This is a genomic window from Dyella sp. LX-66, assembly GCF_018599165.1.
Lineage (GTDB): Bacteria > Pseudomonadota > Gammaproteobacteria > Xanthomonadales > Rhodanobacteraceae > Dyella_D > Dyella_D marensis.
In genome coordinates, this window is the sequence record NZ_JAHFVJ010000005.1 from 1 (window position 1) to 230,686 (window position 230,686).

The window sequence follows — 230,686 nt, forward strand, 5'->3', positions numbered from 1 at the left end:
TTTCAGCACCCACTGCCCGGCATAGGTTGAGACAAGCCAAAGCAGCATGCGGCCAAGCAAGGCAATAAGCGCAGGCATCATCGACTCCCAAGGGCGAGAATGGTCGCCGCTGCAATCGCACCAAAGAGAAGAACCACGGCACGCACCTTGCGGAGCCACTCACAGAACAACTGAGGGTCAGCGGCGGTCCACTGTTGGCCGAACACTTCGGCGGTGCCGATGTCCGGGCAAGAATTACCGGCCCAACTGGTTTGATCCACCTTATCGAGCGTCACATCCTTGTCTTGAAAAACGCTGCTCGGGTTGGTGTCCGTCGTGCCGTAGCGCTCGCTGTCAGCATCCGTCACCTCGGTCCAATCCGGCTGGCCATTGCCATTCTTGTCGGCCTTATCAGGCCCGCAGCGGGCAAGCCATTCCTGTCGCGCGATCATCGCGAGCGCGGCATCGCCAGTCATGGCCGGCGGCGAGCCGCAATCACCGCCACCAGCGGCGGTGTTCGCCTGCGGCTTGGTGCCCGTGCTTGAACTGCTGGCCGGCGGCGGCCCCTTGTCACCGGCCGTCTGCCCACTGGTCGTGGGCGCATCCTGCGAGCCGCCCACGCCGTAGGTGTTGACAACGATGGGCGTGACGATCGGCAGGCCGCCGCCGCTCGATGTCGTCTGCTGCGTGTAGTGATCGCTACCGGTGATTTCCGTGGCGGGATCGGTGATCTGCGTCAACTGCGGCGGCGTAGGAAGCGGCGGCTTCGGACCCGCGCAGATCGCGCCGGCGTCCGTGCCGCTGCAACCACCAGGGCCAGTAGCGGTAGGCCCGTCCACGCACATCGAATTGCCCTTGCTGTCCTTGGAACAGACACCGCCGTCCGGCTTCATACAACTGGCGTTGCCGCATAGGTTCGGCGGCTGAGGCGCGCCATCACCGAAACCGGGAGTCGGTGCGGAGCAGTGTCCGCCTGTAGGTGTCCACGTACCCGACATCACACTTTGACCAAGACCGTTCGACGTTTGATCACCTTCGGTGAGCGCGTAAGAGCACTGGCCGTCACATGCGAAGCCCGTAGCGTTCGTATCCAGTTCGATAAAGCCGTGGCGGGGCGAGGCAGTCTTGCAAGGGTCAGGCGGCGTGGGCTGATCGCCAGCCTGACACGTAAATGAGGGCGTATCAGCACCGGCCGCACCCGGAGGCTGATTACCGTAGTGATACTTCAACAACGCAGCACAACCGCCACCCGAATCGCAATGCCCAACAACGCTATCGCGCTGGTAGAAGGCATAGTTGTCGTTCTTGAACTTCTCGTTCGGAACGATGGCGGCCATCATGTTCGCGTAGCACTGTGCATCATCCGCATGCGCAAGTCGCACACCGAACACCGAAGCGAAAAACAGAAGCGCGCCCAAGAGGACGCGCCGCTGAAAGAGATGGGCGGCGCTGGTCATGACAGCATCAGCCACGCCGCCGGAAGAAACGCGAGCATCACCAGATAGCCTTCCATGTCGCCCTCCCGTTGAAAGAAAACCCGCCTGGTTGCCCAGGCGGGTTTGCACATCACTTCGCCGAACGCTTGGCCATCGCGATCAGCAGTGCGATCGCGCACAGCGTGAGCACGATGCCGCCGATGGTGTACAGCTGGCCCTTGCCGGCCGTCACTTCGCCGCTGAACGCGGTGGTCATGTCGGTGGTCTGCGCGAACGCGCTGGAACTGATCGCGCCGAACAGGGCGAGGCCGGCGGCGTTGTAGCCGTTGGCCACCTTCGAGATGAACTTCTTCATGTTGTTTCCTCCACAGTTTTTCGCATGCGCCGCACGAGAAAACCGATGCCCCACACTCCGATGATGATTCCGGAGATAACGGTGCCTTCGGCCGCAGAAAGGGGCGGCAGTCCCCCCACGTAATTCACCCACTCCACGTGCGAGCAGGTGCCCGTAGTGGCGTCCACGTTCTCAGGTGCACACGTCGCAACAAGATTCGGCATGGCTCACCACCACAGCGGAATGCGTTAGATCAAAGTCGCAGGGGAAACGTCGGTTCCCCCTGCACCCCCCGGTGTTTAAACCTTGGCCTGCGCGGCCGGCGAAGAAGCCGAAGGCTTCACCACCGGAACGACCGGCAAGAGCTTCACGCGCGAAAGCCCGAGGCGGCCGTTGGTCACGGAGAAGCTGCGCGGGTCGATCACCGCCGCACCCGGCGGCAGCGGCTCGTCGCTGGAAAACTCGAACGAGGTGCGCAGGCCATCGACCGTCAGCTCAGCCCACTGCGAGTAGTAGTGGCGCACCACGCCATCGCGCTCGAACTTCTTGGGCTCCGGCTCGCGCCGAAGAATTTCAATCTGGAAATCGTCTTTGTTGCTCATTGCACTGTCTCCGTTAAGGGCGGCATGTCCCGCCATGCGAACACACGCCCCGATGGCGTGATCGTCACTTTCCACTCGGACCGCACGAACTCGCCTGTCTGCTTGTCCATGTAGCCGCCGAGAACCTTTCGAATGTCAGCTGCACCACCGAGCGCATCGCGCACGAAAACCGGCGCGCGCCACCAACGAATCACGCGCTTGCCCTCTTCGGTGGGGCCACACACGCCGTACATGCGTGCACCCTTAGGCACGCTCATGGCCTGCTGCACGCTGGCCTTGCTCGCGTACTTGGCCATGTAAGAGACCGGCCGGTTGATCGTCACCTTACTGCTCAGCACGTGCGCGAAACCGTGTGGCCACCAACCGCGCTTGTGCGGGTTGGGAAAGTAGTCGCGGGCGCGCACCCAGATCATGCAGTGGTAGTGCACCGCGCCGCGCTTCTGTAGCTCCAACACCCACACCATGCGCATGCGCGTGCCACCGCAGTGGCGCTTGAACCACTTGCGCACGAGACGCGTGAAGTCCCCTATGTGTCCCGGCTTCCAATCCTCCACGCGGGCATAAGTCAACGTCACGAACAGTCGGCGCCACCGCACGTTCTGCTCATCGCAGTGCGCGGCACTGTCGAGAATGTGCGCAGAGTTGCGCACAGCTTTTTGAAGACGCCGGATGCGTGTGGAATAGACGTCTATTTCGAGGACTTCGCGGGGGCGTGGCCCCTTTGTTTTATATGGGTCAAGTTCCGTGGGCGCGCCTGCGGCGCGCCCCTCGCTCGCTGCGCTCGCAAGGTCCACACCGCAGCCGCGCCCGGTGTCTTGGCCATTAAAAAAGCGCTCACGCGCCATCTGCTGGAAGGGCGCATCCATCGCGTTGAGCTGGTCGGCGTATTCGCGCACCTGGCGCGCACCAATCGCACGAAGCGCCTGCATGGCAGGGCTCGCGTAAGACCGCGTCTTCCACGTCATGCGCGGTGGAGGTAGGTCGAGCGCAGATGAGCCGCGCGCGGCTCCCCTGCCCTCGCCCATCAGCGCGTACAGGTCGCGCTTGCCGTCAAGGGCGTCAAACATCCACCACCCCGAACGAGAATCCGAGCTGGTCGGCGCCGAGTTCCACGCCGTCTTCGAATGCGGCCTCAATGAGCATGAGGCGGCACGCCAGGAAAGCACCTTCGAGATTCGCGTGGCCGGCCTTCGCGTACGCGTCAGCACGATCACCCATCGCCGCTATGCAGCGGCTCAGTTCAACGTCACACGCCATGCTCGCGCTCCAGGCAGGTGCGCAGGCGCGCTTCCCACCGCTTGAGGTAATCGATAAGACGCTCGCGGCGCTGCAGCGCGGCCACGGCGAGAGAAAGACCAGCCACCACGCCTTCGGCGTACACGGTGGCCGCGTGGCGGAGGACGAGATTTTCGCCCTCCCCCACACGGCTCACGTGCTGGGCAAGTCGGGAGTCGAACGTGCCAGGCGCTTCGGAAATCGAGCGCACAGGCGCGTGCATGCCATCGAAGTCAGCGACCACGGCGGCGGCCACGAAACCAGGGCGAGATGGGGTACGCCAAAAGCAGCGCGGTCACCATGAAAAAGGCGCCCATCACGAAAGGAAACATGAAGGCGTGCAGCAAGTAGTAGATGAAGGAGGCGCGATCGGCGCAGAACATCAGAGCCAGCCCTCGGCGCGCAGATCGCGTTGCCGGCTCAGGAGGGGTTCGAAGGCGAGGCGCAGCCACAAGGCCGGCAGGGCCACGCATGCGAGGGCTAGAGCGGTCATCCTTGGTCCCCTGTCATCTCCAACTGGCGTTGGATGCGGGGCACTGTATATTCTCCAACTAGAGTTGGTGTCAACTGGAGTTGGATATGTCGAGCGCAAAAATACTTCTTGACAAGTGGATGCAAGCGTGCTCCATCCCGAACCTTGACGCCGCCGCCAAACGGCTCGGAAAGGCTAAAGGCACCACCGTAAGCAACTGGCGCACGGGCTACGCGAAGCCGGATGACGCGTCCATCGCGCTGATGTGCGAACAGTGCGGGGAAGACGCCGCACTGTGGGTTGCAAGGCTGCACGCCGAGTTCGAGAGCGACCAGCGAATGAAGCGGGTGTGGCTTCGGCTTGCGCAGGTTGCTGCTGCGCTCGCACTGACGCTGGGGGTCACTGCACCCTACTCGTCAGCTCACGCGGAGAGGGCCTCTTTTTCGCGTAATCAGGGGCACCCTGTATATTATGTAAAATTACATCTGTACGTAGGAACAGCCCTTTGCCGGGCAAAAGCCAGTTTTGAGGGTAGGCCGGGATACATACAAAAACCGGCACTTTGGCTTGCAATAGATTGATTGTATAGACTTATTTTGCGTAGAGATGTGGCGGCTTCGCGGCTTCGCGTATCAGATTACACGCGCACCAAGCCTGATCGGGTCGGGGGACGATCGGCCGATCAGCTCATTGGGCCGCCCTCGCCGGCGGACCGGCGAAGGCGGCGCTACGTCGTCTACGCATCGAGCCAAGCAGGCTTCCACCGCGGAAGCTCCGCGCGCCAGGGAGTAAAGACCCCGACGCTCATCCAATGAGTTTCCACCAACCGAAGCCGATCGCCGGAATCGCCAACAGGATTCCGATCAGGTAACGCCAGCCCGCAGGGCAATGCTCTAGGGTCTCGCACAGCTTCGAGAGGGCGAGCAGGACAACTGCGATCTGGATTTCCGCTAAGCGTCGATCGATCGGCGCCGGCCTGAGCCAGGCTACTCGCCACTTCCGCTACGTCCGGGCGCCGGCGGCGCCGATAGCTACCCATGCCGCACATGCCTCGGAAGTGAGTCCGAATGGCAGGATCGGCGTCTAGCTTGCGCCAAGAACGAATCTTGCTGGGAGGCGCTTGTCTTGCTGGGAGGCGCTTGGGGCGCATCCTCACTGCTGCCGACGTCCATTTTGCCACCGGCAGCGTGCGGCTATCGCGACACTTCCTTTACGTCAGGCTCCCCACGAGGGGAACTCAAGCTCGAACGTAGTCTCATGGTAAGGGCGTCCTTTGATCGTCTGGCGCTGCTCGCCCTGCGACACCGCGACGGTGCCGTTATGAGTTCCCACGAGCAATCGAAGAAAATACAGGCCAATGCCGCTGCCGCTCGTGTCAGCAGAGCGAGCATGCTCCCCTCGGTAGCCCTTTAAGAATATGAGGTCTTCTTCACCTTTCTCGAGCTTCGGCCCCCACGACCTGACAAGGCATGAGATTTTTTGCCATCGATCAACCACCTCAATTGCCACTGTCGATTTGTCTGGCGCGTACTTGACTGCGTTATCTATCAGTAGCATGGGTATGAGCTCCGTCAAATCATCCCCTGCAACCTCAAGGCGACTATCGCCTGACATTTTCAGGTCAACCCTCTTCGCTCGACTAAATGCCTGGTAGCATCGATGCATCTTATCGAATTTCTTGTAGATCGCGATCGGCTTTCGATCTATTCCAGATACTAATGTATCGCTTGCCATTGCATCAATGAGAGTAATCCTTGCTGAAAGAAGCTCTGAGAGCGCAGTTGCATTTCGCGATAGGGCCTCTACGTACCCTTGATTTGATAATCTCGATTGAAGTTCGACGGAGCAGTGATACAGCGCTGCGTTTACACTGCGAATTTCATGAATGCTTGTTGTTAGGGCATTCTGGACGGCTTCGTTAGTGCTTGTGACGGCCGCGATGAACGCATCGACGTGCTCGACTACTTTTGATCGATCAGTTTTAATCGTCAGCCCAATCTCTCGACCTTGTCGAGTAGATAGGCCATGGATCTTGAGTCCATGAACGACCAGTAGCTTTCCATCACCGCCTGGGAATTTTCTGGAGTATACCGCGTAACCGTCAGGGCATCGTTGCCAGCCCTCTCCTTTTATTGATCTGAAGAAGTCTTTGGCTGCTGAGCTGTAGGCTGGGCAGGCGAACAATGAACCCTCTGACTCGAAGAGCAAGTCGCCAGTGCTTTGCTGTTGAACTCTATAGGGGAAAACTAGCATTTCAACAATGGATTCGGCGATCATGCGGCGCCTAGCATTTGGTTTTTAGCGAAGGTGAAGGCTAAGTCGAAGGCTTTGGATGCAACAAATTTCGTCACTTCGGATTTCCAGAGCGAGGATCCTTCACTCTTTAACGCCTTGGTCAAGGCTTCTTTTGTGGTGGTTGCCCCGGCATTCACATTTGCCAACACTACCTGCTCTAGCCGAAGAAGATCCATTAGCTCGATTCCCTTCGTGAGGAGCCGAATTCTGAGTGACTTCCACATCTCAATGGGATTAACGAGAAGTTTAATTCTATCGTCAAGGAGGTCTCGCCACTCGTCAATGGGCGCATCCTTTCGAAGATAACCGTGCGCCATTTGTTTGGCGAGCCTAACATTTGCCTGATTGAGTCCGCCGGCAGTATAGGCGATCACGATCTTGTCGGGATGGTTTGCAATGATTTCTTGTATAACAAATGCGCCCTGAGAACTTGAATTTAGCGCAGTGCCGACGCCATTTACATCACACAGAATGATGGAGAATGGATCGACTTCGTGTAGCTGCTGAATATCTCTTCGTGTGATGACATTGAAGCCGGCGTTTCGTAGATTCGTCTCCGGATAGAAATCTTGGTCATCGATCGCAACAATCTCGACCTTTTTCCTAAGTTCGGCTGAGTTTGTCATGGCTACTGATCTAGCATAGAGAGCCTCCATCTCGTGTAACTTTCGATTCTTACTTTTAAGAAATGAGAACATGGGTATTCGCACGGTCAAGTCGAAGGGTTCTATCTTACCTCGAAGACTGCAAGCCTGAGATCCTCCGTTAGCAGGGTTGGACGATGCGCCAAAGCGCCGTGCCGGTTCATGTGGAGCTATCAGGATCGGTCCAATTGGAGTCTTTGCCCCATTAATATGTAATGAAATGGAGCTTCTGGTTGAAGCCCCGCCCCCTTTGAGTAGAGGGCGGTGAATAGGAAATGTTCGTATATCGAATGGCCTAGTAAAAAGTGCGGCAATGTGCGACGTAGGATGGTGCGCCGTCAGAAGCCTTTCTGCTCTGACGCGTGATACATGGGATTTCACCAATTACGGAGAGCACAATCATGAGTGGTGGAAAGTATTGGTCCGGCCAGGAATGCCCGAAGACAGGGACTTATGGCCAATACAACGATGCAACCAATCTGTATGCAGGCTCGCAGAACGACCGGCATGTTTCAAAAGGTGAGCGGTTTCCGCCCAGCCTGAACAATCATCACTTCAAAGAGAAGTGATTAAGGAGGGGGGCGAACAACGCCCCCTTTTTTTTGCTGCAATTTACAGGCTAGTAGCCAGGTATTGAGGCGACCCCGCTATACCTCCAGCGCCCCCTGCGTCGGATCTTGCGAGGGCTTGAGCTGGGCCAGCAGGGTCTCGATGGCCTGCAGGCGCTCCAACTGCTGGTTACGCTCCCCCTGCCCCTCCTGCCAGGCGGCACGCTCGGCTTGCCATTCGCTTTCACGTCGTTCGAGCTGATTTTGAAGCGTATCTCGCTCGGCCATCAGTTCCACATGGCGATGGCGGAGACCTTCGTTCTCGCGGCGCAGTGTCGGCACGTCCTTGGCCAGGACTGCGGCTGCTTCATGTTCTCGCTGCAAGGACCGCAGGGCTTTATCGGCCTGACTGACCTGCTCGATCAGACGCCCGTTGTCGCGATTGAGTTCTAAGAGCTCTTGGTTCTTTCCGGCAACCAGGTCTTGCGCCTGTCGTAATTCGACCTGGAGGGCCTGGGTTTGATGCTCATGTCGCTGCAGTTCCTGATCGCGCTGCTCCTTGGCGGAGCGGCGGAAGTGTTCAAGCGCCTCGCGGGCCTGCTGGTGCTTTTCCTCTGCCGATCGAATCTGATCTTCGCGCGCAAGCACCTGGGCAGTCAGGCCAGCGGTGCGCTCAGTCAACGTGATGACCTGCGCGCGGGCCTCCTGGAGTGTGGTGGTGGTGGTGGCATGGGCTTCGCGCTCCTCGCAAAACTGAGTTGCGGTGCGCTGCAATTCGTCGCTCAGAGAGCGGATCTCTTTGACCTGCTCAGCGGCGGCCGCAGCTGCGTTGGTCAAGGCCGCCTCATGACTTGCTTGGATTTGGGCTATACGCGTCTCGGCTTCTTCCGTGAGTTGGGCGGCCAGTTGGGCGACTAGATGCTGCAGCGCCTCGCTGACGGGCACGCCGTGGCCAACGCCAGCCCCCTCCTCCGCCTCCAGCTCCTTGAGGTAGCGGTGAATGGTGGATTTAGAGCCGCTGTGTCCCAGGGCGGCACGAACGGCGTCGATGGTGGGGCGTAGGCCCTGAGCTAGAAGTCCATCGCGCGCCGTCTTGACTTCGGTCTTATAGAGCCCCGCCCGTGCCATAGCCTCTCCTGCTTATTTCGTATCGTATTACGTAATACGTATTTACGTACCAAAACTTGACTATGTCAAGCGCCGAATGGAGCAAAATATAACGCGTGATAATGATGAATTATCACGCGTGATCGCCTGCTGCGGTCCTAGGTGCCAGGCCTGTGGTACGAAAATCCGGGAGTGGCCACTCTGTCGGCGGCCCGAATGGGGTGTCGGGCCGCAGCCCTATCGGATGGGGTCAAAGAGCACGCGCACGTCATCGAGTCCGACGGGCACCGGTGCGCCAGCCGATTGCGCAACCACCTCCCCCATAGAAATGCGTCTCCGAGCCCAGCCGAATTGAGCTTGAACATTCCCAAAGCAAATTGGTATGGTACAGTACCGTACCAGAATTTGTCTCCACCACCCGATAGAGGGCGCACTCACCATGAAAGCCATCCGACTGCATGCCTACGGCGATATTCATCAGTTCAAAGCTGAGGAGATCCCCACCCCACAGCCCGGCCCCAACGAAGTACTCGTGAAACTGGTCGCGTCAGCGGTCAATCACTTCGATTTGATGCTGCGCCAAGGCTTCATGGCCAAATTCATCCCCTTGGCACTGCCTGCCACTCTTGGTGGCGATGGCGCGGGCGTCATCGAGGCTGTTGGCCCTGGTGTTACCGCTTATCGCGTGGGGGATCGCGTCGTCGCACGCTTCAATCCCACCGGCAGGGGCTCGAATGCCGAATACGGCGTGACTGGCCTGTCGGGGCTTGCCCATCTCCCCGACAGCTTGAGTTTCGAGCAAGGGGCAGCCTTACCCTTTGTGGGCCTTACTGGGCGCCAAGCCGTTGAGGCCCTAGGCGTCAAAGCAGGGGATCGCGTACTGGTGTCCGGAGCTCTCGGTGGCGTTGGCCGCACGGCGGTGCATTATCTCAAGTCATTGGGTGCCCATCCCGTCGCTGGCGTCCTGCCGCATCAGCTTGAGAAGGCTCGAGAGCTTGTCGGTGAGGCGATCGATATGACTGCGCCCGCGCAACCGTCGTTCGATCTTGCAATAGGCACCGCGCTGCCGGCGGCCGTGGCGATCATCGACCACATGCGTGATGGCGGACGTATCGCCAGTGTTGTGCTTACTCCCGAAGGTGCGGGCGCGGGCCGCCCAGTGACCATTCAGATGGTCGCTCACCACGACGATGCCGTGATGTTGCAAGCCATCGTCGATACGGTTGCCCATGGGGACCTGGTGATTCCTGTCGCAAAGACCTTTCCGCTCGATCAACTAGGTGAAGCGCATCTCGCACTGGCCGCTGGGACCGAAGGAAAGATCGTTCTGCGGCACTAAGCAGGCGGCCTAGATACGTAAGCGCCTTGCCTTTCAACTATCCCAGGAGTCATCTGATGTCTGAACGTCTTGCAGGGCGGCTCGCCGTAATCACCGGCGGCGCCGCGGGCATTGGCCGTGCCATTGCCTACAAGCTGGCCAAAGAAGGGGCCCACATCGCCGTCGCTGACCTCAATCCAGCTGACGAAACCCGTGCGTTAGTCGAGTCCCACGGAAGACGCTTCTATAGCATGCAATGCGACGTATCTGATGAGGCGCAGGTCAATGCCTTCGCCGCTTCAGTGCGCCAAGAGTTCGGCGGCGTGGACATCGTCGTCAACAATGCAGCGATAGCACTGATTGCCGACCTGGAGCACACCTCCTTTGAGCAGTGGCGCCAGTTGTTCTCGCTCAATGCGGGCAGTTGCTTCCTGATGGCGAAAGCCTTCGTCGAGGACCTCAAGCACTCAAAGGCGGGGCGCGTGATCAGCATGTCCTCTTCGAGCTACTGGGAAAGTCCGCCTTCGTTTTTGGCTTATGTGTCGACCAAGGGGGCCATTAATGGTTTTACCCATGCATTGGCGACTGATCTTGCACGCTACAACATCACGGTTAACGCGATCGCGCCGAGCGTGGTTCGTACTCCGACCACGCTACGGAACCTAAGCGAAGAATTCTTTGAACATCACCTGCAATTCCAGAACCTCAAGCGTCAACAAACTCCCGAGGATGCGGCCAACATGGTGGCCTACCTCGCCGACGATGAAGCCGCCTTCATTACCGGCCAAATCTTCGCCGTCGATGGCGGCTTGACGCGCCGTTAGAAACCACTATAAGGCGGAGGCATATATGCGCGCACCCTGTGGGCACGGGGTGCGCGACGATACACAACGTTTCGCTGTAGCAATAAAGTCTTTCCGCACCTCAGAAAAAGGGCGCGCTCCACTTTTTGGCCAGCGCACACGTCCGGCGCCTTCGCAAGGACGCCTTGACCTAGCCGACAGTAGGCGCAACTTGCTGCTCGTGGCGTCTCATCATGCAAAACCTTGATTTCTAACTGCCGAAGGGCACGCATGCATGGAGCAAATTCTCATGCGTAAGGCTGGCTTTCACGTAACGCTCCAGTTAAAAACGTCGCAACCGTCGATGTGACCTGACGATCAATCTCCGCCTCCGCCGATGGTTGCCGCCGCCCCCCAATGAGCGCCTGCAACTGCAGCCCTGTCACAAGCCCCTCTACGAACGTGGCAGCAAGGACGAGCGGCTCGATATCGGGGCGCAACTCGTCGCGCCGCCGCTCCATCGACGCAGCCAAAATTTGAATTGCCTTATCATGGCCAGCGCTCCAGATGACCTGCGAAAGCTCCGGGAATCGATGTCCCTCAGCGATCATGAGTCGGTGCAGCGCAAGTGCCCGGGGCTCGAGCACAATTTGCAGGGTGCGGTGACCAAACAATTGAAGCGCGGCGAACATGTCGCCGCCGGAGAGATTCAGCTGTTCGATTGGCTCACTCAACTCCGCGCAAAGCTTCCTGACCACCTCGATAAACAGGCCTTGTTTGCCTCCAAAGTGAGCGTAGATATTGCGCCTCGAGCCACCGACGCGATTGATGAGTTCGTCGAGCGAAACCGACTCGTAGCCCTGCTCCAGGAACATGTCCGCAGCAGCATCGATCAATAACCGAAGCCGTGCCGCGCCTTGCGGCCTGGTTCGTGCTCGAGTCTGCATCAAACACCCCCTTAGCTGATGTGGCACGGTATCGTACCTCACACGATGGCAGCCGATCAGCCACAAGGACGACGAATCGCGACGCTTGCCCGGATCCGGCAGCGAGCAGGAGAACGCCGGGAGGATCGAGGGGGAAATCGGCTGCAAGACGGCTTACATCTATGCTACGGGACAGGAGCCCTGGCTGCGATTCGTTGCTGGACTGCAGTACACCTGAGTGGCCTGCACTAACTGGTCCAGATGTAGGGTTAGTTTAAGCAGCAAGCTTCAGCCGCTTCGTCGTCCCGTGGCTGCGGCACGTAACGCGCCGAAGAACGAGTGATATGTAGTGCCCGGCAAATCCGCCGCTCGGAGTGGCCGTGGTGCTCGCGCACATAGGCCACAGCTTGGCGACGGCGCACCGGGCTTAGAAGTTTCCCTTGCTGACATCGCGCAGGATCTGGTTATCGATGACGGCATCAGACAACGCCCGACGCAGGCGAGCGTTCTCCTGCTCCAAATCCTTAAGTCGTTTGGCCTGATCGACCTTCAGGCCGCCATACTCTTTGCGCCAGCGAAAGAAAGTTTGTTCCACAACACCGAGTTGCCGGCATATCTCGGCGATGGTTCGCCCCTGCGACGAGAGCACCTCGGCCTCTCGCAGCTTGTGGATGATCTCTTCGGAACTAAAGCGCTTCTTGGGCATGGTCCAGTCTCCTCGTCATAAGTCTATGAACTTTGGATCTGGACCAGAAATTTCAGGGCAGCTCATTTCGTAGACGGTTAGCTGCTGGATTTTGAGTTAGCCGCCTCGAACATCATTGGCGCAAGGCCTCCCAGATGTCCATGGCGGCGCTTCCGGTTGTAGAAAACCTCGATGTAATCGAACAGGTCGCTGCGTGCTTCCTCGCGACTGCTGTAGACGCGGCCTCGCACGCGTTCCTTCTTCAAGCTGCTGAAGAACAACTCCGCCACGGAGTTATCCCAACAGTTGCCGCGCCGGCTCATGCTGACTTCCAGGCCGTGTTCACGACAAAAGCGACGCCAGTCGTCGCTGCCGTATTGCACGCCTTGATCGGAGTGGATCACCACGCCTGGTGCGGGATGTCGCCGCCAGATCGCCATCAACAACGCATCCATTGCCAGCTCGCGCGCCAGGCTGGATTTCATCGACCAACCGATGACTGCACGCGAGTACAGGTCGATGACCACGGCCAGATACAGCCAGCCCTCGGCCGTGCGCAGGTACGTGATGTCAGTGACCCACGCTCGATCAGGGTGCTCGACGTTGAACTGGCGTTGCAATCGATTGGGCGCGACCACTGCTGGTTTTCCGCCCTTGTAGCGACGTCGAAGCGGAGATCGCACGGAACGAAGGCCATGTTTTCGCATCAGACGCTCCACCCGCTTGCGACTGATGTGTTCGCCGGCCTCGGTCAAGTCGCGATGCACGTTGCGCGACACGAAACTGCTGACTATGGGCCTGCATGAAGGCGTACTTCGCCCTTACCCCTTGGCAAAGTACGCGGCGGCCTTTTTTAAAATGTCGCGCTCCTCTTCGACGCGACGCAGCTCGGCACGAAGCCGAGCGTTCTCCTGCACCAGGTCAACGCCCTTCTGCGCCTTGCGCGCATCGCGGCTGACGCCGCGCTCACGAAGCCATGCATAAAGGCTGTGAACGGACACGCTCGGCCACTTCGGCCACGGGATACCCACGCTCGCTGACTTGCTTGACCGCCTCGGCCTTGAACTCGTCGGTGAAACGCTTGCTGGTCATAGATCCTCCGATCCTCAATAGACACCATCAGGTGTCTACGGAATCGGGGGGCGTACCAGTGAGATCAAGGGCCCCTTCGCCACTTCCGGCAACAAAGGTCTCCGGCGAGCATCAGCTGCAGAATCCCTGAGCAACGCAAGCGAGCATCCCACGCCGCCCTCACGCCGTGAATCAAAGACACCACATTACGTTGGCTTTATCGGGGTGGGCAGAATCATTCGCTCTTAAGCGCGGCGTCTGCACTGATCAACGCGTTCGCCGCCTCACTCAGCGGCGGTGAATCAAGATTGCCGTCAAAGACCCGACCTAAGGCTTCCGCAGCTGGAATGAATCTTCTGTTTCGCCGATCGTACATACCGGCAATCAGCAAGGCCCGTGTTACGACTGCTCCCTCAACGCCGCGCAGCACACGATGCTCGATGACCCATCGGGTCCCTTCCCAGCCGACCAGCCTGGTCTCCAGCTTGTAATTGCAAAGTGGCCTGAGCTCCCGCCGAAATTGGATCGATGCCGTACCAATGATCGGCACCCAGGCCTCCTTCAGCATGACCCGTGCCAGGCCAGCCCGCAGCAACAGGTCGATCCTGCCTAAGTCGAAGACGCTCCAATAGCGGCTGTTGGTCATGTGCAGGTTCAGGTCGATATCCGTAGGCAGCACACGAAAGTGCATGGCCGAGGCTTGCAGTGGCGTACCCAAACGCGACTTGAAGAGGCTTCCGATCAATAGCCGAAACAGACGAAACCAAAGATTCATTGTCTTCTGGCATCCAGGACAGAACACGTTCGCCGCTCTCGCGGGGAGCCCGGCAAACTCCGAAAAAACCCCTGGGAAGTAGATGCCATATGCGCCCAACGTGAATCGAGCACCTGGTGTGGGGCTCGGGTCATCCGAGCTCTAATCCGTGGGCGCTCTCCCTGGCGCCGAAGCCGTGAGTGAGCTCGGCGAAATCATCGGACGTCAGCCGAATCGTGCTCGCACTGACGTTCTCTTCCAGATGCGAGATTGAACCGGTACCCGGAATCGCAAGCGTGACTGGCGAGAAAGCCAGAAGCCATGCCAGCGCGATTTGCTGCACGCCTGCTTCATACCGGGCAGCAACATCGGCGAGCTTGCGGAGGTGGAGGTCGTCATGGCCGCCGCCGATCGGGCCATAGGGCACAAAGGCGATGCGATGAGCTTCGCAGATGACCAAGACATCCAGCTCGGGACGCTTGGCGATATGGAAGCTGTTCTGCACGGCCGCCACCGGTGCGATAGCGCGCGCCTCGTCCAGGTGCTGGGCGTCGACGTTGCTCAGGCCGAGATGCCGAATGAGCCCTTCGTCACGCAGCTTGGCCAACACTTCGAAACGTTCTGCGATGGATTCGCCATGCGGCGGGGTCATCATTCCGACGCGCAGATAGACCAGGTCTAGGCGATCGACCCCCAAGGCCTTGAGGTTGGCTTCGACCTGAGCGCGCAACCCGCTAGCCGGGCCATAGAACGGCCCGTTTGGCCCGAAACTCGGCCCGACCTTGGTGGCAATGACCAGGCCCGGCGCGTACGGATGCAACGCTTCACGTATCAGGGTGTTGGCGTGCACGGCGCCATCCCCGCTGCGATAGAAATCAGCCGTGTCGATATGATCGACACCGAGCTCCAGTGCGCGGCGCAGTACGCCGACGGCAACTTTGGGATCGCGGGCTGGACCATCCCAACCGTTTTGAGCGAGGCGCATGGCCCCGAAGCCAAGCCGATCGACAATGAGATCCCCGCCCAACAAGAACGTCATGGCAGGGCGAATGGTGGCTTGGGCGCTCAAGTCGTTTCCTCTGCTACAGGGACGCATGGTGCTAAAATCCAGGAATTCACTATCAACTCATTCATTATCAATTGATACAAACTCAGATGTCAACGTCGAAGCCTAGTACGTCGCGCCCCGGAAAGTCCGAACCCAAAACCGTCTCCGCAGTGAGCCGCAAGCTCCTGTCCGTATTGCCACTCGTGGCCTTCTGCTTCAATCGTTGGGCTCGCGCCAATCTGCCTGATGGCGGCGGCATGACCGTTCCTCGGTCCGGTCTATTGTTTGGCTTGTGGAACAAGAGAGAGCCGGTGAGCATGGGGGAGCTCGGCGAGCAGTACGGCATGTCGCCGCGCAGCATGACGGTGCTGGTGGATGGGCTCGAAAAAGAAGGCCTGCTGCGCCGCATGCCGCACGAGGCGGATCGTCGGGTCACGCTGATCGAGATCACTCCGGAGGGCACGCAATACGTCAAGACCGCACTCGGCCCTGCTCAGCTATTGACGGCTGCCGTGTTCGAAGATCTGCCGGCCAGGGAGCGGGCGGAGTTCCTGCGCCTGCTGTCGAAAGTGCTGGACTCGCTTAAGGCTCGCGGCATCGACGTACCGCCGCTCGAATGACATCCCGATCTCGCCTAGACACGCCGCGCGTGCGTCTGGGCAGGATGCGGGATATGACTACGCCGAGATGGCGCCAATCTGCTGAAGCAGGCCCAGTAGGTCGGGTTGCCCTCGCTCCTCGATGAACTGGCCGTCCTTGAGCCGATAGAAATTCATGGCCTGCACTTCGATCGCTTTGCCCGTGGGCGGAACGCCAAAGAAATGGCCCCTATGAGTGCCACGCATGATGAAGCGTGCGGCCACCTTGTCTTGCTCGGCGATGACTTCCTCGAGGCTCCACTGAATATCCGGAAATCCCGAGCGCATCATCCCTATGATCTCAAGATAGCCTTCTGGGCCGCGCACGGGCTCCGGCCGCCCAGGCACATGGAAGACGGCGTCGCGCGACACCAGGTCCTGTGCAAGCGCATGGCTCGCCGTGTTGATGAAGGTGACAAAGCGATCCATCACCTGCTTGTTCTGCTCTGCTGACATCGGGATTCCTCGGAAACGTCGAATGTAGTGACGGTTGGTCAAAAGACAGTGTGCTGCGGCCTTATCCGATGCCCTGCCAAAAGGGCGCCACCAGTGGCCCATGCCCTAGGAAGTAAGCCAATTGGATGTTCATCATCCCCATCGGCTCCAAGAAGCGGCTGTTGTGCAGCGAGCCGGCATAGACGGGAGTGAAACCGAGGGTCCGAGCCAGCCCAATGACCCGGGCGTTGGTAGCCTCATCATCACCCGCGATAAAGACTTGGAACTTGCCACGGTCGTGCGCCGGAACTGGCACGAGCTTGGCAGAGATAGTGTTGAAAGCCTTGACGACGTGCGCGGACGGCGCCGCAGCTTGAATGTGCTCTGCAGCGGAGTTGGTCAGTCCAACAACCAAGTCCTTGAAATCCGCACTGATGGGGTTGCTCACATCGATCAAGGTCTTGCCGGCGAGGTCGCCCGCCATAGCAAGCACTTCGGCAATCGCTTGGTAAGGCAGGGCCAGCAGAACGATGTCGGCAATTTTGCAGGCGGCAACAATCCCTCCACCCTCCACCTTCGAGCCCAGCTCTGCGGCTAGCATCGCCGCCTTAGCTGGATCCCGATGCCCCACTACCACCTCAAGCCCCGCTTCGGCCAGCGCACGGGTGTAGGCGGCACCAATACGTCCTGTACCGATCACAGCAATTTTCATAGCGGTCCCGCCGCATGGAATGCAGGCAGCACTCTGGACTTGAGCCAAGTGAAGATAAATGGCTAATATATTTCTTCATTCGAAACTCTATATTTCAAATGGATCGACTCACGAGCTTGGCCGTGTTCGTCAAATCCGTCGAACTGGGGTCCTTCAGCGCAGCCGGGGATGCCCTGCACATGTCGCCCCAGTTCGTCGGCAAGCACATCCAGGCCATTGAGCAGCGCCTTGGGGTGCGCTTGCTCAATCGCACGACGCGACGCCAAAGCCTGACCGACTTCGGACGCGCGTTTTTTGAGCGCGCCAAATCCATCCTTGCCGAGGTCGAGGCGGCGGAAAGCCTGGCAGCGGAGACACGGGCCACGCCCACTGGGAAATTGCGCATCAATGCCCCGGTAAGCTTTGGCATGCACACCCTGGCGCCACGTTTACCGGTATACGTGAAGCAATTTCCTCGGGTGGAGGTCGAGCTAACCTTTGCCAATCGGATGGTTGATCTGATCAACGAGGGCTACGACATCGTGTTTCGTGTCGGCCACCTGTCCGACAGTGGACTAGTAGCCCTTCCCCTAGCGCCCTATGCATTGGTGCTGTGCGCGGCCCCTGCATATCTGAAGGGGCGGCCCACCCTGCAAACGCCTTGGGATTTGCAGCAGCACGAATGCCTAGGCTTCTCCCATACGGACCTGCGCACGCATTGGACGTTTGACGGCCCGCACGGACAGATCTGCGTTCCGATCAAGAGCCACTTCACCGCGGACCACGGTGAAGCCTTGCTCTGCGCCGCCCTGGCCGGCCTCGGCATCATGCTGCAGCCGCAAGAATTGGTGCGCTCACCATTGGAGGATGGGCGCCTGGTCGAGTTGCTTCCATATTACCGGCCACTCACCCGCCCTATGCACGTGCTTTACGCACCGGATCGTCGTGTTACGCCTAAAGTGCGAAGCTTCTTGGACTTTGCTGTTGCCACCTTCGGCGCTCACGCTCCATTGAGTGAACAGTGATAGAGAGGGCCGACTAAGGCGATAGCGGCCGCGCCAGCTGTTGCCGGATCAGCGAGAGCACCACCTCCGGTCGATCCCGATGCGGCACGTGCCCGCAGCCTTGCAGTATCTCGAGCGTTGCAGGCCCGTTGATTGACGCGGCGATCCGTTGAGGATGGTGAGCCGATCCATATTCGTCCGCACTGCCATGCATGACGAGCGCGGGGCAGCGGACTTGGCGCAGATCGTCGTCGAGCGTCCACGAGGAGAAGGCTGAATCCAGCCAGGTGTCAATCCATGCGCTCAGTATCCAGTCCACCTTGTCGCCGTGATACCTCGCGAGCCGCTCACGCTGCCCCGGTAATTGGAAGGCTGCTTTAGCCTTGAGGATGCCCTCGACTGTGCGGTCTTCGACGAAGGCCTGGGCGGCCAGCGTCACTATGGCTTCGCATGCCTGTGCGTGCTCAGCGGCACACCCCACAGCCATTCCGCCGCCGACGCTATGCCCCAAGGCAACGAATCTATCGATGTCCAGTTGTTCCCGCACGCACTGAAAGGTATCCCTCGCCTCCTCGCGGATAAAGTTCCGTTCCAGCTTGCCGGGGTGTGGCGCGGACCACCCAAAACCAACACGATCGTATGCAACGACGGTGCGCGAGGTCGCCAAGGCGAGGCGCTCGGGGAAGTCGCGCCACAACAGGACGCAGCCAAGCGAGTCGTGCAGCAACACAATCGGCGCCTCGCTCGCCGCATCAGCCGAGGCCGGCCGCCACTGCCGTGCATAGACCTGGCCGTACCGGGTCATGAGCCTGAGCTCTCGGGTTTCCATGGTTTGCGCCGTCATCATCAGCCCGCCAGGAGTCGGAGCAAGCCCGCGCTGGCAACGCCAATCATGACGGTCGGCAACATGGGCCAGCGGATAGCCGCGGCCAACGTGATGGTCAGCGCGACAAGGTCCTCTGGCCGGGATGACACAAAGGCCGGCGCGATCACCGAGATCAGGACACATCCGGGCGCGGCCTCCATCACAGCCACCGCTTGCGCGCCAGGCGTGCGATGGCGAAGCACCAAATAGCCCAGGATTCGTGTCACATAGGTCGTCAAGGCCATCAGGGCGATGGCCAGGAGCGTCTGGGCTTCGATCATGAAGGCCTCGCCATGGCATATGCGAACAGCATGCCCGCGACCGCGCCGCCAGCGACGAACCAGGCACCAGGCACCAGAAGGTGAATGCCCGCAGCAGTGACAAGGCTGATCAGCCATGGCAAGGAGCCGCGAGCACTCTTCCACATGCCGCGCAGCAGCACCAGGAACACCGCCGGGAAAGCCATATCGAACCCGTAGGAGCGGATGTCACCGAGCAAGGGGCCGGCCGCTGCGCCTAACGTGGTGAACACCACCCAGGTGAGATAAAGACCGATCGAGACGCCGAAGTAGAACGGCAGACTCAACGCTTGGCGGGCTGGGTCGGCCTCGCGCTTACGCGCATCGGCCAATCCCATAGCCCAGCTCTCGTCACACATGAAGAACAGGGCGGGCAATGCCTTGCGCAGCGGAAGGTGCCGGATCAGCGGGGACAAGGCTGCCCCCATCAGCAGGTGGCGACAGTTGACCAGAAAGGTCATCGCCACGATCAGGCCAATGTGTGGGGGCGATGTCCACAGTTCGATGGCGGCGAACTCGGAGCCTCCGCCGAAGTTGAGCCCCGTCATAAGCGAGACGCCTAAGTGGGAGAAGCCCTTCTGCGCCGCCTGCGCGCCGAGCACCAGAGCAAAGGGCACAAAGCCGACCATGACCGGCAGGGCCTCAACAAGCCCGCGCCACGCTTCGTCGCGCTTGCGAATGGCCTTCACGACAATGGAATGGGGTTGGTGGTTGCGCATGCTCACTCCTCAGGATGGGAGGGCAGCTTATGGAACCAGCTTTGAAATCGGGTTGCGTAGACGCGGAAGCCGGCCAGGATCGTGGCATGCTGTGCCAGCATATCCTGGTTTAGAGCAATGCCATGTCACTGAAGCTTGATCGCACCGATCGTCGCATCTTGCGCGCCCTGCAGCAGGACGGGCGCATCCAGAATGTCGAGCTGGCCAAGCTGGTCGGCCTCTCGCCCTCCCCTTGCCTTCGACGTGTTCGCCAGCTGGAGGAGCACGGCTTCATCGATCGTTATGTCGCACTGCTCAATGCAAGCAAGGTGGGCGCTGGTTTCACGGTGTTTGCGCGCGTCTGGCTCAAAGGGCAGGACGAGGATACCGTCAATCACTTCATCCATTCGGTTAAAGACCTCTCCCAGGTCACTGAGTGCCACCTGATGGCCGGCGACTGCGACTTCCTCTTGCGGGTCGTGGTTGCCGACCTCGAGGCTTATCGGCGATTCCAGGTGGAGCACTTGAATCGCATTGCCGGCATCCAAAGCGTCAAGACAGAAATCCCTATGCAGAAAATTAAGCAAACATCGGAGCTTCCTCTGTAGCCAAAGATGGCGCCAAGCTTGACGTGACCGCGTCGGTGGGCGAGCTACTTAAGCTCAGGCCTTCCATGAGCCCACAAATGCCAAGCTGCGCCACGGCTCGCTTAAAATTGTGCTCGCGCACACAAGGAGATTCTCATGAGTGATGTCATCGTTGTGATCGGGCCGGGATCGATCGGCCAAGCCATTGCCCGACGAGGATGCAGGGTTCACCGTCAGCACGACCACGGTCGACGTCTCTTCCCGGACGTCGGTCCTTGCTCTGGTCGAGGAAGCAACAGCGCTGGGGAATGTGACGGGCGTCATTCACGCCGCCGGTGTATCGCCTTCGCAAGCATCACCCGCAACGATCCTGGCTGTAGACCTGTATGGCACGGCGCTGATCCTCGAAACGTTCGGCAACGTCATTGCACGTGGAGGCTCTTGCATCGTCATCGCCTCGCAATCAGGCCATCGCCTAGGCGCCCTCCCGGTCGAGCAGAATGAGGCGCTGGCAAAGACGCCAGCTGATCAGTTGCTATCCCTGCCCTTTCTGCAGCCGGATCAGGTCAAAGATTCGCTCCATGCCTACCAGCTCTCCAAGCGAGGTAACTCCTTGCGCGTGATGGCTGAGGCCGTACGCTGGGGCAAGCGTGGGGCGCGCGTGAATACCATCAGCCCTGGCATCATTTTTACCCCGCTCGCGCGGGATGAGCTCAGCGGTCCGCGCGGGGAAGGTTATCGCCGCATGATTGATCTATGCCCTGTCGGTCGCGGAGGAACGCCTGACGAGGTGGGGGCCGTTGCAGCATTGCTCATGGGGCCGGATGGTACCTTCATCACCGGCAGCGACTTCCTCATGGATGGTGGCGTCACTGCTTCGTATTGGTACGGTGAACTCGCCCCCACGTGACTTGATGCCCCAGCAAGGGTCGGCCCAGTTAACGTATCGCTGTTGCTGACCCGAGGGTTGCGTCCATCACCACGAACTTTTCAGATGACGGACGCAATTCCGAAAGTGGTGCTGTACTCAGGCCGACGGGGCATCTCGCCCGGGATTCGCCCGCGCATCAGAGGCGCCAGAAGCCAGCGCTACTCAGTAACGATAGGCCCCGAGAGGTATTGTTCGTCGGTCACAGGTTCCATCCACTCGACTGCCTTACCATCGAGCGCCTCGGCAATGGCGATGTGCGACATCGCCGTGGTCGCGGTAGCGCCATGCCAATGCCGCTTTCCGCACGGGCAGCAGATGACATCGCCCGCACGAATCTCTGTGCGCGGGTCACCCTCGCATTGGGTCCATCCCACGCCATACGTCACGATGAGCGTTTGACCGAGCGGATGGGTGTGCCATGCCGTGCGTGCCCCAGGCTCGAACGTCACGATGGCGCCGCCGGCGCGAGCGGGCTCGATTCCTTGAAAAAAGCTGTCAATGCGAACGGAACCAGTGAATAAGTCTGCAGACCCCTTCACCGAGGCCTGCGATCCATTACGGATGATCTTCATGGGACACCCCCCGTAAGACTTAGTGCTTAAGAACGACTTTACCCTGTACACCGCCAGCCACAACGCTGTGAGCGCCCGCAGCTTCGCCAAGCGGGAGCGTCTTGGCGATTGGGATAACAAGCACGCCCTCGGAAGCCGCCTTGAGTACCGCATCCAGCGTGGTCACATCGGTGCGATGAATGAGCTCGCGAATGGTCACGCGACGATCGGCATTAACCTGCATGGGTACCGGGACAATGCTCGCAATCTGTCCTCCGTCACGCACGTGAGCGACGAGGTTCTCCGCAACGGCGGGTGCGGTGCTGATAGCGAAATCGAATGCCGCTTCTACCGGAGGCTTCGTAATGTCGATGGCTTCGCCAGCCAGCGAGCACGCCTCCTCAAGCCGTTCGGGACGAACGCCAGCGACCGCCTTTGCTCCAATCTCCTGGAGGTACTGGATTGCCGCTCGCCCGACCATCCCGAGTGCGCCAGAGATCAGGACACGATCCCCTGGCTTGACGCCAAGTGCATCAACCGTTTGTCGCCCCGTGATCCCCACCTTGACTAACGATGCGCCTTGTTCGTAACTCAGATTGCTAGGGAGTTTTGCGACAGACGAAGCGGCCAGGACCCCAAACTCAGCGTAAGCGCCTTTGCCATTGGGAGGGAAGTCACCAACGACCCTGTCGCCGACGGCAAGGCCAGTTACGCCTGCACCAAGAGCAGCAATAGTGCCCGCCGCATCGCCGCCAAGAATGGCCGGAAGTGGCAAGGGAATGATGCGTGCCACATACCCCTGGCGGAGGATGAGATCAAACGGATTGATCGCGGAAGCTTCAATCTTGATCAGAACCTCGCCGGCCCCTGGTTGCGGCACTGGCACTTCATCAAACGCGAGCTGGTCGATGTCGCCGTAGGATTTCAGAAGAACTGCTTTCATGTGATGCCTCCTTTGAGGTTTGCTGTTCATCGCTTTCTTCATTTGAAGCAGGTGCCGTGCGGCCAGCCCCATCGCTCGCCACCACCTCCAGCCCATGGCCTTGGCGACATACGCAGGGACGAAGGGTGCCGATCCATTGACCTGTCTGGCCAACAGAGGATCAAGTCATTGGGCGACGACGATGCGGCCACCTTGACCGCCGCCACCAACCAATGAGGTGTAAGGGTGAGCGCATACGACACCTCAGCCCATCGCAACAGCGCTTGACTAAGTCTTGATGATAACGTATCAGGTGTTTTATTATCAATTGATATTATGACGCCCGTCAAGCGGAGAGCGCATGCCGATGTCCTGTGCAAGCCGGTCGTTCAAGAAGCCCCCCGCCAAACCTCGCCCTCAATCGTTGACTGATGACGGCATCGACGCCGACATGGCCGAGCGCACACTGCTCCGACGTGTGATAGCCGGCGAGCGTGCTGCCCTCGAAGCGCTATTCCACCGCTATCACGGGCGCCTGTGCCGCCTGCTGACATGCTTCATAAAGCGACCGGATGTGATCGCAGAGGTGATCCAGGACTGCTTCTGGGACATCTGGCTGAACGCCGATATTTTCCAGGACGATGAACGAGTCTCTAGCCGGATCATGAGCCTTGCTTACCACTATGGCGTGGAAGCCTTTGATCCCATCGAGGACACTCGGTGCAATGGGCAAAGCCTCCGCCGTCACCGAAACGAACATGACGAACTGCGGAATCGGCTAGGCGCGGCTCTAGATCGCCTCACAATCGATCAGCGCGTCGTATTGGAACTGGTTTACGGCATGGGATATGCGCTCAGCGACGTCGCCGTCATCATGCGGTGCCCGGCAAGCGCCGTGAAGATGCGGATGCTGCATGCGCGAATCCGGCTGGGGAGCGCCCTGACCTAACGCTATGGGAGCTGTTGGCCTACCCTCCCAACCTTTTACTCAACTGTCCAATTCGGGATCTCTCATGACTAATCGTTTCGGTGTCACGTCGACCACGGGGGAGGTGCTTGCAGGCATCGATCTGCGCGGCAAACGGATTCTCATCACTGGCGTTTCGGCGGGGCTTGGCATCGAGACCGCGAGGGCGCTGGTGGCGCATGGGGCTTCCGTGGTGGGCGCGGCTCGCGATCTCGACAAAGCCGAACGCGCCACCATCGGTGTACGGGCTGTGGCTGACGCCACCGGAGGACGCCTCGATCTGATCGCACTCGATCTTGCTTCGCTTGAAAGTGTCCGCGCCTGCAGCAGCCAGCTCGTGGCCGATGGCCACCCATTTGACATCATCATTGCCAATGCTGGCGTCATGGCCACTCCGTTCGGGCGTACATCAGATGGATTTGAAACCCAGTTTGGAACCAATCATCTGGGCCATTTCCTGCTGGTCAATCGGCTCACACCGCTGCTTGCCGATAATGGGCGACTGGTGAACCTGTCCTCCGCAGGTCATCGCCTGGCCGACGTCGACCTGGAAGACCCCCATTTCGCGCGCACCTCGTATGACCCATGGACCGCGTACGGGCGGTCAAAGACCGCCAACGTACTTTTCGCCGTCGAGTTTGATCGCCGCCACCGTTCGCGGGGCATCCGTGCGTGTGCGGTGATGCCCGGGGTTATTGGTGACACCGGGCTGGGCAAGCATCTGACGCAAGACGACATGCGGGCGCTGCTGACCAGAACCCTGGGGTCTATCGACGTTGCTGGGAGTGCGCCACTTCAGTTCAAGACTGTCCAGCAGGGCGCAGCGACATCGGTTTGGGCGGCAGTCGTTGCGGATGGAGGCGTAGTGGGTGGTCGCTATTGCGAGGATTGCCGCGCAGCCGAAATCAGCGACAACGGCGACATGTACCGAGGCGTTCGCTCCTACGCCATCGATGTGGACAGCGCCAAGAAGCTTTGGGCTAAGAGTGAGGATCTGATCGGCGAGCGGTTCTAGACAATGGCGCGACCACATCGAAGTGGCGCCGGTAATCGACTTTCGTCCAAGGACCCGCCCACGTTCGCTCCGTAGCGCATGTTGCCGGCGAGACGGTGTCTTCTGCAGGCTTGCGGCAGATACCGTGCGCACCGGAAATCAGCGAGTGCACCGCTCCAAGAAGGAGGAACGTCGAAGCGGAACAGGCCCTGACAGCGCTTGATCACCGCCGAACGCCGCAGGTAAAGCACCCGAGCGAACTACTGGAAAGGATTCCCTTGGCCAATCTCCTCACCTTTGCGGAACGAGAAGCGATCGGGCTATGCATCTGCTGCGATGCACTTTCGAGCTTGGTGAGTCAAACCATGCTCCAATTCGCAGTGATCGAAGGCCGGTCGGACGAGATGGAGGTGCGCTTCCCCACGGGCGTACACCAGGACCTTTTCCTTATCCGCTTACTGGATTTCACCAACGAAAGTGGAGCCGCTACTCCCCTGGGAAATAAAGACTCATGCCTTGGTGTTCTGGGTCGAGCAGCATCTCAACGACGCTTATATGCCGAGGGCGATAGTGATCCACTCAGCGAGGCCGTGACCTCATTGAATGCCTGGTTGACTGCTTCCATCGAACGTCGTTTTCTGCTTCCGACCATTCATCTACAACCGCGCCTTCGACTGACACGCCACCAGGCCTTATGGGTCTCCAGTAACCAAGCTAGCCACAATCCGTCAAAACTGATCGCGGCCTCCAAGGCGGCCAAGACTTCGTTGAATATACCCGCTCCCCAGCTTCCGACTGAGTTGATGCCCTTCCTACTTGACGACCTTCGTGCGCACTTGAGCGACCGCGTCTTTATCCATTACGCCACGCAGATCACCCGACTTCTGAATGACATCCGCTGGGCACTCCAGGGCTATCTGGCACCCCTCTATGTTCAAGCGTTTCATTTAGATGGTGGCCATCCGCCGCGCTATCGCTTCGACGCCCCCCATCTGATCCGGCCCGAGTCTCCCGCATACAAATGGTTTCAGCGCCTCATGAATCATGTAAGGGCTGGCCCTCCCATCCCACCTTTCCAGGCATCAATCTCCATTGAGGTCCTGGACTCACTGGGCTGGTGACACCCTGGCACCTCAAATGTACCAAGAACCACTGCCGGCCTGAGGGATATCTCCCTAGCGGTTGAACCATCCCTCTTCCGCACCCTTCCGGCGTTCAATCTCGAAGACTTTGACTTCTCGCAAGCCAATCGCTTGCCATACCGCGCCGCGTTTTCTTGCGCGTCACGTGAAGTAATAAATCAAGAATTCAGAGGTCACTGGCCCAAAGTGACATTGAGCGCCCCCGCCGCTCTTGGAAGCCTGGGCGCGTATCGATTTCTACCCGGAACGTCCAGGTCGATACACGATGTCAAATCACCAAATGAACCTTGAATCACCCCTGAGATAAGGGGTTGCTCGTTCCAGCGGAACGTGCTGCTGCGTTGAGCATCGGGGCGGGCCCAACAATCACGAAGCGCCCGATGGTTATCCGATGCATTCCAGATAGTGGTGTCGTACGGATCGTGAGTCAGAAGCAACCACGTCAACACATGGAGGAATGGAAGATGAAACGCTTGATTGGAAGGTTTGGCCGCGCGGCCGAAGTGAGTATTTGTGCTGCGGGTGTCGCGCTCGGGCTTATCACCATGGCAGCGCCAACCGCCACTGCATCCAATGCGACGCCCGCGGCGGGGCCCGTTGAAAGTTTTGTCTGGAATCTCCCCACTGGCGAGCCTGTGACGCTCGATCCCGTGAAAGGCGGAAGCCCTTCAGGTCCGAGCATCGTCAGCAATCTCTGCGACAAGGTGTTATCCATCAATGACGACTACTCGCTCGCCCCGGGCCTGGCGGCTTCGCAAGTCGTGACGCCGTCCAAGATCGTCTACACGATCCGAACCGATGCCGCATTCTGGGATGGCACGCCGGTGACGGCGGAGGATGTCGCCTTCAGCTTGAACCGCTCCGCTCAGCCTGGGCAGGTGTACACCGACATCTTCAAGAATGTGTCATCGATCGCCGTGACGGCACCCAATGAGGTAACGATCACCTTTTCCAAGCCCGACGAGCTGTTCGCTGCCACTATGGCAGGGTCTGCTGGTGTTGTACTCAAGAAGGCGTTTGTCGAGGCAACGGGTAGCGCTGTGGGCACCCCATCGGGCGGATTGATGTGCAGTGGCCCCTTCAAGTTCGAGAGCTGGGATGTGGGTGAAAGTATTGTCATCACGCGGAACGATGCTTATTGGAACCGGGCGCACTTGCCCCTGGCCAAGAAGGTGACCTTCACCTTTATCACTGATGCACCGACGTATATCCAGGCTCTCAAGAATGGCCTGATCGATGGATCGTACTCGGTTACTCCGTCCGCCATTACCGACCTTGAGCACGCCAGTTCCGGGCGACTCTTCTTCGGATCTGCGCTCGCATCACTCCAGCTCTATGTATCGAATCCAAAGGGGCCGATGGCAAGCATCAAGCTGCGTGATGCGCTCCAGTCCATCGTCGACCGCGATGCGGTCGCGAAACGTGTCTACAAGAATCACGCTGACGCCCAGTACACCGTCGTTTCGCCATACATCTGGCAGGACGCTGCCAGGGATATTTATGCTGCAGCTTATCCCGCCTTTGCACAGGCGCGCGCTTACGACTTGAAGCGATCAAGGACGCTAGTGCGGCAGTCTGGCTATGCGGGCCAACAGTTGAACCTTGCCCTCGCGACGGGCGAGGCGACGACACTTCGCGTGGCCGAGATGATTCGGCGAAAAGCAAAAGAGGTCGGGGTGAATGTCGTGATCAAGCAAGTTTCACCCGCCGAGTACGACCAGTTGTTCAATGATCCCGCCAAGCGCGCCAATCCCCCCATGGACCTGATTTTGGGGGCATCGGGAAGCGGGATCAAAGACCCTTTGCAGATCATCGGATTTCAGTATCTGCCAGATGGCTACTGGAATCTGACGGGCTTTAATAACCCGGAAGTGACCCGGCTGATTAATGATTCGCGAGAGAGTCTGGATCCTCGGGAGCGAGCGTGGATGTTTGTCAAGATGCAGGACATCTACGAGAAACAATCAACCATGACGCCCATCGTGAGCCAGCGCGAGATTACGTTCCTCAACAATCGGCTTTCCGGAGCCGTTACCACCTCGGCACATGTCGTCATGCCCGCCATGGTGTTCGTTGGTGCATCCGCCCAGGTCAAGCCCTAGGGACGGACTCGAATGTGCATCAGCCCTGCCTGCGGGCGGGGCTGATGTCCTTCCACGGCCAGTGCAGGCAGCTCAGTAGTAGGAAGCCTCCTCCGGTCTCAGGGGAAGAATTGAATGAGTCGCTCAGCTGTTCGACCACATGGCGAAGGCACATCAAGAACTCGCGAGCCCGTCCCGGGAGGCGCCCTGGGCGTTTCGCCTGCCCGATGAGGCCCTGTACCTCGTCGCGGTCAAATTGGTCGAATGGTTCATTCGGCACGGATGCGTTGATCGCGCATTTCTCTATGAACTGTTGCGCGGCTCCGAACCTCGCGCCTATATCGTTCTAGGGCTGGACGAGCCCGCGGATCCGGCGCTAGCGGACACCCTCACGGCCGTCGCCATTCAAGCCGGCGTGGATCCAGCGCGCTTCATGGTTCGCTTCCTTCCCGAGGAATCGGCGCATCACGAAGGCGTGGTGCGCGGTGGCATTACGCCGTTCTATCAACGCCCCAAGTCAACGCATCACTAAATCGACGCGCCAAATCGAGCTGATCTCTGCATCCTTGTGAACGATGATTCCATCGCACAAGGTCGGATCGAGGCCGTCCTCATGGCAGACTCCAGAGGAGGGATAAGTCGGGATATAGTCGGAGATATGACGGTCCACCTCCACCAGGAAAGAGGCAAACGCGCCCCGCCGGCACGCCATGGCACGTCGGCGCCCGTATGTGGATCGCGCCCAGGTAACGCCTCCCCATGACGCGAGGCCGCGCGAACATGCCGAGGCTGACCCCAAATGGGCTGGCAAGCACCAGTAAGCCCGCGCCTTCGTCCGTGGGTGAACGACCGGCCGCCTCACGATCTGTCGAGGACTACCTGGAAGCCGCCCAGCGCGAAAACACCCTGCGCAGCTACGCCTCCGCGGTGCGTCATTTCGAAGAAGCCTGGGGTGGCCTGCTACCGACGAGCGCATCGCAGGTGGCTCAGTACCTCGCCGCGCACGCAGGCACGCACTCACTCAATACACTGAAACACCGTCTGGCAGCGCTAGCTCAGTGGCACAAGGAGCACGGGTTTGCCGACCCCACGCGGGCGGCGCTCGTTAGACAAACGCTCAAAGGGATTCAGGCCGTGCATCCCGGCCAAGAAAAACGCGCCACGCCGCTGCAACTGAGTCAGCTTGATCGCCTGTGCCAATGGTTTGACGATGCCCTGGATGCAGCAAAGCAACGCGCCGATACCGCGGAGGTGCTCCGCCTTCGGCGAGACAAGGCCATGTTGCTGCTAGGTTTCTGGCGAGGCTTTCGGGTCGATGAGTTGGTGCGCCTGCAGGTCGAGCATCTAGCCTTGGCGCCAGGCCAGGGGATGACATGCTTCCTTCCCAGGACCAAGGGCGACCGCCAGCTTGCCGGCACGACCTACCGAGTGCCGGCGCTGAGCCGGTGGTGCCCTGTCGAGGCAACCTACGACTGGATCGCGAGCGTTCAACTTCAGGAGGGGCCGCTGTTTCGCGCCATTGATCGATGGGGACATGCGGCACCAACGGGCTTGCACCCAAATAGCATCATCCGCCTGTTCCGCCAATTTCTCGCCAAAGCGGGTGCCGCCGAAACCCGTGAGTTCAGTGGCCATTCCCTGCGACGTGGCTTTGCCAGTTGGGCCAGCGCCAACGGCTGGGATGTGCGCGCCCTGATGGAATATGTCGGCTGGAAGAGCGCGCAGTCAGCAATGCGTTACATCGATGAGCCGGATGCCTTCGGACAGGCCCGCATTGAGGCGGGCATAGGCGCGCCTGCATCACCCCCTACCCTCTCTTTGCCGTCACCACAATCACCCCAAGTCGCGCCCCATCTTTCACAGGTCGCCGTCATCCTCGTGATGCGCCTATCGACTACGATGAAGAAGCGCAGCACCAGTCAGGCGCGCCAACTTATCGAGTTCGCCTGCCTCAAGCGGCATGGCGCCGTGCCGCTCGATGCAACGCGCGGCCGCTTCCGCCTTCGTGTTGATGCCCCTGATCCGCTAGCTGTTGACGAAGCCATGTCTCAGCTCATCGAGGATATTCACCGCATCGCCGACAATCATGGCTTGATCGCCGAAGCCCGCGCCGAAGAAGAGGCCGGCAGTAGGCGCTGGGACTAAGCGTTTGACCTAGTGCGATCGACCCTTAAAGGCCTCGGGTTGCGCGGGCGATTCCAAGCATGATCCGCCCTGCCAAAAAGACCAAAGGTTGGCCGCCTGCTGACCTACCGGGACGGCTTTTCTTCGCCCTAGATTCCCGCGCACGAGGCGAATCTTTGCCTGCGTAGCGCGGTGCCACGTGCACCTCGTGTCGACACAGGGACTGACGTGGAGACCGCATGACGGCCATCAAAGACACCGCGTATCCGCGGTTCAAGTCTGACCCCAGCGCCAAAGACCTTGAAGAAGCCTATACCCCCACACCAGACGAAGTAGCCTTCACTGCATCGATTGCCGACCAGCCACGAATACGCCTGGCGGTGATGCTGCACCTGAAGGCCTACCAGAAGATGGGGCGCTTCATCACGCTGGACGAAATGCCGGAGCGCATCATCCGACATATCGCCGACGCCATGGGTTACCGACGCATCCTTCGCCTGGATGATCTATCCGCATACGACGCCTCGCGACGCAAACGCGAGCATATCAAGGCCCTGCGCATCTATCTCGGGGTGCGCCCTTTAGGTGAGCCTGGCCGACGATGGCTCGAGGGGGTTGCCCACGACGCGGCCCGCACTCGCCACTACCTCGCGGACATCATTGCCGTACTCCTAGAGGAGCTTGCCCGTCACCGCCACGAGCTGCCAGCCTTCCGCCTCCTCGATGAAATGGCGGCGCGGGCGCGCGAACAGGTCCACCAGGACTACTTCGAGCGCATCGATCGATCGCTGTCGCCCGAAGCCAGGACTATGATCAGTTCGCTACTGATCGTTCCCGCCGGGAGTTCGGTCAGCATCTGGCAAACGCTGAAGCGCGAGCCGCGCCGCCCTGGCAACAAGGAGGTGCGTAGCTTTCTTGCCCATGTGGCGCATCTGCGGGAATTGGCGGAGCTATTGCCGCCTTTGGACATCCCTGTTCCCAAGCTCAAGCATTTTCGGGACATGGCGAAGGCACTGGACCTCAGCGAACTCACCGAGCTTCTGCCAGCCAAACGAAACGCCCTGGCTGTTATCTATGTGCGCGCCCAATATGCGCGCACGCTGGACGATACCGCCGATCTTTTCATCAGACTAATCCAGGCGCTGGAGAACACAGCACTACGCAGTTTGCTGGCCTACCAACAGGAGCACCAGAAACGAACGGACCGCCTCGTTGGCCAACTGCGGGACATCCTTCACGCCTACCAGACGATCGGAACGGACACCCAGCGGATCGGAGCGATTGGCGATGTTGTCGGCGAGGACATCAGCGTGCTGCTTGCGGAGTGCGAGGAGCACATGGCCTACGCCGACCAGCATTACATTCCCTTCCTGCCCAAGCCCTACGCATCCCAGCGCGCGCTCTTGCTCAATTGCGTGCAAATCATGGGCCTGCGCAGCACCTCCAACGATCCGATGACAGAGAGGCTGCTGCTGGCTCTGGAGCAATGCCGCCACCAGCGGCGAGAGATTATCGAAACAGAAGCGGTTGGCCTTGATGCGAAGAGCGACTTCCACTGGCTTTCGCAGCCCTGGCGGCGCGAGATCTTTCCCAAGGCCTGGGGCGCCGACCGCGCCGGCTGCATGCAGCGGCGGTTCTTCGAGCTGGCGGTACTTTTTCAGATCAAGGATGAGCTCAAATCCGGCGACGTCTTCATTCCTGGAGGCGAACGCTTTGATGATTACCGGGAAGAACTGATTGATCAGGAGGCCTTCCACAAGGAGCTGGCCGAGTACGGAGAGATCGCCGGCCTTGAGACCGAGCCGGGCGCCTTCGTTAGCGGTTTGCGTGAGTCGCTGCGGAAGAAGTTCAAGGATGTCAATGCACGGTTCCCGGACAACGCTTATGCCGAGATCGTCGATGGTCGACTCACCCTACGGAAGTTGGCGCGTCGGCCGATCACCCGGGAATTGGCGCTACTCGACGCCAAACTGATCGAGCGCCTCGCCCCGACCAGCATCATCGATGTTCTCTGGGACGTGACCCACTGGGCGAATCTAGAGCGTCACTTCAAAACGGTGGCAGGCACCGACGGTCGGCTCGATGACTTGCGCTATCGCATCGTGACGACGCTCTTTTGCTACGGCTGCAATCTTGGACCCACACAAACCGCACGCTCCGTGCGGGGACTCAGTCGCAAGCAGGCTGGCTGGCTCAATCTCAAGTACGTCACCGACGAAACGCTTGAGCGATGCACCACCGACATCATCAACCTCTTCAATCGCTACGACCTTCCCAGCTACTGGGGCTCCGGCCGCTCCGCGTCCGCCGACGGGACCAAGTGGACCTTGTTTGAGGACAACCTCATCTCGGAAAAGCACATCCGCTACGGTGGCTACGGCGGCATCGGCTACTACCATATCTCTGATAAATACATCGCCCTCTTCAGCCGTTTTATCGCCTGTGGCGTGCACGAAGCGGTCTACATCCTAGACGTTCTCGCCAATCGATCTGACATTCAGCCCAACACCCTGCACGGTGACACCCAGTCCCAAAGCTTTCCGGTCTTCGCGCTCTCGCACCTGCTAGGCATCAAGCTGATGCCTCGAATCCGCAACATTCGCGACCTGACGCTTTCCAGGCCAGACCCTGAGTTCAACTACCCTCATCTGCAGAGCCTTACGGGTGGCAAGAATGACTTCATCGACTGGGAGCTGATTCAAACCCACTTTCACGACATGCTTCGCGTGGCGGTATCGATCAAGACTGGCAAGATCACCGCTTCGACCATCCTTCGCCGACTTGGCACGGCGAGCCGGAAGAACAAGCTTTATTTCGCTTTCCGCGAGCTCGGCAAGGTAATTCGCACGCTCTTCTTGCTCGACTACATCGACGATCCCGAAGTCAGGCAGATCATTCATGCGGCGACCAACAAAAGCGAAGAATGGAATAACTTCGCCAAATGGGCCTTCTTTGGCGGCCAGGGCATCATCGCTGAGAACCTTCGCCTTGAGCAGCAGAAAGTCGTTAGCTACAACCATCTGGTTGCAAACATGGTCATTCTCTATAACGTCGAGCACATGTCGCGCGCCATACTCGAACTTCAGGAGGAAGGGATGACGATCACCCCTGAGATGCTGGCTGGCCTCGCCCCTTACCGCATGGCGCACATTAATCGGTTTGGCGACTACACATTGGACCCGGAGCGACTCGTGCCGCCTCATGATGCTGCCAGGCGTGTTCTTCACCGGGCAGAGGCCAGCGACCGCACGGAAGCTTCGCCGCCGGAATCAGGCTCGGAGTAGATGAATCTATTGGGCAGCGTTATTTCGACTCCATCGCCCGTCTGCCAACTACTCGAGGCGTGGCGAAGCTCGGTCATGGGTCGTCATGAAAGTGGCTGCGCCCGCACCAACCCTCAGTTAATTGGCATGAAGACCCAATAAATCAGTCACTTGCGCGCCAATGGTGGCCATGCCCGCGCCCCTTCACCAGCTTCATGGTTGCAGCATTGCAGGATTGCACGTGGCGACTGGCCGGCGTATGGTGGTGTTCATCAGAATGAGTCAGGAAGAGAGCCCTATGAATGCCGTCAACGCGACCCCAGCCAGCGTTGAGCTGGTTCGGCTGGGCCTGCGCCTGGATGCGCAGCGCCAGCGCGTTACTTCGTCAGTCGCACGGGTTCGGCTGGACGAACTGGATCAGCGGCGCCGCGCGCCGCGCGAGGCCGCCGACGCCGGCCTCGTGATCTATTTGATGGCGCCCCTCTCGCCGCGTGAGGACGACATCCCCGAGGATGCCATCCAACTGCTCAAGCGCACCATGGCACAGGCCGTACGCGGCCGCCTCGCCGGCGCCTTGCTGAAGCAACTATGGGTCCATGGTCACGCGATCCACGACTCCTGGGCGGTGGTCGAAACAATCGACCATCAAGTAGCCGTCCACGCCGCCGGCCCCGCACTCAGCAGCGAGCTTCTGACCACGTCCTTCCACGAGGTAGAGGCGGAGCTCGTCGCCCAGCGCATGCAGACAACACGCCTGCTGGTCGAGGTCGCACCGTCAGTCCGCGCCGATGAGGAGGGCTGGGACCAACTGCTCGAGCGTCTAGTCGCCGATGTGCCTGCGGAAGGCATGGAGGTCCTCGACGCGCCGCCGGCTCCTCGCACCCTGAAAGACCAGATCCTGGCCAGCACCGTCCCTGCCGCCGAGGCCGCCCGTCGCTTGAATGCCTTGGCCGAGGACGCCACCACCTGGGCCAGCCGGCAGCGCCGCGCCGATGCCCTGTTCGGCGTGTGGTCAAGCCGGGATCGCGCATTCATGCACCCGGACTTTCAGTTCGCGCCCGGCCTTACTGAGGCGAATCGCCAGGCGCTGTTTGCCACGCTGCGTACCCGTGCGGGCTTTGATCCGCGCATGGAGGACAAGGGTGGGTGGGCACGCGCCTACTGGCTGTATCAGCCGCATCCGGCGCTATCCAAGGCGCATCTCGCCGCGCGCAGACTGGATAGTGACGATCCGACGACCATGGCTTTGACCATGCAGTTCATCGAGGACACACCGCGCGCTCCGGCCGAGGTGTTCGCCGAGGATCCGGCGGCGGTGATCGCCCTGGCCCAGAGCCTCACCGCTCACGAGGCCGCACATGACTGAAGTGGTCGCGCACTGGCCGTTCGAGCGACATACATTGCCAGCTGGGGAGGTGTGGCATACCTATCGCACGATCTACGGACCACTCTCGGCCAACCCTTGGTGCGATACGCGGTTCGCGCTTGCCGGTGCGCCGGGCGAACCCAATCGCCGCCCCGCCTTCTACTGTGCGTCGGGATCGACCGGTGCGATTTGGGAGGTCGTTCTGCGCAACGTGCGCCCGAATGCCCACAACGAGGTCTACGTGGCGCCCGCGGAGCTGGCCGGCCGCAGCGTGGCCCGGCTGCGGTTGCGCCGCGACCTCACCGACATCGTCCGTGTCGACCCGCCGCATCGCCGGCGCTTCGTGGACGCCGATACCGTCGAAGACCTGGCTTGGGAGACGGCCTGTACGCACAGCGTGCACGCGCTCTCGCAGGGTATGGCCGCCGGTCTGGACCGGTTTCTGGCAGCACATGGTGTGACCCTGGGTGGTCTGGGCTGGCACTCGCGCCAGTACCAGGACGATCTGGTGCACGTGCTTTTTGCCCCGCCTTTGGCGGAGGACGACTGGGAGGTGTTGGAGGAGATCCCGTTGGATAGTCCGGCAGGCCTTGCGCTCGTGCGCGCCGCCGTGGAAGCCGCCGGCTATCGCTGGATCGTGCCGCCGCTGGACGCTCCGAACGAACCGGAACTGCCGGCGTAATGACCGACACCGCCATTCTCCGGGCCCTAGCGGTGCCGCGGCGCTTCGCCGAGCTCCCCATGTCGTTCGCCAGGTACCAACAACAGCGTGCCGCCGGCGCGACGCCATCTCTCTTTTCGCTGGCCTGATCTCTTTGAGAATCCAACCATGACCGATCCGTACCACCTCATCAACGTCAGCGCCCGCGCACGCTCAATGCGCGAGTGGATCCGCCAGCAGCACGCGCTACCGCGCACGCCGGCGGAGGTTGATTGGATCCGGTTTATGAATCAGCAGCTCCTGGACAACAATCAGATGGATCGGTCGAAACTGGACGCCGGTCGCATCGAGTTTGAGTTTGCGCTTTTGGACGCGAAGAAGGTGATCGAGCGAGACGGCCTCGGAACCGAAGGGTCTGGCAGCTATCAAAACTGAGATTGGCCAACGCTGGCCGATGACGGGCCTGCTTGATGTTCTGAAAGAAACAGCCCTCGACACCGGACTGCTCGACGCCTTCGAAACCTCGGCCTCCCGCGTCGCGCTGCCCAAGACGGTCCTGGATCAGCGATTGCTTCTTTGCCTCTATGGCCTTGGCACCAATGCCGGTCTGAAGCGGGTCGCCGGCGCCACTACTGACGCCAGCTATGAGGAGCTTCTGCATGTGCATCGTCGCTTCATTCACGCCAGTGCTTTGCGAGACGCCTGCGCTCGGGTCGCGAATGCCACGCTTGCAATTCGCTTCGACCAAGTTCGGTGCATGGGATCGCAACCTGATGACCGAGTGGCATGCCCGCTATGGCGGGCGCGGCGTCATGATCTACTGGCATGTCGAAAAGCGGGCTACTTGCGTCTATTCCCAGCTCAAGCGGTGCTCTTCATCGGAAGTCGCATCGATGATTGAGGGCGTTCTTCGCCATTGCACCGATCTGGAAATCCAGCGGCAATATGTCGATAGCCATGGCCAGAGTGCCGTCGGCTTTGCCTTTTGCCGATTGCTCGGATTTGAGCTCGCCCCGCGCCTGAAGGCAATCGCCCGGCAGAAGCTCGCATTAGCCGATGCGGGGTTCCGAACAAGATTGCCGTACCTGCTGCCGATCCTTTCCAACCCGATCAACTGGGAGGAGATTGAGCAGCAATATGACGAAATGGTCAAATACGCCGCTGCCATGCAGACCCGAACAGCCGACCCGGAAGCAATCCTGCGCCGCTTCGCACGGGCCGAAGTGATGCACCCGACCTACAAGGCGCTGAGTGAACTCGGCCGCGCGGTCAAGACGATCTTTCTATGCCGTTATCTGCGGCAGGAAACCTTCCGCCGGGAAATCCATGAAGGTCTCAACGTTGTCGAAAACTGGAACAGTGCCAACGGATTTGTGTTCTTCGGCAAGGGTAGCGAAATGGCGAGCAACCGCATTGACGAACAGGAGATCTCGGCGCTGGCGCTGCATCTGCTACAAGCATCGCTTGTCTATGTGAACACGCGCATGCTGCAATCGGTGCTGACCGAACCGGCCTGGGAAGGCCGCATGATGCCGGAAGATTATCGCGGTCTCACGCCGCTGATCTATGCACACGTCAATCCCTATGGCGGGTTCGATCTTGATCTGGACAGCCGGATAGATTTCGGCAAAATCGCCGCGTGAAAATGTTCGTTTTAAAACTCAGGTGCAGAAGCCCGACTGTTGTGGGATATTTGCGACAAGCGGAGACAACAACAATCGATATAGGGCGTTCGATGAAAATTGCTAAAGATGTTCTACTTGAATTCTTTCGTAAGATGCACCGCTGGGAGGTCAATGGGCTGAAGTTGGTGAATGAGAAGGGCATGGAGCCCGTTAGAGATGAGCTGCGTGAACAACTAATCAAAATATATGATGAGTTTTTGGCTAAACCGGGTGGAAAATTCGGCCGGCTGGCCGGACCAAATGTTGGATACCCACCGGAATATGATGAGCAGCACGAAGACATCTTAAGTATTGATGATACGAATCCGAAAAAAGTCATCGTGGCTACACTTTGGCGACATCCTACTGTTCCTGATTTTACGCGAGAGCAGAAATATACGCTGTTCCGGAAAAATGATGAGTGGCGAATAGTGAAGAAAGAGGCTTTCAGGCCCACCGCTAACAAATGGGAAAATAGCGTGTTCTGAGGACATCGTAGCCCAGATCCGGCAAGGCTAAATTGCTAAGTAATTCGCGTCGTAAATGGGGTCGGTTCCGGCTGGGGGCGGAATCGTACGTTAGTGAGCCTTCCTACGATATCGGCGATCCGCATCGCCGGCATGTTGTGTCAAGAATAGCGCTGCGCTCACTTCACGCGCCCAATTCAAAATTTGCTCCAATTGGCGTGGCGTATGATGACAGGGTATGAGCTAGAGGTTCGGCGAAGCAGCCCAAAGCACCGCATCTCCAGTGCGAATTTCCAAAAGCTCGTTCTTTTCGCTGTAGTGGTAGGTCCACCGGACTTCCTGCGACCATCCTTTTGAAAATGCGTCAGTGGTCAAAAGCGCTCCCTCGGGCGAATAGGTATACAAGTAGACCGAAAATGCACCGCCCTGGCCAACGGCCATATAGAGTGTCGTATTGGAAAAACTCTCAACCCTACCAAGCCCGAGCAAAAGCGAGCCCTGTTCCTTTGAATTACCTTTCCTACGATCTCGGGTTTTCCATATATCCAGTCGATCATCGAATTTCTTATACAGGTTGGCGGAGACGGATTGGATACCATTCTCTTCTGGCTGTATCGTGACGACGTGCTCGTCTCCAGCAAAGCCTGCGCTGAATTTTCCAAGCCACCGCGCTTCATTGAAATCTTTGTAAGTCTTTTTCAGCAGGCGCGGCGTCGGGTACCCCTGTCTCTCGTCCTCAAAAGGCAACCGATTGAAATAATCACCGGTCGAGAATCGCCACGCTGACACACCCTCAATCGCAGTGTTGTAACCCTCTCGAATATCCGTCCGAGAAAAAATCTTATGATCTTCGTGAAGCTTGGACAACCTAGCGACAATCGCTGCGTCATCGAGTAATCTCATCGTCTCTATTTCCTATTTAGCGTCGAATCCGGCTGCGGGCGGAATCGTACGTCTTATGAGTGTCTTAAAGTTGCCTGATTGCAGTCTGTCGCCCGAGGGTGCGATAGACGGTGTGCCGAGAGATCGAAAACACCTCCGCCAGATCGCTGATCGAGTACTCGCCGGTGTCGTGCATACGGCGCAATTCCCTCTGCTGACGGTCGCTGAGCTTGGGCTGTTTGCCGCGCAGTTTGCCCTTGGCTCGCGCGATCGCCATGCCCTCGCGCGCCCGCATGCGGATCCTCTTACGGACAAGCGTCGAGGATATGGATCGAGCGCGGAACCCTCCCAGTGAAAAGGACCGTTCTATATCCGTTCTTCAAGTTGGCCAAAATCGCAGCTTCGGGCCGACTCGGCCCTTTACGTTTCATCCTGATGTGATCGGCCTGAAAAAACTGACTCGATCGTGCCGAGGCGGCATGCCGCAATTAATGCCCCGACATCATTCGATGACTTGGCCAATCATAGAGATCAGCCATGTCACCCCCTCCACTCCAACTCTTTCAGCGCCTGAATGGTGGCTCGATCAGCCATGCGCGGCTTGTCACCAAAGCTAGTCACAGCTCAAGCAAGAGTTCTTTCGTGGATACCAGGATCCATTTCCTGCAACTCCGCAACGAGCGCGCAGATAGCCGTAAGCGGCGAGACCGTAAGTTTCAGGCGCGTGTGACATGAGTGATGCTCCGTTAACCGTTCGATTAAAACGTTCACTCCCGCTATCCGTAAACAGTCGACCCGAGCCATCCACCGGCAGGCGATTGCTGGAGTGTTTGGTGACCAGACCCTCTCCGTCAGCCGGCCCGTCAGCCGCGCGCAGGAACCAGCCATTCCGCGCGTAACTTACAAAAGTCATCGCAGTGAGGGATGAAGAAAACTCGCCCTCAAATTGGATCCATTCGGTCGCCAGACGGGCACATTCGGCGAACTATTCTGCGTAGTCCGGCGCCGCCGGACTACGCATGCTGGATGACCTCGAGCCGTACGATGTCGTTGCGTGCAAGCAGATCATCGCGAACGTAACCGACTCGCACCCACGAATCCGCGTGAACCAGGCCACCGCCCGGCTCGACCGCATGATAGCCAAGCCGAATCTCGTCGGCACCATAATCGAACAGCTGCCCGACCACTGACCATTGCTCCTGGCCGGCATCGGACTCACCCGGCGAGGCGAGCCCAGGATGGAACTGATCGAGACATCCCTCGACACTGGCGAACTGGCCACTCAGAACCTGTGCTTTGACCGCGCCGGCATGACGGATCTCGTGCAGCATCGCCAAGCACGCACCCGCCGTGATGAGCAGGTCAAGCAAAAGGTAGAACCATGCGCCTCTTCGTCCGCTGCGGACCAGATACAGCATGAAGCCGGACCCGACCAGGCCCATCGCCACGAAGGCGAGAAAGAAGAAATAGGCCGGGCCGATCTGGTCGGGGTTTCGGGTTAGATCGAAAACATCCAAGAACACATCCTCTGTGTATCGCCACACCGTGGCCGGGCTGGAACCAGTCCGCAATACCATCGCCGGTCGGAGGTCCACACCACCCCCTCTCCGCGGGCCAATCGAGGCAAACCCGGTTACACACAAGTCGTGCCTGCCCTGGCTGATACATCAAGGGAAGCCCATCGGCCTCCCTCGCCCTGCTGAATCGTCAGGCCGCAGGCCAGCTCGACAGCAAGGTCGTCAGCAGCGCCTGGTTCTCGGTCGTATTGATGTTATAGACCATTACCCCTGCATAGCCCTGCGGCGCGCAACATCGTGGGACCGGCACCGTTGGGGTCGACCCAGGACGTGCCGTTTGGCAAGCCGGTGGATTTGAGGTTGAGGTTCGCCGGAAACAGGATGGCGTCCAAGGCTGGAGCGCCGTTATAGGTGAGGTCGGCCGCCGCCCTCACTCCGCCCGAGTTGGCATAGGCCACGGCGATGCATGGCCGCTTATAAGCGTCGCATTGCGGCGCACTGCCGTACCAGGGGGGCTGTGTGCCATTGAAGAACACGGCGTCGCCTGGCTTGAAGCTGCGTCCATCGGTCAGAACCATGAATTCCCGGCAATAGAAAAAATAAGAGATGCTGGGATCCTGGAAAGCGATCAACTGCGCCTTGGCCGGCGTGCAGTGGGACACGGTTTTGACGTAGTTCGACCAGTCGGCGCCTTCGTATTGCGCGACGTTGGCTGTTTTGATCCAGGGCATGACGACATCTCCTTTTCGTCGTGAGGAATGCCCATGACACTGGGCATCAGATACTTCGGATTGATAGGACAGCCAAACAACCACGGTGCTCGTTACCGCATCTCCTGGAGGCTGACAGGGGGGTCTCGGAACACAACCTTGGTGTGATCGAATGCGAGAGGATCGTAAGGCCAATAGACTTTAGCGTGCCGACTTTTAATCCAGTCCCGCATCTCGCGATACTTGGCACCCTTAGGCTTGGTCAGAACCTCCTTCAGTTCCGCGAAGCCGTGCACGCCCCCGCAATCCTCCGGAGGCGTCGCATTCTCTCCGGCCAGGCAACGCGGATAAGGCTCTTCATCGGCCGCCCTGATCCCTTCCAAGTAAATGGTGTGGCGCCAGTCATCACCGAAGTCGTAGAGGTAAGCGAGCTCCCTTGTGGCCCCCAGGTATTTGGACAAAAGCACTGTCCATCCCGGGATGACGTCCTTCCTGGCGTACTCATCGGGTACGCCGATAGAAAGCAACCCAACTTCAAACTCGTGCAAGTGATAGTCCAGCCAGCCAAATGCGTCCTGGATGGCCACATGCAGATCCCAGAAGGTGGCTGACGCCAAGACCTCGATGCGACGCCAGACTAGAGGCTGGACTCCATCGAGCTCAATGCGAAGCCGGAAGGCTTGTGACCCGGTGACGACGTTGAGGCTTGGCTTCATCACGACCCGAATCCTGAAATTTGAACTCTTTTGATAAGAGCTACACACCACGCTCATGGTATTCGCTCTAGCAATCACGTCCCTTTGCCACCGAACACCACCAGCATTCCGAGCTTACAGCCTCATACATGCCCCTTCTCCGCCAGCATTCCCCAAGGGCACTGACCTGCCGGGCCACTCACAAGTTAAGCTTAACGCGGTTGGGCGGCAGCTCAACAAGCGGCCACGGTACATGTTGGATTTCGATACACCGACCGAACAATGCCAGCAATTGGTTGCAACGATCGCCTGAAGTTGCAGCGCAAAGTCGCTAAAAGCCGGTCATGATTGAATGCAGAGGAGTGCGACGCATGGAACTTGACGACCTGTTGGCTTTCCTCGGGTATTCCGAGCTAAATACAGGCCTAAATCAGCTCCTGAATTCCGCGGGAGCCAGGATTCAAACGCTGTCGAGGAAGACACTCCGTATCGAAGGTTCGGATGCCATCGAACTCAAGTCATTGGGGTTGGAACTAGCTTTCTGGGAGCGGGAAACTTACGAACGGAAAATTGCCACCCCGAAGGACACGGGCAAAGCCATCTTCGTGGCTGCGTTTGCATATGGTTCGGGCAGCAAGGGCTTCAAGCCATACCAAGGATCGATCCCTTTCAGCAATGGTCCAATCACCCATCGCGAAGATGCGCTGCGCGAATTCGGCATACCAGCCATCACCGAGGCGGATGACGTTGTCGACTGGGACCAATGGATCAAGGACGGGCTACAAGTCCGCGCCACCTACCAGGATGATGGTTCGCTGTGGAATCTTTCGTTCTCGACTCCCTTCAAGTGAAATCTTGCTCGCCTTGACCCCAGGTCGATAGGCGTGGCTTATGCAAAGATCAAGGGATGAGCAATCGCGCCTCTGCCCCTCCCGCCAGGCAGAGCATGTCGTTCGAGGGCGAGCCCTGCCTGACGATTCTCGCAGCCATAGACGACTGCGCTCTGGTTGTTTTGTTGGCACCTTCGGTTCTTTGCATTTCACAGGCACGCTCAACCCGCTCCGCCCTGGACCACCCACTAAGGCATGCGCAGACCTGCACCTTTGCGCAACCACGCGGAGTAGCCGCTGCGTTGATCGTCCAGCACCCGACACATCGCCACCAGATGAAACTCCCGGGCGCGCGTGCGCATGAATGCGTACTTCGCCCTTACCCCGTGGCAAAGTACGTGGCGGCTTTTTTAGGATGTCGCGCTCCTCGGTCGCGCGCCGCAGCTCGGCCTTGAGCCGACGGATCTCCGCCGAGTCACTCGACGCCGCTGTCACGCCGGGGACTCGTGCCGTCTTCTTGGCCGCCTGCACCCAGCCGTAAAACGTGTGCTTGGGAATCCCGATCCGGGAGGCCACGTCCCTCTGGCGGCAGCGGCCTTGGTCTGGCGATCGCCGTGGCGATCTGCGAAAGCCATGACGGGAGATTGAAGATGTCGCCCCGCCCAGGCGGTGGCTTATCGGCCCAAGTTGAACTGCCGGGCGAGCATCCCAAGAGGGTAGTCCTGGCCTGAAATGACATACCCGCCCGTTACTCCGGCTCTCCGGTGTCCACCACGCACGGCTCTTTATTCACCCATCCTCTTCACAAATGAATCAGTGATTATGTGATTAGCTAAGGACGGTACGTGCTGGATGCGGGAAGCTCGTCCAGTGGGGAGTTCGTCAATCACAGAAAGGGAAGTCTATGGCATTCGAAGAGAAGCCCACCGGCAAGAACGGCGGCGTCCACCACGACGTCAAACTGAAGCCATCCCCCGACAAGGCTGAGGCCTCAGCCGACCTCGGCTTTTCGCACAAGGTGGACATCGGGAAGATCGCGAAAATCTCCTTCGATGTCACCGGAAAGACGAAGCTGACCGGCGAGCAGCACACCAAAGACGGCGTCACTACCTACAGCCTGACCGATGATCTCTCGATCACCGTCAAGGGCGGCGGTTCACTGAAGGCAGCGAGTGCCGAGGTGGCGCATACCAACGGTGCCAAGGCGACCTTCCAGGTGTCTCTGCCGGAGGCCGCGGCCAAGCAGATCGATCTGACCACGATCAATCCGTATCAGCCCGAGCACATGCCCAAAGGCGCCAAGGTCTCGCTCGACGGCGCTGTCTACGCCAATACAGATTACAAAGCGGCCTTCCGGAACATGGCCGTGCAGACCCGCGTGGGCGATGAGCAGGGATTGGGGGTGGCGATCGAAAAGATCGATGACCACAAGGTGCGCGTGCTGGCAGGTCCCAAGGATGCCGTGAATGCCTATAACGGCGTGGGGGTGGAGATTAAATCGGCACGCGCCATGCTCGGCCGCAGCGACAAGCTGAGCCACGAAACGCTGAAGACGGCCGAGTTCGATCTCTCGACCGAGACGGGGCGCTGGGGCTACAACGATTTCCTGATCAAAGGGCAGATCCCCAGCTTCAATGGCCCGGGCATCTCGGGCGTGTCCACCACGGAAAAGTTGACTTACGAGTCGAAGGCGCAGCTGGAACTGAAAGTGGCATCGCACGGCGGCAGCCTCGACGGCGCCAAGAACACGGGCGATCGCACCGTGACGACCTACCCCGATGGAACCAGGGAAACGGACGTCAACCTTAAATACGAAGGCAGCGTCCCCCTCACCATCCACTCCAAGTTCGACAAGGATGGCCACGAGCTGCCGCAGGAACGCCGCTACGACTACACCGTCAAAACAGACGCCATGCAGGCTCTGCACGGCCGCATGGACGGGGTCCCGCCCCCGACGGCGAAGCCCGGCTCCACCGTGACCGTCAGCTACACCGAGGCTCAGATGCAGGCCTTGATGCAGAACGGACAAGCCGCGGCCAAAGTGACGAATGGCGTGGTGGGACTGGATCTGGCCGGGCGCAGAGATGCCCGCGGCATGCAGTTCGCCAACGACCCCAAAGAATTCGCCATCAACATGGCGCGCCATGTGCCCAGCAACGATTGGGCGTTCACACAGCGCCTCGAGTCGATTTCCACCTGGGCCGGCGCCAAAGATCAGGCCCACCCGGGCATCCCGACGCAGTTGCCCGGCAGCGTGGGTCCCGTCAAGGAACCTGCGGGTCCGGAACACCACGCCGCGGCCGTCGCGCCGAAGGTCGAGTTAACCCGCCCTCTGAACGACCCCGGCCATCCGGGCCATGCCATGTACCAGCAAGGCCTGGACGCCGTCTTCAAGCTGGATGCGCAGAATGGCCGGAAGTCCGACCTCCAGAGCCATCAGTTCGCGGCCAGCCTGGCGGTGGCCGCGAAGTCGGCAGGCCTGGATCGCATCGACCACCTCGTCTTGAGCGACGATCGCTCCCGCGCGTACGCCGTCCAGGGTGAGCTCAATTCGGTATTCAAGCGACACGCCGCGGTCGACACGGCGCAGGCCGTGTGCACCCCCGCCGAGCACAGCGCGAATGCCTGGGCCAAGGCAACGCAGGACTTCACCCAGAACGCGCGTCCATCGGCGCAGACCCAGAACGATCAGGCCCAGCAACAGCAGGCCGCGTCCCCGCGTCTTCCTTGATGCCCCTCCCTCGTGCTGTCGCCATAAGCGGCGACAGCACTAAAAAGCCGCAGGATCCGGCACATCGGTGATGCTCTCCTGCGCATCATGCAAGGCCGCGATTATCATCTGCACATGGCGAACCTCCACGGCATCCGGTACTGAATGAATCCCCCTCATGACAAGGCCGAATACGAGACCGGCGAGCAGGCGCTGAACGCAGCCATCATGGAGCACCCATGGATGGACTTCTATCTTGTGAGCCTCGACGAAACCCACGCAACGGTCAGGGGTACGCTGGACATAAGTTGCGGCTATCAGCTGCAGATCGAGTTCATTGGCGTCGGCTTCATCGACTGCCCTGTCAGCTGGAAATCCGATACCGGCTCGATGGTCTTTTCAAGCCCCTTGCCCGAGACGCTCCCGGTCGATGCGCGCCAGCGTTTTTTTGACAACAACCGCGGTGACGTCTACCGTTTCACCGTCGAGGGCTTTCATGGCCCCTGGTTCGCCCACATCGTAGCCGAGGAGATGCGATTCCTGCGCTCCGATAAACTGGCGTACCTGCCCTGGTAAGGAATAAAAGACCCACCTGCTGCGTCATTGAAAAGTCTGGACCTACTGACCACTCAGCACGGCTGATCATCGACCGGCGATTCTGGTTTACCCTCGGCCAAGCGGCGCTCAGTCGGGCCTGTCACGGTCACCAGCCGCACTCAGACCCGCCCCCCCCTGGAACGTGTGTGCGGCGGGAATAGATATCGTCAGGCAAAGCTTTCGAGCCCGTATCTTGAAGCTCCTTCTCGAAGACCATCCACGATTGATTCTCGACGGAGACGGCGTACCAGTTGCCTTCGGCGGTTGGCGAGATGCCCAGAATGACGCCGTACTTTCCATCGATCGCGCCGTTCTGAGGCGCCCTCGAACTCACCCTGACGATGCTGAATAGTTCCATGGTCACTTTGGGATCGTCCTCCGGCCCTATCTGGTCAATACAGACTCCGTATGAAACTTTTCAGATCACATTTCCATTCGGGAGAGTTGGCCTTGCTGAAATAGAGACTGGCCTGCTTTTGCATCGCATCTGCGCGAGAAATATCCACCAGACGTTCCGTGCGCCTTCCAAGATGATCGAAAAGGAAGAACACGAGATCGATGCCTTGGGCATGGTTTGCACTCAGCAACTTCCAGGTAATCTTTTCGTCCTCCACAAAGTAGAGATCCGTCTCGACCGGATATCCGTATATCGACCAACCTGCACGCTCAAGTGTATCCTGGAGATCGATCATTCTTGCGCGCGTCATCAGCAGCTCTCTCCGAATCCTTCGACCGGCTTGTCACTTCACATAGATGCAGAAATTGACGTCCTCGCCGGCATGCAGCACGAAGGGCGGCACGTCTTCGAAGCTCGGCGCGATGAGTAGCTCTCTCAGATCGCCACTATCGATAGCTCGCCTCAGGAAACGGATCAGATCCTGCTTTCGAGCCCGTACCAGCACACCTTTAAAAGAAAGCGATCCTCCCTTGGCTACTACGTGCTTGTGTGCAATCACGTAGACCCCCTCAGGGATCGCCGCGTCGAGATCATCGAGAGATTCGGCCATCCGTTGAAGCTGACCGTCCCTCACGATGTCGAGCATCTTGAAGAACAGCATGCTCCTGGCCTCGTCACTCGCCTCGTCGCGCTCCTTCTCGAGGGCAAGCAGCCTGTATTCGTCCTTCATGACGCGTGCGCTCCGTAACTCCACATGTTACCTGCCCCTACTTAGAACAACTCTGATTGCACGGTACCGCCTGAAGGGTCGCATCTGTCGTGCGGGCGCTCCCCTACTGCGACTTCGATGCTCAAGCAGCCCCTCTTTGGTTGCTGAAAGGCTACGGTACCGGATAACACTTCAGAACAGGGGGCGCCGGCGTCAGGCGGGCGACGCCTTGGCCATCGATCACCGCTTCCACCGCATAGACGATGACGCTGGGATCCTTTCGCAGGCTGTCCAATCCATCCGGAGGCGTTGCCTTCTCTTCGTCCTTATAGGCGGTCTCGCAATCCGGCGCCGTCGACTGGGCCAGTCCGGTGGCGCGCTTGACCAGCGCCCAGCAGCGGGCAGGTTCGCTGCGCATCGAGCAAGGGGCGACGTAGACCTTTCGATAATTCAGCACCAGCGGGCTGTAGTACCAGGGGCGCAGCTGCGGGTCGCGCCGGGGCAGCATGGGCTCGATAGACGAGAGAGTATCGGCGACGTCGGCGAATACCTTTGTATCCGAGCTATCGTACACGGCAAAACCGTCGCCGCCATTGACGCCGTCATCTCCGCCAAAAAATACATAGCCCTGACGCACGCCACGGAAATGACCGCTCCAATCCCGCATATCGACAACGTGCTCACCGTCGATATTCTCTCGGCGGCAGGCTGGCTCTGCACCGTCTTTCAAGATGTGCACCATGGAAAGCTGAGCCGCCCCCTTGATCCCGTCCAGATCCAACTCCTTGACCATGAGGCCCGGGTAATACCAGCAAGAGAGCGTGGGCCTCCCCTCCTGACTGGAATCATCGGGACCGGGAGGTGGCGTGAGGTGCTGTTCGCGCAAAGGCTTGTCGAACAGTGTCGGCGCGTCGGTTGCCCCACTGCATGCGCTGAAGATCAGCGATCCCACGGCCATCAGGCCAACTACCCATTTGCGCATCATGTGATTGCTCTTTTCGCGTGATGTGATCGTTCGTGCCGCCCCAACAAGTTAGTCACTCACTCTCATCCAGTACGACAACACCCGGATCCGGCCCGCTCCCTTCCACTGGATGGCCAGTTTGAAATCAGCCAGCTCCCAGGAATGGATCTCGTATCGACCGACGCGTGCCGGTTCCCCAAGCTTCTCCACCGCATCGGCCATGCTCGACATGAATACTGCTGATCGAAGGAATGCCACGCGCGACAGGCGCCCAGTGCTGGCCGTTCCGGCAAAGCAAGATGCCGTCGTTCACGTTGGTGTGCCAGCCGCCCACATAGATCTCTTCTTCGCTGGGGCCGGCGATGGCGCCAAGGCTCAAGTCGCTCCTGATGCCCTCTGTCTGCAATATTCCTTGATCGATGTTTTCCCAGCTTCCGTCCCGCAGCCGCCTGTAAACCTGGCCACTGCCACCGCAGGCGTAAAGCGAGCCCCCGATCTGCGCAATGCTTTTGAGATAGCCCCATCCTTTGGCGTCTTCATGCCAGAGACCGGAGTCGGCAATTCGTTCGATTTCCGGCTCTCGCCCCATGGGCAGGTGATAAAGCTCACCATCCTCGTCAAGAAAGACGTAAGCGGTTGGCGCATCTGACAAGCCGGCGCTCGATTCCGGCACAAACAAGGTGGCGTCTGAAATCGTGACAGGCATGTCGAAATACGCCCAGGTCGGATCCTTTCCTTCGCGGAATAGGCACAGGCGGGCAAAGCCATCAAAGCGCTCGTCACGATGGGAGCGGGCCACGAAGAGATCGTGGCGCGTTCTGGCAACGGCCGCCTCGAACATGAGCGGGGTGCCATCGGGCTTGGTAAGAGGCTTCATGGGGTTCGCTTTCGCGCCGATGATGGTTGCAGACAAGACGACAGCCGCTTTTGATGAAAAGCACTCGTCTTACCGAATGTTGAGCATACCCATATGCTTTAAAACATGCGGTCCACTTGCTATTCATCTGAAAATGGGCGCCGACGCCTTCAACTCTTTTGGAGAATGCGGAGTACCTCAGTGCTAAGCGCAGCCAGTTGACCGTCGGCGCGACGGACCTTGGCAAGCACCGCCATCACCTTGCCGACGTCGCGCGGTGACTGTGCATCTACTTGTTTGATGGCGTGCGCAGCCATCGCTACTTGTTGCGCCGTTGTCAGCGGCAAATAGAGAGCCGTCTCGATAAGCAGCGCAGTGTCCTCGTAACATGGCAATCCGCTGTTGCTGAATTCAAGCACTCCTTCGATCTTCAGTGGAATACTCTCTTCGCCGAGGTGACCAAATGACAGGCATTTGGTGAGGAAAAGCACGTGCACGCCGAAGAGATGCACGCTTCCATCAACATAGCCAGGCTCCGGATTGAAGGGGAAACGGAAACTCTTCCCGGCCAAGGCGAAGAAATCATCGAGGTCGAGGTCGATCTGATCGCATCGTAATGAGGTGTCGTGCGTCTCCCCATCGAACTCGAACGGGGCAAGTCGGATGGCGATGGATGCCAATCCCGACGGACCGCCCTGAGGGGAGTATCGTGCCTCTATTGCTTTGATCTTTTCTGCGGGAAACGGGGGCATTTGGGTTACTCTCTCACTCTCTCAGCCTCTCGCTTCATCACTAATTTTCCGTCGTGCCGGCATGGCTTTAAAGTGCCGTCTACTTGCAAGGACATCTCGGGCAAATCGACCCGCCTGCCATCAATAGTCTCCGCCCTTAGCATCGCCAGCCTCACCCTAACACTCATCGAGGATGATCATGCCATGATCCACTTCGTGCCCTTCGGGTCAGGGATGAATACCCTTGGTGTCCAGCAGTCAGTACGCAGCGTGCCCACGTCAGCGCCGCACCGGCAGACTTGATTGGGGCCATCACAGCCATCGAGGCCGCAGCAGCCATTGAGGCGGCGCGCGTCGTAGGTGTCATGCACGGACTCGTTGAGATCATCGGGGTTCAACCAGCATTGCGGCACAAACTCCAGCGAACTTGGTGCGTCACCGCAGGCCCGTTCTATCGGCTCCCAACTCTCGAACGCCACGCCGCGAGGGATGAACGACTCGCCCTCCTTGTGTTGGGGCTGCACCACGCCAGGCGTTTTCTCGGACACGATGGTGAGCGCATCGGTGAGCACCGTCTCGCATCGTACACATTGCAGGGCCATTTTCATCGATAGTGCTCTCAGAAACGTTGAGCCCAATGAGGCATCGGGCTGGCCGAACCCAGGCGATATGCATCTCGCCATAAACCCCGGGACACCTCACCCGCGAGGAGCGGGACTCGCACCCGTGATGAGCATGTAAAGCGCCATAACCACGGTCTCCACCCCCTCCCTGAGCGCCCTCAAGGGTCGTAGCGCGGCGTTGAGCCGCCGATTCTGTTTCAGCGCCGGCCCATCATCAGCGGCGACCGTAGCTTCGGATGCCGCAGACGTTGTCAAATCTACTCCGCTGTATGCCTCGCGGCTGTTTGCAGGGTATTGTTGTCCTGACAGTTCGGTGTTCCAGACCATGTAAAGCGGCGTATCAAAATCGCCGACAGAATTGCCATTGGAGGGCGCAAAGCCAATATCCGCGAGGTCTGATCGGAGATCGTCGGGCAATAGGCTTCCTTTTGTTTCGCCCTGACGGGAATCATAGCCGCCGAGCACGATACTGATCCTGGTCGCCGCCATCCCTGTGGACTGCACCATTATCCTGTCGAGACCGACTCTCGTTCCGCCAAGCGATGGAAGTCGATCATATCGCGCCGATGAAAGCTCATTCAGTCGGTTCGGAGGCAAGGCGAAATCGTAATCGTGAGCGAGCGTTCGCAAGAGCAGGCGTTCGCCGGATGGGCTGACGTTGAGCGCGACGATGGGCTCCCTGGTTTCCTCAGGGGCCTCGGGATAGACCGGAATGAGAAAGGAAGCCGCGGTAATCGTGACCGCCAGAATAAAGACCCATTTCAACAGTCGCTTTGTCAAACCCTTTTTCTTGAGCACCGGCGACTCCGAGCAATCTTTCAGTCCATGCCGATCAGCATATCAGGCGGGTTGGCCGAGGTTCGATGCCAGTCACCGCCCGGTCTGGCCAAGATAAAACCCCCAACATGATCCCAATCACTCTCACTTCCCCTCTTTTCTACGTTTTGCTGCTGCTATCCGCTATATCAGCACTCGTTCTTCTGTTTTGGCTTGTACTGCTCGGGGTCCGGCGCGGGACACGAAAGGCGTTCCGGGCGCGGCTTTGGTTCGCCCTTCCCCTCCTGATATTGCTCGCGCTATCGTCGACATTCATCCTGTCGTTCCTCTATCGAGCCCACCTCGTCGATGCAGACATAAAACGCGATGAAGCGGCGCGAAATATCGTCCTGGACAAGCCGCTCGTGGTAGCAGGGATCGCCATGCCGGCGGGGACCCGGTTGCACAGCATGAAGCCGGGCGGCCCGGAGGCTTTCGATGCCGCCAGCTTTCCTGTGCCGACCCTTATCCAGGGTGTCACCGCGGTGAGCGTTCGCCGCCATGTCTACCCGGACATCGATTCGAATACTTATGTAGCGACCTCGATGGAGGTGACGCTGGCGTCCGATCAGCGCATCGATGGCTGGCTCTGCGAGAAGGCCGTGTCGGTGACGTTCAACGTCAAAGCGGACAAGATCTTCTTCGATGCCTGCGCGCTCGGTGCTGGCCATCACCTGGCGGACATCGAGGTTCCAGTCGGCGCGAAACTCCTAGCACATGCAAGCCCTTCCGGCGGCTGGACCATTTTTCTTACCCCGGGGACGACGGTGACCGTGCGCGGATTGCCCCTGCAGGGTGCCCGGATCGCCGTGGACCGTAATCGTCAGGTGGTGGGATTCAGCGAAGCGGTGCTTGCTGCCGGCCTGCGTCTTGGCGCCGTCACCTACCCTGCCGGCATTCGCATTCGCTCGAAGGATTGGACATCGCCTGGCCGGGACTCCGATAGCCTTATCCTGTCTCCAGTGCGAGGCCTGGTCGCCAAACCCGATGGCCAGCCAGATGTCCCGTTCGGACGCTCCATCGTGCAGACCATGACCGGCCAGGTGCTGGCCATCATGCCCAACCAACAGGCGGGCGTCATGGATTTCGAAGACGTCTCTGTGGGCGGTCGGCTAAATTGATGATGGCGTCGCTTTCTCGTGACCAACATCCGGAGATACCGTCTTCAGTCATGACACGAGGAAAGGAGTGCCTGTTAAAATTCCTGTGCCTACCTTACTGAAGCATGGAAGACGGAGTGAACACATGAAGCTACAAAGCCTGAGCTATCTCGCGATCATGGTCAGCGCCCTGGCCCTTCCAAACGCCGGTCTCGCTGCAGACACATCTAAATGCACGTTCGGTGAAGCCCAGAGAGACAAGATCGTCGACGGCATGAGCTACGATCAAGCGGTAAAAATTCTAGGCTGCAAAGAAAAGCGGACAGGATCTGGGGAATATACGTTCTACGAGTGGAAGTCGACCGTTCCTCGCAACCCCAATGAGGATCCTCGGACCTATCCAGGCGTGTCTGCCGGAATGAAGGAAGACAAGCTGTTCGGGGTCACCGCTTATTAAGGCCGCCACCTAAGACGCAGGTTATTCCTGATGAACGGCTGTCCGACCTGGAACAATTGTGGATACAGCCAACAAGAACGCCATGATCGAGCCGGGGGCGGGAGCAATCCACTAACCGGATCTGGCGTCGGCTGTGCATAGGGGGCGGGGGTGGTCATAGGCATGACCATCCCCGGCCATGTTTGCGCCCAAAGCGACACAGGTCGTCGCTGGACCATCCGCTCCCGTCAACGTGAACTCATCGGCCCTGCAGTTCCTTCAGGGCGCCCCCACTCCCGCGGCGTTGCACTGGGAAGGCTGTGAAGAACACCGCTCGTGGTTATGCAAATCGGCCCGTTACCAGCGAGGGCCGCAGAACGGTTTCTGGTTTAGATGAATTCAACCGTATTCGACATACATGCCAAGCAAGGCATCGCGATGTGGACAGCACTGACCCGCTGATTCTGCCTGGCCTGCCCCCCCCTAGACTGACCAGCAGGGAGTAATAGGGGGGGGGCTGCGCAATGACATGGCGCATCGCGTACCGCCGATCAAAGAAGCCAGTAGCGTCGCAGGGCTCGCCGGCATGACGCTCAATGATAATGGCTAAACATTATTTTAAATCAATTACTTACAAGCCAAAGTGCCGGTTTTTGTACGTATCCCGGCCGACCCTCGTTTTAGCCACCCGCGCCCCTAACCTCTCCGCACCCACCGCCACCCGGTTTTCAGCCACCCACAGCCCTCGATCTGGCCAGCCTTGGCCAACACCCGCACAACCGCCCACAAACCCCGCAACCCTCAAAACTGCGACACCCGGTGCGGAACCGCACTCGCGAAGACCCCATGATCCATGCCGCTCAGACGACAGCACACCCGTCGCCGACTGAGCATTCCCCGGGGCTCATCAATGCACGCCCCTTTTTTGGATCACCGATTTAGATCGATCTACATCGAATCCGGATCACCGCCCACGGTCCGGCAACAGATGGATTGGATTCCCCATCGCATTCGTGGGCATCCGTAAGGAGCGCTTCCGATCATGAATCTCGAAGCCGTACGCGCACGAGTCCGGACACTGCTGGCCGTGATCGGCCTGACCGTGGCCGCTGCAACGCCGTCCTTTGCAACCGAGCAGGCCCAGCCTGCCAACCCTCGAACCGATGGCCCGACGGCCGTCGCCCGCGCACGCGTGGCGGCGGACGTGCTGATGAATTCGTACGACCCCGGCAAGGCCTGGTTTCCATCCAGCTGGTGGAATTCTGCGGTCGCTTTGCAAACCGTCGCCGATTACATGCAGCGCACCGGCGACCGCCGTTATCTCGGCCAACTGGACAACACTTTCGAAAAAGACAAAGGCGTATTTCCGCCGGGCGTGCTGTCGGGCGACCCCTTGCTGGGCAATTTCACCAGCCGTGCCATCGACGACTCGGAATGGTGGGGTTTGACCTGGCTGCAGGCCTACGACCTCACCAGAAATCCCAAATACCTGGACATGGCGGTCACCATCGCCAATTACGTCAATAACTATTGGGATGCCGGCACCTGCGGTGGCGGCGTCTGGTGGAATGCCGAGCGCACCTATAAGAATGCCGTCACCAATGGATTATGGATCCGGCTTACCGCCGAGCTGCATAACCGCATCCCTGGCGACCAGTTGTGGCTTAGCCGATCGCGCACCGCCTGGGACTGGTTCCAGCACAGCGGCATGATCAACGCGGGCGGTCTGGTCAACGACGGCCTTACCGATGCCTGCACCAATAATGGCCAGAACGTGTGGACGTATAACCAGGGCCTGGCCATCGGCGCCGGCCTGGAATTGTGGCGCGCCACCAGGGACCCAGCCATCCTGGCCAGCGTGCGGCGCCTCGCCGACGCAGCCATCGGCCCGAATGCACTTGTCACCGATGGCGTGCTGACGGAATCCTGCGACGCCATCGGCCAGACCTGCGACGACAACGGCAAACAGTTCAAGGGCATCTTCGTGCGCTATTGGACCGACCTGGCCGACACCACACACGACCGCCGATACGCCGCATTTCTAAGCCAGCAAGCGGAAAGCATCTGGAACGACGACCGCGACGCTGCTGGCCGCCTCGGCACACGCTGGTCCGGCGCCACCGGCAACGACCATCCGAATGTATTCGACTGGCGCACCCAGGCCAGCGCGCTCAGTGCATTGATCGGCAACGTGCCGACACCGCCGCCGCTGGAATCGCTGGCCGCGACCATGTCGCCGGCGCAGCCGGTGATCATGCCGTCCGCCTCCGGCGCCACGCCTGTCGCCATCGATCTCGGCATCTCGGCCACGGGATTCGTTCCGCTCCGCGCACTGGCCTCGATCGATGCACCTGCCGGCTGGAATGTTTCACCGCGAGCCGCGCAGATACCTCTGCGGCCGCACGGCAATGCCACCCCAGTCAACGGCACGCTTGCACTTAAAGTTGCCGTACCGAGTTCGGCCACCGATGGCCATCACCTGATCACCGCAAACCTGATGGCAGCCGGATTGCGCTTCACCACCCAGGCCGACGTGCTGGTGGCGCACAAGATCGATTTCGATACTGGCACCGTCGACGAAAATCCCTGGCTGTTCGATCCGGACGGATCGCAGAGCAATGGCGTGCAGAATCGCTTTGCCGACGGCAATGCCCACTTCACCTATCGCCTCCCCTTCCCCGCCGATACCACCTCGGCGAATGTCACCCTGACCATCGACGCCGAATTCCTGGTGCAGGTCAGCAACGACAACCAGCACTGGACGACCGTGCTGCAGGAAACCCGGCGCATCACCGACGGCTCGAACAAGGCAGATCGCAGCATCGACCTGACGCCCTATCTCGGCCCCGCCGCGAATGGCGCGCGGCCGATCTACCTGAAAGTCTCTGACGCCTTCCCGGACGACGGCTGGGGCGGCCGCGTCTATCACGTCACCGCGAATATCGTCGAATAAACCGACCGCTGCCTCCGTTCCCGCGTGCCGCGAGAACGGAGGCAGCGACTATGGGCAATCAACTCAGCGCCGGAAACGCCGCGATGCGCAACTTCGCTCCGGCATAAGGCACCAGCGTAATTGCCTGGACGTCTTCGTCGCCCGCTGGCTCCGCCTTGGCCGGCACGGGTTCGGCACTGCCGTCGGATGCCTTCCAGGCCGGCACATAACGCCCCTGCATGGCCAGTTGAACTGCAGGCGCCGCACCGGCGAATGGCTTCTCCGCCACGGGATGCTCACTCACCGCGATCTGCACATCCGGCCTGATGCCGAGATTCCAGCGGGAAGCGGGATAGACCTGCCAATCGTTGGTCAACTCGCGCTTGCGCCAGATCACCCAGTTTTCCTTGATCGGCAAGGCGCCGCGACTGAAACTCAGCGCGCCGTTGTAGCCCCGCTCGACCTTGACGGCCGCATCGAACGTCAATTCGACCGTATCGCCCGGCACCCAGGTGCGCTCGATCGTCGTAAAACCGGCGGACGCCTTCACCGGTTTTCCATTCACCGCGATATGCGTGCCTTGCGACCATGCAGGCACACGCAGCCTCAGCGGAAACGCGATGGCGCGCTCCGGCTTCAAGGTCATGCTGACGGTCTGCCGGAAGGGATACTCGCTGACCTGTTCAACGACCACGCGCACATCGCGCACCTCGGTGGTTACCGTGCAAGGCGCGTAGCTCATGGCCGCCAACCCACGGTCCGCCGTCGCCATCCACAAGCTGTTGGCGAACTTCGGCCAGCCCTGATGGAAATTCGCGGTGCAGCAGCGGAAATTCGGCTCCAGCCCGAACAGATTCGATTCCGGCCCGTCCGTAGTCCAGGGCTCGCGGTGCAGGCTGCATTCGACCTGGTTCGGCTGCTGGTTGTATTGATGCGCCCACATATCGTCGGTCAACGCGGCGGGCAGTGCATTGAAGGCGATGCGCTCCAAGCGATCGCCCAAGGCGGCATCGCCGGTGACGGCCAGCGCCACTTCCAGCGAGAACATGGCCTCCACCACGGTACACAGCTCGGTGCCTTGCGAAGGGCTGCGCCCGGCCAGATGCTCGTCCGCGGAGAACATGCCATTGGGCAAGCCGTGATACGTGTCCAGCATCTGCAGCTGATGATGGATGGCATCGCGATCCGGTGCGTTGCCGGACACCACGGACCATGCCGGCGACGCCTTCAACGACTGCGCGACGTTGACGCCGTGCACCTGCAGGCCAAGGTCCTGCATGAAGGCGCCCGACGCACCGGCCTGTTTGCGCAAGGCTTCGGCGTCGGTCTTTTCCTTGAACGGAAAATGGGCGTACATGCCCTGCCAGTCGTAACCCTGCTGCTTGAGCAGATGCGCAAGCTGAAGCAGGCTCGCATCCTGCGTGCGCTGATACAGCCACAGCACGGAAAGCAGCTCGTCCTGCCAGCGCATCCGGCCCCAGTCGCGCAGCGGACGGGCCGGCAGTGCCTGCAGCTGATATTGGAAATACCGCGTCATCAGCGGCATGACGCGCGCATCGCCGGTGAGCTCGTGATACTGCGTCAGCACCTTGAGCATGACCATGCGCGGCCACCAGTCGTCGTTGCTGCGCGGACCGAACATGCCGTTGTCCCAGGGATGATCCAGCGTCCAGTCGATAAAGCGCATCGCTTTCGCCTTGAGCTTCGGCGAATCGAGCTGCCACGCCAGCGGAACCAGGCCGTCGAGAAAGTACGGACCGTCCTCCCACGATTCGCCCTTCCCTCCCGACCACCCGCTATCCGGGCCCACGATCGGCCAGAACTCGTCCAGATGCCCACCCAATCCATCGGCCTGGATCTGCAGCTGCCGCAACAACCATCCGCCCGCCTTGATCGAGCCGGCCGGAAGCAGCGCAAACGGCTGCTGCGCCAATGGCGCCCGGGGAAACAAAGGAGCCTGCTGCGCGCGGCCTGCGGCTGCATCCGCGGGTCTCGCGGCTGCGGCATGAAGCGGACGGAACGTCAGCGTGCTCGCCACTCCCGCCAGGGCTATGCCCTGCAGAAAGGAGCGGCGGCTCATCGAAGACAGCGCAGGCATGCATTCACTCCCGGACCGTGGCGATCCGCCGAGTGTTGTCTAATTGTCCGACAAATTCAAATCCGGCTGGCCGCGATCACGCCACGCGCGTAAATCCATCGGCGCTCCATTCCTCCGAGCCGACGCCATGGTGCACGGTGAAAAGCCCATCGGGGTCATAGCGCCGCTTCGCTTCCAGCAGGCGTGCGTAATTCGGGCCCCAGAAGCGGCTCTGCCAATCGCTCAGGAAATAATCGCTTTCGGAAACATAGCTGCCGGCCGCGGGATTCAGCCGATACAGTGCCGCCATCGCACGATCGAGATTCTGGATGTGACTGCGCGCCTGGCCCGCATCCGTCTTCGCGCCCGGCATGCCCGGAAACGCCGGATCGCCATGCGTGCCCACGATCGCCAATGCAAAGGCATCGAGCACCTGCGGGTTCATGGCGGTATGGCGGGTGCGCGCCATGGCATCCACGGCCCCGCCGGCCAGCCCCTTGCCGAAATACAGTTCCACGTAGCTGTTGCGGGATGCATCGATCAAGGCGTCGATCAGGCGCTCCTGCTGGCCCGCTTGCAACAGCGTTTCCGACAGCCATGCCGAACGGTAGCCGTGAATGAACCAGGCGGCTTCGTTCTGCTCGCCGTCCCAATAGGCACTCCAGTCCGGGGCGCCGGGGCGATCGTCAAAGCGCATATGCCCGGGAAAGCGCTGTTTGAAATAAGGGCCATCCCACAGATGCCGCGCAGGAACCGTCAATATCTTTGCCGGCTTGACGAAGCTGTATTCCTGGCGTGCACGCACCCATTCGAAGAAAGGCGCCCAGGTGCTTTCGACGGCAGATGCATCCAGATCCTGGAACATCATGGTAAGGCCAAGCACCTTGCCGCCCAGGGTGATGTGCTCGCCCCAGTTCGGGTTGAACAGTTTCGACTGGTAGAACTCCAGAAAACGGGCGATCAGCGCGCGATACGCCTCGTCGCTGGATGCGCGGATGTCGCCGCCCACGCCGCCGAAATAACTGGGCAGATCGAAGGTGCGCAAGGTCAGGCGGGTGACGATGCCGAAGCTGCCGCCTCCGCCTCCCTTCAAAGCCCAGAACAGATCCGGATTCCGGCACGCATTGGCAATGCGGATCTGCCCATCGGCCGTGACCAGCTCCGCTTCCAGCAGGTTGGCCGCGGCCGTGCCGAAGGTTTTGGAGAAATGCCCGAATCCACCGCTCTGCACCAGTCCGGCGACGCCCACCGTCGGGCAGCCGCCGCCCTGCACATAGCGTCCGCCCTGGGTGGTCACGGCGTGGTAGGCATCCATCCAGATACAACCGGCGCCCAGCGTGACGGCCGGACACGGAGCCTCGCGCCCCGCGCACCCCTGCCCCACAAAAGCCGCGTGATGCTCGATTTGCCGCATATGCCGCGTCCATACCAGCAGCGAATCGGGCGCGTTGGAGGTGCCCTGATAGCTGTGTCCGCCGCCTTTGACCACCAGACGCAATTGGTGCTCGCGCGCGAAATTGACGGCAACGGCCACGTCGCCCGCGTGCTTCGCGGCTACGGCGTAGCGGCTGGGCTGGGAAGTCCAGGCATCGAACCAGCCGCTGGTTTGCGTAAGGCCCGGCTGGTCGCCCAGGTAATACGGGTTGCGCAGATACTTCAGCGCCTCTTTCGCGTCCGGACCGTCGCCGGCGAAAGGCGATGCCGGCACGATCAGCCGCCCACCGACCTGTGCCTTAAGCGCATCCCACTGCGCCGGCTGCGGCCAGCCGGCCTCGCCGGGACGCACCCGCCGCAACGGGCCCGCCGTTCCGGTCTGCACCGCTTCGGACAGGCTCGCCAGCAACGTCCCCGACCAAGGAGCGCCCATCATCGCTTTCAAGAGCGTGCGCCGTTTCAATGAATACTCTCCGATCATGAAGCGGCGGGACCGACCATTACCGCTTTCGCAAAACCCACCTTAAGCCGACTACATGACGCATGGACGCGACTCAGCGGCGCGGAACGCCATGCATCAGCGCGCCGCTGATGTATTTGCTGCGGCAGCCGCTGCGCTCCACCTTGCCGCTGGTGGTCTTGGGCAGCAATCCCGGCGTCAGAAACACGATGTCGTGCACGCGCAGCTGGTGCTCCTGCGACACCTCGCGCCGGATGGCGCGCTCCAGCTCCTTGCGTTCCACCGCGTGCGCCGCATCGTTGCCCTCGGCGTCTTCCGCCAGCACGAACCCGCTCTTCAGTTCGCACACCAGCACCACGTGCACCTGCTCCTCGGTCTCCACCGAGAAGGCAATGCTGCACCCGGGCCGGAGGCAATCCAGCGCTTTCTCGACGGTGGCCTCGATATCCTGCGGATAATGATTGCGGCCTTCGACGATGATCAGGTCCTTGCGGCGCCCGGTAATCACCAGCTCGCCATCGAGCATGAAGCCCATGTCGCCGGTACGCATGAAATCCCGATCCGGAACGCCCACGATCCTGGCGCGGAATTTCTCTTCGGTTTCCACCGGCTTGTTCCAATAGCCCTTGGCGACCACGTCGCCATGCACCCAGACCTCGCCCACTTCACCATCGGGCAAGGCTTCCCTACTATCCGGATGGACGATGCGGGCGTCGACCTGCCATGACCCGCTAAACACCTGCCCGCAGCCCACCAGATGCCGCGCTGCCGCGCCTTCCGCCACCAGGCTTGCGCGGTGCTGCTCGAACGCTTCCGGATCCAGGCGGAAAAGCCTGGGCGCGCCATCGGCCATGCTGACGGCGAGCGTCGCCTCGGCCAATGCATACATGGGAGCCATCGCCTCCGCGGCGAAGCCGCACGGACCGAATGCGTCGAGAAAACGCTGGACGCTGCTCCAGCGGATCGGCTCCGCGCAATTATTGGCGCGGCGCCAATGGCTCAGGTCCAGGCTGGCGCGCTCTTCCGGTGTGCTCTTTCGCGCCACCAGGTCGAAGGAGAAATTCGGGCCGCCGCTATGCGAGACGCGGAAGCGATGCACGGCCTGGAGCCAGCGGATCGGATGCTGCACGAAATCGAACGGCGACATCAGGTAGACCGGCATGCCATGCGCGAGCGGCACCAGCAGGCCGTCGATCAGGCCGAAGTCGTGGAAGTACGGCATCCAGCAGACGGCGGCGGAACCTTGTTGCGCATAGGCGCCGACATGGTCGATATAACGCACCACGCTCATCAGATTGTGGTGCGTAATCATCACGCCCTTGGGGATCGAGGTCGATCCGGAGGTGTATTGCAGATACACCAGCTGGGACGTGTCGATGGCCTCTTCCACCCAGGCGGACGAGAGATCGTCCAGCTCATCCACGGCCACCCATTCCACCTGCTCGAAGCCTGGCATGGCGCCGGCGACGGACTGCAGGCGGTCCTTGATGGCCGCGGTGGTCAATACGAATCGCGCATCGCCATCGCGGATGACGTTCTGCACCCGGACCAGATAGCGATCGAGCTTGTTCGATGCGGGCGCCGGCATCGGCGCGCCGACCACCTGGCCGTAGGCGCAGCCGAGAAAGCCGTAGACCAGTTCGACGCCGGCATCGAACAGCATGATCGCGCGTGCGCCTCGGGCGTCGCGCTGCTGGAACCAGGCGGCCAGCGAGCGGGCCTTGCGATCGAGCTCGTGAAAGCTGAGCGTCGACGCCGGCTCTTCGCCGCGCTCCAGAAAGGTGATCGCCGGATAATCCGGTAAGCGGCCGGCCAGCGCACGGAACCGATCGACCAGGTGCCGGTGATCCGCGGCAACGATCTGAGCCACCGCCGCCTTGCGTGCAGCTTCCCTGTCCGCGCTTTTCAATGAATTAACTGGATACATGGCTCACCGATCCGCTGTCCGCGTTGAGTAACCTGCATGCCGCTGCCGTCCCGCAAGCGTCCTTGGCCGGCGCCTACAGGCTTCGAATATCGTTCTGCACATAGCGCCTTATGCGCGCCACATACGATTGAGCCGCCCGCTCCATCATCGCCAGATGCCGCTCGGTCACTTCGCCGACCACCCGCCCCGGAACACCCTGGACGATCGAATGATCGGGAATACGCTTGCCCTCGGTGACCAGGGATTTGGCGCCGATCAGGCAGTTGCGCCCGATCTCGGCACGATTCAGAACCACCGCGCCGATACCGATCAGCGACCCGTCGCCGACCGTGCAGCCATGCAGCATGACCAGATGGCCGACGCTCACCTTGTCGCCGACGACCAGCGGAATGCCAGGATCCGTATGCAGCACGGCGTTGTCCTGGATATTGCTTTCGCTGCCGATCGCGATGCGGTCGTTGTCGCCACGCAGCACGGCGCCGAACCATATGCTGGATGCCTGGCCGATATGCACGTCGCCGACGACCACGGCGGATGGAGCGATATAGCTGCCCGCTCCAAGCTCGAGCAGCGAGTCTTCCAGCGCAAAATAGTTGGAGTGCACTTCGCTTTTCCTGTCCGGGAGAGGTTTTCCGCGCGCAGCAGGCTTCATCTTGGGAATCGCATCCTTATCGTCCTGGCGACGATGCCGACGCCGGGTTGCTCCACCACCGCCACATGGCTACCGGCCACGGGGACGATATTGGCCTCTCCCATGGTCCGGCCTTGCCAATGCTCTCGCGCACCCTCGCGCTCGAGCGACTCGCCGGTCAGGAACACATCCATCGGCCCCGCATAAACAGGCGGCACATAACTGGACAGCGCCCTCATCTGCCGGCACATGTTGGTGAACAGATAATCGAGGTCGCCCGAGCCCAAGGTGGCCGGAACCTTTCCCCTGTCCCTGGCATAGGCCAGCACATGCTCAAGTTTCTCGGCATCCGTCATCTTCCAGAACGGCGGCCAGAACGGATGGTCGTCGTCGCAGATATCGTTCGATTCCCACGGGGCGAGAAATATCCCGAGAAAAGTGCACCACTCGGCATTTCTTTCGTTCTGCGCGCCGGGCAGTCTCTCTTCGAGAGCCTGTGCAGGAAGGTCGACGATCGGGGAACGGAAGTCATGCCGGGTATCCAGAATCCCCAGCGCTCCCACGCGCTCCCCGCGCGACAGCAATGCATGCGCCATCTGGAACGCAATCACCCCGCCCGAAGACCAGCCAAGAAGATGGTACGGCCCCGCCCCTGAGATCTTCTTTATCTGCGCGATATAGGTTTCGGCGATTGCCTCCACGGAATCGGGCAGGCACTCCCGCGAATGGAGGTTATTGGCCGCGAAACCGTACACGGTCACATCGTCGCCCAGCTCCGCGGCGAGCTTGTGGTACTGGCTGACATCGCCATCCAGGGCATGGATAAGGAACACCAGCGTTCGATGATCGCCGTCCTGGATAAGCACGGCGTTCGGGGTATCGGTCGGCCGCCGGCTTGAATATCCCGGCTGCGCTTTCGTCCGGCCGATGTATCCGGCCAGCTCAAGGACGGTCGGCCTTTCGAACAGCACACGCAGCGGAATCGTCACGCCAGTCTGCCGGGCCGCATCATGAATAAGGCGCGCCGCCAGAATGGACTGCCCGCCGAGGTCGAAGAAATTGTCCTCCACCCCCACCGTATCGAAACCCAGCAGCTGCGCGAACAGGCGAGCGAGCACTGACTCTTCCGGTGTCTCGGGGCGCCGGCTGGAGCTGGGCGCAATGAGCGCCGGCGGCAATGCCGCGCGATCGAGCTTGCCGTTCGGTGTCAGCGGCAGTGCTTCCAGCAGTACGACGGCCAGGGGAACCATGTACTCGGGCAGAAAATCGGCGGCGTAGCTTCTTAAGGCGGATGGCTCCATCGATACCGCCGGATGCGGCACGACATAACCGATCAGCTGCCGGCCGCCAGCCCGGTCCATCTGCGCCACCACCGCCGCCTGGCTGACATCCGGATGCGACGCCAGCACCGCCTCGATCTCGCCAGGCTCGATGCGAAAACCCCGGATCTTCACCTGATGGTCCAGGCGCCCCAGGTATTCGACATTTCCGTCCTGGAGATAACGGACAAGGTCACCCGTCCGGTATAGCCGGTCCCCAGTGACAAAGGGACTGTCGACAAATCGCTCGGCAGTAAGCTCGGGGCGATGGAGATAGCCGCGCGCAACCCCTGCCCCACCCACATAAAGCTCGCCTGTCGCTCCCACGCGAACCGGCTGCATCTTGCCATCGAGCACGTACAGCCGCGTGTTGGCGATCGGCCGGCCGATGGGAACACTCATTCCATCGCCCGTCTCGTACCTGAAAGCCGTGGCATAGACAGTCGTTTCGGTCGGGCCATAAGCGTTGATGAATGCGCGGCCGTTCGACCAGCGATCCGCCACCGGCTTGGGACAGGCTTCGCCCGTGGAAATCAGCGTGCGGATCGTCTTGAAATTCTCGTCGTCGTCCAAGGTGGCGAGCAGGGCCGGCGGCAAGGTCGCATGCGTTATACGGCAGCTGGCGACAAGGTCTTTCAGCGCGCTTATGGATTTTAAGGACTGCTCCGGCACCAGATAGAGGGCGGCGCCGTGCGCCAGCGCGGTGCCGATCTCGTAAATGCAGACATCGAAACTGAGCGAGGCAAACTGCAGAACGCGGCTGCCGGGCCCAATGCCGAAATCCGCGCCGAGCGTAACGGCCAGGCTGCACAGCCCGCGGTGCTCGATCATCACGCCTTTCGGACGCCCGGTCGAACCGGACGTATAGATGACGTAGGCAAGATGCCTTGGCGTGAGTCCTACCGTTTCGGGTAAGGGATTATCGACGGGCAGATCGAGCCGCCGCCCCAGGTCGTGGTCGAGATTCACCACGGCGGCGGCCCTATCGTGCGCCGTCCGGTTCAGGCGGACCTTCGCCGCATCATGGGTCAGCACGACGGCCGGGGCACTGTCCGACAACATGTAGCGCAGGCGTTCGGCCGGATACGAAGGATCCAAGGGCACATAAGCAGCGCCGGCCTTCAGCACAGCCAGCAGCGCGACCACCATGTCCAAGCTTCGTTCGAAACACAGGCCAATCCTGCTTTCGGCAACCACGCCAAGGTCGCGCAGGAAATGCGCCAGGCGATTGGCCCGCGCATTCAGCTCGGCATAGCTCAGGCTGTGCGCTTCGTAGACCAGCGCCGTGGCGTCCGGCGTTCTCTCGACTTGCCGTTCGAACAGCTGGTGCAGGCACAGATGCTGCGGAAATTCCCGTTCGGTGCGATTCCACTCCACCAGTAGCTGGCACCGCTCCCACGCCGGCAGCTCGTCCGGGCGCTTCTGCGGCTCCGCTGCGATCTCGTCGAATTCTTCCTCGCCTTTAAGCACGATCCAAATTCCTATGACTGATGCGCCATGCACGTCCAGACAGATTCAAACGCAGGCCTCGCCGATGCGCCGAAGTTTCGCCAGCAAGGTTTCGGCGAGCGCGGCGATCGTTTCATCCCTATGTATCGCCCCGCTGTAGATCAGCGATATTTCAAGGCCATCCCAGGCGCTGTCGCATTCGATCAGCAACTCGTGGGAGTACGGGTCGTGCAAAGCCGGATCGCCATGCGAATCGACCCTGAAAACGTGGCTGTCTTTACGCGGCGCGGCGCCATTCCCGTCCCCTGCCCCGCCTTTGACGAACAGCGTCGTGCGGTTGTTGAAGAAGACCTGCGGCCGCTGCATCCGCTGGAAGTCCGACCTGACCGCCGGATCCGGGTGGAGATAGCGCAGAAAGCCGTAGCCCAGGCCGAACTGGGTCGCATCCGTCATCCGCTTGCGGAGCGCCTCGAACGAGGCGGCCGAGGCCAGGGCATCGGTGCCGATATCCAGCCGCATGGGGAACTTGAACGTGGTCGGCCCCACCACTTCCAGGAAATCCATCCCGGGCACATGGCCGCCGCGCCCATGATGCTCGACGTCGATCGCCACTCCGGGGCTGCCCGACCAATCCGCAATGGCCGCCCCGGCGGCAATCAGCAGCGCATCGTTGATAAAGGAAGTATTCCTGGATGCAAGAACATCCGGGCCGACGAACAAGGTCATCATTCTTGAATTGCTGACGATATGCGTGCCGCTGGTGTAATCCACCGGAATCCCCGGCGTTTCGGCATTCACGAAATCGCCCCAATAGGACAACGAGCGCGCAAGAAACATTGGCCCGCTCATGTACTTGTGCAGCGTCTCGGCGTAATTCGCATAGCTGCACTGTGCCTTGACGCGGCCGTCCGCTTCCTGGCCGCTCGACAGCCGCGCATAACTGCCGACGATATCGGCGACCACCGAGTCGACGGCATAAGCATCCACGATATTGTGGTGCAGATAGACCAGCAGCGAGTCACCGGCCGCCCTGTGCTTGCACAAGGCCACATAAAGCACCGGCCCGTCGACCATGCTGAGCGTGCGCTCGACGTCCTTCTGGATGTCGAGCAGGCGATCCGCCGTGTTGTCGGTCACGTCGGACAGGATCACGGTCGGATCGCCCGGCGCGTCCAACAGGCACAGCGCCCAGGTGCCGTCGCGCCGGCGGCGCAGCCTTTGCCGGAACGTGTCGTAGCGGTCCATGGCCAGATAAACCGCCTGCCTGATCAGATCGAAGCGGACATCTCCACCAAGATGCACCTGGCGTTTCACCGACCACCGGTGTTCAAGCGGATTGAAGGTCTCCAGGTACCAGCCATGCCAAGGCGTCAGCGGCAGCTCGCCCGCCTCGCGGGCATCGGAGGCCGGCCGCGCCACCTGAGCCATGCCCCGCTCGATCAGGCCGATCAGCTCCTGCTTGCAGCGCCTTACCTCCTCGAGCAGGGAGCCGGTAAATGCCCCCGGCGGCGCCCGATAGCTGAGCGCGCCATCCTTTACGGAAAGCTCGATCTGCTTGTATTCCAGCGTAAGCAGCAAATCAGCAAGATGCATCGGAATCCCTTCTTCTACTCGCCACGGTGACCACCGACGCTCACGCAAAGGCCGCGGCCAATCGCCTCACACCTGTCCCCGGCGTCCATCCGCAGGCCGAATGCGCCCAGGTCATATTGTTCATGACGACCAGCTCGCCCTGCCGAAGCTTTCGCACGATGGCCCGATTGAAGATCGAAGGCAGCCGGATGCCGGAAGACCACACCTTGCGATGCAGGCTGCAGTCCAGGACGCTGCCGTCATCGATTCCATCAGGGGCCTTGAACAGGCCGACCTGCCGCAGCGCCTTGATGAATTCTTTGGCGATGTCCCGATCCACATTGCCGATGGTGTCCCAGCACACGAAGCGGTCGGCGCCGAGAATCCTGGAGTGGCTTTTCCTGGCCGGCTGCAGGACGGCGTACCTGGACACGCCGGTGACCGGCGTATCCATCAGATACACCACGTCGTCTCCCTCCTTGACCACATCCCTGGGCCATTCGACTTCGCAGGTCATTTTCAGGGTCGCGATCTCCATCCTGGTCAATTCAGGCCGATCGGTCTTGACCTTGTATTTGAACTCCTTCACCTCCCGCCACACTTCCTCGTCGTCGGAAGACCCCCACAGGATGGTCTCGCCGCCATCGGTGCTGTTCTCGTAGCAGTAGAAGGACGACAGCTGCATGTTCATGCCGCTGTTCCCTTCCGAATGCGGCGGTATGAAGTTGTATTCGCCACGCTCGTTCACCGTCATGAAGTACTTGCCGACGTTCTGCCGGTGGCCGTGGATGGCCGCGAATCCAGCCTGGATTTCCAGCTCTTCGCCCAGGTCGAACTCGGCCGCGATGCCGCTGATCAAGCGGTCCGCCTCCTCCGGCGAAACGCCCTGGATCAGCACGACCTTGTCTTTGGACAGGATCTGTGCGATCCGGCCGAAGCCGGCGTCGGAGGCCTGCAGCACGACCATATGCTCGGAGTCCTGCGTATCCAGGCCGGCCAGATCGAATATGGATTCTTCAGAGACGGTGGCCATTCAATGCATGCCTTTCATGAGTGAGGTGATGGCGCGGGCGGCGGGCATCAGATGAAGCCCTCCTCGAAGACCTGCTGATTGGAGGCGTCGGGTTTCACGCTGGCGACGATGGATGCCGATGCGGCGAAGTGCTGCAGCACCGCCGACGTAAACAAGGCCTGCACATCGGCATGCAGATCCACCTGGCGCATCCGTGACACCAGGCGTACGGCGAGCAGCGAATGCCCGCCCAGCTCGAAGAAATCGTCGTGCCGCCCCACGCGCCCGACACCGAGCAGGTCCTGCCAGATGGCGGCGATGGCGGTTTCGGCCTGGCCGAGCGGCGCTTCGTAGGCTTGCGCCGCAAGCGCATCCGCATCGGGCATGGGCAGCGCCTTGCGATCCAGCTTGCCGCTCGCCGTCAGCGGAAAAACGTCCAGCATCACAAAGGCGTTCGGCACCATAGGGTCCGGCAGCTGCCTGGACAGCTCGGCACGCAGCTCCGCCACGGCAAGCGTGCTGCCGGCCTCCGCGCGGACATAGGCCACCAGGCGCACATCACCGGGCCGGTCCTCCCGCGCCATGACGACGCTGGCCGCCACGCCGGCGCATGCGGCCAGCTTCGCTTCGATTTCGCCGGGTTCGATGCGGAAGCCGCGGATCTTTACCTGGAGGTCGTTGCGGCTCAGATATTCGATCTCGCCCGCCGCGTTGTAGCGCCCCAGATCGCCAGTGCGATACATGCGGTCGCCCGCCGGCCCGAACGGATCGTCGACGAAGCGTTCCGCGGTCAAGGCCGGACGATGCAGGTAGCCACGTGCGACACCCACGCCGGCGATGTGGATTTCTCCGCTCACGCCCACGGGAACCGGCTGCCGCCGCTCGTCCAGCACATACATCCGCATATTGGCGATCGGACGCCCGATCGGTATGGCCGCACCGATGTCACGCGCGTGGCAGGCATGGAAGCTGGCGTCGACCGAGGCCTCCGTCGGCCCGTAGAGATTGTGCAGCTGCGCCGTCGATGCCGCGAGGAAATCCTCCACCACACCGGCCGGAAGGACCTCGCCGCTGCAGAACACCTGCCGGAGACTGACGCAGGCGCGCAGATCTTCCGCTCCCAGGAACTGCCTGAGCATGGACGGCACGAAATGCGCCACCGTCACCGCCTCGCGCACGATCAGCTCGCGCAGATACGCCGGATCCCGATGTCCGCCCGGCTCCGCCAGCACCAGCCGCGCGCCATGCGACAGCGGCCAGAAGATCTCCCATGCCGAGACGTCGAAGCTGAGCGGCGTTTTCTGCAGCACGCGATCCATGCCGCCGAGCCGATACGCATCCTGCATCCACTGCAGGCGGTTGACGATGCCGCCGTGCTCGACCATCACGCCCTTGGAATTGCCGGTGGAACCGGAGGTGTAGATGACATAGGCGAGCTTCGAAGCGGAGAGCCCCTGCACCGCGGGATGGTGCTCCGGCTGCCGGGCAAGGCTGTCGCCGTCGAGTGCCAGCACGAGTGCCGCAGCCTCCGGCAAGCGCCGCCGCAAGGCCTCCTGCGTGAGCACGAATTTCGGCTGGCTGTCCGCCAGCATGTAGCCGATCCGGTCGGCCGGATAATCCGGATCGAGCGGCACATAGCACCCGCCCGCCTTCAGCACGCCCAGCAGGCCGATCACCATCTCGGGGCTGCGCTCCAGATACAGCGCCACCCGATCCTCGGGCTGGATCCCCATCTCCAGCAAGCGATGCGCCACCTGGTTGGCGCGCGCATTCAACGCCGCATAGGTCAGCTGGCGATCCTTGAACACCAGGGCAACCGCGTCGGGCGTGCGCTGCGCCTGCGCCTCGAACGGCTGCTGCAGGCACGGCACCGGCGGATAGTCCACCGCCGTGTCGTTGAATACTTCCAGCAACTGATGGCGCTCCTCCGCGGCCAGCACGTCCAGCTGGCACACGGCGGTGGACGGTGCGCGCTCCAATGCATCCACCAGCTGTTCCATCGCCCGATGCAGCATGACGCACACCCGCGCCGGACCGATCGGCGCCGGCACCTGCGCCAGCAATTCGAAGCCTTCGCCGAAATCGTCGATCGCCAAGGTCAGCGGATAGTTGGTGCGTTCCTCCGAGCGCGGATGGCCCACGCCGTCCTGCATCGGCGCCGGCTTGGGCTTATCGCTCGCCGCGGTGTGGCGATAGTTCAACAGCGCGCTGAACAACGGCGCCGGTGCGCGCACGCCGCTGCAGTGCTGCGCCAGTGCCAGCGAGGCGTGCTGGTGGTGCAGCAGCTGGCTGATCAGGCCATGCACGGCACGCACGCTGGCCTCGACACTGCTTTCGTCGATGCGGATGCGCACCGGCAAGGTATTGATGCTCAGCCCCAGCACGTTCTCGCCCTGCATGCCGCCGAACAGCACGGTGCCGAAGACCACGTCGTTGCGGCCGGACGCCCGCGCGAACACCAGGGCCGAGGCCACGTGGCAAAGAGCGGCAGCACTTACGCCCAGCGCCCGTGCGCGTGCACGCAGCCGGCGCGCCAGTCCCGCGTCGACCTCGCGGCGGAAGTCCACGATATTGCTGCCGTCACCGCGCACGTCGGCGAGGCCGAACGGCAGCGTCGGCGTGTCGACGTCGCCGAGCATCCCGCCGAAGAAGGCCTGGTGTTCCTCCGCACTCACCTCAAGCCGCGCCTGTGCCACGAAGTGGCGGAACGGCAGCGCGGGCGCAAGCTCCGCCTGGCGGCCCTGCCGGTACGCCGAGATCTCTTCCTGCAGGCGTTCCTGCGCCATATGGTCGATGGACAGCTGATGCAGCAGCTGCAGCAGGACCCAGCGGCCATGGCGCTCGTCATAGGCCGCAAACAGCTTGAACAGCGGCGCCTGGCGCGGGTCCAGCCGGTACCGGCGCGGATCGAAGCGGGTCCACAGCTGCTCGGCGATATCGCCGTCGGCAGCCGACAAGGCCGGCTCCTCCACCACCAGCGGAGCATCCCGCCACACCACCTGCACCGGCTCGGCCAGGCCTTCCCACACGATGCCGGTGCGCAGCATGTCGTGGCGGCCCATCGCGAAACGCAAGGCGGCCAGGTAGCCATCCAGCTGGGCGCGGTCGGCAAACGTGGACAGCGACCGCAGCACATAAGGGTCGCCGTCGGCCGTCAGCAGGTGATGGAACAGGATGCCTTCCTGCAGCGGCACTAAAGGATAGATGTCCTGGATATTCGCCGCGCCGCCGGGCACGGTCGCGGCGATCCGCTCGATATCCGCAGGCGCCAGTTCGATCAGCGAGAGCATGGCCGGGTTGACGGCCGCTGCATCCGGCGGCGCCTGTTCGGCCGGCACGGCGGCCTGCTCGACGTCGCCCGTGGTGGCCGCGGCCAGGCCCGCCAGGGTCGGTGTTTCGAACAGCATGCGTACATTGGCGTGCAGGCCGGCCTGGCGCATGCGCGCCAGCAGACGCACGGCCAGCAGGGAATGCCCGCCCAGCTCGAAGAAATTGTCGTGCCGGCCCACGCGCTCCACGCCGAGTAGGTCCTGCCAGATCGCCGCGATCGCCGTTTCGATCCGGCCGAGCGGCGCCTCGTAGGCCTGCGCCGCGATGGCGTCGGCTTCCGGCACCGGCAAGGCCTTGCGATCGAGCTTGCCGTTGACCGTCAGCGGAAACTCCTCCAGCGTGACGAAAGCATTGGGCACCATATAGTCGGGCAACTGCTTCGACAGCTCGGCGCGCAGCTCCGCCACGGCAAGCACGCTGCCGGCTTGCGCGCGCAGATAAGCCACCAGCCGCACGTCGCCCGGCTGGTCTTCGCGCGCGATCACCACACTGGCCGCCACGCCGGCGCACGCGGCCAGCCGCGCTTCGATTTCGCCCAGCTCGATGCGGAAGCCGCGGATCTTGACCTGGAAATCGTTGCGGCCCAGGTATTCGATGTCGCCGGCCGCGTTGTAGCGGCCCAGGTCGCCGGTCCGGTACAGCCGGCTTTCCCCAGCGCCGAAGGGATCGGTGCCAAAGGGATCGTCGACGAAGCGCTCCGCCGTCAAGGCCGGACGGTTCAGATACCCACGCGCCACCCCCACGCCGCCGATATGGATTTCCCCGGCCACGCCGATGGGAACCGGCCGCCGCCGCGCATCCAGGATATGGATGCGCATATTGGCAATGGGCCGGCCGATCGGTACCGCCAGCGCCGGGTCCTGCGCGCGGCACGCGTGAAAGGTGACGTCGACGGAAGCCTCCGTCGGCCCATAAAGATTGTGCAGCTGCGCCGACGACGCGGCGAGGAAATCCTGCGCGACATCCGCCGGCAAGGCTTCGCCGCTGCAGAAGACATGCCGCAGGCTGGTGCAGGCCCGCAAGTCTTCCAGGCTCAGGAACTGCCTGAGCATGGACGGCACGAAATGCGCCACCGTCACCGCCTCGTGAGCGATCAGCGCACGCAGATAGGCAGGATCCTTATGCCCGCCCGGCTCCGCCAGCACGATCCGCGCGCCGTACGCCAGGGGCCAGAAGAACTCCCACACCGACACGTCGAAGCTGAAGGGCGTCTTCTGCAGCACGCGATCCGCGGCGCCGAGCCGGTAGGCATCCTGCATCCACTGCAGGCGGTTGACGATGCCGCCATGCTCGACCATCACGCCCTTCGGCTTGCCGGTGGAGCCCGAGGTATAGATGACATAAGCCAGGTGAGAACTGGAGAGCCCTTCGAGCAGCGGATCGTGCCGCGGCTGCAAGGCCAGGCCCGCGGCGTCGTCCAGGGCCAGCACCGGCACCGCAACCTCCGGCAGCCGGCGCTGCAGCTCCGCCAGCGTCAGCACGATCTTCGGCGCGCTGTCCGCCAGCATGTAGGCGACGCGGTCGCCCGGATAATCCGGATCCAGCGGCACATAGCAGCCGCCCGCCTTCAGCACGCCGAGCAGGCCGATCACCATCTCCAGGCCGCGCTCGACATACAGCGCCACCCGGTCATCCGGCGCCACCCCCAGGCCAAGCAGCCGATGCGCGAGCTGGTTGGCGCGCGCGTTCAACTGCGCATAGGTGAGCTGGCGTCCCTTGAAGACCAGCGCGGCCGCATCGGGCGTGCGCCTGGCCTGCGCCTCGAACAGCTGGTGCAGGCAGTCGATGCGCGGATACGCCACCGCCGTGTCGTTGAATGCCTCCAGCAGCTGCCGGCGCTCGTCCACCGCCAGCACATCCAGCTGGCACACCGCGCTGGAGGGTGCGCGCTCCAGCGCATCGACCAGTTGCTCCAGCGCCCGGCGCACCATCGCGCACACCCGCGCGGGACCGACCGACGCCGGCACCTGCGCGACCAGTTCAAAGCCCTCGCCAAGATCGTCGACCGCCAGCGTCAAGGGATAATTGGTGCGCTCTTCCGAGCGTTGCCCCACCACGCCGCCCCATGGAACAGGCGCCCCCTGCCCTTCGCCGCCCGCGCTGTGGCGGTAATTCAGCAGTGCGCTGAACAGCGGCGCCGGCGCCTGCACGCCGCTGCAGTTCTGCGCCAGCGCCAGCGAGGCATGCTCGTGGCGCAGCAGCCGGCTGATCAGGCGGTGCACGGCGCGCACGCTGGTATCGACACTGTTGTCGTCGACGCGGATCCGCACCGGCAGCGTATTGATGCCCAGGCCCAGCGCGTTCTCGCCCTGCATGCGCCCGAACAGCACCGTGCCGAACACCACGTCGTCGCGGCCCGACACGCGCGCCAGCACCTGCGCCCAGGCCAGATAGAACAGGCTCGCCGCGCTGACGCCCAGCGTCCGCGCGCGGGAACGCAAGCGCCGCGCCAGTCCCGCATCGAGCGCCCGCCGGATCTCGTCGATCGCGCTGCCATCGCCACGCACGTCGGCGAGGCCGAACGGGATGGTCGGCTCGTCGACGTCGCCCAGCATCTCGCGGAAGAACGCCTCGTGCTCCGCCGCGCTCACGCCCAGGCGCGCCCGCGCCACGAAATTGCGGAACGGCAGCGCCGGCGCCAGCTCGGCCTGGCGTCCCTGCAGATACAGCGCGATCTCTGCCTGCAGCTGGTCCTGCGCCATATGGTCCATGCACAGGTGATGCAGCAACTGCAGGGCGACCCAGCGATCGTTGCGCTGGTCGTACGCCACGAACAGCCGGAACAGCGGCGCCTCGTGCAGATTCAGCCGGTAGGTACCCGGATCGAAGCGCGCCCATAGCTGGTCGGCGATCTCGCCACCATCGGCCGGAAAGGCCAGTTCTTCAACGGACAGCTCCGCCTTGCGCCATACCACCTGCACCGGCTCGGCCAGGCCTTCCCACACGATGCCGGTCCGCAGCATGTCATGGCGGCCGATCGCAAAGCGCAGCGCATCCAGATAGCCGTCCAATTGAACGCGGCTTTCGAACACCGACAGTGCCCTGACCTGGTAGGGATCGCCCTCGGTCGCCAGCATGTGATGGAACAGCATGCCTTCCTGCAGCGGCGCCAGCGGATAGATGTCCTGGATATTCGCCGCGCCGCCGGGCACGGTCGCGGCGATCCGCCCGATCTCCTGCGCGCTGAGCTCGACCAGGGACAGCATCGCCGGCGTGATCGCCGTGGCGTCCGGCGGAATCAGGTTATCCGGCACCACCAGCACGTCGCCGCCACCGCCGATGGCCGCCGCCAGGCCGGCCACCGTCGGCGTGGAGAACAAGGTCTGCACGTCGGCATGCAGATCCTGCTGCCGCATCCGCGCCAGCAGGCGCACGGCCAGCAGGGAATGCCCGCCCAGCTCGAAGAAGTTGTCGTGCCGGCCCACACGCTCGACGCCGAGCAGCTCCTGCCAGATCCCCGCGATCGCCGTTTCGACCCGGCCCAGCGGCGCCTCGTACGCCTGCGTGGCGAAGGCTTCCGCCTCCGGCGCCGGCAGCGCACGGGTGTCCAGCTTGCCGTTCACCGTCAACGGAAATTCCTCCAGCGCCACGAAGGCGCTGGGCACCATGTATTCGGGCAACTGCTGCGACAGCGCGGCGCGCAGCCCGGGAACGGAAAGCACGGCTCCCGCTTCGGCGCGCAGGTAAGCCACCAGCCGCTTGTCGCCGGGCCGGTCTTCCCGCGCCAGCACCACGCAGGCCGCCACGCCCTCGCACGCGGCCAGCTTCGCCTCGATCTCGCCGGGCTCGATGCGGAAGCCGCGGATTTTCACCTGGGCATCGTTGCGGCCCAGATATTCGATCTCGCCGGCCGCGTTGTAGCGGCCCAGGTCGCCGGTCCGGTACAGCCGGCCTCCGCCAACGCCGAAGGGATCGTCGCCGAACGGATCGTCAACAAAGCGCTCGGCCGTCAAGTCCGGCCGGTTGAGATAGCCCTGCGCAACGCCCACGCCGCCGACGAAGATCTCGCCCTGCATATAAGGCGGCACCGGCCGCATGGCCCGGTCGAGGATATACACCGCGACATTGGCCACGGGCCGGCCCAGGGAAACCTCGCGCAGCTGGCCGCCGCCATCCACCGGCACCGTGCACTTGTGCCGGGTTACCGCAATGGCGGTTTCGGTGGGGCCATAGGTGTTGAACAGATCGATCCGCCTGCCGGCCTTCGCCTGCCATTGCGCCAGCGCCACCGGCGAGGCGCGCTCGCCGCCGATCACCAGGCCGCGCAGCATGGGCGGCAAGGCGATCCGGTCGAGATCGGCCACCAGCTCATGCCAGTACGCGGTGGGCAGCATCAGCACGGTGATGCCCATGCGCCCGCTGCTCTCGATAAAGTGCTCGCTCGATTCGAGCATGCCCGCAGGACGCAGCACCAGCGTCGCGCCCTTGGCGAACGTGGAGAAGATCTCCTCGAAACTCGCGTCGAACGCGATCGAAGCGAACTGCAGGATGCGGTCGGAAGGCTCGATGCCGTAATCCTCGCCGGCACCCACGGCGTAATTCACCAGCGCGCCGTGCGAAAGCATCACGCCCTTGGGCTGCCCGGTCGAACCGGACGTGTACAGCACGCAGGCCAGCGCTGCCGCACCGCCGGCCGGCGGCAGATCGGCGCCACTTTCCTGCGCCATCGCTGCCTGCTCGCGATCCAGCTCGAACAGGATGCCAGCCGGCGCCGCCAGGCCAAGGTCCAGCTCCGACACCGTCAGCAGCAGGTCGATGCCGGCGTCTTCGACGATGAAATCCAGGCGCTGGACCGGCGTGGCCGGATCGAGCGGAACGCAGGCCGCGCCGGCTTTCAGTACGGCCAGCAGCGCCACCAGCATGCTGGCGGAGCGCTCGAACAGGATGCCGACCCGCGAGCGCACGCCTATGCCGCGAGAGCGCAGCATCCGCGCCCATCGATTGGCCTGCGCATTCAGATCGGCATAGCTGAGCCGCTCGCCGCCGTCTTCGACGGCAAGCGCCGCCGGCCGCAGTACCGCCTGGCGCTCCACGAACTGCTGCAATTGCGCGACATCCGCGATCCGCAGCGGGCCCCGGGCTCCATCCGAGAGTATCGCCGCGCGCTCGGCACCGGTCAGCAGCTCGATATCGGCAACGGGCCGCTCGGGCTCGGCCAGGGCGCCGCCCAGGAAAACCTGCAGCCGTTCGATCAGCTTGCCGATCTCCTCCTGCTCGAACAGATCGCTGTTGAATTCGGTTCTGCCGAAAATCCCGTCCGGGGTTTCTTCCACCGTGATGGAAAGATCGAACTTCGTGGTGCCATTGCCGACCGTGGGCGAGTACGCGCCATAAGCCCCTTGGAAGTTGCGGATGTCCAGCGGCGGCTCCGTCACCGCCGGCTGCAGCGGCGCATCGGGATCGCGCTGCACCGGCGGCGAGTTCAGCAGCACCAGCATGGTCTGGAACAGCGGCGAGCCGCTGGTGTCGCGCGTGATGCGCAGCTTCGGCATCAGCTCTTCGTAAGGCACCGCGCTGTAATCGAAGGCCGCCAGGCAGGTGTGGCGGACCTGCTCCAGCAACTGGCGGAAACCGATGCCCGGCTCCACGCGCACCCGCACGGGCAGCGTATTGAGGAAGAAGCCGATCAGGCTTTCGGTTTCCACGCGGCCGCGGTCGGATACCGGCGAACCGATGATCACGTCGTCCTGGCCGGTGTAGCGCGACAGCAGCGCGGCATAGCCGGCGATCAGCGTCATGAACAGCGTGACGCGCTCCGTCCTGCACCAGCTGCGCAGCGCCTCCGAAAGCGCCGGCGCAAAGAAAAAGCTGCCGCAGCCGCCCTGTGTCCGCAGCTGCCTGGCGCGATTCCTGGCCAGGTTCAGCACCGGCAGTTCGCCGCCCAGCTGCCCGGCCCAGAAGTCGACGTGCGCGTCGAGCACCTTCCCTTGCAGCCATTGCTGCTGCCACAGGGCGAAATCGGCCCACTGGATCGGCAGCTCCGGCAAGGGCGACGGCAGCCCGGCCGCAAAGGCGGCATAGAGCGTGCTCAGTTCCTGCTCCATCAGCTTCAGCGACCAGTCGTCGCTGATGATGTGGTGGATGCTCTGCAGCGACAGGTAGCGCTGCGGCCCCAGTTTGATCAGGCCGATGCGCAGCATCGGGCCGTGCGCGAGATCGAACGGCTTTTTCGATTCCTCCGCCATCCGGCGGCGCACTTCCTCCGCCTGCTCCGCCGCCGGCAGCGCGGACAGGTCGACGATCGGCTGCAGCACCCGCGCGGTGGCCGCGATGCGCTGCACCGGCGCGCCGTCGACCATGGGGAAACTCGTGCGCAGGATCTCGTGCCGCCGCACCAGCTCGTCGACGGTGCGCTCCAGCACCTCCGGGTCGATGTGCTGCCAGTGTTCGGCCGTGCTGAAGGTGTTGTAGGCCGGCACGCCAGGCTGCAGCTGCTCCAGGAACCACAGCCGCTTCTGCGAGAAGGACAGCGGAATAGGTTCCGCCCTGCCCCGGCGCGCCTCGATCGGCTTTTCGCCCGAGCCATGCGCGAGCTGCTGCAGCAAGCGGATGATTTCCGGCTTGCGCTCGCTCAGCTCGGCCTTCAGCTCCGAAGTGAGCACCTCGGGCAAGGCGCGCACGCGCAGGCTGCCGTCTTCGAGCCAGAGCTTGATGTTGAGCTCTTTGAGCCGCCCCAGGAACTTGGCCGTGGTCATTACACCGCTTCCTCGATGAACTGGCCGCTCAGGCTCGCATCGTCCTGTTCCTGGCCCAGGCCGACCGCCTGGATCAGCAGGATCTCGTCGATCATTTCCGCCTGCCGCTTGACCGTGGCGTACTCGTAGATGCAGCTCAACGGGATGCTCATGTCCAGGTCCCGGTTGAGCCTTCCGATCAGCTGCAGGCCGACCAGCGAGTTGCCGCCGAGATCGAAGAAGTTGTCCTCGATGCCGACCTCGCCGATGCCCAGCACGTCCTGCCACACCGCGGCGACCTGGCGCTGCATGTCGCTCTGCGCCGCGACGAAGGCCGTAGGCAATGCGGGGCGCGGATAGGCCGTCATGCGGCGGCCGCGCGTCTGCTGCACCGCGCTGGAGATATTGGCGACCGAGCAGCTGTTGCTGCCGCCGATCATCATTACCGCGTCCTCGGGCAGCAGGATCAGCTGCGGCACGTCCAGCGCCAGGATGCGGCGCACGCCTTCCATGCCCTCCTCGAAGGTGATGCCGAACTGGCGGCGGTGGCTGCGCAGCGCTTCCTGCATTTCCGGCTGGAAGCCCTTCAAGCCATCGCTCCAGGCATCCCATTGCCATTCGCCGAAGCTGATCGCCACCGTCACACCGTGCTTGGCATGGTGGCGCTGCGCGAACGCATCGAGGAAGGCATTGGCTGCGCAGTAGTCGATCTGGCCCGGGCCGCCGCCGGTGATCGCGGCGATGGACGAGACCAGCACCATGAAGTCCAGCGGCACTGCGGCGAAGGCGCGATCGAGCGCCAGCGTGCCCTGGATCTTCGGCGCCATCACCTGCGCCACGGCCTGGGCGGTCTTGAGCTGGGTCAGGCCCTGCCCGGGCAAGCCGGCCGCATGGAAGACGCCATCGACGGTGCCGAAGCGGGCGAGCGCCTGCTGTACGGCATCGTCCATCTGCGCCTGATCGGCCACGTCCGCGGTAATCATCAGCAACTCGGCGCCGGCTTCGATCAGGCCGCTGATCTTGCGCACCCGTTCGGTCACGCGGTCGTCCTGGCCCGCCGCCAGGATCGCATCCCACTCCTCGCGCGGCGGCAGGCCCGAACGGCCGACCAGCACCAGCTTCGCGTTGCGCGTCCGGTACACATAGTCGGCGAAGGCGAAGCCGATGCCGCCCAGGCCGCCGGTGACGAAATACACCCCGCCTTCTTTCAGGCGCGGCACGTCGTCGAACGGCGCATCGATCGGCACCGGCGCCACGAACGGCACCCAGCGCTGCCCGTCGCGGAAGGCGCAGAACTGATCCTCTTCGCCGGACAGGATTTCCGCGGCCAGGCGCAGACCCAGCCGCTCCGCACCCAGAGCCGCTTCATCGGACGAGAACAGATCGATGCTGCGGCAGGCGACCGTCGCGTACTCCTGGCGGATCACCTTGCACGGACCGCGCAGCGTGGCCTTCACCGGATGGATCGCCTCGGTACCCAGCACCGGCTCCAGATCGCTGGCAACGATGCACAGTTCCACCGGTGTATCGCTCAAGCGCTCGCCGATGGCCTGGGCCAGGTGGAACAGGCTGTAGAAGCCCGTCTCCATCTGCGCGTCGAACTGGCCGGCATCTGTACTCCAATGCTCGGCCGCCCACAGATGCACGATCCGGCTCGGCACCAGGCCGCGGCGCTTGAGCTCCTTCAAGGCGGCGGCATAGTCGTCCTTCCCGGTGGCGCGCAGCGCGATGGAGCCGTCGTGCGCCACCGCGAAGCTCTCGCCGCGCCGCACCAGCACCGTCTCGATGCCCAGCGGCTGCACCGCGGCGGCCAGCGCATCGCCGATGCCGTCGGCATCGGCAAAGATCAGCCAGCAACTGCCGGCCGCGGGCGCAGGCGCCTTCAAGGCGCCGTCCACGGTACCGGCCGGCTTCCACGACGGCAGATAGAACGAATCGGCCAGCGGCGACTTCTCCGCCTGGGTCAGCAGGCGGCTGGCCAGCGACACCTCCGGCAGCTCGGCGTCGATCCAGTAGCGCTGGCGGTCGAACGCATAGCTGGGCAGCGGAATGCGGCGGCGCGGCTCGCCGGCGTAGTACGCCTCGCCATCCGGCGCCACGCCGGCCACCCACAATCTGGCCAGCGCCGCGGTGAGCACGGCGCGGTCATCGTCGGCCAGATAGGCCATGCGCATGGTCGGCACCACCGTCGGCACCACCCCGGCTTCGCGGCCCACACCGTGCTGCCGGACCAGCGAGGTCAGGCCCTGGCCCGGCCCGACTTCGACCATGGCCCAATCGCCCTTCGCCACCAGGCTGTCCAGGCATTCGGCGAAGCGCGCGGTCTGGCACATATGCCGCACCCAGTAGTCGCGGTCGGTGGCGTCGGCCTCGGTGATCCAGCTGCCGCTGACGTTGGACAGGCAGCGCAGTTGCGGCCCGTGCAGCTCGACCGTCGACAGCAGCTGCCTCAACGCATCCGCGGCGCCCTCCATCATCGGCGAGTGGAAGGCATGGCTGGTCTGCAGGCGGCGGCTGACGATGTCCTTCGAGGCCAGCATGGCTTCGAGCGAGGCGATCGCCGCTTCCGGCCCGGATACCACGGTGAGCTTCGGCCCGTTGCCGATGCCGATGGCCAGTTCGTCGCTCAGCAACGGCCGCACTTCGGCTTCCGCCAGCGGCACGGCCAGCATGGCGCCGCCCGGCAGCTCGGCGATGATGCGCGCGCGGCCGGCGACCAGCTTCAGTGCATCCGGCAGCGACAGGATGCCGGCAATGGCAGCGGCGGCAAACTCGCCGACGCTATAGCCGAGCAGGGCTTCCGGCACGATGCCCCAGCTCATCAGCAGGCGGGCCAGGCAATACTCGACGACGAACATGCACGGCTGCGCGTACTGCGTCTGGTTGAGCCGCAGGGTCGCTTCGTCCTGCGGCGCGTCGCCGCGCAGGAACTGCTTCGCCTTGTCCGGCGCCTTCGCCGCATCGGCGAACAGCACCGGGCGCAGATCCAGGCCGGATTCCGCCTGCAACAGCTCGAAGCAGGCATCCATGTCCTGGCGGAACACCGCTTCGGTTTCATACAACCCGGCCGCCATGCCGACGTACTGCTCGCCGACACCCGGGAACAGGAAGGCCACCGGCCGCCGGCCGGCGCCACCGACGCTGCGGAAGCAGCGATCCGAGGGCTGCTCGCGCAGCGCACGGATCACTTCGCTGCGGTCGCGCCCCACCACCGCCAGGCGCTCGCCGAACTCGCGGCGTCCGTGCTGCAGCGTGAACGCCGCATCGGCGAGGTTGATCCCGGCATCGGCCTCCAGGGCGTCGGCCAGGTTGGCGCGCATGGCGTCGAGCGAAACGGCCGTCTTCGCCGACAGGCTCAGGAACTGCCACGGCCGGCCCTCGGCCGAGGCCTCCGGCGCCGGACTCTGTTCGAGCACGATATGGACATTGGTGCCGCCCACGCCCAGCGAGGTCACGCCCGCGCGCCACGGCGAGGCCGAGGCAGGCAGCGCCTGCTGCGCACCGCTCACCACGAACGGGCTGTTGTCCATATCGATCTTCGGATTGGGCCGCTCGAAATGCAGGGTCGGCGGCACCACGCCGGTCTTCAGCACGTGCAAGGCCTTGATCACGCCGATCACGCCCGCGGCGCGGTCGGTATGGCCGATATTGGACTTGATCGAACCGAGCGCGCAGAACTGGCGTGCATCGGTGGTTTCGCGGAAGGCACGCGTCAATGCCGCGAATTCGATCGGATCGCCCAGCTCGGTCGCCGTGCCATGCGCCTCCACGTAATGGATGTCGGCGGCGCTCAGTCCCGCGTCGTCGATCGCCAGCGCCACCACCTCGGCCTGCCGCTCCACGCTGGGCGCGGTAAAGCCGGCCTTCAAGGAGCCGTCGTTGTTGACCGCCGAACCCCTGATCACGGCGTGGATGGTGTCGCCGTCGGCCAAGGCATCTTCCAGCCGCTTGAGCAGCACCATGCCGCCGCCGTCGGAGAACACCGTGCCCTGCGCCCGCGCATCGAAGGTGCGGGTGTGGCCGTCCGGCGAACCCTGGTCGCCCGGCACGAACAGATAACCGCGCCGGCTCGGCGCACGCAGCGAGATGCCGCCGGCCAGCGCCATGTCCGACTCGCCCGTGCGCAGGCTCTGGCAGGCCAGATGGATCGCCACACCCGAAGTGGAGCAATACGTGCCGACCGCCAGGCTCGGGCCGTTCAAATTGAGCTTGTAGGAGATGCGCGTGGCCAGCGAATCCTGCGTATTGGCCAGGTGGGTATCGAACGAATCGATATCCGCCCACAGCGCGCGGTCCAGGAACAGGCTGGACTGGTATTCGCTGGGCGTGGTGCCGGCGAAGACGCCGATCGAGCCGTCGTAGCGGTTCGAGTCGTAGCCGGCGTGTTCCAGCGTCTGCCAGGCGATTTCCAGCATCAGGCGATGCTGCGGATCCATCACCTCGGCCTCGCGCGGGCTGATGCCGAACACGCCCGGATCGAACATCTCGATATCGTCGACGACGCCGCGCGCCTTGACGTAATCCGGGTTGCGGATCAGCGCCGGATCCAGGCCGATGGCGAACAGTTCGTCGTCGCTGAAGCGGGTCATCGACTCGACGCCGTTGCGCACGTTGTCCCACAGCGTGGCGACATCCGACGCGCCCGGACCGCGCGCGGCCATGCCGATGATGGCGATGTCCGAATGCGCGGCACCGCGCCGGCTGCGCCGCCGCTTGAGCGGAACCACCGGTTTGGCGGCGGCCGCGGCTTCCACGCCGCATACCGTCAGCAGATGCTTGCTGATGGTGCTGACGCTGGGCGCTTCGAAGATCAGGATCGGCGACAGCTGCAATTCGAACTCGCGCTGCAACTCGGCCAGGACCTGCAGCGAGATCAGCGAATTGCCGCCGAGCTCGAAGAAGTTGTCTTCCAGGCCCACTTTTTCGATACCCAGCACGTCCTGGAACACCCGCGCCACGCGCTGCTCGATCTCGTTGCTGGCCGCCACATAGGCCGTACTGATCGCCGGCCGCGCGTAGTAGGAGAGCTTGCGTTCGCTCCTGGCGCTCGCGGCCGCGGGCTTGCGGTACACCCACTGGTCCAGTCGCGCGTGCAGGTCGGCCGTGGAGTTGATCAGGCGGCTGGCCTGGCTCGAGCCGAGCACGCGGCGCACCGCCTCCGCGCCCTCGTCGGGCCACATCAGGAACGCCTCCAGCGTGGTGCCCTTGTGATCCTGCACACCTTCCGGACGCGCCCAGGTATCCCAGTTCACCGCGATCCAGCGGGTGCCGCCCGCCGCACGGCGCGACAGGGCGAAGTTGTCCTCGAAGGCGTTCGCCGCCGCATAGGGCGACAGCGCCAGTCCGCCCAGCACGGCCGAGATGGACGAGAACAGCAGGCAGAAGTCCGCATTGCGCGAAGCCAGCAGGCGCGACAACACCAGGGTGCCGGCCACCTTCGGCGCATATTGGCGCTCGACCTGCGGCTTGCTGGCGGTGGCGATGATGCTGTGCGAATCGCCGGTGATCAGGCCGGCGGCATGGAAGACGCCATGCACCTGGCCGTAGCGCGCATCGAGCGCGGCGAAGATTTCCTCCATCCGCGGCTCGTCGGCGACGTCGGCCATCAGCACGGTCACTTCACCGCCCGCGGCTTCCATCCCGCGCAACTGGACGATCTGCCGGCTCACCGCATCGTCCTCGCCATGCTCGGCCAGCCACGCCCCCCACTGCTCGCGCGCGGGGAAGGCGCGCCGCGACAGCAACGCCACCTTGGCCGCGTAACGCTGCGTCAGCATGCCGGCCAGGGTCAGGCCCACATTGCCCAGGCCACCGGTGATGACATAGACGCCACCCTGGCGCAGCGCGTCGCGCTCCGCCGCCACTTCGTCGAGCGGATGGGTGACGTAGTTCTGCACCAGGCGCATGCCATGGCGATAAGCCACCGCCACGTCGTTCGCCGGTGCAGCCAGCTCCGCCAGCACACGCTCGACGCCCGCCACGCCGGCATCGTCGAGATCGATGCTGCGCACCGCGACGTTCTGGTACTCCTGCGGAATGGTGCGGATGGCACCGATCAGCGTGCCCTTGGCCGCACTCACGGCGTCGTCCGGGCGCGCCACGTAGAGGCCGTTGGACACGATGTCCAGACGCACCGGCGTGGTGATGCGGTTTTCGCCCAGTGCCTGCACCAGGCTCAGCAGGCTCAGATAACCGTTCGCCTGCAAGGCGTCGAAATCCTGCTCGCCGGTCAGGGCGCCCAGATGGACGATGCGCGTCGGAACCTTGTTGTCGCGCCGCAGATCGCCGATCACCTGCTTAAGATGGTCGACTCCTGCATCCGCCGCCACCGCCACCACGTGCTGCGACTTCGCCCGCAAGCCGGCCAGCACGGCCTGGCAAGCCTCGCTGTCGTGCGACAGCACGAGCCAGCTGGCCTTCGCGTCCGTTTCTTCGGTGACGCGGCCCGCTTCGTTCCAGGTTTCGGCGTAGAACCACTGGCCGATATCGGCGATCTTGCCGTCGCGCGTCTCCCCGGTTGCCTCGTCCTGCTTCGGGGCGTCGACCCAGTAGCGCTGCTGCTCGAACGCATACGTCGGCAAGGGGAGCTTGAGGCGGCGTTCGTCGCGATAGAACGCGGTCCAGTCGGGTTCGATGCCGGCCAGCCACAGGCGGCCGACGGCGCTCAACAGATAGGCGTCGTCGCGCTGTTCCTGGAACGGGGCGCGCAGCGTCGGGATCACCGACATGCCGCGCTCGTAGACCGGATGCTGCTTGACGAAGGAACCCAGGCTCTGGCCCGCGCCCAGTTCCAGTAACACCCTGCCCTTGTCTTCGCCCAGCAGTACGCCGATGCCGTCGGCGAAGCGCACGGTGCCGCACATATGCGAGACCCAATAATCCGCCGAGGCCGCCTCCTGCTCGCCGATCCACGTGCCGGTCAGATTGGAGATGTACGGAATCGCCGGTGCCGCGAACGCCATCTGCGACAGCAGCTCGCGCAAGCCGTCGGCCGCGCCCGCCAGCATCGGCGAATGGAAGGCATGCGTGGTCTGCAGGCGGCGGCTGACGATCGACTTTGCGGCGAGGATGGTTTCGAACGAAGCGATCGCCTCGTCGGTGCCCGACACCACCGTCGTTTTCGGGCCGTTGCAGATGGCGATCGACACGCCGTCCGGCAACAACGCCGCCGTGTCCGCCTCCGATAGCGGGACCGCCAGCATGGCGCCGCCGGGCAGACTCTCGATCAACTTGGCGCGCAAGGCCACCAGCCGCAGCGCGTCATCCAGCTCCATCGTCCCCGCCACCGCCGCGGCGACGAACTCACCGACGCTGTAGCCGATCATCGCCTGCGGCTGGATGCCCCAACTCATCAGCAGCTGCGCCAGGCTGTACTCGATGACGAACACCGCCGGCTGGGCCAGCCAGGTTTCCTGCAGACGACCTTCCGGACGCTGCTCGCCGCGCTTCAGCAACGCCTTCATATCCATCGCGGCGCGCGGCTCGCCCGACAAGCCTGCGGGCGTAAACAGCACCTCGCGCAGATCCAGGCCCAGCGCCGGCTCCAGCACCTCGCAGCAGTGATCGACCAGGTCGCGGAAGGCGGCCTCGGTGCGATACAGATCCGCCGCCATATCGGCGTAGTGATCGCCCACGCCCGGGAACATGAACACCACCGATGGCTTCGCATTCGGCGGCAGATGTCCTTGCTCGCCGCCCTGTTCCAGCGTGGCGATCGCGTCGCCGCGTTCGTTGCACACCACCGCCTTGCGGAACTCCAGCCGCTTGCGGCCGGACTGCAGCGTATAAGCCACGTCCGCCAGGCTCAGCTCGGGATGTTCCTGCAGATGCGCACCCAATCGCGCCGCCGCGGCATCGAGCGAGGCCTGCGTCTTGGCCGACAGCAACAGCAGCTGCGCGGCACGCGACGGCCCGGACGGCTCGATCTCCGGCGCCTCTTCCAGGATGAAGTGCACATTGGTGCCGCCCAGGCCCAGCACGTTGACGCCCGCACGGCGCGGCTCCGCGCCGCGCGGCCAGGCTAGGTCGCGGTCCGCCACGAAGAACGGGCTGCTGGCGAAATCGATGTTCGGGTTCGGCGCCGTGAAGTGCAGCACCTGCGTAATCAACTCGTGCTTCAGGGACAGCGCGGCCTTGATCAAGCCGGTGACGCCCGAAGCGCGATCCAGATGGCCGATATTCGGCTTGATCGAACCCAGCGCGCAGTAGCCGACGCGATCCGTGCTGCCGCGATACGCCCTGGTCAGCGCCGCCACTTCGATCGGGTCGCCCAGTTCGGTGGCCGTGCCGTGCGTCTCCACGAAGCCGATGCTGCCGGCATCGACGCCCGCCACCGCCAGCGCCTCGGCGATGGCCACCGACTGGCCTTCCACGCTCGGCGCCGTATAGCCGACCTTGAACGAGCCGTCGTTGTTGATGGCCGAGCCCCTGACCACCGCATAGATATGGTCGCCGTCGGCCAGCGCATCTTCCAGGCGCTTGAACACCACCACGCCGACGCCGTCGCCGATCACCGCACCCTTGGCATGGACGTCGAAAGTACGGGTATGGCCGTCGGGCGAGTCGATGCTGCCGTCCTCGAACATATAGCCGGCCTTGCCGCTGATGGCGATGTTCACGCCACCGGCCATGGCGATGTCGCACTCGCCGTGCAGCAGGCTGCGGCAAGCGGTATGCATGGCCACGCCCGAGGTCGAGCAGAAGGTCTGCACCGACATGGCCGGGCCGCGCAGATTGAGCTTGTAGGCCACGCGGGTGGCCAGCGCGTCGTTGCTGTTGCCGACGCCGATCTGCAGCCCCGCCACCGGAGATGCCATCAGGTCCGGGCGCGCGGTCAGGTGGTGGATGTACTGGCTGGAGTTGGAGCCGGCGAAGATGCCGATCATGCCGGCGTAGCGCTCCGGATCGCAGGCGGCGTCTTCCAGCGCCTCCCACGCGCACTCCAGGAACTGCCGGTGCTGCGGATCGATCAGCTCCGCTTCGCGCGGCGCGTAACCGAACAGCGGACCGTCGAACAGGTCGAAACCTTCGACGTCGTAACCGGCGCGGATGTAATTCGGGTCGCGCAGCCTGGCCCGGCTGACGCCGGCTTCGAGCAGTTCGGCGTCGGTGTAGAACGTCACCGACTCCACGCCTGCACTGAGGTTGCGCCACAGCTCGTTCGGCGTGCGCGCGCCGGGGAAGCGGCCGGCCATGCCGATCAGGGCGACGTCGTTCGAGCTGCGCCCATGCCGCAGCTTTTCGCGGCGCTCGGCCAGCAGGCGGCTCTCGCCCTCTTCCTGCCCGCCTTCCTGCGCCGGCGACAGCAGGCGCACCAGGGCGTCAATAGTCGGCGCTTCGTACAGCACCACCTGGGTCACTTCGACGTCGAGCTCCTTGCGCAGCTCGGCCACCACTTGCAGGCCGACCAGCGAATTGCCGCCCAGGTCGAAGAAGTTGTCCTTGGTGCCGATCTGGTCGATGCCCAGCGCGCGCTGCCAGATCGCGGCGATCTTGCGTTCCAGCTCGTTGCTGGCCGCCACGAACTGGCTGGACAGGGCCGGCCGCGGATACGCCGTCTGGCGGCGGCCGCGGGTCTGCTGCACCGCGCTGGAAATATTGGCGACCGAGCAGCTGTTGCTGCCGCCGATCATCGCCACCGCATCCTCCGGCAGCAGGATCATCTGCGGCACTTCGAGCGCCAGGATGCGGCGGATGCCTTCCATGCCCTCTTCGAAGCTGATGCCGAATTTGCGGCGATGGCTGCGCAAGGCCTCCTGCATTTCCGGCTGGAAACCCTTCAGGCCATCGCTCCAGGCATCCCATTGCCATTCGCCGAAGTTGATCGCCACCGTCACGCCATGCTTGCGGCGATGGCGCTGCGCGAAGGCATCGAGGAAGGCATTGGCCGCGCAGTAGTCGATCTGGCCGGGGCCGCCGCCGGTCAGCGCGGCAATGGACGAGACCAGCACCATGAAGTCCAGCGGCACGCCCGAGAACGCGCGATCCAGTGCCAGCGTGCCCTGGATCTTCGGCGCCATCACCTGCGCCACGGCCTGGGCGGTCTTCAGCTGGGTCAGGCCCTGGCCGGGCAGGCCCGCCGCATGGAACACGCCGTGAACGGCGCCGAAGCGCGCCAGCGCCTGCTGCACGGCATCGTCCATCTGCGCCCGGTCGGCCACGTCCGCCGTGATGATCAGCACCTCGGCGCCGGCCTCGATCAGGCCGCCGATCTTGCGCACCCGCTCGGTGACGCGGTCGTCCTGGTTGGCGGCAAGCAGCGCATCCCATTCCTCGCGCGGCGGCAGGCCGCTGCGGCCCACCAGCACGAGCCTGGCGTTGCGGGTCCGGTACGCGTATTCGGCAAAGGCGAAACCGATGCCGCCCAGGCCGCCGGTGACGAAATAGACCCCGCCTTCGCGCAGGCGCGACACCTCGTCGAACGGCGCGTCGATCTGCATCGGCGCCACGAACGGTACCCAGCGCTGGCCGTCGCGGAAGGCGCTGAACTGGTCCGCGCCGCCGGAAAGAATTTCCGCCGCCAGGCGCATGCCCAGCCGCTCCGCACCCAGCGCCGCCTCATCGGACGAGAACAGATCGATGCTGCGGCAGGCGACCGTCGCATACTCCTGCCGGATCACCTTGCACGGTCCGCGCAGCGCCGCCTTGACCGGATGAATGGCCTCCGTGCCCAGCACCGGCTCCAGGTCGCTGGCCACGATGCACAGCTCGACCTGCGTGTCGCTCAGGCGATCGCCGACCGCCTGGGCCAGATAGAACAAGCTGTAGAAGCCGGTTTCCATCTGCTCGTCCAGATGGCCGTCCAGATGGCCGTCCATATCGGCATCCCAGCGCTCGGCCGCCCACAGATGCACGATCCGGCTGGGCACCAGGCTGCGGCGCTTCAGTTCCTTCAGCACCGCGACGTAATCCGCCGCCACCGCGGCGCGCAGCGAGAAGGAGCCATCCTCCGCTGCCGCCCAGCTCTCGCCGCGACGGACCAGCACGGTCTCGATGCCCAGCGGCCGCACCGCGGCGGCCAGCGCGTCGCCGATGCCATCGGCATCGGCAAAGATCAGCCAGCAGGTGTCGGCGGCGGGCGCCGCTGCGTTCAAGGCTCCATCGACAGCGCCCTCGACCCGCCACGACGGCAGATAGAACGAGTCGGCCAGCGGCGACTTCTCGGCTTGCGTGAGCAGGCGGCTGGCCAGCGACACGTCTGGCAGCTCGGCGTCGATCCAGTAGCGCTGGCGGTCGAACGCATAGCTGGGCAGCGCAATGCGGTGGCGCCGCTCGCCGGCGTAATAGGCCTGGCCGTCGGGTGCGACGCCGGCCACCCAGAGCTTCGCCAGGGCGGCGGCCAGCATGGCGCGGTCGTCGTCCTGCACATAAGTGGTGCGCATGGTGGAGATGGCGACCGGCGCGGCCGCACGGTCGCGGCCCAGCGCCTGCTGCCTGACCAGGGAACTGAGGCTTTGCCCCGGACCCACTTCGAGCATGGCCCACTCGCTTCTGGCCTGGAGCGTATCCAGGCATTCGGCGAAGCGCGCGGTCTGGCACATGTGCCGCACCCAATACTCGCGGTCGGTCGCATCGGCCGCGGCGATCCAGTCGCCGGTCACGTTCGACAGGCAGGGCCGCTGCGGCGCGTGCAGCTCGACCGTCGACAGCAGCTGCCGCAGCTCAGCCGCGGCGCCTTCCATCATCGGCGAGTGGAAGGCATGGCTGGTCTGCAGGCGGCGGCTGACCACCTCCTTGGCGGTGAGGATCGCTTCGAAGGCTTCGATGGCCGCATCCGGTCCGGACACGATGGTGAGATGCGCGCCGTTGCTGATGCCGACCGCCAGATCCGGCCCCAGCATCGGCTTGAGCTTGTCCACCGACAGCGGCACGGCCAGCATGGAGCCGCCCGGCAGCCCGGCGATGATGCGCGCGCGGCCGACCACCAGTTTCAATGCATCCGGCAACGACAGGATGCCGGCAATGGCAGCGGCGGCAAATTCGCCGACGCTATAGCCGAGCAAGGCCTCGGGCACGATGCCCCAGCTCATCAGCAGGCGGGCCAGGCAGTATTCGACGACGAACATGCACGGCTGCGCATACTGCGTCCGGCTCAGCCGCAGCGAAGCTTCGTCCTGCGGCGCTTCGCCGCGCAGGAACTGCTTCGCCTTGTCCGGCGCCTTCGCGGCCTCGGCAAACAGCACCGGCTGCAGGTCCAGCTGGAACTGCGCCTGCAGCAGTTCGAAGCAGGCGTCCATCTCCTGGCGGAACACGGCTTCGGCTTCGTACAAGCCCGCCGCCATGCCGACGTATTGCTCGCCCACGCCGGGGAACAGGAAGGCCACCGGCCACTTGCCGGCATTACCGGCGCTGCGGAAGCAGCGATCCGACGGCTGCTCGCGCAGCGCACGGATCATGTCCTCGCGATCGTGGCCGATCACCGCCAGGCGCTCGCCGAACTCGCGGCGCCCGTACTGCAGCGTAAACGCCGCATCGGCGACATTGATATCCGCATCGGCTTCGAGCGCATCGGCCAGGTTGGCGCGCATGGCGTCGAGCGAAACGGCGTTCTTCGCCGACAAGGTCAGGAACTGCCACGCCCTGCCCGCGGACGACGCCAGCGGCGCCGGACTCTGTTCCAGCACGATATGCGCATTGGTGCCGCCCACGCCCAGCGCAGTGACGCCCGCGCGCCACGGCGATGCCGTGGCCGGCAAGGCCTGGGGCTGGCTGCTCACCACGAATGGGCTGTTGTCCAGATCGATCTTCGGATTGGGCCGCTCGAAATGCAGGGTCGGCGGCACCACGCCGGTCTTCAATACGTGGGTGGCCTTGATCACGCCGATCACGCCCGCGCCGCGGTCGGTGTGGCCGATATTGGTCTTGATCGAACCGAGCGCGCAGAACTGGCGCGCGTCAGTGGTTTCGCGGAACGCGCGGGTCAGCGCGGCGAATTCGATCGGGTCGCCCAGTTCGGTGGCGGTGCCGTGGGCTTCCACGTAATGGATGTCCTCGGCCGTCAGCCCGGCATCGTCGATGGCCATCGCCACCACTTCGGCCTGCCGCTCGACACTCGGCGCGGTGAACCCGGCTTTCAGCGAGCCGTCGTTATTGACCGCCGTGCCCTTGATCACCGCATGGATGGTGTCGCCGTCGGCCAGCGCATCGTCCAGGCGCTTGAGCAGCACCATGCCGCCGCCATCGGAGAACACCGTGCCCTGCGCCCGCGCATCGAAGGTGCGGGTATGGCCATCGGGCGAACCCTGGTCGCCCGGCACGAACAGATAGCCGCGATGGCTGGGCACGCGCAGCGAAATGCCGCCGGCCAGCGCCATGTCGGATTCGCCGGCATGCAGGCTCTGGCAAGCCAGGTGGATGGCCACGCCCGAGGTGGAGCAATACGTGCCGACGGCAAGGCTGGGGCCATTCAAGTTGAGCTTGTAGGAGACGCGCGTGGCGAGCGAATCCTGCGTATTGGCCAGGTAGGTATCGAAGGACTCGATATCCGCCCACAGCTCCCGGTCCACGTACAGGCCCAGCATGTAGCTGCTCAGCGCGGTGCCGGTGAAGACGCCGATGGAGCCGTCGTAGCGATGCGAGTCGTAGCCGGCATGCTCCAGCGCCTGCCAGGCGATCTCCAGCATCAGGCGATGCTGCGGGTCCATCAGCTCCGCTTCGCGCGGGCTCATGCCGAACACGCCCGGATCGAACAGGTCGATATCGTCGACGATGCCGCGGCTCCTGACGTAGTCCGGATGGCGCACCGTGGCCGCGTCCACGCCGGCCGCATACAGCTCGTCGTCGCTGAAGCGGGTCATCGACTCGACGCCGTTGCGCACGTTGTCCCACAGCGTCGCCACATCCGGCGCGCCTGGGCCGCGCACGGACATGCCGATGATGGCGATATCCGAACGCACCGCCTCGCGCCGGCCGCGCCGGCGCCTGAGCGGAGCCGGCGCCTCGGCAGGCAGCCCCTCCACGCCGCACACCGTCAGCAGGTGCTTGCTGATGCTGCTGACGCTGGGCGCCTCGAACATCAGGATCGGCGACAGCTGCAGCTCGAACTCGCGCTGCAGCTCGGCCAGGATCTGCAGCGAGATCAGCGAATTGCCGCCGAGCTCGAAGAAGTTGTCCTCCAGGCCGATCTTCTCGATGCCCAGCACGTCCTGGAACACCCGCGCCACGCGCTTCTCGATCTCGTTGCTGGCGGCCACGTAGGCCGTGCTGATCTGCGGACGCGCGTAATACGACAGCTTGCGCTCGCGCTTCGCGCCGGCCGGCGCGCCCTTGCGATACACCCATTGATCGAGGCGCGCGCGCAGGTCGGCGGTCGAGTTGATCAGTCGGCTGGACTGGCTGGAGCCGAGCACGCGCCGCAGCGCTTCCAGTCCTTCGTCTGGCCACATCACGAACGCTTCCAGCGTGGTGCCCTTGTGGCCTTCCACGCGGTCGGCATGCCCCCAGGTATCCCAGTCCACCGCCAGCCAGCGCGTGCCGTTCGCGGCACGGTGCGACAGGGCGAAATTGGCTTCGAAGGCATTGGCCGCCGCATAGGCTGCCAGGGTGAGTCCGCCCAGCACGGTCGATACGGACGAGAACAGCAGGCAGAAATCCACCTTGCGCGAGGCCAGCAGGCGCGACAGCACCAGGGTGCCCTGCACCTTGGGCGCGAAATGCGCATCGACCTGCGCCTTGCCGGTGGCGGCGATGATGGCCTGCTTGTCGCCGTCGACCAGGCCGGCGGCATGGAACACACCATGCACCTGGCCATGGCGCTGTTCCAGCCAGGCGAACACGTCGCCCATGCGCGCCTCGTCGGCCACGTCGCCGGCCAGCACCATCACTTCGCCGCCGGCCGCTTCCATCTCGCGCAGCCTGGCGATCTGGCGGCTGACCGGATCCTCCGCATCGCGCGCGGCGATCCAGCCGTCCCACTCCTCGCGTGCAGGGAAAGCGCGCCGCGACAGCAGGGCGACCTTCGCCGCATAGTCGCGCGCCAGCATGCCGGCCAGAGTCAGGCCCACATGGCCCAGTCCACCGGTGATCAGATACACGCCACCCTGGCGCAGCGCATCGCGCTCCGCTGCCACTTCGTCCAGCGGCGCCGAGGCATAGGCCTGCACCAGGCGCGTGCCGCCGCGGTAGGCGACCGCCACGTCCGTCGCCGGCGCGGCGAGTTCCGCCAGCAGATGCTCCACGCCTTCCGTGCCGGCGCCATCCATATCGATGCTGCGCACGGCGACGTTCTGGTACTCCTGCGGAATGGTGCGGATGGCACCGACCAGGGTGCCCTTGGCGGCGCTCACCGCATCGCCGGGACGCGCGGCATAGAGTCCGTTCGAGACAACGTCCAGCCGCACCGGCGTGGTGACGCGGCTCTCGCCCAAGGCCTGCACCAGGCTCAGCAGGCTCAGGTAGCCGCCGGCCTGCAGCGCGCCGAAGTCCGGTTCGTCGCTCAGGTTGCCGAGGTGAACGATGCGGCCCGGCACCTTGCCGTCCCGCCGCAGATCGCCGATCGCCTGCTTCAGCCGGTCGAAGCCCGCGTCCGCCGGCACGTCCACCACCTGCGGCGCCTTCGCGCGCAAGCCGGCGAGCAAGGCGCGGCAGGCCTCGCTGTCGTGCGACAGCACCAGCCAGCTTGCCGCCGTCTCCGTTTCGTCGGCGCCGCGGGGCGTCTCGCTCCAGGTTTCCGCGTAGAACCACTGGCCGATATCGGCGATCTTGCCGCCCGCGCCCGCTGCGGCGGCAGCGAATTCCGGCCGCGTTTCGATCCAATAACGCTGCCGTTCGAAGGCGTAGCCCGGCAGCGGAATGCGCCGGCGCGCGGCGGCGCCGTGATAGGCATGCCAGTCGGGCGCCAAGCCGGCGACCCACAGGCGGGCGAGCGCCGCGGTCAGCACGGCCAGGTCGTCGTCGGCGAGATAAGCCATGCGCATGGTCGAGACGACGACGGGCGTCGCCGTGGCCTTGCGGGCAAGGCCATGCTGTTTGACCAGCGAACCCAGGCTGAGGCCCGGACCCACTTCGACCATCGCCCAATCGTCCTTGGCGACCAGGCTGTCCAGGCAGTCGGCGAAGCGCGCCGTCTGGCACATATGCCGGACCCAGTACTCGCGATCGGTCGCCTCGGCGGCGGTGATCCAGCTGCCGGTGACGTTCGACAGGCAGGCCCGCTGCGGCGCATGCAACTGCACCGTCGACAGCAGCTGCCGCAAGGCGGGGGCCGCGCCATCCATCATCGGCGAGTGGAAGGCATGGCTGGTCTGCAGGCGGCGGCTGACGATCTCCTTCGAGGCCAGCAAGGCCTCGAACGCGGCGATCGCCGCCTCCGGTCCCGACACCACGGTGAGCTTCGGCCCGTTGCCGATGCCGATCGCCAGCCCGGCGCTCAGCAGCGGCCGCACCTCGGCTTCCGCCAGCGGCACCGCCAGCATGGCGCCACCGGGCAGCTCGGCGATGATGCGCGCGCGGCCGGCCACCAGCTTCAATGCATCCGGCAGCGACAGGATGCCGGCAATGGCAGCGGCGGCAAACTCGCCGACGCTGTAGCCGAGCAGCGCCTCGGGCACGATGCCCCAACTGATCAGCAGGCGCGCCAGGCAGTATTCGACGACGAACATGCACGGCTGCGCGTACTGCGTCTGGCCAAGCCGCAGCGTGGCCTCATCCTGCGGCGCTTCGCCGCGCAGGAACTGCTTGGCCCGGTCCGGCGTGAGCGCCGCTTCGGCGAAAAGCACCGGCCTCAGGTCCAGCTGGAACTGCGCCTGCAGCAACTCGAAGCAGGCATCCATTTCCTGGCGGAACACCGCCTCGGTTTCATACAAACCGGCCGCCATGCCGACGTATTGCTCGCCCACGCCGGGGAACAGGAACGCCACCGGCCGCTTGCCTGCATTGCCGGCGCTGCGGAAGCTGCGCTCCTGCTGCTGTCCGCGCAATGCACGAATCAGCTCCTCGCGATCGTGACCCACCACGGCCAGGCGCTCGCCGAACTCGCGGCGCCCGTACTGCAGCGTAAATGCCGCATCGGCGACGTTGAGATCCGCATCGGCTTCGAGTGCATCGGCCAGGCTGTTGCGCATGGCATCGAGCGAGCCGGCGGTCTTGGCCGACAAGGTCAGGAACTGCCACGCCCTGCCCTCGGCCGGCAGCACCGGCTCCGGGCACTGCTCCAGCACGATATGCGCATTGGTGCCGCCCACGCCCAGCGCGGTCACGCCGGCACGCCACGGCGACACCGCCGCCGGCAGCTGCTGCCGCTGGTTGCTCACCACGAACGGGCTGTTGTCCAGGTCGATCTTCGGATTGGGCCGCTCGAAATGCAGGGTCGGCGGCACCACGCCCGTCTTCAATACGTGGGTGGCCTTGATCACGCCGATCACACCCGCGGCGCGGTCGGTATGGCCGATATTGGTCTTGATCGAACCCAGCGCGCAGAAACGGCGGGCGTCGGTGGTCTCGCGGAACGCACGCGTCAGTGCCGCGAATTCGATCGGATCGCCCAGCTCGGTCGCCGTGCCGTGCGCCTCCACATAGAGGATGTCCGCCGCGCTGAGCCCTGCATCGTCGATGGCCATGGCCACCACTTCGGCTTGTCGCTCCACGCTGGGCGCGGTAAAGCCGGCCTTCAACGAACCGTCGTTGTTGACCGCCGTGCCCTTGATCACCGCATGGATGGTGTCGCCGTCGGCCAGCGCATCGTCCAGCCGCTTGAGCAGCACCATGCCCGCGCCATCGGAGAACACCGTGCCCTGCGCCCGCGCGTCGAAGGTGCGCGTATGGCCGTCCGGCGAACCCTGGTCGCCCTGCACGAACAGATAGCCCTGCCGCCCCGGCACGTGCAGCGAGATGGCGCCGGCCAGCGCCATGTCGGACTCGCCGGTGCGCAGGCTCTGGCAGGCCAGGTGGATGGCCACGCCCGAGGTCGAGCAATGCGTGCCGACGGAAAGGCTGGGGCCGTTGAGATTGAGCTTGTACGAGACGCGCGTGGCCAGCGAATCCTGGCTGTTGGCCAGATGCGTGTCGGAGGTGTCCAGGTCCGGCCACAGCTCGCGGTCGGCGTGCATGGTCATCATGTAGCCGCTGGGCGCGGTACCGGTGAACACGCCGATGGAACCGTCGTAGCGGTTGGAGTCGTAGCCGGCGTGTTCCAGCGTCTGCCAGGCGATTTCCAGCATCAGGCGATGCTGCGGGTCCATCAGCTCCGCTTCGCGCGGACTCATGCCGAACACGCCCGGGTCGAACAGGTCGATATCGGTAACGATGCCGCGGCTCTTGACGTAGTCGGGATGGCGCATCACCGCCGGATTCACGCCCGCGGCAAACAGCTCCTCGTCGCTGAAGCGGGTCATCGACTCGACGCCGTTGAGCACGTTGCTCCACAAGGTGGCGACGTCCGGCGCGCCGGGGGCGCGCGCGATCATGCCGATGATGGCGATATCCGTTTGTCCGCCACCGCGCCGGACGCGCCGGCGCCTGAGCGGCGCCGCCGGCTCGGCCGCCGCGGCGGCATCCGCACCGGTCAGGCCGAGCAGATGCCGGCTGATGGTGCTGACGTTCGGCGCCTCGAAGATCAGGATCGGCGACAGCTGCATGTCGAACTCGCGCTGCAGCTCGGCCAGGATCTGCAGCGAGATCAGCGAATTGCCGCCGAGCTCGAAGAAGTTGTCTTCGAGCCCCACCTTCTCGATGCCCAGCACGTCCTGGAACACCCGCGCCACGCGCTTTTCGATTTCGTTGCTGGCCGCGACATAGGCGGTGCTGATCGAGGGCCGCGCAAAGTAGGACAGCTTCCGCTCGCTCCTGCCGCCGGCGGCAGGACGCCACACATCGCGGTAGAACGACAGATCCAGCGGCGCCTGCGGCCCGCCCTCCGCCACCATCTGGCGCCGCTGCTGCAGCGCCGCGGCGATATTGGCGACGATGCAGGTATTGCTGCCCTCGATCATCGCCACCGCATCTTCCGGCACCAGGGCGATCCGCGGCACGTCGAGCGTAAGGATGCGGCGGACGCCCTCCATGCCCTCGTCGAAGGTGATGCCGAAGCGCTCGCGGTACTGCACCATCGCATCGCGCATTTCCGACTGATAGCCCTTGAGCAGGCCGCCCCAGGGCGACCACTGCCAGTCGCCGAAATTGACCGACACGGTCATGCCGTGCCTGGCGTGGTTGCGCTGCGCGAAGGCATCCATGAAAGCGTTGGCCGCGCAGTAATCGATCTGGCCCGGGCCGCCGCCGGTGATGGCGGCGATCGAGGAGACCAGGAGCATGAAGTCCAGTTTCACCGCGGCGAAGGCGCGATCCAGCGCCAGCGTGCCCTGGATCTTCGGCGCCATCACCTCGGCGGCGATCTGCACGGTCTTGAGCTGGGTCAGGCCCTGGCCCGGCAGGCCGGCCGCGTGGAACACACCGTGGACGGTGCCGAAGCGTGCGAGCGCCTGCTGCACGGCAGCGTCCATCTGCGCCCGGTCGGCCACGTCGGCGGTGATGATCAGCACCTCGGCGCCGGCATCGATCAGGCCGCCGATCTTGCGCACGCGGTCGGTGACCTGGTCGTCCTTGCCTTCCGCAACGATGCCGGCCCACTGCTCGCGCGGCGGCAGGCCGGAACGGCCCACCAGCACGAGCTTTGCGTTCAGAGTGCGGTGCACGTGCTCGGCAAACGCGAAGCCGATGCCGCCCAGGCCGCCGGTCACGAAATAGACGCCGCCCTGCTTCAGGCGCGGCACATCCTGCGGCGCGGCTTCGATCCGCACCGGCTCGACCAGCGGAAGCCAGCGCTGTCCCTCGCGCAATGCACTGAACTGCTCTTCGCCGCCGCAGAGGATTTCCGCGGCCAGGCGCTGGCCCAGGCTGGCGGCGGGCAAGGCTTCTTCGGCGCAGAACAGGTCGATGCTGCGGCAGACGACCGCGCCGTATTCCTGGCGGATCACCTTGCACGGTGCGCGCAGCGTGCCCTTGGCCGGGTGGATCGCCTCCGTGCCCAGCACGGATTCCATGTCGCTGCCGACGATGCACAGCTCCAGCGGCGTGTCACCCAGCCGCTCGCCGATGGCCTGGGCGAGATGGAACAGGCTGTAGAAGCCGGCGTCCATCTGCTCCTGCAGATGGCTCGCCAGGTCCTCGCTCCAGCGCTCCGCCGCCCACAGGTGGACGATGCGGGACGGGGCCAGGCCGCGATCCTTGAGCTGCTTGAGCGCGGCGATGTAGTCCTGTTTTTCCGTCGCGCGGATCGTCAGCGATCCATCCGCAGCGATGGCGAAGCCCGCACCACGGCGCACCAGCACCGTTTCAATGCCCAGCGGCTTGACGGCCGCGGCCAGCGCGTCGCCGATACCGTCCGCATCCGCAAAGACCAGCCAGCACGACCCTGCGGGCACGCTCGACGCATCCGGCAAGCCGGCCAGCGGGCCGGCCGGCTTCCACGACGGCAGATAGAAGGAGTCTTCGAGTTCGGCCTTCTGCCCCAGGGGCGCGGGCTTGTGCGCCTTGTACTCGACGCGGTCGCCGGCTTCGATCCAGTAGCGCTGGCGGTCGAAGGCATAGGTCGGCAGCGGGAGCTTGAGGCGGCGTTCGTCGCGATAGAACGCGGTCCAGTCGGGTTCGATGCCGGCCAGCCACAGGCGGCCGATGGCGCTCAGCAGGTAGGCGTCGTCGCGCTGTTCCTGGAACGGGGCGCGCAGCGTCGGGATCACCGACATCCCGCGCGCGTACGACGGATGCTGCTTGACGAACGACCCCAGACTTTGGCCCGCGCCCAGCTCCAGCAGCACCCTGCCCTTGTCTTCGCCGAGCAATACGCCGATGCCATCGGCGAAACGCACGGTGCCGCACATGTGCGACACCCAGTAATCGGCCGAAGCCGCTTCCTGCGCGCCGATCCAGGTACCGGTCAGGTTCGAGATGTAGGGAATGGCCGGTGCTGCGAACGTCACGTTCGACAACAGCTCGCGCAGCCCGTCGGACGCACCTGCCAACATCGGCGAATGGAAGGCATGCGTGGTCTGCAGGCGGCGGCTGACGATGGACTTCGCGGACAGCGCAGCCTCGAACGAGACGATCGCCTCTTCCGATCCCGATACCACCGTGGTCTTCGGGCCGTTGCAGATCGCGATCGACACGCCTGCCGGCAACAACGCCGCGGTATCCGCCTCCGAAAGCGGAACCGCCAGCATGGCGCCGCCCGGCAGGTCTTCGATCAACTTCGCGCGCAAGGCCACCAGGCGCAGCGCATCCTCCAGCTCCACGCTGCCCGCCACCGCGGCCGCCACGAACTCGCCGACGCTGTAGCCGATCATCGCCTGCGGCTGGATGCCCCAGCTCATCAGCAGCTGCGCCAGGCTGTATTCGATGACGAACACCGCCGGCTGGGCCAGCCAGGTTTCCTGCAGGCGGCCTTCCGGACGCTCGTCGCCACGTTTGATCAGCGCCTTCAGATCCATCGCCGCACGCGGCTCGCCGGACAGACCACCCGGCGTGAACAGCACCTCGCGCAGATCCAGGCCGAGCACTGGCTGCAGCACCTCGCAGCAGTGATCGACCAGATCGCGGAACACCGCTTCGGTGCGATACAGATCCGCCGCCATATCGGTGTAGTGGTCGCCCACACCCGGGAACATGAACACCACGGACGGCTTCGCATTCGGCGGCAGATGACCCTGCTCGCCGCCCTGCTCCAGCGCCGCCATGGCTTCGCCGCGTTCGTTGCACACCACGGCCTTGCGGAATTCCAGCCGCTTGCGGCCGACCTTCAGCGTGTAGGCCACATCCGCGAGGCTTTGCCCGGGATGTTCATGCAAGTAAGCACTCAGGCGCGATGACGCGCCGTCGAGCGACGCCTGCGTCTTGGCCGACAGCAGCAGCAACTGCGCCGCACGCGACGGACCGGAGGGCTCGACTTCCGGTGCCTCTTCCAGAATGAAGTGCACATTGGTGCCGCCCAGGCCCAGCACGTTGACGCCGGCACGCCGCGGCTCCGCACCGCGTGGCCAGGCCAGGTCGCGGTCCGCCACGAAGAACGGGCTGCTGGCGAAATCGATATTCGGATTCGGCGCCTTGAAATGCAGCACCGGCGTAATGCGCTCGTGCTGCAGCGACAGGGCCGCCTTGATCATGCCGGTGGCGCCGGCCGCACGATCCAGATGGCCGACATTGGGCTTGATCGAACCCAGCGCGCAATAACCCACCTTGCCGGTGCTCTGGCGATACGCCTTGGTCAGCGCCGCCACTTCGATCGGATCGCCCAGCTCCGTCGCCGTGCCGTGCGTCTCGATAAAGCCGATGCTTTCGGCCGGCACGCCGGCCACTGCCAGCGCATCGGTGACCACCGCAGCCTGGCCCTCGACGCTGGGCGCGGTGTAGCCGACCTTGAACGAGCCGTCGTTGTTGATGGCCGAACCCTTGACCACGGCATAGATATGGTCGCCGTCGGCCAGCGCATCCTCCAGGCGCTTGAACACCACTACGGCCACGCCGTCGCCGAGCACCGAGCCCTTGGCGTCGGCATCGAAGGTGCGGGTATGGCCGTCCGGCGGCGTGATGCCGCCCTCGGTGTACATGTAGCCCGCCTTGCCGTTGATGCCGATGTTCACGCCGCCGGCCAGGGCGACATCGGATTCGCCGAGCAGGAGGCTCTTGCAGGCGAAATGCATCGCCACGCCGGAGGTCGAGCAGAAGGTCTGCACCGATATGGCCGGGCCGCGCAGATTGAGCTTGTAGGCGACACGGGTCGCCAGCGCATCGTTGTTGTTACCGATGATGACCTGCAGCATGTCCACGCCGGTATCGACCACGTCCGGACGCGACAGCAGGTTCTCGGTGTACGTACTGTTGGTCGAACCGCCGAATACGCCGATCAGGCCGCGATAGCTGGACGGGTCGCAGGCCGCGTCCTCCAGCGCCTCCCAGGCGCATTCGAGGAACTGGCGATGCTGGGGATCGATAAACTCCGCCTCGCGCGGCGCATAACCGAACAGCCGTGCGTCGAACAGATCGAAATCGGGGATATCGCAGCCGGCCTTGACGTAGTTCGGGTTGGCGAAGGTGGCCGGCGCAACGCCGGCCGCGAGCAATTCCGCGTCGGTGTAGAAGGTGACCGCCTCGGTGCCCTCGTTGATGTTCTTCCACAGCTGGCGCGGCGTCATCGCGCCCGGGAAGCGGCCGGCCATGCCGACCAGTGCGATATCGCGGGAAGCCACGCCACCGGCACGCGCCCGTTCGCGGCGCTCGGCCAGCAACTGGCCGGCATCCTGGTCCGCGGGCGCTTCGGCTGCCGGCGACAGGTAGCGCACCAGGGCGTCGATGGTCGGCGCCTCGTACAGCACCACCTGGCGCACCTCGATATCCAGCTCCTTGCGCAGATCGGCCACCACTTGCAGGCCGACCAGCGAATTGCCGCCGAGGTCGAAGAAGTTGTCCTTGGTGCCGATCTGGTCGATGCCCAGCGCGCGCTGCCAGATCGCGGCGATCTTGCGCTCCAGCTCATTGCTCGCCGCCACGAACTGGCTGGAAAGCTCCGGACGCGGATACGCCGTCGGCCGGCGGCCGCGCGTCTGCTGCACGGCGCTGGAGATATTGGAGATGACGCAGGCATTGCTGCTGGCGATCACCGCGGCCGCGTCTTCGGGGAACAGCACGATCTGCGGCACGTCGATGGCGAGGATGCGGCGGATCGCTTCCATGCCCTCTTCGAAGGTGATGCCGAACTGCTTGCGGTGGCTGCGCAGCGCTTCCTGCATCTCCGGCTGATAGCCCTTCAGGCCATCGCTCCAGGCATCCCATTGCCATTCGCCGAAGTTGATCGCTACAGTGCGGCCATGCTTCGCGTGGTGGCGTTGCGCGAACGCATCCATGAAGGCGTTGGCCGCGCAGTAATCGATCTGACCGGGGCCGCCGCCGACGATGGCGGCCACCGAGGAGACCAGGATCATGAAGTCCAGCTCCACGCCGGCGAAGGCGCGGTCGATCGCCAGGGTGCCCTGGATCTTCGGCGCCATCACCTGCGCCACCGCCTGCACGGTCTTGAGCTGGGTCAGGCCCTGGCCCGGCAGGCCGGCGCCGTGGAAGACGCCATGGATGGCGCCAAAGCGCTCCAGCGCCTGGCGCACGGCATCGTCCATCTGCGCCTGGTCAGCCACGTCCGCGACGATGGTCAGCACCTCGGCGCCGGCGTCGATCAGGCCGCTGATCTTGCACACGCGTTCGGTGGCGCGGTCGTCCTGGCCGGCCGCCAGCAAGGCGGGCCACTCTTCGCGCGGCGGCAGGCCGCTGCGGCCCACCAGCACGAGCTTGGCGCGGCGCATGCGGTAGAGGTAATCGGCAAAGGCCAGGCCGATGCCGCCCAGGCCGCCGGTAATGAAATAGACGCCGCCCTCTCTCAGGCGCGGCATCTCGTCCGCGGCCGGCGCTTCGATATGCACCGGCTCGGCGACGGGAATCCAGCGCTGGCCTTCGCGGAAAGCGGTGAACTGATCCTTGCCGCCGAGCAGCTCGGCGGCAAGGCGCCGTGCCAGCTGTTCCGCGCTCAATGCTGCTTCGTCGGAGGAGAACAGATCGATGCTGCGGCAAGCGACCGCCGCGAACTCCTGGCGGATGATCTTGCAAGGCCCACGCAGCGTGGCCTTGGTCAGGTGCAACGATTCGGTGCCCAGCACGGGCTCCAGGTCGCTGGCGACGATGTCCAGCTCGATCAGCGTGTCGGTCAGCCGTTCGCCGATGGCCCTGGCCAGGTGGAACAGGCTGTAGAAGCCCGCATCCAGGTGCTCGTCCAGATGGCCGGAAAGATCGGCATCCCATGCCTCGGCAGCCCACAGATGCACGATGCGGCCGGGCACCAGGTTGCGGCGCTTGAGCTCCTTCAGCAGCGAGGCGTAGTCGGCCTCCGCCGCGGCGCGCAGGGTGATGGAACCGTCCGGCGCGACCGCGAAATGCTCGCCGCGGCGAGCCAGCACGCTCGTTATGCCCAGCGGCTTCATCGCCGCGGCCAGCGCCGCGCCGATGCCGTCCGCATCCGCAAAGATCAGCCAGCAACTGCCGGCGGCGGACGCGGGGGCGCTCAAGGGGCCGTCGACGGTGCCGGCGATCTTCCACGACGGCACGTAGAAGGAGTCTTCGAGCGGAAGCTTTTCCGCATGCTCCATCAGGCGGGTGATCAGCGAGACTTCGCCGGTGTCGATCTGCGCATTGGCGTCGACGGCCGGTTCGATCCAGTAGCGCTGCTTTTCGAAGACGTAGGTCGGCAGGGAAACCTTGAGCCGGCGTTCCTCGCGATAGAACGCCGCCCAGTCCGGCTCGATGCCGGCCAGCCACAGGCGGCCGATGGCGCTCAACAGATAGGCGTCGTCGCGCTGTTCCTGGATCGGGGCGCGCAGGGTCGGGATTACCGCCATGCCGCGTTCGTACGACGGATGCTGCTTGACGAAGGAACCCAGACTCTGGCCCGCGCCCAGCTCCAGCAGCACCCTGCCCTTGTCTTCGTCCAGCAGTGCGGCGATGCCGTCGGCGAAGCGCACGGTGCCGCACATGTGGGCGATCCAGTAGTCAGCCGATGCCGCTTCCTGTTCGCCGATCCAGGTACCGGTGAGATTCGAGATGTACGGGATCGCGGGTGCCGCGAACGTCACGCTCGACAACAGCTCGCGCAGCCCTTCAGCCGCTCCCGCCAGCATCGGCGAGTGGAAGGCGTGCGTGGTCTGCAGGCGGCGGCTGACGATGGATCTGGCGGCCAGGATGGCTTCGAACGAAGCCACGGCATCATCTGCACCCGACACCACCGTGGTCTTCGGACCGTTGCAGATCGCGACGGATACGCCTTCCGGCAACAACGCCGCCGTGTCCGCCTCCGAAAGCGGAATCGCCAGCATCGCGCCGCCCGGCAGGTCTTCGATCAGCTTCGCGCGCAAGGCCACAAGGCGCAGCGCATCTTCCAGCTCGACGCTGCCCGCCACGGCCGCGGCGACGAACTCGCCGACGCTGTAACCAATCATCGCCTGCGGCTGAATACCCCAGCTCATCAGCAGCTGAGCCAGGCTGTACTCGATAACGAACACCGCCGGCTGGGCCAGCCAGGTTTCCTGCAGACGACCTTCCGGACGCTGTTCGCCGCGCTTCAGCAACGCCTTCATATCCATCGATGCGCGCGGTTCGCCGGACAAGCCACCCGGCGTGAACAGCACCTCGCGCAGATCCAGGCCGAGCACCGGCTGCAGCACCTCGCAGCAGTGATCGACTAGATCGCGGAATACGGCTTCGGTGCGATACAGGTCCGCGGCCATATCCGGATAGTGGTCGCCCACCCCGGGGAACATGAACACCACCGACGGCATGCCGCTCGACGACAGATGCCCCTGATCGCCGCCTTCCGACAGCGCCACGACGGCATCGCCGCGCTCGTTGCACACCACCGCCTTGCGGTATTCCAGACGCTTGCGACCGGTCTGCAGCGTGTAGGCCACATCGGCCAGTTGTTGCTCGGGATGCTCCTGCAGGTGCGCGCTCAATCGCGCGGCCGCACCGTCGAGCGACGCCTGCGTCTTGGCCGACAGCAACAGCAGCTGCGCCGCACGCGACGGACCGGACGGCTCGACTTCCGGCGCCTCTTCCAGAATGAAATGCACATTGGTACCGCCGACGCCAAGCACATTGACGCCAGCGCGGCGTGGCGCCGCTCCACGCGGCCAGGCGGCCGCTTCTGCCGCCACATAGAACGGACTGCCGGCGAAATCGATGCCCGGATTCGGCGCCTTGAAATGCAGCACCGGCGCGATGCGCTCGTGCTGCAGCGACAGCACGGCCTTGATCATGCCGGTCACGCCGGCCGCGCGGTCCAGATGGCCGATATTGGTCTTGACCGAACCCAGCGCGCAGAAGCCCACCCGGTCGGTGCTCAGGCGATACGCCTTGGTCAGCGCCGCCACTTCGATCGGATCGCCCAGCTCCGTGGCGGTGCCATGCGTTTCGATAAAGCTGATGCTGTCCGCCGCCACGCCCGCCACCGACAGGGCTTCGGTGATCACCGCGGCCTGGCCTTCGATGCTGGGCGCGGTATAGCCGACCTTGAGCGAGCCGTCGTTATTGAGGGCCGAGCCCTTCACCACCGCGTAGATATGGTCGCCGTCGGCGAGCGCGTCTTCCAGGCGCTTGAACACCACCACGGCCACGCCGTCGCCGATCACCGAGCCCTTGGCATCGGCGTCGAAGGTGCGGGTATGGCCATCGGGCGAATCGATACCGCCCTGCTCGTAGAGATAACCCGCCTTGCCGGAGATGGCGATATTCACGCCGCCCGCCAGGGCGATATCGCATTCGCCGTACTGCAGGCTTTTGCAAGCCGCATGCATGGCGGTGCCCGAGGTCGAGCAGAAGGTCTGCACCGACATGGCCGGGCCGCGCAGATTCAGCTTATAGGCAACGCGGGTCGCCAGCGCGTCGTTGTTATTGCCGATATTGGCCTGCAGCACCGCCATGCCGGAGGTGAGCAGTTCGGGATGGCCGAAGACATGGCGCCCGTAGGCGCTGCCGGCCGCGCCGGCAAAGATGCCGATCAGCCCGGGATGGCTCTCCGGATCGCAGGCGGCATCCTCCAGCGCCTCCCAGGCGCATTCGAGGAACTGGCGATGCTGCGGATCGATAAACTCCGCCTCGCGCGGCGAATAACCGAACAGGCGCGCGTCGAACACGTCGAAGTCGGCCACGTCATAGCCGGCCCGCACATAGTTGGGGTCGCGCAATTTCGACGGGCTGACGCCGGCTTCGCGCAATTCCGCTTCGCTGTAGAACGTCACCGACTCCACGCCGGCACTGACGTTCCGCCACAGTTCCTGCGGGCTTCTTGCCCCCGGGAAGCGGCCGGACATGCCGACCAGCGCGATATCGCGCGCAGCACTACCGGCCCTCACGCGTTCGCGCCGCTCGGCCAGCAGCCGGCCGGCCTGCTGCTCCGCCGGCTGTTCCACCGCGGGCGACAGGTAGCGGACCAGGGCGTCGATGGTCGGCGCCTCGAACAGCACCACCTGGCGCAGCTCGACGCCGAGTTCCTTGCGCAGCTCGGCCACCACCTGCAAACCGACCAGCGAATTGCCGCCGAGGTCGAAGAAGTTGTCCTTGGTGCCGATCTCGTCGATGCCGAGCGCACGCTGCCAGACCGCCGCGATCTTGCGTTCCAGCTCGTTGCTGGCCGCCACGAACTGGCTGGACAGCGCCGGGCGCGGATACGCCGTCGGGCGGCGGCCGCGGGTCTGCTGTACCGCGCTGGAGATGGTGGTGACCGCGCAGCGGTTGCTGGCGTCGATCATCGCCACCGCGTCTTCGGGCAGCAGGATGATCTGCGGCGCGTCGATGGCGAGGATGCGGCGGATGCCCTCCATGCCTTCTTCGAAGCTGATGCCGAACTGCCGGCGGTGCTGCCGCAAGGCCTCCTGCATTTCCGGCTGATAGCCCTTCAGGCCATCGCTCCAGGCGTCCCATTGCCATTCGCCGAAATTGACCGACACCGTCATGCCATGTTTCGCATGGTGGCGGTGCGCGAACGCGTCCATGAAGGCATTGGCCGCGCAGTAATCGATCTGGCCGGGGCCGCCGCCGACGATGGCGGCGATCGACGAGACCAGGAGCATGAAGTCCAGTTGCAGGCCGGAGAACGCGCGGTCCAGCGCCAGGGTGCCCTGGATCTTCGGCGCCATCACGGCTGCCGCAGCCTGGGCGGTTTTCAACTGGGTCAGACCCTGGCCGGGCAGGCCCGCCGCATGGAAGACGCCGTTGACGGCGCCGAAGCGAGCGAGTGCCTGGCGTACGGCATCGTCCATCTGCGACTGGTCGGCGACATCCGCGGTGATCAGCAACACGTCCGCGCCAGCCTCGATCAGGCCGCCGATCTTGCGTACGCGCTCGGTGACCTGGTCGTCTTTGCCGGCCGCAAGGATCGCGCTCCACTCATCGCGCGGCGGCAAGCCGGTGCGGCCGACCAGCACGAGCTTCGCGTTGCGCGTCCGGTACACATGGTCGGCGAAGGCGAAACCGATGCCGCCCAGGCCGCCGGTGACGAAATAGACGCCGCCTTCCTTGAGGCGTGGCACCTCATCGTGCGGCGCGTCGATCTGTACCGGCGCCACGGAGGGGACCCAGCGCCGGCCGTCGCGGAAGGCGGTGAACTGGTCTTCGCCGTTAGCGAGGATTTCCGCGGCCAGGCGCGTGCCCAGCAGCTGTGCATCCAAGGCCTCGTCGCTGACCGAGAACAGGTCGATGCTGCGGCAGGCGACTGTCGCATATTCCTGGCGGATCACCTTGCACGGACCGCGCAAGGTGGCCTTGGCCGGATGGATCGATTCGGTGCCCAGCACGGGCTCCAGGTCGCTGGCGGCGATGCACAGTTCGATGGGCGTGTCGGCGAGTTGTTCGCCGATCGCCTGGGCCAGGTGGAACAGGCTGTAGAAGCCGGCGTCCATCTGCTGCTGCAGATGGGTCGAAACGTCCTCGTGCCAGTGCTCGGCCGCCCACAGATGCACGATGCGGCCGGGCGCGAGGTTGCGGCGCTTGAGTTCCTTCAGTGCCGCGGCGTAATCGGCGGCCATGGAAGGCCGCAGCGAGAACGAGCCGTCTTCTCCGATGGCGAAACCTTCACCGCGCCGCGCAAGCACCGTCTCGATGCCTAGCGGCTTCACTGCCGCAGCCAGCGCGTCGCCGATGCCGTCCGCGTCCGCGAAGATCAGCCAGCAGGTGCCGGGGGCAGATGCCGGCGCCTTCAGTGCAGTGCCGATCTCTCCCGCAGCAGTCCAGGACGGCGCGTAGAACGAATCGGCCAGCGCCGACTTCTCCGCCTGGGTAAGCAGGCTTCTGGCCAGCGACACGGCGGGCAGTTCGGCGTCGATCCAGTAGCGCTGGCGGTCGAAGGCGTAGGTGGGCAGCGGAACTTTGAGACGGCGTTCGTCGCGATAGAACGCGGCCCAATCGGGTTCGATGCCGGCCAGCCACAGGCGGCCGATGGCGCTCAACAGATAGGCGTCGTCGCGCTGCTCCTGGAACGGGGCACGCAGGGTCGGAATCACCGCCATGCCGCGTTCGTACGACGGATGCTGCTTGACGAAGGAGCCCAGGCTCTGACCCGCGCCCAGCTCCAGCAGCACCCTGCCCTTGTCTTCGCTCAGCAGTGCGCCGATGCCGTCGGCGAAGCGCACGGTGCCGCACATGTGGGCGATCCAGTAGTCCGCCGAGACGGCTTCCTGTTCGCCGATCCAGGTGCCGGTCAGGTTCGAGATGTACGGAATCGCGGGTGCCGCGAACGTCACGTTCGACAGCAGTTCGCGCAGTCCATCGGCCGCGCCCGCCAGCATCGGCGAATGGAAGGCATGCGTGGTCTGCAGGCGGCGGCTGACGATGGACTTCGCGGACAGCGCGGCCTCGAACGAGACGATCACCTCCTCCGATCCCGACACCACCGTCGTCTTCGGTCCATTGCAGATCGCAATCGACACGCCTTCCGGCAACAGCGCGGATGCTTCAGCCTCGGACAGCGGCACGGCCAGCATGGCGCCGCCGGGCAAGTCCTCGATCAGCTTCGCTCGCAGCGCAACCACGCGCAGTGCATCTTCCAGTCCCAGGCTGCCCGCCACGGCCGCGGCGACGAACTCGCCCACGCTGTAGCCGATCATCGCCTGCGGCTGGATGCCCCAGCTCATCAGCAGCTGCGCCAGGCTGTATTCGATGACGAACACTGCCGGCTGGGCCAGCCAGGTTTCCTGCAGGCGGCCTTCCGGACGCTGCTCACCGCGCTTCAGCAGCGCCTTCATATCCATCGCGGCGCGCGGCGCGCCCGACAAGCCTGCGGGCGTAAACAACACCTCGCGCAGATCCAGGCCGAGCACCGGCTGCAACGCGTCGCAGCAGTGATCGACCAGATCGCGGAACACCGCTTCGGTGCGATACAGATCCGCAGCCATATCCGGATAGTGGTCACCCACCCCAGGGAACATGAACACCACCGACGGCGTACCGCTCGACGACAGATGCCCCTGGTTGCCACCCTCCGACAACGCGGCAATCGCTTCGCCACGCTCGTTGCACACCACGGCCTTACGGTATTCCAGGCGCTTGCGGCCGGTCTGCAGCGTGTACGCCACATCGGCCAGGCTTTGCCCGGAGTGCTCCTGCAGATGCGCACTCAGTCGCGCGGCAGCGCCATCGAGCGACGCCTGCGTCTTCGCCGACAGCAATAGCAGCTGCGTCGCGCGCGAAGCACCCGAAGGCACCACCTCCGGCGCCTGCTCCAGCACGAAATGGACATTCGTACCGCCCACGCCCAGCGTCGTCACACCCGCACGCCACGGCGACGCCGTGACCGGCAGGGCCTGCCGCTGGTTGCTCACCACGAACGGACTGCTGGCGAGATCGATCTTCGGATTGGGCCGCTCGAAATGCAGCGTGGGCGGCACCACGCCCGTCTTCAGCACGTGGGTGGCCTTGATCACGCCGATCACGCCGGCGGCGCGGTCGGTGTGGCCGATATTGGGCTTGATCGAACCCAGGGCGCAGTAACCCACCTTGTCGGTGCTTTCGCGATACGCCTTGGTCAGCGCCGCGACCTCGATCGGGTCGCCCAGCTCGGTCGCCGTGCCGTGGGCTTCCACATAGTGGATGTCTGCCGCACTCAGGCCCGCGCTGTCGAGCGCCATCGAAATCACTTCGGCCTGCTGCTCGACGCTCGGCGCGGTAAAACCGGCCTTGAGCGAGCCGTCATTGTTGACGGCCGAGCCCTTGATCACCGCATGGATGGTGTCGCCGTCCTCCAGCGCATCCTCCAGCGGCTTCAGCAGCACCAGGCCGATGCCGTCGGAAAACACCGTGCCCTGCGCGCGCGCATCGAAGGTGCGCGTCAGGCCATCGGGCGAGGCCTGGTTGCCGGGTTCGTACAGATAGCCGATCGCGCTGGGCACGCGCAGCGAGATGCCGCCGGCCAGCGCCATGTCGGATTCGCCGGCGCGCAGGCTCTGGCAGGCCAGGTGGATCGCCACGCCCGAGGTGGAGCAATACGTGCCGACCGAAAGGCTGGGACCGCGCAGATTGAGCTTGTAGGAAACGCGGGTGGCCAGCGAATCCTGGGTATTGGCCAGGTAGGTATCGAACTCGTTGAGCCCTTCCCACAGCGCGCGATCCAGGAACAAGCCGGCCTGGTACTCGCTGGGCGTGGTGCCGGCGAATACGGCGATCGAGCCTTCGTAGCGATGCGAGTCGTAACCCGCATGCTCCAGCGTCTCCCACGCGGTCTCCAGCATCAGGCGATGCTGCGGATCCATCAGTTCCGCCTCGCGCGGGCTGATGCCGAACACGCCCGCATCAAACAGATCGATGCCGTCGACGACGCCGCGCACCTTGACGTAGGCAGGATTGCGCACCAGCGCCGGGTCGACGCCCGCGGCGCGCAGCTCCTCGTCGCTGAAGCGCACCAGCGACTCCACGCCGTTCAGCGCGTTATCCCAGAGCGTGCCGATATCCGGCGCACCGGAAGAACGGCTCGCCATGCCGATAATGGCGATATCGTTCGAACCCGAACCGCGCCGCGCCTGCCGGCGCCGCCTGGACGTGGCGCTGGTGGCCACGGGCTGCTCTTCGCCACCGATCAGCGCCGCCATGCGCCGGCTCACCGCGCTGATGCTGGGCGCTTCGAAAATAAGGATCGGCGACAGCTGCGTGTCGAACTCGCGCTGCAGTTCCGCCAGGATCTGCAGCGAGACCAGCGAGTTTCCGCCCAGCTCGAAGAAATTGTCCTCCAGGCCGATCGCCTCGATGCCCAGCACGTCCTGGAACACGCGGGCCACGCGCTTCTCGATCTTGCTGCTGGCCGCCACGTAGGCCGTACTGACCGCCGGGCGCGCATAGTAGGAAAGCTTGCGCTCCGCCGTGCCCGCCGGCGCAGTGGCCGCCTTGCGGTACACCCATTGATTCAGGCGCGTCCACAGATCCGCCGTCGAGCCGATCAGCCGCGCCGAGGCATTCGAACCCAGCACGCGGCGCACCGCTTCGGCGCCTTCTTCCGGCCACATCAGGAAGGCCGCGAGCGTGGTGCCCTTGGTGTCCTGTTCGCCGTGGTCGCGGGCCCAGGTATCCCAGTTGACGGTGGCCCAGCGTGTGCCCGCCGTGTCGCGGCGCGACAGCACGAAGCCGTCCTCGTATGCATTCGCCGCCACATAGGCCGACAAGGCCAGGCCGCCGAGCACCACCGAGATCGAGGAGAACACCAGGCAGAAATCCGCCTGCCGCGCATCGAGCAGGCGGCCGAGCACCTGCGTGCCGCGCACCTTCGCACTGAAATGCGGGGCGATCCGCTCCGCCGTAAGCTCGGCGATGATGCTGTTCGACGCGGACGTGATCAGTCCGGCGGCGTGGAACACGCCATGCACCTGGCCGTAGCGCTGCTCGATCGCGGCGAAGGCTTCCGCCATCCGCGCCTCGTCGGCAACGTCCGCGGCAAGCATCATTACCTCGCCGCCGACCGCCTCCATCTCCAGCAGCTTGGCGATCTGCCCGCCGACCTCGTTATCGCTGCCATGTTCGGCGAGCCAGCCTTCCCAACGCTCCCGCTCGGGAAAGGCGCGGCGCGAGAGCAGTGCGATCTTTGCCTGGTAGCGATGAGCCAGCATCCCGGCGATGGTCAGGCCCACGTTGCCGAGGCCACCGGTAATCACATAGACACCGCCCTGGCGCAGCGCGTCGCGCTCCGCCGCGACCTCGCCCAGCGGCCGGGACTCGTAGCCCTGCACCAGGCGCATGTCGCCACGCCAGGCCACCGCCACGTCGCTGGCCGGCGACCGCAGCTCCGCCAGCAAGCGGCTGGCGGATGCCGCATCGACGCCGTCCAGGTCGATGCTGCGCAGCGTGACGTTCTGGTATTCCTGCGGGATGGTGCGGATCGCGCCGATCAAGGTGGCCTTGGCCGCGCTCACCGCGTCTTCGGCGCGGGCCAGGTAAAGCCCGTTCGATACGACATCCAGCTGCAAGGGCGCGGTGGAGCGGCTTTCGCCCAGCGCCTGCATCAAGGCCAGCAGGCTCAGGTAGCCGCGCGCCTGCAGCGCGTCTTCATCGAGCTCCGCGGTCAGGCCGCCCAGGTGCACGATCCGGTCCGGCACGAAGCCTTCGCTGCGCATCTGGCCGATGGCCTGGCGCAGGCGTTCGGGATCCGACGCCACTTCGGTGGATACCAGCCGCTTCGAGCGGCCATGCAAGTCGGCGCTCACCGCCTCGCCAGCGGGTGTGTCCGCGCACAGCACCAGCCAGTTCGCTATACCGGCCTGCGCATCGGGCTGCGCTGCCGGCGCCTCATGCCAGGTTTCCGCGTAGAACCACTTGGCGATATCCGCGTTCTTGCCGCCGGCGTTCTGCGCGGAGGACGCCAGCGGTTGCTGCGCATCGAGCCAATAGCGCTGGCGTTCGAACAGCCAGCTGGGCAGGAAGACCTGGCTGCCCGGCGCCGCCTCGAAAGGTGCCCGCCAATCCACCGCGCCGCCGGCGCACCAGAATTCGCCAAGGCTCTTGAGGAAGACGGCCTGGTCTTCCTGCGCATCGAACGCGCCGCGGCAGGTGGACACCACCAGGTGTTTGCGCTGGCTGAAGCCCGGATGCAGGCGGGCCAGCGAGTTCAGGCTTTGCCCGGGGCCGATTTCGATCAGCGCGCCGGATTCGCGCTCGAACAGCTTGTGCAGGCAATCGGCGAATTGCACGGTTTCGCAGAGATGGCGCCCCCAGTAAATCGGCGAGGTCGCCTCGTCGTCGCGCAGCCAGTCGCCGGTGACGTTCGACAGCACGGGAATGCGCGGAGCGGACAGGCGCATGCCGCAGATCAGCTCCGACAGCGCCTTGGCCACCGGCTGCATCATCGGCGAATGGAACGCATGGGCAGTGCCGAGCAGGCGGCTGACCACACCGTCCGCCTGCAGGCGCTGCTTGACCTGTTCGACCGCCGCGCGCGGACCGGACAGGACGCTCAGGCGCGGCCCGTTGACGATGCCGACCGCCAGTTGCTTGTCGGCCTGCAGATAAGCGGCCAGCGCCTCGGCCGCCAGCGGCACCGCCAGCATCGCGCCGGCCGGCAGCCGGTCGATAAGGCGCGCGCGCGTGGCGACGATGCGCAGGCCGTCTTCCAGCGAAAATACGCCCGCAAGCGTGGCCGCCGTGTACTCGCCCAGGCTGTAGCCGACGCAGGCCGACGGCTCGACGCCCCAGGTTTCCAGCAGGCGCGCCAGGGCGTATTCGAGTACGAACACCGCCGGCTGCGCGAATTCGGTGCGCCCCAGCACGCCCAGATCGCGCTCTCCCGCGACCATGCGGCGGAATGCGTCGCCGGCATGGACCTCACGCGAAGGGCGCTGCTTGAAGACGTCCAGCAGATCGAGTTCGAACTCGGCTTTCAGCCAGCCGCAGCAGTAATCCACCCAATGGCGGAAGACCGGCTCGGCCTGGTAAAGGCCCTGCCCCATGCCGAGGTAGTGATCGCCGACGCCGGCGAACACAAAGGCCGGCGCCGTACCGGGAGCGAGCAGGCGCTCGGATGCCGCGAACAGCGGAGCGGCGTCGCCATGGGCATCGGCGATGACCACGGCACGGTTCGGATAAGGCTCGCGCCGGGTCAGCGTATAGGCGAGGTTGCGGCGCAACGGCACGCCGCCGTTGTGCAGGCTCCGATCGAGCACGCGGCGTGCGCGTTCCAGGCCGCCGGCCGTCCTGGCCGATACGGGGAAAGCGTGGAAGGCAGCTGCATCGTTCGGTTCCGGCGACGGCGGCGCCGCCTCCAGCACCACGTGCACATTGGTGCCGCCGAAGCCGAACGCGCTGACGCCCGCCAGCGGCGGCCGCGAGGTGGCCGGCCACGGCCGCAGCGCGGTGACGACTTCGATCGCCGTCTTCTCGAAGCCGATGCGCGGATTCGGCCGCTCGAAATGCAGCGAGGCGGGAATCTGTCGATGCTGCATGGCCAGCACGGTCTTGATGATGCCGGCCATGCCGGCGGCCGCTTCGAGGTGGCCCAGGTTGGTCTTGACCGAACCGATCAGGCATTTGCGCTCGGCCGGCCGGCCCGCGCCCACGACGGCGGACAAGGCCGCCACTTCGATCACGTCGCCGATCGGCGTCGCCGTGCCATGCGCCTCGACGTAGTCGACCTCGGCCGGCGAAATAGCCGCGGCCTCATAAGCGTCGGCCAGCATCGCCTCCTGGGCCGCGCGGTTGGGCGTGGTGAGCGCGAGCGTGCGGCCGTCCTGGTTGATCGCACTGCCGCGGATCAGGCCGTAGATGCGGTCGCCGTCCGCCTGGGCCTGCGAGTAAGTCTTCAGCACGATCGCCGCGGCGCCTTCGCTGCGGATATAGCCATTCGCATCGGCGTCGAACGTCCGGCATTTGCCATCGGAAGACAGCAGGCCCGCCTGCGAAAACACGATGGTGAATTCCGGCGTCAGCATCAGATTGACCGCGCCGGCCAGCGCCGTGCGCGACTCGCCGCTGCGCAGGCTCTGGCAGGCCATGTGGATCGCGGTCAGGGACGACGAACAGGCCGTGTCGATCGACAGGCTGGGGCCGCGCAGATCGAAGAAATAGGAAATACGGTTGGCGGTGATGCTGGCCGAGTTGCCGGTGCCGGCCAGGGCGTCGATCGAGCAGCGGTCGCTGAACTGCCGCTCGCGGTATTCCTGGTTCGACAGGCCGACGAACACGCCGATGCGGTCGCCGCGCACGGTGTCGCGATTGAGGCCGGCGTCCTCGAAGGCCTCCCAGGCCACTTCCAGCATCGCCCTTTGCTGCGGATCCATGCGCTCCGCTTCGCGCGGCGCGATGCCGAACGCGTCGGCATCGAATTCCTCGATATCGGGAATAAAGCCGCCATGGCGCGTATTCATCTTGCCTGGCGTGCCGATCACCGGATCGTAGACGGCGTCCAGGTCCCAGCGCGTCGGCGGCACTTCGCTGATCGCGTCCTTGCCGGAGGCCAGCAGCTCCCAGAACTCATCGAGATTCTGCGCACCCGGAAAACGGCAGGCCATGCCGACGATGGCGATCGGCTCCTGCCGCGGCATCGGCCTGGCCGCGGGTGACGGCGCGCGCGCGGAGGGAACGCCCGCCGAGGCCAGCACATATTCCAGCACCTTGCCGATCGAATCGCAGTCGTAGAACAGGGTGACGGGCAGTTCGGTCTGCAGCCAGCGCTCGAACTCGCCGGCCAGCGTCGCGGCTTCGCTGGAGGAAAGGCCGAGGTCCGAAAAGGCATCGTCCCAGGCGATTTCCGAGGCCGGAATGGCGCAGATTTCCGCCAGTCGCTCGACCAGCCACTGACCCAAAACGTCCTTATCTGTAGTACGCATCTGGCACCCATCGACTGCAATTCATGGAGTGACAACAGCCGGGGCGATGCCCCGGCCGCTGCAGCATCGAGCGGACGTGCTTCAAGCGGGAACGGCTTCGCCTTGCGTGATTTCCTTGGCCAGGCGCCCGCTTTCGAGTTTTATGATCCGGTCCGCGACGTGGTAATAGCGGTCGTCGTGGCTGATCACGATCACTGTCTTACCCTTGGCTTTCAGCTCGGGCAGGATCTTGTGATAGAAGAATTCGCGGAATTCCGGATCCTGGTCCGCCGCCCATTCGTCGAACAGGTAAATGGGACGATCCTCGACATAGGTCGTGACCAGGGCCAGGCGCTTGCGCTGGCCTTGCGACAGGGAGATCGTCGAAAACCTGCCCTCGTGCACCTGCACTTTTTCTTCCAGGCGGAATTCGCGCAGATAGCCGCGGATGACTTCGTCCGTCTGTGGCAGGTCTTCGGCGCCATAGAGCTTGCTGAACAGATAGGAATCGGAAAACACCGTGCCGAAATGCTGCGCGTACCAGGCACGGTTCTCCGCCTGCACCCGCACGCCATTGAGCGAGACCTCGCCGCTGCCGGGCTCGTACAGGCCGCACAGCAGCTTGGCGAATGTGGTCTTGCCGCTGCCGTTGCCGCCGGTGATGAAGAGCAGCTCGCCGGCATTGATCGACAGGTTGATCGGACCGAACTCGAAGCCGTGATCGCCGCCGATGCCTTCATAGGTATGGCGCAGGCCGGTGAGCTTGATGCTGCAGCCGGAGGCATGCAGCCGCTCGCCCAGATCCACGTCGTTTTCCACCGCCGTCGCCACCCGGTCGCGCGTGGTGCGCGAGTGCAGCTCGGAAACCGACATCGAGGCCGCATGGCGGAACACGCCAAGCTCCTCCAGATTGTCCAGCGCCACTCCGGCGCGGGCGAACTGGCCGCCGCTCTCGATCACGCGGTCCATGTTCGAACGGATATACAGGAAGGCGACCATGAAGCTGATCATGACGTCGTGCGTGATGCCGCCGAGCAGGGTCGCGCCGTAGATCAGCAGGCCGACGAAGAGGAAGAACGCCACTTCGGAGTAGCCGTAGATCACCCCGAACAGCAGCTCGGCGCTGTAGCTGCGGTCCCGGTGCTTGGTCGATACGTCGTAAAGCTCGCCCGTATAGAAACCATTCCAGCGGGCCATGTTCATCTTCAGCTCTTTGATGCCGCCGTTCATGGCGTTGTAGGTGGCCAGCATCATCTCGGCGAAGGTGTGCGCCTCGCGCAGGTGCTTCTCGAACCGGCTCTTCATCAGTTCGCGCGTCACCGTCAGGGCCAGCATGAAGCACACCAGCACCAGCAGCAGCTTCCAGGACAGATAGCCCAGATAGAAGAACGAGGCGATGGTCACCGTGTAGTCGACCAGCAGCGCCGGCAGCGAGCGCATGGATTCGGACAGGCGGTCCACGTCCTGGGTCACGGCAGACAACAGCTTGGCGTTGCCCTCGCGCTCCAGGTCCGCCAGCGGCGTATTGATCCACTGCCGTCCCAGCTGCAGGCGCAGATCGAAGGACGACCACAAGGCCAGCTTGGAAATGCTGACCCTGGCGATAAAGCTGGTCACCGCGGCGGCGGTGCACAGGCCGACGAATTTCCACAGATCCTGATTGCCGTCGATGACGCCCCGGAGATGATCATTGAAGATCATCAGCAGCCAGACCGTGCTCAATCCGGCAACGGCCGAGATGGCCGTGGTGGCGAGGATCACCCCGGGGGCGTATCCGAACAGAAAACGTATGATCCTCACCGCACACCCCTCTTAAGCCTCAGTAATGGAATTCCCGACGGGCAAAGGCCCATGCCGGCCCGCGCGCGGCAGGCCGCGGACTCAGGCGAACTCGCGCTCGCGCGAACCGATGCCGTCGACGATGTGGACCGATGCATACGCGGGGTAGTCCGACACCACGCTGCAATCGTTCTCCAGCAGGCTGACGCCATCGACTTCGCCGATATCCTGGAAATGGCTGAAGCGGTAGGTGATGTACATCATGCGATTGCGGTCGGTGCGGATGAATTCCGCGCGCAGGCGCACGCCGGCCTTATGCGCCTCGGCCACCAGGTAATTGATGATGATGGTGCCCACCCCGCGCGACATGACGCGGCAGGACATCAGCAGGAGCTTCACCGTCCAGTGTTCGGGCGCGCGCTCCAGCAGGCACAGGCCGATCTTGCCGTAGGTGCCGAACTTGTCTTCCAGGCCGGCGATCAGCAGCTCGTGGTCCGGCGACTCCATGATGGCCTTGAGTTCGTCGTAGCTGTAGGTGCGGCCCGTGGTATTGAGCTGATGGGTGCGTTTGGTCAGCTCCTCCGCCCGCTGCAGATCCTTTTCGGTTGCCCGGCCCAGGGTCAGCTTGAGGCCGAGCGTGGCCAGGAAATCCTCCTTCGGCCCCTCGAATTTCTCTTCCACCTCGTTGCGCTGGATGTCGCTGAGGTACATCAGCCGGCGGCTCTTGGACTCGTCCGTAACGAAGCGCGGAATGAATTCGCTGCGCTCCAGGATGGAGCCGGCCTCCACCGCGTCGACGCAAAGCACGTCCGGATGCGAGTACGCGACTTCTTCGCGCTCGAAGGATTGGTCGTCGATAAAGGCGATGCTGTCGATGCCGACATTGATCGCCGTCGCGATGGCCTGGACCGAAGCGGCCTTCGAGCCCCAGTTGATCTGCGGATAGAGAAAATACTCGGCGAGCCCGAAGGCGGCCAGCCTGGCCATGGCCGTGGCGTGATCGTTCTTGCTCGAAATCGACTGAAGGATGCCGCGGCGATCGAGCTCCTGGATCACGTCGACGATGCCGGGAATCAAGGCGACGGATTCGTCTTCGAGCAGCACGCCGTTCCAGACCGTGTGGTCGAGATCCCAGACCACGACCTTGACCGACCGGACACGCCGTTCTTCCTTGTCTTTCTCCAGCTCTGCCAATAACGCGTTGCTAGACATCTTCATTTCTCCGATGAAAGGACAGCAACTGTGCGCAACCACGAAACCCTCTCGCCGCGCTCGCGAGGCGACTCGATCAGGAACGAGGGAGCGTTACGCCGGTATAAACGCGCCGGCCGTCGGCCATCCAGCGCCCGATGAACTCGGCGCCGGGGCGCGGCATGGGCTTGGCCTTGTTCTCCACCACGATCGCGAAGCCGCCCTTCCCGGCCGCTCCCGGCTCGACGGAAAAGACTACGGAAACGTCGCGGAACTCGAGGAAGGATCGCGTGCCGGGGTAATAGCACTTGTAGAAAGATTCTTTCGCGCTGAAAGCCAGCTTGGGCCAGTCCACGCCATCGACAGGCGGCAAGGCCTGGAAATGCTCGAGCTCATTCGGCCGGCAGACCAGATAGTGCAGTTCGCCGCCGAGGGGCTTGGCGGATTCGGCATCGAAGCCCAGGCCGGACGCATGGTCCGATCGCGCGACGACCGCGGAACAGAACCCTTCGCAATGCGTAATGCTGCCGCAGAAACTGGCCGGCCAGCGCGGGCTGCGGTCGGCGTCGGCGACGATGGCCTCCGGCGCGCCTCCCGCCCTGGCCAATGCCTTGCGCGCCGCGGCGCGGCCTGCGGAATACTCGCGGCGGCGCGCCGGTATCGCCTTGCTGATATAGGCCTCCTCTTCGGCAAAAAGAGGGGCGGCGAACATGTCCGGATCCGCGATGCAGGCGGCGACGGGGGCGGCGAAAAGCGCCGCCACCGCGCGCTCGTCCGCGGCGGCGCTCATTCCGACACCGTGTCGAGCGCGAGGCGCTCCTTCGATCCGCCGTCCTTCTGCGCCCCCGGCACCCCGGCGCCTGCCAGCAGATGCTGGCGGTCGAATTCCTGGAATCCGAGATTGGCAATCGTGATCTGCTGGATCTGCGTGCTGCCCTCGATCACCTCCATGATCTTGGCGTCGCGCAGCAGGCGCTCGACCGGATAGGAAGGACTGCAGCCGTTCGCGCCATGGATCTGGACCGCGCGATCCGCCGCGCGCATCGCGGCGGTCGAGGCGTGATATTTCGCGATAAAGGTATGCATGATGTCCTGGAAGTCTCCAGACTCACGCAACGCTCCCGCATGGCGGCACAACAGCCGTGCCGCAACGGTGTCCGTGATGGTGTCGGTGATCATCTGCTGGATCAGCTGATGGTCTTTCAGCAGCGCGCCGAAACGCGTGATCTTGCTGGCGTAGGCGTAGCAGGCGTCGAGGGATGCCTGCGCAATGCCCACCGCGCCGCAGGCCACCGAATAGCGGCCAAGCCCGAGCGCGGTCTGCGCGACGGTGGCGCCGAAGCCCGGCCGACCGATCATGTTTTCCTTCGGCACGCGGCACTGGTCGAATGTCACCAGGCCCAGCATCGAGCCGCGCGTGCCGAACATGCCCTCGATCGGCTCGACGGACAGCCCCGCCCTGTCGCGCTCCACCAGAAAGGTCACCGGCAGGCCGTTACAGGTGCATAGGACCAGGTAAAGATTGGCGAGCTGGCCGAAGCTGATCCATTTCTTCTGGCCGTCGAGCACGTACTCGTCGCCATCGGCCACGGCAGTCATCTCGACCGCGGTAATGTCGCTGCCGACATTAGGCTCGCTGACGCCCAGCGCACCGAGCACCTCACCCTTGGCCAGCAACGGCAGCCAGCGCTCCTTGAGCGCCGAACTGCCCCAGCGCAGCAGGGTATGGGCGACCATGTCGTGCACGGTCAGCAGCGTGCGCACCGACGAACAGGTCCGGCCGAGCTCCTCGTGCAGCGCGCCGTAGGTCACCATGTCCATCGACGCGCCGCCCCAGCGGGCCGGCAGGAAGGGTGCGAAATAGCCGTGCTGCGCCAGGTCCGGGACGATCGAATCGACGATCTTCTGCGAACGATCGTGGATCTCGGCGAAGGGAGCGACCCTCTCCAGCGCAAACCGGCGGAATTCGCCCTGGCGGCCTTCTGTGTCCATACCGCTACTGACCATCGCAGCTCCTCCCGGTGTCGTCGTTTGCGTTCTAGGCAGCCACCACCACGCCTTGCTTGCGTCCGAGCATCTGCGCGATCGAATCGATCGTGCTGAAGTTCGCCAACTGGAGATCGTCGTCTTCGATGGTGATCTTGAACTCCTTCTCCAGCCAGGCGATGAGCTGGATGGCGAACAGCGAGTTCACGTAGCCGCCGGCGAACACGTCGTCCGCGTCGCCGAGCTCGTCGGTGCGGAAGAAGCGCGAGAAGAACTGGCGGATGATCTGCTTGTATTCACTCATGGTGGACTCCTTCCCTTTGCGAATCAGTATTCGAAAAAGCCCCTGCCGTTCTTGCGGCCATGCAAGCCGGCGTCCACCATCTGCTTGAGCAAGGGACACGGGCGGTATTTGCTGTCGTTGAAGCTGTCGTACAGCACCTCGATCGAATACAGGATCGTGTCCAGGCCGATCAGGTCCGCGGTTGCCAGCGGCCCCATGGTGTGGCCGAAGCATTCGATAAAGATCTTGTCGATATCCGCCGGCGGGGCGACGCGGTCGTGCACGAGGAACGCGGCCTCGTTGACGGTCAGCATCAGCACCCGGTTGGACACGAATCCCGGCGAGTCCGACACGATGACGGATTCCTTGCCGAACTGGCCCAGGAACCGGTTGGCGGTGTCGATCGTTTCGTTCGAGGTGTGATAGCCACGGATGACCTCCACCGTCTTCTTCATCGGCACGGGATTCATGAAATGCATCCCGAGGATCCGGTCCGGACGCCCCGTGAGGGAACCGATGCGGGTGATCGATATGGCGGAGGTGTTCACCGCAAACACGATGTCAGGGCGGCAGATCTTGTCGATCTGCCGGTAAATCTCTTTCTTGATGTCGAAGTTTTCCGTCGCGTTCTCGACGACGAAATCGGCTTCCTCCAGGACGGCGAGATCCGTGGAGGTGACGATGGACGCCAGGACTTCATCGACGCCCCGGCCTCCCGGCTTCTTGCCCATCAGGAGCTGCGCTCGAAGATTCTGGCGGATCGACCGCAGCGCGTCGTCGAGGATGTCTTTCCCGATATCGATAAGCAGCACTTTGTGCCCGTGCTGGGCGAGATCCTGGGCAAGTCCACGCCCCATCACCCCAGCGCCCACGACTCCGATCACATTCAAATCAGGCACTAGCCACCTCTTCGATATGAAGGTTGCGAACTGCGAAACCCGCGAATGAAACGGCGCGAATGAAGCGGGATGCGCCGTCAGCCGGCGCGGCGCTCCGGCTGCGCGGTGCGCGCCATGAGCTTGCGCAGCTCGATGGACAGCGCGCGCAGGAACAGCGGCTGGGCGGAGCGGATGAAGAAATGGTCGCCCGGCATCATCTGCAGGCCGAAAGAGCCGTCCGTCGCCTCGCGCCAGGCGTCGACGTCGGCGCGGCCGGCCTCGGGATCGCGCAGGCCGCCGAATGCAAGGACATCGCACTTGAGCCGGGGCTCGTCGCGATGCTTGTAGTCCTCGTGAACGGCCAGGTCCGCGCGCAGCATCGGCTCGATCAGGGACATCAGCTCGTTGTCGCCGAGGACCTCCTCAGGCGTGCCGCCCAAATGGCGCAGGCCCTCGATGAATTCCTCACGCGACAGGTGGTTGATCGGCGCGCGGGTCAAGGGCCGGTGTGGCGCCACCCTGCCCGAAACGATCAGGCATTCGGGCGCAGGCTTGCCTTCCTGCTGCAGCCTTCGCGCCAACTCGAACGCGATGATCGCGCCCATGCTGTGCCCGAACAGGGTGAACGGGCGATCCATCAAAGGCGTCAATACGGGCAGCAGCGCATCGACGATCTCGTCCGCATTCGCCATGGGCGCTTCGCGCTGGCGCATCTCCCTGCCCGGCAGCTGCACCGCGCAGAGCTCGATGCTACGCGGCAGATGATCCCGCCAGTCCCGGTAAGCCTGGGCCGAGCCGCCGGCAAAGGGAAAACAGAACAGACGCATCGCAGCGTCCGCGTTTGGAGCATGTACCTGGAGCCATGGATTGGACACTTCCCTTGCCTCGCACGAGTTGAATTGACGGAGCCGGTGACAGCACAAACTGGAGCCACAGCGCACGACGAAAATTCAGGCGTTCCAATACAACCAAGGGTGTTTCAAAAGCAGGCGGCGGCGCGGCCTGCATTGCAAAGCAATGACAGCGGAATTTAAGTTTCGCCCGCTTTTTTCAGGCAATAAAACGTGACCCCGCGCACCTTTCGATGCGCGACTACTTCGGGCAAAGCCACGGAAATAAACGGCAAGCCACCTCTGGCCTGGATGCTGCTCAGGGCCATTCCACAGTATCTAAGGATGCGCGCTCCCCTGCGCCCCTGGCTGTAGGCGGCTTGTCTTCTGAGGCTACACTGCGTTCGCGTGAAACCATCGTGAACATATACGCGAGCATCGCGCCCCATTGACATCACGGATGCACGTTGCTGTTCTTTAGCGAGCGTGAAGCCCGAAAACTCATCGATGCAGCCGTGGGATTCCAATGCGCCTCATCACTTCTTCCCGACCCGTCGATGCCCTACCGGCTTCGTCGACGCGAAATGATTTCGGCCGGTCTTATTCGATATTCACGAAGCAGCTTGGCAGCGGAGATTTTCGCGCCATTTCGAACCAAGTCGACGCCCTGCACCGTCTCGGCATCGGCAAACTGCATTTGAGCCCGGTCTATCCGCAGTCCTGCCAGCGCTACAACGCGACGCATAACGACCATCAATACTGGCCATCCGATCACACCTCGATCGACGATGGACTGGGCGGCGAGCAGGCCTTCCTGGACTTGCTTGAAACGCTGCGCCGCCACTCCATCGACATCGTCCTCGATCTGATCCTTACTCATTTCGGCTATGGCGGAGGCGATGCGCAGATACTGGATCGGCACGATCTGCGCCGGCCGGAGTGCTATCGGATCGACCTCAATCCTCCGGAACATCTCTACACGGAAGTCGAGCAGGCCTCGTCCTATCGGGTGCAACTATCGCTGCGCGACGAGATTGCGAAGTACGCGATCTACAACATGCCGTCCTTCGATCATTCGGACTCCGCGGCACGCAGATACATCATCGACGCCCACAAGCGATTCATCGCCATGGGTGTGCGCGCCTTCCGGATCGATTCCGCGCGCCATATTCCGCTGGATTTCCTGGCCGACTTCATCGCCGAATTAGCGAATGGCGCGCCGGGCGAAAACGTGTCGTTCCTGCTGGAGGAAGCCGGTACACGATACACATCCATCGCATGCACCTATTACGAAACGCTCCATCGCATACCGGACAATGCGCGGGTTTATTTTCTGGATTTCCCGCTTAACGGCGCCGTCCTTGCGCTGCAGGATGCCGCCATCTCGTTCAAGCGATTCGTCCGCTTCATCCACGACCGCGAAACGCCGCTTACGCCGCTGGAGCGACTGATTCCCTTTGTGGAAAGCCACGATTCGACAGCCTTGCCGGCCGACCGGTTCTGGGCGCTGGCGATGTCCGTGGTGACGCACTTTTTCAGCTCCTGCGCCCCCATGCTTTTTCATGGCGGCGAAGCCTTTATGGACCGCAAGCAGGCCCGCGAGCACATCGATGCGATAGCGCCTTCCGGGGTGATCAACGATCTGATCGGGACCATGGAGTCGATCCTCGATCCTTATCGGGCCTCCGCAAACTTCGGCGACACCAAGGAGTACTGCGTCACCGACGACACACTGCTTGCCGCCAAGTCGGCCGATGGGCGGCGGCTGTTCCTGTTTATCAGCCGGTCCGAGGACCGCATCGACCTGGCGTTCTACTTTGGGGCAAGCCTGCGCAACGCTGGAATGCATACCGCCGTATCGCTGGGGGAAAAATGCGCCATCGATTGCCGCGACGATGTCCTTCGGATCGTATGCGACGGACCAGCCTGCGCAGTCTTCGAACTGATCGAAGCACAAGCCCATGCGGACGACCCGGCCCATCCGGTGAACCTCGGCATCTGGGCCGATATGCTGCATGCGCCACGGAACTCGCGGCACAAGGTGCTCATGGCCGCCATGGAGTTTGGCCATATCGAAGGCCTGCATGGCCCCGATGGCGAACCGATCGACGTCCGGATGGGCGGCCTGGGCCAGGTCATCAGCGAGATCGTTCGGGACTACCCCGACTTCCTCAGCAAGGACGACGGCGAGTGCTTCTTTGCTTTCCCGCTTTATTCCGGCATTCCGCGGGAATCGCTCAGCCACGTCGCGTCATTCGACATAGAGGTGGAAGGCCGAATTGAAACAATGCAGGTCTATGGCCTTCCGGCCCTGCCCCGCCCCCGGATCTATTTTCTTGCCCATCCGCATTTTCTGCGCCGATCCGCCATCGCCGGCACCGGCGCACGTAACGTCTATCACACGGACGGCTATCGCGATGAGATGATTTTTCTGCGCCTGTTCAACCGGGGACTGGCGCACCTGTTCGATCGGCTGCAATGCACGGTGTATCACGGCCACGACTATCACACCTCGCTGGTGCCGTTCTTTCTCGACCGGAACGCTACCTGCACGCTCAGCATTCACAACGCGGGCGCCGCCTATGTGAGTTCCATGACCCTGCCTTACTACGGCGGGCTGGATCGCTCCTCGGAGGCATTCCAGGAAACCTCGGTATCGATCGAGGAGTTCTCGCGCATTCTCGGCATCGACCTGTGCCTGGCGATCGAGCATTTCCAGCACAAAGGGGCGATCAACATCCTGAAAGGCGCGACCAGCTTCGTCGCTGCACACAATCTGGTGGGCGGCCTGCCGGTGAGCGCCGCCTACGCCCGCGAACTCTCCCGCTCGTGGGGCGAGGTCATGAATCGCGTCGCGCAGGCCCATGGAAAGATGGCGCGGGACCCCTTCAACCTGCTGGTGCCCAGCGGACACGTGCGGTATCCACTGCTTTACGGCATCAACAACGGCTCAGCGTTCGATGGCGAGGGCTTGCCGGCGGACGCCGACGAGGCAACGGGAGCGGCCATCAAGCGCGCCGCAAAAGCCGAACTTCTAAAACATCTATGGCCCGGCACAGATCACAACCGCCCGCTCTGCGCCATCATCACCCGCCTTACCGACCAGAAGAACATCGCCGCGATCACCCAAAGCGCAGGTTTTATCCTGGAAAGTGGCGGATGCGTCATCGTCGCCGGTCCGATGGACCAGAGCATGACGGCAGACAAGCTGCAGGCACTGGTCGGACTGGAGGAAAGATTTCCGGCGTCGTTCCGGTTCTCACCGGAGTTCATCGACCAGCGCACGCGAAAACGGATCCTGCTCGCCGCGGACTTCACCATTATCCCCAGCCGATTCGAACCGTTCGGCCTGACCGATATCGAATTCAGCCGCTACGGCGCCATCGTCGTGGCACGCCGGACCGGCGGCCTCGGCAAGGTCCGCCACGGGCTCTATTACACCTGGGAAGACACCACCGATATCGAGGGCGAAATGGACACGCTCAAAGCGCTGATCGGACAGGTCATGAGCAAGCTTCGACACCAGGCAGACGACATGCGCGCGCTATCGCACCGGGCCAGGAAGGAAAGCTTCGCCTGGTCGACGGCCTTCTCGGAATATCGTGCGATCTACTGCGCGATCGAGGCCTATAAGCAGCTTCGCTACGCACAAACCCGAACCGCATCCACTTCACCATGATTTCACAGACATCAATGAAACATGACGCGGCTTGCACCGCAGCCTGCAGCGTCGGAGTAGTAACCACCAAGGAGCCTGGTCGATGCTGACTGTAGGAAGGGCCGCGGCAGTCTCCACTCGCCATGCGCTCGCATGGCCGGCACGCAAGCCCCACCCGCTATCTCGCCAGGCTGTGCCGTCTTATCGGCACGAGGCGACCAGGACCGAGGCACGGTCGACCCACCACACCTTACCGACGCCTGCCGGAACACCGGCGGCGACAGTGCGGCCACCCGCATGCACCGGTACGCAAGGCGAATCAGGACGGTAACAGCACCCGGCGGCACCCGCTTCCGCACCCGAAGGAGAACCATGTTCGGCTATTACCTCGACCTGGCCCTGCAGAGCCTGAAGCGCAACAAGGTGCTTACCGCATTGATGGTGTTGTCCATCGCACTGGGCATCGGCGCCTCGATCACCACGCTCACCGTATTGCGGCTGGTATCCGGCGATCCATTGCCGGGAATCAGCGACACGCTCTACTACCCGCAGATCGACCCTCGCGACGCCGGCGGCATCATGCCGGGCGAGGAACCGCCCGAGCAGGTCACGCTGATCGACGGCTTCAACCTGCTGCGGGCCAAGCAAGCGGATCGGCAGGCCTTGATGACCGGCGGCTCCATTCCCGTCCAGACCGAGTCGGCCACCACCGATCCGTTCTACGTCGAGACACGCTTCACCACCGCGGACTTCTTCGCCATGTTCGGCGCGCCGTTCCGCTACGGCCGCGGCTGGAACGAGGCCGATGACGAGGCCAAGGCGCGCAACGTCGTCATCAGCGCCAAGTTGAACGAGCGCCTGTTCGGCGATGCCAACAGCGTGGGCCGCATCATCCGCCTGGCCGGCAGCCAGTTCCGCGTGGTCGGCGTGCTCGGCGACTGGGCGCCCAACCCGCATTTCTATGACGTCACCACCGGCACCTACGGCTACGCGGAAGACGTATTCATTCCGCTACAGTCGGCGCTCGACCTGCATATGCAGCACAAGGGCTCCAACGATTGCTGGGGTAATGGCACCGGTGGCGTCGGCCGCATCTATCCCTCGCCGACCTGCGTGTGGTTGCAGTTCTGGGTGCAGCTGGACACGCCAGCCAAGGCCGCCAGCTACAAGCAGTTCCTGATTCACTATTCCGAGCAGCAGAAGACCATGGGCCGTTTCGCGCTGCCGCCGAACGTGCGCCTGAGCAACGTAATGGAATGGCTCGCCTACGAGCATGTGGTACCCGGCGACGTGCGCCTGCAGACAGGGCTCGCCTTCGGCTTTCTGCTGGTATGCCTCAGCAATACGGTGGGCCTGATGCTGGCGAAATTCCTGCGGCGCGCCTCCGAACTCAGCGTGCGGCGCGCGCTGGGCGCCTCCCGGCGCGCCTTGTTCGCGCAGCTGCTGGTCGAATCGGGCGTGGTGGGCGTGGTGGGCGGCGCCGGCGGATTGCTGCTGGCCCTGTTCGGCCTGTGGGTCGTACGGCATCGGCCATCCAACTATGCCGCCATGGCGCACCTCGACCCCCAAATGCTGCTGACCACTTTCCTGCTGGCGCTCGGCGCAAGCCTGCTGGCCGGCCTGCTGCCGGCGTGGCGGGCCTGCCAGGTCGCGCCCGCGCTCCAGCTCAAGAACGGTTGAGGCCACCATGACGGAATTCCGACCGATCCTCTCGACGCTGTGGCGGCACAAGATCACTTCGGCGCTGCTGATTCTGTCGATCGCGCTGACCTGCGCCATCGTCTGCAACACGGTGTTCATGATCAGCCACCGCCTGCAGCACATGCGCCTCAGCAGCGGCGTCGACGAGCATTCGCTGATCCAGATCCAGCTGGCCGAGAACGCCCCCACGCTCGACATCTACGCCCGCGCGCGCGAAGACCTCGCTGTGCTGCGGCAGGTGGCGGGCGTGCAGGCGGCGGCATTGACCAACCAGTTGCCGATGGGAGACTCCTCGGCGAACGGCAGCGTCAAGCTGGACGAGGATCAGCGCGAGGCCACCGTCAACGTCGCCACCTATTTCGGCGAGGACCTGCCGAATACGCTGGGCACGCAAGTGGTGGCGGGACGCGATCTGCTGCCGAACGAATTCGTCAACGCGGACATCGTGGTCAACGGCCTGGCCAGCGGCGACACCAAGGGCCTGCCCGCGGCCACCCTGATCACGCAGGCGCTGGCCGAACGGCTATGGCCGGGCGAGAACCCGCTGGGCAAGACGATCTACGTCGCCAAGGGTTTCGGCGTGCGCGTGGTCGGCGTCATCGGCAACCTGGCGCGGGCCAATGCCTATGACGACCACACCGCGCATTACTCGATCATCCTGCCGCTGTTCATGGGCGCGAGCAACGGCCAGAGCTACGTCATCCGCGCCCGTCCCCAGGACCGCGACGCCGTGCTGCAGGCCGCGGTGGCCGCGTTGAAGAAGGCCGATCCGGGACGGGTGGTGATCAGGCAGCGCACCTACGACGAAGTCCGCGACCAGTTCTTCCAGGACGACCGCGCCATGGCCAGCATCCTGGCCGGCTCGATCTTCGCCCTGCTGGTGGTGACCGCACTGGGCATCGTGGGCCTGACCAGTTTCTGGGTGGAGCAGCGGCGCCGCAGCATCGGCGTGCGCCGCGCGCTGGGCGCCACCTGCAGCCATATCCTGCGTTATTTCCAGATCGAAAATTTCCTGCTCGCCACCCTCGGCATCGCCCTGGGCATGGCCATGGCCTATGGCATCAATCTGTATCTGATGACGTATTACGAGCTGCCGCGGCTTCCCGATGCCTACCTGCCGGTGGGCGCGCTGTCGCTGTGGATCATCGGCCAGCTTGCGGTGCTCGGCCCTGCGCTGCGCGCCTCGACCGTGCCGCCGATCGTGGCGACACGCTCGGTGTGAGGGCTTACGAGTCCGCCGGATCCACCCGCACCCGGGGGCTTTCAAACGCCAGCTGGGTCTGCAGCATCACCTGGTAGACGCGCCGGCCCTTCGCGCTCAGGCCATGCACGCAAAAATCGATGGTGCGGTAACCCGAAGCATCGGTGACGATCTCGGAGCTGATCAGGCCATGCTTATGCAGGGTACTGAAACCGCCGAGCACCTGCTCGCGGGTATGGCTTGCGCCGGGATCGTATTCCGTCGCGACCATCGGCGAGCACAGGGCCACGGCGTGCAGCAGATCGAAGATCAGCGCGATATCAGCGAACGACACGGCCACCGCTCCTGTCGACACCCTGGACATGGCGCAGGCGCGGCCTGCCATCCACACGCAAGGCGGCCTCATCGAAGTCCTTCGAAGCCAGCAAGGTCTCCCGCAGGAAACGATGCATGCCGCGCCCGCAGTCGCTGGCGCCGTGATCGAACGAGATAAGGCTGTCCTTGCCATCGGCGAAACTCACCACCGGCGGCTCGATCAGGCGTTCCCGCCACAGCATGCAAAGACAGGAAAGGATTTCCGGACGGGTGTATTTGCCGTCGTAATGGGATACGTCGAGCTGGCCGCGCGCAATCGCCGCCCCCAGCAAATCATAGACAAGAAAAATATCTGCATACGGCATCGCGGCAGGCACCTGATCGGAAGCCGCAAAGCCTAGAAACGCCGCCATCGCTTACCAACAGGAAATTTCTCGACCTCCGCGCCGCGGAAAATCCGCGCGCCGCCAGCCGTTCGAACTGGACTATTCCGGCAGGATCGGCGCTGCCATAGCGGTGCAATGAAGGCGCTCGACACCGCATGGTGCGAGCTCTTCAAACACCCACCGGGAGGCAGATGATGGCTTGGCTTCGATCAATGGCTTGGATGGCAACGTGTGCGCTGGCGGCAACGTCCGCGTGCGCCGCGGAATCGCGTGCGATCAGTGTGCACGTACTGGATCAGGTGCGCGGGCAACCCGCCCCGGCGATGGGTATCAAACTGGAAGAGCAATCCGGGGGCGGCGACACCTGGAAGCTCGTGGCGCGCAAGACCACCGACGCGAACGGGCGCGTCGCAAGCCTGCTTCCCGAAGACGAGCCGCCGCACAAGGGCACCTATCGCGTCACCTTCGCCACCGGCGGATGGTTCGAGGCGCATGCGCAGTCGACCTTCTTCCCGTCGGTCACCGTGACATTCCGCGTCGACGACCCCGCCCAGGGCTATCACATACCGCTGCTTTTGAGCCCGTTCGGATATTCCACTTATCGCGGCAACTGATCCCATGTCACCGCCGCGGCCGGATATGAGGCCGCGGCGACCCTCAATCTGCACAAACAAAAGAAGCCAACCGGCCGCCAGGCCTGTTGGCTTCTTTTGCTTACACCAATCCACCCGCACACAGATCAAAGGATCCTCCCCGCCGGCCAACCACCGTGCACAGACCAGGGGGTGGCGGACCGCACGCGGTGAATGGAATGTCCATCCGGCGGGGAGGAAAACCGAAGGCGCAGCGAAACCATGGCGCCTGGCGGTGCGCACATTAGCGATACCGCAAAGAGGCTCGATACCGGATATTTCCAATGCGCCGGAAAGCTCAACCAAACGACCGAAAATCCAGGACGAACTCACTGATACGAAAACGTGTACGTCGCCTGCACACTGACCGCGCCCACCGGAAAGGCGTTGCTGGCGCAGGACCCGCATTTGTAATTGTGATACCAGGCCCGAAGCGGAATGCTCAGGACACCATCCGGCGTATCGCCGATCAGCCACTGCCCCTTGGCGCCCGCCGCGGACGAATCGGGCGCGAACCGCACATCCGAGCCGTCTTCGCGCTCGATCTTGACGCCCACCTGCCCCCACTGCTTACCCTTGGGAAACAGCAGAGAAGATTCGCTGCCGGGAAAATTGGCGTCGGTCATCAGCATGTAAAGGCGCGCGCCCTTCTGGCACTGCAGCGAGATAGTGAAAGGCGTGCCGCCCGCGGTCGACGGGCCGTCATCCACATTCATCGAACTCATGCCCAGGGCGCTTTGCGAGATCGTCGGCAGGGTGACCGCTTGTGTCGCATTGATCACGCTGCACGTGGTGAGCGCCGGCTTGCGGATGGAGTAACCCACTTTGAAGTAGCTGCCGTCCCCGGTCCCATTGCCCCAGACCTGCCCGGCCACGCCAAGCTGCGGTTGCAGCTCCTGCGAACCCGCGGAGATGGCGCCGGCCGTTTTCACCAATTCGATCGAGCCACTCCATTTGAAACTGGTCTGGCCGGCCACCGCCGCACCGAAATCCAGTGCGGCGGCGTAACCATCCAGAGGCACGATCGACAAGGGCGAGCCGGATGCATCGCGAAACCGGAAACCGACACCGGCCACCTCGTTCTGGACCTGCTTGTAGACACGATCCAGGCCATCGACCGCAACAATGGATACGGCGGGCGACTGGAAGAACAAGGCCCAATGTTTTCCGCCGGTAATGCCTGTGCTTTTGCAGCTGACATCCCAGGATATCGAGACCTTTGAATTGGGAATGACCCCGCCCACCGGCAGATCGCGCGGGACGTCGAGCCCCGCCAGCTGCACCTTGGCAGGAAGGGCCGGCGAGCCGGAAGCGGAACAGTCGGTCGTTGCCCGGAGCGACCCCGCAGCCGCGCGCACTGGCGTGAACAAGGTGCCAAGCGCCAGCAGAAACAGGGGCAGTGCGACTGAGTATTTTATTGCTTTCATAACCTGGTTCCCGATCATTTATTGCTGACCTGAGTCATGCCGGTCCATCGTGATCACCGCCGGATGCGGACCACGCAGGAGCTCAGCCTCGACACCTGGCGCGACGACAGCGCAGCCCGACTGCAAATAGGCGTAGTCCCGCGCGCCGCTCCGCTCAGGATGTGCCGGCGGCAACCGGTAGTGGAAACTGCAGGCGCGCCGCTCATCCAGGCGCACCGTCAAGCGGCCCTCTTCGGCGATGCCGCGCACCAGCGCCCGCCCACCTTGGGAAACCACACCCACCTGCTGCCCGGAGGGATCGAATACATCCGAGCCGAAAGGAATCGTGACGCCATCGGCGGGCTTGAGGTCGATCACCGCCACCCGCCCCTTGCGGGTCTTGAATGCCGCCATCACCACGGCGCCACTGCGCGGCACCACGTCGTGGCTGCTCTCCAGCAACTCCACGCCCGCCGACAGATCCTGAGGATTGAGTTCGATACTGTTGCGGCGATAGGGCGTGAGGTATGGCACGATGGCATAGCCGCGCCGGTCGATCTTCGCTCCCGGCGACATGCTCAAGCCCGCGCCTGCCGCATCCGGCGCCTTCACCAGCGCAATGGTGTCGCCCATGCCCTGGCCCAGCGCGATGCCACCGGCATGGATCACCGCGGCACCCGTCGCGCCGAAGGCCGCCTGCCGGTAACCCTGCCCGCCCGAGACCGAGCCGGTCAGCACCGCGAGCGGGCTGCGATAGCTGCCGCTGGCATTCCAGGACGCGCTTCCCGCCGCATCGCGCGCCAGCGACAGGCCGTAGGCGGCACGGTCGCCCGCGGTGCGGCTGAAGGAAATCCGCCCGTCGCTGCCGCCACGGCCCGTGCCGCCACCGAGATCGACATTGCCGCCACCGAAGGGAATGGACAGCGAGGCGAATACGCGATTATCCATACGTCCATCGCCGGCGCGGGAGCGCGATGCGGAGATGGAGTAGTTGAACCAGCGCGCCGCGCCGCTATAGCCGAACTGGAACTGCGCATCCGCGCCGCCGCGCCCCCAATAATTCTGCGCCGAGCCGGTCAGATACAGCGCACCCTGCCCCAGCGGCTGGCTGATCGTGACCTGGGCGGAACTGCGCTGGCGTCGCAGCGCCGCGGTGCCGCGGCCTTGCGCCAGCACCGCATCGCGCAGACTGAGATAACCGCCGGTCGAATAGCGATAGGCCGCCACCGATACGTTCGTACCCGTGGCTGAAATCGCCTTGCTGTAGGTAAGGCGCACGCTTTCGCCCTGCATATGCCGCTTCGCCAGCGGCCGCAGCAGACTGTCGCCGGACAGGTACTGCGCTGCGGCCTCCGGCGCCGGCACCGCAGCACGTGCGTGCGTGACATCCAGGCCGAATGCACCGAGTCGCGTATTGAAAGCAGCGCCAAACTGCACGGCCTGATAATCCTTGGCCAGGACGGCGCCGCCGTAAGCGGTGATGCGATTGGACAAACCCCGTTGCCAGGTGCCCTGGAACACCAGCGGATGCGCCAGCCCTTCAGCGCTGCGGTATTGCCCAAGCGCGACGCTGTAGCGCGAAAGGCCCGGACGCAGCAGGCGATTGACCGCCGCGTACGGCACGCTGAAATGCTGTTCCTGCCCACTGGCCTCGCGCACGGTCACCTCCAGGTCGCCGCCGTACCCGGTGGGATACAGGTCATCGATGCGGAACGGACCGGCCGCCACCGTGGTTTCGTAAATCACATAGCCGTTTTGCCGGACCGTGACCACGGCATTGCTCACGGCGATGCCGCGCACCACCGGCGCATAGCCTTGCTGCGAATCCGGCAGCATCTGGTCGTCGCTGGCGACCTGGGCGCCGCGCAGCGCCACGGCATCGAACAGCTCGCCACCGGTGACGAAGTCGCCCACGGTGAGCCTGGACCGCAGCGCGGTCAGGTCGTGCTGCGCGTAGTTGCGCAGCGCCTGCCAGCGCAGGCCGCGCCCGCTGTCGCTCCATTGCAGGGACGACTGATGGCGCAGCTGCCAGCCCCCGAGATTCAGGCCGCCGACCAGCCCGAGATAACCATCGCGCTGCCGGTGCCCGCGATTCCAGCTCTGCGACATATTGAAGTTGTAGTTCAAAGTGCCCGCGGCGATGCCGTCGTCCCAGCGCGCGGGATCCACGTAGCCGCGGGCTTGCCGGCGCATCGAGGCCTGCGGAACGCTGATATCCAGGCGTTGCTCGCCGGGATCGAAGCGCACCCGCGCGGAGGCAATCCTTTGCGGCAGATCGACACAATCGCCGGCCGACGCATCGTCGGGCAAGGCCACACCCAGCCGCAGCAGGAAATCACCGTCAAGACAGGCAGCGGCATCGCCATCGGGCACGGCCGCGACGAAACGCAGGGTTTCATCGCCACGCGGATCGCCATTGACGTACACATTCACCCGATAGCTCCCGGGCGCCACATGATTGCCGCTGCGGAAGCGCGCCAGATCGGCCGACCCGGCACCACCGGAAAGAAAGACCGGGTCGAACTCCAGCGCATCCGCTGGCTTGCCATCGGCCACCTGCATCGCCTGCGCCGCAAGCGGACTGACACCCGCCAGCGCGCACATCAGCCATACGTGGAGTTTGCGAGGACGCAGCAGCCCCCACCCGCCCCCGGCGGGGCGGAACGTCGTCGCGAACATGAGGATGGACCTGTCGAGGAGTGGGCGAATACCGGCGCTGCCGTTACCTGCTTAAAGACCCTTGTCGAACTCGCGATGCGCGCCGTAGTCGTCGATGGCCACGTAATGCACGAAGGCCTTCGCGGGCTGGCGCTGCAGCTTTGGAATGGCAAGCGTCAGTGTCTCGCCCGGCCTGGCCATGCCGTCGCCCACCATCAGCGACATGCCGTCGGCAAGCAGCTCGATGCCCGCAAGCGATACGTGATAAGGGCTGGGATTCCCGATCTCCATCGCATATCCCGAACCGGAAGAGACCATCTTCCATGACAACTGGCGCATGGCATCTTCAGGACTGCCCGGCAGATGCTCGGGGCGGAAGAACACCTTGATGCGCGTGCGGATGGCGAACTGCAAAACGTTTGCGTCGCCAGCGGATCCGGACTTGGGCGGAATCTCCAGCACGTTCAGCCAGAACACCGACTCCTTGTCGCTCGCCAACGGCTCGCCGGTATACACCAGCCGCAGGATCTGACTGTGCCCATCATCCAGCCGCGCGATCGGCGGCATCAGCACGAACGGCGTGCGGATGGCCTCCGGCGACTGGCGCGGATCGCCGGTATCCAGCCAGGACTGCACCACCACCGGCGACTGGCCGTTGTTGTGCAGGCGCACGTCGACTTCTTTCTTCTGCGCGGGATACGTGCTGGCCGCCCGCGTGCGTGCGCGGGAATCGGCGAACCAGCATCTGCCCATCCTGGCGCTGACTGCCAGCGCCCTGCCGGATGAAGCGGAACGCTGTTCGCAGGCAGGCATGGATGCCTTGCTGGTCAAGCCCACCGGCCTGGGCGAACTGCGCGAAGCGCTCTATCGGTGGATGCCTGCCGCGGCCGGCGAGCGGCGACAGGACGAGGCGCCGGCACGCACCTTGTCGCCGATCGAAGCGCTCACCGAACTGTTCGGACCGTCCGCACGGCTGGACGAGCTGCTCGACGGCTTCCTGTCGACCGCACACGAGGATCTGGCAAGCTTCGACGAAGCCGTGCGCACGGAGCGGCTGCAAGCCATCGCCGGCTGCATCCACCGCATCAATGGGGCGATCAAGATCTTCGGCGCGGCCGAGCTTGCCGAGGAAGGCGAACATATCCGCAGCGCCCTGCTCGAACAGCAGCGCATCGGCGCACAGGAACATCCCCTGCAGCGCTATCGGCAGGAGCTCGCGCGCCTGATCGAATCGCTGAGCCGCCATCGGCGCGAGCTTGGCAACGCAACGGATCACGCCACCCGCTGATCCGCCCGCACGCCGCTGCCCCGCCGTAAAAAAAGGCCCCGACGGGGCCTGTGGCGGAAAGCGTGCATGAACGATCAGGTTTCCGGCGCACCTTCCGCCGGCCCTGCATGGCCAGCGAAAGCCCCGTGCGCCGCACACCCACCAAAAAGGGAGGCCTTGCAAAGAGAAGGCCCTCATTGCTGAGGGCCTTCGGGGTGGCCGTCACAGCTTGTGACCGGCCGGGTGCCCGCAAGAGGAACATCTGCACGGGCGGGCTCGAGAATGATCCAGTGGCCCAGGGGGAAGAGAGCGTGGAGTCATGTGTGTCGAGCCATGTACAGATTGCCGGATGGCCTACCTTATGTGGACTGGAAAATTCTGAAAGCGGCAGCCCGCATCAGATCTCCATCAGCTGATCGAACACCGTGCCGCCCTCGACCGGCATCGCGATCACGTTCTGCAGCACGCGGCCGGGGAAGATGTTGTCGCCCTGCCCCAGGATGTTGGCCGGGTTGTACATATGCGGCGCATGCGACCAGCAGCGGTAGCCGAGCTCCTTGATCGCGCGGACTTCCGCCAGCGCCTGCTCCGGCTCCAGCCGCGCGTAGATCACGGGCCGATGCTTGCGCACCGTCTCAATCGCGCCGTGCAGCAGCGCAATGGTCGAACCCGGCACGTTGATCTTGAGCAGGTCCAGGCCATCCAGGCCCAGATCGTCGACCGCCGCCGGACGCACCACCTCGTCGGTCTCGCAGCGCAGCGAAGCGCCACCCGGCAGTGCGCTCAGCGGCGCCGACGCGCCGGCGCGGCCCAGCCACTGGTTGAGCGTGTAGACATTGGTCAGGCCGTTGAGCGCCGCGGTGGCGCACAGCTGCTGGAAGCCGATGCGCGCCGGCTCCGCCACATAGACCTTGCCGGCCTCGCCCACCACGCGGGCCAGCCACAAGGTGTGCGCGCCGTATTCGCCGCCGAACTGCAGGATGGTCTGCCTTTCCTGCAGCACGGAGCTGAGCAGGTCGATCTCCGCCTCGGCCCATTCGCCGTAGAGCTGCAGCGAACGCGCTGCCGGATGCTGCGAAGCGGTGGCGCTGACGACGCCGTAGCGCACGGTCCACAGCAGCGGCGGGACGGGCTCTTGAGCGGCGGCATTGAAAACATTCATGGATCGTTCCTCTTGGATGATGAAGGCAATAAAGGGATGAAAGCTCGATGGAGCCGATGAAAGCCTGCGGCGAAACTGCTCAGGCGCTCGCCGCGTGCGCCGGGCGAAGCGAAGCCGCCAATGCCGCGGCTTCCACGCGTTTGGCCTTGGCGGCCGGGCCGAGCAGCGCATCGGCCCATAGCTGGAGAAGGCGGATCCTCGCCTCGATCACTTCAGGCGCGCCGTCGCCAGCGCAGGCATCGTCGAGCGCGCGCAGTTCGAGCAGGCGCCATGCGCCATTCATGGCGCCGAGCCGCTCCAGCCGCAGGTCGACCCAATGGGCCTGCCAGGCGCCGCGCGATGCGGCCGGCACGCTGCGCACCATGCGTTCGGCCAGCGCCTCCACGGCATCGAGCCAAGGCGCGCGCGCGGCTGGCGGCAAGGCCGCGGCATGGGCGGACAGGCGGCGCGATGCACCCCACAGCTCCGCCTCGAGTTCCGGCGCGGGCTGGCTTTCCCAGGCCTTGAGCAAGCTGCCCAGACGAGAGAGCCAGCTTGTGCCGGACTGTTCTTCCTGCGGTGCGGCAGTGATTTCGCAGGCGACCGGCGCCACAGCTTCGACAATGGGCTGGCTGCTTTCCGGCTCGGCATCCATCACTCCGGATGCAAGCGGTTCGTCCGTAACACGCATGGGCGATGAAATTTCCGCAGGCATGTCCTGCGCATCGCCTTGCTGCCACGCGCGATCTTCCGACGGTACAGCGACAAGATCGCGAGGCAGTGCATCCACGACGACCTCCGCCGGCTCCTCGGGCGCCGCCGCAGGCAGCTGCGCGAACGGTTCCACCGGCGTCTCGATCCGTCCGGCGTCCATCTCGAACACCCATTCGAGCTGTCCGCCAACCATCGAAGCCTGCAAGGCATCGCCATGGATGCTCAGGCCCAGCCGGCACCATCTCGCCAGCGTTTCGGCCGCATCGCCCGCAAACGGCAGGTAATGCCAGTCCGGACGGAACGACAGCAACGGCCGCGGCCGCGCCACCGCCCGCCGCCAGCCGGCGAACTGCGATGCATGGGGCGCGATGCGGCCGGCGATGGCGAGCAGCAGGCGCCATTCGCCGGAGATGCTCAAGCCGATCGAATCCCAGCGCCGCAGGAAGGCATCCGAGTCGAACTGGCCCGGGTCGTAGTCCCAGTGCGGGCGGATCAGCTTGGGGCCGCCCCAGCGGATCGGCGTCCATGCTTCGCGCCGCCGGCGCCGCTGGCGTTCGCGCCGGCGGCGCCAGAGGATGAAGACTCCGAGCACGCTGCAGCTGGCCACCACCAGCCACGCCACCGGATTGGCGCCAGCCTCGGCGCCAGGAGGAAGCGGGGGCGCCAGGTCCGGCGTGGCCACTTCCTCGGCCGCGAGCGGATCGACCCATGCGGTGGCAGGCGCCGCCTCCGCCACCGGAGTTTCAGCGGTCTCGGGCGGCGTGAGCTCCGGATCTTCAAGTGCAGGCTCATCGGGCGTGGGCGTTGTCTGCTTTGCGCGCCGCGCCTGCCGCGACGATACCGCGGCCGCCGCGCGGGCTTTTCTGGCCTTGCGCTCCGCGTCGACCGGCTCGATCGGAAAAGTCTGCGCCGGCATCGGCGCCGGTGAAGGCGGCGCATCGCCGCCTTCGCGTTGCACTGACGCGGCATCCCGGCCCGACGGCCGCTCCTGCCACGGTTCCACGCCGCAGGCGCTCATCGTCGAGGCGATGAAGACGGCGAGCACGACCGGATGCAAACAGCCGGCGCGACGGCGCACCGCCTTAGGCGCCGGCTCTGCCTGCGCATGATCGACGCCATGCATCGCGGTGGCGGACATCTTGCCGAAGCCCCCTTCCGACACACTCGCCCGGCTTGGACGGATCGTTCCCATGACCGCCAGCGTATGAAAGCGGGCCAAGGCGCTGAACCTGAATTTTCCGGAGCTGGGACCTGGCGTCACGCCGCGGTTGCGTTCCGGACTCATCTGCCGAGGCGAAGGAGGAGGAATGTCGGCGAAAAGTCTTATTCCAGTGCGCGAGCTTCGGTGACGGCGAAAGCGGGCAAATCTCTGGATAAATCCCATTCAAGCGATCGCGGCGGATCGCTAACTTGATCCGGCTCCACTCCACACGAACGGCAGGAACTCGCATGAGCATCAGACTGGCTGTCGGCGTCCTGCTTGCCTGCGCGCTCACGGTGGCGCTGGCCTGGCTCGCGGTGGCGCGCCCCTTTGCCGAGCACCAGCCGCATCGTCCGCCCGCACTGATCGCGCACCGCTGCGGCACCGCGGACGCACCGGAGAACACGCTCGCCGCTTGCCGCCTGGCCATCTCCTACGGCGTCAAGAAACTGTGGGTCAGCGTGCAGGTCAGCCAGGACGGCATTCCGGTGCTGTATCGGCCACGCGATCTTTCCGCGCTCACCGACGGCGCCGGCGAAGTCGCGCAAACGCCTTATGCGGCGCTGGTGAAACTCAATGCCGGATGGCAGTTCAAGGAAACCGGAGCCTCCGGCGCCGTGACCTATCCGTACCGGGATACGCCAGTGCATATACCGGCGCTGGAGGACCTGATCGACCAGCTGCCGGAAGATGTCGAACTCTTCATCGACATCAAGACGCCGGACGCCGCGCGCGCGGCGAAAGCCGTCGCCGACGTGCTGCAGCGCCACCTGTTCTGGAGCAGGACCTGGCTCTATTCGACGCGGGCCGACAACCTGCAAGCCTTCGGCCTGAACGTGCGGGCGCAGCGTTTCGAGACGCGCGAAGCCACCCGGCAGCGGCTGGTCAGCCTGCTGCTGGAGCAGCGCTGCCCGGAAAGTCCGCCCGCGGGCGCGCAGGTCGGTTTCGAGCTGCGGCGCGACATGGAAGTCTCCGAGTCGCTGACCCTGGGCGCGGGCACCAGCAAGGTCTCGGCGCTGCTGTGGAACGAGCGCGCCATGGCCTGCTTCAACGTGGCGAACGGCACCCGGGTCATCCTGTTCGGCATCAACAGCGAGCCCGACTACCGGGTGGCCGCCGGACTCGGCGCCGACGCCGTCATGGTGGATTCGCCCAAGGCGGCCTCGGCGTATCGGCTGCGCGACCATGGCCCGCTGCGGCGCCTGCTCATCCACTGGGGCTGGCCCGAATCCTGACCTTTTATTGCAGTCGATTACGACTGTAACTTTCTTGTTATCCAGCCATCGGAAACGATGTTCTGTGCTAATTTCCGTCCGGACAATGGGATCATTCCTATTCGTCCAGGCAGTCTCTCGAGCCGCATCGCCCCCTTCACCGGGCGGCATGTCCAGCCAACTCACGGGAGCAGCACAGCGATGGCACTTACACGTCGCGAGTTCATCAAGATCACCGGCCTCGGCCTGGCAGCATCGGGATTGGGCGTCCTGGGTTTCGGCGCTTCCGGCGAGGCGCAAGCCGCCGCCGTCAGGCCGTTCAAGCTCACCCACGCCACCGAGACGCGCAACACCTGCACTTACTGCTCGGTGGCCTGCGGCATCCTGATCTACAGCATGGGCGACCGCGCCAAGAACGCGCGCTCGAACATCATCCATATCGAAGGCGACCCGGACCATCCGGTGAACCGCGGCACGCTCTGCCCCAAAGGCTCGGCCCTGCTCGACGTGGTGCATGCGCCCACCCGCCTGAAGGCGCCGCGCTACCGCGCCGCCGGCGGCACCGAGTTCAAGGAAGTCTCCTGGGACTTCGCGCTGGACCGCATCGCCCGGCTGATGAAGGACGATCGCGATAAAAACTTCATCGCGAAGAATCCCGCCGGCACCACGGTGAACCGCTGGCTCACCACCGGCATGCTCGCCGCGTCGGCCTCGTCCAGCGAAACCGCCTACCTCACCTGGAAGGTGGCCCGCTCCCTCGGCATGGTGGTGTTCGACAACCAGGCGCGCGTCTGACACGGACCGACGGTGGCCAGTCTGGCCCCATCATTCGGTCGCGGTGCGATGACCAACACCTGGCAGGACATCAAGAACGCCAATGTCGTAGTGGTGATGGGCGGCAATGCCGCCGAGGCGCACCCCTGCGGCTTCAAATGGGTGATCGAGGCGAAGATCGAGAACGGCGCCAAGCTCGTCGTGGTCGATCCGCGCTTTACGCGCACGGCCTCGGTGGCCGACTACTACGCGCCGATCCGCCCCGGCACCGATATCGCCTTCCTCAATGGCGTCATCCATTACCTGCTGGAAAAGGACGCGATCCAGCACGAATACGTGCGCGCCTATACCAATGCCGGCCTGATCGTGAAGGAAGGTTTCGGTTTCCAGGACGGCCTGTTCAGCGGCTACAACGAGGAAAAGCACAGCTACGACAAGTCCAGCTGGGACTACGAACTGGACAAGGACGGCTACGCCCAGTCCGACGACAGCTGGCAGCATCCGCGCTGCGTGATCAACCTGCTCAAGCAGCACGTGTCGCGCTACACGCCGGAGATGGTCTCGCGTATCTGCGGCACGCCGCAGGACAAGTTCCTGCACGTATGCGAGCTGTTCGCCAGCACCGCCGCGCCGGACAAGGCCATGACCAGCCTGTTCGCGCTGGGCTGGACCCAGCATTCGGTGGGTTCGCAGAACATCCGCAACATGGCGATGGTGCAGCTGCTGCTGGGCAATATCGGCGTGGCCGGCGGCGGCATGAATGCGCTGCGCGGGCATTCCAATATCCAGGGCCTGACCGACGTCGGCCTGCTCTCCAACCTGCTGCCGGGCTATATGAATCTGCCGGTGGACAAGGAGACCAGCCTCGACGAATACATGAAGACCAAGCTGTACAAGCCGCTGCGCCCGGGCCAGACCAGCTACTGGCAGAACTACCGCAAGTTCTTCGTGAGCCTGCAGAAGGCGCTGTGGGGCGATGCCGCCACCAAGGACAACGATTGGGCCTACGACTGGCTGCCCAAGCTCGACGTGCCGCTGTACGACGTGATCAAGGCCTTCGAGATGATGGATCAGGGGCAGATGGGCGGCTACATCTGCCAGGGCTTCAATCCGCTGCAGGCCTTCCCCGACCGCGGCAAGATCCGCCGCGGCTTGAGCAAGCTGAAGTTCCTGGTAACGATGGATCCGCTGGACACGGAAACCTCGCGCTTCTGGCAGGACTTCGGCCCGCAGAATCCGGCCAAGTCCGCCGAGATCCAGACCGAAGTATTCCAGCTGCCCACCACGTGCTTTGCCGAAGAGAACGGCTCGCTGGTCAATTCCGCGCGCTGGCTGCAATGGCACTGGAAGGCGGCGGACGCACCGGGCGAGGCGAAATCCGACATCTGGATCATGACCGGCATCTTCCAGCGCCTGCGCGAGCTGTACCGCAAGGAAGGCGGCGCCTTCCCCGACCCGGTGCTCGGCATGAGCTGGAAATACACCGACCCGCACGAACCGGATCCGGAAGAACTGGCCAAGGAAATGAACGGCCGCGCGCTCACCGACCTGGTCGACCCGGCGACGAACGCGGTGGTGACCAAGGCCGGCACTCTGCTCGATGCGTTCGCTCAATTGCGCGACGACGGCAGCACCGCCTCCGGTTGCTGGATCTTCACCGGCTGCTTCACCGAGAAGGGCAACCAGATGGCGCGGCGCGACGCCACCGACCCGCGCGAGCAAGGCATCGCGCCGAACTGGGCCTGGGCCTGGCCGGCCAACCGCCGCATCCTCTACAACCGCGCCAGCGCGGACCCGGACGGCAAGCCGTGGAATCCGGCCAAGCCGCTGATCTCCTGGAACGGCAGCAAATGGGTGGGCGTCGACGTGCCCGATTACGGCCCCACGGTGAAACCGTCCGACGGCGTCGGCCCCTTCATCATGAATGCCGAAGGCATGGGTCGCCTGTTCTCCCGCGACCTGATGGGCGACGGCCCCTTCCCCGAGCACTACGAGCCGCTGGAATCGCCGGTGGACAACGTGCTGCATCCGAAGGTGAATTCGAACCCGGTCGCGCGCGTGTTTCCGAACGACCGCAAATCCTTCGGCAGCCCGCAGCAGTTCCCCTACGTAGCCACCACCTATCGCCTGACCGAGCATTTCCACTACTGGACCAAGCACGCCCTGATCAACGCGGTGCTGCAGCCGGAGGAATTCATCGAGATCGGCGAGGTGCTGGCCAAGGAGAAAGGCATCGAGCAAGGCGGCTGGGTGAAGGTCACCTCCAAACGCGGCGAAGTGATCTGCAAGGCCTACGTGACCAAGCGCATCAAGCCGATGACGGTGGACGGCAAGCCCACCCACGTGATCGGCGTGCCGATCCACTGGGGCTTTACCGGGCAGGCGCGCAAGGGTTACGGGGCCAATACGCTGACGCCGTCGGTGGGCGATGCCAATACGCAGACGCCGGAGTTCAAGGCGTTCCTGGTCAATATCGAACGAACCGCGGCACCGGCAGCCTGAGGACATACGTCATGTCAGATCTGCAATCGCAAGACTACGTCCGCCGCTCCGCCACCACCATGACGCCGCCCATGGCGCGCAGCCATGAAGACCAGGTCGCCAAGCTGATCGACGTCAGCCGCTGCATCGGCTGCAAGGCCTGCCAGTCCGCCTGCATGGAATGGAACGACCTGCGCCCGGAGATCGGCCACTTCGAAGGTTCGTACGAGAACCCGGCGGACCTGGGCCCCAGCGTGTGGACGCTGATGAAGTTCGCCGAACACGAGAACGAACAGGGCAATCTCGAATGGCTGATCCGCAAGGACGGCTGCATGCACTGCGAAGATCCAGGCTGCCTGAAGGCCTGCCCTGCCCCGGGCGCGATCGTGCAGTACGCCAACGGCATCGTGGACTTCATCAGCGACAAATGCATCGGCTGCGGCTATTGCGTGAAAGGCTGCCCGTTCAATATCCCGCGCATCAGCAAGCAGGATCACAAGTCGTACAAGTGCACGCTGTGCTCGGACCGCGTATCGGTCGGGCTGGAGCCGGCCTGCGTCAAGGCCTGCCCCACCGGCGCCATCATGTTCGGCGCCAAGACCGACATGCAGCACCAGGCGCAGCTGCGCATCGTCGAGCTGAAGACGCGCGGCTTCGAGAACGCCGGCCTGTACGACCCGCAGGAAGTCGGCGGCACCCATGTGATGTATGTGCTGCATCACGCGGACAAGCCCTCGCTGTATTCGGGCCTGCCCGACAAGCCGCGCATCAGCGCCACGGTCGACTTGTGGAAAGGCTTTATCAAGCCGCTCGGCCTGGCCGGCATCGCGCTCGCCGCGCTGGCCGGCTTCTTCCACTGGATCAGCGCCGGCCCGAACGAAGTCACCGAGGAAGACGAGGCCGAGGGCGAGCGCGTGCTGCGCGAAGGCGAGGAGAAGCTGTCATGAGCCGCCCGAAGAACGCCATCGTGCGCTACACCCTGGCCAACCGCGTCAATCACTGGATCACCGCGATCTGCTTCGTGCTGCTGGTGCTGTCGGGCCTGTCGATGTTCCACCCGATGCTGTTCTTTCTGTCCGGCCTGTTCGGCGGCGGGCAATGGACGCGGGCGGTGCATCCGTGGATCGGCGTGGTGCTGCTGGTGAGCTATCTGGGCCTGATCGTGCAGTTCTGGCGCGAGAACCTGCTGAACCAGGACGACGCCGCCTGGATGAAGTCGATCGGCCCGGTGATCGTCAACGACGAGGAGCACACGCCGCCGGTAGGCCGCAACAATGCCGGCCAGAAACTGGTGTTCTGGTCGATGACCTTGCTGATTCCGGTGCTGTTCTTCAGCGGCCTGGCCCTCTGGGAGGTGTACTTCGGCAGCGCCACTTCGATTCCGGTGCAGCGCGCGGCGGCGCTGATCCATAGCCTGGCGGCGCTGGCCGCGATCATCGTGTGGATCGTGCATGTCTATGCGGCGATCTGGGTGCGCCATTCGGTGCGCGCGATGACCCAGGGCTATGTCACGCCGGGCTGGGCGTGGCGCCATCACCGCAAATGGCTGCTGGAACTGGCGCAGCACGGCAAGCAAGATTCCAGGAAACCACGCACGTGAGACAAGCCGAAGCGCCGCCCAGCGGCAAATGGACCGGACCTTCGCATGCCGGCGTCAAGGCGCCGGACCCGATCCTGCGCCCCGACCCTGCCCGCCGCTTCGCCGCCACCGCGCAACGGCTGGAACAGCTGGCCGCGGGACATCCGATGGAAGCGTGGTTGCGCTTCGTCGCGGTGCTGGCGCGTGCGCAGCACGAAGTGGCAACCACGCTGGCGCCTGCCGCCACGCTCGATCCGCCTGTCGTGGCGCAGTCGATCGAAGCCCGCCTGCCGCCACTGGCTGCCGATGGCCATCGCCGCGAGGTGTCGTGGCGCGAAGGGCTGGTGCTGCTGCTCGACCGCATCGATCGCAAGAGCTTGCCGCCGCCGGCGCTGGCTGTCGTCGATGCCTTGCTGGGTTGCGAAGCCGCCACGCAGGAGCGCCTGGCCGACCAGTTCCTGCGCGGTGGCCTGTCCACCGCCGATGCCGGCGCGGCGATCTATGTCGCCGCCGCTTTGCAGGTCTACTTCACCTGCTCCGCCGCAGGCCTGAAAGCCGATGAGCTGCGCCTGCTGGAAGAGCGCGGACTGTGCCCCTGCTGCGGTTCGCCGCCGGTCGCCGGCATGGTCGCCGCCAGCGGCAGCACGCCGGGGACGCGCTATCTGTACTGCTCGCTTTGCTCCACGGCATGGAACCACGTGCGTGCCGTGTGCATCACCTGCAGCGGCACGCGGCATCTCGCCTTGCAAGGTATCGAGGGCGACCCCGGCGTAGTGAAAGCCGAAACCTGCGGCGAATGCCAGACCTACGCCAAGCTGCTCTATCAGATCCACGACATGAAGGCGGACCCGTACGCGGACGATCTCGCTTCGATCGGCCTGGACATCCTGGTCGCCGAAGCGGGCTTCGCGCGGCACGCACCGAATCCCTTGCTGCTGGTTGCCTAGCGCAGCGTCAACCACACCGCGATCGCGCCGCCGAGCAGACCACAGCCAACCACCGCGGCAGCCACCGCCAGCAACACCCGCCACGGAAACGAGCGCGCCAGCATCGCCAAGGACGGCAGGCTCACCGGCGGCAAGGTCAGCAGCAAGGCCGCCGCCGGGCCGCTTCCCATACCCAGCGCCAGCATCGCCTGCACGATGGGCACTTCGCCGGCGGTCGGAATCACGAACAGCATGCCGGCCAGCGCCATCGCGGCGATCCAGTACCACTGGTCGCCGATGGCCGGCCCGATCGCGGGAAACATCCAGGCGCGGAACGCGCCCAGCAGCAGCACGATCACCAGGTATTCGGGCAGCAGGCGCAGCGCCATGCGCCCGAAGATCGCCGCCCAGCGCCTGCCGACTTCCGCGAGCGAATGCGGCTCGGGCTCGACGGCTGGCAGGTCGACCGGTGACGGCGCATCTGTGCGCGCCGACATCCGGCTGGCGAGATAGCCCAGGCCGAACACCAGCGGCACGCCGAAGCACAACCGGAACACGGTCCAATGCCAACCGAGCACGAAGCCGGTGAACACCAGGGTCGCCGGATTGAGCACGGTATTGCCGAGCCAGAACGCCAGCGCCGGCCCCGCCGCGGCCTGGTGCCTGCGCATGCCCACCACCACCGGCGCGGCGCAGCAGGTGCACATCATCCCGGGCAGCGCCAGCAGACCGCCCGCCACCACGCCGCCCATGCCGCTGCCGCCCAGCACGCGCCGCACCCAGCTGGCCGGCAGCAAGGCCTGGATGCCCGAACCCAGCAGCAGGCCCAGCAGCATCGCCTGCCAGATCGCCTTGCCATAGGCCAGCGCGTAGCCGATGGCCGCATTCCACGACGGCTCCGGCGCACTCGCCGCATCGCCCATCAGGATCGAATGGCCGATCGCCTGCCCGGCCGCGGCGACGAAGGCGCGGTCGTAATACGGATGCCACTTCACGTAGAACAGGCCGGCCACGGCCAGCAAAAGGAAAACGCACAGACGCGCGGCACGCGCAGCCGGCAAGGCGACGGACATCGCTATCCCAACCCATGGCTTGGATGTAGCGGCCCTACAGGGCACGAAGCTGCCGACCGGTGCCGCAGGATGCAGGCGCTGCGGCGGGGGGCGATTATGCGCATAGGCGATCGCCTGTCCGCGTTGCGCAGAATGCTACGGGGCTCGCGACGGCGTAAAGCCCCTCTCCCGTCGGGAGAGGGGTTGGGGTGAGGGTTCGGGCAGAGTGGTGCGCTCCACTCCGCCCGAACCCTCATCCGGCTGCCGCCACCTTCTCCCGGAGGGAGAAGGGTTCACTCTTCGACGTCATGGCACAGGTATGCAATCCCGCCTTGACCCTGCCCCGATCCGCGACGCAGCATAGGTCCCGCCACGCGACCTGAGCTGTCATGCAATCTTCGCGTGCACGCGCTGCAATCGGATACCCGGCAATGCCCATGGACAAGCAATGTGACCGGCCCTGAGGCCACTTCCCTGCGCCACCTTCCCGCGGTTGCCACGGTATTGGCCACCCGCGAGGCCCTTGCCTTGGTCGAGCGCCATGGCCGCGCGGCCACCACCGACGCCATCCGCGCCGCGATCGATGAAGCACGCGAGATCATGCGCGTCACATCTTCAGCCGCACCCGGCGCCGAAGCACTGGCGCAACGCGCCGCGGCGCGGCTGGATGCGCAACTGCCCAGCCTGCGCCCGCTGTTCAACCTCACCGGCACCGTGCTGCACACCAATCTCGGCCGCGCCCTGCTGGCCGAAGCCGCCATCGAAGCCGCGACCGCGGCAATGCGCCATGCCGTGGCGCTCGAATACGACCTGGACGAAGGCGAACGCGGCGAGCGCGACGACCACGTGCGCGGCCTGCTGCGCGAACTGACCGGCGCCGAAGACGCCACCGTGGTCAACAACAACGCCGCCGCCGTGCTGCTGTGCCTCAACACCTTTGCGCTGGGCCGCGATGCGGTGGTCTCGCGCGGCGAGCTGATCGAGATCGGCGGCGCCTTCCGCATGCCCGAGATCATGGCGCGCGCCGGCACGCGCATGATCGAAGTGGGCACCACCAACCGCACCCATCCCGCCGACTACCGCGAAGCCATCGGCGAACGCACCGGCCTGGTGCTCAAGGTGCATACCTCCAACTACCGCATCCAGGGTTTCACCGCGGAAGTAGGCGCGCGCGAACTCGCAGGCATCGCCGATGCCGCGGGCGTGCCGCTGTTGAACGACCTGGGCTCCGGCATGCTGGTCGACCTCGCGCGCTACGGCCTGGCCAAGGAGCCTACCGTGCGCGAAGCGGTGGCCGAAGGCGCGCGGCTGGTCACCTTCTCCGGCGACAAGTTATTGGGCGGCCCGCAGGCCGGCTTTATCGTCGGCGACCGCGCGCTGATCGAACGCATCAACCGCAACCCGCTCAAGCGCGCGCTGCGCGTGGACAAGCTGCGCCTGGCCGCGATCGAAGCCACGCTCAAGCTCTATCGCGATCCGGACCGCCTGGCCGAACGCCTGCCGACCCTGCGGTTTCTCGCACGCGCGCAAGCGGCGATCGCGGCCCAGGCGCATCGACTGCAACCGGCGGTTGCCGAACGGCTCGGCAACCACTTCGACGTGGCGGTGGGCGACTGCCTCAGCCAGGTCGGCTCCGGCGCATTGCCTCTGGATACGCTGGCCAGCGCCGCTCTGCTGATCCGCCCGCACGGCAGCCAGGCCGTGCTGGAACGCCTGTCCGCCGCCATGCGCGCCTTGCCGCAGCCGGTGCTCGGCCGCATTGCCGACGGCGCGCTGCGATTGGATCTGCGTTGCCTGGCCGACGCCGTTGAAGCGGATCTGCTGGCCAGCCTGGCGCAACTGGATCTCGCCGGGCTCCACGCGGGCGCTCCATGATCGTCGGCACCGCGGGCCATATCGATCACGGCAAGACTTCGCTGATCAAGGCTCTGACCGGCGTCGACGGCGACCGGCTCAAGGAAGAAAAGGCCCGCGGCATCACCATCGACCTCGGCTTCGCCTACCTGCCGCTGAGCGACACCGGCACGCTCGGCTTCGTCGACGTGCCCGGCCACGAGCGCTTCGTGCACACCATGGTGGCCGGCGCCAGCGGCATCGATATCGCCCTGCTGGTGGTGGCAGTCGACGATGGCGTGATGCCGCAGACGCTGGAGCATCTGGCGATCCTGGACCTGCTGCAGATCCGCCGCGGCGTGATCGCGCTGACCAAGGTCGACCTGGCGCCGCCGGGAAGGCTGGCCGAAGTGGGCGCACAGATCCGCGCCGCCACTGCGGGCACTGCGCTCGGCGATGCCGACATGTTCCCGGTTTCTTCCGCCACAGGCCTGGGCATCGACGCGCTGCGCGAGCGCCTTGCCACCGAGGCGCGAACGCTGGGCGAACGCGCCGCCGATGGCCGCTTCCGCCTGGCGGTCGACCGCGTGTTCACCCTGCCCGGCATCGGCCTGACGGTGACCGGCACGGTGTTGTCCGGCACGGTGCGCGTGAAGGACCAGGTGCTGCTCAGCCCTTCCGGCCTCAGCGCGCGCGTGCGTTCGTTGCACGCGCAGAACCACGCGGTGGAGCTCGGGCGCGCCGGCGACCGCTGCGCGCTGAACCTCAGTGGCGAGGACATCGCCAAGGATGCGATCCACCGCGGCGACATGGTGGTCGATCCATTCCTGCATGCGCCGGTCGAGCGCATCGACGCGCGCCTGCGCCTGCTGCCCGGCGAATCGAAGCCGATGAGCCAATGGTTTCCCGCGCGCCTGCATCACGGCGCCAGCGAGGTGGGCGTGCGCGTGGTGCTGGTTGAAGGCGAGCAGCTGGCGCCGGGCCAGGCGGCCGACGTGCAGCTGGTGCTGAGCCGCCCGATCGCCGCCGCCGCGCTGGACCGCTTCGTGCTGCGCGACGTCTCCGCGCAACGCACCATTGGCGGCGGCCAGTTCCTGGATCTGCGCGGCCCGCCGCGCCAGCGCCGCACCGCCGAGCGCCAGGCGCAGCGCGCGGCGCTCTTGATGAGCGATCCGTTGGAGGCGTTCGCCGCGCTGCTCGATGCGCCGCCGTTCGCCTGGGACCTGGCGGCGTTCGCAAGAGATCGCGCCCTGTCCGCTTCCCGCGCGGACGATATCGCCGCCGCACTGGCGCCCGTGATCTTCGCCGATGGCGGCGAACGCATCGCCATCGGCCGGCCGCACTGGCAGCACTTCGTGGCGCGGCTGGTCGAATGTCTCGGGGCCTTCCATACGGCCAATCCGGACCTGCAAGGCATCGGCCGCGAACGCCTGCGCCTGGCCCTGCAGCCGCGCCTGCCGGCTTCGGCCTTCGCGCAGGCGCTGCAGCATCCGGACCTGGCCGAACGCATCGTCCGCGACGGCGCCTTCGTGCGCCTGCCCGGCCACACCCTGCGACTGAACCCCGAACGCGAGGCGCTGTGGCAGGCCATCGCCCCGCTGCTCGATGGCGAAGCCCGCTTCCGCCCGCCGCGCGTGCGCGACCTAGCCTGGGCGCTGGGGCGGCAGGAGCCTGAAGTGCGGCAGCTGCTGCGCTTCGCCGCGCGGCTGGGCCGGGCGGACGAGGTGGCGCACGATCATTTCTTCCTGCGCGCGACCATGCACGAAATGGCGCTGATCGCCGCCGCGCTCGCCGCCGAGGGCGCGGACGGCCGCTTTACCGCCGCGCAGTTCCGCGACCGGCTGGACAATGGTCGTAAAGTGGCGATCCAGATCCTAGAATTCTTCGACCGGCAAGGCGTGACGCTCAATCGCGGCACCTTGCGCCGGGTGCAGGCGCGGTATCTGGACCTGTTCGCGCCGGCGGCAAGCGCAACGCATGGAAGAGAATCGTCTCCGGTGGGGCGTCCGGACTTCAAATCCGGGTGAGGCAGATCAGACTGTCTCGGGTGGGTTCGACTCCCACTCTCTTCCGCCATCGTCATTCGCCGTGGCGGTATCGCCGGCATTGAATTGGCTCGTCATCCCGGCGCAGGCCGGGATCCAGTAACGATACGGCCAGGTTTTCGCGCAGAGCCCATCGCCGGGTTGCGTATCGGCAATGGCGGGGTGTTGTCGCCACTGGATCCCGGCCTGCGCCGGGATGACGAGCAACCGGCCACCTCAAACCACGTCGATACCAGGCAGCCCTTTTTCGACTGTGCCGATGATGCTCGCCCGCGGATATCCCGCCGCCTCGATCATCGCGCGTATCTCCTCGGCCCTGTCCGCCTTGCACGCCACCAGCAAGCCACCGGAAGTCTGCGGATCGGTCAGCAGCGCACGCCACCATTCCGGCACATCGGCAGGCAGCACCACACCGTCACCGTAGCTGACCCAATTGCGTTTCGATGCACCCGTTACGTAACCCGCTTCGGCTAAGGCTTCCGCGCGCGCGAACAAGGGCAGGCTCGCCAGCTCGATGCGGATCCGCGCGCCGCTGCCGCGCGCCATTTCCAGCGCATGCCCGAGCAGGCCAAAACCGGTGACATCGGTGAGCGCATGCACGTCGTCGTCCTGCGCCAGCTCGTGGCCCACGCGATTGAGCAAGGTGGTCGAAGCGAGCATCTCGTCATACGCATCCATCGGCAGCATCTGCTTCTTGAATGCCGCCGAATAAATGCCGACGCCGATGCCTTTGGTGAGAATCAGCGCATCGCCCGGCCGCGCCCCTGCGTTGCGGCGCACCTGCGCCGGCGTGCACAGGCCGATCGCCGCCAGGCCATAGATCGGCTCGGCCGCATCGATCGAATGGCCGCCGGCCACCGGGATGCCGGCCTGCGCGCAGATCGACTCGCCGCCGGTGAGGATGGCGCGCACCGTGTCCACGTCCAGCTTGCCCAGCGGCATGCCCAGGATGGCCAGGGCCATGATCGGCTTGCCGCCCATGGCGTAGACGTCGGACAGCGCATTGGCCGCGGCGATGCGGCCGAAGTCGTAGGGATCGTCGACGATCGGCATGAAGAAATCGGTAGTCGCGATCACGCAGGTGCGTTCGTCCACCTGCCACACCGCCGCATCGTCGCTGGACTCGGTGCCCACCAGCAGTTGCGCGAACGGCTGCAGCGCGGGCTTGCCGGCCAGCAGCTCCTGCAGCACCGCGGGCGCCAGCTTGCAGCCGCAACCGCCGCCGTGGGCCAGATCGGTCAAACGTTCACAGGCCATGCCGGATCCCTTGAAGAGCCGTTGGCCCGATGCAGGGCCGCGGCCAGCATAACGGAACGACTACCCACTTTCCGTCACGCGACGGGGCTATAGTCGGACGTCCATTCCGCAAAGCGCCTACGCCCATGCCGATCTTTTCCCGCATCGCCTTCGCCCTGGCCCTCACCGCTTCGGCCCTGTCCGCCTCCGCGGCGGAACTGAAAGTGATGAGCTTCAATGTCCGCACCCTCGCGGCCCAGGATGGACCCAATGCCTGGGACAAGCGCCGCGAACTGTTCGCCGAAACCATCCGCCAGGTGCATCCGGACGTGATCGGCACGCAGGAGCTGTTCAAGCAGCAGGGCGACGACACCGTCCAGCGCCTGCCGGAATACACCTGGTTCGGCCGCGACCGCTTCGGCAAGCATGCCGAGGAACACATGGGCATCTTCTATCGCAAGGATCGCCTGAAGCTGGTGAAGTCCGGCGACTTCTGGCTGTCGGATACGCCCGACAAGGTGGCCAGCATCACCTGGGGCAATGTCTTCCCGCGCATGGTGAACTGGGCCCTGTTTGAGCGCCTGGACGATCACAAGCGCTTCTATCTGCTCGACACCCATTTCCCCTATCGCGACCAGGACGAGGACGCCCGCACCAAGGGCGCGCGCGAAATGGCCGCCTGGATCGCCAAGCTGCCGGCCGACGTGCCGGTGATCGTCACCGGCGACTTCAACACCGAGCCGAGCAGCGAAGCGCACAAGGTGCTGACCGCGGAACTGAAGGACGCCTGGGACACCGCGCCCAAGCGCGAAGGCCCGGCCAAGACCTTCCACGACTTCACCGGCCAGGCGACGGTGCAGATCGACTGGATCCTCTATCGCGGTGTGAAAGCCAACGCGGTGCGCGTACTGACCACCTCGAAGGATGGGCGCTATCCGTCGGATCACTTCCCGATCGCGGCCGATTTCACCTTGTAAGCCGCGCATCGCAACCATTCGCCGCCGCGGGGCGACTCAGTAGTGATCCAGGGCATCCGGCCCTGGCGAGCGACCGTCGCCCCGACCCATGAACGCACCGCAGCTTCGTCCCGCCGCCAGCCCGGGCCTCCTGGGCGATACCGTCGCCCGCGATTACTCGCACAAGCTGCGGCTGTTCAATGCCTACGCCGAACCGGAACTGCGCCAGGCCATCGCCGCCCTGGACCTGCAGCCGGGCATGCGCGTGCTGGATGCGGGCTGCGGCACCGGCGAAGCGCTGGGCTGGCTGGCCGCCAAGGTCGGCCACGCGGGCATGGTGGTGGGACTGGACCTGGCCTCGGCGCATACCTCGGCGGCGCGCAGCCAGGCGCCGCGCGATGCCTGGATCATGCGGGCCAACCTGCTGATGGCGCCGCTGGCGCGCGAAACCTTCGACCTGGTGTGGTCGGTCAATACGGTCAACCACCTGCGCGATCCCGAGCAAGGCGTAAGCGCACTGGCCGCCCTGCTGCGCCCGGGCGGCCGCATCGCGCTGGGCCAGAGCTCGCTGCTGCCGGACATGTATTTCGCCTGGGACGCGCGCCTCGAACGCGTGACCAACGAAGCGGTGCGCCAGTACTACCGCGACCGCTACGGCTTGCACGAACGCGACCTCACCGCCGTGCGCTCGCTGGTCGGGCTGCTGCGCCGCAGCGGCCTGCGCGACGTAGCCGTGCGCACCTGCCTGATCGAGCGGGTGGCGCCGGTGAGCGCGGCGGACGAGGCGTATCTGGTCGAAGCGATCTTTCGCGGCAGCTGGGGCGAGCGGCTGCGGCCGTATCTGTCGGATGGGGACTATGCCGCCCTGGTCCGGCTGTGCGACCCCGAACACCCGGACTTCGCACTGCGCCGTCCGGACTTCCATTTCCTGCAGAGCTTCACCCTCGCCGTCGGCTCTATCTGATCGACAGAATCGGCGCGACCGCCCCATGGCGCCCGCAGGCCATGTGTTAAGGTCGGCCGCCTAACGGGTACAGGACACTTATATGGCTATCAATCTGAAGTCGCTTTCCGCCGATCAGCTGGCAACCCTTATCTCCAACGCCCGCTCGCAGCTGGAACAGTCGCGCGGCCAGCAGATCAGCGAAGTGCGCGGCAAGATCGAAGCGCTGCTGAAGTCCTCCGGCCTGACCCTGGCCGAGGTGTTTCCGCGCCAGGTCGGCAAGGGCAAGGCCAAGGGCACGGTGGCGGCCAAGTACCGCAACCCGGAAGACCCGAGCCAGACCTGGTCGGGCCGCGGCAAGCGCCCGCTGTGGCTGGTGGCCCAGCTGAAGAAGCGCGGCGTCACGCTGGACAGCCTGCTGATCGATGGCACCGCGGCACCGGCTCGCAAGAATGTGGCCACCAAGCGAGTCGCCAAGAAGGCTGCAAGCAAGAAGACCGGCAAGCGCGCGCCGGCTCGTGCCGCGAAGAAGGCCACGAAGAAGACCGTGCGCCGCGCCCGCAAGGGCTGAGATCCTGCCGCATGGCGTGGCGCTTGCCGCGCCGTGCGCAGCGACTCCTTATTTGATGTCTCGCCGCGGCATCCGGAACGGCTCGGTGATGTACTGCGCCGTCTCGCGAGGCCCGCCCTGCTTGGGCGGCTCGACGCGCGGCTTCTTGTTCTTCGGCGGCTTGGCGAAGTAGTCCCCGCCGTGGATCGGATTGCTCTTAGTCTTGCCGGTTTCACGCAAAGGCGAGCCGGGACGGTCCATCGAACGCTTGCGCTTCTTGTCGCCGATGTCTTTGACGAAGCTCTTTTCGTGGTCGAGCACCAGTTGCTTTTCGGGCTTGCTCAATTTGTCGTAGGCGGCATGCATACGCAGCTTGGTCTCGTTGCGGTCCTCTTCCCAGGTGGTTCGGGCCCGCTTGCTCTTCAGCTTGCCGGCGCCGGAGGTCTGGCTGGCCACTACGCCCGGCGCCATCGACCACAACGTGGTATTGGCTGCGATCACGGCCTGCGCCGGGGGCGTCATCTTGGGCTCGGTCAGCGACCGCATGGACTGGTCGCGCAGCAGGTCGTGCGCATGCGCCTGGCCGGTGGTGCTGACGCCCGAGCCCGAATGGCCGGCACCCTTGCCGCCGGGCCCGGTGATGATGGTGCGCGCCGTGTCCGTGCGCGCGCCGTCGCTGGCTTCCAGGGCCGCCTTGACGTTCTTCTCGATGATCTTTTTGTTGGAATGCTTCTTCCAGTAGCCGCGGCTGGAACTGGGCATCTTGGCGAAACCGCCGGAACTCTTGGTACGGCGCGAAAGCTGGTCGACCGCATCGGTCACCACGAAGGCCTCGTGATAGCCGCTGCTCACGCCCTCCTTGGTGGGATTGGATTGAAAACGGAACGACCCCTTCTTGACCGGCTTGCGCGACGCCACCCGGCTGGTCACCTCGGGCCTGAAGCCGCCGGACTTGGCCTGGCTGGCGCTTAGCGTGCGGTCGTTCCTGGCGCTGTACGCCTTGCCCGACGACTTCGACGATTTGGCGATCTTGGCCTGTGCCTTGGGGCTGGTGTGCTTGGTCGCGGCATAGCCCTTGGTATTGCCGCTGAGCGAGGCCTTGGAACTGCTGCCCGATGACTTTCCCTGCTGATTCGGCATGAATCCCCCTTCGACCGGACGGCGCCCCCGCGCCGCACCCGATCTCAACGCACGAGATCACCTGTTTCCGTGACATAACCCGCAGTGGCCGCAGCCACGCAGGTTCCGTAACGCAAAGTGCCCCGCAAAGGCGGGGCACTGGATGCTGCATCGAAGACGCCGGTGGCGCTTACTGGTGCACCTGCACCGGATTGCAGCTCGGCGAGCTCAGGGTCGGCGGCGAGGTCAGCAGGCCCGGGGTCTGCACCGACGAGCAGTTGAACACGCGACCCTTGGTGGTGGTGGCGGTGTAGGTCAGCTGCTGGGCGCCGAGCTTGTCCGGCTCGCCAGCCTTGACGTTGGAGATGGTCAGCTCGTCCGACGAGGCCAGGCCGATCATCTTCGCCGTCTCGGTCTGCAGCGGCACGATCGCCTCATTGACGCTCATGGTGGAGCAGCCGGCGAGCGCCAGCATGGACAACAGGCTCAAAGTCTTCCTCATGATTCCCTTTCCTTTTCCATGGTCGGTGTGGTCCCGCCGCCGTCGCGGACAAACGGAGGAACGCCAGAAGCGCGTGGGGTGGATGGTCTTGCTGGTATCCCCTGAGCAGCGTGGAATCTCCCTTTCGACGCCGTAGCGCTTCGCGGCAAGACTCCTTTTCCGCCGACCGAGACACCGGCAATGCGACTGATCCGACAGGGTGTTCCTGGATCGTACGCATGACCGGCGCGCCTCGCCGCCGAGGATAGCACGCAGGTATTTGCGCACCAGACGCGGATGTCCGCCAGCGGAAATCCGTCACGTAATGCGCTGGTTTTGCCGGTGCGCAGCAGCCATCCGTCCGCCAGAAACGGATGCATCGCCGCACTTGTCACGTCACGCAAAGACGATGGCGCGCCGGCCGCTCGTCTGCCGCAACGGCAGCGCGCTCAGGAATCGAGATCGTCCTCGTCGCGCCGGCCCGCGGTGGCCGCGACCAGTGACTCCAGCTCGTAGCGAGCCATGCCCGTATCGCCCTGTTCCAGATAACCGAGCGCCTTCTGCAGGCGCTCGCGCAGCACCTGTGCCTGCGCTTCGCGGCGGGCACGGAAACGCGCCTGGCGCTGGGCGCCGGTGAGCGGACTTTCCTTGCGCGGACGGCCACGGCTGCGCTTGAACGCCAAGGGCAGCTGCAGGGTGCCGGGATCGCGTGCGTCGACCATGTTCGTGCTCCTGGTGAGATGGCGCATATTTTAAGTTACGTAACTATAAATTGCAAGCAAAAATCCATCATTTCTTGAAGAAATTTCCAGAAAAATAAGTTCTTTAAGAAATTTTCTTAGAGTGATTTATCTTGCCGTGGCGCGGACTTTTAGCCGGCCGAAGGCGCTGGGCGGACGTCACGTAACGTCGCCTCGTATCGCCAAGGAAAAAGAGAGACGGCTTCTCCGGGCCATCTGCGCCAGGCCGGCCCGTCTGATTTTGTAAACGCCGGTCGCGGATACCGTAAGCGCGACTTTGTTATACAAAGTCCCCGATCACCCCCAGGCAAAGGATCCGGCATGCACCGTCAGCTTCTGCAGTTCTTCCTGGCCGGCGCGCTGTGCGCCCTGCTCGCTCCGGCCCTCGCCGCCCCGGCCAAAGACACGCACTGGGTGGCCGCCTGGAGTGCATCCATGGATTCGCCGGGGCCGCGGCTGTCGGATCAGACCGTGCGACAGATCGCCCGCGTCAGCATCGGCGGCTCGGCCGTGCGCGTGCGGCTGTCCAATCTCTACGGCGATGGGCCGGTGACGCTGGGGCCGGTGCATGTCGCCTTGCGTGCCGACGGGTCTTCGACCATCGCAGGCTCCGATCACGAGCTGCGCTTCGGCGGCAAGCCGACGGTAACCATTCCCAAAGGCGGCAGCGCCCTGAGCGACACCGTCGCGCTGGAAGTGAAACCGCTGCAGGAACTGGCAGTGAGCCTCTACGTCCCCGCCGGCGCCGCACCGGGCGCGTCGACGTTACATAACGCCGGCCTCGCCACCGCGTACCTGACCGAGCACGGCGACGCCACCGCAGCCACGTCGTACCCAGGTACCGAGGTGTTCGGTAGCCGCATCTTTCTCAGCGACATCCAGGTCGCCAGCCCCGCCGAACGCCACGTCGTAGTGGCCTTCGGCGACTCCATCACCGACGGCGTCGGCGGCAAGCAGGACACCTACGAACGCTGGCCCGACCAGCTCGCCGCGCTCCTGCGCGCCGACCCGGCGCTCGCCACCGTGGCGGTGGCGAATGCCGGCATCGGCGGCAACCGCGTCTTGAACGACAACTTCGGCCCCAGCGCGCAGAAGCGCTTCGACCGCGACGCGCTGGACCAGCCCGGCGTGCGCTGGATCGTGCTGCTGGAAGGCATCAACGACATCGGCGGCTCCGGCCAGCCGGCCACGCCGAAGGACGACGTCTCCGCCGAGCAGATCATCGACGGCATGAAGGCATTGATCGCCCGCGCGCACGCCAAGGGCGTGAAGATCTACGGCGCCACCCTCACCCCGTTCGGCGGCGCGGGCTGGCCGTATCACTCGTCACGTAACGAGCAGAAACGGCAGGCGGTGAATGCGTGGATCCGCAGCGGCGGCGCCTTCGATGGCGTGGCGGATTTCGACCGGGCCACCCAGGACCCGGCCCACCCCGACCGCATGCTGCCGGCCTACGACAGCGGCGATCACCTGCATCCGAACGGGGCGGGTTTCGAGGCGATGGCGAAGGCGGTGGATCTGAAGTGGTTTGCGCCCTGACCCCATCCCACACCGCAACATCGCATCAAGCGTCATCCCGGCCTGCGCCGGGATGACGTAGCGGCCCCTTGTCGATTTCCGGAAACTCCATTCGTCGTTCCCGTACAAGCCGGATGCACCGGCCCCGACCTGGAGACCCGATCATGCGACGCCTTATCCTGAAAATGTCCATCTCGCTCGACGGCTTCGTCGCCGGCCCCAACGGCGAAGGCGACTGGATGGTGCCCAGCCGCGACGAAGGTGGCCGCGAGTGGGTCGGGGAGACGCTCGCGCAGGCCGGCCTGCATCTGATGGGGCGCAAGTCGTTTTTCAGCATGGCCGGTTACTGGCCGACCGCCGGCGACGCTCTCGCCGTGCCTATGAACGAGATTCCCAAGGCGGTCTTTACCCGGCAGGACGCGCTGGATGTGAGCTCGGCCGGCTCGGGCAACTGGCCCGAGGCCGAAGTGATTCGCGGCGACCTGGTAGCCGAGGTCAACCGGCTCAAGCAGCAACCGGGCAAATACATCCTGGCCCAGGGCGGTGTCGAATTCGCGCAGCACCTGGCGGCGGCCGGGCTGATCGACGAATACCGGCTGGTGGTGCACCCGGTGGCGCTGGGCGCGGGCCAGGCGCTGTTCGCCCGGTTACCCAAGCCACTGCATCTGCAGCTGCGCTCGTCGACGGTGTTCCGCTCCGGCGCCATGGCTCAGGTTTTCCGGCCCGCCTGATGCCGCTCAGCCGGGTGGCGCGAGCCTCCCGGCTGCCGCTTCCAGCGCAAGGCACGGCTCCGCGGCGGCCTGGGTGATGCTCAGGCCGGATGCTGCTTCCCGCACCCCATGCAGCGCCGGTAACGCCCCCAGCGCCCTTCGCCCATGCCACCGAGCAGGCAGCCGCAGACATAGCAGACCGCACCGCGCCCGCGCCGCCAGCGCAGCAGCCGCCCGGCCTGCACTGCATACAAGGCCACGCTCGCCGCGCCGCCGGCGACGATCAGATACGAAGGAAGATCCAGCGCCGACACGCCATGCGCCACGCGCGGCAGACCGAACAGGCTTTCCGTGCCCCAGGCGAACAGGGCGCCGCACAGGGCCGGCAACAGGCAGGGCGCCATCAGGCGCAGGCACATCCGGTCGACGTAGGACATGGCGGGCTTTCCGGGGACGAGTCGGCAAGCGTCGCCCAGGTACATCTCAGGGATTGAGACCGGCCGGCCAGGCGGCCCGATCAGACGGCCCGCTCAGACGGCCCGATCAAGCTGCATGAATCAGCGGCCGCCCTTCGCCATCGCGCGCGCAGGCCAGGGCCACGCCGTAGATTTTCGACAGCACCTGCGCATCCAGCACCTGTTCGCGGCCGCCATGGCGCACCAAGCGCCCCTGCGCCAGCAAGGCAATATCGTCGGCGTAGCGCGCCGCAAGATTGAGCTCATGCAGCACGGCGATCACGCCGAAGCCCTGCCCCGCCAGCTGCCGCGCGTGCCCAAGCAATTCATGCTGATGAGCGATATCCAGCCCGGCCTCCGGCTCGTCCAGCAACAGCCAGCCCGGCGCCTCGCGGCAATCCCAGATCTGCGCCAGCACGCGCGCCAGCTGCACGCGCTGCTGCTCGCCGCCGGACAGCTCCAGGTAATTGCGCTGGCGCAGCTCCCAGGTACCGGTGGCCCGCAAGGCCGCCTCGACGATGCGGCGATCGGATACATGCGGCGACGCGGCGCCGTGCGGACTGCGCCCCAGCATCGCCACCTCCTCCGCGCGAAAACCGAAACCCAGCTGCACGCGCTGCGACAGCATGGCGCGCCGCCGGGCCAGCTCCGGCGCGGGCCAGCGCGCCAGCGACACGCCATCGAGCATGGCCATGCCCAGCGAAGGCCGCAGCAGGCCGGCCAGCACGCCGAGCAGGCTGCTCTTGCCGGCGCCGTTCGGGCCGATCAGCGCCAGCACGCGTCCCGGTTGCGCGCGCAGGTTGATCGCCTGCAGCACGCGCCGCGAGCCATAGTGCAGATGCACGTCGCGCGCTTCGAGCACGCGTTCGTTGGCGCAGGATGCGGCGCGCCAATCCACCGCCAGGTTCATCCCGCCTCTCCCACGCGCAGCCGCGACAGCAACCATAAGAAGAACGGCCCGCCCAGCAGCGCGGTGATCACGCCCACCGGCAATTCCGCCGGCACCACCGCGATACGCGCCACCGCATCCGCACCGATCATCAGGCTGGCCCCGGCCAGCGCCGAACCCGGCAGCAGCAGGCGATGATCCGGCCCCCACACCAGCCGCAAGACGTGCGGCACCAGCAGGCCGACGAAACCGATCACGCCGCACATCGCCACCGCCGCCCCCGTCGCCAAGGCCACCACCGTCACCAGCCGGCGGCGCAGCTTTCGCGGCTCGAAACCGAGCAGGCTGGCCTCGCGTTCGCCAAGCAGCAGCGCGTTCAGTGCACGCGCCTGGGTCGGCAACCACAACAACGGCAGCAGCATCAGCGGTGCCACGGCGCCGAGCCGCGCCCAGCTGGTGCCGCCGAGGCTGCCCAGGGTCCAGAAGGTGAGATCGCGCAGTTGGTGCTCGTTCGCCAGATAAGTAAGCACACCCACGCCAGCCATCGCGATCGCATTGATCGCCACACCGGCGAGCAGCAAAGTCGCGACGCCAGGACGTCCGCTGCCGAACAGATAGACCAGGAAGGTCGCCAGCAAACCGCCACCGAACGCGGCACCCGCGATGGCGAATGAACCGAGCAAGGGCGACAGCGCCGCGGTCATCGCACCGCCCAGCACGATCATCCCGATCGCACCCAGCGCCGCGCCGGCCGACACGCCCACCAATCCGGGCTCCACCAGCGGGTTGCGGAACAAGCCCTGCATCGTGGCGCCACTGCACGCCAGGGCTGCGCCGACCAGGCTCGCCATCAGCACGCGCGGCAGGCGCAGCGTCAGCACCACCGCGTCCTGTCCCTGCATCGGCAGGCCATCCAGCCAGCGCAGCAAGGCGCCGAGCACTTGCGCCGCCGACAACGGCATCGCACCGACCGCCATGCCACCGATCGCCGCAACCGCCAGCAGCGTCGCCAATCCACCCAGCGCCCATGCGCGAGCACTCAAAGCATCGCGACGAGGCAAGGCGATGCTGTTCACGGCTGCACGCCGGCAAATACGCGCTGCAGCTCCAGTTCGTGCTCGGCATTGCGCGGACCGAAACCGAGCAAGGCCTGGCCGTCGACGAAGACGATGCGGCGCGCCTTGCCCGCGGGCGTCAACGCCACGCCGGGCAGTTGCAAGACGCCAGTCACGCCGCCCACCTCATCGGCGCGCTCGCGCATCAGCAGGATCACGTCCGGCGCCAAAGCGACGAGCGCCTCGGCGGATACCGACTTGTAGCCGGTGAAGCCGTCCGCGATCTGCGTGCCGCCGGCCAGCACGATGGCGCTGGCGGCGGCGGTTTCGCGGCCGCCGGCCTTGGGGCTGCCTTCGGTGGCCATCAGGAACAGCACGCGCGGGTGGCTTTTCATGCCGGCGACGGCTTTCGCCAGCTCGGCGTACTGCGCTTCGATCCGGTGCGCGATCGCATCGGCCGCCGCATCGCGTCCGAGCGCGCGGCCGATCTCCCGCACTTTGGCCACGACGCCTTCGGGCGTGCGCGTCGTCGGCATCAGCTCGATGCGCACGCCGGCCTCGCGCAACTGCGCCATCACCGGCGGCGGGCCCGCGTCGTGCGTGGCGAGGATCAGATTCGGCCGCAAGGCCAGCACGCCTTCGGCAGCCAGTTGCCGCACATAGCCCACATTCGGCAACTCGCGTGCCGCCGCCGGCCACAGGCTGGTGCTGTCCACGCCAACCAGGCCCTTCTGCGCGTCCAGCGCATACACGGTTTCGGTGATGTCGCCACCGAGTGCGACCACGCGCGGCGCGTCAGCGGCCGCCACCTGCGTGCACAACGCGAGCGCCACGGCGCCCAACCAGCAACGGCTGCGCTCAAACATGCGGCACCTCCGCATCGGCCAGGCCTTCGGCCAGTTCGCGCCAAGCCGCCAGTTCCGGCGTACCGGGCTTGCGCTTGCCGAAGAACTGCACGATCTGGCCACCCTCGGCGTCATACAGCTCCAGCGAGGTCACCTGTCCTTCCGGGCTGGGTTTGCGCACCATCCAGCTCTCGGCGATGCGGTCCTCGCGCAGATGCAGGTTGAAATCCTCGTCCAGCACGTTGAGCCAGGGGCCGACGGTTTTGATGTTACGTACCGGGCCGGTGTGGATCTGCACCACGCCGGGCGAGCCGACGAACACCATGATCGGCAGGTCGCTGGCCGCGGCACTGTCCAGCACCGTGCGCACAGCATGGCTATCGACGCGCCGCGCGAATTCGGCACCGACAAGACGCAAGGCCTGGGTACGCGTCACCTCGTGCTTCTTCAGAAGTGCAAAGAAATCGTGCGGATCGCGCATGCGGCGCCACTGTTCACGCAGCGAGGCGACGTCCACCGCCTCGTCGTCGCGGCGCAGCGGCAGCGGGTCTTCCACCGCCGCCAGCTCCAGCAAGGGCGACTGCACCGGCGCCGCGAAACGCGCCACCAGGCCGGACCAGGCATCCTGCAGACTCTGCTCGGTGAGATACACCTTGTGCACCGCGCGCCCGTCGCCATCGAAGAACTGCAGGCTGCGCAGCCAGCGCCCGCGCGATTCCTCGCGCACCGCAAAGCCGAATACCCAGTGACGCAGGAACAGGCGCAGGTCGATCGCCTCGTCCAGCACCACGCCCATGCTGCCGCCGATCTCGATCTTGGCGAAGGCGCCCTTCTTCTCGTGCACGCAATGCTCGTTGCGGGTCAGCACCATCACATGGCCCAGTTCCGGCAAGGCGTGGATCAATTCGGCCCACGGCCCTTGCAGGCGGGTGACACCGTCGCCGCAGCGGCTGGCAACCAGTTCGGCCTCGCTCACGCCCAGCCGTTCGGCCAGGTCGCGGGCGCGCAGTTGCGGTTGTTCCTCGCGCAAGCGGCGCCAGGCATCGAGCAGTTCCGGCAGCGAAGGCGCGGCGGAAGCGGAAGTGATTTCGTTCAACATGCGTGGCACTCCTGTCAGAACGCGATGCGTGCGGCGACGCTGAAGGCGCGGCCGGGCATGGTGAGGCGGTCGGCCGGGATGCTGCCGGTGCCGGCGTCGTTAATCCCATTGCCGGTGACGAGGTTGCCGAGCGCGCCGCTGTTCAAGCTGCCCCAATCCCAGTACTTGCGGTCGGCGAGGTTGCTGATGCCGGCGTACAACTCGACGTTGGCAAGCGGCGAGTAATGCGCATACAGATCCAGCGTGGCGTAGCCACCGGGGCGGAAGGCCTTGGGATCGCCCAGCCGGCTGTGCCGGCGCACGCCGGTGCCGATCAGTTCCGCGCCCCACTGCCTGGCGTCATAGGCGATGCCCAGCACCAGCTTGGCCGGGTCCACCGTATTGAGCGGGCTGTAGCCGCTCGCACCGGGTTCGATCAGGCGCCCGCTGGCCACCGCCGCGCTGCCGCGCACGGACCAGCCCTGCAAGGCTTCGTTGAAATACGCCAGCCGCAGCGCGCCGCTGGCTTCGGCGCCCTTGATATAGGCCTTGCGCGCATTCACCGCCTGATAGAACAGGTTCATACCCGGATTGACCTGCACCCAGTCCGGCACCTGGCTGGCCTTGAGCTGGTAGCCCGACCAGATGAAGTCGCGATAGCGGTTGTAGTACGCGGCGACATTGAACCAGCCGGCCTCGCCCTTGCCACGCAGGCCCAGTTCCAGCCCGCGGCTGGTCTCGGCCTTGAGCTTTTCGTTCGGCAGGAAGGCGATATTGAAGCCGGGGAACGGCTGCTCGTTCCAGGCGCCGGCGATCTCGCTGTACAGCGGTGGGCGAAAGCCCTGCGCGTAGTTGGCATACGCACTGAGCGTGCCGTTGAAATGCCACAGCACGCCGAGCTTGGGCGAGGCGTGGGTCTTGCTGTAGTCCTGCCGCACATAGCCGGGGTTGTAGGCGGCGTAGAGCGCGTCGTCCTGCGGTTTGTACGAATAGCGGTCCACGCGCACGGCCGGCGTGAGTTCCAGCTTGCCGCCGAGCAGGCCGATCTCGTCCTGCACGAAGGCGGAGTAGCGATCGGTTTCGCTGTCCGGAATCAGATGCAACGGGTAGTTGCCCGGCATGAACGGCTTGCCGCTGCCGCTCGCGCCGGTGCGCTTGTTGACGCCATAACCGCCGGCGTACGACTGCGCATCGGTGCGCGACAACTCCACGCCGTAGCTGATCGCCTGCGTGACCGGTCCGCCTTCGCCCAGCTGCTTTACCGCCACCAGCTTGCCGCCGAACACCTTCTCCTGCAGCGGCAGGCTCTGGTAGTAGCGCGTGAGCGTGGCGGTTTCGGTCTGCGTGTTGGTGCGGGTGCGGCTCTTCTGCCAATACACGTTCCAGTCCAGCGTGTCGGCCAGCACGCTGCCCAATTGCGGAAACCACTGGCCGACGGTGGCGCGCACGCGCATGTTCTCGTCCTGCGAGCGGTAATAGCCGGCGGCCGGCGTCACGTTCGATAGTGAGTTGGTGCGCGTGCGCGTCTGCGAGCCATCCATGCCGATGCGATCCGCACGGCCGCTGTCGGCGGTGTGCACGTATTTGCCGAGGAAGCTGTCCAGGCTGTAGCTGCGCGGATCCGGCCGCGTGCGCGCGGCGCCGGTGCCGCCGACCTCGCCCTGGTTGGCAAGCTCGCTGCCCTCGCGGTGGTTGCCGACAAACAGGATGCCGTTGCGCTTGTCGCCGCCGGCCAAGGTCACCGTGGAGGTGAGGCTGCGGTCGCTGCTGTCGTACAGCTCTTTCAGCGAGACATAGGTGTCGCGCCCGTCGCGCAGGTAATCGGCCGGATCCTTGGTGCGCAGGCTGACCACGCCGCCCAAGGCATCGGAGGGATACAGCACCGACGCCGGGCCGCGCACGATCTCCACGGATTTGAGCTGATCCAGGTCGACGAAGTTGCGCCCCGCGCGGAAACTGCCGCCGGCCACGTCGGCGCCGAACGAAGCCGGCATCGACACGCCGTCGATCTCGATGCGCGTGCGGTTGCCGGACAGGCCACGGATATTGAAGCTGTCCAGTCCGAAGCGGCCGCCCGTGCCGATCGCCGAAACGCCAGCTTCGTAGCGCACCAGATCGCGGATGGACACATTCAGATGCCGGTCCATCTGCACGCGGTCGATGGTCGACACCGTGCCGGGCACGTTCAGCTGGATCGACGGCGCCAGCGCGGTGACCTGCACGCGCGGCAGATCGGTGGCGTCGGCAGGCGCGGCCGACTCGGCGGCCACGGCGGGAACAGCAAACAGCGCGCCGATCACGGCGGCCAATGGGGCGATGCGAAACATGGGCGAACCAGTCCTTTGCCTGAGCGTGGAATCACGCGGCGGGCTGGCAAAGGAAACGGAACTGCGGTCCCTGAGGCTGGCGGCCGATCGATGGAAAGCGGCGAGGTCCGGAGACCGCTGCCGACAAATGAGAATCTATCTCATTTGGAAAACGGATGTCCAGATGAGTCCGCTGGAACGCGACAAATGGGGACACGGTGGATGCGATCTGCCGCGAAACGTCACCTGGAACGAGACAAAGGCCATACCGTTTCCTGCTGACGGAGCGTCCGATAAGCCATGAAAACCTCCCAACGGAGGTTTTGCGCCACGATGCAAGCGCGTTTCGACGCACTTATCAGGCCGTTCCAGTTACCTGGGAGGGCTGAATTCACACCACAACCACATCACTGAATTTGCCGTGCCAGAAAAACGTGATGCAACTCACGCGTGATTTATGCATCTGGCCCGGCCCCTGCTTACCTGCCATCGAGGCCAACAGCCTCGGCTTTTGCAGGGGAAATCAACATGGAACAGATCGTCGAATGCCTGATCGCCGGAGGTCCGCAGCACGGACTGGTACGGCGCCAATTGTGGGATCCGGACTACCCCGTAGCGCCGGTGCTGGCCTCCGCCGACGGCGAACTCTGCACCGCTGCGGCGCGCCGCCCCGCCGGCCCATGCAGCAACCGCTATCTGCTGCTGCACCCGCGCGCGACCGGCTCGGAAATCCTTTCCATGATGGCGGTGCTCGCCGGGCAGGCCGACAGCGCCTATATCTGCGTCAAGCACTGAGCCTGCGATGCAGCGGCCTCAGGCCAGCATCTGCATCAGCACGGCCTTGTCGATCGCCTGCATCAGTTCGGCGCGGCCATACGGTTTGGCCAAGCGCACCACGTTTCCAGGCAATTCCTTCGGCGTCTCCGAATAGCCCGAAGCCAGGATCGCCGGCAGCTGCGGCCACTGCGCGCGCACCTGCAGCAGCAATTGATGGCCCTGCACGCCAGGCATCATCTGGTCGGTGATCAAAAGATCCAGCTCCACGCCGCCGAACAGCGCTTCCAATGCCTCGTTCGCCGAGGACTTCTCATAGGTGAGATGGCCCATGTCCTCCAGCACCGCCGCGGTGGTGGCGAGGATCAGCGGATCGTCGTCCACCAGCATCACCCGCAGTTGCCCGTTGCGCGAAGGCTCGTCCATCGGCGAGGGCGGCGCTTCCGTCTGCGTCTCCGCCGGCGCCACCGGCAGCCACACTTCCGCCCGCGTCCCCCGGTCCGCTTCGCTGTGCAGCACCAGCCGGCCGCCGGATTGCTCGGCCAGGCCATGCACCATCGACAAGCCGAGCCCGGTGCCCTTGCCCACGCCCTTGGTGGTGAAGAACGGTTCGGTGGCGCGTTCCAGCGTGGCCGCATCCATACCCTGCCCTTCGTCGGTCACCGCCAGGCAGACATAGCGGCCGGGCGCCAGGCCCACCGCATGGCCTTCGTCCACCTGAACCGACTGCGCGCCCAGCGTGATGCGCCCGCCTTCCGGCATCGCATCGCGCGCATTCATCACCAGGTTGAGAATGGCCAGCTCCAGCTGGTTGCCATCCACCAGCACGCGCTCCAGCGAGATCGGAAACGCCAGGTCGACGCCGATGCGCGGCCCCAGCGAGCGCTCCATCAGGCCGACCAGGTTGCGCGCCAGCGGACGCAGATCCAGCGCCGCGGGTTTCAGCTCCTGGCGCCGTGCGAAGGCGAGCATGCGCTTGGTCAGCGTGGCGCCGCGCTCGGCGCCGGACAGCGCATTGTTGAGCAGCGCGAGGCTGGAAGGATCGTGCTGCAGGCGGCGGATCAGCAGCTCCAGATTGCCGATGACTGCCATCAGCAGATTATTGAAATCGTGCGCCACACCGCCGGTGAGCTGGCCCACGGCCTCCATCTTCTGCGCGTGGAACAGCGCCTCGCGCGTATTCGCCAACTCCTGCTCGGCCTCGCGCCGGGCGGTGATGTCGCGGGTGATCTTGGCGTAGCCCACGTGCCGGCCCTGGTCGTCCAGGATGCGGTCGATCACGATATGCGCCCAGAAGCGGCTGCCGTCCTTGCGCACGCGCCAGCCTTCGTTCTCGAAGCGGCCGATCCGCGCGGCGGTGGCCAGGCCCTTGGCGGGCAGATCGCGCTCGCGGTCTTCGTCGGTATAGAAGGTGGAGAAATGCTTGCCGATGATCTCGCGCGGCGCATAGCCCTTGATGCGCTGCGCACCGGCATTCCAGCTGGAAACCTTGCCTTCCGGATCGATCAGGTAGATGGCGTAGTCGATCACGCCCTGCACCAGGATGCGGAATTGCTCCTCGCTGCGCCGCAGGGTTTCCGCGGCCTGCCTGGCCTCGGTGAGATCGTGCAGCAGGATCGCAAAGCCACTATGCTCGCTGCCGTCGCCGCTGGCAGGGTCCACCGTCAGATGCGCCCAGAAGCGGCTGCCGTCCTTGCGCAGCTGCCAGCATTCCAGGTCGTGGCGGCCGTGTTCCAGCGCCTTGGCGAGGATGTCCGCGGGCAAGCCCAGCGCGCGGTCGTCGGGCACGAAAAAGGTGTCGAAGGATGCACCGATCACGTCCTGCGCTGCGTAGCCTTCGCAGCGCTCCGCCCCTTTGTTCCAGCTGCGCACCGCCCCGTCGGTGTCCAGCATATAGATGGCGTAGTCGATGACAGCGTCCACGGGATGATCGGTAATGGCTCTTTGCGGTATAGGCATGTCGCGCGATGCGCCGAACATTTCGCTTCGGGAAGCTAGTCGCCACACAGTGAGCGTGACGTGACCCATGCGCAACCCGCTCCGGCTTCATCGGCCTGCACGAAGGACTCCCTTTCAACGGCCGCAAGCGCGAACATAGGCGCCTCGTCTCCGGAGCCCCGCGATGCCCGTGCCCGCACAGTCCCTGGTCCACGCCCCGCAGATCGCCTTCGACCTGGGCGAACTCGACGCCCTGCTCACCGGCCTGCCCGGCGATTTTCCGCCCCCGCTCTACCGCACCCTCGAGGAACTGCACACCCGCCTGAGCGACTACCACCGCCTGGCCGGCACCATCGTCCCGCGCGACGAACTGGCCGCCCTGTACGAGGCCATCGTGGCCCCGCTGGACGAAGTGGAAGCCCAGTCGCGCGCCCGCGTGCTCAGCGAATCGATGGAACACTGGTGCCATGAAGTGAACCGCCAGATGACCCCGCTGCGCGAGGCAATCACCGGCGAAGCCACCGATATCGCGGCGTTCGACGACGAAGGCTGGGACGCCTGAGCGGCCGGACGCAGGTTTTTTCGGCGAAACTGACTGGCGGCGAAACTGCCACGTGATGTATCACCGCTTTTTTGACAACCCCTTCACCGCGCATTTCAAAAATTCCGGCATCGGCCGTCTTGGCTTCCGTTCAAGCGGCTCGAACCGGAATCGTCATGAAGGCAGCAGTACGCGAAGACTGGCTGGATGAGGCCCCTGCGGCGGTCGCGCCGCGAGCGGGAGCGCTATTACTGCTGCGTTCGTTCCAGGGACGCTGGGACCTGGGCTACACCCCCGTCCCGCGCCAGGTCCACGGCTATCTGAGCCACGCCCGCCACAGCCTCGGCCATCTGCCGCGCCAGCTTGCGTGGCTGCGCTTTCTCGACGGTTCGGAAGAAATGCGCCAGGCCGTGCGCAGCGACCCCGGCCTCTACAGCCGCTGGCACGCACCCTTTATTTCGCGCGAACTCGATGCCCCGGCACGCCTGCGCATCCTCCAGGCCCACTACCGCTTCCTGCTCGAACGCTTCCCGCCGCGCCTGCGCGACAAGCTGCTGCGCGGCCACGACGTGCGCATCGGCACCCTGCGCCTGCGCAACGGCGAGACGGTCCATCTGCATCTGCGCAAACCCGCCGTGCGTGCGATGGGCGAACTGGGCCTCTACCTGGTCACCGGCAGCAAGGAAGTGCTGTCCTCGTGCGTCTTTACCTTCGGCGGCGATGACGGCCTGCTGATCGGCGCGATGCAGGGCTCGTGGTCGTTCCTGGGACGCGCACCGATCCGCGAGTTCACCCGCGGCAGCCACGGCGTGCGCCCGAAGAACCTGCTGCTCACCTTGATGCGCGTGCTTTCGCGCCTCTACGGCATCGAGCGCCTGCGCGGCGTGGCACAGGCGTCACATCCGTTCGCCGCACGCATCCACGCCGACTACGACAGCTTCTGGCAGGAAAACGGCGGCATCCCCGGCGAGCACGGCTTCCACGAACTCCCGCGCTTCGGCGCCCGCCGCCCGGTGCGCCTGCTGCCCAGCAAGCGCCGCGCCGCACGCCGGCAGCGCGAACAGTTTCTGGATGAAGCACGCGCCGTGTTCCTGCGCGCGCTCGACTGGCGCCGCCCTTCGCAACCCTCGCCCGACGGGCAGCGCGATACTTCGCGGCTGCCGCCGGTAGCGCTGCGCCCCCGCGCCTGGGCCTGAGGCGCCGGCGTCACGGCACGACTCAGAAGTCGTAAACGCCCGTCACCATCGCCATCCGCCCCTGCCGCACCGGCACAAAGCTCTGGTCGGCATTGATCGCATACAAGGTGCGGTCGAACAGATTGCGCAAGCCCAGCGTCAAGCGCCAATCCCCACCGTAGTAGGTGACATTGGCATCCACGCTCGCCTGCCCCGGCAGATCGAAATAGCCGCCGCCCTGCAGGCGCCCCACACTGCGGCTGCGCGCGGAAACACCCGCCGCCACGCCCCACGAGCGCAGCGATTCGCGCTGGAAGCGGTAATTGGCCCAGGCGCTGAGCAAGTGCCGCGGCGCCGCCACCGGTTGCGTGCCATCGTCGTTGCGGATGTGCGCGTTGGTGTAATTGAGCACGCCTTCCAGCCCGCGCGTGATCTGGCCGGTGAACTCCACTTCCAGGCCGTGATTGGTTTGCCCGGGCCCGGGCGTAGCGAAGTACGGTGGTTCTGGCGCGATGTAATCCACGCTGTGGTCCAGCGTGATGCGGTACCAGGCCACGTTGAGCCGCGCGCGCTGCTGGAACAGGTCGATGCGCGTGCCCGCTTCCCATTGGCGCGATTTCGCCGGCGGCAGCGGCTGGCCGTCTTCGCCCAGCAGCGAATTGGCCTGGAAGCCGGAGGTGTGGTTGACATACAGCGCCACTTCTGGCGTCGCTTTGAACAGTACGCCCGCCTTCGGCACCCACTGGTCCTTGCGCAGGCGGCGCGGACTGCCGTCGGCCCAGGAGGTGGACAGCTCGTACGAGGTGCGGCGCAGCGCCAGCAGCACGTCCCAGCGTTCGCCCAGCGCGATCTGGTCCTGCAGGAACAGGCCGGTCTCGGTGGTCCAGTCGCCGCCGCCCAGGATCTGCACGGAGGCCGCTTCGTCGGTGCTCACGCGCGCGCTCGGCAGCGCCGCATTGGTGAACAGGTTGTACGACTGCGACGGACCCACCTTCAGCGTGTCGCGCTGGCGGTCGCGGCCCGCCTTGGTGCGTGCGTAGTCGACGCCCAGCACCAAGGTGTGCGTGATGTTGCCCTGCTCGAACACGCCGGTGAGGTCGTTCTGCAAGGTGTAGAACGCATCGGAATAGCGGAACGTGCGCGCGGTGGCGTCGACGTCGCCGGTCAGATAGCCGTCCGTCAAGGACCAGCCCTGCCCGCTGGTGCGCTGCTTCACGTACTGGCCGCGGCTGCGGAAGGTCCAGTGGCTGTCCAGGCCCTGTTCCAGCGTGAACACGGCGCGGTTGGTGCGATAGGTCGAATGGTCGCCCGGGTTGCCGGTCAGGATGCCGTACGGCGACATCGCGGCCAGCGAATCGCCCAGCAGCACCGTGTGGTCCGGCCCCGGCACGCGGTTGGTGACCAGTTCGTAGCCCAGAGTGAAACGCGTGGCATCGCGCTCCCAGCCCAGCGAAGGCGCGAAGTAGGCGCTGCACTGGCCGCGATAGCCCTGCGCGCTGCGGTCGGCATGATTGCCGGCGGCGACCAGGCGATAGGTCCAGCCATCGTTGGCGCCGAGCGCGCCGGCCAGATCCAGGCCCAGGCGCGCGCCGTCGTAACGCCCCAGCGACCAGCTGAGCTGGCGCACCGGATCGCTCTGCGGCCGCTTCATCACCACGTTCACCAGGCCGCCGAAATTATTGTTGACCGAGGCGTCTCCGAGGATCGCCTCCGGCCCCTTCAGCACTTCGATGCGCTCGATGCCGATCAGCGGCGGCAGGTCTTCGGTGCGCGCCACGCCGTTGGGCATGCCGTCGGTCATGCCGTTGCCGGCGTTGAAGCCGCGGATGCGGAACAGCGCGGGGCCGTCGAAGCCGTCCATGTATTGCACGCCGGCCACGTTGCGCACGGCATCGGCCACGGTCACCGCCTGCTGCGTGTCCATCAGGTCGCGGGTGACCACGCTCACCGACTGCGGCACCTTGGCCAGCGGCGTATCGGTGCGCGTGGCCGCGCTGGTGGAGCCGGCGCGGTAGCCCACGTCGCCGATCAAGGTGCCCTGCACCTGGATCGCCGCCAGCGAGGCGACGATCGGCACGCTGGGCTTGGCCTCCAGCAGGCTGCTGCGGTAATAGCTGGCGGCCACCGGCATGGGGCGGCGCTTGACCACCACGGTGCCGGCGTCCACCGCCTCGTATTCCAGGCCGGTGCCGCGCAGCAGTTCGGCCATGCCCTGTTCCAGGGTGAGCGCGCCGGCGGCGCCTTCGCTGCGCAGGTCCATGATCGCCTGGCCCGCGGTCAGCACCTGCACATTGGCCTGCTTGCCGAAGGCGATCAGCGCGCTGGACAGCGGCTGGGCGGGAATCGCGAAGTCCACCGTGACGCGCGGCGGGGCGGGCTCCGCCCAGGCGGCGGCGATGGCGAGCGACAGCGCGAAGCTGCCGCCGAACCATGAAAGCGCGCGCCGAACCATGCGGTATCCGATCCCCCCGGACTGCGGTGTCCTAAAGGCCGAAGTCTGGCATGGGACGCCACATACACCAAGGCCGCGATTGTGAAGAGCGGCCCTGCCTTGCACAGGGGCTGCGGGCGGGTAGCGGAGGCGCATCGTCGCAACCCTTCGCCGGCGGGGAGTTGGCAAAGGCGCGCTCGCGTTCCATCCAGACCAAAGGCACGAGGCGGACTGGCGCCGCCACTACCCGCCCGCAGCCCCCGTTGGAGGGCGCTGCGCTCAATGCCGCTCCGCGCTGGACAGCACCACGTGGTCGCCGAACGCGCTCACCTGCACCGGGAAAACCCGCGGCAAGGCTTCCACCCAGCGGTCGATCGCATCCACCCGCACGGTGCCGGTGAAGGTCAGCGCGCCCACGCCCGGATCGGCGATCTGCACCGGCCGGCGGCTGTAGCGGTTGATGCTGGCCACCACCACGAACAGCGGCTCGTTGACGAATTCCAGGCGGCGGCCGCGCCAGGCGGTGGCGTCGTCCACCGCGATCGGGCCGATGGTGATGCCGCTTCTGCCGTTATCGGATTTGGGGTCGTACAGCACCTGCTGGCCGGCACTGGCTTCAAGCGCATCCTTGCCGTCGGGCGGGCTCACGCGCACGCGGCCCTCAGTCACCGCCACCGCGACGCGGTCGCCGGTGCGGCGCACGTTGAAGGCCGTGCCCAGGTCGCGGATCAGCACCGGCCCCGCCAGCACCTCGAACGGCCGCTGCTCGTGCACCACGCTGAAGAAGGCCTCGCCCTCGCGCAGCTCGATCTTGCGCAGGTCGTCGGCATAGCGCGCGGTGATGGCGGAAGCGCCACCCAGGGCCACGCGCGTGCCGTCCGGCAGGGCCAGGTCGCGGTTCTGCCCCACTTCGCTGGCGTAGGGCTGCGCCTGCGGGCGATAGATGCGGTCGAGCATGCGCCCGCCGAGCACCGCCAGCAGCAGCGAGGCCGCCACCGCGCCGATCCATAGCGGCCAGCGCACGCGGCGCTCGGCGGCGCCGGCGAATTCGGCCACGAAGGCCTCGCGCGCATGGCTGTCGGCCTGGCCCAGGCGCTGGCTCACGCGGCTGACTTCCTCGAAGGCGCGGGCGTGGGTGTCGTCCTCTTCCATCCAGGCCAGCCATTGCTCGATGGTGGCGTCGGTAGGGTCCTCGGCGCGCAGGCGCGTCCACCATTGCGCGGCCGCCTGCGTCACGCGATCGCCCGCGCCGGCAAAAGTCATGGCCATCATGGCGTCTCCGAGGGTTGGATGCGCGCGCGGCAATGGGCCAGCGCGTTGCTGACGTGGTAGCGCACCATGCGCTCGCTGAGTTTCATGGTCTGGGCGATGGCGCCGAAGTCGCGCCCCTCGATCACGTGCATCACAAAAGCCTTGCTGGTCTTGGCCGGCAGTTCGCGCAGCGCGGCGCGCACTTCGCGCCACTGCTGCAGCGCCGAGGCGTGCTGTTCGGGGATGGGCTGGGCGAACCAGTCGTCGTCCGGCGCGTCGGCCGGGGCATTGGCGCGCACGGCGCGCATGCGCAGCCGGTCCACCGCCAGGTTGGCGGCGATGCGGAACAGCAAGGCGCGCGGCGCGGCGATGGGGTCGGCGTCCTTCATCGTCAGCATGCGCACGTACACCTCCTGGGCCACTTCCTGCGCATCCGAACGCGAGTTGAGGCGGGCGGCCAGGAAGGCGACCAGAGTGCGGTTGTGCTCACGGAACAGCGCGGCGATCTGCGCGGCGCGGTCCTCCGTGCCGGCGGCGGACACCTCCGGCGGGGCGGCGTGCGGGCCCGGGCTATCCATGCGGGGCGCGGCCGTGCTGAGTGGGTCTGGCATTCATCAAGGCGCGGAACGCAGGTATGGCAGTGGAGATGAGCCTAGACGTTCGGCCCGGAGATTTTTGAAATCCGGGCCCCGGGGCGCACCGGCGCAGGGCGTAGGTTGGGGTGAGCGCAGCGAACCCCAACAAACCCGGCAGGTCCCGAACCGCGTTGGGGTTCGCTGCGCTCACCCCAACCTACGCCGCCTCCAGCGCCCTAAGCCCGGCGCCGCGCCGCCCGCGTCTTCGCCGCCTTCTTCGCCGCCGCCGACCGCTCCGCCGCACCCTTGGTCTTCGCGCCCTTCTTCGCCGCGGCCGAGCGCGACGAGGCCGGCCGCTTCGCCGCCGCCCGCTTCCCCTGCTGCGCCAGCGACTCGTGCGACGCAGCCGAGTGCCCTTCCCGCTTCAGCGCCGTCTTGGTGGCGCGCGAACGCTTCGCCGAGGTCTTGTGCGGATGCTTCGCCGCACGCTCGTCCTGTTTGGCCTTCTTGCGCGTGGCCTTGCTCGCCGATGTCTTCGCCGGCACCTTCACGCCGGCCCGGCGCGCTTTCGACAGGCCGATGGCGATGGCTTGCTTGGCCGAACGCGCCCCGTGCTTGCCTTCGCGCACATGTTCGATCTCCTCGTGCACGTATTCGCCGGCCTGCGTGCTCGGCGCCTTGCCTTCGCGCTTGTCGCGTGCCGCGGCTTTGCGGGTCTTTGCTTCGGGCATGGCGATGTACTCCGCGTGGAAAAGAATGGTTTCACGGTGTAGGACAGCCGCCGTCGACAACGGGTCGAAAGCACGTCAAACCAGCGCCTGCAACGCTTGCCCGTTCAGTCTCGCAGCGCATCCGCGCACATGAACAGCACGCGCCGCACGCATGTACTTCTTTCACGCTCGCGAAAAATTTGCGCGATGCCAACATCGAGCGTTGCAGGCTAAGCACGCCACAACACCATCGATGCACATGGCACGGATGTTGCGGCGACGAAAGTGCGCGAAGCCAGCACGGCATGCGCGATCCCCCTTCGGCCACAGACAGAGAGAAGCCCATGACTTCCAAAGAGACGGCAGGACAAGCAGCGCCTCTTCGCGGTTTTGCGCGGATGGACCCCCAGCGTCAGCGCCAGGTGTCATCGCTCGGCGGACGTACCGCGCATGCCCGCGGCAGTGCCCACGAATTCACCAGCGAAGAAGCACGCCTCGCCGGCCACAAGGGGGGCAAGGCGGTCAGCGAGAACCGCGAGCATATGGCGGCCATCGGCCGCATCGGCGGCCGGCGGCTGCGTGCGCAGCGGGAATCACAACCGTCCTGAGCATCCGCCGCACGCCCCGGCCATCCTCACCCCAAGACGGATCGGAGAGCGTCATGCCTAACCGCAGCCTGTTCCTCACGGCTCTGGCGGCGACCGTCCTGGCGCTGGCCTGCCCTGCGGCAGCCAGCGCCAGCGAGGGTTCCCCCGCCGACCAGGCCTTCCTCACCCGCGCCGCCGCCGACGGCAGCGCCGAAATCGCCCTGGGCCAGCTGGCCCTGCAGAAATCCAGCTCGCCGCAGACCAAGCAGCTGGCCCAGCACATCGTGTCCGACCATACCAAGGCCAATGAGCAACTGGTCGCGCTGGCGCGCCAGAAGCAGATCACCGTCGCGCCGGAGCCCGACCCCGCTGCCAAGCAGGAGATGGACAAGCTGCAGAAGCTCGACGGCGATGCCTTCGACCGCGCCTATGCGCAGGACATGGTCAAGGGCCACCAGCAGGCCATCATTCTGTTCACCAAGGCGTCCACCAGCGCCACCGACAGCGACATCAAGCAATTCGCCGCGCAGACCCTGCCGGTGCTGAAAGACCATCTGCAGATGGCGCGGCAGCTGCGCCAGGTCGGCCGCGACGAAATGCAAGGCCCGACTTCGCCGCGCTCGCCGATGCAGGAAACGCCATCGTCGACGCAACCGCCGCCGGGTGGCGGCCACTGACCCTCGGCTTCCCCGTCATTCCGGCGCAGGCCGGAATCCAGTAACGACAACGTGCGATTTTCGTACTGACGTCCAAAAGCCGCATCGTGGATGCACAAACTCCATGAGAGGCTGTCGCTACTGGATTCCGGCCTGCGCCGGAATGACGGTCAAGGGCATGGAGCCGCCCAGCACCACGCACCGATCCGCCAATGCCCGCACGCTGGCGCGGTGCGAAATCACCAGCAGCATCGTCTGCGGCAGCCGCCGCTTCAGCATCGCCAGCACGTCGATCTCCGCCGCCGCATCCAGCGCCCCGGTCGACTCGTCAAGAATCACCAGGAACGGCCTGCGCAGCAGCACCTGCGCCAGCAGCAGGCGCTGCAGCTCGCCGCCCGACAGCTGGCTGGAACGATCCCGCAGCGCGAGATCCAGGCCCTGCTCGCTGGCCCGCAGGCGCCGGTCCAATCCCACGTCGGCCAGCACCTCGTGCATGCGCTGCTCGCTGGCCTGCGGATCGGCCCAGCGCAGGCATTCCCGCACCGTCGCCTGCCATGGCCGCACGTGCTGGCTGACGAAGGCCGCATGCCGCGCATGGCGACGGTAGGCGTCGAAATCGAGTGTGCGGCCGCCGATCTTCGCGGCGAAATCGGCCGGCTCGATCAGGCCGGCCAGCACGTCGGCCAGGCTGCTCTTGCCCGCACCGGAGTCGCCGGCGATCAGGGTCAGCTCGCCCGGCGCCAGCACGATGTCGCGCACTTCCGCGCCATGCAGCGCCACGGCCGAACGCACGCGTTCGATGCGCAAGACGGCCCCTTCCGGAAACGCCCCAGGCGCACCCACGGCCACCGCATCGCCCGCCAACCCCGCGTAACGTCGCCACAACTCGAACGCCGGCACCGCCGAACGCAGCTGGCGGAAACTCTGCCGTGTCGACACCAGATACGGCAGCAGCCGCCCCAGCAGCAGGCTTACGGCGATCAGCGAGGCGCGTGCATCGCCCTGCAGACGATGCGCCAGCATGAACATCGCGGCGATGCCCGCAGCGGCGAGCAGCTCCAGCCACAGCCGGCCGGAGGCCAGCATGTCCTGCTGATGCTCGTAGCCGCGCGCCAATTCGCGCGAGACATCGCCATACGCCGCCTGCTCCACGCCTTCGCGGCCGAAGGAACGGATATGGCGCAGGCGCCGCGGAAAATCCTCGCTCAGCCAGAACAGCCGGGTCAGGTCCGCCACGTACTTGCGGCTGACCCGCGCCTGCTCCTGCCCGCGCGAACGCGATACCAGCATGCCCAGCAGAGCCAGCAGCGGCACGGCCAGCATCAGCATCGGCGAGATCCAGAACGCGAACGCCAGGCTGATCGCGCAGGTCAGTCCGGCCACCCACAGCTGCAGCAGGCCGCTGAAGCCCTGCATCATGATCTCGATGTTGTAGGTGAGCACATTGGCGATCTCGGCCGAAGTCGCATCGGCCAGCGCAGCCAGCGGCGCGTGGATCAGATGGCCATGCACGCGGCGGCGCAGATCCGCGCCGTAGTCGCCGGTCAGGCGCGCGGCCAGCAGGGACGACCCCCAGCGCAAGGCCGCCAGCGCAAACGCCGCGGCAACGAACGCCCCCGCCTGCACATCCACGCCGCGATGCAGATAGAAGCCGCTTTCGGCCCCGGGCGCGCCCAGGCTGACCAGCGGCACCAGCAGCACCGCGGCAAGACTGCCGGCCAGGGCGGACGCCACCGACAGCACCACGTAGAACGCCATCTGCCATGCATGCCGACGTTCCAGCGTGTCGGCGAATGCGGCGGGCAGCAGCCGGTCGGTGAGGTTGCGCGCACTCATCGTTGCAGCCACGCCGACAAGGCGGCCACCGCTTCCTCGGGATGCCGCGCGCGCGCCAGCCGATGCACGCCCAGCCGCACGCACTGGCGGCAGAACTCGTCCCAGCCGGGCAGGCCTGCCGCATACGGCTGATCCGAAGCCAGCCGCGCGATCGCCTCGTTGGGCGCCAGCGGCGTCAACAAACGTTCGGCCGGCCGCGCCGACACCAGCACCACGCCTTTCAGTTGCAATGGCTCCGGCGCCAATCGCCCATGGCCGCCGCGCAGATCGACTTCATATTTCTCGACGCCGCTGCGGCGGCGGATCGTCGGCGAATGGCGAATCCAGTCGCGCACGCTCGCGTCGTCGACGAAGCGAAAAGCGTCTTCGGTCACATGCAGATAATTGGCCACGCCCGTGGCCCGCAGATATTCCGGATGCACGAACACCGCATCCTCGGCGAGGAAATCCAGTCCGCCCAGCAGGCTGTGCAAGGCCAGCGTCGACTTGCCCGCCCCGCTCTCGCCCAGCAGCAGCACGCCCTGTCCATCGCGCCCGACGCAGGCGCCATGCAGCGGCACCAGCCCCTGCGCGCGCTGCGCCAGCACGAACACGGCGAATTCCAGCAGCTCGTAGCGCACGTGGTACGGATGGCGCGCCAGCATCGCCGGCGAAGCCACCACCAGCGCCTGCCGCCGCGCCGGCGCGATCGCGGCGTAATGCGCCGCATCCATCACGCCGCACAACAGTCCCGCACCGGAGCGCATATGCACCGGCGGCGGCGCGTCCAGGCTGGCAACATCGGTCGGCTCGGCCAGCCGCAGCTCGATATGCAGCGTCGGTGCCGCCGCCGGAAAGCGATGCGCGGGCAAGCCGCCATACGCCGCCTCGATCACCTCCAGCCAGGCCTCGTCGTCGGCCTCGAACTGCACGTCCGCGCCGAGCACGCAGGTATTCACGGCAAAACGCCGCGCCGTCCGTTCGCCGAACGGATCGATCGCGGCGTCGTCAACCGGCGCGGGGCGCGCGGCAAGGCCCAGGTTGGTCAAGCGAAGGACTCCGGTCGGCGGGGCTGTCGTCCGCGTCTGGCGTGAGTGCCGCCGCGGCGCCGGAAAGTTGCCTTGTCCCGCACTACGCCTGGCTGCACGCACCGCTCGCAACCGAACCCGCGCGGCGCGGCACTCACGCCCAGCGACAACGGAACACCGCGCCCGCGCGGCACGCTCCCGGCGATCACAAGGCCCCCTCCATGCTCAGAATCCAGGTCAGCCACTCCTACTTCCTGCGCTACGACCGCAAGCAGTGGGAGCGCGGCAAACCCTACCCGCCCCTGGCCACTTTGCAGGTGGCTTCCCTGCTGTGGGACCTGGGCCACGAGGTGAGCCTGTTCGACGCCATGCTGGCCGAAGGCGTGGAGGACTACGCCGGCTCGCTCGCCGCCGCGGCGCCGGACGTGGTGGTCATCTACGAGGACAACTTCAATTACCTCACCAAGATGTGCCTGAACCGGATGCGCGAAGCGGCCTGCCAGATGATCGGCGAGGCACGCGCACACGGTGCGCGCGTAATCGTCGCCGGCTCCGATGCTTCCGACCACCCGGAAGCCTTTCTCGCCGCGGGTGCCGAGGCGGTGCTGGTGGGCGAAGGCATCGCCGCGCTGCTCGACCTGATCGCCCGGCTCAACGACGACCTGCAGATGGATATCGCGCCGTGGACCGCCGACCTCGCCGGCGTGGCCACGCTGTCGCAAGGCCAGCAGCGCCTGACCCGTATCGGCGCGCAGCCGCCGGATCCGCGCCTGGGCGGGCATCCGGCCTGGGACCTGGTGGACATCGAGCGCTATCGCGCGCTGTGGCAGGAGCGGCACGGTTATTTCAGCCTGAACATGGCCGCCTCGCGCGGCTGCCCGTTCCGCTGCCACTGGTGCGCCAAGCCGATCTGGGGCAACCACTACAAGCAGCGCGGCCCGCGCGACGTCGCCGAGGAAATGATCTACCTCAAGCGCGCCTACGCGCCGGACCATATCTGGATGGCGGACGACATCTTCGGCTTCCACGTCGACTGGGTCACCCAGTTCGCCGAGCATCTGCGGGAAGCGGACGGCTCGGTGCCGTTCACCATCCAGACCCGCGCGGACCTGTCCAGCGACCGCATGGTCGCGGCGCTGGCGCAGGCCGGCTGCGCCGAGGCATGGATCGGCGCCGAAAGCGGCAGCCAGGCGGTGCTCGACCGCATGAACAAGGGCACCACGATCGCCGAACTGCACAGCGCGCGCGAACGCTTCCGCCAGTACGGCATCCGCGTGGGCTTCTTCGTGCAGCTGGGTTATCTGGGCGAGCAGCTGGAAGATCTCAAAGCCACGCGCGCGCTGATCGAACGCGCCGCGCCGGACGATATCGGCGTCAGCGTGTCCTACCCGCTGCCCGGCACCAAGTTCTACGAGCAGGTGAAGGCCCAGCTCGGGCGCAAGACGCATTGGCAGGACAGCGGCGACCTGGCCATGATGTTCCGCGGCGCCTACGACTCGGAGTTCTATCGGCGCGTGCGCGATCTGCTGCACGAGCAGGTGGTGCTGCAGAAAGCCCAGCCGCGCGACCATCCCTCGCAGGATGCGCAGGCGCTGGCCGAACTCGACGCACGCTGGGACGCGCTGATGGCCGAGGAACGCCAGTACCGCCGCGCCGACGCCACGCCCACGCACGACCTGGCCCTGCCCGCCGGCCGCACGGCCAGCGCCTGACACATGCCCGTACTCGCCTTCCCCACCGAACGCATCCGCATGCCCACGCCCGCGCCGCTGCCTCCGCTGAAGCAGGTGCGCGCCGGCCTGCGCCGCGCCACCGAGGCACTGGCCGAGGAACTGGCCCTGGTGCGCCCCGGCGGCGTGCTGCCGGCATGGAGTGAGCTGGAATGGCGGCTCGCCACCGCGGCCGCCGTCGCGCACGGTGTGGCGCCGCTGCTGCATCGCTTCTCGACCTGGCAGCGGGTGGAGTGGCGCCGCTTCCTGGACCGCCAGCGCCAGCACGTGGCGGAACGCCATGTACGCATCGAAGCGCTGCTGCGGCGCATCGATGCTGCTTTCCGCGCCGCCGGCGTGCCCGTCCTCGCCCTCAAGGGGGCGGCCCTGCACGGTCTCGGGCTGTATGCGCCGGGTGACCGCCCGATGGCCGACATCGACCTGCTGGTGCGCGCCGGCGACGCGGACCAGGCGGCGGCACTGCTGTGCGGGCTCGGCTATACGGAAGCCTTCGCGCAGTGGAAGCACCGCGCGTTCAAGCCCGCGGCGGGCGGCGCGGTGGCGGGGCTGGGCGAGCATCGCGACACCGCGGTGAATATCGAGCTGCATACGCATATCCACGAGCGCCTGCCGACCTCGATCGTCGACATCACGCCGATGGTGTTTCCATCGTGCCCGCGGCCGGGCCTGAATCCTTATCCTTCGAACGGCGCGCTGATGGCGCACCTGCTGCTGCATGCGGCCGGCAATATCTGCAGCCGCACCTTGCGCCTGCTGCACCTCAACGACATCTCGCTGCTCGCCACGCGGATGACGCTGGCGGACTGGGAAGTGCTGTGGTCCGCCGGCACTCCCTGGTGGGCGCTGCCGCCGCTGCGCCTGGTCGCGCGCTATTACCGCAATGCGGTGCCGGCGTCGGTGCTGGCGCGCCTGCGGCGCGGTTGTCCGCCATGGCTGCGCATAGCGGCGAAGCGGCAGACGCTGACGCGGGTGTCGTGTTCGGATCTGTGGCTGCAGGCCTTGCCCGGCATCGAGTGGTCGCGCACGCCGGGCGAGGCGCTGCGCTATCTGCGGCATCGGTTCGTGCCGGACGAGGAGAGCCGGCAGGAGCGGCAGGATATGGCGCGGACGCAGTTGTGGCTGCAGGGACAGGCCTGGGTGACGCGCTCGCATGCGCGGCGCTTGCTGCGGCGGCTGGCGGGGTCGGTGCCGCGGATGGATACGTTGTACGTGGTGCGCGCCGCGCTGGATGCAGCGGAGTAAGACGTAGGTTGGGGTGAGCCAAAGGCGAACCCCAACAGACCTCGCAGAGTGTCGCAACGTTGGGGTTCGCTGCGCTCACCCCAACCTACGCCGCATGTCTGGAAAGGTTCCGATACAAAGCCTCGAACCGCGCGGCCGTATAAACCGCATCCTCATCCACCGCCCGCCGCTGTGCCTCATGCGCCAGTCGCAGGCGCAGCTCCTCATCCTCCAGCACCTGCCGCACCGCCCGGGCAAGCTCCAGATGATCGCCCACCGGCACCGCCAGCGCCGCCACCGGCGACCACTCGGCCAGGTGCCCCACCGCCGTCCCCACCGTCGGCACGCCGGCCACCGCCGCCTCCAGCAGCACCAGCGGCCCGGCTTCGTGCAGCGACGACATCACCAGCAGCTCGGCCGCTTCCATCAGCGGACGCAGCTCGCGCTGCGTCTTGAAGCCGAGAAAGCGCACCTGCGCATCCAGATCGAGTGCGTGCCGGAGCCGCTGCATCTCGCCATCGAGCGTGTCGACGCCGACGATGTCCAGCTGGAAGGCCACGCCTTGCGCGGCAAGCGCGGCCAACGCACGCAGCAAGGTCGGCTGATCCTTCACCCGGTTGAGGCTCGCCACATGCAGCAGCCGCGCCGGCCCCGAGGCGCGCCGGCGCGGCGGCAACGGTGGCCACGCCGCCAGATCCACGCCTAACGGCAAGCGCTGCGCGTCGATACCCAAAGCCTGCAGCGATGCCAGGATCGGCGCACTCGCCGCCGTCACCGCCGCCGCAGCACGCAAGGTCACCGCCTCGCGCAGGCGGCTGACCCATCGCTGCCGTCCGCCATACCGGATCGCCGGCAAGGCAATCAATTCGCCACCGGCGATATGCACCAGGCCGGGACGACGTATCAATTTCGCCGCCGCGACGGCCACCAGGCTGCAAGTGCCGGAAAAAATCGCCTGCACCGCATCGAAGGGCCCGCGCCGGTGTTCGGCCAGGATCGCCGCGATCGCCCGCGAGCGCTGCCTGCCATCGCCAATGTTGTGAACCGTCGCGCCCCGCAGCATCCATGTCCCCGGCTTCGGCTCCTGCCGCAGCACGAACACATGCACCTCGTGCCGCTGCGCCAGCTGCCCGATCAGCGCCAGAAACGCCGGAATCACCCGCTCCTCGCCGCCGCGGTCCACGCCGCCCGGCAAGACCAGCGCGAGCTTCATGCCGCCTCCCACGCCGTCGCGCGGGGGCGTCCGGCCAGCAAGGCGGCATAAGCCTCGGCCCAGCGCCGCCCCACCGCCGAGAACGACAGCTCGGCGTCGAAATGCGCGCGCACTTCGGTGCGCGTGGGGCCGGCCGTGGCCATCGCCACCAGCGCATCCGCCAGGCGTCCGGTATCGCCGCACGGCCACAGGCGGCCGATGCGGCCGTCGCCGGTCAAGGCGCGGAACGAAGGAATATCGGTCAGCACCGGCACCGCGCCGCAGGCCATCGCCTCCAGCGCCGCGTAGCCGCAGCTTTCCGCGCGCGAGCCGGCGACGAAGATATCCGCCGCGCGCTGCAGCACCTCGACCTTCTCGTGCGGCACCCGCCCCAGCAGATGCACGCGTCCGGCCAGCCAGGGATCGCGCGCGATGCGCGTCTGCACGGCCTCCAGCATCGGCGCGTTGCCGTAGGCGCACCACAGTTGCAGGTCAGGCAGGCGCCGCGCGGCCAGCGCCACGCCGTCGAGTACCGCCAGGGGATCCTTGCCCGCCGCCAGATGCCCCACCCACAGCACGCAGGGATAGCCATGCAGGCCCGTGGCGTAGCGCGCCTGCGCGCGGTCGCCCGGCGTAAAGCGGCAACTGGATTCGGGAATCGCGAACACCCGCGTTCCGGGGCGAAAAAGTTTTGCCTCGACAAACGGCGTCGCCAGCGCCGGCGCGGTAAACGCCACGCCCGCGGCGGCCGCATACCAGCGCCGCCACTGCGCGCGCCGCCACCAGCCGGGCGGACGGTTGGCATGGTCCTGCAGCAGGATCGGCAGCCACGGCAGCTGCTTCGACAAGGCATGCGCCTGCGGCGCGAAACCCAGGCCGTGCACGTGCGCCAGTTCGGCGCCGGCACCCACCAGAGCGGCGGCAAGACGCCGCGGACCATCCTTCCCATCCAGCGGCAGGAAACGGTACTCGACGCCCTCGCGCACGAACGCCGCCTCGCGCGCGGCATTCTGGATCACCGACACGCGCACGCCCGCCGAAGCCACTGCATCGGCGACATCGGCCAAGGTGTGCCAATGCACCGGCAGGTCGCCGGGTTCGATTTCCGGCGGCGCCGGCACCAGGTTGAGCTGGGCGATATGCACGCGCGCGCCTACAGGCTCGACACCTGCGGCAGGCGCAGCTTCACCCAGCGGTTGGCCAGGTTCAGTTCCCACGGCTGGTCGTAGCGGCGATAGCGGTAGCGCCACGAGGCCATGGTGCGCAGGCCATGTTTCGCCCAGCGCGGCGTGCGCATGTCCTGCACGGTGGGATAGCGGCAGCGCAGCACGGTGACGAAATCGTGGATGCGCTTGCGCATCTTGTCGGTCAGCCAGGGCGCGTCGGCGTGGCAGGCATAGTCCACCCACTGCGGCTGCGCCCATTCTTCCGGCGTGCCGGGAAACACCACCGGCTCGCCGTTGAGGTCCAGCAGCGGCATCGAGGCGCGCTTGCCGCGGTCGCTCTCGTGCTTGGCGCTTTCCGGCAGCGGCGTATAGACGTAGACGATGATTTCCGAGGCGGGGTTGATCCGCTTCAGTTCGCGGATGAATTCGAAGGTGTGCTCGGTTTCTTCTTCGGTATCCACCGGCGGCGCCACCATGAAGGAGAGCTCCGGAATCACGCCGTTGCGCCGGCACAGTTCGGCCACTTCCAGCGTCTGGTCCGGCCGCGTGCCCTTGCGGATTTCCTTGAGCATCTTGCCGCTGGGCGATTCGGCGCCGATATAGGCCATCTTCAGCCGGCTCTTGCGCACCAGCTTCCAGGTGCTCTCGGAAAGATTCAGCAGCGCATCAGCGCGCGCATAGCACCACCACGGCATTTCCAGTTTCGCCATCACTTCCAGCAGCGGGATCATCTCCACTTCGCGGTCGAAGAAGTTGTGGTCGAAGAACTGCACCGAATCGGCGCCCAGTTCGTATTTCAGGTACTTCAGGTCGCGCTCCAGCCGCTGTACCGCCGGCAGCGCGGTGGCGCCGCCGAACATGGCGTTGACGCCGCAGAAGGTGCAGCGGAAACGGCAGCCCAGCGCGGCCTGGTGGCCGGCGGTGCGGCGGCCGAGAAAGGTGCGGGCCAGGTACTGGCGCGGATCGCCGAGCTTGTCGTACGGCAATTGCACCGAGGGATCGCCGGGCACGAAATGGCGGTTCGGGTTGTGCACATGTTCGTCGCCGCGCTTCCACGACAAGCCGGCCACCTTGGCCACCTCGCCCTGCCCGCCCAGCGCGGCGATCAGCTCGGCCATGGTCTGCTCGCCCTGCGCGCGGATCGCGTAATCCACGTAAGGCGCGGCCAGCGCGGTATCGGTGTACAGCGTGGGGAAATAGCCGCCCCATACGATCGGCACCTGCGGGTGACGCTCGCGGATGGCCTTGGAAAGCTCGATCGACGGCGCCAGCTGCGGCCCGCCCATCACGCTCAGGCCCACCGCATCCACGCCGCCCTGGTCCAGCGCCTGCAAGGTGGTGCGGATGAAGTCGCGGTCGACATTGCCGTCGACGATGCGGCTGCTGCCGCGCCGGTCCAGCGCGGCGGCCAGGTTCAGCAGGGCCAGCGGGAAGCGTGCGCTGGAGCGTGCGGTGATGGTCGGGTTGATCAGCAAGGTATGGGGCATGGCAGTCGTCACCCGTGCCGGCGCAGGCGGAACACCAGCGCCACCGGCACGTCCAGGGCGATCGGATCGAAGCGCGCGTTGGCGGGAATATCGGCGGGATCGAGCATGGGTTCGCGCACCTCCTCGATCGCCAGGTCCAGCGCCGCGCAGGCGCGGTGCCAGTGGCTGTACAGATGCGGCGTGTGCCGCACGGCGTAGCGTTCGCCGCCGGCCTTGAAATCGCGCAGCCAGCCCAGCGCATGGCCGGTCGGATGGAAATCGCTGCACAGCAAGCTGCCGCCGGGTTTCGTCGCGCGGCGCAGTTCGGCCAGCGCGCGCGGCAGGTCGTCGATATGGCCGAGCACCAGGCCGCTGATGGTGAGGTCGGCGCGGGCATCCTCCACCGGCAGCTCGACCACGCTGCCGCGCAGCAGGGTCAGCTCCGCATCCGGACGCAGATCGGCCAGCTCGCCATAGGCGCGTTCGAGCATCGGCAAGGAGAGATCCACGCCGGTCAGGCGCGTGGCGCCGCGGCGCGCGGCATGGCGCAGATAGCGGCCGCTGCCGCAACCGGCATCGAGCACTGCCTGCTCGCGCAGGTCGGTGGGCAGCAGCGCGAGCATGGCGCGCTCCTCGGCCTGCATCACCGGGTTGTGCGCAAAGGCCGGATAGCTCGCGGCCCACAGCGCGTACGCGGCTTCGGGTTCGAGGATGACAGGGCGGGTCATGCCTGCGCTCCCGCCAGCAGCGAAGCCGCGCCGGCTTCGGCGCGCTCCAGCCCCGGCTCCAAGGCGATCAGCGCTGGATCCGCCAGTTCCTTCGCCAGCAGCTTGGGCCGGCCATCGAGCATCACCGGCACCGCCTCCACGCCCGCGGCGTCGAACCAATCGGCGAAATCCGGATCGGCGACGCGCGGCACGCCGTCGCGCACCACCGCGCGCAAGTCGGCGCGGCTGCGGCCGACCAGGCTATCTGCCACTGCACCGCCGGCATCGGCCACGATCACCAGGTCGGCGGGCACACCGGGAGCGAGACGCCCACGTTCGGGCATGCGTAATACATCGGCGCCTTGATGCGTAGCCATCGCCAGCAGCGCATTGCTGTGCAGGCCGCCCACCACCGCGGCCACGCAGAGTTCTTCGAGCAGGTCGCGCGCGCCGCTGAGGCGCGAATCGCTGCCCAGCGCGAGGCGGCCGGCCGCATGCAGCTTGCGCGGATCGAGCGTGCAGCCGAGCAAGGTGAGATTGCTGGCCGGACACCACACCACGGCGGCGCCGCTGGCGATCACCTTGGCGATGTCCTGCTCGCCGAGGCCGACGCCATGCGCCAGCACGGTGCGTGCATCCAGGCAACCCAGTTGTTCGAGTTGCGCAAGCTCGGCCCGCGCCACCTCGTCCGTGCCTTCGGCCAGATGGATCAGCCACGGCGAACCCACCGGCGTGGCGTCGAAGCTCTCGCGCACCGCCGGGCCGTAAGCCCAGCCCAGCGCATAGGCCCAGCCATGGCCGCGCAGCAGCGCCACGGGGAAATCCGGCGCATCCAGTGCTTCGTGCCAGGGATCGTGGTGCGCCACGCAGGTCACGCCGGCCAGCAGGTTCTTCAGTGCGCCGTGGCGCAGGCGCAGGTCCTTCGGCAACTGCAGCGCGGCCGCCACTTCCGGCGTGCGGAAATGCGCCTGGAACGCTTCGATCCAGGCATAGCTGTTGGGAAACGGCTGCTGCCGCGGCAACGGCGGCACGGCATTGACGTGCAGATGCTCGTGCGCGTTGACCAGCCCCGGGAACACCCGGTGTCCGCGCAGGTCGAGCGAAAAACCGCGCACCGGTTGCGCTTCGGCCACGCGCCCGTCGCGGATCGCCAGCGGCATGCGCGAGGTGCTGTCCTCGCTCACCACCGTCCCGCCGTGCAGGATCGCGTCCACGCTCAGCGCCGGCGCATCACGATCAGGAAGTGATCGCCCATGTCGCGCAGCAGCGGCGCCGCGCCCCAGCGATCGTCGAGCAGGCCCAGCCGCTCGTAGCGCGCCGGGTGGCGCCGGTAGCGGTCCACCAGGTACGGCGGCGGCATGAACAGGCTCAGCGCGCGATAGCCCTCCAGCGCGAAGCCTTCGGCGAAGGCGCGGTAGAACTCGCGCGGCAGGTAATAGCGGGTCCAGATGGTGTGGTAGTTCATGCCCACCGCGGTGGCACCGCGCGCGGCGCGCACGGCCGCGCGGCGGAAGCGGCCGCGCCGCACGTAGTGGGCGATCTCCCACGGGCAGATCCGGCCGATCACCGAGAACACCAGATAGCCGCCCGGCCGCACCAGGCGCGCGCATTCGGCGGCGACCGCGGGCAGGTCCAGCGCGCAGTTGAGCGGGCCGAAGTTGGAATACATCCCGTCGAACGGGCCTTCGAACAGATCCCCGGTACCGCTGCCGATGCGCGCCAGCTCCTGCACGCCGATATGCGCGGCGCGCACGTCGCCTTCCATGCCCGCGGCAGCGGCGCGGTCGCGCGTGCGCTCGACCATGCGCGGCGACCAGTCGGTGGCCAGCACGCGGAAACCGCGCTGGCCGAATTCCACCGCGTCGATGCCGGTGCCGCAGCCCAGGTCCACCAGCCGCGAACCCGGCGCGAACAGGCGCTGCACGGTGTCCCACAGGATCAGCCGCATGCGCTGGATCAATTCGTTGTTGCCGCGCGGGCCGTCGTAGTCGGCGGCCACGCTGTCGAACGCGCGCTGGGTGTCGAGCAGGCGCGCCTGGTCGAGGGCGGCCGGTTCCAGCTCGTGCGGACTGCTCATTTCCAACGTTGGTTCTCCACTTCGATCCTGGCCAGAGTCCGGCGTAGGTTGGGGTGAGCCGCAGGCGAACCCCAACATCGGTGCCTTCGTACGCTTCGCCACGTTGGGGTTCGCCTTCGGCTCACCCCAACCTACGTCTTCTTCGTAAGTGCTCTTCAGCCGCGCATCGGTTGCGCCGCGCGCCGCCGCGCATCCAGCGCCACCGCCACGAACAGGCCCAGGCCCAGGCCGCCGAGCAGGCCCACGCCCAGGATCAGCACGCGGTTCGGCGCCACCGGATGGTCCGGCTGGTAGATCGGCCACGGCATCGAGGTGGCGAAGGTGTAGTTGGCACTCATCCGCGCGGCCAGGTCGCTGCGCGCGTTGCGCAGCTCGCGCACTTCGGTGTCCTTGTTCGCCAGCAGCAGGCCGGCGGCGACGGCATTGCCCTGCCCGGCCACGCCGTCCTTGCCGGCCGCCTGCTGCAGGCCATCGCGCTCGGCGGTCGCCGCGCGCAGGTCGGCCTGCACTTCGTCCAGGCGCGCATGTGCCTGTGCCAGAGGCTCCGCCAGCAGCTGGCCGTGGATGGCCTGCAGGCGCTCGACCGTCGCCAGCACCAGGCGCTTGGCCTGTTCCGGCGACGCGGCGCGCACGCTGAGCTTGATCAGGCCGGCATAGAACGACGGCTCGGCCTTCAGGCTGGCGCGATATCCGCCGGCTTCCGGCGAATTCGCCGCCAGCCCCGCGCTCTGCGTCACCTCGTCCTGAAACGAACGCGTCTGCAGGCGATCGAGCACGCGCTGGAACGGCTCCGGCCGCGGGTCCTGCCCCGCCGGCGCGGTGCCGACCTGGCCCACCTGCACCCAGGCGGTGGCTTCGTAGCGCGGCTTGGCCAGGAAAGCGTAGGCGACGGCCAGCGCCACCACGGCCAGCAGCGCAACGGCGAAACCGCGCCACTGGCGGGTGAGCAGGCGCCACAGATCGATCAGGTAGATTTCGTCATGGTGCATGGTGGTCGACGCGGGGCAAGGAGAAGGAAGGCGCCGGCCGGCGCGGCAGCCAGGCGGCGAACAGCTGCATCAGCAGGCACAGCGCGATGAAACCCGCGCTCATGAAGGTGTAGGCCTGCGGCGCGAACGGCGCCATCGCAGCGACATAGGCCATGCGCAGGAAGATCAGCAGCGAGAACAGCGAGGTGGACGCGCACAGCCGCCGCGCGCTCCACACCAGCATCGCGTACAGCCCCAGCATCGCCGCCACCGCGCCGGCGGGGCCCAGCGCGAGCAGGAACGGGAAATATTCGGTGCCGACATTGATGGTCGGCGAATCCAGCGGAATGCCGGTGCCGGCGGTGACGATGGAACCGCGCAGCGGCACCACCTGGTTCAGCAGGAAATCCGCGTTGTGATACTGCTTGGCCAGCATCGAGGCGAAGTTGTACGGCCCCGCGGTGAGATACAGCAACAGCCATTTCACGCCCGGCGGCGCTTCGCGGTACAGCGCGCCGAACGGCAAGGTCACGCCCTCCAGCGGCCCCGAACGCAGGATGCCCAGCGCCGCGAACAGCACCGCGCCCAGCAGCCCCAGCAGCAGCACCGCCGGCCACGGCAGGCGCAGCCCGCCCTTGCGCCGCAGCACCAGCACCAGGGCCACCGAGAACAGGCTGGCGAAGATGCGGTTGCGGTCGATCACCAGGATCGGAAACACGATGCCCGCCAGCACCATCGCATAGCGCAGGCCGCGGTGGCGCACGCACAGCAGTCCCACCGGCGGCAGCACCCAGCACCATGCAGAAAGATGCCGGATATGTTCGCGGCCGCCTTCCATCTGCGCATAGGCGGAAGGTTTATCCAGCAGCGGAATCGGAAACAGCGCCACGTCCAGCACGCAGAACACCGCCACCAGCGCGCAGAACGCGAAAGCGACCATGGCCTCGCGCGTGCCCGCGTACTCGCGCAGCGCGAAGCGCTCGAACGGCGGCAGGCGCACGCCGCTGAGGGCATCCAGCGCCAGCATCGCCACCGCGCCGGCGATCAGCAGCAGCACGCCGTCGAGATAGCCTTCCGGCAGGTCGTAGGTGAGCAGCGTCGCCCCGCAGGCCAGCAGCATCGGCAGGCCCAGGTAGGTGGAGGGGCGGCGCAGCAGGGCTTTCATGCACGTTCCGCCTGCGGATGCGCCGACGGCAAGCGCACCTTCGCCAGGCCGCGCAGCGCCAGGCAGACGGCCATGCGCCAGGCCAGCCGCAGCGGGCGGCGCTGCAGGAAGGCGATCTTGGCGCCGATGAAATGCGCCTGCGCCTTCAGCAGCTGGCGGTCCGGCCCGTCAAACAATTCCACGCGGCGCAGCGCCACCCGGCGCGACTCGGCCAGGTTGGCCACGCGCGTGGCGACATGGCGGGTCTTGCTCAAGTTGGCATCGTGCAGACGATAAGCGCAGACCGGCTGGTCGATAAAGCCCAGCGCATCGCGCGCGACCAGGCGCAGGAAGAAATCCCAGTCGTCGATGCGCAGTTCTTCGGTCCAGCCCGAGATCGTGCCGGGCACGCTACGCCGCAGCAGCGCCACCGGGCCGCCGATCGCCCAGTGGCGGATCACCGCGCGGCGGATGCCGTCGTCGGTGGCGTACTGGCGCTTGTCGGCGTGATGCAGGCCGCGCATGCCGCTTTCGTGCACGCGGTTGCCATAGCAGTCGACCACCACCGAATCGCCCACCACCGCCCATTTGCGCGGATGCGCCTGCAGATAGCGCACCTGCGCCTCCAGGCCGCCGGGCAACAGGAAATCATCGCTGGCGCCGAGCTTGAGGAAGTCGCCGCGCGCGAGCGAGGCCAGCTCATTGAGGGTGGCGGCCACGCCGCGGTTTTCGCGGCGGCGGTAGACGATCGGCAGCGTGCTTTCATGGCGCGCGATCCACTGCGTGATCTTGCCCGGCGTGCCGTCGATCGAACCGTCGTCGATGATCACCACTTCCTTCGCCGGGTAGGGATCCTCCAGCACGCTGTCCAGGCAGCGCAGTACGAAGCGCTCGTGGTTGTGCGCGGGAATCAGCACCGACACCAGCGGCCATTCGCTGCCCATGGCTACAAGCTCCTCAGGTAGCGGCGGGCCACCAGCAGATTGAAGGCGAGATAGAACAGGTAGTTCACCGCGAAGGCGTACACGGCGCCGGGCAGCCCGTACCAGCGGGTGAACACGAAGACCAGGGCCAGGTAGCTGGTGGCGAAGACGAATTCCGACAGCACGAACAGGCCGGTCATGGCCTTGGCCAGCATCAGGTACGACAGCACGAACGATGCGATCTTGATCACGTCGCCGATCAGCTGCGGCCCGTACAGCGCATTGGCGGCGGCGAAGTCGGCGGTGAACAGCGCACGCGTCACCCATTCGCGCGCCACGTACACCAGCAGGGCCAGCGTCGCCGCGGCCGGCAGCAGCTGGCGCCAGGCCTGGCCCAGCTCGCGCTTCAGCTCCTCGCGCTCGCGCACCGCGGCCAGCCTGGGCAGGTAATAGACATTGATCGCGGTGGTGAGGAACAGCAGGTAGGCATCCGACACCCGCGTCACCGCCTGCCAGTAGCCGACCTGCTCCCAGCCGAACTGCGCGGCCAGATGGTCGCGCACCGCGATATTGACCAGCGGCGCGCACAGCGCGGAACTGAGCGTCATCAGCGAGAACGTGGCCAGCCGCACGATCATGTCGCGGTCGTAGCCGGCGCGCAGCATGCCGGGGCGGAAATCCGGGCTGCGCCACCACGCCGGCAGTCCGATCGCCAGCCACAGCAGCTGGCCCAGCACCAGCGCCAGCAGCGCGCCGTACAGACCCTGCTGCCACGACAGCCACGCCGCCAGCAGGATGCTCAGCGCCGAACCCACCACCTGGATAAACACCAGCCGGCGCACGTCCATGAAGCCGTTGATCACCGCCAGCAGATAGTTGCTTACCGCAATACCGACTTGTGCGAACGCCAGCACTCGCAGCAGGCCTTCGTAGCGCGCATCGTCCAGCAGCCACAGCGCGAGCTGCCGGCTGAACAGCAAGGCGGCCAGGCCCATCAGGATCGCCGCGCACAGCGCGTAGCCCAATGCCGCGCGCAGCAGGCGCGCCAGGCGTTCCGGATCGTCGCGGTACTCGGCCACGTATTTGACGATGGCCGCGCTGATCCCGCCGCCGGCCAGCACCGCCAGCAGCGACATCAGGCTCATGAACTGGCCCAGCTTGCCGACGCCGTCCGGCCCGGCGGCCCATGCCACCAGCTTGACCACCACCAGGCCCGCGAGCAGGCGTGCGGCGGTGCCGATGGCGCTGTACAAGCCGGCGCGGGCGATGCTCATGCGCCGGCCTTGAAGCTGCGGCAGGCGGCGATCACACGTTCCACCGCTGCATCGTCCAGCGCCGGATTCAGCGGCAGGCTCAGCACTTCCGCATGCAGCCGCTCGGCCACCGGCAGCTGGAAGCGATGCCATTCCGCATAGGCGGGCTGGCGATGCGCCGGCACCGGGTAATGCACCTGGGTGTGGATGCCGTGCGCCTGCAGATGGCGCTGCAAGGCATCGCGCCGCCGGCTGCGCACCACGAACAGATGCCAGACGTGGCCTTCCTCGCGCGCCACGTCGGGCAACGCGATGGCCGGATGGCCGATGCCCTCGCGATAGCGCCGCGCGATGCGGCGGCGGAGCAGGATCTCTTCGTCCAGATGCGCCAGCTTCACCCGCAGCAGCGCGGCCTGCATCTCGTCCAGGCGCGAATTCACGCCCTGGAACTGGTGGTGGTACTTGGTCTCCGAGCCGTAGTTGCGCAGGGCCGCGACGCGGCGGGCCAGCGCATCGTCGCTGGTGGTGACCGCACCGCCATCGCCGAGCGCGCCGAGGTTCTTGGTCGGGAAAAAGCTGAAGGCCGCCGCGTCGCCGAAGGCGCCGGCCTTGCAGCCTTCCTGCGATGCGCCATGCGCCTGCGCGGCGTCCTCGATCAGCAACAGCCCGCGGCGGCGCGCCAAGGCGGCCAGCGCCGGCATCTCGGCCAGCTGCCCATACAGATGCACCGCGATGATGGCGCGCGTGCGCGGCCCGATCGCCTGCTCCACCTGGGCCGGATCGAGATTGAAGGTCAGCGGATCCGGCTCCACCGGCACCGGCACCAGCCCGCTCTGGCTCACCGCCAGGAAGGTGGCGATAAAGGTGTTGGCGGGCACGATCACCTCGTCGCCCTCGCGCAGCGCACCCAGGCCGCGCCAGGCGCGCAGGATCAGCGCCAGCGCATCCAGCCCGTTGCCCACGCCCAGCGCATGGCGCACGCCGCAGTAGTCGGCGAACTCGCGCTCGAACGCTTCCAGCTCGGCGCCGAGGATGTACCAGCCCGAATCGATCACGCGCGCGGCCGCGGCTTTCAGCGCCTCGGCATAGCGCGCATTGACCGCCTGCAGGTCGAAGAACGGGACGCTCATGCGAACTCCCATTCGTAGAAATCGTGCACCGCGGCGCGCGCGCCGAAGCGCTCCTTCTGCGCGACCAGACCGGCGTTCAGCACGCGTCCGGCCTGCTCGGTGGAAATGCCGAAGCTGAAGTGGCGCTTGTGCGCATAGGTGTGCTCGATCAGTTCGGCCAGCAGCAGGCTCAGGGCGTGGCGCTGGCGGCCGGCTTCGGAGGCGGCCAGGTATTGGGTGTGGGCTGCCGGACCGAGGTCGTAGACGAGCGCGGCGGCCAGCACTTCGTGTTCGTCCGCCACTTCGTGCAGCACGATCTGTTGCGGGAAACGGCCCTGCAGCAGGCGCAGCTCGGCCAGCGAATGGACCGGCGTGGCCTCGTGCCTGGCCAGTACGTCCGTCAGCAGCGCGTGGAACGGTGCGAGATCGCCGCCGGCGCGCACACTCAGCCCGGCCTTGCGCGCCTTGGTCACCGCACGGCGGCGCTCGTCGGTGAGTTCGAACGGTTCACGCAATGCGATTACCGAGGACAGGTCGCGCCGCACCAGCCGGGCACCCAGGCGATGCAGTGCGTAGAGATCCTCTTCCGCGGGATAGGCATGGAATACATGCGGCACCGCCTTGTAGAGCAGCCGCTTCACGCCCAGCGCGCGATAGTGCTCAGCGATCTTTTCGAACGCCTCCAACGCCGCCTCGGCGCGCAGCGCCTGCGAGCTGATCAGCCCCGCATACGTCAGCCCGCCGTGGCTGCTGACCTGCTCGCCGTCGCGGTTGGCCGGCAGCACGGCGACCAGTTCGCCGTCCTTCTCGATCAGCAGCGAGGCGTCGGCGAAACGCTCGGCGTGATAGTCCATATAGCCTCGCCGGTGCAGCAGGTTGCCATTGCGCGAACGCGCCACCAGCGCGTCCCAGGCCGCGGCATCGACGGGCTTGTAAGGCTTAACCGAGAGCATGCGCGCCCTCCGCGACCAGCTGGCCCGCCTTGCCTTCGAACGCCGCCTCGGCCACGCCGAAGCCGGCCATGCCCATGTCGTTGCCGTTGTAGAACATCAGCAGCCTGCTGCCGTGGCGCAGCAGCGCCGGATAGCTCAGCGCGCGCGCATCCCAGCCGTCGCGGGACGGCGCGATGCCCAGCGCCTCGTCGTGGCGCTCCCAATGCACGCCGTCGTCGCTGAACGCCACGCCGGGCTGATAGCGCCCCGCGCGGTCGCCCCAGGTGAAGTACATGACGTAGCCGCCGCCGAGCCGGTACACGCGCGGCCGACCGATGCGGTATTCGTCGCCGCGGGGCAGCAGGCACATGCGGTCGCCGCGCGGGATGGCGCTGAGGTCGCGCGTCTCGGTGTAGCAGATGTGGTAGCGCGGAAACGGCCGGCCGCCGATCGATTCCCAGTCGTCGCCCACCGCGTACCACAGGCGCCACAGGCCTTGCTCGTAATGCGCGCTGTGGATGGCGGCGATGGTGCTGCGGCGCGGCGCGCGATCCAGGATCGGCGTCTCCTGCACGCGCTGGAAGCGCTGCCCGCCGTCGGTGGACAGCGCCAGTCCGCTGAAGGCGAGGAACTTGGCCTTGGCCACCTGCTGGAAGCCCACGTAGAACAGATGCAGCCCGCCCGGCGCATCCACCACGTCGCCCAGGATCATGCCGTTGTCGTCGAAGCAGCCGCCGCGGCCAACGTCCAGCGCCGGCCTGGCGCTGACCGCGAGCACGCGCGTGGGCTCTGCCGCCGCCAGGTCGACATAGCCGAGCCGGCTGACGCCGGCATCGTCGCGAAAGCCCGCATAGACGCGGATGCGCTCTTCGTCGAGCCGCCACGGCGTGGGCGTCAGCGCCGAATGGCGCATCCAGCCGCCGACGCCCTGGCGCGCCACGTCGAAGACCAGTCCGCGCTTGGTCCAGGCGAGTGGGATGGCGGCAGGCATGCGCGCTAGAACCTCACATCCAGGCTGGAGCGGTCCGGCAAGGCGCGCGCAGGCGAGCCGACGTAGACCTTGCCCGGTTCGGTATCGCGCACCACCAGGGCGCCGGAGCCGATCACATTGTCGGCCGCCACTTTCACGCCGTCGTTGAAAGTGGCGTTGACGCCGACGAAGCTGCTTTCGCCGATGTCGCAGAAACCCGAGATCACCGCATGCGAGGCGACGAACACATGGTCGCGCACCACCGTGCGGTGCCCGACGTGGTTGCCGCTCCACAGGATGCAGTTATTGCCCACCGTGACGAAGGGCTGGATCACATTGTTCTCGAAGATGAAGCTGTTCTCGCCGATCTGTGCGTTGCGCCAGACGAAGGCGCGGCTGCTCACATAGCTGGCGAAGCGGTAGCCCCTGGCCTTGGCGTCGAGATAGAAACGCGTGCGCAGGCGGTTGAGGCCCGTGGCGGGAATCGCCACGAACAGCTCGGCGTCGCCAGGCGCATAGCGCGCAGCAAGCTCCTCGTAAGCCAACACCGGGCGGCCTTCCAGCTCGGTGTCCTTCAGGTGCGCGCGCTCGACGCTGAAGGCGACCACGTCGTAGTCGCTGTCGTGCTCGAAGTATTCGAGCGCGATCCGCGCCATCTCGCCCGCGCCGATCAGCACCAGCGGCCGGCTCATGCCACCGCGCCCCCGAGGCGGTGGAAGCCGTTGGCTTCGCGCAGGAATTCGTCGTAGTCGGTGATGTAGTCGGCCGGGTCGTAGAACTGGTCGGCCAGCACCATCAGCACGCAGTCGTCGCTGAAGCCGTACAGCTCGCGCCACACCATGTCGCCCAGCAGCAGACCCTGGCTCGGGTCGTTCAGCACCACCTCGACCGGGCCGGTGCCGTCGTCCAGCAGGATGGTGACCGAACCGCGCACGGCCACCGCCAGCTGCTTGAGGTGCCGGTGCGCATGGCGGCCGCGGTGCACGTTCGGCTCGGTGGCGTACACGTAGTACACCCGCCGGATCTCGAACGGCACGTTGCGCTCCTGTTCCAAGGCCACGAGCATGCCGCCGTGGTCGCCGTGCTGCTGAAACTGGATGCGTTCGATGTCCATCGTGGCTGACTCTTCGCTCGTGTGAGAACGACCTGTTCGAGGCTGAGTGCCAGTGGCGCCGGGAAAGGTTGCGTGTGCTTCTTGCGGAGCGGCGTAGGTTGGGGTGAGCCGCGGGCGAACCCCAACGTTGCGCAACACCCGCACGCTCAAGTTGGGGTTCGCCTGCGGCTCACCCCAACCTACGCCGGCCTTGCAACCTTTCTCGATCCAGGCGGCACCTACGCCTCGACACGACGCGCGGGGATCGCTGGATGGGTTCGAGGTACGAGGACAAGGCCGACATGCCGATGCCGGGCAGCACGCCCGCCATCGCGGCCCAGGAACACCAAGCCCCGCAGGAGCAGGAACCGATCCGCCGCCCGCGCGGCATGGCGATCCTCCACTGGACCACGGTGCTGCTGCTGATCGCCGCCGCCGCCTTCGCGCTGACCCGCGACGAAGTCGCCGGCCGCGTCGCACGCCAATGGCTGCTGGAAGGCCATCGCCACACCGGCCTGCTGGTGCTGCTGCTGGCGGTGCTGCGCATCGGCCTGCGCCTGCGCCACGGACGCCTGCCGCAGGTCGTCCACTCGCGTCTGATCCGCATCGCCGCGTGGCTTACCCATGCCGCGCTGTATCTGATTCTGCTCGCCCTGCCGCTGCTCGGCTGGGCGCTGAGCAATGCCGAAGGCAAGCCGGTGTATTTGTTCGGCGCCGCCTTGCCCGCACTGGTGGCCGACGACGAAGACCTCGCCGACGCCTTGCTGGTATGGCACCAGGACATCGCCTGGGCCTTGCTCGCCCTGGTGCTGCTGCATATCGGCGCCGCGCTCTATCACCACTTCGTGCGGCGCGACGACGTGCTCCGCGCGATGTGGCCGTGGCGTTCGCGCTGAATCCTTCGCTGTGACCCCTCGCGCAAGTCCCCCATCCCGAAACACCAAGGAGGTTTCATGCTGTCTCTGCCGTACCGCCGGATGGCGCGCCGCACGCGGAACATGACCGTGCTGTACGGCGTGGGCGCCGCCTTCTCGCTGGCCTGCACCACCGCGCAGGCCATTCCCGTCTACGCCCGCCAGACCGGCGCCGCCTGCGCCGACTGCCATGCCGGCTCCTATGGCCCGGCGCTCACGCCCTACGGCATGCGCTTCAAGCTCAACGGCTATACCGACACCGACGGCAAGGGCTTCAAGATCCCGGTGGCCGCGCAGCTGATCGGCACGCGCTCGGTGCCAGCGCGCGGCGAGAGTTCCAACCGGCTGACCGAAGCGGACGTCTATCTGGCCGGACGCCTGACCGAACAGGTCGGCGGCTATGTGAAGGTGACCAGCAACAACGACGGCCACAACCGCTTCGACACCAAGCTGAGCGACGTGGACCTGCGCTTCGTCGCCAAGGAGCTGAAGCTCGGCGGCAAGGACCTCACCGTGGGCGTGAGCGTCAACAACAATCCCGGTTTCCAGGATCCGATCGCCGCCCTGCCCGCGGCGTCTTCGCTGGGCCCGCCGGGCGTGACCGGCACCGTGCTCAATCCGTCCAGCCCGAATGCACCGGCCAACCGCGTGTTCGGCGCCACCGTGTATGGGCTGTACGACTCGCACTGGTACGGCGAACTGGGCACCTACAACTCCATGCAGCGCTCCACCCAGGACCGCCTCGGCTACAACCCCAATGGCGACCCGGGCAAGCTGCACGACACCGGCTATGCGCGCTTCGCCTACATGCGCGACATGCGGCGGCAGTTCTTCTCCGCGGGCGTGGTCGCGCTCACCACCAAGCGCGAACTGCCGCGCACCGGCGGCCCGATGGACCGGCTCACCGACCTGGGCTACGACCTCACCTACCAGTTCCTCGGCAACCGCGAGCACATCGTGCAGCTGAGCTACGTGAACATCCTGGAGCGGCGCAAATACGGCAGCACGCCGGCCAGCCCGATCGCGCCGGGCCTGCTGGCCAAGCCGCGCGGCACGGTGCACGACCAGACCCTGACCGTGGCCTACACCTTCAAGCAGAGCTACACCCTGCTGTTCTCGCACATGGTCAGCACCGGCTCGCGCGACGACGCGCGCTTCATCCCTTACGGCGTGCCCGATACCACCGCCAACCTGGTCAGCCTGTACTGGGCGCCGTTCGGCAAGGACGACTCGTACACGTCGATGGCCAATCTCAAGCTCGCCGCCAACTGGTTCCGCTTCACCCGCTTCAACGGCGCCCGCGACAACATCTTCGGCGCGCCGGGCACCAATGCACGCGACTTCAATGCCTTCTCCCTTACCGCCGCCGTGGCGTTCTGACCGGATCCGATGCGTGAAGACCTCAAGCCTTAAGCGAAACTTTCGAAACCTCGCCCTCGCCGCGCTGGCCTGCGCATGGATGACGACCTCGCCGGCCTTCGCCGGCGATGCATCGGCCGGCGCCGACGTGTTCAAGAGCGAATGCGCCGAGTGCCACAGCATCAAGGAGGGCCGCAACAAGAAAGGCCCCAGCCTGTTCGGCGTGCTCGGCCGCAAGGCGGCGACGGTGCCGGACTACGAGTACTCCGATGCGCTGCGTGCGCAGTCGTCATGGGTGTGGACACCGGAACAACTGCACAGTTATCTCGCTCAACCGGCCAAGCGCGCCAATCCCGGTACGAAAATGAAATACGATGGGCTGAACGATCCAAAACAGCTCGACGATCTCATTTCCTACCTGGGCACGCTCCACTGACGACACGTTCCGCCGCTGTACGCACTGCGTCGCCGCTACGCCGGATGCTTCCCGCCGTGGCGGCCACCTGCATGGCGCTGCCGCTGCATGCGGGCACGCTGGGCGGCGGCATCGCGCTGAGTTCGCAGCTGGTCGACCGCGGCCAGGCCATCACCAAGGCCACGCCGGTGCTGCAGGGCGTGCTGTCGTGGAGCACGCCGGACGGCTGGGCGCTGGGGCTTTCCGCCAGCGCCATGGCGCGCTCGCCGGGGCGCATGGTGGAAGCGATGGGCCAGGTCGCGCATTACTGGACGCTGTCGGACGACTGGTCCATGCAGGCCAGCGCCATCTACTACAAATACCCCGTGCGCAGCCGCTTCTTCGACCGCAGCGAAGGCGGGCTGCACTGGACGTACCGCGACGTGCTCACCTTCGGCGTCTCGGCCACCCACTTTCCCCATGCCGACCACGAACGCACCCGCCCGGGCGCGGATGCCAACTTTCACTGGCCCTTGACCGAGGAGCTATCGCTCTCCGTGGGCGCTGGCGTGGCCAAATCCTATTTCGACCCCTACCCCTACTACCGCTACGGCCATGCTGGCCTGGCCTGGACCCGGGGCGCCTGGCGGGTGGAGCTGGACCGGGTGGCGGCGGATGTGAAGACGCCCCGGTACTGGCGTTCACGTTCGCCCGAGGCGGAGCCCTGGGTGGCGACCGTACTCTGGTCGTTCTGAGCGCTTGCGACGAATCCCAAACCCGGCGCAACCTTTTCCTATCCGGTCGGCACTCATGGGGACAGCCACGCCGCCCTCAGACCGGTGACCTGACGACCATGAACGAAGCCGATATCGAAGCCGATGCCACCGACCGCGCGCTGTTGCAGCGCATGGCGGCGGGCGACCGCGTGGCCCTGGCCACGCTGTACCGCGGCTACCACGGCCGCCTGACCCGCTTTCTGTCGCGCCTGACCCGGCGGCCGGACGTGATCGAGGAAGTCATCAACGACTGCTTCTGGATCGCCTGGCAGAAGGCCGGCACTTTCCAGGGCGATTCGCGGGTATCCACGTGGATCATGGGCATCGCCTACCGCTGCGGCCTGAAGGCCCTGCGCCAGCACGGCGACGAGCCGATCGAGGACGACGCCCTGTACGGCGACCGCGCCCCCAGCCACGACCCCAGCGAAGACCACGAACTGCGCGACTGGCTGGGCAAGGCGCTGGAGCGCCTCACCGTCGACCAGCGCGTGGTGCTGGAGCTGGTCTACGGCGTGGGCCATTCGCTCAACGACGTGGCCGTGATCATGCAGTGCCCGGTGGGCACGGTGAAGGCGCGGCTTTTTCACGCGCGGGTACGCCTGCGCAATGTCTTGCCGGATCTTGCCGGCGAATCCTCAGCGCACGTTGGAGGTGCGCCATGACGTTTTCGATCAACGCCAGCCGGGATTGCGCCCGCGCCTGGGAAGCCATGCCCTGGGTGCTGCAGGGCAACGCCTCGCCGGAGCAGGCGCAATGGCTGGACGGCCACCTGGCGCAGTGCGAAGCCTGCCGCGCGGAATACGCGCAGCAGATCCGCCTGCGCGACGCGCTGGCGCTGCCGGCCGATGTCGCGGTGGACGCCAACGCCGGCCTGAAGCATCTGCTCGACCGTCTGGACGCGCACGACGCCGAAGCCGCCGCGCCCGCCAAGGCGCGCGCGCGCAGCAGCGGCTGGCTGCTGCGCGGCCTGGCCGCCGCGGTGCTGCTGCAGTCGCTGGGCATCGGCATCCTCGGCCTGAAGCTGTATCGCGAACAGGGCGCGGCGGACTACCGCACCTACAGCAGCCAGGACGGCGCTGCCGCTCCGGCCGGCGCGATCCGTGTGATACCGGATGCCAGCATGAAGGTGGTCGACTGGAATGCCGCGGTGCATGCGCTGCACCTGCAGGTGGTGGGCGGCCCGAATACCGTGGGCGCCTATACCGTGGTGGCCGCCGACACCGCCACCACCCAGGCCGAAGTGGTGCGCCAGCTGCGCGCCACGCGCGGCATCCGCATGGCCGAGCCGGTGGCCTCGGTCCCGTGAAAGCGACGCTGCGCGCCTGCCTCGCCGTCGCCATGGCGCTTGCGCTCGGCGCCTGCGCGTCGGCGCCGGCCGGGCGCGCCAGAGCGGCGGCAACGCCTTCGGCCGCGGCGTCGATGAACAGCCAGCGCGACATCGTGCTGGCCGTGGCCAACCCGCTCGACCCGCCCGGCACGCACGCCGGCTCCAGCCTGCTCGGCTATGTGCCGCCGGGCCATTACGGCGCCGGGCAGCGCGCGGTCTCGCAGCTGGACGAACTGAAACAGCGCTACGGCCTGCGCGAAGTGGTCGGCTGGCCGATCAAGGCGCTGGGCCTGTTCTGCATCGTGGTGGAACCGCCCGCGGGCGCCGATCGCGAGGCCCTGCTGCAGAACCTGGCCAAGGACGAGCGCGTGAAACTCGCCCAGCCGCTGCAGGACTACGAGGTCTATGCCGACGCGCAGCCGCAGGCCCCGCACAAGTACAACGATCCCTACGCCGACCTGCAGCGCGGCTTCGTCGAGACCGACGCCGCCACCGCGCACGAAACCAGCCAGGGCAGCGGCGTGCACGTGGCCATCGTCGATACCGGCGCGGACGTCACGCATCCGGATCTGCAAGGCCGCATCGCCGACACCCACAACGCGGTGGACGACGACGCTGCCGCCTTCGACCGCGACGCGCACGGCACCGAAGTGGCCGGCATCATCGCGGCCATGGGCGACAACCACCAGGGCATCGTCGGCATCGCGCCCAAGGCGGTGCTGAGCGTCTATAAGGCCTGCTGGTATCCGGACCGCAACGCCGGCGCGCGCTGCAACTCGTTCACCCTGGCCAAGGCGCTGGCCGCGGTGCTGGATACGGATGCGCGCGTGGTCAATCTCAGCCTGGGCGGCCCGGCCGATCCGCTGCTGGGCAAGCTGCTGGATGAACTGCTGCGGCAGAAGCGCATCGTGGTGGCGGCGCGTCCGCCGGACGGCGAGGCCAAGGGCTTTCCCGACAACTCGCCCGGCGTGATCGTGGTGCGTTCCGCCGCCGCCACACCGGCGCCACCTGATGTAGTGAGCGCGCCGGGCAGCGATATCCTCACCACCCAGCCCCATGGCGGCTACGACTTCACATCGGGTTCCTCGATGGCCGCCGCGCACGTCACCGGCATCGTGGCGCTGCTGCTGTCGATCCAGCCGGATCTCGATGCCGCCTCCATCCGCAAGCTGCTGCTGATGGACGGAAAGACGGCTAATGGCCAGAGCCAGGTGAACGCGGCGCTGGCGGTGCGGGCGCTGCAGAGTTCGCTGCGCCACGCTGGATCGCCTTGACGATCGCGGCTTCCCGGCTGCGCGGAGAAAAGACCTCGATGCCCCCTTCGTCGGCCTGAAATGACATGGCGCGGCGGCGCCCGGCGTTCTATTCGTATGCGCCTGCGCGATCCTTTTATCTGCGCAGCTTCGAAGCTACCGCGCGACATGCCGCGCAGCTTCCCCCCGCAACGCCGGCGTTGCGCTTCCCCGATACGAATACCCAGACCATGACGCCCCCTTCGCGCCGCCAGTTCCTGCAGCTCTCCGCCCTTGCCATGGCTTCGGCCGCCGCGCCCTGGGCCGCCGTCCAGGCCCGCGCCATGCCCTCGCCCAGCTTCCCACCGCTGCCCGCGCACCGCCCCACCGGCCAGGAAGCGCTGGACCGGCTGCTGCAGGGCAATGCGCGCTTCGTCGCCGGCAAGGGCTCGGCCGCCTGCCGCACGCCGGAAGACTTCGCCAGGGTGGCGCAGAACCAGGCGCCGTTCGCCGCCATCATCGCCTGCGCCGATTCGCGCACCGCGCCGGAAATCATCTTCGACCAGGGCGTGGGCCAGCTCTTTACCGTGCGCGCCGCCGGCAACGTGGTGGCCGGCAGCGGGCCGGTGATGAAGGGCAGCATCGAATACGCGGTGGCCGAGCTTGGCGTGTCGCTGATCCTGGTGCTGGGCCACAGCGAATGCGGCGCGATGAAGGCCGCCATCCAGTTCCGCCACGAGCAGAACAAGCCGGCCGGCGCGATCGACGACCTGCTGGAACTGATCTATCCGGCCGTCGACCAGGCCGTGGCGCAGGACGACAGGCTCAGCGGCAAGGCGCTGCAGAAGCAGGTGACCTACAACAACGTCAGCAACGGCGTGCAGCGGCTGCGCGGCCTGGAGCCGATCATCGCGCCGGCGGTGCGTTCGGGGGCGTTGATGGTGGCGGGGGCGGTGCATGATCTGGCCACGGGTACGGTCACGGTGTGGCCGAAGCTGGCCTGACCGTCATACGGAGCTTGGGGCGCCATGCCGCCGGCGATACTCCGCCGGCGTCACGCCGAGGTACTGCACGAACGCACGCCGCAGATGATCGGCGTTGGAGAAGCCGCACAACGCGGCAACCTGCTTGGGGGCATGGGCGCCCTGCTCCAGGCGCTCGCGCGCGGCATGCACGCGCACCGACTCCACCCATGCCGCCGGCGTCATGCCCACTTCGTCGCGGAACAGCCGCGCGAAATGGCGCGGGCTCAGGCGCATCCGTGCGGCGAGATTCGCCACGCTGTGGTCCTCGCACAGATGCGCGGCGATCCAGCGCTGCAACGACTGCAAGGCCGAACGTCCGGCCGGCGCCGCCGCGCCGCCGCGGCTGAACTGCAATTGCCCGCCGCTGCGCTTGAAGTACATCACCAGCTGGCTCGCCACTTTCATCGCCACGGGGCGGCCCAGGTCTTCCTCGACCAGCGCTAATGCCAGGTCCAGGCCCGCGGTAACGCCTGCCGCTGTGCGCAGCCTGCGGTCGGCCACGTAAAGCGCGTCCTCTTCGACCGCCACGGCGGGAAAACGCTCGGCCAGCTGCTTCGCCACCGCCCAGTGCGTGGTGACGCGCCGCCCGTCCAGCAGGCCGGCGGCGGCGAGCAGGAAGGCGCCGCTGCAGATCGAGCCATAGCGCTTCGCGCGCCGCGCCTGTTCGGGCAGCCAGCGCAGCAGGGCCGCCGGCGCCTGCAGCCCGGCGGCGTGCGGTGCACCCGCCACCAGCAAGGTGTGGATCGGTTCGGGCGTGCCGCGCGCCGCGATGCTGCGGTCCGGCAGCAGCTGGACGCCTGAGGAGCTGCGGATCGGCGCCATGGAAAGGCCGATCACCTGCGGCCTGTAGAACGTGCGGCCGGCTTGCAGATTGGCTTCCGCGAACACGTCCAGCGGCCCGGCGACGTCGAGCAGTTGCACGCCTTCGACCGCGAGGATGGCGACGATACGGGGCGCTGGCATGCGTTTGTCCTCCCATGGCCGTGACCGCGGCGAAATGTCCGTTATTTGCGTATGACTGAAATAGAAGACAGCCCGGCGCAATCCTAGCATGGAGGCCTTCCCACCCAGCGAGGCCTCCCGCCATGTCCCCTGCCATCGACGCCGTCCGCGCACCCGACAGCCAGCTCGCGCGCGAGATCGCCGAATTCGTGCGCGACACCGCGACGGAACTGCTGTTCCACCACTCCAGCCGCGTCTACCACTTCGGCGCCATCGCCGGCCGCCGCGACGGGCTGTCCTTCGATCCGGAGCTGCTCTATGCCGGCGCCATGTTCCACGACGTCGGCCTGATGCCCTCGCACAGCAGCGCGCCCGACCGCTTCGAAGTGGACGGCGCCAACGCCGCCGCCAACTTTCTGCGCCAGCGCGGCATCGCACGGGCCGATATCGACACGGTATGGACGGCCATCGCCCTGCACACCACGCCGGGCATTCCGCAGTACATGCATCCGGTGGTGGCGCTGGTCACCGCCGGCGTGGAAATGGACGTGCTGGGCCTGACCTACGACCAGTACAGCGAAGCGCAACGCGCCGCCGTATTGGCGCTGCATCCGCGCACGCCGCGCTTCAAGGAGGACATCCTGCAGGCGTTCTACGACGGCATCCGCCACAAGCCGAAGACCACCTTCGGCAACGTCAAGGCCGACGTGCTCGCCGACAAGGACCCCAGCTTCGTGCGCGGCAATTTCTGCAGCGTGATCCGCTGCTCGCACTGGGCGGGCTGAGCGACCGGCTCACTCGCCGATCGCGTGGAAGACCTTGTCCGACGCCAGCGAGAGCAGGATCTTCGACGCAGGCAGATAGGCGCAGCGCACGGCATCTCCCTTGTGCAGCTGGCTGAATACGCGCTCGGGCACGGCGAAGTTGCCGGGCTCCTTCAGCGGCGGCACCACCACGCGGATCAGGCAATCGGGCGTGCCGCCGTTGCGGGCGATATAAAAGCGGTCGCCGACGATGCCATCGACGACCAGCTTCGAACCGACTTTCAAATCCTCGGCCAGCCGCTTCGCCTTGCGGTTCAGCGTCCACAGGAAGAAACCCGCCATCGGCAGCAGCATGCCGCCCAGCATCAGGAACACCCAGGCGTGCTTGTCGTGGCGATGTCCCAGGAAGGCGCCGGTGAGGCCGATCAGCAGGCATAACGCGCCGACGGCCATCATCAGGCTGGAGGCAACGGTGAGCACGCCTCGCGCCGTACGCTGCGGCGACGCCGACCAGTAGGCCTCGACGGCCTCGCGCTCCCGCGGCGTGAGCCGCACGCGCGTGCCCGGCATGGCGGGGACTCGACGAGCGGCCATCTAAACCATGGCCTGCTGCGTTCTTACCGATCCCATCGCGCATTCCTTCGCAGACCGGACCACCCGGCGGGCCGCACGATGACATGCGGCCCGCCGCAGCGACAAGCCGCGGCTAGAAATTCACACGGAAGCCCGCCGAGGCGCGCCATCCGCCGGCCAGTGCATCCGTCCGCGATGCATGCGCCGCCTCCGCATACGCACTCCAGGTCAAACCGAACGCCACCCGCCCGCCCACGGCCACCTCACGCGTGGTGGCGTGGCGCGCCGGCAGGATCACCGGCAGCGAACCGCCGTCGAGCGAAGCGGTGATATCGGGACGGTCGCCCACCGTATGCACCACCGCCACGCGGGCGTAGGCATCGCCGGTCAAGGTCGGGCCGAGGAAAAAGCTCTGGCCGAACAGCATGCCGGCGCGGGACATGAAGGTGTGGTTGCGCTGCGTATCGAAGCGCACGCGGTTGCTGGCCGTGTGCCCGACGGCCCCGATCGAACCATAGGCTGCCTGCACCTGCGGCTCGATATAGCCGCCATGTTCGCCGCGGAAACGGCGGCCCACGCGCACCGACACGCTGGATGCGCGCGCATGGTAGCGGCCGGAAGTGACGCCGAAGGCATCGCGCGAGGTGTAGTTGTCGCCCAGCCGGCCGGTGCGGGCCACAGCGTCGGCAAACAAACCGTTGCCCGTATTCCACACACCGTAGACGCCGACCGAATCGCCGCGCAGATCGGCGCTGCCGTTCTGCAGGTCGGCGCGGGATTGCGCATGCGTATACACCACGCCGATGGTGCCGCGGCCCTGGTCGGCATCCGCGCGCCATTCCGCGCCGGCGCTGACGTTGGTGGCGTTCTGCCGGTAGCTGCGGCCGTCCGCGCTGTCGCCCTTCAGGCTGCCGCCGTCCGTATCGGCCCAGAACGCGGAGCCGGCCGGCGCGTCGTCCAGGCGCGATGCTTCGCTGCGGCGGGAGACGGCGCGTTCGTCGAGCTGCCAGAGATTGGTCAGTGCGAGCGCGGCGTCGGCGGCGACCAGCACGCCGGTAGAGGGTGCGATCGCCACGTTGCCGACGGCCGGATCGGAAGCGGCCGTGCCGGTGGCGGGTGGCGTGCCGCCGCTCGTCGTGGTGCCGCTGCCAGTGTTGGCATTTCCACCCGTCGTGGTGCCGCTGCCGGTGTTGGCATTCCCACCCGTCGTCGTGCCGGTGCCGGTGCCACTGCCGGCGCCGGTATTCGAATCCGTCGTCGCGCCGCCGCCGGAGCCGGTGCCCGTGGTGCCGCCGCCACTCGGCGGTGCGCTCGATCCATCGCCAGCGATATCGATACCCGCCAGCAGGATCTGCCGATGATCCGCGCTCAGGCTCACCCGCGGCGTATAGCTGAAACGCACCAGCGCGTTCTGGTAGGTGCCGCTCCACTGCCCCGACAACCCGGCCGCGGCCAGGAAATTCGCCGTGCCGTTCGCCGCCGCGCTGGCATCGACGATCACGATCGGGCTGGCAGCGAGGATCGACGTGCCGGTGCGCAAGCTGGTGGCATTGATCCAGGACGTATCGTCCAACGCCGGGTCGTACGCCACGCGCACATTCTGCGTGCCTTGCGTGCTGAACGAGCTGACGCCGCTGCCGAACACCACCTTGTCCGCCGTGCCGTTGCGCACGTCGCTGAGCAAGGTGAACGCAGCGCCGTCGGCAAGACTGACCGTTGCGCCGCTACCCGCACTGCTGCCGATCTGCAGCGTGCGCAGGCTGTACGCAGGCACGCTGCCGGGCGCAAAGCTGCCCCAGCTGGCGGCGGTGTCGATCGCGCCGCCGCTGCCCACGCTGAGGCTGCCGGCACCGAAGTCGGTGGCCAGGGTGCCGTTGCCGGCGGCGATCCAGCGCGCCCCGTTGTTCACCACCAGGTTGGCGGCGCCGACGCTGCCGTCGGTATCGGCCAGCACCAGGCCGTTGAGCCAGGAGCCGGAAGTATCGAGCTTCAGATTCAGCGTGCCGAGGAAGCCGCCGCTGTTCGAAGCGGTGAGCACATCGCCCTGGATGGCGACGGCATGGCCGCCACCCTGGTTGATGTTGGTGGTGGCCGACGCCCCGGCCGTGGGCCGCGTGACCACGCCGTAGTGATTGGCCGCGGTCGATCCCGCCGCCTTGGCGATGGACAGCGCACCGTTGAAGTCCGCCGCGCCGTAGTTGGCCACGCCATAGGTGGCGCCAGCCTTTTCCGACACGGTGATATCGACATCGCTGGCCGCCGTGAACGACATGCCGTTGCGGATGCCGTACGCCGAATGCGTGCCCTGGTTGCCGGTCGGCAGCAGCCGCACCAGCTTGCCCGCGGTGGCCAGGGTCATGCGGCCGTTGTTGTCGATGCCCAGCACGTCCGAGTCGCCCTCGAAGGTGCCGTTGGTGGCGGTGACGGTGAGGTTGCCGTCGAAGCGCATGTAGCCGTTGCCGCCATTGCCGCCGAAGTTGTACGCGCCGACGGTGTCGCCGAAGCGGTTGGGGCCGCCCTGCACGGTGATGGTGGCGTCGCCGAAGAACTCGGTCTTGGACAGGCGATGGCCGGCATTGACGCCGAAGGCGGTGCGGTTGCCGAACGCCGTGATGGTGGTGGTACCGACCACGCCGATATAGCCGTTGTTGCGGATGCCCATCACCGTCGAGCCGCGGGCGATGGCGTACAGCTTCAGATTGCCGCCGATCTCCGTGCGCGTGGATACGCTGGGGTTCCAGATGCCGTTGACGTTGTCCGACGGATAGATGCCGCTGGCGGTGAGGTCGACGTTGCCGCTGACGCGCAGGATGCTGCGCCCGTCGCCCATGATCGCGTAGTTGGTGTTGTTGCTGTCCGACTCGGCGGTGAGGTTGCCGTTGATGGTGATGCGGCTGCCGTTGCCGGTGAGATAGATGACGCGCCCATAGCCCGGCGTCGACGCGTGCAGCGTGGTGTCGCCGTTGATGGTGATGCTGGCGAAATCGTCCGCCCACAGCGCGTAGGCATTGCCGTAGATGCCGCCGCTGCCCTTGGAGTTTTTGTCGTTGGCGGTGACGCTGACGGGCCCGTTGACGGTCACCGATTTCGGATCGGACTGCGGGCTGGAGGCGAAGATGCCGATGGCGCTGCCGCCGGTGGTGCCGGTGGCCGGCACGTCGCGCGTGGCGGTGATCGACACATTGCCCGCGGTGGCGTCGATCACGCTGGACGAGGACGACGAGGTGATGCCCACGCCCACCACTTGCGTGTTGGCCGATTCCACGTTGATGGCATCGCCCTGGGCCAGCGTGTAGGTAGGCGTACCGTTGTTGCTGGTGATGATGTAGCCGGGGTTGTAGCCGCCGGTGCCGCCGGGCGCATCGTTGCCGGCCACGCCGGTGACCGGTTGCGTATAGACCGTGGCGGCCGCTTCGGCCGGCACCGCCACGCAGGTCAACGCCACCGCGATCGACAGCGCCAGCTCTTGCCTTCTTGCCTGGAGCATGGCCCCGGCACTCCCCTTCGTATGCTGCGTCTTGCCCATGGTCTGGTTTTGGCCGCCGATAAAACGTTGGACAAAGCACGCCACGGCTGGTCATTTCGGGCCAACCCGCGGGAGCTTCATCATGGACGGCGCCATCTTCGGGACACCGCGTTGTCGCGCTGCCGACGCATGCCCTTGCGGGCAAACGGCACGTCCCCTGTAGAACGCGGTCGACTTGCTTGGCGGTGGCTTTAGTAACACACGGGCCGCACCAGGTGCCGGCGGTGTTGGCGCGGGCGTGACTGCAGTCACGCGGGGTTTTTCAGTGCGGTGAGCGGGCGCACATACCGCGAAAAACCATAAAGCAGGTGGTGGATATCGAAAAACATCCGCCATTCGCACCAGGCGCGGTCCGGGCACGCGACGCGCTAGGCTGTGCGGCATGACCATCACGATCCGCCTCGCCACCGACGACGACCGCCCCGCTCTGCGCGAACTGTTCCTGCAGGCGCGCCGGGCCACCTTTACCTGGGCCGCCGCCGACAGCTTCCGGCTGGAGGATTACGACGGCCAGACCCGCGGCGAACGCGTGCTGGTGGCGCAGGACGGCGACGGCAGCCTCGCCGGCTTCGTCGCGCTGTGGGAGCCGGACCGCTTCGTGCATCACCTGTATCTCGCCGCCGGACAGCAGCGGCGCGGCATCGGCCGCGCGCTGCTGCAGGCGCTGGGCTGGCCGGAGCAGCCGCTGCAGATGAAATGCCTGCGCCGCAACGAGGCGGCGCTGGCGTTCTACGAGAAGCTGGGCTTTGCGGGGATCGGCCAGGGCCAGGGCGCCGACGGCGAATACGTACTGCTCGCTTCGCACCGGGCGCAGGCCATCTCAGGCTGAGCGCTCGGCCGCATCTGGAACTCTTCAGCGATACGCCTCGATCGCCGTCTTGATCAGGGCCAGATCGTCCTCGATGCCATAGCTCGGCGGCGCCGAATAACCGAAGCGCGTGATCACCAGGTGCGCCGAGGGAATCACGTAGATGCGCTGGCCCATGGTGCCGCTGGCATAGAAGCCCTCCTTCGGATAGCCGGCCTCGATGCGCCACTTCGCTTCCTTGCTGCGGCCGTCGTTGGTCCAGAAACCGGCGCCGTACGGGGCGTCGAGGGTGGAGCAACGCGACCAGTCCATCCAGCCTTCCGGCAGCACGCGCTTGCCGTCCGGCGCGATGCCGTCGCGCAGGTACAGCCAGCCCAGGCGCGCGTAGTCGCGGGCGCTGGCATACACGTAGGTGGAGCCGATAAAGGTGCCGGCGCCGTCGAATTCCATCGTCACGTCGCCCATGCCCAGCGGCGCGAACAACTCGCGGCGCGCGAACTCGCGCATGCCCGGCGCACCGCCGCCGACCACGCTGCCAAGCTTGCGCGAGAGCAGCACGGTGTCGGCCGAGGTGTATTCGAAAGTGCGGCCCGGTGCCTCCTTCGCCGGCTGCGCGGCAGCGAAGGCAGCCATGTCGCCGTGCAGGAATTCCATCTTCGCCACGGGGCTTTCGGCGGACTCCGCTTCTTCCACCGCCAGGCCGCTGCGCATGCGCATCAGGTCTTCCAGCGTGATGACGCGGCGCGGATCGTTCTTGTCCTTCCATTCCGGCGGGTTCAAGGGTTCGTCCACGCGCAGCTTGCCCTCGCGCACCAGGATGCCGAACAGCGCGTTGGTGAACGACTTGGCCACCGAGAAGCTGAGCAGCGGCGAGTGCTCGTCGATGCCGTCGGCGTAGCGCTCGGCGACGACCTGGCCGTCCTTCACGATCACCACCGCCTTGACGCGCTTGACCGGCTGGCCTGCATGTTCGGCGAACACGTTGTCGATCGCGGCCGTGACGGCCGGCTTGCTGGACGCGACGCGCCCCTTCGGCGCGAAACCATCGGCCCTGGGGGCGATGGGTGCGTCGGCGACCGTCGGCAGCGGCTGGTCGCCCGGCAGCACCAGGCGGCAGCCGTAGCCGGGCGTGAAGCGGGCGCGCGCCAGCTCGCTCAGCGGACCGGACACTTCGACCGTGCGGGTGTCACGCGAGACGTGCACTTTCAGCATGCGGCCGAAGTCGCCCAGCACCGGCATGACGAGCTGGTCGAAGGTCTGGTCCGGATCCTGCCCGCCGACGAAGGTCATCGAGCAGACATGGTGGGCGGCGACGCCAGCGGCCACCGGCAGGATCTGGCTGAGCTGGGTGGTGCCGTAGGCGCCGGCCGCGGCGGCGAAGGCCGTGGTGGCGAGGCTGGCGAGCACGATGGATGTCTTGCGCATGGCGGTCGGTCTCCGTGGGTGTGGCGAGAGTCTGCGGAGACTGGCGGGACGGAGGGGGCCGGAGTGGGACGAAGGCGCTGGGGGCGGGGACGAAACCCGGATGGGTCGGCGGGAAGGCCGGAACGCGACATCCAGCCCCCTCTCCCCTGCGGGGAGAGGGTTGGGGTGAGGGGGGCTACGGAGCGTAGAAGCGGGATAGGAAAAGCGATCGACGCTTCGTCGATCCGCCGTCGCGAGCACCCGCCCCTCATCCGCCTGCCGGCACCTTCCTCGCTCCTCAATGCCGCGCACATCCCTGTGCGCTCCCCGCGTGCTCCCCGGCGGGGAGAAGGATTCCAGTATCAAAAGGAGATCGACACACCCGGCGGCAGGTTCTCCAAATACCGCTTCGTCCACGTCACCCGCGCCCCATCCCGTAGCAGCAGCCGCTTTTCCCCTTCCGGCCACGGCTGCACTTCGCGGATCGCATCGAGCTGGACGACGGTGGAACGATTCACCCGCACGAACCGTGACGGATGCAGCCGCGCCTGCATCGCATCCAGCGTGCCGCGCAAACGCCGCGGTTCGCCATCGACGAAGACCTGCAGATAATTGCGGTCCGACTCGATACGGTCGATGCGCTCCACCGGCACCAGCTCCGCCGCATCGCCCACCGGCAGCAGCAGGCGTTCGAGATAGCGCGCCGGCGGCGGCGCGTTTTCCAGCAGGCCGTCAACGCGGGTGCTCACGCTCAGCGAGGGCGCCACCTTCTCGCACAAACGGCGGATTGCAGCCTGGAAACGCTCGGGGCCGACGGGCTTCAGCAGATAGTCGAACGCATGCACCTCGAACGCGCGCACGGCCTGGTCGTCGTGCGCGGTGACAAAGACGATCTCCGCCGGCAGCGGTTCGCCCAGCGCCTGCAATACGGCAAAACCGTCCATGCCCGGCATGCTGATGTCGAGAAAGACCACATCGGGATGTTCACGCTGGATCAGCCGCACCGCTTCGCGCCCGTCGCCCGCTTCGCCCACCCACACGACACCTTCGGCCTCGGCCAGATAACGCCGCAGCTTCGCGCGTGCCGGCGCCTCGTCGTCCACCACCACCGCGCGCAGGGTCATGCCGCCTCCCAGCGCCGCGCGGGCAGCCAGACGGTGACCACGCTGCCGCCTTCCGGCAAAGGCTCCAGGCGAACACCGGCCTCGTCGCCATAGAGATGCCGCAAGCGCGCTTCCACATTGCCCAGCCCGATACCGTGGCCCGCGCGCGCAACGCCACCGCCGCCATCGCGCACCTTCACGGTGAGGCGATTGGCATCCCGTTCGGCTTCCACGCGCACCAGGCGATGGTCGCCCTGCCCGCCATGCTCGATGGCGTTTTCCACCAATGGCTGCAACAGCAGGAAGGGAATGCGCAGATCGTCCAGCGCGGCATCGCCCTGCACGTCGGCATCCAGTCCGGCGCCGAAACGCGCCCGCTGGATGTCCATGTACAGCGCCAGCAGCTTCCACTCGTCAGCCAGGCGATGCTCCTGCGCACCGGCCGATAGCGTCGCGCGCAGCAGCGAGCCGATGCGCGAAAGCATCTCGTCGGCCACGGCCGGCCGGTCGTACATCAGCTCGGACACCGCATTGAGCGTATTGAACAGGAAGTGCGGATTGAGCTGCAGGCGCAGCGCTTCCAGCCGCGCCTCCGACAGCGCCGACTCCAGCTGCGCCGCACGCAGCTCGCGCGCACGGCCTTCGCGGTAGCGGTCGAACAACCACAGGCCGACCGCGATCAGCACATAGAAGAACAGCTGGGTCGGCACTTCCATCACGTAGCGCCACACGGTGGGCGCATAGTCGTCCGCCGGCGCGCCGGCCAAGCCGAACACCAGCAGGCGCAGCCCCATCATCAGGCTGGTCTGCGCCACCGACAGGCCGGCGAACACGGCGAGGTGCCACAGCAGGCGCCAGCGGCGCCGGCGCAGCCAGCGCAAGGCATAGAAAACCGGCGGCAGAAAGGCACCGAAGCTGAGCGAGCCGGTCAACTCCTCGATCAGCAGCGGCGAGAACGGCGCGACGTGGCTATAAGCCACGCCGACCAGGTAGCGGTTGAGCGCACGCATCGCGCCGATCGCCACCAGCAGCAGCACCCACAAGACAAGCGCGTACCGCCGCCATACCGGCGGCGGCATGGCCGCGCTGCCCTGCTCCACCGCCATGCTCAGTGCGCGCCGGCCTGCTCGGGCACCACGGTCAGCACGATCTTCGACGGATAGGCGCTGCTGTGGTGCACGGCATTGTTGGCGATCACGCCGGCCGCCTCGTCGAAGTTGTTGCCGCCGGTATTGAGGTTGCGGTCGAAGCGCGGGAAGTTGCTGCTCGATACCGCGATGCGCAGCTTGTGCCCGGGCTTGAAGTAGTAGCTGGTGTCGATCGGCTGGAACGTCACCGGATACACCTCGCCGGCCTTCATCCATGCCAGCGGCTTGTCGTAGCCATTGCGGTAGCGCATGCGCTGGATGTTCTCGGTGATGTTGAAGGCCTGCCCGTCCGGATAGACGTCGATCACCTTGAAGGTGAAGTCGGTGTCCTTGGCGCTGGAGGAGACATTCAGCGTGACCGTGATCGGCCCGCTTACCTCGGTGCCCTGCGCGAACGCCTCGCTGTCGTAGACCAGCACGTCGTTGCGGGCTTCTTCCTTGCGCTGGTCGAAGGAGCCGAACTTCACCGCATTGCCCTGGCAGCAGCCGCCGCCGCCATAAGTCATCACCGGATTGGCCGGGTCGTAGACGAACTGGTCCGGATGATCGTCGGCTTCCGGCTGGGCAACGAGCTTGCCGTCGCCGTACATGGTGTTGGCCTTGCCGCCGCTGGCGAAGTAGAACTCCCTGGTGGTGGCGCCGACCGGCGGCCACGTCGCCGACTTCTTCCACTCGTTCTTGCCCATCAGGTAATACATCACCTTGGGTTGCTTCTTCACCACCTCGCTGTCCTCGCCCTTGAGGAAGCGGTCGAACCAGCCGAATACCAGGGCGTTGTAGTCGTAGCGCGCATCACCCATGTCCAGGTCGCCGACCATGGTGTGCTCGCTGGCGCGGGTATAGGCGCAATGCAGCACCGGCGCGATCACGGCGTATTGCTCGTCCGCCACTTCCTTCGGCGCCGTGCGGCGCACTTCGTTATACGCGGCGAGGTTCGGCGACACCGACACGTCGAACCAGCTCATGAACCACAGGCCCGGCTTGGCGATCTTCATGTTGTCGTGCCACAGGCCGCCCTTGTACCAGGCCGGATCGTTCGGCGTGCGCGCGATCATGTTGCCGCCGGTGGCCACCGGCATGCGCGTGTCGAAGATGCCCGGCGGGCCGTCCAGCGCCTTGATCATGTCCTTCACCGGCAGGTGCCAGAACGCCTTGTCCCAATCCACCGGCGGCATCTGCGTGGCCAGGTCGAAATAGCGCGAGGCATTGACCAGCTCGGCCTGGGTGGTATTGGCCGGGAAGTTCGGACGCACCTGGTTCTGGATGCCGTAGTCGTAGATCCAGGCAATGAACAGCATCTGCACCGCACCGCCGCGATACCAGTTGCCCTGCTCGTAATACGGGCCGACCCGGCCGACACCCGCACCGAAACCCTGCACGTTGAACGTGGCCAGCGATGGCTCGTTCTGCGCCACCACCGCCATCTGCCACTCGGCAGTGGACGAACAACCGGTAGTGCCGACCTTGCCGCTGGACCAGGGCTGCGAGGAAATCCAGCGCACCGCGTCCACGCCGTCGGTGATCGGCGCGCCGAGGATGTCGTAATTGCCCTCGGAGAAGAAATGCCCGCGCTCGTTCATTTCCACATAGGCGTAGCCGTGCTTCACCGCATCGAGTGCGCGCGTCATGTCGCGCGGCGCGCCCAGCTTCACGTCCCAGTAATTGAAGTTGTACGGCGTGCGCGAAAAGATCGTCGGCACCTTGCCCGCACCCTTGGGCCGGTAGATGTCCGCGGCCATGCGCTTGCCGTCGCGCATCTTCACCATCACCTTGCGGTCGACCACCGCCACGTCTTCCAGCGACTTCTCGGTGGCGTTGCGCTTGGCGATCTGCTCGGCTTGCGGATCGCGTGCCTGCGAAGCAGCTGCGAACGGCAGCGCCAGGCAGAAGGTGGCGGCCATGCCGCCGAGAATCGTGGGCAGGTGCTTGCGTAGCATGCGAGTTTTCCCCAGGGACCAAGCCGCGACTATACGCGAGCTTGCGCGGCGGGAATGGTGCGTCCGCACATCGGGCGCCCATGGCGGATGCAGCGAGGCAAACGCATTCGGGCAAGCCTTTCGGTGCCGCTATCTCTTTCTGTCCTAAATGTGGGTCTTTGGCGGCAAGCAGCCAGGCCGCCTCGCCTACCATCGCGCCCAGAAATTCCCAACTGAAAGTTGCACGCCCCGTTCAACGACGAGGCGTCATCCATCGACGTTCAAGGCGAGAGGAAGATATGGGAAGGACTTCGACTTACCCAGAAAAGCATCGGCTGATTCACCGGGCGCCGTGCCTGCATCGAATGCGCTGGCCGTATCGCATAGCGGTGAGGATCGCCCTTGGAATAGCGCTGCCGGCGGCCTCCCATGCACAGTCATCGGAGGATGAATTCTTCTATGTCATCGACAAGCTCGCGTACGACACGCTGGACGAGGCCTGCCATGCCGGTTACGACGCGATGAGCGAATCGCTCAGAAAGCATTACCAGGCGATGCCTGGCCTTGAAGTGATCGTTCGCCCCTACAAAGCCCCGGAACTGTGGAGCGGATCGGGCGAACCCCCAACCTATTACGACTGCCGCACGTACTACGACGTCGTCCACACCGACTTTACCGCCAATTATTACGAAAGCGCTTTCATCCAGCAGAAACGCAGAAGCTGCCCCGCCGGCCAGCAACTCGACTTCATGTCCGACACCTGCAAGCAGCCGGCGGATCACCAGCTGCGCAAGGAACTGGGCGATCCAGGCCTGCCCCTGCTGGGCGGCCCTTCGCTCTGCGTAGGCAACCCGATCAGCGCAGCCACCGGCAACAAGTACCAGGAGGAAGAGGACTACCGCGATGCCGATGGCGAACTGCAGCTGGTCCGCCACTACAACGGGCTGAGCGGGTTGTGGCAGGTGAACTATGGCAAGGCGCTCTACATCGACCCCTATGGCCGCGGCTTGACGCTCTTCCACGGCGATGGACGCCAATCGCAGTTCGCGCTCAATCACGGAGCCGCCACGGCCGAGGCAACGGAACAGGGCAGCCTGAAAAAGGTGGGCGACCACTGGGTCTATGCCGCGCCAAACCTTGAGCAATACAGCTTCGATGCGCAAGGCGCCCTGACGGCCTGGCGATTGGCGGACGGCCGGGTGCAGACACTCGCTTACCGCCCCATGGGCCCCGGCGCACTGACGATCGTCGTCACCGACTCTTCCGGCCACAGCCTGCAGCTGCTGGTGGCCAATGGCCTGCTTGCCCGCGCGAAGACAGGCAAGCTCACGGTGACGTACGGATACGACAGGGCTGCCCGCTTGACCAAGGTGACGCGTGCGTGGCCCGGCCATGCGCGTTCGCGAAGCTATCTGTACGAAGACACGGCCCATCCCGGAGCCCTCACCGGCATCGTCGACGAACGAGGCGTGCGCTATGCCACGTGGCGGTACGACGCGTCCGGCCGCGCCATTTCAAGCGAGCATGCCGGCGGCGCGGACAAAACCACGCTGAGCTTCAACGATGACGGCTCGACCACCGTCACCAACGCCCTCGGCAACGCGGTCACCTATCGCTACCGGATCATCCAGGGCCTCAAGCGCGTCACGGCCATCGAGGGCGAGCCCGCGCCGGGCTGCCCCGCCAGCAACACCACCTACACCTATACCGGGCGTGGACAGCTGGCCACCAGGACGGACGCCCTGGGCACCATCACGGCCTACAACTACGACGCGATGGGCCGCGAGATCCGCCGGGTGGAAGCCAGGGGCACTGCGCTGGAACGCACGACCGCCACGACCTGGGATGCCACCCGTCCCCTCCCATTGACGGTGACCACCGCCGACCGTGTCATCACCTACACCTACGACGACCAAGGCCGGCCGCTGAGCACCAGCGTGCGCGCCACCGAGGAGTGACCACCGTGAACAAGCGATTCCGATGGGGCATCGCCGGCCTCGGCCTGCTTATGGCCGTGGCCCAGGCCGCGGCACCCGAGCGCACCACGAGCAGGATCTACGACGCTCAGGGGCGGCTCGCCAGCGTGGATGGCCCGCGCACCGATGTCGACGACGTCACCCGATTCACCTATGACGCGCAAGGCCGTCTCGCCACGGTGACCGATCCGCTCGGCCATGCGACGAGTTACGGCGCGTATGACATGTACGGCCATCCGGGACGGATGACGGATCCGAACGGCGTGGTGTCGGGCATGACGTACACGCCCGAAGGCTGGCCCCTCACGGTCACGCTCGACAGCACCGGCACCCCTGCGACGACGACGCTGACCTACGACGCGATCGGCAATATCACTCAGTCCAAGGATGCCGATGGCGTCAGCATCCATTACGCCTATGACGATGCGGGGCGCGTCACCGACATCACGGATGCGGCGGGGAACCGCATTCACTACACGCTGGACGCTGCCGGGAATCGCCTGAAGGAAGAGATCTTCGACAGCGCCCATACGCTGAAGCGGACCGTCTCGCGCACGTACAACGCCCTCAGCCAGCTGATGAGCGTGGCCGATGCTTTCCAGCGGACCATCCTCAGCTACGACCGCACGGACGGCTACGACGCGGCAGGCCATCCGATCCATCGTTCCGATGCGGCAGGCGTGCAGCAGAAGCGGACGTACGATGCCCTGCACCGGCTGGTCAGCACCATCGACGACTACAACGGCGCCAGCGCGGCGACGAAGAATACGCAAAGCGTTTATTCCTACGATGCCGGTGGCCGTCTGGAGGGTGTGGGCGATCCCGATGGACTGAATACGCTTTATAACTACAACGGATTCGATGACCTCAAGTCGGTGCAGAGTCCGGATACCGGCAAGACCAGCTATGTCTACGACGCCGCGGGCAATGTCATACGGCGTACCGATGCCAGAGATATCACGAGCACCAGCACGTATGACGCGCTGAATCGGCGGACGGCGCTGAGCTACGGCGACAGCTCGCTCCATGTCGCGTACTTCTACGACGAACCCGATACCGCTACGGGTTGCGCAGCTTCCTATCCCCTGGGCAGGCTCACCCGGATCGTGGAGCGCGCGGTCACCACGACGTATTGCTACGACGCGCGCGGAAACGTGGTGCGGAAGCGCCAGACACAAGGCACACAGACCGACACGGTAAGCCACACGTACTCTCTCGCCGGCCGCCTGACCGGCACCGTGACACCCGGCGGAACGTCGGTTGAATACGCCCGGGATACCACGGGCCGCATCAGCGGCGTGAGGGTGCGTCCGTCCGGTGCCGGCGTCGCAAACGCCGCCACTCGCATCACTTACCTGCCCTTCGGCCCCATCACCGGCTACACGCTGGGCAACGGGCAGGCAGTGACGCGCAGCTACGATGCAAACTACGCCTTGACGGACGTGGTGAGCCCCGCGCTGAATCTGCACTTCGCGCGCGACGCCATGGGCAACATCATCGCCCTCGGCAACCGCGAGGGTGCCGATCCAGCGACCGAGACCTATCGCTACGACGCGCTGTATCGACTGGCCAGCGTCCACGGTCCTTCCGGAACTGCCATCGAGGCCTACACGTACAGCAGGACCGGCGACCGTCTCAGCAAAACCGGCTCTGGCCTGGCCACGGGCACCTACGGCTACAAGACCGGCACGCATTGGCTCACCAGCATGGGCAGCAGCGCGTTGAGCTATGACGCCAACGGCAACGTCACCGGCTACGTCGCGGGTGGAGAAATCTTCGGCTTTGGATACAACGGGCGGAACCGGCTGATCGCCGTGCAGCGCAATGGCCAGACCGTGGCCAGCTACGCCTATAACGCCGCCGGCCAGCGCATCGCCAAGACCACGTCAATCCCGCAGGCAACCAGCCTGCGCTTTGTCTACGACGAAGGTGGCCGGCTCCTGGGCGAGTACGGCACGGCGAACAGGGATTACATCTGGCTGGGCGATATGCCGGTTGCGGTGGTGGACATCGTGGGTATGGCGAGCACGGTGAATTATGTCCATGCCGACGGGCTCAATACACCGCGCGCGGTCACCGACACCTCAGGCTCAGTCCTTTGGCGGTGGGACCTGCGGGGCAATCCGTTCGGAGAGAAAGCAGCAACCTCCTCCCATGGATACGTCTTCAACCTGCGCTTTCCAGGGCAGTATGCCGATACGGAATCCGGCCTTCTCCACAATGGCTTCCGGGACTATTGCGCGGCCTGCGGGCGATACATCCAGAGCGATCCGATAGGGCTCGATGGTGGGCTGAGTACGTATGGATACGTAAGCGGGAATCCGCTGATCGCAATCGATCCGCTTGGGACCGAGCAGAGAAGCCCCGATGTGCTTCTGGCGCTTGTCCCGGGACAAGGTGCCTGGGACGCCGCGGTCAATGCATGGGAGGCGGGTCGCTATGGCCCGGCCGCCGCATATGCCGGCGCCATGGTGAGTGAGCAGTTACTGTATGTTGCTTCGTTCGGGCAGTCGCAGGCGTGGCGTACCGGGGCTGCCTGTGCCACAAAAGTCGCAGCTAATGCCGCGAAGGAAGAAGCCTACGCAGCAATTGGCTCCACGGGAAAGGTGGGCGAGGCTGCTTTGAGAGTTCTTGGAGGAACACCACAGAAGTTCTTCCCTACTTCGTTAGGCGCCCGCTACGTGGATCGATTTGCGAACAACATCGCATATGAGTCAAAAGTAGGTTATCTGACCATGTCACCACCCATCCGCCTACAAATTGCAAAAGATGCCGAGTTGCTACAAAGCGGACGCGTAAACTCGGTGCAGTGGCACTTCTTTACCAGCCCTGTCACCGGCCGGTCAGGTGCATCACCTTCCGTATTGAGCATGTTGGACCAAGCCGGTATCGGCGTCGTTTATCACTGAGAAGCAACATGACATACCAAATAATCCATCCACCTTTCAGCCTCCAATTCTGGGACATGCCCAAAGAGGAGTTGAAGGAATACTTCGCCTGGTTCAAGGCCGCGATCCCGGAGCGCATCGAGAAACTCACTGAATTCATCAGGCAGGATCCCGCGTACGTAAACTGGAACCCAGACAATAGTACGTCATCGCTCGATGCACTTGGCGAGTGGCTGATTGGACACCTGTCGTTGAGAAAGCGCACCGAGGCCGAGATGGAAGCCATGCGTAGCGACAGCCCGTACTCGATCGATATGCCGAACTACGATCTGACGGATGCAAGCTATTCCCTGGCGTTTGATGCAGGGGTGTATTTCGCACAAATGCTCATGGCCCATCACCCATCGCTTTCCTGGACGCAGGAATTCAAGAGCCGGAAGAGCATGGACTATGGGCAACCACTTCTCGTTCCATTCGGAGCGGTCCCGCTCAACCCGATCGGCGTCTCTGTCAGCATCGCGCACGGACTCGCTGATAGGAGTCGGCCTGCAAGCCGTCTCCGCGAAGTCTATGAAGAATGGTCGCGCCGAGCTCAATGAGAGTCAGTAAAGAAAAAGATGATTCGCCACCATTAACGCCTTATCGACCAAAGATGACAAAGACACCCTCCAGAGAACTGGTGCGACTATTGAGAGAGAGAAAGGTCTTCAATAAGCAGACCTTGAGCGGCGAAAGCTTTCGGGGCGAACGATGGCCCGACTTTATCGCCATCAGCTCCACCTTCAATTTCTGCAACTTCTCCAACACGCAGTTCGAACAGGCTTGCTTTGGCGGCGGGATGAATCAGTCTCGCTATGTAAATTGTTGCTTCGACGATGCAGAGATCGACGCCAATGCCCCTGGGAATGCACGGTTTGAACGATGTACGTTTCTCAATACGAAGATCCGGGAGTTCAGGGGCGTCAATGTGGAGTTTATCGACTGCATCTTTTCCGGGGTCATCAAGAATGGCTTCTTCAATGGAACCCCGCATCGCGATACCGCCACCCCTCCACTATCGCGCACACAGAATGAGTTTCATGGCAACGACTTCTCTAACGCAGAGCTAATAAACATCGGATTTCGCTCCGGGATCGACCTCAGCTTGCAACGACTACCCAAAGGAGACGATTACATCTATGTGGAGGATGGAAGAAGATTTGTACAAAACCTTCCATCCACAGGGCTCGCTGAAAAGCATGGCGATCCATTCAGCGTGATCGAACACGTCCTGGAGATGGAATTAGCTGAGGAACAGCGACAGATATTCCTGAGCATCAAAGGATTCCCAGCCAGGGATCGCCCCATGCTCATGGACTTGAAGCGCATCGCCGAAGGCAAGTTGCTTGCATGAATCACGCTCGTCCCTTTTGACTGGCGGACGCACCACCGTCTGCATGGGACATGCTGCAGCAAGCCGATATCGGCACCGCCCGCCATTGAGAGGCAACGTGACCTATCAAATAGTCCAACCACCTTTCAACCTCCGCTTCCGGAACATGTCCATCGAGGATTTGAAAGAGTATTTCGCCTGGTTTCAATCTGTCCTTCAATGCCGAATTGATGAGCTGGCGGCCTACGTTCAGAAGGATGCTGCATCAAAGAACTGGGAGCCGGACGGCAGCCCGGATTCTTTGGATCCGCTTGGCGGATGGCTTGAGAAGTACGTCTCGACCAGGGAACGTACGCAAGAAGAGAAGGATGAGATCGAAGCGCGATTGGGCGATCTCATAACCATCCCCAGCCATGACCTGACGAACGAGAGCTACTCGCTTGGATTCGATGTTGGAATCTACTTCGGCCTCACCTTGCTCAAGAATCATCCGACGCTTCAGTGGCACCAGAACCTGAGAAACAAGAAGTTCGCTGACTACGGCCAACCAATTATTGTCGGCTTTGACTTAGCTCAACTTAATCCAGTGCGAACTGGCCTCAATTTCGCTTATGGCCTTGCCAGAAAGAAAACTTCAAGCGGGCGGATTCACGAAGTCTACGAGGCTTGGTCAACTCAGGTGCAGTGACTGATCACCTCAATGCCCAAACGTCGGTCAGCTCGATGGAATTCGTCCAGTATGTTCTCGAGCCCAAAGGGCAAAGAAATCCTCACTCGCAACCGCTCCATGGCACCCGCCTAGAACTGAATTCTGGTCTCTCCGCGTTTCACGCCCAACATCGTTGGCGTACCGATATTGCCGAAGCGTACCCGTATGCCGGTACCTGGCACGGGATTGAGCTGCCGGTCGACCAGGCCACCCACCGGATTCTGGGTGGTCGGTCCGGGGTAGCCGCCCACTTCGATGTTCGGGAAGGTCGGCGCTACATTGCGCATCTGATGGGCAAGCCCGCCAGCGAACGTATTGCCGGGCGGGCCGATCAAGCCTTGCACGGTCTGGTGCTGCTGCAATGCGTTAGTCGCCGCCACTCCGCCAATGGCCACGGTCGTACCGCTATAACAGGAGTTGGCGCGCAGCTTCGCCTGCTGCGGCAATTGCATGCCCTTTAAAGTCACCGCTGTCTGCTGCGCCGATACCGCGTTGTGCGCATCGTCGGAAATATTTTGGCTGCCGGGAGCGCCATGCCCCTGCACATAAACTTTGGGCCGCCTGCCGGGCACGTTGCCGAATCCGACAAACGCACGGCCGGGCTGCGACATCTTGTTGAGCTTGTTGATCGCACGCAGCTGCCTCAAGCGTGGATCCTGTCCCGCGCCACCCCATGGATTGTTCCTGATCTGCAGCCGCAGCGCTCGCCGTTCCTGCACGGTGATCTTCTTGAAATCGATGCGCTGCCGGTGGTTCTTGAACACCGGATCGACGCGGCGCTTGCCGTGACCCCACCGATGCACGGTCATGCCCTTGGCGTTGCGGAACATATTGCGCATATCGTCGTGCGGCGAAACGATGTACGTCCTCTTTCCCACGGCATCTCTCCTGTGCAGCCGGCCCGTCGCCTGCGCGATCGGGGCCGGCCGTAGAACCCGGGAATCAATCCTTGTACCGCTTCACCATATCCTTCACCGGCGTCGGCGCCGGATACCCGCCGAACACGCTGTGCCACAGCCGCTTGCCCCACCAGCGGTTGTCGAACAGCGCATCGCTTTGGGCGAGCGTGTCCTTGTCATGGCCGGGCTTCAGCTTGGAGTACTCGGTGCGTGCCGGCAGGTTGTGCTCCGCGCGCAGCATGTTCTCCGACGGGTTGAATGCGCCACGCGGCGTTCTGGCCAGGCCGATGGTCTCGAATTCCTCCTGCAGCTGGTTGCTGTGCCCGACTACGCTTTTCAGATGCTGCCCAAACCGCGCGTTCTCCGCGGCATCGACCTGCGAACCCAGCGAGGCCGGGTCGGTGAACAAGGCGTGGTTCGCCTGATTGATCTCCGGCACGCCCACTCCCTTGCCATGCGCCAACCGGTGCGCATGCACCATCTCATGCCCCAGGCCGATAAAACGGTTGGCTTTCGCCTCGTTCGGGTTGATCCGCACCTCGCTGCCCCAGCCCTTGCCTTCCTTGCCGTCGAAGCGGTAGCCCTGCCCCACGCTCTGCGCGAGCCCTTGCCCAGGCGCGATATGCGGGGCATTCATGTTCGAGGTCTCGCCGGCCTTGGTCGAACTGATATGCACGCCCGCATGCTCGCCCGCATGCTGCCGGTTCTGCGTGATGCGTGTGTCGAGCTCCTTCATCATCTGATGCCCGCCCGGCTTGCTCATCAGCGTGTGCATCGACCGCCGGGCATCGGCGGCAAGGTCGGTGAACGCGGCCGCGCTCTCGCCGGCGCTGCGCTTGACGTGCACATTGGCCAGCTCGCCATGCACCTGCACCTTCTCCACCCGCTTGAGCTTCTGCTTCTGCGCCTGCAGCAGCTCCGGCGTGAATCCGGCCGCCGAAGTGCGCGCCACACGCGCCACCACCGGCGCCCAGCGCTTAGGGATGTCGGCGCGCTTGCCCTCGGCATTCGCCTTGGAAAGCTTGGACGTAATGTCCTTGACGAAGCGCTGTTCGCGCGGAGCCACTTTCGGCGCTACGCCGGCGCTGTTGGCCGCCGCGAACTTCTCGACCACCCGTGTTCTCAGACTGTCCTTGGGCATGGGGAATTCCTTGAATAATGGCCTTCGCTACGCTAACGCCGGACTCAGGTGCGGTTGAACGTGAGCTTGTGGAAAGTACGGTTGCCGGTGACCAGATGCTTCACGCTCACCATGTACTGCCGCCCGGTGGGCTGCCCCGCCGGGTTGAAGGTCTCCCGCACCACGATGCCGCCGCGCACCCGCGTGGGGTTCGTATTGCCGCCGCTGGCCGCATGCAGCAGCCGTCCGATGCGGTTCTCGATCACCTTGTGCGCGCGCAGATTGATCGAGCGCCGCTCGTTGGAAAGATTGTTCTGGATGCTCGGTCCGCCGAACTTGTCGGCGATCAGATGCGATTTGTTGCGCGGCACCGGCAGGTGCCCGGGGTTGAGCACGTTGATCGCCGCCAGCGCCGCCCGCGCCGCATTGGCGCGGCGCAGGCGCAGCTTGCTCGAGGCATAGGCGCGCTGGATGCCAAGGCCGGCGCCGTGCAGTACCTGCCGATGGCCGAAGCGCGTGCCGGGCGCGCGCGCCGCATTGGCCTCGGCCTTGAACGCGCGGTAGCTGGCACGGTCGGAGACGGAATAATTGACGCGCCCGAGGGTCTGGTTGCCCTCCTTCACCGGCGCCCAGGTCCAGTTGCGGTTCTTCGGCATGTCGGTCTCCTCGCGGTCAATGGCCGCGGCTGTTCGGCGGCGGTGCCACCGGCAACATCCGCGCATCGCTGAGCGCGCGCTGGCGGCGTCCGGTGGTGTTGGTCTTGGTCGCCATCTGGTGCAGCGACTTGTTGGTGAGATCGCGCGTATCCGATGCCACGGACGTATTGATCGCCGGCTTGAACCAGGCGTTGTGCACGTCGTGGCGAAACGCCTCCATCGCATTGATCGGATGGTTGCCGTGCGCCGACAGGTAGCTGCGGATCACCGGCGGCACCAGTCCCTTCAGATGGTTGTCGCCATGCATCGCCGAGCCGACCTCCCACTTCTTGCGCTCGCGCTCTTCTTGCACGTGGTCGACCAGGCTGTCGAACGTTGCCGCCTGGCGCAGGTCGTTGGGACCGGTCAGCGCGGCATAGCGCGGCGTCGGCAAAGCCATCACGTGCGGCTTGGCCAGGGCCAGCTGGGTCGATGGCTCGGACATGTATTTGATGGTGGCCAGCGTGCCCATCAGCGCCGTTTCGAGGAAGCGGTTGGGCGAGGCCATGTGCTGCACGGTACGGTCCACGGCGTTCTCGCGCAGACCGTCGCGTCCATTGCCAGGCGTGCCGTTGCCGTGCCCCACGGTGATCTGGCCGGTGGTACCGCCCACCGCCTGCGCCTTGATCGACGGGGTATGCCCGGCCAGCGGCTGCCACGTCGGCGGCGCCGGCCCGCCTGCGGGCGGCGGATTGAACCAGACCAGGTCGGCCGTGCGCGAGCGCGCGCTGAATACTTGCCGTGCGTGCCTCTTGCGGATGCCGACCCAGTTCGCCCGGGTGTTGAGAATGCGCGTGGCGATGTTCTCGTCCAGGCCGCTGCCGACGAAGGTCGCTACCGCGCCCGGCCGGTTGGTCAATACCGGCTTCGCCGTCACGCGCACATTGCCCGCGTAATTCCCGGCTCCCGCGGCAGCGTGCTTGGCCCAGTGCGTCCACGGGCCGCGCCGGTTCTTCAGTTCGGTACGGATGGCGGGATTGAGGCCGCGGGTGGACAGCTTGCCGATCCGCTGCTGCTGGATCGGCGGACTGCCGCTCCAGTAGTAGCGCGCTGCATTGCGCACCCTGGTAAAGGCATGGCGCAGCGTCAGTTTGTCTTCGGCGGGATGGGATGGCATGGATGCCTCGGCAATGCGCGCCCGCACGGGGTGCGCGGTTTCAGATCGGCTTGAATTCCAGCTTGTGATAACTGCGCGTATTGGTCGTGTGGTCCTTCACGCTGACCATGTACGTGCGCCCCGTCGGTTTCCCGCCAGGCGAATAGGTTTCCCTCACGATCATGCCGCCGCGTGTCCGGTTGGCATTGGTGTCGCCCGGCGCGGTGACGTCCTTGATCAGGCGGGCGATGCGGTTCTCGATGCGCTTGTGGGCGCTGAGGTTGATCCGGCTTTTCTCGTTCACCAGGTTCCGCGCGTTGCTCGGTCCGCCGAAGCGGTCCGAAGCCAGGTGCGCCTTGTGCACATTGGCCGGCACGTAGCCGGGATTGACCACGCCGATACCCGCCAGGTTGTCGCGCGGCGCTCCGGTCGGACGCGTGCGCAGCTTCGCCGACACATAGACTTTCTTGACGCCGCCGCCCACGCCCGGATACGTGCGCTGCCGCTGCCCGAAGCGGTTCTGGCGCGCGATGCTCGCCTTTTCCTTCATCGAGCGGTAGCGCGGCTGGTCGATCTGCGCGTAGTGGATGCGGCCGATCGTCGTGCCGTTTTCCTTGATGTCTCGCCGTGTCCAGGCAGGCATGTCGTGTGTCCCCTATTGATCGCCGTCAGGCGTCCGCTTCCCCGCCGAGCAGCTCGAAGATCTCGATCCGCCCGCCCCCTTTCTGGAACACCTCCCGATACAGCTCCGCCGCATTCAAGCCGCCCCACGCCACCGCGCGGCGGATCAGATACGGCACGGGGCTGTGCGGTTCTACTTGCATCAGGTATTCGCCGATCTGCGCCAGCACCTGGTAGGCGCGTTCGCGCTCGCCGAACAGGTCGCCGGCCGCGTGCGGCTCGCCGTCCTCGTCCTGCTCATCCGCTTCCTCGTCGAACGGCAGCGCCGCCATCGGCGGCAAGGCCGCCGGGCCGCGCCGTGTCAGTTCGCCGCGCAGCAGCGCTTCGATGCGTGCGAGAAACTCGTCGAGCCGTCCCAGCGGCGGCGTCTCCGACCCCAGCCGTTCGCGCAGGGCGTGCTCGAAGGCGGCGATGGCGGCACGGCCTTCGCCGATCTCGGCGTGGCGTCCGCGCAGGTCGCCGGCGTCCATGCGCGCCAGCAGGCCTTGCAGGTCTTCCAGCGTGGCCGCGTCCTGCGCTTCCTCCGGCAGGTTGCCGTGCACGGCGCGCATGCGCTCGTGGTAATGCGCCAGCTCCCATTGCGACCAGCTGGCGACGTGTTCCTCGTCTTCCACCAGCGGCAGCAGGGCGATGGTGTTGAGCAGCTTCTCGTTGATCCAGCGCACGATATTGCAGCGCGCATCGTAGCCGTCGCCGTCCTCGCGCGGATGCAGGCCGTCCCACCAGGTTTCGCACAGGCCGCGCAGCAGCGCGAAGCACGGCAGCAGCGCGGCATAGCCGCCTTCGTGCAGTTCCGCCTCCAGCATCCAGGCGGCCAGCTGCAGGTCCTTGCCCACCGTGTCGAGCATGCCGGCCGCCAGCTGCGACACTTTCGGCCAGTTGGCGCGGCGCGGCTCGATCGCCCAGGCGCCCATCGGCAGGCTGGCGTCGTCGCTCTGGCGCAGCTGCTGGATCATGCGAAAACCCATGCTGCCGCGCGCGGAAGCGCCGGCCGGCTGCGGGCCATCCAGCGGAGCGAGCAGCCGGGCCAGCGACACGCCCACGCGCCGCTCGAAATAGCCGCCGTCGTCGCAGCCTTCGGCCACCGCTTCCGGCGTGGCCTCCAGGTTTCTGGCTTGCGCGTACTGGCTCATCGCATTGCTCCGTCGGTCACCACAGCACGGGCGCGTCGCGCGGGAACGCGGGCGCCTCCAGCGGCACCGGCGCCTTGGTCGTGGCGTCGGTGCCGGAAAGTTTCAGGGTCAGGTACAGGTCGGCCTTGCCCGTGGACTTGGCATCTTTCGGCGCGCTGCCGTCGAGCACCGGCACCTGGAAATGCAGCATGCGCTGGCCCGGATCGAGCGCGCCGTTCTCCGGCGGCGCGGCGTGCGCATCCAGCCAGCGCAGCAGCGCCCAGGAGCCGCCGGTGTCGAACACCGCGTGATAGCCGCTGGCCTGCAGCTCCGGCTGCGCGGCGTCGGGCACCGGCAGATAGCGCGAGCGGTCGGCCCATTGCAGATCCAGCGACAGCGGCGTGCCCACGCTCCAGGCGAAGCTGTCGTCCGCGCCCGGCCATGCGGCACCTTGTGCACCGCCCGCGCGCAAGGTCCAGCCGATCAGCTGGTTGCTGATCGGCGAGCGGTCCGGCAAGGCGCGGAAGCCCACCTTCACCTGGATCGGCAGGCTCTGCGGCTGCGCCGAGAGATTGCCGGCGAAGAACGCTTCCACCGCATCGAGCTGGCCGATAAACGCCTTCATCCTGGCGGCGCGCGGGCCGGTGGCATGTTCCAGCCAGGCCTTGAGCTCCGGCTTTTCCTTGCCGTAGTAGACGAAGAACGCCTTCACCACCGCCGGCGACACTTCGCGCGAATCCACCGGGCCGAACGGATAGCGCCCCGCCAGCTGGCTGTTGAACAGCATGCCGATGCGCGCGTAATGCAGGTCCGAGCTGGCCTGCCCGCGGCCCGAGCACGCCGCCCTGGCCAGCTTTTCCATATCGCTGCGGCGCGAGGAGAACAGGTCGTTGCCCACCGCGGCCGGCACGTACGCGGCCAGGGTCGCCTCGCAGTTGGCATAGCTCAGGCTGGCCAGCTGCTTGAGGAAGAAATCGTTGAGGTGCGCCACCTGCCCCGCGGGGTCGGCGAACTGCACCGCGCGGTTCAATTCGCTGATGGTGCCGCCCCAGTAGGCGTCGACCTGGGTATTGATGCGCTGGCTGTTGTTGACGCCGCGCGTCTGCTTCAACAGCGTCACGAACGGCGCCGCGTAGCGCGACAGCACTTCCGCGCGCTGCAGCTGGCGATCCAGGTAACCCTGCAGCACCGGCACGCTGCCCAGGTCGAACAGCGGCGTGCTGTCGTCGCCGCCGCTGGGTGCCGGCGGGTCGTACAGATGGCTGGCCGAGGCCAGCTCCGACACATCCAGCAGCATGCTCGACGCGTAATTTTGCGCGCACTGCCCCACCTCGTCGGCCAGGCTGCCGAAGCCGAGCTGGCGCATGCGCTGCTGGGCCTGCAGCAGCGGCTCGACCGAGGCGGCGAGGCTGGAGCTTTCCTCTGCCAGCTCGTGATCGAGCTGCGAGGTGGCATCCAGTCCCGTATCGATCGCCTGCACCTGCCCGCGCTGGTTGCGCGCCAGGCTGTCCTGCAAGGCCAGCTGCAGCTGGGTGCGCGCGAGGCGCTCGTACAGCGGCTGCCCCGTGCTGCTGCCGGTCTGGTCGATCTTCTCGTGGCTGGCGAATTCCTGGTATTCGCGCAGCTGGGTCAGCAGTTCGTCGAAAGTGCTCGGCCGCCAGCCGCCGGCGGCGCCGTTGCAGCTGTACTGCTGCGGCGACTTCACCTGCATGAAGGCGGTGCCGGCCAGGGTGCGCAGGCCGCCGACTTCGCGGCCCAGGCCAGGGCTGATGCCTTCCAGCTGGTGATTGCTGGGATTGACCACGAACAGCGCGCCATACGGCGCCAGGGTGGCGCTGCGCAGGCTGTCCACGGCGGGCTGGTAGCAGCTGTCCAGATCGAAGAAGCCCAGCGTGTTGCGCAGCTCGGGGTCGTAATGGTGGTTCTTGATCAGGTGCTCGATGCCCGGCGCGATCTCCGCGCCCATGCGCGTGCAGGGGTTGTCCTGCGGCGTACTGAGCAGCCAGCTCTTGTGCACCCAGGCCAGCCAGCTGTTGAAGCCGCGCAGCGTATCGAGCAGCGGCGGCTTGCCTTCCTGCAGGGTGGACAGCAGCGGCACGCCGTCCGCCGCGCGGTGCAGCAGGTCGTGCTCGGCCTGCGCGGCCATGCGCTCGAACTGCTTGCCCAGCCGCTCGCGCAGTTCCGGCGAAATGGCCGGCGCGTCCGCATAAGTGGCCACCGACAGCGCGTCGGCCAGCGGGCTGTCGCGCTTGATGGTGTCCGCCGGCAGCGGGCTGCCGTAGACGTAGTCGGCCAGCGCGCCGAAATCCAGCAGCTGGGCGTTGCGGTCGGCCATGCCCGGCTGGGCGATGCGGTCGAAGCGCATCAGGCCGCCTTCCAGCGCGGAGAGCTGGTCGAGCTGGCGCTTGAGCTGGGCCAGGTAGTCGGCATACACCGCATCCGGCGCCACCGTGTTCTCCGACACCTTGAGCGTGGCCGCCGACATATCGTCGATGCGCTGCTGCAGCTTGCACGCCATCGAGGGCAGCACCACTTGTTGCAGCGCGTTCTTGGACACCACCTCGGTGATGCCGCGATGGATGCGTCCGTCCACCCACGACAGCGGAATGGCGGCGTAGCGCGTGTCCTCGCTCAAGGTGGTGATCTGCGCGATCAGCTTGTACACGCGCTCCTGGTCCAGGCAGCCGTGCTGGGCCAGCGAGCGGCTGTTGAGCTGGATATTCAGCAGCGTGTCGCGCAGCCCCTGCGCATGGTGGTTCACCCGCGCCGCGCTCCACGGCAAGGCCACCGCCAGCAACACCGCCAGGCCCACCAGCGCCAGCTGCAGGCGGCGGATCAGCCGGTTGCGCGCCAGCAGCCCCTTCTGCGTGCGCTGCGCCAGGCGCTGCTCGCCCAGCACCTTGTCGCGGATCAGGCTTTCGGTGAAGGCGACATCCGCGCGCGGCCCGGCCACCTCCGGCCCCTTGCCCGCTTCCACCACGCCGCAGAAGTACAGGCCGCGGCAGAACGAGCGCGTCTCGTACACATTGGTCTTGAACAGCGTGGACAGGAAATCCAGCGCCGGCGCCTGCAGGCTGCGCATGTGCTGCGGAAACAGGAAAAAACCGTCGACGTCGTCGATATGGTCGTGGCTGGTGGCCGCTTCCAGCACCAGGCTGCGCATGGCCTCGATCAC

General features: G+C 65.2%; 168 protein-coding genes, 1 tRNA gene and 3 pseudogenes (1 of these 172 cut by a window edge). 67 read left to right on the top strand and 105 right to left on the bottom strand.

Features of this window, described 5'->3' with window-relative positions:
- Positions 1–77: 77 nt before the first annotated feature.
- The 7 genes from KK141_RS11015 to KK141_RS11040 all read right to left on the bottom strand — a co-directional run bounded on the left by KK141_RS11015 (position 78) and on the right by KK141_RS11040 (position 4,009).
- Positions 78–1,436, bottom strand: coding sequence for a hypothetical protein (locus tag KK141_RS11015; protein WP_214572370.1), 1,359 nt, complete (start codon positions 1,434–1,436; stop codon positions 78–80).
- 109 nt (positions 1,437–1,545) lie between these two features.
- Positions 1,546–1,770 carry a hypothetical protein gene (locus KK141_RS11020; protein WP_214570670.1) on the bottom strand — a complete coding sequence of 75 codons (225 nt, stop codon included), beginning with the start codon at positions 1,768–1,770 and terminating at the stop codon, positions 1,546–1,548.
- Between the two features lie 278 nt (positions 1,771–2,048).
- Positions 2,049–2,351, bottom strand: coding sequence for a hypothetical protein (locus tag KK141_RS11025; RefSeq protein WP_214570669.1), 303 nt, complete (start codon positions 2,349–2,351; stop codon positions 2,049–2,051).
- Positions 2,348–3,418 carry a hypothetical protein gene (locus KK141_RS11030; RefSeq protein ID WP_214572369.1) on the bottom strand — a complete coding sequence of 357 codons (1,071 nt, stop codon included), beginning with the start codon at positions 3,416–3,418 and terminating at the stop codon, positions 2,348–2,350. Before KK141_RS11030 ends, KK141_RS11025 begins: the two co-directional genes overlap by 4 nt.
- Positions 3,411–3,608: a hypothetical protein gene (locus KK141_RS11035; RefSeq protein WP_214572368.1), complete on the bottom strand. Its 198-nt coding sequence runs from the start codon at positions 3,606–3,608 to the stop codon at positions 3,411–3,413. Before KK141_RS11035 ends, KK141_RS11030 begins: the two co-directional genes overlap by 8 nt.
- On the bottom strand, positions 3,598–3,732 hold the full coding sequence (locus KK141_RS23090; protein ID WP_284733883.1) for a hypothetical protein: 135 nt from the start codon (positions 3,730–3,732) through the stop codon (positions 3,598–3,600). The genes KK141_RS11035 and KK141_RS23090 overlap by 11 nt, the downstream gene beginning before the upstream one ends.
- Before the next feature lie 127 nt (positions 3,733–3,859).
- A complete protein-coding gene (locus KK141_RS11040) occupies positions 3,860–4,009 on the bottom strand; it encodes a hypothetical protein (protein ID WP_214572367.1) in 150 nt (49 codons plus the stop codon).
- A gap of 196 nt (positions 4,010–4,205) precedes the next feature.
- Here KK141_RS11040 and KK141_RS11045 point away from each other — a divergent pair, with 196 nt between their 5' ends.
- Positions 4,206–4,679, top strand: a complete 474-nt coding sequence (locus tag KK141_RS11045) for a hypothetical protein (RefSeq protein ID WP_214572366.1) — start codon at positions 4,206–4,208, stop codon at positions 4,677–4,679.
- A 634-nt stretch (positions 4,680–5,313) separates the two neighbouring features.
- Here the strand turns inward: KK141_RS11045 and KK141_RS11050 are convergent.
- On the bottom strand, positions 5,314–6,375 hold the full coding sequence (locus KK141_RS11050; protein WP_214572365.1) for a HAMP domain-containing sensor histidine kinase: 1,062 nt from the start codon (positions 6,373–6,375) through the stop codon (positions 5,314–5,316).
- Positions 6,372–7,019, bottom strand: a complete 648-nt coding sequence (locus tag KK141_RS11055) for a hypothetical protein (RefSeq protein WP_214572364.1) — start codon at positions 7,017–7,019, stop codon at positions 6,372–6,374. The genes KK141_RS11050 and KK141_RS11055 overlap by 4 nt, the downstream gene beginning before the upstream one ends.
- A 419-nt stretch (positions 7,020–7,438) precedes the next feature.
- On the opposite strand from KK141_RS11055, the gene KK141_RS11060 reads away from it, so the two are divergent.
- Positions 7,439–7,606 carry a YjzC family protein gene (locus KK141_RS11060; RefSeq protein WP_214572363.1) on the top strand — a complete coding sequence of 56 codons (168 nt, stop codon included), beginning with the start codon at positions 7,439–7,441 and terminating at the stop codon, positions 7,604–7,606.
- Between the two features lie 78 nt (positions 7,607–7,684).
- On the opposite strand, the gene KK141_RS11065 is transcribed toward KK141_RS11060, so the two are convergent.
- Positions 7,685–8,713 (bottom strand): DNA-binding protein, encoded by a 1,029-nt coding sequence (locus KK141_RS11065; RefSeq protein ID WP_214572362.1) that lies wholly within the window; start codon positions 8,711–8,713, stop codon positions 7,685–7,687.
- Between the two features lie 418 nt (positions 8,714–9,131).
- On the opposite strand from KK141_RS11065, the gene KK141_RS11070 reads away from it, so the two are divergent.
- Together KK141_RS11070 and KK141_RS11075 are read left to right on the top strand one after the other, a co-directional pair.
- On the top strand, positions 9,132–10,031 hold the full coding sequence (locus tag KK141_RS11070) for an NADP-dependent oxidoreductase (RefSeq protein ID WP_214572361.1): 900 nt from the start codon (positions 9,132–9,134) through the stop codon (positions 10,029–10,031).
- A 56-nt stretch (positions 10,032–10,087) separates the two neighbouring features.
- On the top strand, positions 10,088–10,834 hold the full coding sequence (locus tag KK141_RS11075; protein WP_214572360.1) for an SDR family oxidoreductase: 747 nt from the start codon (positions 10,088–10,090) through the stop codon (positions 10,832–10,834).
- A gap of 266 nt (positions 10,835–11,100) precedes the next feature.
- On the opposite strand, the gene KK141_RS11080 is transcribed toward KK141_RS11075, so the two are convergent.
- The 5 genes and pseudogenes from KK141_RS11080 to KK141_RS11100 form a co-directional block, all read right to left on the bottom strand.
- Positions 11,101–11,739 carry a TetR/AcrR family transcriptional regulator gene (locus tag KK141_RS11080; protein ID WP_284733884.1) on the bottom strand — a complete coding sequence of 213 codons (639 nt, stop codon included), beginning with the start codon at positions 11,737–11,739 and terminating at the stop codon, positions 11,101–11,103.
- Positions 11,740–12,145: 406 nt separating this feature from the next.
- The gene (locus KK141_RS11085; RefSeq protein ID WP_214572359.1) at positions 12,146–12,424 is read right to left on the bottom strand and encodes a transposase; all 279 of its coding nucleotides are present in this window, start codon (positions 12,422–12,424) and stop codon (positions 12,146–12,148) included.
- A gap of 77 nt (positions 12,425–12,501) precedes the next feature.
- A pseudogene (locus KK141_RS11090) lies at positions 12,502–13,495 on the bottom strand (IS3 family transposase).
- A 214-nt stretch (positions 13,496–13,709) separates the two neighbouring features.
- A complete protein-coding gene (locus KK141_RS11095) occupies positions 13,710–14,249 on the bottom strand; it encodes a thioesterase family protein (protein WP_214572358.1) in 540 nt (179 codons plus the stop codon).
- A 130-nt stretch (positions 14,250–14,379) separates the two neighbouring features.
- On the bottom strand, positions 14,380–15,297 hold the full coding sequence (locus KK141_RS11100; RefSeq protein WP_250901707.1) for an aldo/keto reductase: 918 nt from the start codon (positions 15,295–15,297) through the stop codon (positions 14,380–14,382).
- A gap of 149 nt (positions 15,298–15,446) precedes the next feature.
- Between KK141_RS11100 and KK141_RS11105 the strand changes: the two genes are divergently transcribed.
- The gene (locus KK141_RS11105; RefSeq protein ID WP_345777613.1) at positions 15,447–15,896 is read left to right on the top strand and encodes a MarR family transcriptional regulator; all 450 of its coding nucleotides are present in this window, start codon (positions 15,447–15,449) and stop codon (positions 15,894–15,896) included.
- Between the two features lie 57 nt (positions 15,897–15,953).
- Here the strand turns inward: KK141_RS11105 and KK141_RS11110 are convergent, their stop codons facing one another.
- Together KK141_RS11110 and KK141_RS11115 are read right to left on the bottom strand one after the other, a co-directional pair.
- Complete coding sequence (locus KK141_RS11110; protein WP_214572357.1) at positions 15,954–16,370, bottom strand: ester cyclase; 417 nt, start codon at positions 16,368–16,370, stop codon at positions 15,954–15,956.
- Positions 16,371–16,431: 61 nt separating this feature from the next.
- Complete coding sequence (locus tag KK141_RS11115; protein ID WP_214572356.1) at positions 16,432–17,061, bottom strand: NADPH-dependent F420 reductase; 630 nt, start codon at positions 17,059–17,061, stop codon at positions 16,432–16,434.
- A 122-nt stretch (positions 17,062–17,183) separates the two neighbouring features.
- Between KK141_RS11115 and KK141_RS11120 the strand changes: the two genes are divergently transcribed.
- Positions 17,184–18,065, top strand: a complete 882-nt coding sequence (locus KK141_RS11120; RefSeq protein ID WP_345777612.1) for a LysR family transcriptional regulator — start codon at positions 17,184–17,186, stop codon at positions 18,063–18,065.
- Between the two features lie 13 nt (positions 18,066–18,078).
- Here the strand turns inward: KK141_RS11120 and KK141_RS11125 are convergent, their stop codons facing one another.
- Genes KK141_RS11125 through KK141_RS11135 form a run of 3 tightly spaced genes read right to left on the bottom strand, consistent with a single transcriptional unit; the run spans position 18,079 to position 19,927 of the window.
- Positions 18,079–18,891 carry an alpha/beta hydrolase gene (locus KK141_RS11125; protein ID WP_250901708.1) on the bottom strand — a complete coding sequence of 271 codons (813 nt, stop codon included), beginning with the start codon at positions 18,889–18,891 and terminating at the stop codon, positions 18,079–18,081.
- Complete coding sequence (locus tag KK141_RS11130; protein WP_214572354.1) at positions 18,891–19,190, bottom strand: AzlD family protein; 300 nt, start codon at positions 19,188–19,190, stop codon at positions 18,891–18,893. The genes KK141_RS11125 and KK141_RS11130 overlap by 1 nt, the downstream gene beginning before the upstream one ends.
- Positions 19,187–19,927 (bottom strand): AzlC family ABC transporter permease, encoded by a 741-nt coding sequence (locus tag KK141_RS11135; RefSeq protein ID WP_214572353.1) that lies wholly within the window; start codon positions 19,925–19,927, stop codon positions 19,187–19,189. Before KK141_RS11135 ends, KK141_RS11130 begins: the two co-directional genes overlap by 4 nt.
- Positions 19,928–20,049: 122 nt before the next feature.
- Here KK141_RS11135 and KK141_RS11140 point away from each other — a divergent pair, with 122 nt between their 5' ends.
- Positions 20,050–20,514: an Lrp/AsnC family transcriptional regulator gene (locus KK141_RS11140; protein WP_214572352.1), complete on the top strand. Its 465-nt coding sequence runs from the start codon at positions 20,050–20,052 to the stop codon at positions 20,512–20,514.
- Positions 20,515–20,698: 184 nt separating this feature from the next.
- On the top strand, positions 20,699–21,403 hold the full coding sequence (locus tag KK141_RS11145; RefSeq protein WP_214572351.1) for an SDR family oxidoreductase: 705 nt from the start codon (positions 20,699–20,701) through the stop codon (positions 21,401–21,403).
- Positions 21,404–21,582: 179 nt separating this feature from the next.
- Here KK141_RS11145 and KK141_RS11150 read toward each other — a convergent pair whose 3' ends face one another.
- Together KK141_RS11150 and KK141_RS11155 are read right to left on the bottom strand one after the other, a co-directional pair.
- On the bottom strand, positions 21,583–21,996 hold the full coding sequence (locus tag KK141_RS11150) for a cupin domain-containing protein (RefSeq protein ID WP_214572350.1): 414 nt from the start codon (positions 21,994–21,996) through the stop codon (positions 21,583–21,585).
- Positions 21,997–22,015: 19 nt separating this feature from the next.
- Positions 22,016–22,918, bottom strand: a complete 903-nt coding sequence (locus KK141_RS11155; RefSeq protein ID WP_214572349.1) for an NADP-dependent oxidoreductase — start codon at positions 22,916–22,918, stop codon at positions 22,016–22,018.
- A 340-nt stretch (positions 22,919–23,258) separates the two neighbouring features.
- Between KK141_RS11155 and KK141_RS11160 the strand changes: the two genes are divergently transcribed.
- From KK141_RS11160 to KK141_RS11220, 12 genes and pseudogenes are all read left to right on the top strand, one after another.
- Positions 23,259–23,846 carry a sigma factor-like helix-turn-helix DNA-binding protein gene (locus tag KK141_RS11160; RefSeq protein ID WP_250901709.1) on the top strand — a complete coding sequence of 196 codons (588 nt, stop codon included), beginning with the start codon at positions 23,259–23,261 and terminating at the stop codon, positions 23,844–23,846.
- Between the two features lie 64 nt (positions 23,847–23,910).
- On the top strand, positions 23,911–24,879 hold the full coding sequence (locus tag KK141_RS11165; protein WP_214572348.1) for an SDR family NAD(P)-dependent oxidoreductase: 969 nt from the start codon (positions 23,911–23,913) through the stop codon (positions 24,877–24,879).
- Between the two features lie 257 nt (positions 24,880–25,136).
- Positions 25,137–25,979, top strand: coding sequence for a hypothetical protein (locus KK141_RS11170; protein WP_214572347.1), 843 nt, complete (start codon positions 25,137–25,139; stop codon positions 25,977–25,979).
- A gap of 485 nt (positions 25,980–26,464) precedes the next feature.
- A complete protein-coding gene (locus KK141_RS11175) occupies positions 26,465–28,102 on the top strand; it encodes an ABC transporter substrate-binding protein (protein ID WP_214572346.1) in 1,638 nt (545 codons plus the stop codon).
- Between the two features lie 139 nt (positions 28,103–28,241).
- The gene (locus KK141_RS11180) at positions 28,242–28,613 is read left to right on the top strand and encodes a hypothetical protein (RefSeq protein ID WP_214572345.1); all 372 of its coding nucleotides are present in this window, start codon (positions 28,242–28,244) and stop codon (positions 28,611–28,613) included.
- Between the two features lie 248 nt (positions 28,614–28,861).
- Entirely contained in the window at positions 28,862–30,226 is a 1,365-nt protein-coding gene (locus KK141_RS11185) for a site-specific integrase (protein WP_214572344.1), read from the top strand.
- Positions 30,227–30,444: 218 nt separating this feature from the next.
- Entirely contained in the window at positions 30,445–33,489 is a 3,045-nt protein-coding gene (locus KK141_RS11190; RefSeq protein ID WP_214572343.1) for a Tn3 family transposase, read from the top strand.
- A 277-nt stretch (positions 33,490–33,766) separates the two neighbouring features.
- A complete protein-coding gene (locus KK141_RS11195; RefSeq protein WP_214572342.1) occupies positions 33,767–34,834 on the top strand; it encodes a hypothetical protein in 1,068 nt (355 codons plus the stop codon).
- The gene (locus KK141_RS11200) at positions 34,827–35,516 is read left to right on the top strand and encodes a hypothetical protein (protein WP_214572341.1); all 690 of its coding nucleotides are present in this window, start codon (positions 34,827–34,829) and stop codon (positions 35,514–35,516) included. Before KK141_RS11195 ends, KK141_RS11200 begins: the two co-directional genes overlap by 8 nt.
- A 147-nt stretch (positions 35,517–35,663) precedes the next feature.
- A complete protein-coding gene (locus KK141_RS11205) occupies positions 35,664–35,930 on the top strand; it encodes an EKC/KEOPS complex subunit CGI121/TPRKB (RefSeq protein ID WP_214572340.1) in 267 nt (88 codons plus the stop codon).
- Positions 35,896–37,138, top strand: a pseudogene (locus tag KK141_RS11215) (transposase); the annotation flags it as partial. The gene KK141_RS11205 and the pseudogene KK141_RS11215, both read left to right, overlap by 35 nt.
- A gap of 2 nt (positions 37,139–37,140) precedes the next feature.
- Positions 37,141–37,647 (top strand): NTF2 fold immunity protein, encoded by a 507-nt coding sequence (locus KK141_RS11220; RefSeq protein WP_250901723.1) that lies wholly within the window; start codon positions 37,141–37,143, stop codon positions 37,645–37,647.
- 222 nt (positions 37,648–37,869) lie between these two features.
- Here the strand turns inward: KK141_RS11220 and KK141_RS11225 are convergent, their stop codons facing one another.
- The 5 genes from KK141_RS11225 to KK141_RS11245 all read right to left on the bottom strand — a co-directional run bounded on the left by KK141_RS11225 (position 37,870) and on the right by KK141_RS11245 (position 41,451).
- The gene (locus KK141_RS11225) at positions 37,870–38,529 is read right to left on the bottom strand and encodes a hypothetical protein (RefSeq protein ID WP_214572337.1); all 660 of its coding nucleotides are present in this window, start codon (positions 38,527–38,529) and stop codon (positions 37,870–37,872) included.
- A gap of 64 nt (positions 38,530–38,593) precedes the next feature.
- Positions 38,594–38,803 (bottom strand): helix-turn-helix domain-containing protein, encoded by a 210-nt coding sequence (locus KK141_RS11230; RefSeq protein WP_250901710.1) that lies wholly within the window; start codon positions 38,801–38,803, stop codon positions 38,594–38,596.
- Positions 38,804–39,521: 718 nt separating this feature from the next.
- On the bottom strand, positions 39,522–40,025 hold the full coding sequence (locus KK141_RS11235) for a hypothetical protein (protein ID WP_214572336.1): 504 nt from the start codon (positions 40,023–40,025) through the stop codon (positions 39,522–39,524).
- Positions 40,026–40,279: 254 nt separating this feature from the next.
- Positions 40,280–40,756, bottom strand: a complete 477-nt coding sequence (locus KK141_RS11240; RefSeq protein WP_214572335.1) for a hypothetical protein — start codon at positions 40,754–40,756, stop codon at positions 40,280–40,282.
- Between the two features lie 92 nt (positions 40,757–40,848).
- Positions 40,849–41,451, bottom strand: coding sequence for a plasmid pRiA4b ORF-3 family protein (locus tag KK141_RS11245; RefSeq protein ID WP_214572334.1), 603 nt, complete (start codon positions 41,449–41,451; stop codon positions 40,849–40,851).
- Between the two features lie 350 nt (positions 41,452–41,801).
- Between KK141_RS11245 and KK141_RS11250 the strand changes: the two genes are divergently transcribed.
- The 4 genes and pseudogenes from KK141_RS11250 (at position 41,802) to KK141_RS11260 (ending at position 45,546) form a co-directional block, all read left to right on the top strand.
- Positions 41,802–42,281 carry a hypothetical protein gene (locus KK141_RS11250; RefSeq protein ID WP_214572333.1) on the top strand — a complete coding sequence of 160 codons (480 nt, stop codon included), beginning with the start codon at positions 41,802–41,804 and terminating at the stop codon, positions 42,279–42,281.
- Between the two features lie 530 nt (positions 42,282–42,811).
- Positions 42,812–42,991, top strand: a pseudogene (locus KK141_RS22955) (ATP-binding protein); the annotation flags it as partial.
- Between the two features lie 173 nt (positions 42,992–43,164).
- Positions 43,165–44,991: an XVIPCD domain-containing protein gene (locus tag KK141_RS11255; RefSeq protein ID WP_214572332.1), complete on the top strand. Its 1,827-nt coding sequence runs from the start codon at positions 43,165–43,167 to the stop codon at positions 44,989–44,991.
- A 144-nt stretch (positions 44,992–45,135) separates the two neighbouring features.
- Entirely contained in the window at positions 45,136–45,546 is a 411-nt protein-coding gene (locus tag KK141_RS11260) for a hypothetical protein (protein WP_214572331.1), read from the top strand.
- 127 nt (positions 45,547–45,673) lie between these two features.
- Here the strand turns inward: KK141_RS11260 and KK141_RS11265 are convergent, their stop codons facing one another.
- From KK141_RS11265 to KK141_RS11300, 8 genes are all read right to left on the bottom strand, one after another.
- Positions 45,674–45,925, bottom strand: coding sequence for an Imm31 family immunity protein (locus KK141_RS11265; RefSeq protein ID WP_214572330.1), 252 nt, complete (start codon positions 45,923–45,925; stop codon positions 45,674–45,676).
- A 34-nt stretch (positions 45,926–45,959) separates the two neighbouring features.
- Positions 45,960–46,259, bottom strand: a complete 300-nt coding sequence (locus KK141_RS11270; protein WP_214572329.1) for a hypothetical protein — start codon at positions 46,257–46,259, stop codon at positions 45,960–45,962.
- Between the two features lie 48 nt (positions 46,260–46,307).
- On the bottom strand, positions 46,308–46,694 hold the full coding sequence (locus tag KK141_RS11275; protein ID WP_214572328.1) for a hypothetical protein: 387 nt from the start codon (positions 46,692–46,694) through the stop codon (positions 46,308–46,310).
- 151 nt (positions 46,695–46,845) lie between these two features.
- Positions 46,846–47,658, bottom strand: a complete 813-nt coding sequence (locus tag KK141_RS11280) for a hypothetical protein (RefSeq protein WP_214572327.1) — start codon at positions 47,656–47,658, stop codon at positions 46,846–46,848.
- Between the two features lie 124 nt (positions 47,659–47,782).
- On the bottom strand, positions 47,783–48,550 hold the full coding sequence (locus KK141_RS11285; protein ID WP_214572326.1) for a hypothetical protein: 768 nt from the start codon (positions 48,548–48,550) through the stop codon (positions 47,783–47,785).
- Between the two features lie 113 nt (positions 48,551–48,663).
- Positions 48,664–49,245 (bottom strand): hypothetical protein, encoded by a 582-nt coding sequence (locus KK141_RS11290; protein ID WP_214572325.1) that lies wholly within the window; start codon positions 49,243–49,245, stop codon positions 48,664–48,666.
- Positions 49,246–49,421: 176 nt separating this feature from the next.
- The gene (locus KK141_RS11295) at positions 49,422–49,832 is read right to left on the bottom strand and encodes a hypothetical protein (RefSeq protein WP_214572324.1); all 411 of its coding nucleotides are present in this window, start codon (positions 49,830–49,832) and stop codon (positions 49,422–49,424) included.
- A 90-nt stretch (positions 49,833–49,922) separates the two neighbouring features.
- The gene (locus KK141_RS11300; protein WP_214572323.1) at positions 49,923–50,645 is read right to left on the bottom strand and encodes a hypothetical protein; all 723 of its coding nucleotides are present in this window, start codon (positions 50,643–50,645) and stop codon (positions 49,923–49,925) included.
- Positions 50,646–50,710: 65 nt separating this feature from the next.
- On the opposite strand from KK141_RS11300, the gene KK141_RS11305 reads away from it, so the two are divergent.
- The 3 genes from KK141_RS11305 (at position 50,711) to KK141_RS11315 (ending at position 55,152) form a co-directional block, all read left to right on the top strand.
- Positions 50,711–51,784, top strand: coding sequence for a hypothetical protein (locus KK141_RS11305; protein WP_214572322.1), 1,074 nt, complete (start codon positions 50,711–50,713; stop codon positions 51,782–51,784).
- A gap of 124 nt (positions 51,785–51,908) precedes the next feature.
- Complete coding sequence (locus KK141_RS11310) at positions 51,909–52,220, top strand: hypothetical protein (protein ID WP_214572321.1); 312 nt, start codon at positions 51,909–51,911, stop codon at positions 52,218–52,220.
- 1,021 nt (positions 52,221–53,241) lie between these two features.
- Positions 53,242–55,152, top strand: a complete 1,911-nt coding sequence (locus KK141_RS11315; protein ID WP_214572320.1) for a glycoside hydrolase family 76 protein — start codon at positions 53,242–53,244, stop codon at positions 55,150–55,152.
- A gap of 58 nt (positions 55,153–55,210) precedes the next feature.
- Here KK141_RS11315 and KK141_RS11320 read toward each other — a convergent pair whose 3' ends face one another.
- The 16 genes from KK141_RS11320 to KK141_RS11395 form a co-directional block, all read right to left on the bottom strand.
- The gene (locus tag KK141_RS11320) at positions 55,211–57,082 is read right to left on the bottom strand and encodes a beta-L-arabinofuranosidase domain-containing protein (protein ID WP_250901711.1); all 1,872 of its coding nucleotides are present in this window, start codon (positions 57,080–57,082) and stop codon (positions 55,211–55,213) included.
- A gap of 223 nt (positions 57,083–57,305) precedes the next feature.
- Positions 57,306–59,078: an FAD-binding oxidoreductase gene (locus tag KK141_RS11325; RefSeq protein ID WP_214572374.1), complete on the bottom strand. Its 1,773-nt coding sequence runs from the start codon at positions 59,076–59,078 to the stop codon at positions 57,306–57,308.
- 118 nt (positions 59,079–59,196) lie between these two features.
- A complete protein-coding gene (locus tag KK141_RS11330; RefSeq protein ID WP_214572318.1) occupies positions 59,197–60,972 on the bottom strand; it encodes a fatty acyl-AMP ligase in 1,776 nt (591 codons plus the stop codon).
- 130 nt (positions 60,973–61,102) lie between these two features.
- Positions 61,103–61,681 (bottom strand): gamma carbonic anhydrase family protein, encoded by a 579-nt coding sequence (locus KK141_RS11335; RefSeq protein WP_214572317.1) that lies wholly within the window; start codon positions 61,679–61,681, stop codon positions 61,103–61,105.
- Complete coding sequence (locus tag KK141_RS11340) at positions 61,678–64,449, bottom strand: amino acid adenylation domain-containing protein (RefSeq protein WP_214572316.1); 2,772 nt, start codon at positions 64,447–64,449, stop codon at positions 61,678–61,680. The genes KK141_RS11335 and KK141_RS11340 overlap by 4 nt, the downstream gene beginning before the upstream one ends.
- Before the next feature lie 45 nt (positions 64,450–64,494).
- Entirely contained in the window at positions 64,495–66,021 is a 1,527-nt protein-coding gene (locus KK141_RS11345) for a condensation domain-containing protein (protein WP_214572315.1), read from the bottom strand.
- 40 nt (positions 66,022–66,061) lie between these two features.
- Positions 66,062–67,033 carry a TauD/TfdA family dioxygenase gene (locus KK141_RS11350; RefSeq protein ID WP_214572314.1) on the bottom strand — a complete coding sequence of 324 codons (972 nt, stop codon included), beginning with the start codon at positions 67,031–67,033 and terminating at the stop codon, positions 66,062–66,064.
- A 47-nt stretch (positions 67,034–67,080) separates the two neighbouring features.
- Positions 67,081–77,037 (bottom strand): non-ribosomal peptide synthetase, encoded by a 9,957-nt coding sequence (locus KK141_RS11355; RefSeq protein ID WP_214572313.1) that lies wholly within the window; start codon positions 77,035–77,037, stop codon positions 67,081–67,083.
- The gene (locus KK141_RS11360) at positions 77,037–114,329 is read right to left on the bottom strand and encodes a type I polyketide synthase (protein WP_214572312.1); all 37,293 of its coding nucleotides are present in this window, start codon (positions 114,327–114,329) and stop codon (positions 77,037–77,039) included. The genes KK141_RS11355 and KK141_RS11360 overlap by 1 nt, the downstream gene beginning before the upstream one ends.
- A gap of 81 nt (positions 114,330–114,410) precedes the next feature.
- Positions 114,411–116,108 (bottom strand): cyclic peptide export ABC transporter, encoded by a 1,698-nt coding sequence (locus KK141_RS11365; protein WP_214572311.1) that lies wholly within the window; start codon positions 116,106–116,108, stop codon positions 114,411–114,413.
- 81 nt (positions 116,109–116,189) lie between these two features.
- Positions 116,190–117,299, bottom strand: coding sequence for an HAD-IIIC family phosphatase (locus KK141_RS11370; protein WP_214572310.1), 1,110 nt, complete (start codon positions 117,297–117,299; stop codon positions 116,190–116,192).
- Between the two features lie 76 nt (positions 117,300–117,375).
- A complete protein-coding gene (locus tag KK141_RS11375) occupies positions 117,376–118,068 on the bottom strand; it encodes a 4'-phosphopantetheinyl transferase superfamily protein (protein WP_214572309.1) in 693 nt (230 codons plus the stop codon).
- A complete protein-coding gene (locus KK141_RS11380) occupies positions 118,065–119,270 on the bottom strand; it encodes an acyl-CoA dehydrogenase family protein (protein WP_214572308.1) in 1,206 nt (401 codons plus the stop codon). Before KK141_RS11380 ends, KK141_RS11375 begins: the two co-directional genes overlap by 4 nt.
- A 46-nt stretch (positions 119,271–119,316) precedes the next feature.
- On the bottom strand, positions 119,317–119,568 hold the full coding sequence (locus KK141_RS11385) for a phosphopantetheine-binding protein (RefSeq protein ID WP_214572307.1): 252 nt from the start codon (positions 119,566–119,568) through the stop codon (positions 119,317–119,319).
- A gap of 23 nt (positions 119,569–119,591) precedes the next feature.
- A complete protein-coding gene (locus tag KK141_RS11390) occupies positions 119,592–120,446 on the bottom strand; it encodes a 3-hydroxyacyl-CoA dehydrogenase NAD-binding domain-containing protein (protein ID WP_345777611.1) in 855 nt (284 codons plus the stop codon).
- A gap of 77 nt (positions 120,447–120,523) precedes the next feature.
- Positions 120,524–121,252: an alpha/beta fold hydrolase gene (locus KK141_RS11395; RefSeq protein WP_214572306.1), complete on the bottom strand. Its 729-nt coding sequence runs from the start codon at positions 121,250–121,252 to the stop codon at positions 120,524–120,526.
- Between the two features lie 529 nt (positions 121,253–121,781).
- On the opposite strand from KK141_RS11395, the gene KK141_RS11400 reads away from it, so the two are divergent.
- The 3 genes from KK141_RS11400 to KK141_RS11410 all read left to right on the top strand — a co-directional run bounded on the left by KK141_RS11400 (position 121,782) and on the right by KK141_RS11410 (position 127,836).
- Positions 121,782–124,934, top strand: coding sequence for an alpha-amylase family glycosyl hydrolase (locus KK141_RS11400; protein ID WP_214572305.1), 3,153 nt, complete (start codon positions 121,782–121,784; stop codon positions 124,932–124,934).
- Between the two features lie 351 nt (positions 124,935–125,285).
- Complete coding sequence (locus KK141_RS11405; RefSeq protein WP_214572304.1) at positions 125,286–126,593, top strand: ABC transporter permease; 1,308 nt, start codon at positions 125,286–125,288, stop codon at positions 126,591–126,593.
- A 7-nt stretch (positions 126,594–126,600) separates the two neighbouring features.
- Positions 126,601–127,836 (top strand): FtsX-like permease family protein, encoded by a 1,236-nt coding sequence (locus KK141_RS11410; RefSeq protein ID WP_214572303.1) that lies wholly within the window; start codon positions 126,601–126,603, stop codon positions 127,834–127,836.
- A 4-nt stretch (positions 127,837–127,840) separates the two neighbouring features.
- Here the strand turns inward: KK141_RS11410 and KK141_RS11415 are convergent, their stop codons facing one another.
- Both KK141_RS11415 and KK141_RS11420 read right to left on the bottom strand, forming a co-directional pair.
- Positions 127,841–128,149 carry a hypothetical protein gene (locus KK141_RS11415; RefSeq protein WP_214572302.1) on the bottom strand — a complete coding sequence of 103 codons (309 nt, stop codon included), beginning with the start codon at positions 128,147–128,149 and terminating at the stop codon, positions 127,841–127,843.
- Positions 128,136–128,543, bottom strand: coding sequence for a hypothetical protein (locus KK141_RS11420; protein ID WP_214572301.1), 408 nt, complete (start codon positions 128,541–128,543; stop codon positions 128,136–128,138). Before KK141_RS11420 ends, KK141_RS11415 begins: the two co-directional genes overlap by 14 nt.
- Positions 128,544–128,737: 194 nt before the next feature.
- Here KK141_RS11420 and uraH point away from each other — a divergent pair, with 194 nt between their 5' ends.
- Positions 128,738–129,130, top strand: a complete 393-nt coding sequence (uraH, locus tag KK141_RS11425) for a hydroxyisourate hydrolase (RefSeq protein WP_284733887.1) — start codon at positions 128,738–128,740, stop codon at positions 129,128–129,130.
- Between the two features lie 347 nt (positions 129,131–129,477).
- Here the strand turns inward: uraH and KK141_RS11430 are convergent, their stop codons facing one another.
- The 3 genes from KK141_RS11430 to KK141_RS11440 are packed head-to-tail and all read right to left on the bottom strand — an operon-like array spanning position 129,478 to position 133,884.
- Positions 129,478–130,575 carry a fimbrial protein gene (locus KK141_RS11430; protein WP_214572299.1) on the bottom strand — a complete coding sequence of 366 codons (1,098 nt, stop codon included), beginning with the start codon at positions 130,573–130,575 and terminating at the stop codon, positions 129,478–129,480.
- Between the two features lie 18 nt (positions 130,576–130,593).
- Positions 130,594–133,233, bottom strand: coding sequence for a fimbria/pilus outer membrane usher protein (locus tag KK141_RS11435; RefSeq protein WP_214572298.1), 2,640 nt, complete (start codon positions 133,231–133,233; stop codon positions 130,594–130,596).
- 51 nt (positions 133,234–133,284) lie between these two features.
- A complete protein-coding gene (locus KK141_RS11440; RefSeq protein WP_214572297.1) occupies positions 133,285–133,884 on the bottom strand; it encodes a fimbria/pilus periplasmic chaperone in 600 nt (199 codons plus the stop codon).
- A gap of 28 nt (positions 133,885–133,912) precedes the next feature.
- On the opposite strand from KK141_RS11440, the gene KK141_RS11445 reads away from it, so the two are divergent.
- Positions 133,913–134,500 carry a response regulator gene (locus tag KK141_RS11445; RefSeq protein WP_214572296.1) on the top strand — a complete coding sequence of 196 codons (588 nt, stop codon included), beginning with the start codon at positions 133,913–133,915 and terminating at the stop codon, positions 134,498–134,500.
- Positions 134,501–134,876: 376 nt separating this feature from the next.
- Here the strand turns inward: KK141_RS11445 and KK141_RS11450 are convergent, their stop codons facing one another.
- Together KK141_RS11450 and KK141_RS11455 are read right to left on the bottom strand one after the other, a co-directional pair.
- Entirely contained in the window at positions 134,877–135,641 is a 765-nt protein-coding gene (locus KK141_RS11450; RefSeq protein ID WP_214572295.1) for an FkbM family methyltransferase, read from the bottom strand.
- A gap of 79 nt (positions 135,642–135,720) precedes the next feature.
- Positions 135,721–137,472 (bottom strand): hypothetical protein, encoded by a 1,752-nt coding sequence (locus KK141_RS11455; protein WP_214572294.1) that lies wholly within the window; start codon positions 137,470–137,472, stop codon positions 135,721–135,723.
- A gap of 311 nt (positions 137,473–137,783) precedes the next feature.
- Here KK141_RS11455 and KK141_RS11460 point away from each other — a divergent pair, with 311 nt between their 5' ends.
- From KK141_RS11460 to fdhE, 5 genes are all read left to right on the top strand, one after another.
- Positions 137,784–138,770: a glycerophosphodiester phosphodiesterase family protein gene (locus KK141_RS11460; protein ID WP_214572293.1), complete on the top strand. Its 987-nt coding sequence runs from the start codon at positions 137,784–137,786 to the stop codon at positions 138,768–138,770.
- A gap of 180 nt (positions 138,771–138,950) precedes the next feature.
- Positions 138,951–142,025, top strand: a complete 3,075-nt coding sequence (fdnG, locus tag KK141_RS11465) for a formate dehydrogenase-N subunit alpha (RefSeq protein WP_214572292.1) — start codon at positions 138,951–138,953, stop codon at positions 142,023–142,025.
- A gap of 11 nt (positions 142,026–142,036) precedes the next feature.
- Entirely contained in the window at positions 142,037–142,951 is a 915-nt protein-coding gene (fdxH, locus tag KK141_RS11470) for a formate dehydrogenase subunit beta (protein WP_214572291.1), read from the top strand.
- Positions 142,948–143,604: a formate dehydrogenase subunit gamma gene (locus KK141_RS11475; RefSeq protein WP_214572290.1), complete on the top strand. Its 657-nt coding sequence runs from the start codon at positions 142,948–142,950 to the stop codon at positions 143,602–143,604. The genes fdxH and KK141_RS11475 overlap by 4 nt, the downstream gene beginning before the upstream one ends.
- The gene (gene fdhE, locus KK141_RS11480) at positions 143,601–144,530 is read left to right on the top strand and encodes a formate dehydrogenase accessory protein FdhE (RefSeq protein WP_214572289.1); all 930 of its coding nucleotides are present in this window, start codon (positions 143,601–143,603) and stop codon (positions 144,528–144,530) included. Before KK141_RS11475 ends, fdhE begins: the two co-directional genes overlap by 4 nt.
- Here the strand turns inward: fdhE and KK141_RS11485 are convergent.
- Positions 144,527–145,582 (bottom strand): permease, encoded by a 1,056-nt coding sequence (locus KK141_RS11485; RefSeq protein ID WP_214572288.1) that lies wholly within the window; start codon positions 145,580–145,582, stop codon positions 144,527–144,529. The two genes, fdhE and KK141_RS11485, sit on opposite strands and share 4 nt — an antisense overlap.
- Before the next feature lie 429 nt (positions 145,583–146,011).
- On the opposite strand from KK141_RS11485, the gene selA reads away from it, so the two are divergent.
- From selA to KK141_RS11500, 3 genes are all read left to right on the top strand, one after another.
- A complete protein-coding gene (gene selA / locus KK141_RS11490; protein ID WP_214572287.1) occupies positions 146,012–147,436 on the top strand; it encodes an L-seryl-tRNA(Sec) selenium transferase in 1,425 nt (474 codons plus the stop codon).
- Positions 147,433–149,421, top strand: a complete 1,989-nt coding sequence (gene selB, locus KK141_RS11495) for a selenocysteine-specific translation elongation factor (RefSeq protein ID WP_214572286.1) — start codon at positions 147,433–147,435, stop codon at positions 149,419–149,421. The genes selA and selB overlap by 4 nt, the downstream gene beginning before the upstream one ends.
- Positions 149,374–149,470, top strand: a tRNA-Sec gene (locus KK141_RS11500). The genes selB and KK141_RS11500 overlap by 48 nt, the downstream gene beginning before the upstream one ends.
- 185 nt (positions 149,471–149,655) lie before the next feature.
- Here KK141_RS11500 and selD read toward each other — a convergent pair.
- Entirely contained in the window at positions 149,656–150,696 is a 1,041-nt protein-coding gene (gene selD / locus KK141_RS11505) for a selenide, water dikinase SelD (protein ID WP_214572285.1), read from the bottom strand.
- Positions 150,697–150,821: 125 nt separating this feature from the next.
- Here selD and KK141_RS11510 point away from each other — a divergent pair, with 125 nt between their 5' ends.
- From KK141_RS11510 to KK141_RS11520, 3 genes are all read left to right on the top strand, one after another.
- Positions 150,822–151,652, top strand: a complete 831-nt coding sequence (locus KK141_RS11510) for an endonuclease/exonuclease/phosphatase family protein (protein WP_214572284.1) — start codon at positions 150,822–150,824, stop codon at positions 151,650–151,652.
- Between the two features lie 88 nt (positions 151,653–151,740).
- A complete protein-coding gene (locus KK141_RS11515; RefSeq protein WP_214572283.1) occupies positions 151,741–152,595 on the top strand; it encodes a methyltransferase domain-containing protein in 855 nt (284 codons plus the stop codon).
- Between the two features lie 82 nt (positions 152,596–152,677).
- Positions 152,678–153,145, top strand: a complete 468-nt coding sequence (locus KK141_RS11520; protein WP_214572282.1) for an H-NS histone family protein — start codon at positions 152,678–152,680, stop codon at positions 153,143–153,145.
- 48 nt (positions 153,146–153,193) lie between these two features.
- Here KK141_RS11520 and KK141_RS11525 read toward each other — a convergent pair whose 3' ends face one another.
- From KK141_RS11525 to KK141_RS11535, 3 genes are all read right to left on the bottom strand, one after another.
- Positions 153,194–154,264 carry a hypothetical protein gene (locus tag KK141_RS11525; RefSeq protein WP_214572281.1) on the bottom strand — a complete coding sequence of 357 codons (1,071 nt, stop codon included), beginning with the start codon at positions 154,262–154,264 and terminating at the stop codon, positions 153,194–153,196.
- Positions 154,265–154,433: 169 nt separating this feature from the next.
- On the bottom strand, positions 154,434–154,745 hold the full coding sequence (locus KK141_RS11530; RefSeq protein WP_214572280.1) for a hypothetical protein: 312 nt from the start codon (positions 154,743–154,745) through the stop codon (positions 154,434–154,436).
- A gap of 428 nt (positions 154,746–155,173) precedes the next feature.
- Complete coding sequence (locus KK141_RS11535) at positions 155,174–155,446, bottom strand: hypothetical protein (protein WP_214572279.1); 273 nt, start codon at positions 155,444–155,446, stop codon at positions 155,174–155,176.
- Positions 155,447–155,785: 339 nt separating this feature from the next.
- On the opposite strand from KK141_RS11535, the gene KK141_RS11540 reads away from it, so the two are divergent.
- Positions 155,786–157,003 carry an SGNH/GDSL hydrolase family protein gene (locus tag KK141_RS11540; RefSeq protein WP_214572278.1) on the top strand — a complete coding sequence of 406 codons (1,218 nt, stop codon included), beginning with the start codon at positions 155,786–155,788 and terminating at the stop codon, positions 157,001–157,003.
- A 143-nt stretch (positions 157,004–157,146) separates the two neighbouring features.
- Complete coding sequence (locus KK141_RS11545) at positions 157,147–157,713, top strand: dihydrofolate reductase family protein (protein WP_214572277.1); 567 nt, start codon at positions 157,147–157,149, stop codon at positions 157,711–157,713.
- Positions 157,714–157,793: 80 nt separating this feature from the next.
- Here KK141_RS11545 and KK141_RS11550 read toward each other — a convergent pair whose 3' ends face one another.
- The 6 genes from KK141_RS11550 to KK141_RS11575 all read right to left on the bottom strand — a co-directional run bounded on the left by KK141_RS11550 (position 157,794) and on the right by KK141_RS11575 (position 164,341).
- Complete coding sequence (locus KK141_RS11550; protein ID WP_214572276.1) at positions 157,794–158,129, bottom strand: hypothetical protein; 336 nt, start codon at positions 158,127–158,129, stop codon at positions 157,794–157,796.
- A gap of 106 nt (positions 158,130–158,235) precedes the next feature.
- The gene (locus KK141_RS11555; protein ID WP_214572275.1) at positions 158,236–159,057 is read right to left on the bottom strand and encodes a heme ABC transporter ATP-binding protein; all 822 of its coding nucleotides are present in this window, start codon (positions 159,055–159,057) and stop codon (positions 158,236–158,238) included.
- Positions 159,054–160,112, bottom strand: a complete 1,059-nt coding sequence (locus tag KK141_RS11560; protein WP_345777609.1) for an iron ABC transporter permease — start codon at positions 160,110–160,112, stop codon at positions 159,054–159,056. Before KK141_RS11560 ends, KK141_RS11555 begins: the two co-directional genes overlap by 4 nt.
- The gene (locus KK141_RS11565; protein WP_214572274.1) at positions 160,109–160,957 is read right to left on the bottom strand and encodes an ABC transporter substrate-binding protein; all 849 of its coding nucleotides are present in this window, start codon (positions 160,955–160,957) and stop codon (positions 160,109–160,111) included. The genes KK141_RS11560 and KK141_RS11565 overlap by 4 nt, the downstream gene beginning before the upstream one ends.
- Positions 160,950–162,035, bottom strand: a complete 1,086-nt coding sequence (locus tag KK141_RS11570) for a ChuX/HutX family heme-like substrate-binding protein (protein ID WP_214572273.1) — start codon at positions 162,033–162,035, stop codon at positions 160,950–160,952. Before KK141_RS11570 ends, KK141_RS11565 begins: the two co-directional genes overlap by 8 nt.
- A 14-nt stretch (positions 162,036–162,049) precedes the next feature.
- The gene (locus KK141_RS11575; RefSeq protein ID WP_214572272.1) at positions 162,050–164,341 is read right to left on the bottom strand and encodes a TonB-dependent hemoglobin/transferrin/lactoferrin family receptor; all 2,292 of its coding nucleotides are present in this window, start codon (positions 164,339–164,341) and stop codon (positions 162,050–162,052) included.
- A 507-nt stretch (positions 164,342–164,848) separates the two neighbouring features.
- On the opposite strand from KK141_RS11575, the gene KK141_RS11580 reads away from it, so the two are divergent.
- On the top strand, positions 164,849–165,115 hold the full coding sequence (locus KK141_RS11580) for a hypothetical protein (RefSeq protein ID WP_214572271.1): 267 nt from the start codon (positions 164,849–164,851) through the stop codon (positions 165,113–165,115).
- Positions 165,116–165,133: 18 nt separating this feature from the next.
- On the opposite strand, the gene KK141_RS11585 is transcribed toward KK141_RS11580, so the two are convergent.
- The gene (locus KK141_RS11585; protein WP_214572270.1) at positions 165,134–167,017 is read right to left on the bottom strand and encodes a PAS domain-containing sensor histidine kinase; all 1,884 of its coding nucleotides are present in this window, start codon (positions 167,015–167,017) and stop codon (positions 165,134–165,136) included.
- A gap of 199 nt (positions 167,018–167,216) precedes the next feature.
- Here KK141_RS11585 and KK141_RS11590 point away from each other — a divergent pair, with 199 nt between their 5' ends.
- Together KK141_RS11590 and KK141_RS11595 are read left to right on the top strand one after the other, a co-directional pair.
- Positions 167,217–167,594 carry a hypothetical protein gene (locus KK141_RS11590; RefSeq protein WP_214572269.1) on the top strand — a complete coding sequence of 126 codons (378 nt, stop codon included), beginning with the start codon at positions 167,217–167,219 and terminating at the stop codon, positions 167,592–167,594.
- 155 nt (positions 167,595–167,749) lie between these two features.
- On the top strand, positions 167,750–168,769 hold the full coding sequence (locus KK141_RS11595) for a DUF535 family protein (protein ID WP_214572268.1): 1,020 nt from the start codon (positions 167,750–167,752) through the stop codon (positions 168,767–168,769).
- A 22-nt stretch (positions 168,770–168,791) separates the two neighbouring features.
- Here the strand turns inward: KK141_RS11595 and KK141_RS11600 are convergent, their stop codons facing one another.
- From KK141_RS11600 to KK141_RS11615, 4 genes are all read right to left on the bottom strand, one after another.
- Complete coding sequence (locus KK141_RS11600; protein ID WP_214572267.1) at positions 168,792–171,200, bottom strand: TonB-dependent receptor; 2,409 nt, start codon at positions 171,198–171,200, stop codon at positions 168,792–168,794.
- A 258-nt stretch (positions 171,201–171,458) separates the two neighbouring features.
- Positions 171,459–172,451: a FecR domain-containing protein gene (locus KK141_RS11605; protein WP_250901715.1), complete on the bottom strand. Its 993-nt coding sequence runs from the start codon at positions 172,449–172,451 to the stop codon at positions 171,459–171,461.
- Complete coding sequence (locus KK141_RS11610) at positions 172,448–173,008, bottom strand: sigma-70 family RNA polymerase sigma factor (protein WP_214572266.1); 561 nt, start codon at positions 173,006–173,008, stop codon at positions 172,448–172,450. Before KK141_RS11610 ends, KK141_RS11605 begins: the two co-directional genes overlap by 4 nt.
- A 233-nt stretch (positions 173,009–173,241) precedes the next feature.
- Positions 173,242–173,736, bottom strand: a complete 495-nt coding sequence (locus KK141_RS11615; protein ID WP_214571920.1) for a DUF6496 domain-containing protein — start codon at positions 173,734–173,736, stop codon at positions 173,242–173,244.
- A gap of 323 nt (positions 173,737–174,059) precedes the next feature.
- Between KK141_RS11615 and KK141_RS11620 the strand changes: the two genes are divergently transcribed.
- Both KK141_RS11620 and KK141_RS11625 read left to right on the top strand, forming a co-directional pair.
- Positions 174,060–174,323 (top strand): stress-induced protein, encoded by a 264-nt coding sequence (locus KK141_RS11620; RefSeq protein ID WP_214571717.1) that lies wholly within the window; start codon positions 174,060–174,062, stop codon positions 174,321–174,323.
- A gap of 53 nt (positions 174,324–174,376) precedes the next feature.
- Positions 174,377–174,979, top strand: a complete 603-nt coding sequence (locus tag KK141_RS11625) for a DUF4142 domain-containing protein (RefSeq protein ID WP_214571718.1) — start codon at positions 174,377–174,379, stop codon at positions 174,977–174,979.
- A 117-nt stretch (positions 174,980–175,096) separates the two neighbouring features.
- Here the strand turns inward: KK141_RS11625 and KK141_RS11630 are convergent, their stop codons facing one another.
- Together KK141_RS11630 and KK141_RS11635 are read right to left on the bottom strand one after the other, a co-directional pair.
- Positions 175,097–176,794, bottom strand: coding sequence for an ABC transporter ATP-binding protein (locus tag KK141_RS11630; protein WP_214571719.1), 1,698 nt, complete (start codon positions 176,792–176,794; stop codon positions 175,097–175,099).
- The gene (locus KK141_RS11635; protein ID WP_250901716.1) at positions 176,791–177,822 is read right to left on the bottom strand and encodes a serine kinase; all 1,032 of its coding nucleotides are present in this window, start codon (positions 177,820–177,822) and stop codon (positions 176,791–176,793) included. Before KK141_RS11635 ends, KK141_RS11630 begins: the two co-directional genes overlap by 4 nt.
- 200 nt (positions 177,823–178,022) lie before the next feature.
- On the opposite strand from KK141_RS11635, the gene KK141_RS11640 reads away from it, so the two are divergent.
- Positions 178,023–179,513 (top strand): radical SAM protein, encoded by a 1,491-nt coding sequence (locus KK141_RS11640; RefSeq protein ID WP_214571720.1) that lies wholly within the window; start codon positions 178,023–178,025, stop codon positions 179,511–179,513.
- A 39-nt stretch (positions 179,514–179,552) separates the two neighbouring features.
- Positions 179,553–180,773, top strand: coding sequence for a nucleotidyltransferase family protein (locus tag KK141_RS11645; RefSeq protein ID WP_214571923.1), 1,221 nt, complete (start codon positions 179,553–179,555; stop codon positions 180,771–180,773).
- Positions 180,774–180,858: 85 nt separating this feature from the next.
- Here KK141_RS11645 and KK141_RS11650 read toward each other — a convergent pair whose 3' ends face one another.
- The 15 genes from KK141_RS11650 to KK141_RS11720 all read right to left on the bottom strand — a co-directional run bounded on the left by KK141_RS11650 (position 180,859) and on the right by KK141_RS11720 (position 195,773).
- Positions 180,859–181,965, bottom strand: coding sequence for a glycosyltransferase family 4 protein (locus KK141_RS11650; RefSeq protein WP_214571721.1), 1,107 nt, complete (start codon positions 181,963–181,965; stop codon positions 180,859–180,861).
- Complete coding sequence (locus KK141_RS11655) at positions 181,962–183,089, bottom strand: glycosyltransferase family 4 protein (protein WP_214571722.1); 1,128 nt, start codon at positions 183,087–183,089, stop codon at positions 181,962–181,964. The genes KK141_RS11650 and KK141_RS11655 overlap by 4 nt, the downstream gene beginning before the upstream one ends.
- 8 nt (positions 183,090–183,097) lie before the next feature.
- The gene (locus tag KK141_RS11660) at positions 183,098–184,597 is read right to left on the bottom strand and encodes a radical SAM protein (RefSeq protein WP_214571723.1); all 1,500 of its coding nucleotides are present in this window, start codon (positions 184,595–184,597) and stop codon (positions 183,098–183,100) included.
- Positions 184,598–184,605: 8 nt separating this feature from the next.
- Positions 184,606–185,304 carry a class I SAM-dependent methyltransferase gene (locus KK141_RS11665; RefSeq protein WP_214571724.1) on the bottom strand — a complete coding sequence of 233 codons (699 nt, stop codon included), beginning with the start codon at positions 185,302–185,304 and terminating at the stop codon, positions 184,606–184,608.
- Positions 185,301–186,443 carry an amidohydrolase family protein gene (locus tag KK141_RS11670; RefSeq protein ID WP_214571924.1) on the bottom strand — a complete coding sequence of 381 codons (1,143 nt, stop codon included), beginning with the start codon at positions 186,441–186,443 and terminating at the stop codon, positions 185,301–185,303. Before KK141_RS11670 ends, KK141_RS11665 begins: the two co-directional genes overlap by 4 nt.
- Positions 186,444–186,499: 56 nt before the next feature.
- Positions 186,500–187,360 (bottom strand): class I SAM-dependent methyltransferase, encoded by an 861-nt coding sequence (locus KK141_RS11675; protein WP_214571725.1) that lies wholly within the window; start codon positions 187,358–187,360, stop codon positions 186,500–186,502.
- A gap of 155 nt (positions 187,361–187,515) precedes the next feature.
- Positions 187,516–188,349, bottom strand: a complete 834-nt coding sequence (locus KK141_RS11680; RefSeq protein ID WP_214571726.1) for a Wzz/FepE/Etk N-terminal domain-containing protein — start codon at positions 188,347–188,349, stop codon at positions 187,516–187,518.
- Positions 188,339–189,493 carry a hypothetical protein gene (locus KK141_RS11685; RefSeq protein WP_214571727.1) on the bottom strand — a complete coding sequence of 385 codons (1,155 nt, stop codon included), beginning with the start codon at positions 189,491–189,493 and terminating at the stop codon, positions 188,339–188,341. Before KK141_RS11685 ends, KK141_RS11680 begins: the two co-directional genes overlap by 11 nt.
- Complete coding sequence (locus KK141_RS11690) at positions 189,490–190,416, bottom strand: glycosyltransferase family 2 protein (RefSeq protein WP_214571728.1); 927 nt, start codon at positions 190,414–190,416, stop codon at positions 189,490–189,492. Before KK141_RS11690 ends, KK141_RS11685 begins: the two co-directional genes overlap by 4 nt.
- A 2-nt stretch (positions 190,417–190,418) precedes the next feature.
- Positions 190,419–191,669 carry an O-antigen translocase gene (locus KK141_RS11695; RefSeq protein ID WP_214571729.1) on the bottom strand — a complete coding sequence of 417 codons (1,251 nt, stop codon included), beginning with the start codon at positions 191,667–191,669 and terminating at the stop codon, positions 190,419–190,421.
- Positions 191,666–192,778: a DegT/DnrJ/EryC1/StrS family aminotransferase gene (locus KK141_RS11700; protein WP_214571730.1), complete on the bottom strand. Its 1,113-nt coding sequence runs from the start codon at positions 192,776–192,778 to the stop codon at positions 191,666–191,668. The genes KK141_RS11695 and KK141_RS11700 overlap by 4 nt, the downstream gene beginning before the upstream one ends.
- Positions 192,775–193,710, bottom strand: coding sequence for a GNAT family N-acetyltransferase (locus tag KK141_RS11705; RefSeq protein ID WP_214571731.1), 936 nt, complete (start codon positions 193,708–193,710; stop codon positions 192,775–192,777). Before KK141_RS11705 ends, KK141_RS11700 begins: the two co-directional genes overlap by 4 nt.
- Complete coding sequence (locus KK141_RS11710; protein WP_214571732.1) at positions 193,697–194,680, bottom strand: hypothetical protein; 984 nt, start codon at positions 194,678–194,680, stop codon at positions 193,697–193,699. The genes KK141_RS11705 and KK141_RS11710 overlap by 14 nt, the downstream gene beginning before the upstream one ends.
- A 5-nt stretch (positions 194,681–194,685) precedes the next feature.
- Entirely contained in the window at positions 194,686–195,351 is a 666-nt protein-coding gene (locus KK141_RS11715; protein ID WP_214571733.1) for an acetyltransferase, read from the bottom strand.
- A complete protein-coding gene (locus KK141_RS11720) occupies positions 195,348–195,773 on the bottom strand; it encodes an FdtA/QdtA family cupin domain-containing protein (protein ID WP_214571734.1) in 426 nt (141 codons plus the stop codon). Before KK141_RS11720 ends, KK141_RS11715 begins: the two co-directional genes overlap by 4 nt.
- A 251-nt stretch (positions 195,774–196,024) precedes the next feature.
- On the opposite strand from KK141_RS11720, the gene KK141_RS11725 reads away from it, so the two are divergent.
- The 8 genes from KK141_RS11725 (at position 196,025) to KK141_RS11760 (ending at position 202,758) form a co-directional block, all read left to right on the top strand.
- The gene (locus KK141_RS11725; protein ID WP_250901717.1) at positions 196,025–196,648 is read left to right on the top strand and encodes a cytochrome b/b6 domain-containing protein; all 624 of its coding nucleotides are present in this window, start codon (positions 196,025–196,027) and stop codon (positions 196,646–196,648) included.
- Between the two features lie 102 nt (positions 196,649–196,750).
- Positions 196,751–198,046 (top strand): cytochrome C, encoded by a 1,296-nt coding sequence (locus KK141_RS11730; RefSeq protein ID WP_250901732.1) that lies wholly within the window; start codon positions 196,751–196,753, stop codon positions 198,044–198,046.
- 79 nt (positions 198,047–198,125) lie between these two features.
- On the top strand, positions 198,126–198,461 hold the full coding sequence (locus tag KK141_RS11735) for a c-type cytochrome (protein ID WP_214571926.1): 336 nt from the start codon (positions 198,126–198,128) through the stop codon (positions 198,459–198,461).
- Positions 198,462–198,517: 56 nt separating this feature from the next.
- Complete coding sequence (locus KK141_RS11740) at positions 198,518–199,174, top strand: hypothetical protein (protein ID WP_345777595.1); 657 nt, start codon at positions 198,518–198,520, stop codon at positions 199,172–199,174.
- 98 nt (positions 199,175–199,272) lie between these two features.
- On the top strand, positions 199,273–199,857 hold the full coding sequence (locus KK141_RS11745) for a sigma-70 family RNA polymerase sigma factor (RefSeq protein WP_214571737.1): 585 nt from the start codon (positions 199,273–199,275) through the stop codon (positions 199,855–199,857).
- On the top strand, positions 199,854–200,501 hold the full coding sequence (locus KK141_RS11750; RefSeq protein WP_214571738.1) for a zf-HC2 domain-containing protein: 648 nt from the start codon (positions 199,854–199,856) through the stop codon (positions 200,499–200,501). Before KK141_RS11745 ends, KK141_RS11750 begins: the two co-directional genes overlap by 4 nt.
- A 32-nt stretch (positions 200,502–200,533) precedes the next feature.
- Entirely contained in the window at positions 200,534–201,796 is a 1,263-nt protein-coding gene (locus KK141_RS11755; RefSeq protein ID WP_214571927.1) for a S8 family serine peptidase, read from the top strand.
- 209 nt (positions 201,797–202,005) lie between these two features.
- A complete protein-coding gene (locus KK141_RS11760) occupies positions 202,006–202,758 on the top strand; it encodes a carbonic anhydrase (RefSeq protein ID WP_214571739.1) in 753 nt (250 codons plus the stop codon).
- 3 nt (positions 202,759–202,761) lie between these two features.
- Here KK141_RS11760 and KK141_RS11765 read toward each other — a convergent pair whose 3' ends face one another.
- Positions 202,762–203,742: a helix-turn-helix domain-containing protein gene (locus tag KK141_RS11765; RefSeq protein WP_214571740.1), complete on the bottom strand. Its 981-nt coding sequence runs from the start codon at positions 203,740–203,742 to the stop codon at positions 202,762–202,764.
- A gap of 122 nt (positions 203,743–203,864) precedes the next feature.
- Here KK141_RS11765 and KK141_RS11770 point away from each other — a divergent pair, with 122 nt between their 5' ends.
- Positions 203,865–204,506, top strand: coding sequence for an HD domain-containing protein (locus KK141_RS11770; RefSeq protein ID WP_214571741.1), 642 nt, complete (start codon positions 203,865–203,867; stop codon positions 204,504–204,506).
- Between the two features lie 9 nt (positions 204,507–204,515).
- Here KK141_RS11770 and KK141_RS11775 read toward each other — a convergent pair whose 3' ends face one another.
- Positions 204,516–205,055: a hypothetical protein gene (locus tag KK141_RS11775; protein WP_214571742.1), complete on the bottom strand. Its 540-nt coding sequence runs from the start codon at positions 205,053–205,055 to the stop codon at positions 204,516–204,518.
- Between the two features lie 136 nt (positions 205,056–205,191).
- The gene (locus KK141_RS11780) at positions 205,192–208,545 is read right to left on the bottom strand and encodes an autotransporter outer membrane beta-barrel domain-containing protein (RefSeq protein ID WP_214571743.1); all 3,354 of its coding nucleotides are present in this window, start codon (positions 208,543–208,545) and stop codon (positions 205,192–205,194) included.
- Between the two features lie 421 nt (positions 208,546–208,966).
- Here KK141_RS11780 and KK141_RS11785 point away from each other — a divergent pair, with 421 nt between their 5' ends.
- The gene (locus KK141_RS11785) at positions 208,967–209,413 is read left to right on the top strand and encodes a GNAT family N-acetyltransferase (protein WP_214571744.1); all 447 of its coding nucleotides are present in this window, start codon (positions 208,967–208,969) and stop codon (positions 209,411–209,413) included.
- A 24-nt stretch (positions 209,414–209,437) separates the two neighbouring features.
- Here the strand turns inward: KK141_RS11785 and KK141_RS11790 are convergent, their stop codons facing one another.
- The 4 genes from KK141_RS11790 to KK141_RS11805 form a co-directional block, all read right to left on the bottom strand.
- A complete protein-coding gene (locus KK141_RS11790; protein ID WP_214571745.1) occupies positions 209,438–210,817 on the bottom strand; it encodes a serine hydrolase in 1,380 nt (459 codons plus the stop codon).
- A gap of 341 nt (positions 210,818–211,158) precedes the next feature.
- Complete coding sequence (locus KK141_RS11795) at positions 211,159–211,920, bottom strand: LytTR family DNA-binding domain-containing protein (protein WP_214571746.1); 762 nt, start codon at positions 211,918–211,920, stop codon at positions 211,159–211,161.
- Positions 211,917–213,005, bottom strand: a complete 1,089-nt coding sequence (locus tag KK141_RS11800; protein ID WP_214571747.1) for a histidine kinase — start codon at positions 213,003–213,005, stop codon at positions 211,917–211,919. Before KK141_RS11800 ends, KK141_RS11795 begins: the two co-directional genes overlap by 4 nt.
- 2 nt (positions 213,006–213,007) lie before the next feature.
- Positions 213,008–214,984: a CocE/NonD family hydrolase gene (locus tag KK141_RS11805; protein WP_214571748.1), complete on the bottom strand. Its 1,977-nt coding sequence runs from the start codon at positions 214,982–214,984 to the stop codon at positions 213,008–213,010.
- A 368-nt stretch (positions 214,985–215,352) separates the two neighbouring features.
- Here KK141_RS11805 and KK141_RS11810 point away from each other — a divergent pair, with 368 nt between their 5' ends.
- From KK141_RS11810 to KK141_RS11830, 5 genes are all read left to right on the top strand, one after another.
- On the top strand, positions 215,353–216,921 hold the full coding sequence (locus tag KK141_RS11810) for a DUF6531 domain-containing protein (protein WP_214571749.1): 1,569 nt from the start codon (positions 215,353–215,355) through the stop codon (positions 216,919–216,921).
- Between the two features lie 5 nt (positions 216,922–216,926).
- Positions 216,927–219,848, top strand: coding sequence for an RHS repeat domain-containing protein (locus KK141_RS11815; protein ID WP_214571750.1), 2,922 nt, complete (start codon positions 216,927–216,929; stop codon positions 219,846–219,848).
- An 8-nt stretch (positions 219,849–219,856) separates the two neighbouring features.
- Positions 219,857–220,426: a hypothetical protein gene (locus tag KK141_RS11820; protein WP_214571751.1), complete on the top strand. Its 570-nt coding sequence runs from the start codon at positions 219,857–219,859 to the stop codon at positions 220,424–220,426.
- A gap of 53 nt (positions 220,427–220,479) precedes the next feature.
- A complete protein-coding gene (locus KK141_RS11825) occupies positions 220,480–221,220 on the top strand; it encodes a pentapeptide repeat-containing protein (RefSeq protein WP_214587344.1) in 741 nt (246 codons plus the stop codon).
- A 145-nt stretch (positions 221,221–221,365) separates the two neighbouring features.
- On the top strand, positions 221,366–221,887 hold the full coding sequence (locus tag KK141_RS11830; RefSeq protein WP_214571753.1) for a hypothetical protein: 522 nt from the start codon (positions 221,366–221,368) through the stop codon (positions 221,885–221,887).
- A gap of 110 nt (positions 221,888–221,997) precedes the next feature.
- Here the strand turns inward: KK141_RS11830 and KK141_RS11835 are convergent, their stop codons facing one another.
- The 7 genes from KK141_RS11835 to KK141_RS11865 all read right to left on the bottom strand — a co-directional run.
- Positions 221,998–222,786 carry a hypothetical protein gene (locus KK141_RS11835; RefSeq protein WP_214571754.1) on the bottom strand — a complete coding sequence of 263 codons (789 nt, stop codon included), beginning with the start codon at positions 222,784–222,786 and terminating at the stop codon, positions 221,998–222,000.
- Between the two features lie 64 nt (positions 222,787–222,850).
- Positions 222,851–223,948 (bottom strand): M91 family zinc metallopeptidase, encoded by a 1,098-nt coding sequence (locus KK141_RS11840; protein ID WP_214571755.1) that lies wholly within the window; start codon positions 223,946–223,948, stop codon positions 222,851–222,853.
- A gap of 44 nt (positions 223,949–223,992) precedes the next feature.
- Positions 223,993–224,583, bottom strand: coding sequence for a hypothetical protein (locus KK141_RS11845; protein ID WP_214571756.1), 591 nt, complete (start codon positions 224,581–224,583; stop codon positions 223,993–223,995).
- 16 nt (positions 224,584–224,599) lie between these two features.
- The gene (locus KK141_RS11850; protein ID WP_214571757.1) at positions 224,600–225,739 is read right to left on the bottom strand and encodes a hypothetical protein; all 1,140 of its coding nucleotides are present in this window, start codon (positions 225,737–225,739) and stop codon (positions 224,600–224,602) included.
- A 40-nt stretch (positions 225,740–225,779) separates the two neighbouring features.
- A complete protein-coding gene (locus KK141_RS11855; RefSeq protein ID WP_214571758.1) occupies positions 225,780–226,361 on the bottom strand; it encodes a DNA/RNA non-specific endonuclease in 582 nt (193 codons plus the stop codon).
- Between the two features lie 25 nt (positions 226,362–226,386).
- Positions 226,387–227,532: a type VI secretion system protein TssA gene (tssA, locus tag KK141_RS11860; RefSeq protein WP_214571759.1), complete on the bottom strand. Its 1,146-nt coding sequence runs from the start codon at positions 227,530–227,532 to the stop codon at positions 226,387–226,389.
- A gap of 16 nt (positions 227,533–227,548) precedes the next feature.
- Positions 227,549–230,686 carry the 3' portion of a type VI secretion system protein gene (locus tag KK141_RS11865; RefSeq protein ID WP_214571760.1) on the bottom strand. Its footprint extends 879 nt past the window's final position, so only the last 3,138 of its 4,017 coding nucleotides appear in the window; its start codon lies beyond the right edge, outside the window; it ends in the stop codon at positions 227,549–227,551.

Bases quoted from the DNA above. Each gene is read 5' to 3' on its own strand.
- KK141_RS11685 (WP_214571727.1), bottom strand. From the start codon at position 189,493: ATGAAAGCCCTGCTGCGCCGCCCCTCCACCTACCTGGGCCTGCCGATG.
- KK141_RS11460 (WP_214572293.1), top strand. From the start codon at position 137,784: ATGAGCATCAGACTGGCTGTCGGCGTCCTGCTTGCCTGCGCGCTCACG.
- KK141_RS11045 (WP_214572366.1), top strand. From the start codon at position 4,206: ATGTCGAGCGCAAAAATACTTCTTGACAAGTGGATGCAAGCGTGCTCC.
- KK141_RS11400 (WP_214572305.1), top strand. From the start codon at position 121,782: ATGCGCCTCATCACTTCTTCCCGACCCGTCGATGCCCTACCGGCTTCG.
- KK141_RS11075 (WP_214572360.1), top strand. From the start codon at position 10,088: ATGTCTGAACGTCTTGCAGGGCGGCTCGCCGTAATCACCGGCGGCGCC.
- KK141_RS11755 (WP_214571927.1), top strand. From the start codon at position 200,534: ATGGCGCTTGCGCTCGGCGCCTGCGCGTCGGCGCCGGCCGGGCGCGCC.
- KK141_RS11510 (WP_214572284.1), top strand. From the start codon at position 150,822: ATGCCGATCTTTTCCCGCATCGCCTTCGCCCTGGCCCTCACCGCTTCG.
- KK141_RS11035 (WP_214572368.1), bottom strand. From the start codon at position 3,608: ATGGCGTGTGACGTTGAACTGAGCCGCTGCATAGCGGCGATGGGTGAT.
- KK141_RS11595 (WP_214572268.1), top strand. From the start codon at position 167,750: ATGAAGGCAGCAGTACGCGAAGACTGGCTGGATGAGGCCCCTGCGGCG.
- KK141_RS11615 (WP_214571920.1), bottom strand. From the start codon at position 173,736: ATGCCCGAAGCAAAGACCCGCAAAGCCGCGGCACGCGACAAGCGCGAA.
- KK141_RS11525 (WP_214572281.1), bottom strand. From the start codon at position 154,264: ATGCCGAATCAGCAGGGAAAGTCATCGGGCAGCAGTTCCAAGGCCTCG.
- KK141_RS11095 (WP_214572358.1), bottom strand. From the start codon at position 14,249: ATGAATCTTTGGTTTCGTCTGTTTCGGCTATTGATCGGAAGCCTCTTC.
- KK141_RS11535 (WP_214572279.1), bottom strand. From the start codon at position 155,446: ATGGTCGACGCACGCGATCCCGGCACCCTGCAGCTGCCCTTGGCGTTC.
- KK141_RS11665 (WP_214571724.1), bottom strand. From the start codon at position 185,304: ATGACCCGCCCTGTCATCCTCGAACCCGAAGCCGCGTACGCGCTGTGG.
- KK141_RS11700 (WP_214571730.1), bottom strand. From the start codon at position 192,778: ATGAGCGTCCCGTTCTTCGACCTGCAGGCGGTCAATGCGCGCTATGCC.
- selD (WP_214572285.1), bottom strand. From the start codon at position 150,696: ATGGCCTGTGAACGTTTGACCGATCTGGCCCACGGCGGCGGTTGCGGC.
- KK141_RS11590 (WP_214572269.1), top strand. From the start codon at position 167,217: ATGCCCGTGCCCGCACAGTCCCTGGTCCACGCCCCGCAGATCGCCTTC.
- KK141_RS11650 (WP_214571721.1), bottom strand. From the start codon at position 181,965: ATGAAGCTCGCGCTGGTCTTGCCGGGCGGCGTGGACCGCGGCGGCGAG.
- KK141_RS11355 (WP_214572313.1), bottom strand. From the start codon at position 77,037: ATGACCACGGCCAAGTTCCTGGGGCGGCTCAAAGAGCTCAACATCAAG.
- KK141_RS11270 (WP_214572329.1), bottom strand. From the start codon at position 46,259: ATGATCGATCTCCAGGATACACTTGAGCGTGCAGGTTGGTCGATATAC.
- KK141_RS11770 (WP_214571741.1), top strand. From the start codon at position 203,865: ATGTCCCCTGCCATCGACGCCGTCCGCGCACCCGACAGCCAGCTCGCG.
- KK141_RS11060 (WP_214572363.1), top strand. From the start codon at position 7,439: ATGAGTGGTGGAAAGTATTGGTCCGGCCAGGAATGCCCGAAGACAGGG.
- KK141_RS11570 (WP_214572273.1), bottom strand. From the start codon at position 162,035: ATGTTGAACGAAATCACTTCCGCTTCCGCCGCGCCTTCGCTGCCGGAA.
- KK141_RS11850 (WP_214571757.1), bottom strand. From the start codon at position 225,739: ATGCCATCCCATCCCGCCGAAGACAAACTGACGCTGCGCCATGCCTTT.
- KK141_RS11185 (WP_214572344.1), top strand. From the start codon at position 28,862: ATGCCGAGGCTGACCCCAAATGGGCTGGCAAGCACCAGTAAGCCCGCG.
- KK141_RS11360 (WP_214572312.1), bottom strand. From the start codon at position 114,329: ATGCGTACTACAGATAAGGACGTTTTGGGTCAGTGGCTGGTCGAGCGA.
- KK141_RS11630 (WP_214571719.1), bottom strand. From the start codon at position 176,794: ATGAGTGCGCGCAACCTCACCGACCGGCTGCTGCCCGCCGCATTCGCC.
- KK141_RS11430 (WP_214572299.1), bottom strand. From the start codon at position 130,575: ATGAAAGCAATAAAATACTCAGTCGCACTGCCCCTGTTTCTGCTGGCG.
- KK141_RS11450 (WP_214572295.1), bottom strand. From the start codon at position 135,641: ATGAATGTTTTCAATGCCGCCGCTCAAGAGCCCGTCCCGCCGCTGCTG.
- KK141_RS11325 (WP_214572374.1), bottom strand. From the start codon at position 59,078: ATGATGGGCGCTCCTTGGTCGGGGACGTTGCTGGCGAGCCTGTCCGAA.
- KK141_RS11565 (WP_214572274.1), bottom strand. From the start codon at position 160,957: ATGTTTGAGCGCAGCCGTTGCTGGTTGGGCGCCGTGGCGCTCGCGTTG.
- KK141_RS11050 (WP_214572365.1), bottom strand. From the start codon at position 6,375: ATGATCGCCGAATCCATTGTTGAAATGCTAGTTTTCCCCTATAGAGTT.
- KK141_RS11135 (WP_214572353.1), bottom strand. From the start codon at position 19,927: ATGCGCAACCACCAACCCCATTCCATTGTCGTGAAGGCCATTCGCAAG.
- KK141_RS11790 (WP_214571745.1), bottom strand. From the start codon at position 210,817: ATGCGCAAGACATCCATCGTGCTCGCCAGCCTCGCCACCACGGCCTTC.
- KK141_RS11345 (WP_214572315.1), bottom strand. From the start codon at position 66,021: ATGCATCTTGCTGATTTGCTGCTTACGCTGGAATACAAGCAGATCGAG.
- KK141_RS11140 (WP_214572352.1), top strand. From the start codon at position 20,050: ATGTCACTGAAGCTTGATCGCACCGATCGTCGCATCTTGCGCGCCCTG.
- KK141_RS11800 (WP_214571747.1), bottom strand. From the start codon at position 213,005: ATGGCGGTGGAGCAGGGCAGCGCGGCCATGCCGCCGCCGGTATGGCGG.
- KK141_RS11845 (WP_214571756.1), bottom strand. From the start codon at position 224,583: ATGCCGAAGAACCGCAACTGGACCTGGGCGCCGGTGAAGGAGGGCAAC.
- KK141_RS11315 (WP_214572320.1), top strand. From the start codon at position 53,242: ATGAATCTCGAAGCCGTACGCGCACGAGTCCGGACACTGCTGGCCGTG.
- KK141_RS11230 (WP_250901710.1), bottom strand. From the start codon at position 38,803: ATGCGGGCGCGCGAGGGCATGGCGATCGCGCGAGCCAAGGGCAAACTG.
- KK141_RS11070 (WP_214572361.1), top strand. From the start codon at position 9,132: ATGAAAGCCATCCGACTGCATGCCTACGGCGATATTCATCAGTTCAAA.
- KK141_RS11375 (WP_214572309.1), bottom strand. From the start codon at position 118,068: ATGAGCGCCGCCGCGGACGAGCGCGCGGTGGCGGCGCTTTTCGCCGCC.
- KK141_RS11150 (WP_214572350.1), bottom strand. From the start codon at position 21,996: ATGAAGATCATCCGTAATGGATCGCAGGCCTCGGTGAAGGGGTCTGCA.
- KK141_RS11840 (WP_214571755.1), bottom strand. From the start codon at position 223,948: ATGCCCAAGGACAGTCTGAGAACACGGGTGGTCGAGAAGTTCGCGGCG.
- KK141_RS11540 (WP_214572278.1), top strand. From the start codon at position 155,786: ATGCACCGTCAGCTTCTGCAGTTCTTCCTGGCCGGCGCGCTGTGCGCC.
- KK141_RS11580 (WP_214572271.1), top strand. From the start codon at position 164,849: ATGGAACAGATCGTCGAATGCCTGATCGCCGGAGGTCCGCAGCACGGA.
- KK141_RS11765 (WP_214571740.1), bottom strand. From the start codon at position 203,742: ATGCCAGCGCCCCGTATCGTCGCCATCCTCGCGGTCGAAGGCGTGCAA.
- KK141_RS11545 (WP_214572277.1), top strand. From the start codon at position 157,147: ATGCGACGCCTTATCCTGAAAATGTCCATCTCGCTCGACGGCTTCGTC.
- KK141_RS11550 (WP_214572276.1), bottom strand. From the start codon at position 158,129: ATGTCCTACGTCGACCGGATGTGCCTGCGCCTGATGGCGCCCTGCCTG.
- selB (WP_214572286.1), top strand. From the start codon at position 147,433: ATGATCGTCGGCACCGCGGGCCATATCGATCACGGCAAGACTTCGCTG.
- KK141_RS11380 (WP_214572308.1), bottom strand. From the start codon at position 119,270: ATGGACACAGAAGGCCGCCAGGGCGAATTCCGCCGGTTTGCGCTGGAG.
- KK141_RS11280 (WP_214572327.1), bottom strand. From the start codon at position 47,658: ATGATGCGCAAATGGGTAGTTGGCCTGATGGCCGTGGGATCGCTGATC.
- KK141_RS11155 (WP_214572349.1), bottom strand. From the start codon at position 22,918: ATGAAAGCAGTTCTTCTGAAATCCTACGGCGACATCGACCAGCTCGCG.
- KK141_RS11785 (WP_214571744.1), top strand. From the start codon at position 208,967: ATGACCATCACGATCCGCCTCGCCACCGACGACGACCGCCCCGCTCTG.
- KK141_RS11250 (WP_214572333.1), top strand. From the start codon at position 41,802: ATGGAACTTGACGACCTGTTGGCTTTCCTCGGGTATTCCGAGCTAAAT.
- KK141_RS11725 (WP_250901717.1), top strand. From the start codon at position 196,025: ATGGGTTCGAGGTACGAGGACAAGGCCGACATGCCGATGCCGGGCAGC.
- KK141_RS11515 (WP_214572283.1), top strand. From the start codon at position 151,741: ATGAACGCACCGCAGCTTCGTCCCGCCGCCAGCCCGGGCCTCCTGGGC.
- KK141_RS11030 (WP_214572369.1), bottom strand. From the start codon at position 3,418: ATGTTTGACGCCCTTGACGGCAAGCGCGACCTGTACGCGCTGATGGGC.
- KK141_RS11115 (WP_214572356.1), bottom strand. From the start codon at position 17,061: ATGAAAATTGCTGTGATCGGTACAGGACGTATTGGTGCCGCCTACACC.
- KK141_RS11750 (WP_214571738.1), top strand. From the start codon at position 199,854: ATGACGTTTTCGATCAACGCCAGCCGGGATTGCGCCCGCGCCTGGGAA.
- KK141_RS11625 (WP_214571718.1), top strand. From the start codon at position 174,377: ATGCCTAACCGCAGCCTGTTCCTCACGGCTCTGGCGGCGACCGTCCTG.
- KK141_RS11335 (WP_214572317.1), bottom strand. From the start codon at position 61,681: ATGAAGCCTGCTGCGCGCGGAAAACCTCTCCCGGACAGGAAAAGCGAA.
- KK141_RS11695 (WP_214571729.1), bottom strand. From the start codon at position 191,669: ATGAGCATCGCCCGCGCCGGCTTGTACAGCGCCATCGGCACCGCCGCA.
- KK141_RS11455 (WP_214572294.1), bottom strand. From the start codon at position 137,472: ATGTCCGCCACCGCGATGCATGGCGTCGATCATGCGCAGGCAGAGCCG.
- KK141_RS11735 (WP_214571926.1), top strand. From the start codon at position 198,126: ATGACGACCTCGCCGGCCTTCGCCGGCGATGCATCGGCCGGCGCCGAC.
- KK141_RS11690 (WP_214571728.1), bottom strand. From the start codon at position 190,416: ATGGGCAGCGAATGGCCGCTGGTGTCGGTGCTGATTCCCGCGCACAAC.
- KK141_RS11610 (WP_214572266.1), bottom strand. From the start codon at position 173,008: ATGGATAGCCCGGGCCCGCACGCCGCCCCGCCGGAGGTGTCCGCCGCC.
- KK141_RS11485 (WP_214572288.1), bottom strand. From the start codon at position 145,582: ATGTCCGTCGCCTTGCCGGCTGCGCGTGCCGCGCGTCTGTGCGTTTTC.
- KK141_RS11575 (WP_214572272.1), bottom strand. From the start codon at position 164,341: ATGTTTCGCATCGCCCCATTGGCCGCCGTGATCGGCGCGCTGTTTGCT.
- KK141_RS11600 (WP_214572267.1), bottom strand. From the start codon at position 171,200: ATGGTTCGGCGCGCGCTTTCATGGTTCGGCGGCAGCTTCGCGCTGTCG.
- KK141_RS11775 (WP_214571742.1), bottom strand. From the start codon at position 205,055: ATGCCGGGCACGCGCGTGCGGCTCACGCCGCGGGAGCGCGAGGCCGTC.
- KK141_RS11130 (WP_214572354.1), bottom strand. From the start codon at position 19,190: ATGATCGAAGCCCAGACGCTCCTGGCCATCGCCCTGATGGCCTTGACG.
- KK141_RS11220 (WP_250901723.1), top strand. From the start codon at position 37,141: ATGTTCGTTTTAAAACTCAGGTGCAGAAGCCCGACTGTTGTGGGATAT.
- KK141_RS11645 (WP_214571923.1), top strand. From the start codon at position 179,553: ATGCCCACGCCCGCGCCGCTGCCTCCGCTGAAGCAGGTGCGCGCCGGC.
- KK141_RS11205 (WP_214572340.1), top strand. From the start codon at position 35,664: ATGACCGATCCGTACCACCTCATCAACGTCAGCGCCCGCGCACGCTCA.
- KK141_RS11240 (WP_214572335.1), bottom strand. From the start codon at position 40,756: ATGCCCTGGATCAAAACAGCCAACGTCGCGCAATACGAAGGCGCCGAC.
- KK141_RS11350 (WP_214572314.1), bottom strand. From the start codon at position 67,033: ATGGCCACCGTCTCTGAAGAATCCATATTCGATCTGGCCGGCCTGGAT.
- KK141_RS11305 (WP_214572322.1), top strand. From the start codon at position 50,711: ATGCCAGTCACCGCCCGGTCTGGCCAAGATAAAACCCCCAACATGATC.
- KK141_RS11085 (WP_214572359.1), bottom strand. From the start codon at position 12,424: ATGCCCAAGAAGCGCTTTAGTTCCGAAGAGATCATCCACAAGCTGCGA.
- KK141_RS11255 (WP_214572332.1), top strand. From the start codon at position 43,165: ATGGCATTCGAAGAGAAGCCCACCGGCAAGAACGGCGGCGTCCACCAC.
- KK141_RS11680 (WP_214571726.1), bottom strand. From the start codon at position 188,349: ATGCACCATGACGAAATCTACCTGATCGATCTGTGGCGCCTGCTCACC.
- KK141_RS11125 (WP_250901708.1), bottom strand. From the start codon at position 18,891: ATGATGACGGCGCAAACCATGGAAACCCGAGAGCTCAGGCTCATGACC.
- KK141_RS11025 (WP_214570669.1), bottom strand. From the start codon at position 2,351: ATGAGCAACAAAGACGATTTCCAGATTGAAATTCTTCGGCGCGAGCCG.
- KK141_RS11605 (WP_250901715.1), bottom strand. From the start codon at position 172,451: ATGATGGCCATGACTTTTGCCGGCGCGGGCGATCGCGTGACGCAGGCG.
- KK141_RS11160 (WP_250901709.1), top strand. From the start codon at position 23,259: ATGCCGATGTCCTGTGCAAGCCGGTCGTTCAAGAAGCCCCCCGCCAAA.
- KK141_RS11705 (WP_214571731.1), bottom strand. From the start codon at position 193,710: ATGCTCTCGGTTAAGCCTTACAAGCCCGTCGATGCCGCGGCCTGGGAC.
- KK141_RS11475 (WP_214572290.1), top strand. From the start codon at position 142,948: ATGAGCCGCCCGAAGAACGCCATCGTGCGCTACACCCTGGCCAACCGC.
- KK141_RS11020 (WP_214570670.1), bottom strand. From the start codon at position 1,770: ATGAAGAAGTTCATCTCGAAGGTGGCCAACGGCTACAACGCCGCCGGC.
- tssA (WP_214571759.1), bottom strand. From the start codon at position 227,532: ATGAGCCAGTACGCGCAAGCCAGAAACCTGGAGGCCACGCCGGAAGCG.
- KK141_RS11310 (WP_214572321.1), top strand. From the start codon at position 51,909: ATGAAGCTACAAAGCCTGAGCTATCTCGCGATCATGGTCAGCGCCCTG.
- KK141_RS11410 (WP_214572303.1), top strand. From the start codon at position 126,601: ATGACGGAATTCCGACCGATCCTCTCGACGCTGTGGCGGCACAAGATC.
- uraH (WP_284733887.1), top strand. From the start codon at position 128,738: ATGGCAACGTGTGCGCTGGCGGCAACGTCCGCGTGCGCCGCGGAATCG.
- KK141_RS11195 (WP_214572342.1), top strand. From the start codon at position 33,767: ATGAATGCCGTCAACGCGACCCCAGCCAGCGTTGAGCTGGTTCGGCTG.
- KK141_RS11420 (WP_214572301.1), bottom strand. From the start codon at position 128,543: ATGGCGGCGTTTCTAGGCTTTGCGGCTTCCGATCAGGTGCCTGCCGCG.
- KK141_RS11395 (WP_214572306.1), bottom strand. From the start codon at position 121,252: ATGCGTCTGTTCTGTTTTCCCTTTGCCGGCGGCTCGGCCCAGGCTTAC.
- KK141_RS11720 (WP_214571734.1), bottom strand. From the start codon at position 195,773: ATGGACATCGAACGCATCCAGTTTCAGCAGCACGGCGACCACGGCGGC.
- KK141_RS11055 (WP_214572364.1), bottom strand. From the start codon at position 7,019: ATGACAAACTCAGCCGAACTTAGGAAAAAGGTCGAGATTGTTGCGATC.
- KK141_RS11675 (WP_214571725.1), bottom strand. From the start codon at position 187,360: ATGAGCAGTCCGCACGAGCTGGAACCGGCCGCCCTCGACCAGGCGCGC.
- KK141_RS11820 (WP_214571751.1), top strand. From the start codon at position 219,857: ATGACATACCAAATAATCCATCCACCTTTCAGCCTCCAATTCTGGGAC.
- KK141_RS11290 (WP_214572325.1), bottom strand. From the start codon at position 49,245: ATGCCCCCGTTTCCCGCAGAAAAGATCAAAGCAATAGAGGCACGATAC.
- KK141_RS11710 (WP_214571732.1), bottom strand. From the start codon at position 194,680: ATGCCTGCCGCCATCCCACTCGCCTGGACCAAGCGCGGACTGGTCTTC.
- fdxH (WP_214572291.1), top strand. From the start codon at position 142,037: ATGTCAGATCTGCAATCGCAAGACTACGTCCGCCGCTCCGCCACCACC.
- KK141_RS11385 (WP_214572307.1), bottom strand. From the start codon at position 119,568: ATGAGTGAATACAAGCAGATCATCCGCCAGTTCTTCTCGCGCTTCTTC.
- KK141_RS11640 (WP_214571720.1), top strand. From the start codon at position 178,023: ATGCTCAGAATCCAGGTCAGCCACTCCTACTTCCTGCGCTACGACCGC.
- KK141_RS11190 (WP_214572343.1), top strand. From the start codon at position 30,445: ATGACGGCCATCAAAGACACCGCGTATCCGCGGTTCAAGTCTGACCCC.
- KK141_RS11760 (WP_214571739.1), top strand. From the start codon at position 202,006: ATGACGCCCCCTTCGCGCCGCCAGTTCCTGCAGCTCTCCGCCCTTGCC.
- KK141_RS11080 (WP_284733884.1), bottom strand. From the start codon at position 11,739: ATGCAGACTCGAGCACGAACCAGGCCGCAAGGCGCGGCACGGCTTCGG.
- KK141_RS11245 (WP_214572334.1), bottom strand. From the start codon at position 41,451: ATGAAGCCAAGCCTCAACGTCGTCACCGGGTCACAAGCCTTCCGGCTT.
- KK141_RS11795 (WP_214571746.1), bottom strand. From the start codon at position 211,920: ATGACCCTGCGCGCGGTGGTGGTGGACGACGAGGCGCCGGCACGCGCG.
- KK141_RS11530 (WP_214572280.1), bottom strand. From the start codon at position 154,745: ATGAGGAAGACTTTGAGCCTGTTGTCCATGCTGGCGCTCGCCGGCTGC.
- KK141_RS11265 (WP_214572330.1), bottom strand. From the start codon at position 45,925: ATGGAACTATTCAGCATCGTCAGGGTGAGTTCGAGGGCGCCTCAGAAC.
- KK141_RS11780 (WP_214571743.1), bottom strand. From the start codon at position 208,545: ATGCTCCAGGCAAGAAGGCAAGAGCTGGCGCTGTCGATCGCGGTGGCG.
- KK141_RS11065 (WP_214572362.1), bottom strand. From the start codon at position 8,713: ATGGCACGGGCGGGGCTCTATAAGACCGAAGTCAAGACGGCGCGCGAT.
- KK141_RS11405 (WP_214572304.1), top strand. From the start codon at position 125,286: ATGTTCGGCTATTACCTCGACCTGGCCCTGCAGAGCCTGAAGCGCAAC.
- KK141_RS11180 (WP_214572345.1), top strand. From the start codon at position 28,242: ATGGCGAAGGCACATCAAGAACTCGCGAGCCCGTCCCGGGAGGCGCCC.
- KK141_RS11660 (WP_214571723.1), bottom strand. From the start codon at position 184,597: ATGCCCCATACCTTGCTGATCAACCCGACCATCACCGCACGCTCCAGC.
- KK141_RS11435 (WP_214572298.1), bottom strand. From the start codon at position 133,233: ATGTTCGCGACGACGTTCCGCCCCGCCGGGGGCGGGTGGGGGCTGCTG.
- KK141_RS11110 (WP_214572357.1), bottom strand. From the start codon at position 16,370: ATGTCAGCAGAGCAGAACAAGCAGGTGATGGATCGCTTTGTCACCTTC.
- KK141_RS11730 (WP_250901732.1), top strand. From the start codon at position 196,751: ATGACCGTGCTGTACGGCGTGGGCGCCGCCTTCTCGCTGGCCTGCACC.
- KK141_RS11520 (WP_214572282.1), top strand. From the start codon at position 152,678: ATGGCTATCAATCTGAAGTCGCTTTCCGCCGATCAGCTGGCAACCCTT.
- KK141_RS11165 (WP_214572348.1), top strand. From the start codon at position 23,911: ATGACTAATCGTTTCGGTGTCACGTCGACCACGGGGGAGGTGCTTGCA.
- KK141_RS11295 (WP_214572324.1), bottom strand. From the start codon at position 49,832: ATGAAAATGGCCCTGCAATGTGTACGATGCGAGACGGTGCTCACCGAT.
- KK141_RS11805 (WP_214571748.1), bottom strand. From the start codon at position 214,984: ATGCTACGCAAGCACCTGCCCACGATTCTCGGCGGCATGGCCGCCACC.
- KK141_RS11225 (WP_214572337.1), bottom strand. From the start codon at position 38,529: ATGAGATTACTCGATGACGCAGCGATTGTCGCTAGGTTGTCCAAGCTT.
- KK141_RS11825 (WP_214587344.1), top strand. From the start codon at position 220,480: ATGACAAAGACACCCTCCAGAGAACTGGTGCGACTATTGAGAGAGAGA.
- KK141_RS11670 (WP_214571924.1), bottom strand. From the start codon at position 186,443: ATGCCGCTGGCGATCCGCGACGGGCGCGTGGCCGAAGCGCAACCGGTG.
- KK141_RS11260 (WP_214572331.1), top strand. From the start codon at position 45,136: ATGAATCCCCCTCATGACAAGGCCGAATACGAGACCGGCGAGCAGGCG.
- KK141_RS11200 (WP_214572341.1), top strand. From the start codon at position 34,827: ATGACTGAAGTGGTCGCGCACTGGCCGTTCGAGCGACATACATTGCCA.
- KK141_RS11015 (WP_214572370.1), bottom strand. From the start codon at position 1,436: ATGACCAGCGCCGCCCATCTCTTTCAGCGGCGCGTCCTCTTGGGCGCG.
- KK141_RS11555 (WP_214572275.1), bottom strand. From the start codon at position 159,057: ATGAACCTGGCGGTGGATTGGCGCGCCGCATCCTGCGCCAACGAACGC.
- KK141_RS11175 (WP_214572346.1), top strand. From the start codon at position 26,465: ATGAAACGCTTGATTGGAAGGTTTGGCCGCGCGGCCGAAGTGAGTATT.
- KK141_RS11275 (WP_214572328.1), bottom strand. From the start codon at position 46,694: ATGAAGGACGAATACAGGCTGCTTGCCCTCGAGAAGGAGCGCGACGAG.
- KK141_RS11830 (WP_214571753.1), top strand. From the start codon at position 221,366: ATGTCCATCGAGGATTTGAAAGAGTATTTCGCCTGGTTTCAATCTGTC.
- KK141_RS11855 (WP_214571758.1), bottom strand. From the start codon at position 226,361: ATGCCTGCCTGGACACGGCGAGACATCAAGGAAAACGGCACGACGATC.
- KK141_RS11620 (WP_214571717.1), top strand. From the start codon at position 174,060: ATGACTTCCAAAGAGACGGCAGGACAAGCAGCGCCTCTTCGCGGTTTT.
- KK141_RS11040 (WP_214572367.1), bottom strand. From the start codon at position 4,009: ATGTTCTGCGCCGATCGCGCCTCCTTCATCTACTACTTGCTGCACGCC.
- KK141_RS11745 (WP_214571737.1), top strand. From the start codon at position 199,273: ATGAACGAAGCCGATATCGAAGCCGATGCCACCGACCGCGCGCTGTTG.
- KK141_RS11715 (WP_214571733.1), bottom strand. From the start codon at position 195,351: ATGAGCCGGCCGCTGGTGCTGATCGGCGCGGGCGAGATGGCGCGGATC.
- KK141_RS11370 (WP_214572310.1), bottom strand. From the start codon at position 117,299: ATGTCTAGCAACGCGTTATTGGCAGAGCTGGAGAAAGACAAGGAAGAA.